The following is a 226,400-nucleotide window of genomic DNA, read 5'->3' as shown; positions in this document are numbered from 1 at the left end:
AGCTTCAGGGCGCTCGACACGATGGTACCGCCGGTCTCCTGCGAGTAGAAGAACTCATGCTCATCCACCTCCTTAGCCTGCGTATGGTGACGAATATAGACTACGTCCACGTTCTTATAGGTTCTGCTCAGGAACAGATAGAGCAGAATATAAAACCGCTTCGCCATATCCTTGGTGGCCTGATCCATGGAGCCTGAGACGTCCATCAGGCAGAACATGACCGCCTGGCTGGAAGGCTCAGGACGTTTTTCGTAGTTCTTGTACCGTAAATCAAAGGTGTCGATAAACGGTACCCGGTCAATCTTCGCCCGTAACTCAGCAATCTCCTTACGCAGACGCTCCTCTTCCAGCAGCTGCGCCGGTTCGGTGTTTTCCACAACTTTCAGCGTGCTTTCCAGTTCGCGCAATTCGCGCCGTTTCCCTGCCGTCATGGCCGTGCGTCGCGCAAGCGAGTTCTGCAGAGAACGCACCACGCTGATGTTGGCAGGTACGCCGTTTGCGGTATAGCCTGCGCGATGGGTTTTGTATTCGTTAAGCTGACGATGCTGATTCTTTTTCAGATTGGGCAAGGCCAGATCCTCAAACAGCAGGTCGAGATATTCGTCTTTTGAAATCTGGAAGACGAATTCATCCTGTCCTTCTCCGTCCTGGCTGGCCTGGCCTTGGCCGCTTCCTGAACCGCCGCCACCCCCTTGTGGCCGCTCGATTCTGTCGTTTTGAACGAAGTGGTCATTACCTGGATGTACGCGATGGCGCAATCCGCCACGGCCCTGATGAAACATCGGTTCGCTGATGTCATCGGTAGGGATGGAGACAGACTCGCCGCTGTCGACGTCGGTCACCGAGCGTTTGTTGATGGCCTCGGAGATCGACTGTTTAATTTGCGCTTTATAACGGCGCAAGAAGCGCTGGCGATTCACCGTGCTCTTGTTTTTGCCGTTTAGACGCCGGTCAATAAACCAGGTCATATATCCCCCGTACTGCATTTGCCAACTTGCAGCGTCCTGAAATACCGGACATTTTTTGTAGGCCCGGTAAGCGCTGGCGCTACCGGGCACTTGGGTTAAGACGATTTACGCACGCGCAGGTACCACTCGCAAAGCAGGCGGACCTGCTTGCGGGTATAGCCTTTCTCCATCATACGGTCGACAAAATCGTCGTGCTTTTTCTGCTCGTCGGTTGAGGTTTTGGCGTTAAACGAAATCACCGGCAGCAGCTCTTCGGTATTGGAGAACATTTTCTTCTCAATGACCGTGCGCAATTTTTCGTAGCTGGTCCAGTTCGGGTTACGCCCGTTGTTATGCGCTCTGGCGCGCAGGACGAAGTTCACAATCTCATTACGGAAGTCCTTCGGATTACTGATCCCGGCAGGCTTCTCAATTTTTTCAAGCTCCGCGTTCAGGGATTCGCGGTCAAACAGCTGGCCGGTATCCGGGTCGCGGTACTCCTGATCCTGGATCCAGAAGTCAGCATAGGTGACGTAGCGGTCAAAGATGTTCTGCCCGTATTCTGAATAGGATTCCAGATAGGCTGTCTGGATCTCTTTGCCAATGAACTCGGCATATTTCGGGATCAGATAGCCTTTGAGGAACTCAAGGTAGCGTTCGGCCTGCTCTTGTGGGAACTGTTCACGCTCAATCTGCTGCTCCAGGACGTAGAACAGATGTACAGGGTTTGCCGCAACTTCAGCATGGTCGAAGTTAAACACGCGGGAGAGGATCTTAAAGGCAAAACGGGTTGAGAGGCCGTTCATCCCCTCGTCGACGCCGGCGTAGTCCCGGTATTCCTGATAAGACTTCGCTTTCGGATCGGTATCCTTCAGGCTTTCACCGTCATAGACGCGCATTTTCGAATAGATGCTGGAGTTTTCCGGTTCTTTCAGGCGCGACAGGATGGAGAAGCGCGACAGCGTTTCCAGCGTGCCGGGGGCGCAAGGGGCATGCACCAGCTCACTGTGATTAAGCAATTTTTCGTAAATCTTGATCTCTTCGGATATCCGCAGGCAATAAGGCACTTTGACGATGTACACGCGGTCAAGGAACGCCTCATTGTTTTTGTTATTACGGAACGTCACCCATTCTGATTCGTTCGAGTGAGCGAGAATAATCCCGTTAAACGGCAGGGCGGAAATCCCCTCCGTCCCGTTGTAGTTACCTTCCTGGGTTGCGGTCAGCAGCGGATGCAGCACTTTGATGGGGGCTTTAAACATCTCCACGAATTCCATAATCCCCTGGTTGGAACGGCACAGCGCGCCAGAATAGCCATAGGCATCCGGATCGTTTTGCGCGTGGTGTTCCAGCTTACGGATATCGACTTTACCCACCAGAGCTGAAATATCCTGGTTATTCTCATCGCCCGGTTCGGTTTTGGCGATGGCGATTTGTTCCAGAATGGACGGCCACACTTTGACGACGCGGAATTTAGTGATATCCCCACCAAACTCATGCAGACGTTTTGCAGCCCACGGAGACATGATGGTGCCGAGGTAACGGTGTGGGATGCCAAACTCTTTATCCAGGATTTGCGCATCTTCCTGCGGATTAAACAGACACAGCGGGTGGTCATTCACCGGGCTGCGTTCGCCGTTAGCGCTCAGCACATAGATAGGCACGCGCTGCATCAGCGCTTTAAGACGTTCGGCGAGCGATGATTTACCGCCACCCACAGGACCGAGCAAATAGAGGATCTGTTTTTTCTCTTCCAGACCCTGTGCTGCGTGTTTCAGGTAGGAGACAATCTGCTCAATGGCATCTTCCATGCCATAGAACTCTTCAAACGCCGGATATCGGGCGACCACCCGATTCGAAAAAAGACGGGAAAGCCGTGGTTCCAGGGCAGTATCAACCATGTTTGGCTCACCAATAGCCATCAATAGCCGTTCTGCCGCATTGGCATAGGCACTGCGATCTTGCCGACAAATGGTAAGAAACTCCTGCAGTGTGAACTCTTCGTCCTTGGCAGCTTCATAGCGCTGGCGATAGTGATCGAATATATTCATGGCATGCCGTCCTTTCGTTTTTTAGCACAGGATAAGAGCCGTTCGTATGAGTAGTGGAGGCTCCCGGAAGAGAATTTCTCGCACCTCACTGCCAGAGCAGCAACCTGTGTGCCAGGTCGGACGCTAAGAAGTGCAGGGTGTTCAGCAAAATCTCTTCTTAAAATAAAGCGTAGATGGCATTTGCAAAACTTGCATGCCAGGAAAATCCAATTTCAATGACATATCAATAACTCATCCAAAAATATCCACTGCTGGTATAAGCCCAACATGGGTGAATCATTCCGTGGTCACATAACTGAAAGCAGGCTGTCATCTGAAAAGTGAAAAATAATGGGTTAATCATACTCATTAGCAGGCAAAAAATTTTGGGATGTTCAGGAATGGCGGTTACACTTCATCCGCTGATTATTTGACTACAGGAAAGAATGGATTGTGACCAAACTCAAACTTCTGGCATTGGGCGTACTTGCCGCCACCGCAGTGAGCACCGCACACGCGGCGAGTCAGTGGACTGTCGGTGCGGGCGCTGGTGTGATTAACAGCCCGTACAAACAGTATGACCGTGATGTTTATCCCGTTCCGGTTGTCACCTATGAAGGCGATAACTTCTGGTTCCGTGGCTTAGGCGGCGGCTACTACTTGTGGAACGATACGGCCGACAAACTCTCCATTATGGCGTACTACGACCCGACGCACTTCAAGCCGGGCGATAGCGACAGCAACGCGCTACGTCAGCTCGACAAGCGCCGCAGCTCGCTGATGGCCGGCCTATCTTATGTGCATAACACGCAGTATGGTTTTCTGCGTACCGCGCTGGCAGCGGACACCCTGGACAACAGCAACGGCTTTATCTGGGACCTGGCTTGGCTCTACCGTTACACCAACGGCGCGTTGACCCTGACGCCGGGTATTGGTGTTAATTACAGCAGCGAAAACTATAACGACTACTATTATGGCGTCTCCAAAAATGAGTCTCGCCGCAGTGGTCTGAAAAGCTACAGCGCTGATGATGGTTGGGATCCGTATCTGGAGTTGACCGCGACCTATAACGTCCTCGGCGACTGGAACGTATACGGCTCCGGCCGTTATACCCGTCTAAGCGATGAAGTGAAAGACAGCCCGATGGTTGATAAGTCCTGGTCTGGCATCTTTTCCGTGGGTGTGACCTACAAATTCTGATTGCGCATTAATACAGTGCAATCTATGCATCACAACGGGGCGCTTGCGCCCCGTTTGCTTTAGGCTGGTGCAACAAAACAGGAGGGTGATATGAGCGTTAAAACCGTGACATTTTCAGGCAGCCACCCGCTGCCTGCCATTGGGCAGGGCACCTGGTACATGGGCGAAAAGGCGGGTCAGCGCCAAATCGAGGCGGCTGCACTGCGTGCGGGCATCGATCTGGGACTCACGCTTATCGATACGGCAGAAATGTATGCGGAGGGCGGCGCGGAAGAGGTGGTTGGCGAGGCCATCAAAGGCCAGCGCGACAAGGTCTTTCTTGTTTCCAAAGTCTATCCCTGGAACGCAGACGTTAAGAAAGGTCAGGCCGCCTGTGAGGCCAGCTTGCGCCGTCTGGGAACCGATCGTATTGATCTCTATCTGTTGCACTGGCGAGGTAACGTCAGTTTTGGCGAAACGGTAGAGCTGATGGCGTCCCTACAGCAGCAGGGGAAAATTGGCCGCTGGGGCGTATCAAATCTGGATTACGACGACATGCAGGCGCTGTGGCGCGAGGAGGGCGGTTCTGCCTGTGCGACCAATCAGGTGCTCTACCATCTTGCGTCGCGCGGTATCGAATACGATTTGCTGCCGTGGTGTCAGCAACAGGCCATGCCGGTCATGGCCTACTGCCCGCTGGCGCAGGCCGGACGTTTGCGTACCGGACTCATGAACCATCCTGTCGTGAATGAGATTGCCCATCATCACAATGCCACGGCTGCACAAATCCTGCTGGCGTGGGTCATCAGCCATCAGGGCGTCATCGCTATCCCGAAAGCCGCAACCATCGAACATGTAAAGGCGAATGCACGAGCTGTAGACATCGCGCTCACCGTCGAAGAATTAGGCATACTGGACAACGCTTTCCCTGCCCCCACAGCTAAAACCCCATTAGACGTCGTGTAAGTGAGCTCCGTTTATCCCCTCTCCCCAGTGGGGAGAGGGCCAGAGTGAGGGCGCTCTTTTAGCGTTTCACAATCTTGATCGTCTGCCCTAAGCGAGACGGTTTTTCTTCGCTGGCTTTCTGAGGTTCCGTCACGCAGGCGGTCTCAACGCAAACAAAGGTTTTATATCCGTCGTCGGGTACGTCCGCCATGCTCACAGAAAGCGCCGGGCCAGGGTTCCAGCCGACAACGTTGCTGTGATGGTGGTGAACCACGTCGATTCCGCGATTCAGGGCGCTGTCATGGATCACGCTGCAGGCTTCAGGGTGCAGATACACGCGGTCGGTGCGGTCAGGGAAGGTCTGAATGCCATCGCTCAGTTTACCTTCTTTGGCGTTATCCACTTTGTCGATATAGGTATCGCCAAGCCCGCTGACTTTTACCGCGTTAATGTCACCCACGTTGAAATAGGTATGCAGCGCGGAAGTGGTTTCAACCTCACCGTGCGCTTCCAGCTCAATTTCACACGTTTTAGACAGCTTAAAGCGGGCGTAGAGGGTGAAATCGTGTGGCCACAGGGCGCGAGTTTCATCATTTGCCTGTAGCTCAAAGGTCAATACCGCACCCGTGTCATCTTCGTTATGCGCTTTCAGCGTCCACTGCTGGTTACGGGCAAAACCGTGCGCAGGCAGACCCTGCTGCGCTGCTGGGCCAAACCATGGCCAGCAGATCGGTACGCCGCCACGGATCGCCGCCCCTTTTTTGAAAGAGGTCGCATCGCTCAGCCACAGGCCTTCTTGTTCGCCTTCTGGTTTCCAGGAGAGCAGGTGGGCGCCGTTTAACGCCACGGAGGCTTTAACGCGCGGGTGATCGACGACGATAACATCAGCGCCGTCAATCTGACGGCGGGAGAGCACAGGGGTAAGTTGTTCGACTACCGGAAGTGCAAAAATTTTATTTATCATTAAGCAATCCTCTGTCTTGAAGCAATAAAAAAGGCGACCGAGGTCGCCTTTTTGGATCAGATTCTCATCTCAACTTATTTGGAGATGTGAGCGATCAAGTCCAGTACTTTGTTAGAGTAGCCGGTTTCGTTATCGTACCAGGAAACCAGTTTAACGAAGTTGTCGTTCAGTGCGATACCCGCTTTAGCATCGAACACGGAAGTGCACACTTCGCCGTTGAAGTCGGTAGATACAACGTCGTCTTCGGTGTAACCCAGAACGCCTTTCATTGCGCCTTCGGAAGCAGCTTTGATTGCTTTCTTAATTTCTTCATAAGAAGCAGCTTTTTCCAGACGAACGGTCAGGTCAACAACGGATACGTTAGGGGTTGGAACGCGGAACGCCATACCAGTCAGTTTACCGTTCAGCTCTGGCAGTACAACGCCTACTGCTTTAGCAGCACCGGTAGAAGATGGGATGATGTTCTGAGCTGCGCCACGGCCGCCGCGCCAGTCTTTGTGAGACGGGCCATCAACGGTTTTCTGAGTAGCGGTAGTTGCGTGAACGGTGGTCATCAGGCCTTCAACGATACCGAAGTTGTCGTTGATAACTTTAGCCAGTGGAGCCAGGCAGTTGGTGGTGCAGGATGCGTTGGAAACGATGTCCTGGCCAGCGTATTTTTCGAAGTTAGCGCCTTTAACGAACATAGGCGTGTTGTCTTTGGATGGACCAGTCAGAACAACTTTCTTCGCACCTGCGGTGATGTGTTTACGCGCGGTTTCGTCGGTCAGGAAGATACCGGTAGCTTCAGCGACTACGTCAACACCGATTTCGTTCCATTTTAGGTTAGCTGGATCTTTTTCAGCAGTAACGCGGATGGTTTTGCCGTTAACAACCAGGTGGCCGTCTTTCACTTCAACGGTGCCGTTGAAACGACCGTGAGTTGAGTCGTACTTCAGCATGTACGCCATGTATTCAGCGTCCAACAGATCGTTGATACCAACGATTTCGATGTCAGAACGTTCCTGAGCAGCACGGAAAACAATACGGCCGATACGGCCAAAACCGTTGATACCTACTTTGATAGTCATATATTCCACCAGCTATTTGTTAGTGAATAAAAGGTTGCCTGTAAAATTACAAAAACCTTACGCAGCGTCAAGCGGAATCGTGTCAATCATTGCGACAAATCAATCCTGTGACTAACGTTTGTGCGACTGACTCGCCTCACTTTCCCTTTGAGCTAGCAACCACATGGGGGCTGCGGCCGGAATTTTAAAGGCCTCTCAGGATAAAAGTGTGATAAAGGTCACAATTGCCTGACCGCCTTTTTGCGACACATAAGTTTAGAACAAAAGTGCACGCGTTGGTGTTAATGTTTTGTTAGAATCCGGCTTAAAAGATGTCTGTTTCTACAGCGAGATGTAAGCATATGTCGAACCAACGTAACCCTGATGATTTGAAAAAAAACCTGACCGAAATGCAGTTTTACGTGACGCAGAATCACGGGACTGAACCGCCATTTACCGGGCGTTTACTGCACAATAAGCGAGACGGCGTGTATCACTGTCTGGTGTGCGATGCCCCGCTGTTTAATTCGCAAACCAAGTACGATTCCGGCTGCGGCTGGCCGAGCTTTTACGAGCCGGTGAGCGATGATGCTATCCGCTATCTGACCGACTCCTCTCACGGCATGGTCCGCACCGAAATACGCTGCGGAAGCTGTGATGCCCACCTCGGTCATGTCTTCCCGGATGGCCCTCAGCCGACGGGAGAGCGTTTTTGCGTGAATTCAGCGTCGCTGAGCTTCAGCGATGATGAAAACGGTGACCAGACCAAAGGTTGAAAAAACGATTCAGCAAATTATTCCTTTGTTAGGGAGGCATCATGAATATTGATGACATGATCGGCGGTATGACACCGGAAGTTTATCAGCGCCTGGTGACGGCTGTTGAACTGGGGAAATGGCCCGATGGCGTAGCGCTCACCCCAGAGCAGAAAGAGAACAGCCTGCAGCTGGTGATGCTGTGGCAGGCACGCAACAACACGGATGCACAGCACATGACCATCGACACCCGGGGGCAGATGGTCATGAAGAGCAAGCGCGAACTGAAAGAAGATTTTGGCATTACGCCGAAGCCTATTGCGACGTTGAAAATACAGTAATCGTGCAGGTCAATGCCCTCACCCACAGGGAGAGGGCATGATAACATTACGGCTTGTGCTGGATCCCAAGCGACTCCGCCAGCTGCTTCGCTAACTGGTTATTGTCATCCGCACCGTACTCCCAGAACATCGCCCCGGCAAGGCCTTTCGCCTTGATGTAATCCGCTTTGATTGCCACGGAACGTGGGTTCTCGTAAGAGATGGCAAACAGCGCCTTACCGTCTGCGCCCTTCAAGGAAAGCCACGGCACCTTCGCCCGATCGTCCCAGTGCTCGGTAAAGCGCTTCTGCGGGTCGTTCAACAGCTTTTTTACGATATCGTTATACTTCACGTAGGTGTCTTTGGTCAGGTCATAGCCCAGCGATGTAAACAGGCCGATTTCACGTGGACCAAAATAGGGCTGCGTAACCGGATTCTTTTGCGCATCCGGTTTTGTCCAGTCGATACCCGGCTCTACGGCACGCTTCGGCACGCGGCCATAGAAACCTATCCCGAGGTTCATCTGCTGAGGCTTCAGCCCCGCAGCCAGATAGTTATTCACCACAAAATCGACGCTGTATTTATCGGCTGCTGCGACCGTCGGCCAGTCGCGGGAGTCATACAGGTTGGCATTAAAATATTGGGTGCCGTACGCCATGTCGTAGGTCATCAGGTTGATGTAGTCGAGCAGTGGGGCAATCGCCTTCACGTCCACCCAGCTTTTCGGACTTTCCGCATTGGCGCCTACCGCAATGGTGACCAGCTTTTTCTGCCCGAAGGCGTCGCGCATCTCTTTTAACAGCGCGGTGAAGTTGTCGCGATCGGCAGGAGTACTTGCCACCAGCCCCCACGCACCGTTCACCGGATACTCCCAGTCGAGATCGATCCCGTCCAGCGCGTATTTCTCGACAATCTCTTGGGCCGAGCGAATGAATATCGCGCGCGTCGCTTTGGTGGCCGCCGCACCCGAGAAGCCGCGCGCCCCCCAGCCGCCAACGGAGAGCAGCACCTTAAGATTTGGGTTTTGCTTACGCAGGACTGGGATTAACGCGAGGTCGGCGGCGACCTTTGGCGACAGCCAGATTTGATGCCGTTTCGCCGGATCTTTCAGCGCGGCGTGGGTTTCGTCTTTCTCGTCGTTATAGACCAGACCAAACGAGTAATTCAGATGGGTAATCTGGCGAACGTCAAGCTTATTGATGTCGCCACCCGGTCCGGCAGTGACATCACCGCCACCGTTAAAGTAGCCCACAGACATCAGGGTATTGGCGGAGGCGAGTGACGCGCAAAGCAAGGGTAATGCTGCCAACAATGGCAAACGTTTCATACGAGTTCCTCTTTGACTAATACAAAATAACCACGCCACGGAAAAGGCGTGGCGAAAAAACAGCCAGAAGAGAATAGCATTGCCGTTTCGCTTGCGATGCGAGGAAGTTCACTTTATGGGAGATTGCCGGGGGCAAACCCGCCACCCGGCTTAAAAACTACGCATGGGTCTCCAGCCAGTCATCCAGCGTATACAGCGTCGCGCCTTCTGCGGCCATATCCATAAACGCCTGCGCGCTGTCATGCGGCTGAATGTTAACCCCGCGACAACCGTTGGTGATAACGCTCACGGTGTAGCCCAACTGGATCGCATCCAGCACCGTAAACTTCACGCAGTAGTCCGTTGCCAGGCCCAGCACAATCAGCGCGGTAACCTCGTGGTGACGAAGCCACGCATCCAGCGCCGTTTTCTGCCGATGCCCGTTGTCAAAGAACGCGCTATAGCTATCGATAGCCGGGTTTTCTCCTTTATGGAATACGGCATCGATGGCCTTTTGATTCAGCAGCGGATGCAGCTCTGCACCCTCCGTTTGCTGCACGCAGTGATCGGGCCAGAAGGTTTGCGCCAGCCCGTCAAGTTCCCCCTGGCTGTAGGGCTCAACGCCGTGCTGGCTGGCAAAACTGCCGTGGTTCGCCGGGTGCCAGTCCTGGCTAGCAACAATCGCCTCGTCGCGTGCTTTACACCAGTCGATCAGCGTATTCGCCACGTCAACCGTGCTGTCACCTTCAGCGACGGCCAGCGCGCCGCCTGCGCAGAAATCATTTTGCAAATCGACCAGTAACAGGGCGCGATGCGTCATGAGGCCTCCTTATTCGTCTGGGGTCAGTTCGCCGCGCAGGTTTTGCATCATGGCGCTGCGAATGGACTGGATGTCCAGATCCTGGCTGAGTAGATAGTGAAGTTTAGTCAGCGTCGCCTCAACGGTCATATCGAAGCCGCTAATCACACCCGCATGCGCCAGCGCGTTACCGGTGGCATAGCCGCCCATATTGACCTTGCCTGACATGCACTGGGTCAGGTTGACCACCACAATGCCGCGCGCGCTCGCTTCCTGCAGCTCCTTCAGGAACTCTCCATTCTGCGGCGCGTTGCCCACGCCATAGGAGCGCAGAATCAGCGCTTTCACCGGCTGGCGCAGGAAGTTGCGCACCACATCCGCAGAGATCCCCGGGTAAATCGTCACCACGCCAATCGGCTGTGGGGTGATCGGATGCACAATCAGCTCGCCCGCGGTGTTCGGCGCAGGGGGCGTTCCCAGGCGACGAATATGAATTCCCGCTTCAAGCAGCGGCTGCAGGTTAGGGGAGGCAAAAGCATCAAAACCATCGGCGTGCGCTTTGGTGGTACGGTTACCGCGATACAGACGATTGTTGAAGAATAGCGACACTTCATTAATCGGGTAATTGGCCGCCACGTACAGTGAGTTGAGCAGGTTGATCTGCCCGTCTGAGCGCAGTTCCGCCAGGGGGATCTGCGAGCCGGTGACGATAACAGGCTTGCTCAGGTTTTCCAGCATGAAGGAGAGCGCCGAGGCGGTAAACGCCATCGTGTCGGTGCCGTGCAGGATCACGAAGCCATCATACTGGTCGTAATGGGCTTTAATGTCATCCGCGATATGCTGCCAGTCTTCCGGCGTCATGTCGGAGGAGTCCATCAGCGGCTCATATTCGTGAATGGTAAAGTCAGGCATTTCCGGACGGTGGAATTCAGGCATCAGGGCAAGCTGACGCTGCAGGTGACCGGAAACAGGGATATAGCCATTTTCAGAGCGCTGCATACCGATCGTACCGCCGGTATACGCCACATAAATTGATTTCTTCTGCATGGTAGAGAGTTCTTGTTATTCAAAAGAAAAATCCCCTCTTCATGCGAAGAGGGGACGGGGTTTAACGAACGTTTGCGCAGGTCAGGCAGAACGCATAGCGACTTTGTGGGTCGTTAAAGGCTGCAAGCTTGTCGCTTTCCGCTTTCATCGCTTTTGCGGCGGTGGCGACAGGGGCAGGCAGATACGCCTGCAGCGCATCCGGTAACATGGCGCGAACCGAGCCGGACATGCTGTCGATGACCATATCGAAGAACGACGGTTCATCCTGGTAATACTCGACGTGCCACTGCTTAAGCTTCGCCAGTTCTGCTGCTTTCTTCACCGCGTCATCAAAGTCGCCCAGGCTGTCTACCAGGCCATTGTTCTTCGCGTCCTGCCCGGTCCAGACGTGGCCCTGAGCAATCTCATCGATCTGCTGAGGCGTCTTTTTACGCGAGTCGGCAACCAGCGTGATAAAGCGCTTGTAGCCGTTCTCAATGCTGAGCTGCATCATCTCGGACACTTCCGGCGGCAGAGATTTTGTGATCGACACATCCGCCAGCGGCGAGGTCGCCACGCCATCGGTATGCACGCCCAGATAATCCAGGCTGTTCTCAACGGTGTTGATGACCCCGAAGATCCCGATGGAGCCAGTCAGCGTGCTTGGGTTGGCGACAATGTAGTTCGCAGGCGTGGAGATCCAGTAGCCGCCTGAGGCCGCCATTCCACCCATCGATACCACGACGGGCTTGCCCGCCGCTCGCGCAGCGGCCAGCTCAGCGCGGATCACTTCGGAGGCGCTAACGCTGCCGCCCGGGCTGTTAACGCGCAGGACGATTGCCTTCACCTTCGGATCAAGACGGGCATCACGGATTTGCGATGCGGTCGTATCACCGCCGACGTTACCCGGGGTTTCCTGGCCGTCCATGATGGCACCATTGGCAAAGACCACGGCGACGCTATCACCGCTGTCATCCGGCTTTTTAGTCGTGTAATCGTACATGCTGATGGCGCTGTAATTTTTATCTTCTTTGCTCCAGCCAAACTGTTTGCTGAGCGATTTTTCGATATCAGCGCTGGTACCCAGTGCATCGACCAGCTTGTTATCGAGCGCATATTTTGCCGTGTCGCCATCCACTTTTCGCAGGCCGTCCAGCACGCCGCGAGCGCCCGGGAAGATCTGCTCGGCTGTGGTTTGACGGTTAGCGGCCACGGTTCCCAGATAGTTCTGCCACAGCTCGCCAATCCAGCGGCTGTCCGCTTCACGGGCGGCAGGGGACATATCGTCACGAATGAACGGTTCGACGGCGGATTTATAGGTACCCACGCGGAACACGTGAGTGCTGACTTTCAGCTTGTCGAGCAGGGATTTGTAATACAGGCCATTGGTGGCGAAACCGTGCAGATCCACGGTGCCCTGTGGAGACAGCCAGATTTTGTTGGCAAAGCTCGCCAGATAATACTGACCCTGGCTGTAGCTATCGCCCACGGCAATGACGGGTTTGCCGCTGTCGCGGAACTCGCGCAGCGCTTTACCCACGTACTGCATTGAAGGCTGATCGCCCCCGGCAAAATCTTTGAGATCCAGCACGATACCGGTGATGTTACGGTCGTCTTTCGCCTGACGGATGGTATCGACAATATCGAACAGAGAGTTTTCCTGCAGGCGGTCTGAGGTTGCGCCAAACAGCTGGCGACCAATCACGCTCAGGCGGCTGCTGGTGGACGGCTTATCAACTATCACGCCAGTGATATCGAGCAATAGCGCGCCGCGCGTAGAGTGCTGTGCCTGGTTTGCACTGCTGATGTGCATCCAGATGCCCGCGCACACCAGGACCAGGAAGATGAAGAAGATATTCATCACCAGGTTGCGGACGAAGTTGAGCAGTCGCCACGTCCATTTAAAGAAACCGGCAAAGATTCGCCAAAGGGTTCGCATGTATTCTCCCTAACCAGAAAATGACTGTTTCCGTCGCCACGAGACGGCAATGTTGGGCTATCGTAATGACCCAACCGCGACTTGTCAGCAGGAATCGCCTGCCAGGCTGTAACAAAATCTGCTGCCGTGTTAATTTTGTGAGTAAATTTCAAGACAGGAGTTAACCAATGGACGCACTTGAACTGCTCGTTAACCGTCGTAGCGCTTCACGCCTGGCCGAACCCGCGCCCGCGGGCGAGCAGCTGGAAAACGTTCTGCGTGCTGGACTGCGTGCACCGGATCATGGCACGCTTCAGCCATGGCACTTCTTTGTTATCGAAGGTGAAGGGCGCGATCGCTTCAGCGCGCTATTGGAAAAAGGGGCGATGGCTGCCGGGCAGGATGAAAAAGGCATTGAGAAAGCCCGTAGCGCACCGTTCCGTGCACCGATGATTATCGCCGTGGTAGCGAAATGCCAGGCGGATCACAAAGTCCCGGTTTGGGAACAGGAGATGTCCGCTGGCTGTGCAGTGATGGCGATGCAAATGGCTGCGGTCGCGCAGGGCTTCAACGGCATCTGGCGCACCGGTCCGTTAACCGAAAGCCCGGCGGTTCGCGACGGCTTCTCCTGCGAAGAGCACGATAAAATAGTCGGCTTCCTTTATCTTGGCACCCCTCAGCTTAAAGCCTCCAGCACTATTAACGTGCCGGACACCACGCCTTTCGTCAGCCGTTTCTGATTACCCGCGCTAAACTGTCTGGATTCTGAGCAACTGCCGCAGAATTCAGACAGTCATACTTACCTCTTTATGGAATGAGCGCTACCATAGCGCGATTGAGATGACAGGAGACGTCCATGAGCGAGCAAACCATTCGTTTAACGCAGTACAGCCACGGAGCCGGTTGCGGTTGTAAAATTTCCCCAAAAGTGCTGGAAACCATCCTGCACAGTGAACAGGCGAAGTTTGTCGACCCGAACCTGCTTGTCGGTAACGAAACGCGTGACGATGCAGCGGTTTATGACTTAGGTAACGGCACCAGCATTATCAGCACCACTGACTTCTTTATGCCGATTGTCGATAACCCGTTTGATTTCGGGCGTATTGCGGCCACCAACGCCATCAGCGATATCTTCGCGATGGGCGGCAAACCGATCATGGCGATCGCCATCCTGGGCTGGCCGATCAACACCCTTGCGCCCGAAATTGCCCGCGAGGTGATTGAAGGCGGACGCTTTGCCTGCCAGCAGGCCGGGATTGCCCTGGCCGGTGGTCACTCTATCGATGCGCCTGAGCCGATCTTTGGTCTGGCCGTCACTGGCGTAGTGCCTACCGAGCGCGTGAAGCGCAACAGCACCGCGCAGGCGGGCTGCAAGCTGTTCCTCACCAAGCCGCTGGGCATTGGCGTATTGACCACGGCGGAGAAAAAATCTCTGCTGAAGCCTGAGCACAAAGGCCTGGCGACGGACGTCATGTGCCAGATGAACCTGGCAGGTGCAGCCTTTGCCAATATTGAGGGTGTCAAAGCCATGACTGACGTGACCGGTTTTGGTCTGCTCGGTCATCTGAGCGAAGTGTGTCAGGGCGCTGGCGTGCAGGCGCAGGTCTGGTATCAGGACGTGCCCAAACTGCCGGGCGTGGAAGAGTATATTGCGCAGGGCGCCGTCCCGGGTGGGACGCAGCGTAACTTCGCCAGCTATGGCCACCTGATGGGCGAAATGCCGGAAGCGTGGCGCAACCTGCTGTGCGATCCGCAAACCTCCGGTGGCCTGCTGCTGGCGGTCACGCCAGAGTCAGAAGAGGACGTTCAGGCGACGGCCGCTGAATTCGGCATTACCCTGACGGCCATCGGCGAGCTGGTCAGTGCCCGCGGCGGTCGTCCGATGATTGAGATCCGTTAATTCGATGCGGTTGTTTATTGCCGAAAAGCCGAGCCTGGCCCGCGCCATCGCCGATGTGCTACCTAAACCGCATCGCAAAGGCGACGGCTTTATCGAATGTGGTAACGGGCAGGTGGTGACCTGGTGTATCGGTCACCTGCTTGAGCAGGCGCAGCCGGACGTGTACGACAGCCGCTACGCCCGCTGGAACCTGAACGATCTGCCGATTGTGCCGGAAAAATGGCGGTTGCAGCCTCGGCCATCCGTTACCAAGCAGCTGAACGTGATTAAACGCTTTCTGCATGACGCGTCTGAAGTTATCCACGCGGGTGACCCGGACAGGGAAGGACAGCTGCTGGTGGACGAGGTGCTGGATTACCTGGAGCTGGCGCCGGAAAAGCGCCAGCAGGTACAGCGCTGCCTGATTAACGACCTTAACCCGCAGGCGGTAGAGCGTGCGATTACGCGTCTGCGTTCAAACAGCGAGTTTATCCCACTGTGCGTTTCCGCGCTGGCCCGCGCTCGCGCGGACTGGCTGTACGGCATCAACATGACCCGCGCCTACACCATTCTTGGGCGCAACGCGGGGTATCAGGGCGTGCTCTCCGTCGGCCGTGTACAAACGCCGGTGCTGGGGCTGGTCGTGCGTCGTGACGAAGAGATTGAAAACTTCGTCGCCAAAGATTTCTTTGAAGTGAAAGCCCATATCGTTACCCCGAAAGACGAGCGCTTTACTGCCGTCTGGCAGCCGAGCGACGCCTGTGAATCGTATCAGGATGAAGAGGGGCGTCTGCTCCACCGTCCGTTGGCGGATCACGTGGTTAACCGCATTACCGGGCAGCCCGCGATTGTCACCAGCTATAACGATAAACGGGAATCAGAACCTGCGCCGCTGCCGTTTTCCCTCTCTGCGCTGCAGATTGAGGCCGCCAAAAAGTTTGGGTTGAGCGCGCAAAACGTGCTGGATATCTGCCAGAAGCTCTATGAAACCCACAAGCTGATCACCTATCCGCGTTCTGACAGCCGCTATCTGCCGGAAGAGCATTTTGCCGGACGTCATTCGGTGATGAACGCTATCGGCGTCCACGCGCCCGATCTGCTGCCGCAGCCGGTCGTGAACCCGGATACCCGCAACCGCTGCTGGGACGATAAAAAGGTGGATGCTCACCATGCGATTATCCCGACGGCGCGCGCCAGCAACGTGAATCTGACCGAAAACGAAGCGAAGGTGTATAACCTGGTTGCGCGTCAGTACCTGATGCAGTTCTGCCCGGATGCGGTGTTCCGTAAATGCGTGATCGAACTGGAGATCGCCAAAGGAAAATTTGTCGCCAAAGCGCGTTTCCTGGCGGAAGCGGGGTGGCGCACGCTGCTTGGCAACAAAGAACGCGACGAAGAGAATGACGGCACGCCGCTGCCGGTGGTTGCTAAAGACGACGAACTGCTGTGCGAGAAGGGCGAAGTGGTGGAGCGTCAGACTCAGCCTCCGCGCCATTTTACTGACGCGACGTTACTTTCGGCGATGACCGGGATCGCGCGTTTTGTGCAGGACAAAGATCTGAAAAAGATCCTCCGTGCGACCGACGGCCTGGGTACGGAAGCGACGCGAGCGGGTATCATCGAACTGCTGTTTAAGCGCGGTTTCCTGGTGAAAAAAGGGCGCTATATCCACTCCAGCGATCCGGGCCGGGCGCTAATCCACTCGCTGCCGGAGCTGGCGGCAAGGCCGGATATGACCGCGCACTGGGAGTCGGTGCTAACGCAAATCAGCGAAAAGCAGTGCCGCTATCAGGACTTTATGCAGCCGCTGGTCGGGACGCTTTATGAGCTGATAAACCAGGCACGAAGCACGCCGGTGAAGCAGTTCAGAGGGATGGTTGCACCGGGGGGCGGTGCGAAGAAGCCATTCAAAAAGAAGAAAAGCGCGGCCTGATACCCCCGATTTTGCCCTCTCCCATACGGAGAGGGCACGATGACAACCTTAAATCACACCCTGCCCAATCATCGCATCTGCCACCTTCACGAACCCGGCGATATTCGCACCGCGCACGTAGTTGGTTTGTGAGGCATCGCCGCCGTACTCCACGCAGGCGTGGTGAATATCCAGCATGATGTGGTGCAGGCGGGCATCGACTTTCTCGGCTTTCCAGCCAAGACGCGCGGCGTTTTGCGCCATCTCAAGGCCTGACGTTGCCACACCGCCCGCATTCGCAGCTTTACCCGGTGCAAACAGCACGCCGGCTTCCAGGAACCGATCCGTGGCTTCAATGGTGGTCGGCATGTTGGCGCCTTCTGCGACGGCCTTCACGCCGTTAGCAATCAGCGTACGTGCGGCCTCCACGTCGAGTTCGTTCTGCGTCGCGCACGGCAGGGCGATATCCACCGGCACGCCCCACGGCTGTTTCCCTTCAAGATATGTCAGACCAAACTCGCGGGCATAGTCCGCCACGCGCCCGTCTCGGCTGGCTTTGATTTCACACAGGCGAGCCAGCTTTTCGGCGGTGAAACCGGCTTCATCCACTACGGTACCGCTGGAGTCAGAGGCCGTCACCACGCGGGCACCAAACTGCATCGCTTTTTCGATAGCGTACTGCGCCACGTTGCCGGATCCAGAGACCGCCACGCGCATTCCTTCGAAGCCCAGCCCATGACGCTTAAGCATCGCTTCGGTGAAGTAGACCAGACCGTAGCCGGTGGCTTCCGGGCGAATCAGACTCCCGCCGAACGACAGCCCTTTACCGGTGAACACGCAGGCGCTGTTGTTGGAGAGCTTTTTCATCATCCCGGCCATAAAGCCCACTTCACGCCCGCCCACGCCGATATCACCGGCCGGAACGTCGGTATCGGGGCCAAGATGACGATACAGTTCGGTAACCAGCGCCTGGCAGAAGCGCATCACTTCGCCCTCGCTTTTGCCTTTCGGGTCAAAATCGCTGCCGCCTTTGCCGCCGCCCATAGGCAGGGTGGTCAGCGCGTTTTTAAAGGTCTGCTCAAAGCCGAGGAATTTCAGGATCGAGAGGTTTACGGAAGGGTGGAAGCGCATACCGCCCTTAAACGGGCCGATGGCCGAGTTAAACTGCACGCGCCACGCCCGGTTAACTTGCACCTGATTGCGGTCGTCCACCCACGCCACGCGGAACTGGATCACGCGCTCTGGCTCTACCAGGCGCTCAAGCAGAGACATCTGACGATAGCGCGGGTTTTCTTCAAGGAAGGGCCACAGGGTGGTCATGACTTCACGGACGGCCTGAGCGAACTCGCTTTGGTGCGGGTCGCGCTGCTGAACATAGGCAAGGAAACTTTCCAGAGAGCGTGTCTGATCCATAGATATAAGAACCTCTTATAATAATGTTGTATATGACTTATGCGATTTGTGTTGTTTTTTCGACTATACCACCCGCACTGCTTTGTGAGGCAAGCAGAAATTTATGCCGAAAGGGAAATTAATGACCCGGCTCGGGTCATAACGAAAAACGATAGCGAGATAAATTAAAGGTTCTGCGTCGGTTAACCGTTATAGTCATTATCAGGAGATAACAGAAAGGTAAGTCTATGAACCGCTATGTGTTAACCGCGCTATGTATGATCTTTACGGCAGGCGCGCAGGCTGACCGCATTCGCCCGGACGTGGAAGTGAATGTGCCGCCGGACGTTTTTAGCTCCGGCGGCCAGCGCGCGCAGCCGTGCAATCAGTGCTGTATCTATCAGGATCAGAACTACTCGGAAGGTGCCGTGGTAAAAGCAGACGGTGTTTTACTGCAGTGTCAGCGCGACGAACGCACCATCAGCACGAACCCGCTTATTTGGCGTCGCGTAAAAGAATAAAGGCATCCAGCAGGGGAATATCTGCCGGGGCTAAATCGTACGCGTAGGCCTCCTCGGGCGCACACCATACCAGCCCGCTGTGGTAGTGCGCCGTCACGTCTCCGCTAAACGCGGGAACGTGCCAGGCGTGCAAAGTAATGAGCCGCTGCGACACTTCGCGCTGGTGGCTTGCCACGTACCGCGCGGGCTGCGCCTCAATGCCGAGCTCTTCACGCAGTTCGCGGATGAGCGCGTCGGGCTGCGTTTCTCCCGCTTCAACTTTGCCGCCCGCAAATTCCCACATTCCAGGCTGGTCGGCATGAGCAGGGCGCTGAGCCAGTAAAATCTTGTCATCTTTTTCGATGATGGCGGCTACGACATCGAGTGTTTTCAGCATGGTCGTCAATAATTGAGAGTAAAAAACAACATATTATCGTGTCCTTTCCAGGAGTCCAGCTATCAGGAGAATCAGGTGAAAGAGACATCCACCTGGGTTGCCCCCATAAAAAACCTTCCCGCGAGCCTAAAACCGATTGCCGCCATGCAGAAAAAACATTTTGGCACGGTGCTGAACCCCACCCGCTGGTGGGGGCGCATGCCGCCTCTTTTCTGGCTGGTGGCGCTGTTTGTCGGTTTTCTGGAACGTCGCAAGGCGCGCCTGAACCCGGTGCTCCGCGCGCTGCTGATGACGCGGGTATCGCAGATATGCCACTGTGCATTCTGTATCGATGCCAATAGCCTACGCCTTGCCCAGCGCGCTGGCGCCCTGGATAAGGTTCAGGCCGTCGCCGTCTGGCAGGAATCCGACCTGTTCAGCGAGGAGGAGCGCGTTGCGCTCGCCTATGCCGAGGCCGTGACCGCGACGCCACCTCAGGTGGAGGAAGCGCTAAAAAACGAGATTAAGCGGCATTTCACCGATGAAGCCATTACCGAAATGACGGCGTTAATCGCTTTCCAGAATCTTTCCGCCCGTTTTAACGCTGCGCTGGACATTCCGGCGCAGGGGCTGTGCGCCACCTTTAAAGAGGATCCACATGCTTGACCGACATCTGCATCCACGCGTAAAGCCTGCGCTCAATCGCCTGGCCGTGATGCTGGATAAACCGGGCATTTCGCCCGACGGACTGACGCTCACTGGGTTTGCCATCGGCGTGCTGGCTCTGCCGTTTCTGGCGCTAGGCTGGTATCCCGCGGCGCTGCTCGCCATCGTGCTCAATCGCGTGCTGGATGGGCTGGACGGCGCGCTGGCGCGCCGAAGAGGGCTGAGTGATGCCGGGGGATTTCTTGATATCGCGCTCGATTTTCTGTTCTACGCGCTGGTGCCTTTTGGCTTTGCGCTCGCGGCTCCCGCCGAAAATGCGCTGGCCGCCGCCTGGCTGTTGTTCGCGTTTATCGGTACCGGCAGCAGCTTTCTGGCCTTTGCCGCGCTGGCGGCGAAACACGATATCGACAACCCAGGCTATGCGCACAAGTCGTTTTACTATATCGGTGGGTTAACGGAAGGAACGGAGACGATTGCCCTGTTTGTCCTGTGCTGCCTGTTTCCGGCGTACTTCGCGCCGTTTGCGTGGGTATTCGGCGCGTTGTGCTGGCTGACCACCACAACGCGCATCTGGAGCGGCTATGTGACGCTGCAGTCACTTACCCGCTAGCGTGAACGCTCTGGCCCACGCGCGCCGCGAGTGATCGGGTTTTGCGGATGGCTGCTCCATTCGTACCAGCCGCCGTCATAGACGGCGACGTTTTTCCAGCCCATCGCTCTGGCATACATAAAGGTTTCAGACGCCCGCCAGCCGGTACCGCAGTAGAACGCGACGTGCTGCTCCGGCAGGATATTCCAGGTTTTCCACATTGCGGCGATGTCATCCGCGCTGCGCATGGTGCCATCCGGATTATGAAAATCTTCCATATGGGTGGCGTCGCTGCCGGCGTGACCCCAGCGGGCACCGGCAATTTCCCCTTTTGGTTTAATGTAGCTGTAGCCGCTGGTGTCACCGATAAACTCTGGCCATGAGCGAATGCTAACCAGCGAAGCATCCTGGCGATGAAGCATGCCGCGGGCCTGTTCCATATCAACCATGAGCTGCGGCTGCCCTGGGATCGGTGCGCCAAAGTCAGCGGCAGGCGTCACCTTCGCAGGCGTGCCGCGTTCGACCGGCAGGCTGGCATCAGACCAGCTTTTCCAGCCGCCATCGAGAATGCGCACGTCTTTCACCCCCGCGTAGAGCATGATCTGGGCAACGCGCGCGGCAGCATAGACATCTCGGCCATACAGAATCACGGTAGTGTCGTGACGTATCCCATGCTTCGCCAGCATCGCTTTCAGCGCGTTGTCAGCGACTTTATTCCACAGCGGTTCGCTTTCCACTTCGTTGGTATCGATGTAGCCCGCGCCGGGGATATGGTTTAGCAGATAGAACTTCGGCGCCCCCCAGCCAGCTTCAATGACCTTCCAGTCGCCAGACGGTGCGGCGTTAACCTGTTTGCCGTGCTGTAGCTGATGGATCCACTGGGGATAAACAAGTTGTTCAAAGTGCGGCAGGCGCTGCAGACGGTCAGGTGCCTGCAGGGCATCGCTGAGACGCGAAACATGGGTGAATCCCGCTTTTTCAAGACGGGCTTTGACCGCCTGGCTATCAGCCTCGCTGCCGTAAAGGGCGATAGCCGTGGCGGGCGTCAGATGATGCTGCTTTGCCCAACCGCTGAGCTGGTCGTCGCGCATTGCGCCAAGCCAGGAGGCTGAAAGGTTCAGTGCGGCAGGTTCATGCCCGGAGGGGGCGCTCAGCGTTTGCGGCCAGCCGTTATAAAACGCGCTGATGCGGGTATCAATCACCGCACCCTGCTGCGCCTGTAGCTGCGCCAGCGTGAGCGAGTGCGGCATATCAGCCGCCATGGACGATGAGGCGAGGCCGCAAAATAGGGCCAGCGCGGTCAGTTGAGAAACACGTTTCATCGAAAAGCCTGACGTGGATAAAAGAGGGGGGCATTGTCGTCTCTCCCGAAACAGAAAACATTGCGTTAGCACATTATTGCCCATGAGAAAACGCAATCACCTTTCCGCCCGCGGGAATGTCGTCTTCGTCATGCGTAACCAGCACCACCGGAATATGACGGGCGCGGACGGTATCGAATACCCACGCCCGGAAGGTGCTCCGCAGCGTTTTATCAAGGTGGCTGAAGGGTTCGTCCAGCAATAACGCCTGTGGCTCTGCAAGCAGGGCGCGCAGCAGACTCACGCGGGCACGTTCACCACCGGAAAGCGTAGCAGGATCGCTGGCGTAGCGGGTGGCCATCCCGGCCGAACCCAACGCCTGCAGCACGGCATCACGACGTGCAGGCCCGGTGATGCTGGCCGGAAGCGCCAGCAGCAAATTTTGCCCCACGCTGAAATGGTCAAACAGCAGCGCATCCTGGAACAAAATGCCCAGTCCGCGCTTTTCAACGGGAAGGGTATCGCAGCGACGGTCGCCCAGCCACAGTTCGCCGCGCGCCTGAAAGTCTGCGGACAGCGCGCCGACCATCCAGGAAAAGAGTGTCGACTTCCCGCTACCGGACGGGCCCATGAGCGTCAGTATCTCCCCGCGCGATACGCGGAAATTCAGCCCGTGGAAAAGCGGTTCAACGGTGAGGTTTTTGACTTCCAGCATTAACGTAATCCTTGTCGGTAGCGGCCTGCAAGGCGGGAGAGCAGGGCGGCGATCGCAAAAACGATGCCCGTTACCAGCAGTAATCCCAGCGCCCGGTTGGCCAGTTGCGGAATACTGCCGCCGCTGCTGAGCGCAACGGCCTCGGTGGTCAGCGTGGCAAACCGTCCCGCGCCGAGCCAGAGCGTCGGCATATACTGAGCCATGCTCACCGAAAAACCGGTGGCGAAGGCCAATAGCGCAGGGCGTACCAGCAGCGGGCATTTCAGTAGCCAAACTATTCTCACGCGACCCCAGCCCAGCGTTCTCGCGGTCAGAATAAGGCGCGGATCAATCCTGCGCCATGCGGGCTGTAATACCAGTAACATCCACGGCAACACCCAGAGCAGATGGCTCCAGAGCACGGCGGCAAAATGCCCGTCAATACCCAGCCGTAAGGCGACAACGTACTGACCAGACACTAACGGCAGGGCAGGGAGTGCCAGCGGAAGCCAGACCCATTGCCCACCGCGCGGTGGCCCCCACTCCAGCCAGATAATAATCAGCACCAGCGCCAGCAGGCTGGAGAGCAGACCCAGCGTGAGGCTGGTGGTGACGGGCGCCATGGCAACATGACTTTCTTGTGCCAAAAAAAGCAGCACCCCGGCGCAGATGCCCCCGCAGGCTGGGAGCAACAGGGAGAGCGGGCATGCAGGCAGCGGAAGGGACATGCTGCGCCGGACACCAGACAGATCGGGCAAGGACCGCCGCCAGCACCGCCAAATTCCATACCCCAGTGCCCCCAGCAGGGCCATCAGCAGGAGCAAGAGCAAACACAGCAACGTCCCTTGCGCCTGCTGCTGTTCGTCGCCCTGGCTGAGCCACTGCCAGGCAAGCACCGCCAGCGTGGGGGGATTTCCCGGGCCGAGAATAATGGCGACATCAACAACAGACAGCGACCAGGCCAGAACTGCCAGCATGACCGCACCCAGCGCGGGCGCAATCGCGGGCAGTACCAGCCAGCACAGCCGTTGAAGCCGTCCGTAGCCGAGCGTCTGGAGCACCACGCTCTGCTGCGCCAGGCGTGCTTCAGGCAACACGGCGTAAATTGCCCACAGCACGAAGGCGCTCTCTTTGACGGCGAGCGTCAGCCCCAACCCGACGCCGTAGCGGTCGAGCTGCGGAGAGCAAAAGGAGCATACCTGATAAAACAGGCCGCCTTCAGCAAACGTCAGTAACGCGCTGGTGGCGAACGCAACATGGGGAACGGCCAGCAGCCAGGGTAAATGGGTACAGAGACGGCGCCAGCGCTCGCCGGGCCACAGCAGGGTGACGAAGCCGAGGGTGATAAACAGCGCGCCCAGCGTGGCAATCAACGTGGACACCAGCGTTGCAATCAGCGCCTGGGGCAGCTGCGGATCGTTAAGCAGCCACTGCCAGTTCGTCCACGACAGTGCCGGTCCCGCCAGCATCGCGCCGGCCGGGAGTAGCGGTAGATAAATAACCGCCATTGCCAGCCAGATCGCCCAGCTCAGCGGGTGCCGTAGCGACGAAGCCATTCCTGCTCCAGCGCGGTCACCCAGGCTGCGTGGGGTTCTGGCAGTACAGCGGGTAACCCGTCAGGGGTATGCTTGCGAAGCTGTTGAGCTTCATCGGCGGGCAGCGTGCTGGCATCCAGCACGCTGGGATCGCCCCAGACCGCAGGGTCAGCTTTACGGATTTGCGCCTGCGGCGAAAGCAGGAAATTGGCAACCATCTTCGCACCCGCACTCGCGCTGGCGTTTGCGGGGATCGCAACAAAGTGAACGTTCCCGAGCATGCCCTTCTGGAACCCATAGCTGTAGGCGTCAGCAGGCAGTTCCCCGCTGGCCACTTTTTGCCGCGCGTGCGCGGGGTTAAACGTCAGCGACAGGTCCAGGCTGCCGCTGGCCAGCAGGGTGTCCATCCGCGCCGGAGAGGGAGGAAAGTCTTTCCCTTCCCGCCACAGCAGCGGATGGAGTGAATCGAGGTATTTCCACAGCGGGGCTGTCACCTGCGCGAAGGTTTCATCGGGCGCTTTTTTCAGGGCGTCAGGCTGGGTCGTTAGCGTCAGGAGCAGTTGTTCCAGAAACGCCGTGCCGGTAAAGTCGGGCGGGCGCGGATAGCTCATTTTTCCCGGGTGCTGTTGCGCCCAGGCCAGCAGCGCCTTTGGGTCCTCCAGCGGTTTCGCGAGGCGGCCTTTACGGGCAATAAAGGTGAGTTGAGCGCCGCCCCACGGGGACTCTGCGCCCTCGGTCGGGAGAGCGAAATCTTCCGCGACCGGCTTGCGGGTATCGACGTACCGCCAGTTTGGCAGCATTTGTGCCCAGCCGGTTTGCAGCAGATTCGCCTCCTTCAGCGTGCGGAAGTTTTCCCCGTTCACCCACAGTAAATCGACCGAGCCGTTGCTGCTGCGTCCTGCCGCATATTCGGTCTGGATACGCTTCACCGCATCGGCTGCGTCGGCCAGGTGAACGATTTTAAGGTTAATGGCGTAGTGCGTTTTCATCTCGCCGCTGACCCAGTCGAGGTAATCGTTCACGGCCCGATCGCCGCCCCAGGCGTTAAGCCAGACGGTCTGGCCTTTGGCATGTTGTTGGATGGATTGCCAGCGCTCGGCTGCCATTGCGGGCGCGATTAACAGCAGACCGCTCAGAAACGCGCAAAAACGCACACGGCGCATAATGCCTCACTTTTTAACAGAAGAGGTGTAACGGGAAAACAGCCAGCGAGTCACCAGCGGTAATAACCCCAATAGTGTAAAGGCGAAGAGCACGCCCGGCGACAAAATATCGCGAAGCGAGGTTAATTTACCCAGCTCCCGCCCGGCATTCAGGAAAATAACTGTCGCGGGCAGCATGGCAAGCTGGCTCACCCACCAGTAGCGACGCGCATCAATACGGGTTAGCCCCATGAGCACATTGACCAGAAAAAAGGGGAACAGCGGCATCAGGCGGAGGGCAAAAAGATAGCGCGCGCCGTCTCGCGCCATACCGCGATTGACGGTACGCATCTGCGGGGCAAAACGCCGTTGGATCCAGGCGCGAAGAAAATATCGGCTGGTCAGCATCGCCAGCGTGGCGCCGAGGGTCGAGGCAAATGAGACTAACAGTATCCCCAGCCACGGGCTAAAAAGCGCGCCGCCCAGCAGGGTGAGGATCGCCGCACCCGGTATCGAGAGGGCGGAGACCGCCGCGTAAAGGGCAAAATAGTAAACCGCACTTTGCAGGGGATGGTGTTCCACATAAGCCACTAGCGCCTGCTGATGCGTTTTTACGGCGTCGAGAGAAAGTGCACCGGGCGGTAAAAAAAAGAATGCCAGCGCAAATGCGCCCAGAAGGGCGCACAGGAAGATCGTTTTTTGTCCGTTCACACCGAATTACAGCGTGAACTTAGCCCACACCGGCGCGTGGTCTGACGGTTTTTCCATACTGCGGATGTCGTAATCAATACCGGTCTCAATGCAGCGCTCTGCCAGCGGTGCGCTAGCCAGCAGCAGGTCGATACGCAGGCCGCGGTTGTCGTCAAAACCCTTTGAACGGTAGTCAAACCACGAGAAACGATCCTGCGTGTCGGGATTCGCCGCGCGGAAGGTATCCACCAGGCCCCAGTCCAGCAGACGCTGCATCCACTCGCGCTCTTCCGGCAGGAAGGAACATTTACCGGTGCGCAGCCAGCGCTTGCGGCTGTCTTCGCCAATGCCAATATCCAGATCGGTTGGGCTGATATTCACATCACCCATGATCAGCACCGGATTGTCTTTTTTCAGCTCGGTGGTCAGGTAGTTCTGCAGGTCCTGATAAAACTTCGCTTTTGCCGGGAATTTGGTCGGGTGGTCGCGGCTTTCACCCTGCGGAAAGTAACCATTGATCACGGTGATATTGCCCAACGGGGAAGGGAGCTCGGCCATGATGATGCGGCGCTGGGCTTCTTCATCGTCACCCGGGAAGCCGCGGCGCACGGCGATCGGTGTCTCTTTGGTCAGCAGCGCCACGCCGTAGTGACCTTTTTGTCCGTGATAAAAAACGTTGTAACCGAGCTTTGCCACCTCTTCGAGAGGGAACATATCGTCGTGGACTTTTGTCTCCTGCAGGCCGATGACATCCGGCTGATGTTGCTCAACGATAGCTTCAAGCTGGTGAGGGCGGGCGCGCAGGCCGTTGATATTAAAAGAGACAAATTTCATAGTCGCTGCCAATGCAAGGTGAATAGTGCATGGATGGTAGCAGAAATTGCGTCGGCTGTTATCCGCTTCGCCCAATTACTGCGACAGATAATGTTGACGGTGCAAAATTTGCACCATTCTGACGCGTCTCGCCCTGAAAGAGGGCGTAAATGGCCGATAAATTTCGCGAGCGATCACAAATCCAGAATTATATTTGGCATGTGCATACTCTTTCTGGTTTTCATGCGGCAAAGCGCCGCTTGCCGTAAAAATATTCACTTTTTATGCATTAATAGTGAATAACTCCATATCGTAACTCTTTGATATTCTGTCGCTCCTTCCCTTTTATGCATTTTTATCGCTGGCTGGCACGAACTCTGCAATCTACATTCACAGTGCAAACACTCAATTATTTAACATTTAAACAACCTTTTATTTACCGGGTGAGGTCGCTATGTCTCTGTCAATTACGCGTGAAAATTTCGATGAATGGATGATGCCGGTTTACGCGCCGGCGGCTTTTATTCCGGTTCGTGGGGAAGGCTCGCGCCTGTGGGATCAGCAGGGCAAAGAGTATATCGACTTTGCTGGTGGGATTGCGGTGAATGCGCTGGGGCATGCAAACCCGGCGCTGCGCCAGGCGCTGAACGACCAGGCCGCGAAGTTCTGGCACACCGGCAACGGTTATACCAATGAACCTGCCCTGCGCCTGGCCAAAAAGCTGATCGACGCGACCTTTGCAGAGAAAGTGTTTTTCTGTAACTCGGGGGCGGAAGCCAACGAAGCGGCCCTGAAGCTGGCGCGCAAATACGCGCACGATAAATTTGGCGCGCACAAGAGCGGCATTGTGGCCTTTAAAAATGCGTTCCACGGCCGCACGCTGTTTACCGTGAGCGCGGGCGGGCAGCCCTCCTATTCGCACGATTTCGCACCGTTGCCGCCGGATATCCGCCACTCTGTTTATAACGATCTGCAGTCGGCCAGTGAGCTGATCGATGACGCCACCTGCGCGGTGATTGTTGAGCCGATGCAGGGCGAGGGCGGCGTTGTTCCGGCACAAAAAGCGTTTCTGCAGGGGCTGCGCGAGCTGTGCGATCGCCACAATGCGGTGCTGATTTTTGACGAAGTGCAGACCGGCGTTGGCCGTACCGGTGAGCTGTATGCCTATATGCACTATGGCGTAACGCCGGATGTGGTCTCGACCGCCAAAGCGCTGGGCGGCGGTTTCCCAGTGGGGGCCATGCTCACCACCGATAAATTCGCCAGCGTCATGACGGTGGGCACGCACGGCACGACCTACGGCGGTAACCCGTTGGCCTCTGCCGTGGCAGGACAGGTGCTGGACATTATCAATACCCCGGAGGTTCTTAACGGCGTGAAGCAGCGTCACGCGTGGTTTGTTGAACGTCTGAGCGCCATTAACAGCAAGACCGGCCTGTTTAAAGAGATCCGCGGTCTGGGGCTGTTAATCGGTTGTGAACTCACGCCTGAATTTGCCGGAAAAGCTAAACTTATTTCACAGGAAGCAGCAAAAATGGGCGTGATGGTGCTGATTGCCGGTGCCAACGTGGTGCGGTTTGCCCCTGCGCTGATAGTGAGCGAAGAAGAGGTGAGAACCGGCCTGGACCGTTTTGCGCAGGCCTGTGAACAGGTGAAGTCCGGGGTGTCATCATGATGGTCATTCGTCCCGTTGAGCGCGGCGATCTCGCCGGGCTCATGCAGCTCGCCGGTAAGACGGGAGGCGGGCTGACCTCGCTTCCTGCCGATGAAACCACGCTGTCGGCGCGTATTGAGCGCGCCCTGCAAACCTGGCAAGGGACGTTACCGAAAAGCGAACAGGGTTATGTGTTCGTGCTGGAAGATACTGACACCGGCACCGTCGCCGGGATCTGCGCCATTGAAGTTGCCGTGGGGCTTAATGACCCTTGGTACAACTACCGCGTTGGCACAATGGTTCATGCCTCGAAAGAGCTGAATGTCTATAACGCGCTGCCCACGCTCTTTCTCTGCAATGACCATACCGGCGCCAGCGAACTGTGCACGCTGTTCCTCGATCCGCAATGGCGCAAGGAGGGCAACGGCTATCTGCTCTCTAAATCGCGTTTTATGTTTATGGCTGCGTTCCGCGATCGCTTTAATGAAAAGGTTGTCGCTGAAATGCGCGGCGTGATTGATGAAAACGGCTATTCGCCGTTCTGGGAAAGCCTTGGGGAACGTTTCTTCTCCATGGAGTTTAGCCGCGCGGACTACCTTTGCGGCACCGGCCAGAAAGCGTTTATTGCGGAACTGATGCCTAAACATCCGATTTACACCCATTTCCTGACGCCGGAGGCGCAGGCGGTGATCGGCGAAGTGCATCCGCAGACCGCGCCTGCTCGCGCGGTGCTGGAGAAAGAGGGGTTCCGCTACCGCAACTATGTCGACATCTTCGACGGCGGCCCAACGCTGGAGTGCGATATTGACCGCGTGCGCGCCATCCGTAAGAGCCGGCTGGTGGAGGTCGCAGAAGGCCAACCCGCACCAGGGGAATGGCCCGTCTGCCTGGTGTCAAACGAACATTACGACAATTTCCGCGCCATGCTGGTGCAGACCAACCCGCAATCTGAGCGTCTGGTATTGACGGCTGCACAACTGGATGCCCTGAAATGTAACGCAGGCGACACGGTTCGCCTGGTACGACTTTGCCCTGAGGAGAAAACAGCATGACTTTATGGATCAACGGTGACTGGGTGACGGGTGAAGGCGAACAGCGCGTAAAAACCGATCCGGTGAGCAACGCAGTGCTCTGGCAGGGGCATGACGCCAGCCCCGTGCAGGTAGAGCAAGCCTGTCATGCCGCACGTCGCGCGTTTCCTGCCTGGGCAAAACAGCCCTTCTCCGCCCGCCAGGCGATGGTCGAAAAATTTGCCGCGCTGCTGGAGGAGAACAAAACCGAACTGACGCGCGTCATTGCCAGTGAAACCAGCAAACCGCGCTGGGAAGCCGCGACCGAAATCACGGCCATGATCAACAAAATCGCCATTTCGGTGAAGGCTTACCATACCCGGACCGGCGAGCAGCAGACCGAAATGCCCGACGGCGCGGCCACGCTGCGCCACCGTCCGCACGGCGTGCTGGCCGTATTTGGCCCGTACAACTTCCCGGGCCATCTGCCGAATGGCCACATTGTGCCTGCGCTGCTGGCAGGGAATACCGTCATTTTTAAACCGAGTGAGTTAACGCCGTTGTCCGGTGAAGCGGTCGTGAAGCTCTGGGAGCAGGCGGGCCTGCCGCCGGGCGTGCTCAACCTGGTGCAGGGCGGGCGCGAAACCGGTCAGGCGCTGAGTGCCGTAAGCGACATAGACGGCCTGCTGTTTACCGGCAGCGCCGGAACCGGATACCAGCTACATCGCCAGCTGGCGGGGCAGCCGGAAAAAATTCTGGCGCTGGAGATGGGCGGTAACAATCCTCTGATTGTTGAAGATCCTGACGACATCGACGCGGCCGTGCATTTGACCATTCAGTCTGCCTTTATTACCGCCGGGCAACGCTGCACCTGCGCGCGTCGTCTGCTGGTGAAGCGCGGTGCACAAGGTGATGCGTTCCTGAAACGTCTGGTGGAAGTGAGTGCGCGCCTGGTGCCTGCGCGGTGGGATGCGGAACCGCAGCCGTTTATCGGCGGGCTGATCTCCGAGCAGGCGGCTCTCAACGTGCTCAGGGCCTGGCAGGATCATGTGGCTCGCGGGGCGAAAACGCTGCTGGAGCCGAAGCAGATTCAGCCGGGCACGTCGCTGCTGACGCCGGGGATTATTGAGATGAGCGGCGCGAGCAATGTGCCCGATGAAGAGGTCTTTGGTCCGCTGCTCTGCGTCTGGCGTTATGACGATTTTGGGAGCGCGATTGCGATGGCAAATAACACCCGCTACGGCCTGTCGAGCGGTTTGATCTCGCCCCTGCGCGAGAAGTTTGATCGGCTGCTGCTAGAGGCGCGTGCCGGGATCGTCAACTGGAACAAGCCGCTGACCGGCGCGGCGAGCACCGCACCCTTTGGCGGCGTGGGTGCCTCGGGCAACCACCGCGCCAGCGCGTGGTATGCAGCGGATTACTGCGCATGGCCGATGGCAAGCCTGGAGTCGCCGGCATCGACGCTGCCGACGACCCTGAATCCAGGGCTGGACTTTACCCGGGGAGATTCCCATGAAAGCGCGTGAAGTCAATTTTGACGGGCTGGTGGGGCTGACCCATCACTATGCCGGCCTGTCGTTTGGTAATGAAGCCTCGACGAAGCACCGCTTTCAGGTATCCAACCCGAAGCTGGCGGCGAAGCAGGGGCTGCTGAAAATGAAGACGCTGGCGGACGCGGGTTTTCCACAGGCGGTGATCCCGCCTCAGGAGCGGCCGAATGTGCCCGTGCTGCGTCAGCTTGGATTCAGCGGTAGCGACGAGCAGGTGGTTGAAAAAGCGGGCACGCAGACGCCGCACCTGCTCTCTGCGGCCAGCTCTGCCTCATCGATGTGGGTTGCAAATGCGGCAACGGTTGCTCCGTCGGCCGATACGCTGGATGGCAAAGTGCATTTCACGGTCGCTAACCTGAATAACAAATTCCACCGTGCGACCGAAGCGGAAACGACCGAGCGCGTGCTGCGCGCAATGCTCAATAATGATGCTTGTTTTGAGGTGCATCAGGCGCTGCCGCAGGTGGCGATGTTTGGCGACGAAGGTGCCGCTAACCATAACCGCCTGGGGGGCGATTATGGCGAGCCCGGCTTGCAGCTGTTTATATACGGGCGGGAAGAGGGGGGCCATTCTGCACCTACCCGGTATCCGGCCCGCCAGACGCTGGCGGCAAGCCAGGCCGTAGCGCGCCTGAACCAGGTCAATCCCTCGCAGGTGATTTTTGCCCGGCAGAACCCGCATGTGATAGACCAGGGCGTATTCCATAACGACGTCATTGCCGTCTCCAACCGCCAGGTGCTGTTCTGCCATGAGCAGGCGTTTGCCCATCAGGAGACACTGCTGGCGACGCTGCGCGAGCGTGTCCCCGGCTTTATGCCGATTCAGGTGCCAACCGGGGCGGTGAGCGTGCAGGATGCGGTTGAGACCTATCTCTTTAACAGCCAGTTGCTGAGCCGCGATGATGGCAGCATGATGCTGGTGCTGCCGCAGGAGTCACGTAATCATGAAGGGGTGTGGCGCTATTTGAGCGAGCTGGTGAAGGCCGATAACCCGATTGATGAGCTGCGCGTATTTGACCTGCGCGAAAGCATGGCAAACGGCGGCGGCCCGGCCTGTTTACGTCTGCGCGTGGTCTTAACGCAGGACGAAATGCAGGCGGTAAACCCCGCAGTCATGATGAACGACGTGCTCTTTAACGCGTTAAACAACTGGGTGGATCGTTACTATCGCGACAGATTAACCCAGGCCGACCTGATTGACCCACTGCTGTTGCGCGAGGGACGCGAGGCGCTGGATGCGTTAACGACAATCCTGCAGCTGGGTTCGGTTTATCCGTTCCAGCGCTAGGGGGAGGCTATGGACAATTTACTGGCACTGACGCTGGCGGACGAAACGCCTTCACACCGCGAGGGGGATGGCCCCTCATTCCACTGGCAGTGGCTGGGACGCGGCGTGCTTGAGCTGATGCCAACGAATGAAAGCGAATTATCGCTTCTGCTTTCAAGCGGTATTCACGGTAACGAAACCGCACCCGTCGAGATTGTCGATCGCCTGTTACGGGCGCTGTATCGCGGTGATATCACGTTGCAGTGCCGCCTGCTGGTGGTGCTCGGCAACCCGCCAGCGCTGGCGCAAAACAGGCGTTATCTCGTAAGCGATATTAACCGAATGTTCGGTGGCCGCTGGTCGCAGTTTGCGCAGGGTGATGAAACGGCGCGCGCTCAGTGGCTTGAGAGCGTGGTCAGCACCTTCTTTACCGCTTCGGGGGGAACGCGCTGGCATCTCGATCTGCATACGGCGATCCGGGCGTCATATCATGTGCGCTTTGGCGTATTACCCCAGCGTCAGCAGCCGTGGGATGAAACCTTTCTGGGCTGGCTGGGTGATGCGGGCCTGGAGGCGCTGGTCTTCCATCAGTCTCCAGGAGGAACCTTTACCCACTTTACCTGCGAAAAATTCGGCGCGCTGGCCTGCACGCTGGAGCTGGGCAAAGCGTTACCGTTTGGACAGAACGATCTCACCCGCTTTCTGCCAACGCAGCATGCGCTTCAGGCGCTGCTGGGGGGCAAGACGCCTGAGCACGCGCAGGAGCCGGTCGTGCGTTATCGGGTTGTACAGCAGATTACCCGCCGCAGCGAGGCGTTCCGTCTGCATATGGCTGCCCACACGCTCAACTTCACCCCGTTCCGCAAAGGGGTGCTGCTGGCCGAAGATGGCGACGAGCGCTATGAGGTACAACAAAGCACGGAGTATGTTTTATTCCCCAATCCCTCGGTGGCGTTTGGCCTTAGAGCCGGGCTGATGCTGGAAAAAATGTCCTGAGCATTTCCCCTCTTCGTTGTGGAGGGGAAATTATTTCTTAGCGATAAAAGCGATTGCCTTTATTTTGCGGAATATTCCTGGTTAATTGCTTTATTATTAATCGTCACTTCGATATACTCCTTCATAATCTCTTTAAAATCATCGTATTGAATATTTTTGTTTCAACTTTCCATGCTTTATCCTTAATTCCTCCACATTTGGCGATAATTTGTTTTTTACACTTTCATTGTTTTACCGTTGCTCTGACTAATTGACGATAAACCCCGTAAAGTTAATCTCGTCAACACGGCATAGCGCCGAAGAATAACTGAAAGTAAGGAAATAAATTATGCGTAAATTCACTGCACTGTTTGTTGCTTCTACCCTGGCTCTGGGCGCTACCAGCATGGCGTTTGCTGCAGATACCGCAACCACCACCGCTGCCGCGCCATCTGAAGGCAAAATGATGATGCATCATAAAGGCAAGCCGGGTATGCACCACGACATGATGTTCAAAGACCTGAATCTGACCGATGCGCAGAAGCAGCAAGTTCGTGACATCATGAAAAGCCAGCGTGACCAGATGAAACGCCCTCCACTGGAAGAGCGCCGCGCAATGCATGACATCATTGCCAGCGACAGCTTCGATAAAGCAAAAGCCGAAGCGCAGATCGACAAAATGGCCGAACAGCACAAAGCCGGTATGCTGGCCCGCATGGAAACCCAGAACAAGATCTACAACATTCTGACCCCGGAACAGAAAAAACAATTTAATGCCAATTTTGAGAAGCGTCTGACAGAACATCCAGCGGCGGAAGGTAAAATGCCTGCACCAACCGAATAATCGGTTCAACATCTTAAGACCGCCGGGATCCTGTTCACAAAAGCGAAAACGCTGTGGACAGGACCGGCGGTTTTTTCTTTCATACCCTCTTGTCTGCCGCCGCAAGCGCGGTATCCTCCTGTCATCGCTTTAGAGAATTCATGACGTTAGGCATTTTTATCAACGTCCGGCTAATGCCTGCCCACTCTGCTGCCGATAATACGTCTGTGAATATCCAACGATAACAAACAAGACTGCAACGATAGCGATATCCTTGCCCTGGTGCATATTGCGCCTTTCAGGAGTGGTTATGGAGTTCTTTGATATCCGTAAGATGCCGGTCAGTCTATGGCGCAATGGTGCTGGCGAGACGCGTGAAATTTGCTGTTTTCCTCCCGCGACGCGCGATTTCTCCTGGCGCGCCAGCATTGCTTCCATTGCCAGCAGCGGCGAGTTTTCTTCTTTTCCTGGCGTCGACAGGGTGATTACCCTGTTGGAAGGGGGAGAGGTGACGCTCGATGCCGGTCAGGCATTTTGCCATACCCTGAAACACCACCAGCCGTACAATTTTGCCGGGGATCTGCCGGTTAAGGCCGTTCTTACCGACGGTCAAATGTCGATGGATTTCAACATTATGACCCGACGGGACCGCTGTCAGGCAAAAGTGCGGGTCGCTGACCGTACGTTTACCACTTTTGGTTCACGCGGCGGGGTGATTTTCGTGTTGAGCGGCGCATGGCAGCTTGGCGAAAAATTGCTGACGGCGGATCAGGGGGCCAGCTGGGAAGAGGGCACCCATACTCTGCGTTTGCTGGAATCTCAGGGACGCTTGTTGTTCAGTGAAATTACCTGGCTACCGGGGCACTGAGTTCGATAATTTCAAACTCGCCGCTCAGCAAAGGCCTGCAGAGAATTTTATAGCCGTCCTGATCGAATCCGGCGGGCGTGCGTAAGAGGGCGGTGGCGTCGTCGAGGGTGTCGACGGCGCCCAGCCACAGCCAGTTATGAATAATATGATAGTGCGTCATCGCATCCCTGCTCTCTTTCAACGCCACGGCGCCGTCCCACGGCCAGCAGTTAACGCTGATAGTCGCCAGCCCTGCAAGAAGGCGGGCATGATGTTCCTCAACACTCTCCTTACCGCAGCAGGCACCCGCGCAGCGTTTCAGCGCTGAGCGGAAACAGGCGCGCCCGCGCGTTGTGGGCTCAATCCCCAGAAGGCTGTAACAAAGCTTTTGCTCGTCTGCTAGCGCTTGCAGGGCCTGCAGGGCCGCGCGTTTGTTGGCAAATAAACCGTAGAGATTCGGGGCATGAGAGAAATCGACTTCGCGCGCGTAAACCACCTGCGGTTTTCCCGCGTTTATTTGTAAAGAACAGAGCTGGCGATTGCGGCGCAAGCGTTTATTGAACAGCGGCTGCTGTTCCTTTATCAGCCGGGCTTCCAGCAGCAGAGCACCCAGCTCTCCCGCCGTCTCGAACCAGGTGATGCGCCGGGACTGACGAAGCATCGCGGCTTCATCCGGCGTACGCAAATGGGACAACACCCGGCTGCGAATGTTAACACTTTTGCCAATATAGAGCGGCATGGTGTCGCTTTCGCCATGAAAGAAGTAGACGCCGGGCTGTTTAGGCAGTGCCTCAAGCCAGGGGCGAAGATGTTCGGGATATTCATAGATAGCCGCCGCTTCAAACTCAAGACGCGGGGCGGATTGACGCCTGCTCACATACCACTCCATATACTGTTCATGTGTACAGTGTAGCAGGAGTGGGGGGGTTAAAAAAGAGCCGGGCGGCGGCTATGCTTTGCCCGGCCTACAACGTGGGCTATTTCTTCCAGAAATCGTCAAACACCGTAATCGGCGTATGGCGCTTGTGCTCGGTCTTCAGATACCAGCCTTCGATAATTTTAGCGGTACTGTCATCGAGTTTTTTGCCTTCCAGATAATCATCGATATTGTCATAGGTGACGCCCAGCGCGGCTTCATCCGGCAGGGAAGGGCGATCGTCTTCCAGATCTGCCGTAGGCGCTTTCTTATATAAGTGCTCCGGGCAGCCCAATGCCGCCAGCAGCTGTTTGCCCTGACGCTTGTTAAGACGGAAGATCGGGTTAATGTCGGTGCCGCCGTCGCCGTACTTGGTGAAGAAGCCGGTAATGGCTTCTGCCGCATGATCGGTACCGACCACAACCCCTTTGGTCATGCCTGCAATGCTGTACTGCGCCTTCATGCGCTCGCGCGCTTTTTCATTACCCCGAACAAAATCGCTCAGCTCAATGCCGGCTTCGCGCAGCGCCTGCTCGCTCGCCAGCACCGCGCCTTTAATATTGACGGTAAGCACACGGTCAGGCTGGATAAAGGTTATTGCGTCCTGGCAATCCTGCTCATCTGCCTGCACGCCGTAAGGAAGACGAACGGCAATAAACTGCAGAGCGGTATCCCCCGTCTCATCGCGTAGCTCTGAAATGGCCATCTGGCACAGTTTGCCGGTGAGCGTGGAGTCTTGACCACCGCTGATGCCCAGCACCAGCGACTTCAGGAAAGCATTCTTTTTTAAGTAAGATTTCAAAAAATCAACGCTACGGCGGATCTCTTCATTTGCATCTACCGCAGGCTTCGCGCCCAGCGCCTGAATAATCTCTTGTTGCAGAGCCATTACGCCCTCCATATGCAGAATCAAACCAAATGTATCTGTTAAAACTAACCCGTTGAACGTAAAACGACAAGGATCACATTTTTGAGTGCGGCGATTTACCACGATTTAGCAGCTTAGTGTTGTTTTATTAGAATTTTCCGAAATTCGTCTGGCGTAACTCGCAAAGTTGAACAATAGTACTTTTTATCCCATGCTTAGATAACACGCTGATAAACAAGAGGACGGAATATGAACAAGAACGTAGCAGGAATTTTAAGCGCAGCGGCGGTACTGACTATGCTGGCAGGGTGTACGGCTTACGATCGCACCAAGGATCAGTTCACACAGCCCGTGGTGAAAGATGTCAAAAAAGGCATGACGCGTTCACAAGTTGCTGCGATTGCCGGTAAACCTTCTTCTGAAGTGACCATGATTCATGCGAAAGGCACCTGCCAGACCTACATCCTGGGTCAACGTGATGGTAAGGCTGAGACTTACTTCGTTGCACTGGATGAGACCGGACACGTGATCAATTCTGGTTACCAGACCTGTGCTGAATACGACACTGATCCACAGGCACCTAAGGCGCAGTAACCTGCTCGCCTGATGATGTTAACAAGCCGGCCCGTGGGCCGGTTTTTTTATGTATAGGGAAATCTTATTTCTTTGCGCGAATTATTTGCCTGAAATGTGAAGGTAGTCAACATGCCAGGTCAATGAGAGACAATTTACTCCTGTCCAGAATTATCCCCTCCTTGTACCATTGCGTATACTCAGTTCAACGACAAACAACGGTAAGCACACTGCCCGTCAGCCGGGATGGCAAGTCGAGTGATAGCGTGACGGCGGGTGGTCATACGAGAGGGAAGTTATTATGGAAAAGAAACATATCTACCTGTTCTGTTCTGCGGGCATGTCAACCTCGCTGCTGGTTTCCAAGATGCGTGCACAGGCCGAGAAGTATGAAGTCCCTGTGGTGATTGAAGCGTTTCCAGAAACGCTGGCAGGTGAAAAAGGGCAAACGGCCGACGTCGTTTTATTAGGACCGCAAATCGCGTATATGTTGCCCGAAATTCAACGTCTATTACCGAATAAACCGGTCGAAGTTATCGATTCGGGGCTGTACGGCAAGATCGATGGTTTAGGTGTATTGAAAGCTGCTGTTGCAGCCATTAAAAAAGCTGCCCATTAATTTTTAATTTTCCCGTCAAAGAGTTATTTCACACACAATACGCCGTAACATATGTTGCGGCATTTAAGGGTATTTTCCTATGAGTAAAGTCATCGCTTCACTTGAAAAGGTACTCCTTCCTTTTGCTGTTAAAATAGGAAAGCAGCCTCACGTTAATGCCATCAAAAACGGCTTTATTAAATTAATGCCGTTGACGCTGGCCGGGGCAATGTTCGTTTTAATTAACAACGTTTTTCTGAGCTTTGGTGAAGGTTCCTTTTTTTATTCATTAGGAATTCGGTTAGACGCTTCGACAATTGAAACCCTTAATGGTCTTAAAGCCATCGGCGGCAACGTATACAACGGTACGTTGGGTATTATGTCGCTGATGGCGCCTTTCTTTATTGGGATGGCGTTAGCAGAAGAACGTAAGGTGGATCCGCTGGCGGCGGGGTTATTATCCGTTGCTGCATTCATGACCGTTACGCCTTACAGCGTGGGGGAAGCGTATGCGGTCGGTGCCAACTGGCTGGGCGGTGCAAACATTATCTCCGGTATTGTGATCGGGCTGGTGGTTGCCGAGATGTTCACCTTTATTATCCGCCGCAACTGGGTTATCCGCTTGCCGGATAGCGTACCTGCTTCCGTTTCTCGTTCATTTTCCGCGTTGATTCCAGGCTTCATTATTCTCTCCATTATGGGGACGGTGGCCTGGGCGCTCTCTCACTGGGGCACAAACTTCCATCAGATCATCATGGACTCTATCTCTACGCCGTTGGCGTCGATGGGGGGCGTGGTCGGTTGGGCGTATGTCATTTTCACCTCCCTGCTGTGGTTCTTCGGCGTGCATGGTTCACTGGCACTGGCAGCGCTGGACAGCGGTATTATGACCCCGTGGGCACTGGAGAACGTTGCGCTTTACCAGCAGTACGGCTCCGTTGATGCGGCGCTGGCAGCGGGTAAAACCTTCCATGTGTGGGCGAAGCCGATGCTTGACTCCTATATCTTCCTGGGGGGGACCGGGGCGACGCTGGGTCTGATCATCGCGGTCTTTATTGTTTCTCGTCGTGCTGACCATCGTCAGGTTGCGAAGCTGGCGTTGCCATCAGGCATCTTCCAGATTAACGAACCGATTCTGTTTGGCTTGCCTATCATCATGAACCCGGTGATGTTCATTCCGTTCATCCTGGTTCAACCTCTGCTGGCAGCGATTACTCTGACAGCGTACTACCTGGGCATTATTCCCCCGGTGACAAACATTGCCCCGTGGACAATGCCGGCCGGATTGGGTGCATTCTTCAACACCAACGGTAGCGTAGCCGCCTTCCTGCTGGCGATTTTCAACCTCGGCATTGCCACGCTGCTCTATATGCCGTTCGTGGCAATAGCAAACAAAGCCGCAACGGTTATCGATGAAGAAGAGAGCGAAGAGGATATCGCCCTCGCACTGAAATTCTAAATTACACGGCGCGGGGCAACCCGCGCCGGTGAAAAGGAGCTTAAAGATGTTAGATTTGGACAGTATTGTTGCAGAAGAAACCGAAGAGAACGATTTGGAAGAAGTGGTGATGGGTCTCATCATCAACTCCGGACAAGCCCGTAGCCTGGCGTATGCCGCACTTAAGCAAGCCAAGCAGGGCGATTTTGCGGCAGCGAAAACCATGATGGATCAGTCCCGCATCGCACTCAATGAAGCCCACCTCGTGCAGACTAAGCTTATAGAGGGGGATCAGGGCGAAGGCAAGATGAAAGTAAGCCTGGTGCTGGTGCATGCCCAGGATCACCTGATGACCTCGATGCTGGCGCGCGAGCTGGTGGCCGAGTTAATCGAGCTTCATGAGAAGATGCAGTAGTCAGAGTGAGCAGCAGGAGGTCAGCACGATGGAAATTAAAACCGCACTTGAGCAGCAGCTGTTTAATGGTAAGAATTTTCACGTGGTTATTTACAACAAGACGGAGAGCGCCAGTGGTCTGCACCAGCATGACTACTATGAGTTCACGATTGTTCTGACCGGCCGCTACTACCAGGAGATCAACGGGAAACGCGTCCTGCTTGAGCGTGGCGATTTTGTGTTCCTGCCGATGGGCTCTCATCACCAGAGCTTTTACGAGTTTGGGGCCACTCGCATTCTTAACGTTGGCGTCAGTAGGCGCTTCTTTGAGAAACACTATTTGCCGCTGGTGCCGTTTTGCTTTGTGGCTTCTCAGGTATATCGCGTTAAAAACGAGTTCATGACCTGGATCGAAACGGTTATTGCCTCGCTTAACTTTCGTGACAGTGAGTTCGATGAGTTTATTGAAACCGTGACGTTTTACGTGATGAACCGTCTTCGCCATCACCGTGAAGAACAACAGATAAGTGACGATATCCCGCATTGGCTGCGCGGTACCGTCGAAATGATGCACGATAAATGTCAATTCAGCGACAATGCGCTGGAAAATATGGTGGCGCTATCAGGAAAGTCGCAGGAATATTTGACCCGCGCCACCCAGCGTTATTATCGAAAAACGCCCGTGCAGATTATTAATGAAATCCGCATTAATTTTGCCAAGAAACAGCTGGAAATCACCAATTACTCTGTTACCGATATTGCATACGAATCGGGATACAGCAGCCCCAGCCTGTTTATTAAAACCTTTAAAAAATTGACCTCATTCACACCGAACAGTTACCGGAAGAACTTGACGGTAATTAATTAACGGCAGACGGTATATCCGTCACACATATTGATTTAATTGCTTGCCCAAATAGCGGGAAGAGAGCGCTATACCTTGCAGGCGGTTAACCTGATACGCTAAGGGAGAAATTATGCAACAGAAATTAAAAGTCGTGACCATTGGCGGCGGCAGCAGCTATACCCCAGAATTACTGGAAGGGTTTCTGAAACGTTATCATGAATTGCCGGTCAGTGAGTTATGGCTGGTGGACGTTGAGGAAGGCCAGGAAAAACTCAATATTATTTTCGACCTGTGCCAACGCATGGTTGCAAAAGCTGGTGTGCCATTAACCGTGCACAAAACCCTGGATCGCCGTCTGGCGCTGAAAGATGCCGACTTTGTGACCACCCAGCTGCGCGTCGGCCAGCTTAAGGCACGCGAGCTGGACGAGCGCATTCCGCTGAGCCACGGTTACCTCGGGCAGGAAACCAACGGTGCAGGTGGCCTGTTTAAAGGGCTGCGTACCATTCCGGTGATTTTCGACATCATCAAAGACGTGGAAGACATTTGCCCGAACGCCTGGGTGATTAACTTCACCAACCCGGCCGGGATGGTCACCGAGGCGGTATATCGCCACACCGGTTTTAAACGCTTTATCGGCGTCTGTAACATTCCGATTGGTATGAAAATGTTTATCCGCGACGTGCTGGAACTGTCTGACGGTGACGATCTCTCGATCGATCTGTTCGGTTTGAACCACATGGTGTTTATCAAAGATGTTATTGTGAACGGCACATCACGCTTTGCCGAGCTGCTCGACGGCGTGGCGTCTGGTCGCCTGACTGCAGCGTCAGTAAAAAATATCTTCGACCTGCCGTTTAGCGAAGGGCTTATCCGCTCCCTGAATCTGCTGCCGTGCTCTTACCTCCTGTATTACTTCAAGCAGAAAGAGATGCTGGCTATCGAAATGGGCGAGTATTATAAAGGCGGCGCACGTGCCCAGGTGGTGCAGAAAGTTGAGAAGCAGCTCTTTGATTTGTATAAAGATCCGAACCTGAACGTCAAACCGAAAGAGCTTGAGCAGCGCGGTGGGGCGTACTATTCGGATGCAGCATGCGAAGTGATCAATGCCATTTTCAACGACAAGCAGGCTGAGCACTACGTCAACGTGCCGCATCACGGACACATCGACAATATTCCCTCAGACTGGGCCGTCGAAATGACCTGTATCCTCGGACGCGATGGCGCGAAGCCGCACCCGCGTATTACCCACTTTGATGACAACGTGATGGGGCTTATCCACACCATCAAAGGGTTCGAGGTGGCGGCAAGCCATGCGGCGCTGAGCGGTGAGCTAAATGACGTTCTGCTGGCGCTCAACCTTAGCCCGCTGGTGCATTCTGACCGCGATGCCGAACAGCTGGCAAGAGAGATGATCCTGGCGCACGAAAAATGGCTGCCAAATTTTGCAGCTACGGTTGAGACGCTTAAGTGCAAACAGCATTAAGAGGACCCGCGATGGAAAATCTGCTGATCGTAAATGCCGATGATTTTGGCCTGTCGAAGGGGCAGAACTACGGCATCGTTGAGGCCTGTCGCAATGGCGTGGTGACTTCAACCACGGCGTTGATAAATGGTGAAGCGGTGGAACATGCGGCGCAGTTGAGCCGTGACCTGCCAGACCTGGGCGTGGGGATGCACTTTGTGCTGACGCTTGGCATGCCGCTTTCAACCATGCCCGGCCTGACGCGAGACGGACAGTTGGGGAAATGGATTTGGGAACTGGCAGAGCAGGGCGCGCTGCCGCTTGACCAGATTCCCCGCGAGCTGGACTGCCAGTTCAACCGTTTTGTCGATCTCTTTGGTCGCGAGCCAACGCACATAGACAGTCACCATCATGTGCATATGATCCCGGCGATTTTCCCGATTGTTGCGGAATTTGCTCAACGCAAAGGGGTGCCGATGCGTATCGATCGCGAAGTGCATGGGCTGCCGTCCTTCTCTGTGCTCTCGACGGAGGGATTCAGCAGCGCGTTTTACGGCGAAGAAATCAGCGAAGGGCTATTCCTGCAGACGCTGGATGAGTCCGCCGCACGCGGCGAAAAGTCGGTGGAGATCATGGCGCACCCGGCGTTTGTCGATAACATCGTACGTAAAAGTGCCTACTGCTGGCCGCGTCTGGCGGAGCTTGACGTGCTGACGTCAGCGTCGCTGAAGTATGCGATTGCCGAGCGTGGGTATTGTCTGGGGACGTTCCGGGATCTGTGATAAATACCGGGTGGCAGTGTCGCCACCCGGCTGTTTTTACGCCGGTATCCGATCGATCTTACTGCTGCGCGACCACACGCGGTGGGCGGCAAGCAGATCAAACAGCTTCGTCATAAATGCATCGTCAACGTTATCTCCCTCGACAATGCCGTCTTCACCCTGATCGGCTACCTTCAGCTGCGCTTTAAACTGCCGCGCATCTCCGGAAAGGGCGATCGGTTTCAGGTGCTTATAGGCTTCAAGCAGGTAATACACCGCATCACCGTTATTCAGCAGACCGTCGATATCGCCGCACGGCACAATCACCGCATCCACCGTTAACGATGGCGCACCGGCAAACGTCGCGGCTATAGGCAGCACGGAGCCGTCATCGGCGGTCACTTCGCCCATACGGGAATAGAGCAGCTTGGCGTGTACCCCTTGGGTTTTTAGCGCCTTCATAATGCCCAGCACGTCGCTGGCGCGGGTGCTGTCGTTCAGGAGAATCGCGACGACGCGGCCTTTGATTGACCCGCCCGGCACGGCATAAAGGCTAAGAGACGGATCTTTTTTCAGTCCATTAACGTCTTTTGGCGGAGCCGCATTGCGCTGCTCGTCGGTCAGGCTAATGCCAAGGTTATCCGCAACGCTCTGGGCAAGCTGAATATCAATATGCGCCAGGTGGTCGACAACCCGCTCACGAATATAGGTTCGCACTACCTTGCTCAGTTCGAAGCTGAATCCGCCGATAATATGCTGCTGCTCAATCGGGGTCTGACTGTTCCAGAATAGGCGCGGTTGGGCGTAGTATTCGCCGAACGACGGGCTTCGCTCACGGATTTTTGTGCCCTCAACGCGTTCCTGGTAAGACTCAAATCCACCGCGTTTTGGCCCCGGCGGCGTTTCACGTGGCCAGTTATCGTTGATTGAGTTCGGTTCATAGTTGGCCGGATTGGTGTCGATATCCATGCGATGCATCCCGTCGCGCTGGAAGTTGTGGAACGGACAGGTCGGACGGTTAATCGGAATTTCGTGGAAGTTCGGCCCGCCCAGGCGGCTAATCTGCGTATCGGTGTAGGAGAACAGACGCCCCTGCAACAGCGGATCGTTGGTGAAATCCAGTCCGGGGACGATATGTCCGGGGTGGAAGGCAACCTGTTCGTTCTCGGCAAAGAAGTTATCCGGGTTGCGATTAAGTACCATTTTGCCCACCAGCTGCACCGGCACTAGCTCTTCAGGGATGAGTTTTGTGGGATCAAGCAGGTCAAAATCGAATTTGAACTCGTCTTCTTCCGGTATCAGCTGAAGCCCCAGCTCATATTCGGGGAAGTCACCGGCTTCAATAGATTCCCACAGTTCGCGACGGTGGAAGTCGGGATCGCGACCGGTAAGCTTTTGCGCTTCATCCCATACCAGCGAGGCTTTGCCCGCAACCGGTTTCCAGTGGAAGCGCACAAAGGTGGCTTTACCTTCCGCATTGATCAGACGGAAGGTGTGGATGCCGAAGCCCTCCATGGTGCGATAGCTGCGCGGGATACCGCGGTCCGACATTGCCCACATCACGTTGTGTAATGTTTCAGGCTGCAGGGAGACGTAGTCCCAGAAGGTGTCGTGCGCGCTTTGTCCCTGCGGTATCGCCCAATGAGGCTCTGGTTTTACCGCATGGACAAAGTCAGGAAACTTATGCGCATCCTGAATGAAAAACACCGGCGTGTTATTGCCGACCAGGTCGAAAATGCCTTCTTCGGTATAAAACTTGGTCGCAAAGCCACGAATATCACGCACCGTGTCGGCCGACCCCGCGCCGCCCTGCACGGTGGAGAAACGCACAAATACCGGCGTGATTTTATCCGGGTCGGAAAGGAAGTCCGCTTTGGTGATCGCTTTCAGGCTCTTATAGGGCTGGAAGTAGCCGTGGGCCGCGGAGCCGCGCGCGTGCACGATGCGCTCCGGTATACGCTCGTGGTCAAAGTGGGTGATTTTTTCCCGCAGGATAAAGTCTTCCAACAGCGTTGGCCCGCGAGTGCCCGCGCGCAGGGAGTTTTGGTCGTCTGCAATGCGGACCCCTTGATTGGTGGTCAGCGCATGATTTTCTCCGCCTTTACGGTGAGGCTCGAGAGATTTCAGTTTGTCGTTCGTCGCGTCGGGAGATTTAACGCTTCCCGGCGCGGTAGGTTGTTCCCCCGGAGCGGAAGGGCCAGGTGAAGGTTGATGGGACCCGTCTGCAGGGGCGAGTGAGTCCATTCCCGGTTGCGATTCTTCAGTGCCATGAATGGGTGATTGATGTGGTTTATCTTTGTTCGACATTGCACGATTCTCCTTGATTCATTGCTAAAAACCCTAATAAGGATAGAACAATGTGGCGAAAGGGCTGACGAACTAAGAATTTTCAGGTACCACAGTTAACGAAAGGAGCCATCCAGTACACGCCAGGCGCGACGCATGGGGGCAGGATCGGCTATCATAGATTTTTACCGCTTCCAGAATTTGCTTTAGTGAACCGTCGCTTATGAAACCTCTTCGTCTTCGCCAACAAAATCGCCAGGTTATTAGCTATGTGCCCCGCGTTGAGCCCGCGCCGCCAGACCATGCTCTGAAAGTGGAGGGTTTTCGCGACGTCTGGCAGCTGCGGGGCAAATACGTGGCTTTTGTGCTGATGGGCGAGCACTTTCGCCGCTCTCCCACCTTCACGGTGCCGGAAGCGGCGCAGCGGTGGGCGATGCAGATTCGCCAGGAAGAAGAGGTTGAAGAATAGCAGCCATAAAAAAACCGCCATCAGGCGGTTTTTTTATGGCAAATGCGATTAACGGTGGGCCAGTTCGGCGTCGTCTTCGCTTTCCAGAATCGCTTTGTCAGTCTGCTTCAGCCACTGGCTGGTCAGCGTACCGGCAGTCATTGAGCCGCTAACGTTCAGTGCGGTGCGGCCCATGTCGATCAGCGGTTCTACGGAGATCAGCAGCGCCACCAGCGTGACCGGCAGGCCGAGAGCAGGCAGTACAATCAGCGCCGCGAAGGTTGCACCGCCGCCCACGCCCGCAACGCCTGCGGAGCTAATGGTGACGATACCCACCAGGGTCGCAATCCATACCGGATCCAGCGGGTTAATGCCTACAGTTGGCGCAACCATCACCGCCAGCATCGCCGGGTAGAGGCCTGCACAACCGTTCTGACCAATGGTGGCCCCAAAGGAGGCGGAGAAGCTGGCGATGGACTCCGGCACGCCCAAACGACGGGTCTGCGCTTCCACGTTCAGTGGAATCGAGGCCGCGCTGGAACGGCTGGTGAATGCGAAGGTCAGGACCGGCCATACCTTACGGAAGTATTTCAGCGGGCTGACGCCGTTCACGCCCAGCAGGATGCCGTGAACCACAAACATAATGCCCAGGCCCAGATACGACGCAATCACAAAGCTGCCCAGCTTAATGATGTCCTGCAGGTTAGAGCCTGCAACGACCTTGGTCATCAGCGCCAGCACGCCGTAGGGGGTCAGTTGCATCACCAGACGCACCAGCTTCATTACCCAGCTTTGCAGCGTGTCGATCGCGGTCAGAACACGTTCGCCTTTTGGGGCATCGTCTTTCAGCAGCTTCAGCGCGGCCACGCCGAGGAATGCCGCAAAGATCACCACGCTAATGATGGACGTCGGACTTGCACCGGTTAGATCGGCAAACGGGTTCTTCGGAATGAAGGAGAGCACCATCTGCGGCACGGTCAGGTCAGCGAGTTTGCCAACATAGTTTGTCTGGATCGCGGTCAGGCGAGCCGTTTCCGCGCTGCCCTGTACCAGACCTTCAGCGGTCAGGCCAAACAGGTTGGTCACCAACACCCCGACCAGCGCCGCAATCAGCGTGGTGAAGAGCAGGGTACCGATAGTCAGGAAGCTGATTTTACCCAACTGAGTGGCATTATGCAGACGTGCCACCGCGCTCAGGATAGAGGCAAACACCAGCGGCATGACGATCATCTGTAGCAGCTGTACATAGCCGTTACCGACGATGTTGAACCACTGAATAGAGTCTTTCATGACGGGATTATCGGAGCCATAAATCGCCTGTAATGCCAGACCAAATACAACACCCATTCCCAGACCAACCAATACTTTCTTCGCCAGACTCCACTGTTTGTGGCGCGTCTGCGCGAGAAGCAATAGCAATATTACGAACACCACAACGTTCGCGATGAGTGGAAAATTCATCCCCGTTCTCCTGATTTATTATCCGGTCGGTTTATACCGATCCTGTTGGCGCAAGGTTAGCAGAAGTGTGATGTAGCGCTTATATCCAAATGGAATGGATTATGACAAATGCGATAGTATTGTTGGTTTATTGTTCAATCTGGTGATGAATAAAGCGATTGAACTGAAATTGCAGAGAATTGATCATCTGTGAGGACCAGCGGACTGCACTGTTTTCGGGCAATGTCTGTGGCATCCAGACGGCCCAGGCGAAGAGTGCCATGCACAGAACACGTTCAAGCTGGTTCCCTTTTTGCGGCGCAAGAAGGGGGAAACGAAAACGCCAGCGGCAGGGCCACAGCAGCGGCACCCCGGCAGGGGTCAGCATATCGGCAAGAATATGGCTTAAATACCCCAGCACCATTCCCTGAATTGCATCGGCGGGCACTACCCAACTGTCAGGCACTTTTAAATAGAACAGCGTGAGCAGGCCAAACACCGCCAGCAGGCTGTGGGTGAATCCCCGGTGACCAAATGCCCGGGCGATGGGTTTTGATATCCACTTCAGCCGTTGTCCGAGGAAGGATTTCGGATGGTCAATATCGGGCAACAGGCAGGTCAGCACGGCGGACGGGACAATATGCCACCAATCCCCCTGTGCCAGCACAGGGGTGAGTTCAGCATTTTTGGCAAACACTGCGCACGCGATTGAAAAAAGAAGGTGCCCTTCCGCCGTCATGATAAAACCCAGGAAACTGTCAATTCATACAGTATAGGGTTTTTATACAGTAGGCGGAAGAGGTGACGGTGTAACTCTTTGTCACAAACTGATTAACGCGCGAGCCAGCCGCCGTCGACGGCGAGGGTGTAACCGTTGACGTAATCCGACGCTGCTGAGGCTAAAAAAACCACTGGCCCCTGCAGATCCTCCGGTGTTCCCCAGCGCCCGGCCGGAATGCGGTCCAGAATTTCCTGGCTTCGCTGTTCGTCATTGCGAAGCTGCTGAGTATTGTTCGTCGCCATATAGCCCGGCGCGATGGCATTCACGTTGATGCCATGGGTGGCCCACTCGTTTGCCAGCAGGCGCGTGATCCCCAATACGCCGCTTTTGGAGGCAGTGTAAGAGGGGACGCGGATACCTCCCTGGAAAGAGAGCATGGAGGCGATATTGATAATCTTGCCGCCCTGGCCCTGAGCCAGGAACTGTTTTGCCACGGCCTGAGAGAGAAAGAAGACCGATTTCAGATTCAGGTTGATGACATCGTCCCAGTCTTTTTCACTGAACGCCAGCGCATCTTGCCGGCGGATTGTGCCGGCATTGTTCACCAGAATGTCGATGCGCCCCATCTCTGCGACGACGCTGTCCACAATACCGTGCAGGCTCTCGTGTTGGCTCAGGTCGGCCCGAATCGCCATAAAACGTCTGCCCAGAGCGGTGACGCGGGCTGCCGTCTCTTCGGGGATCTTACGGTTCACGGCCACGATATCGCAGCCCGCCTGCGCAAGCGCAATTGCCATGCCTTGTCCCAGACCGGTATCGCACCCGGTCACGATGGCCACTTTTCCTGAAAGAGTGAAGGTATCCAGTATCATACGCGCCTCAAAAGTAGGGTTATTGTCATTCTGAAGCTAAGAATAGGAGGCGGGTTCAGGAAAAGCAAATGAAATGAAACGATGTTTTATTTCATGTCAGGCAGCACAACGCTGCCTGACGGGAGACATTATTCGCCGCGCAAATGCTGCACTGTAAGGTCTGCCAATGACGTGAGCTTAACGTCGGCAAGCGCAAAACGGGGATCGTGGCGGCCTTCCTCCGCAGGGACAACAATGGAGCGCATGCGTGCTGCCTTGGAGGCCACCATGCCGTTGACAGAATCTTCCAGGGCGACACAGGTCAGCGGATCCAGACCCAGCTTCGCGGCGCAGTCCATGTAGACCTGGGGATGCGGCTTGCTGTAGGGCAGTTTTTCAGCGGAAGCAAGAGCGTCGAAGCTGTCACGCAGGTCGAACATGGTGAGCACTTTTTCCAGCATATGCAGCGGCGAGGCTGAAGCCAGGCCTACTTTCATGCCTTGTGCTTTACACAGAGCGATGGCTTCGCGTACGCCCGGCAGAAGCGGCTTGCTCTCTTCAACCAGCGTAATGGCGCGGTTGATAATGCGCGCGGTGACTTCGTCGCGATCCGGGCCTGCCCATGGCTGGTGGGCATACCAAAGCTCAACCACCATGTCGATGCGCAGGCCAAGCGTATCCGGCAGTTCATTACGGCGGCTGATGTCCACGCCCAGGCTGGCGATGACGTCCAGCTCGGCGCGATCCCACAGGGGTTCGGAATCGATCAGTAATCCATCCATGTCAAAAATAGCGGCAAGAATTTGGCGCGGTGACGACATCACAACGTCTCCTTATCTAAGGTGTCCGACAGACGATAAAGGCTAAGTACAGACTCCAATTTAGCATATTGCCTCTAAAGAGCGGGCGAAAATGATGGTCAGCAGGTAGACTTAGGCACAAATAACGCGTCTTTTTGAAGGGGAACTGATGACGTATCAACAAGCTGGACGCATTGCTGTCTTAAAACGTATTGCAGGCTGGGTGATTTTTATTCCTGCCGTTATTTCCACGCTGATCTCTGTGTGTAAGTTCATGTACGATCACAGCGAAAAACAGGCGGGTATCAATGCGGTAATGCTTGATTTTGCGCATGTTATGATTGAAATGATGCGTTTCAATACACCTTTCTTAAATGTCTTCTGGTTCAATTCGCCCACACCGGATTTTCATCAGCAGCTGAATATCGGCTTTTGGGCGATCTATGCGCTGATCTTTATTGCCATGGCGTTACAGGCCTCGGGCGCGCGGATGAGTCGCCAGACTCGCTTTTTGCGTGAAGGGGTAGAAGACCAGCTGATTCTGGAGCAGGCGAAAGGGGCGGATGGCCTCAGCCGAGCGCAGATTGAATCCCGCATCGTTGTGCCGCGCCACACTATCTTCCTGCAGATTTTCCCACTGTATATCCTGCCGGTCATCATCATTGTGGCAGGGTATTTCTTCTTCTCGTTGCTGGGATTTTTGTAATGTCAAAGGGTGGCTGAAGCCACCCTTTTCGCCGTTATGCCGCCAGGATACGGTCTAGCGCGCGCTGCGCCTGAACCAGATGCTCACCGCCAAATAAAATGGCGCGGTTAAGCAGTGTGTACAGCTGATACACCGGTTGGCGTTCGAGGAAATCCAGCGGCAGCGGCGATACGGATTGGTACCCGTCGTAAATTTGCGTAGGCTGCTCAGGATGAAGCGGCAGCATTGCAAGATCGCACTCTCTGTCACCCCAATAGCACGCTGGGTCAAAGATATACGGACCGTTTGGCCCCAGCGCACAATTATCTGACCACAGATCGCCGTGCAGCAGCGATGGCTGAGGCTGATGTGACGCCAGCCGCTGTTGGACATGTTCGACAATTGCATCGATATTGCCAAACTCCAGCCCTTTCTCAGCGGCCAGTTCAAGCTGCCAGCCTATACGCTGTTCGGCAAAGAAAGTAGACCATCGACGCTGCCAGGCATTTGGCTGTGGGGTAGTGGAAAGGTCGTTATCGAAGTCGAGGCCGAACTGAGGCTGGTCGCTCCACTGGTGTAAACGTGCGAGCTGTTGTCCAAGAATGAATGCGCTGTGGGCATCTAAGGGCCGGGCGGGAAGATATTCCATGACCAGAAAACTGTAGTCGCGGTCGCTGCCCACGGCCCAAACCTGCGGTACCGTAACCGTTTTGCTGCGCGACAGCAGTTCCAGCTGATCGGCTTCGGCGGTGAAAATAGGCAGCAACTCCCGCTCATCGCATTTCACGAAAAGATCGCGTCCAGCGTAGCGTAAATGCCATGCGGCATGGATCTCTCCGCCTGGCAGTTCGTTACGCAGTTCAATTTCACCTTCGCCCAGCTGCTCACGTAAAAGATGACTGATAGCCTGCCACATGATATCTCTCCCATGTTGTCTGCCAGATCATAAAGTTAGCGCATTATTGCGGTAAAAAAATACGAACTAACGCACACCTGAGCGGTTTAATTTCATGCAGGGCACTTATTGTTCTTTTTTTTGCCAGTTATCCCAGGTATCCACGTCAATTTCAGTCGGTTTGTCGGTGACGCTTTCGGCCAGGCTGCTTGCCAGGGCATTCACCTCTTCTTCGCTGAGGGCGCTTATCAGGCCGAACGTCAGCGTGCCTAAATCATGAATGTTGCCATCATCGTCCGTGAGCGTGAGCAGGAAATTTGCCCGGGTGAAGGCGTTGTTGAGTTCATTGAGTTCAGTCAATGACGCTTCATGAATGTTAACGGTAATGACGTAGCGGGTGATGTCACCACTGCTCATAATTCACCTCATTGTTATCATGAAAGTTTTCTTAGCATAGTCGATAGTTCGCGTTTGGCGACTATGAAGCGTATTTCCCCTTCGTGAAGAAGGGGAACAGGGGCTCAACTTTTGGCAAGGTAATCGACGATTTTTTGCGTGTCGGCGAGTGAACAGAGGCGGGTTCCATGGTTAATGGTTGCCGCGCTACCCGCCGCTACACCGTAACGTGCCATCTCGAGCAGCGACGCACCCTGCGCCAGTTTCAGGGTCATCGCACCCACCATGCTGTCGCCTGCGCCCACGGTACTTTTGCTCTTCATCGGCGGCGGAACGACCTGTACCGACCCGCTGTCATCCACGGCCAGCGCCCCCTGAGGGCCAAGAGACACAACAACGCGTCGCGCTTTACCGCTACGTACCAGCTCCTGTGCGGCGGTGAGTACATCGTCGGGCTGAGCCAGTTCACGGTTAACCAGCGCGCTTAACTCTTTCTGGTTCGGTTTCACCAGCTCAAGGTTGCCCGGCTCCAGGGCAGCGTGTAGCGCCTCGCCGGAACTGTCGACAATGCAGCGGATCCCACGTTGCTGTACTGCCCGAATGAGCGCGGTCAGTTTCTCCGTGCTAACCCCTGGCGGCAGACTCCCGCTGATGACAAGCAAAGCGCCGCTTTCAATTGCCAGCACTTTCTCCTCAAGTTGACGAAATTCATCGTCGCTGAGCCTTGCCCCCGGCATGACAAAGCGGTACTGCTCACCGCTGGACTCCACGTGGACGTGCAGGTTTTGACGCGTCCAGTCTTTGGCGTCAACCGTCTCCACCCCAACCTGTTCATCGGCCAGCAGAGAAACCAGGTGTTCACCCGTGGCGCCGCCAGCGGGGAAAATCGCCGTGGCTTTACCGCCAAGGTAGGTAACCGCGCGTGCGACGTTGATTCCTCCGCCGCCGGGCTCAAACACCGGGGCGCTACAGCGAAGCTTACCTTCCGGGTAAATTTGGGGCGTCAGAGTCGCGGAATCGAGAGAGGGAGAGAGCGTCAGCGTATAAATAGAAACCATTTTGACCTCCTTTTAGCATGGGTTGCTTTAAGCCTGGCACCAATCTGCTGGAAGGCAATGTAAATAACAGTATGATTTTAAATATGAATGCTGACAAAAAGCAGGGTGGCGATATATATAATAAAAGTCGTTTTGAGATCGTTCTTATTCAAAAAATGAAATAAGAAATCATTGCTATGTTATTAGCGCCTTTTTATAATTTGTTACCTTTCTCTGGACGCCTTGTCATTGATCCTCAAGAAAGTTTCCGAGACCGTGATGGTCTCTTTTTTTGTTGTATGGACTCCTGAATAAAATGAAGCTTTTGAAGACAGTTCCTGCTGCACTGATGCTGGCGGGTGGTGTGTTTGCGTCATTGAACGCAACCGCCGATGATTCCGTTTTTACTGTCATGGACGATCCAAGCTCCGCGCAAAAACCGTTTGAAGGTAACCTGAACGCAGGGTATCTGGCTCAATCCGGTAACACAAAAAGCTCTTCCCTGACCGCAGACAGCACGCTGACCTGGTACGGTAAATCAACCGCATGGTCACTGTGGGGGAATGCCAGCAATACCTCTGCTAACGACGAACGTTCTTCAGAGAAATATGCAGTGGGTGGACGTAGCCGTTACAACATGACCGATTATGACTATCTCTTCGGTCAGGCAAGCTGGTTGACCGACCGTTATAATGGTTACCGTCAGCGCGATGTCTTCACCGCAGGTTATGGTCGTCAGTTCCTGAACGGGCCGGTTCACAGCTTCCGTTTTGAATTCGGTCCGGGCGTACGTTATGACGAATACACCGACGGCGAGACCAAAACTCAGCCGCTGGGTTATGCGTCAGGAACCTATGCCTGGCAGATGACCGACAACACGAAATTTACCCAGGGTGTTTCCGTTTTTGGTTCCGACGATACAACGGTGAATTCCGAGACGGCGCTGAACGTTGCCATCAATGAACACTTTGGACTGAAAGTTGCCTACAACGTTACCTGGAACTCATCGCCTCCAGCCTCTGCGCCGGATCATACCGATCGCAGAACCACCATTTCGTTAGGGTATAAAATGTAATATCCGCGGGCCGATAATATTATCGGCCCGTTTTTAAATTTCAGAAATCGTGTTATTTTATATTAAACGCTGTTTTAAAATAACTGGTCTTCAGATATCTCCATAATTTCTTCATAATTCTCTCTAACGATACGGAATTACGCTATTTGACACGAATTGATAAATAAACGGGCTAGTCAAAAGTGTGATCTGGATCTACACTTTGATCACGGGCAAAAAATATCGCCTTAAATCGTTTTGCATTAATTCAGAAGAGAAGAACGATGATGAAAAAAATCAAAAATGCTGCAGCAGCAATGGTGCTTTCCGCACTCTCCTTTGGCGTATTTGCCGCCGATAACGTTGCTCAACCTGCCGGTGACGCCAATGCGCAAATCGGTATAACTAAAGCCTCGGACGTTGAAGCGGGATCCAACATCGCGCCGGGATCGCAGTCAACCGGGCAGTCTATGAATGATGCGTTTGATGTTCATAAGCTGGTGGCTGGCGAGTGGTCCTGATACATTGACTGTCGCGCGTTATTGAATGTTAACTTATTCATTAACCCGTCTAAAACCGGATTTTGATGTACCGGTTTTGAGACAGATATAGTGATGTAACGTTATTTAAACTTAACGTGTAGTGCGTATTTCGTGTTGCCAAAAACAGAGTCGCATTTCAGTTTCAGATGTTTAGCGTTATTGACTCTAATTTTTAATCCTTGCTCAACCCCATATCATCGCCGCCCAACGCAGTAGCAACATTGCTCCGCAGATGGCAATCAGTATCAGCACCATTTTCCAGTGTTTTACGGCGAATCGTTTCGTTGGCATAACCTAATCCTTGTCAGTTGATATCCTCAGTCTACCAAAGTTGCAGTACCGTGGACAAAAGGTTATGCGCATGCATAGTGGCGTCAAAACCATTGGAATCGCTCTGCAAGTATCAACGCTAAACCCGCTGCAGAAAGTATATTTAATATCACAACCGTTCTACTGGATACATTCATATGTGCCCCCTGGCTATGTTAGGACCTGTTCAAGGATAGCTCAGCACTGTTCGAATGCGAGCTATAGATAGTCAACGTTCATAAACTCATACCAGCGTATGAGAGGTTCAACGTGGTCGCAAAGGGTGCATGCGCCCTGTTATTAGTGTTACTATTAGGTCGCCTGCCGTAAACCCGCATTATTCTGATTTATGGTGGGTGCCTGATAACGAGCCAATTTGACGATTGTTGGTTAGATGGTTTCGTTATCTATTGTTAAATAACAATTATTTTCTTTGTATATGCTCTTATGTGTGGGGCATCACTGCAAATAAGGATATAAAATGCCTGTAATTACTCTTCCTGATGGTAGCCAACGCCATTTCGATCACGCTGTAAGCCCAATGGATGTTGCCCTGGACATTGGTCCTGGACTCGCGAAAGCGACCATCGCTGGCCGTGTTAATGGTGAGCTGGTTGATGCGTCCGATTTGATTGAAAACGACTCAACGCTTTCTATCATCACCGCGAAAGACGAAGAAGGTCTGGAGATCATTCGTCACTCCTGTGCGCACTTGTTGGGTCATGCGATTAAACAGCTGTGGCCAAACACCAAAATGGCGATCGGCCCGGTTATCGACAACGGTTTCTATTACGACGTTGACCTTGACCATACCCTGACGCAGGAAGATATCGACGCGCTCGAAAAACGTATGCACGAGCTCGCTGAGTCCAACTACGACGTGATCAAGAAGAAAGTGAGCTGGCACGAAGCGCGTGAAACCTTCGTGAAGCGTGGCGAGAGCTATAAAGTCTCTATTCTTGACGAAAACATCTCTCATGATGACAAGCCTGGCTTGTACCATCACGAAGAATACATCGACATGTGCCGTGGACCGCACGTGCCGAACATGCGCTTCTGTCATCACTTCAAACTGATGAAGATCGCTGGCGCTTACTGGCGTGGCGATAGCAACAACAAGATGTTGCAGCGTATCTATGGTACCGCGTGGGCAGATAAAAAAGCCCTGAGCGCGTACCTGCAGCGCCTGGAAGAGGCGTCTAAGCGTGACCACCGTAAAATCGGTAAACAGCTTGACCTGTATCACATGCAGGAAGAAGCGCCTGGCATGGTGTTCTGGCATAACGATGGCTGGACTATCTTCCGTGAACTTGAAACGTTCGTACGTTCCAAGTTGAAAGAATACCAGTACCAGGAAGTGAAAGGCCCGTTCATGATGGACCGTGTGCTGTGGGAAAAAACCGGCCACTGGGACAACTACAAAGATGCGATGTTCACCACCTCGTCTGAGAACCGTGAATACTGCATCAAGCCGATGAACTGTCCGGGTCACGTTCAGATCTTTAACCAGGGGCTGAAATCCTACCGCGATCTGCCGCTGCGTATGGCGGAGTTCGGTAGCTGCCACCGTAACGAGCCATCAGGTGCATTACACGGTCTGATGCGTGTTCGTGGCTTTACTCAGGATGATGCGCATATCTTCTGTACGGAAGATCAGGTACGTGATGAAGTTAACGCCTGTATTCGTATGGTCTACGATATGTATAGCACCTTTGGCTTCGAGAAAATCGTGGTCAAACTCTCAACGCGTCCGGAAAAACGTATCGGTAGCGATGAGACATGGGATCGTGCAGAAGCGGACCTGGCCGTGGCGCTGGAAGAGAACGGCATCCCGTTCGAGTATCAGCTGGGCGAGGGCGCATTCTACGGTCCGAAAATTGAATTTACCCTGTATGACTGCCTCGATCGCGCATGGCAGTGCGGTACTGTACAGCTGGACTTCTCCCTGCCGCAGCGTTTAAGCGCCTCTTATGTTGGCGAAGACAACGAGCGTCAGGTACCGGTAATGATTCACCGTGCAATCCTCGGTTCACTGGAGCGCTTCATCGGCATCCTGACCGAAGAGTTCGCCGGCTTCTTCCCGACCTGGCTTGCGCCAGTGCAGGTTGTCGTGATGAACATTACGGATTCTCAGGCTGATTACGTTAAAGAATTGACGCAGAAACTTCAAAATGCGGGCATTCGCGTAAAAGCAGACTTGAGAAATGAGAAGATTGGCTTTAAAATCCGCGAGCACACTTTACGTCGTGTCCCGTATATGTTGGTCTGTGGTGATAAAGAGGTGGAAGCAGGCAAAGTTGCCGTTCGCACCCGCCGTGGTAAAGACCTGGGGAGCATGGACGTAAGTGAAGTGATTGAGAAGCTGCAACAAGAGATTCGCAGCCGCAGTCTTCAACAACTGGAGGAATAAGGTATTAAAGGCGGAAAACGAGTTCAAACGGCACGTCCGAATCGTATCAATGGCGAGATTCGCGCCCAGGAAGTTCGCTTAACAGATCTGGAAGGTGAGCCACTGGGAATTGTGAGTCTGAGAGAAGCGATCGAAAAAGCTGAAGAAGCTGGAGTAGATTTAGTTGAAATCAGCCCTAACGCCGAACCGCCAGTTTGTCGTATTATGGACTACGGCAAGTTCCTTTATGAAAAGAGTAAGTCTTCTAAGGAACAGAAGAAGAAGCAAAAAGTTATCCAGGTTAAGGAAATTAAATTCCGTCCTGGTACCGACGATGGCGATTATCAGGTAAAACTCCGCAGCCTGATACGCTTTCTGGAAGATGGCGATAAGGCCAAGATCACACTGCGTTTCCGCGGTCGTGAGATGGCCCACCAACAGATCGGTATGGAAGTGCTTAATCGCGTCCGTGAAGATCTGAGTGAACTGGCAGTAGTCGAATCCTTCCCTACGAAGATCGAAGGCCGCCAGATGATCATGGTGCTCGCTCCTAAGAAGAAACAGTAAGGCCTTCAAGCAGCAAAATCTGTGGAGCCTTCGGGTTTCATAGGTTTTGTTCGCCTATGTTTCGTTTATTTAACAATGCGAAGTGGAAGTTATTAAAATGCCAAAGATTAAGACCGTACGCGGTGCTGCTAAGCGCTTCAAAAAAACCGGTGGTGGTGGATTTAAGCGTAAGCACGCAAACCTGCGTCATATTCTGACCAAAAAATCTACTAAGCGTAAACGTCACCTGCGTCCAAAAGGCCTTGTTTCTAAAGGCGATCTGGGTCTGGTTATCGCGTGCCTGCCGTACGCATAAGCCGTTAACGTTTAATTTTTTTACTAAGAATATAGATACAGGAGAGCACATATGGCTCGCGTAAAACGTGGTGTAATTGCACGTGCACGTCACAAGAAAATTTTGAAACAAGCTAAAGGCTACTACGGTGCGCGTTCACGCGTATACCGCGTTGCCTTCCAGGCTGTTATCAAAGCTGGTCAGTATGCTTACCGTGACCGTCGTCAACGTAAGCGTCAGTTCCGTCAACTGTGGATTGCGCGTATCAACGCAGCAGCACGTCAGAACGGTATTTCTTACAGCAAATTCATCAACGGCCTGAAAAAAGCCTCTGTTGAAATCGACCGTAAGATCCTGGCTGACATCGCAGTATTCGACAAAGTAGCGTTCACCGCTCTGGTCGAAAAAGCGAAAGCAGCACTGGCATAAGCCAGTTGAAAGAGGGAGCGTTGCTCCCTCTTTTGTTTTAACATCATCAGAACATTGACTTTTACCCGTCCAGGCTTTTCAATAAGGTCTTCACGGTTTTTACCCTACAAGGTAACGCAAGCATGAATGCTGCTATTTTCCGCTTCTTCTTTTACTTTAGCACCTGAGTTCAGGAGGCTAGCGCATGAAAGATGAAACGAAAAACAGCGCCAGATAAGCCTCCCGATGGAGGCTTTTTTTGTGCCTAAATTCGAGAGAATAAGTCCACCAAATCGGTGTCTGCACCGACATAATGAGGAAAACCATGTCACATCTCGCAGAGCTGGTTGCCAGTGCAACAGCTGCCATTAACCAGGCCTCAGATGTTGCCGCGTTAGACAATGTCCGCGTCGAATATCTGGGCAAGAAAGGGCACCTGACCCTTCAAATGACTACCCTGCGTGAGCTGCCAGCAGAAGAGCGCCCGGCAGCGGGTGCAGTAATTAACGAAGCAAAAGAGCAGGTGCAGCAGGCGCTGAATGCGCGTAAAGCTGCTCTGGAAAGCGCAGTGCTGAATGCACGTCTGGCGGCAGAAACTATCGATGTTTCTCTGCCGGGACGTCGTATTGAGAACGGCGGTTTGCATCCGGTCACCCGTACTATCGACCGCATTGAAAGTTTCTTCGGTGAGCTCGGCTTTACCGTGGCGACTGGCCCGGAAATCGAAGATGACTACCACAACTTCGACGCACTCAATATTCCTGGCCATCATCCGGCACGCGCTGACCACGACACTTTCTGGTTTGACGCTACGCGTCTCCTGCGTACTCAGACCTCTGGCGTTCAGATCCGTACGATGAAGGAGCAGGAACCGCCAATCCGCATCATTGCGCCGGGCCGCGTATACCGTAACGACTACGATCAGACGCACACCCCAATGTTCCATCAGATGGAAGGCCTGATTGTTGATAAAAACATCAGCTTTACCAACCTGAAGGGCACGCTGCATGATTTCCTGAACAACTTCTTTGAGGAAGATCTGCAGGTTCGTTTCCGTCCTTCCTATTTCCCGTTCACCGAACCTTCTGCAGAGGTTGACGTGATGGGTAAAAACGGCAAATGGCTGGAAGTGCTGGGCTGCGGCATGGTGCATCCAAACGTGCTGCGCAACGTGGGCATCGATCCAGAAGTTTACTCTGGTTTTGCTTTCGGTATGGGCATGGAGCGTCTGACCATGCTGCGCTACGGTGTGACCGATTTACGTGCATTCTTCGAAAACGATCTGCGTTTCCTCAAACAGTTTAAATAAGGGCAGGACAGAACAATGAAATTCAGTGAACTGTGGTTACGCGAATGGGTCAACACCACGCTGGATAGCGAAGCGCTTTCCAACCAGATCACCATGGCGGGTCTGGAAGTTGACGGCGTGGAGCCTGTTTCCGGCGCGTTCAATGGCGTGGTTGTGGGTGAAGTGGTCGAATGCGGTCAGCACCCTAACGCGGACAAACTGCGCGTAACAAAAGTAAACGTAGGCGGCGATCGCCTGCTGGATATCGTCTGCGGCGCGCCAAACTGCCGTCAGGGACTTAAAGTGGCCGTGGCAACCGTGGGTGCTGTGCTGCCGGGCGATTTCAAAATTAAAGCCGCCAAGCTGCGCGGTGAGCCGTCTGAAGGCATGCTGTGCTCGTTCTCCGAGCTGGGTATTTCCGACGATCATAACGGCATCATCGAGCTGCCGCTGGACGCGCCAATTGGCACTGATATCCGCGAATACCTGAAGCTTGATGACAATACCATTGAAATTAGCGTCACGCCTAACCGTGCTGACTGCTTAGGCATTATCGGCGTGGCCCGTGATGTTGCCGTTCTGAACCAGACTGAACTGAATGCGCCAGAGATCGTACCGGTAGAAGCGACTGTCGCTGACGTGTTGCCGATTCAGGTTGAGGCCGCAGAGGCTTGCCCACGCTACCTGGGGCGCGTTGTCAAAGGCATCAACGTTAAAGCGCCAACCCCGCTGTGGATCAAAGAGAAGCTGCGCCGCTGCGGTATCCGTTCTATCGATGCCGTGGTTGATGTGACCAACTACGTTCTGCTTGAGCTGGGTCAGCCAATGCACGCATTCGATAAAGATCGCATCGAAGGCGGGATCGTTGTACGTATGGCGAAAGAGTGTGAAACCCTGGTTCTGCTTGACGGCAGCGAAGCAAAACTGAACGCTGATACGCTGGTTATTGCTGACCACGGTAAAGCGCTGGCAATGGGCGGCATCTTCGGTGGTGAACACTCTGGCGTGAACGATGAGACGCAAAACGTTCTGCTGGAATGCGCGTTCTTCAGCCCGCTTTCCATCACCGGCCGCGCACGCCGTCACGGCCTGCATACCGATGCATCCCACCGCTATGAGCGCGGCGTTGACCCTGCGCTGCAGTACAAAGCCATGGAGCGTGCAACTCGCCTGCTGATCGACATCTGCGGCGGTGAAGCGGGCCCGGTCATCGACGTAACCAACCAGGAGATGCTGCCGAAGCGTGCGACCATCACGCTGCGCCGCAGCAAGCTGGATCGTCTGATTGGTCACCATGTTGCCGATGCGCAGGTGACCGATATCCTGAAGCGTCTGGGTTGCGACGTAACCGAAGGCAAGGACGAGTGGAAAGCCGTTGCGCCTACGTGGCGTTTTGACATGGAAATTGAAGAAGATCTGGTGGAAGAAGTAGCCCGCATATACGGCTACAACAACATCCCTGACGAGCCGGTACAGGCGGGTTTGGTGATGGGAACCCATCGTGAAGCCGATCTGTCCCTGAAGCGTGTGAAAACCATGCTGAATGACAAAGGCTACCAGGAAGTGATCACCTACAGCTTTGTTGATCCAAAACTGCAGCAGATGATCCACCCAGGGGAAGACGCGCTGATTCTGCCAAGCCCGATCTCCAGCGAAATGTCTGCGATGCGTCTGTCGCTGTGGACGGGTCTGTTGGGCACCATCGTCTATAACCAGAACCGTCAGCAAAACCGCGTGCGGATTTTCGAAAGCGGTTTGCGCTTTGTGCCCGATAATCAGGCAAATTTAGGCATCCGTCAGGATCTCATGCTGGCTGGCGCAATCAGCGGTAATCGCTATGAAGAACACTGGGATCTGGCAAAAAGCACGGTTGATTTCTACGATATGAAAGGCGATCTGGAAGCTATTCTCGATCTGACCGGTAAATTATCTGAAATTGAATTCCGTGCAGAAGCCATTCCAGCCCTGCATCCGGGCCAGAGCGCGGCCATTTATTTAGACGGTAAATGCGTTGGTTTCATTGGTGTTGTGCATCCTGAGCTGGAGCGCAAACTGGACCTGAACGGCCGTACCATCGTGTTTGAGCTGGAGTGGAACCCGATTGCAGACCGCGTGATTCCTCAGGCTCAGGACGTTTCACGCTTCCCGGCAAACCGCCGTGATATCGCGGTTGTGGTCGCAGAAAATGTGCCTGCAGCAGATATTTTGGCCGAATGTAAGAAAGTTGGCGTAAATCAGGTAGTTGGCGTAAACTTATTTGACGTGTACCGCGGCAAGGGCGTAGCAGAAGGTTTCAAGAGCCTCGCTATTAGCCTTATCCTTCAGGATACCAGCCGTACACTCGAAGAAGAGGAGATTGCCGCTACCGTCGCCAAATGTGTAGAGGCATTAAAAGAGCGATTCCAGGCATCATTGAGGGATTGAACCTATGGCGCTTACAAAAGCTGAAATGTCAGAATATCTGTTTGATAAGCTTGGGCTTAGCAAACGGGATGCCAAAGAGCTGGTAGAGCTGTTTTTCGAAGAGATCCGTCGTGCTCTGGAAAATGGTGAGCAGGTAAAACTCTCCGGTTTTGGCAATTTTGATTTGCGAGACAAAAACCAACGTCCAGGCCGCAACCCGAAGACGGGGGAAGATATTCCCATTACAGCCCGCCGCGTGGTGACCTTCAGACCCGGCCAGAAGTTAAAAAGCCGTGTCGAAAACGCAACGCCCAAAGCAGAGTAATATGAACTAACCAAAAAGGCCGCTATCGCGGCCTTTTTTCTTTGCGCTACGGTAAACCCGCCGTAAAATCAATTACATCTCACGCTAAAAAAAACATTCCCCATGCTTGATTTTGCCCATCGCCAGCTACAGTCCGATCGTCGTCGCCTCATTTTGCTGGTGCTGCTGCTCATTGTCGCCACGGGCGTTAGCCTCTGCGCGGGCGACCGCTGGCTAGGGCCGAAAAGCTGGTTTGGCCCTGAAGGGCAGCTGTTCGTCTGGCAAATTCGCCTACCACGCACGCTGGCGGTTATTTTGGTGGGTGCCGCGCTGGCGCTGTGTGGCACCATTATGCAGGCATTGTTTGAAAACCCGCTGGCGGAACCCGGGCTTCTCGGCGTCTCTAACGGTGCCGGTGTTGGGCTAATTGCGGCGGTCATGCTGGGCGGTGGGACGCTCTCTGGCTGGGGAATTAGCATCAGTGCCATCATCGGTGCATTGCTTATCACGCTTATTCTGCTGCGCTTTGCCCGACGACATTTATCGACCAGCCGGCTGCTGCTGGCCGGGGTTGCGCTGGGCATCATCTGTAGCGCACTGATGACCTGGGCGGTGTATTTTTCCACTTCGTTTGATTTGCGCCAGCTGATGTACTGGATGATGGGCGGTTTTGGTGGCGTTGACTGGCGGCAGGGCTGGCTGATGGCGCTCCTGATCCCCGTCATACTGTGGTCTGGCATCCAGGCACAGCCGCTGAACATGCTTGCGCTGGGCGAGACATCGGCCCGCCAGCTCGGCATGCCGATCGGATTCTGGCGCAATATGCTGGTGATGGCGATCGGCTGGATGGTGGGGGTGAGCGTGGCGCTGGCGGGCGCAATTGGTTTTATAGGATTGGTTATCCCCCACATGCTGCGTCTGTGCGGTATCACCGACCATCGAACCTTGCTGCCTGCCTCGGCCGTTGCCGGAGCAGCAACCTTGCTCGTTGCCGATATCATCGCCCGGCTCGCCCTTGCAGCAGCTGAGTTGCCCATTGGTGTGGTAACCGCCACGCTGGGCGCACCGGTATTTATCTGGCTACTATTAAAAGCCGGACGTTAAACCACGACCCGTAAGACAACCTGAGGGAATGCTATGCAGTCAGATATTTTGAATACCGAAGTGACCACCATTGACGGCGAGAAAACCACGCTGGAAGGCTACAAGGGCAACGTATTGCTCATCGTGAATGTGGCCTCTAAATGTGGCCTGACGCCGCAGTATGAACAGTTGGAGAACATTCAGAAAGCCTGGGAGAAAGACGGTTTTACCGTGCTGGGCTTCCCGTGCAACCAGTTTCTGGGCCAGGAGCCGGGCAGCGAAGACGAGATCAAAACGTTTTGCAGCACCACCTACGGCGTGACGTTCCCACTGTTCAGCAAAATCGACGTCAACGGTGAAGATCGTCATCCGCTGTATGCGAAACTGGTGGCCGCCGCGCCGACGGCCGTTGCGCCAGAAGGCAGCGGTTTCTACGAGCGTATGGCGAGCAAGGGGCGCGCGCCGCTCTATCCGGACGACATTCTGTGGAACTTTGAGAAATTCCTGATAGGTCGTGATGGTCAGGTTGTCCAGCGTTTTTCTCCGGACATGACGCCTGAAGATCCGATTGTGATGGAGTCCATTAAGCTGGCGCTCGCGAAATAATGACGGTGTTGATGCAGCTCACGGACGTCGCCGGGAAGGGGCGTCTGGAACCGATAACGGCGGCAATTCATGCAGGTGAAATTCTGCATCTGGTTGGGCCAAATGGGGCGGGCAAAAGCACGTTGCTGGCGCGCATAGCCGGGCTGACCACTGGGCCTGGGGATATCGCTCTCCAGGGGCACGCCCTTGCCGACTGGTCAGCGGTATCACTGGCGCACCGGCGAAGCTATCTGGTTCAACAGCAGGTGCCGCCGTTTGCGATGCCTGTCTGGCACTATCTGACGCTGCATCTGCACGATAAAGCGCACACGGCACTGCTCGCTGAGGTGGCAACGGCACTCGGGTTAGAGGATAAACTTTCCCGGCATGCGGGCCAGCTTTCTGGAGGTGAGTGGCAGCGCGTGCGCCTGGCGGCGGTGATCCTTCAGATCCATCCTGCAGGGAATCCTCACGGGCGTATGCTTTTGCTGGATGAACCAATGAGCGGTCTGGATGTCGCTCAGCAGGCGGCGCTGGATAGGCTGCTGAGCGGGTTGGCCCGACAGGGCATTACCGTGGTGATGAGTAGCCATGACCTGAACCATACGCTACGCCACGCGCACAGCGTTTGGCTCCTTGCGCGCGGGCAGATGATTGCCAGCGGCGCGCGGGATCGGGTGCTTACGCCTGCAAATCTTGCCCGTGCTTACAATATGTCGTTCCGTAGGCTGGATATAGAAGGGCATAAGATGCTGATTTCTACCGCGTAAGCGTAACCGTTTCTTGCCTGTTCCCTCCATTGCACGCTAAATTACGAAAAGAACAAAAAAAGCAGAGGATTCGTCTGGAAATGCGATTCTGGTTTCTCCTGGTGGCCGCATTATTTCTTGCTGGATGCAGTAGCCATCGTGCGCCGCCGCCTAACGCGCGGCTGTCAGATTCAATTACGGTGATTGCCAGTCTGAACGATCAGCTGAGCAACTGGCGCGGCACGCCTTATCGTTACGGCGGCATGAGCCGAGGTGGCGTAGATTGTTCCGGTTTTGTCCTGATGACCTTCCGCGATAAGTTTGATTTACAGCTGCCACGGGAAACGCGTAAACAGGCCGAAATAGGCACGGAAATCGATAAAGATGATTTGTTGCCCGGCGACCTGGTTTTTTTCAAAACCGGTTCGGGTGAAAGTGGTCTCCATGTCGGTATCTACGATACAGATAATCAATTTATTCATGCCTCGACCAGCCGTGGGGTGATGCGTTCTTCGCTGGATAATGTTTACTGGCGTAAAAATTTTTGGCAGGCACGACGTATTTAGTCCTGGTTACCCAAATCACTTAAGCGGCATGGCAACTAATAAACCATGCCGTTTTTCTGAATTAAGATGCTTAAAGTTAAATTTCTAATGAATTAGTTATGTCCATTTGTGTCTGTTTTAGCTAAAACTGGCTATTATTCAGCAACCAGGATAAGATTAATTTAGATTCAGGGATAAATCTGAAAAATAATACGGAACTAATGAAATTAATCTTATTAAAATCAAGACAGTGGAATTGTGTCAGCAATTGCTCCAGGATGTTCTCTCTCATCTTTAATGCGGGGCGAGTGCAATGATTATTACGCTAGATAATGCATACCAGTCTGAGCTTTTGCTCCAACCTGCTCGTAATAGTGCAGGAGAGCTTAAAGGCTTAGAGCTTTTGGTTAACTTTACTGGCGTTGGCACGGATGTAAGGATCCCTACTGAACTGGTTCTCCCGCGCCTTTCCACAGCACAAGAGTTAGCATTGTTTCACGAGAAACTGGACTTGCTTGATAGCTGCAAACTGTTCTTTCTTCAACACCAATTAATTGCATGGATCAATATTACACCTGTAATTGTCGAATTTTTATTAACTAATGGGAACGCTGTTTCAATACTTGAGCGTTATCCGTTTCTGGAGTTTACTGTTAATGAGAATTATCCAGGTTTAAATAATGGAAAGGACGATCTGCAGCTGGCAAGGATGGCAATCCATTTTCCTCTGGTATTGGCTAACTTTGGTGCCGGCGCCGCATCGCTAAAAGCGATTTATGATGGATTGTTTAAACGCGTAATACTGGACAAAGGTTTTATCCAGCAGCGCGCGATGGAGCTTTCTTTTGAACCCTTTATGCGGGCAATACTTTGGCAAATAACACCGCATTGTCAGTCGGTGATGGTTGCCGGTATTGACGATCACGGTCTGTTACAACGTGTTTTACCTTATAATTTTGGCACCATGCAGGGTGCGCTCTGGCCCGCCGTTTCTGCGCAGAACGTGACAACGCTCGTGCAGTGATAACCCTTCCTTTCGCCCGTGTTTATGTCCATGTAAACCCTCTACACTAAAAGCAGGAGGACATATGACCCTGTCTTTTACTGCTCACTGGCATGATGAGTTGCCCGGTTTCTACACCGCACTCAAACCAACACCATTACAAAACTCTCGTCTTATCTGGCATAACGACGCGCTGGCAGACGAACTGGCTATTCCACCGGAACTGTTCAACCCCTCAGAAGGCGCTGGCGTTTGGGGTGGAGAAACGCTCCTTGCCGGCATGCAACCCCTGGCTCAGGTCTATAGCGGACACCAGTTTGGCGTCTGGGCAGGGCAGTTGGGGGATGGGCGTGGGATCCTGCTCGGCGAGCAACAGCTGCCCAGCGGGGACACGGTAGACTGGCACCTCAAGGGGGCTGGCCTGACGCCCTATTCGCGCATGGGAGATGGTCGCGCCGTATTACGTTCAACGATCCGCGAGTGTCTGGGGTCGGAGGCCATGCACGCTCTGGGCATTCCCAGTACGCGTGCGCTGTCGATTGTCACCAGCGACACCCCGGTGGCTCGCGAAACGGTGGAAAAAGGTGCGATGCTGATGCGTATTGCGCAAAGCCATCTGCGCTTTGGCCATTTCGAGCACTTTTACTACCGCCGCCAGCCGGATAACGTTCGCCAGCTTGCCGACTATGCCATCCGTCGTCACTGGCCGCATTTGCAGGATGAGTCCGACAAATACATCCTCTGGTTCCGCGATATCGTTGCCCGCACCGCCGCGACGATTGCCCGTTGGCAGACGGTCGGTTTCGCGCACGGCGTAATGAATACTGACAACATGTCAATTCTGGGGCTGACCTTCGATTATGGTCCTTATGGCTTCCTGGATGATTATCAGCCGGGGTTTATCTGCAACCATTCGGACTACCAGGGACGCTACAGTTTTGATAACCAGCCTGCCGTGGGGCTATGGAATCTTCAGCGTCTTGCGCAAAGCCTATCGCCGTTTATCGATGTGGACGCCCTGAATGATGCGCTCGACAGCTATCAAGACGTATTGCTGCGTGAATACGGCATGCTGATGCGCAACAAGCTGGGGCTGATGACTCAGGAGAAGGGCGACAATGAGATCCTGAACGCGCTGCTTGCACTTATGGCGCGTGAAGGCAGTGATTACACCCGCACTTTCCGTATGCTCGGCAAGACGGAGCAGCACAGCGCCAGTTCACCGCTACGCGACGAATTTATTGACAGACAGGCATTTGATGACTGGTATACGGCTTACCGCGCGCGGCTGCAGCAGGAGCAGGTGGATGACGCAGCGCGTCAGAGCCACATGAACGCGGCAAACCCCGCGATGGTGCTGCGCAACTGGCTGGCGCAACGGGCGATAGCGCGGGCAGAGCAGGGCGACTATGACGAGCTGCATCGGCTGCACGTCGCGCTACGCACGCCGTTTGTCGATCGTGACGATGACTATGTGAGCCGCCCGCCGGACTGGGGCAAGCGGCTGGAAGTGAGCTGCTCAAGCTAAGGGGTAAGAAAGACCTGCGGCGCGGCGTGAACCGGATGTCTGCCGACGTGAACCTGTGCGCCATACCAGTGCGCCAGCGCGTCGGTCTGCAAAACGGCGTCCGGCGTGCCGTGGGAAACCATCCTCCCGTTGTGCAGCAGCATGATCCTGTCCGCCCACAGCGCCGCTAAATTGAGATCGTGCAGCACAATACAGACGTGGAGTTGACCCCGGCGGGTCAGCGATTTCAGAAGACGTAACAGATGCTGCTGGTGGTAAAGATCCAGCGCAGACGTAGGTTCATCCAGAAACAGCCAGCCGCGAGGGCTGCCCTCGGACCAGAGCTGCGCCAGCGCCCGGGCCAACTGGACGCGCTGCTGTTCGCCACCCGAGAGCGCGGCAAAGCGCCTACCGGCGAGCGGTTGACAGCCAGTGAGGTCCATCACTTCCTGAACTACCGCCGCTTCGGGATTGCGACCCCAGGGCGCACGCCCCATGCTGACAACGGCTTCTACCGGCCAGTCAAACCCGAGTTGCGAATTCTGGCGCATGACCGCCCGGTGACGTGAAAGGTTCTCGGCACGCCATGCGTCGAGGGGGATTCCCGCCAGAATGCATCGCCCGCTTGCCGGCTTCAGATACCCGGTCAGTAGCCGTAACAAGGTTGATTTTCCAGCACCATTCGGGCCAATCAAGGCCACCAGTTCCCCCTTCGACAAGGTTAGCGAAACATCATTAACAAGCGTGCGTTGCCCTACGTGATACGAAATATTTTCAGCGCAATAGCGTTCAGCCATGCTGCCCTCCGCGACGAAAGATAAGCCATAGAAACCAGGTGCACCGAGCAGGCTGGTTAACAAACCTACCGGCATTTCTGCCGGAGCGACCAGGGTGCGCGCCGCCGTGTCGGCAACCAACAGTAGCGCGGCACCGGCCAGAACAGAGCCGGGGATGACGGCCCGGTGATCGGCGCCAAGCCACATGCGCATCAAATGCGGCACCACGAGCCCAACAAAGCCGATAACGCCGCTTACGGCCACCGCGGCGGCCACCAGTAACGCGCTGCACAGCAGCAAAATCCGCTGCACAACCGCAACATTTACGCCGAGATAGTGCGCTTCTTCTTCACCCAGCTGCAGCAAATTTAGCGCGCCGGCCAGCCGCCAGATAGCCAGAACGCTGGGCACCATCAGCGAGCTCACCGCTAACAGGGTTGACCACTGCGCCTGTCCCAGACTGCCCATTCCCCAAAGTGAAAGCTGACGCAGCTGAGCATCGTTGCTGACCCACGAAAGGACGCCGACAGCCGCGCCGCATAGGGCGTTGATTGCAATCCCGATCAGCAGCAGGCGTGAGAGCGAGCCGTCGCGCTGCTGGTTAAGAAGGAAGAGGGTAAACGTGGCGATCATTGCGCCAAGAAACGCGGCGAGCATGGGGGCATAAAGCATGACCAATGCCGGCAATGTGAGCGGAAGTACCACCCACAGCGCGACGGCGAGCGCCGCACCGCTGCTGATCCCAAGCAGGCCCGGATCCGCCAGCGGATTGCGAAACAGTCCCTGCATCACGCACCCGGCTAACGCCAGTGAACCCCCTATGACCAGCGCCAGCAGCACGCGCGGCAGGCGGATGTTCAGCCAGATTTGGCGGAGCGTGTCATCCCCGCCACTCCACAGCACGCTCACCGGCAGGTGCAGCGCGCCAAGGCCGGTAGCCATTAACGTCATCGCGATGAGCAGCGCCGTTAGCGCCCAGAGAGACAGGGCGGTTCGTCGAATCATCAGGGCAGTTGCTCCGCTTTGGCACGCAACTGCTGAATGGCCTTCGGCGTACGCAGGCTAAAGCCCAGCAGCGCCATATCGTCGATGGCCAGCATTTGCTTGTTGCGGCCTGCCGGGGTTTGCGCAAGACCGGGCAGCGTCCACAGAGACGCTTCCCCGCCCAGCGCCTTTACGCCGTCCTGAGAAATCACTATCAGATCGGGCTGGCTGGCAATCACGCCTTCCTGCGACAGGGGTTGATAGCGGGCAAATCCCTGCATGGCGTTCTGCAACCCTGCGGCACGAATGGCAGCATCGGCGCCGGTCTGCTGCCCGGCAGCCAGGGCGGTCATTCCGCCATGGTTGAGGATAAACAGCACCCGCTTGTTGAGGGAGGAAGAGGGCAGCGCCGCCAGCTCTTCACGCAGGGCGTTGCGCAGGGTTTCCCCTTGTGCTTCCCGGTGCGTCGCGTCGGCAATCACCCGTATTTTTTCATCTATCACGCGCAGATCGTTACGGCCGGGAACGGTGACGACCCGAACATGACTTTGCCCGACCTGCTGTAATGCCAGAGACGGCTGTGCCTGAGCGCTTGCCAGCACCAGCGTAGGACGCAGGGATAAAATTCCTTCCGCGTTGAGCTGGCGTAAATAGCCGACATCCGGCAGATCGTTCGCCGCCTGCGGCCACTGGCTGGTGCTGTCTCGCGCCACCAAAGAAGACTGCGCCCCTAGGGCATACACGATCTCGGTGACATCACCGCCGAGTGCGACAATTTTCTCCTGCACGGCGGCAAAGGCGACCAGCGGCAACGCGACCAGCAGGACAAGCCATTTTTTCATGCGGCCCGTCCTTTTAGCGTCAGGGCATCAATCTGACTGCGCCACTGGCGCTGCTCAGGCTCGCCTTCGGTACGCTGACCATAAAGCTGGGCGATTTGCGTACCATCGGCGGCAAACAGCTCCAGGCTAGTGACGTGACCGTCTGCCGTGGGTTTGCGCGTTACCCAGGTTTCGGCGATAGCCTCGTCGAGCAGATGCAGGGTGAAGGTGGGATTAAAGATATTCAGCCAGCCTTTCATCGGCGCCACTTTTTCCACCGCCCCGGTGAAGATCTGCACGCAGCCCCGGTTGCCCACGAAGATCATGATTTCGTTACCGTCCTGACGTGCGGTCTCCAGCAGGTGTGTCAGCGCACCGTTCTCAACCATACAGGCGAGATCGTCTCCGACCAGACGGAACGCCTGTTGGCGGCTCAGATTGTGGCGCTTCAGCAGGCTAAAGAACTGGTGCACGTCGGTCATGGCGCGCCACTCTTTATCCACAAGGGAACCCTCAGCGTTATCAGCGTGTGCAGGGGTGTCGGCAGTCTTGAGCACCAGCGGCGGGTTTTCGGCAAAAATAAAGCGTGTCAGCACGTCACCCCACGCCGAAATCTCGGTGTTATCGGTGGTGTAAACTTTCAGTAAGGCATCGCCCTGATGGTCGAAGAACTGAATGCTCTGACGTTCACCGCGTGCGGTTGTTTCGCTGATGTGGAAAACGCTTGCCCACTGATTGAGGAACAGACGCAGATCCAGGGCGCGCGGGTTTAGCACCAGCCCGGCATGGCCGTTGAGGTGCTGATGGGTAAAGGCGCCAACCTGTTCGTGTACCGCATAGTCATTGCGGCAGATGCATTTGGTTTCGCGTACGGTTTCCAACGCACCTAATATCTGGCGGATTTCACCGCGCAGGCGCCAGGCGTCGTGGCCCACGCGCGCAAAGGCCAGTTCCGCTTCGCTGATGTTCATCAGGCCGGCGATATCACGCGCGTACTTACCCGGATTTTCTTCTTTTAGCTCAAGCCAGCGTGTGTAGTGATTCATTGTTTTATCCTTCTCAATCTGTGCCCCGGCTAACCGGGGCGAGGGGGGCTACCACTGGTAGCTCACGAAAATCTTGCCGTTACGACCGTCTTGCGGAATACCCTGCGGTGACCAGTACGCTTTGTCGAAGGCGTTGCCCAATACCAGGGTGGTGGTCACGCCTTTGAGCTGCTCCTGGCCCTTATAGCTCACGTAGAAGTCGTTGACCGCATAGCCTGGCTGTTTGCTGTAGCTGCTGCTGACGTGCGTGGAGCGATCGGCAAAGGTGCCGATCCAGCCCACGGAAAACCCGCTCTGCGCCACCGGGATATCAAGCTTGCTGGTCACGGTGTCCGGGTTAATGCTGGAGATGTACTCGCCCGTGCTGGTATCTTTCCCGCGCGTACGGTTATAGGCCACGTCGAGGTTGAAGAGATCGGCAGAGTATTTTGCCATCACATCCCAGCCCCAAATTTTGGCGTCAGGGACGTTATAGGACATGGTGGTTGCTGCCGCAAAATCGACGGTGGTGGAGATGTAATCTTTGGCTTTGGTATCAAAGTAGCTGGCCTTGAACTCCAGGGCATCGTTGGCAAGCATCAGATCGTCAAAGCGCAGACCGAAGCCGTACTCCTGCGTTTCGTTGGTTTCCGGGCGCAGGTTCGGGTTCGGCACCCAGTAGTTAGTGTAGAAGCTACCGATGGAGAAGTGTTTGGCGTCGTTGTACATCTCGCCCATGGTGGGGGCGCGGAAGGCCTGGGCGTAGGACCCGAACAGCATCAGCCAGTCGGTAGGACTGACGGTTAATCCCGCGCGGGATGACCATTTATCGGCATCCACATCATCGTAGCCGTCGCTGCTGCCGCGATAGTTATCGTAGCGGGTGCCGCCGAGGAGCGTCACCGGCAGGTCGCGCAGGGTGATCTCATCCTGCAGCCAGCCGGAGCTGAAATCGATTTTCGCATCCGGGAAGCCGGTGGTTGTGCCACTCGGGCTTTGTTCCTGGCGATAATACTCCCCGCCGTAGGTCAACAGGTGCGAAGCAAATGAGTCGCTGAACAATCGGGTGCGGTTTTCTACTTTGCCACCTTTGGTGGTCTGTCTGCGAAACTCGCCGCTGCGGTCGATGTTCTGGGCATTAATGCGCGCTTCAGACCAGTAGACTTTCGCGTCCGCGTTGAGCCAGTCGTTCCCTTCAGGCGCAATTTTATAGCCAAGCTGGACGTCACGCTGGATGGTGGAGCGATCGGTCATTGGATTGCTGCTGTCGTCAGCAGCGGAGGTTTGCGGGTTTTTCGGTTCTTGCGCCGCGTTGTTGTAGTAGCGCAGGGCGCCGCTCAGGGTCTGGGCCGGGTCGATTTTCCAGCTGCCTTTTGCCAGCATATTGCTGATAGATTCGTCGTTGGGGGCTGTAGCACCGTCGCTCTGGCGAATATCACCGCGGTCGCGGCTGGCCCAAGAAAGCAGGCCGTCCAGGGTATCGGTACGGCCATAGGCGCTGGCTCCCATACCGATGCTATGATCGCCCGTCGCACCGATACCGAATACGCGGTAGCCGCTGTTTTTGCCGGGATCGAGAAGGTCTTTTGCATCGACCGTGTCATACGAAATTACGCCGCCCAGCGCGCCGCTGCCGTACAGCAGGGCGGACGGGCCACGTACCACTTCGATGCGTTTGATCAGCGCGGGGTCAAGGAAGGTGCTGTTCAGGTGTCCGGTGTCGGTCCCCTGACGCACGCCGTCAACCAGAACCAGCACGCCGCGGCGGTCATAGCCGCGCAGATTGACGTCCTGACCGTTGGTGCGGCCGGAGCCGTCGAGGATCAGGCCGGGGACTTTTCGCAGCAGGTCGGCGGCGGAACTGGCGGTCTGGTTTTCCGGTGCGGCAGTGTCAATCACGCTGACCATCATTGGGGCTTCGAAGGCGCTGCGGGCGTTGCCCGTGGCGGTAACGGTAATATCATCTGCGGCAGCAAACGCGACGCCCGGCAAGGTACTGACAATCGCCAGCGCCAGAAGTGACGGGCGTAAAGATGCGGTGTGCAGGTGTGGCATAGCAACTCTCCATTAAGAATCGAAAGCGCTGGCTGCTTGGGGATCACCTGGGTGGCTGGCGAATGTTTTGGTTTATTTTGTCAGGATCAGTTTTCCGGCATGGGTCTGGCGCAGCAGGTAGTGCTGGCCGCCATGCTCGATAATGACCCGCCCCTCATCGCCCAACAGGGTTTTACTGTCGATACGTCGATCGGTAGGAGCAGGGGACGGCGCTGTGTGTAATTTTTCAGGCGTTGCCGCGCTGTTATCCGCAGGTGACATAATGTTTATAAATAACAATCAATGTAACAATGATAATCATTATCAATAAACTATAAATTCACGGCAAGCGTTTTTGTGAAAATAGTGTGACGGGATCAAATTTGGGGGTGAGGTGCGGTTGATGCCTCACCCCGACCCTCTCCTTCTGGGAGAGGGATAGGGCTGGATTTCAGAAGCGAGTATCCACCGCCGCGGCCAATTTCTCCAGAAGCCGTTCACTGTCTTCCCAGCTCAGGCACGGGTCGGTAATCGACTGGCCGTAAACCAGCGGCTGACCTGCCACGATCTTCTGCGTACCTTCTTTGATAAAGCTTTCGGCCATGATGCCTGCCACGGCGGTTGATCCGCTGCGGATCTGCTGGCAGATCTCATCGCACACGTCCAGCTGACGGCGATGCTGCTTCTGACAGTTGCCGTGGCTAAAATCCACCACCAGCTGTTCCGGCAGGTCAAATTCGGCCAGCGTTTCGCAGGCTGCCGCAATATCCTGCGCGTGATAGTTCGGCTTTTTCCCGCCGCGCATAATGATATGCCCGTAGGGGTTACCGCTGGTCTGGTAGATGGTCATCTGGCCGGTTTTGTCCGGTGAGAGGAACATGTGGCTGGCACGGGCTGCGCGGATGGCATCGACGGCGATACGGGTGTTGCCATCGGTGCCATTTTTAAAGCCGACCGGGCAGGAGAGGGCGGAGGCCATCTCACGGTGGATCTGGCTTTCGGTGGTACGTGCGCCAATCGCGCCCCAGCTAATGAGATCGGCGATAAACTGCCCGGTCACCATATCGAGAAATTCGGTCGCGGTCGGCACGCCGAGTTCATTCACCTGCACCAGCAGCTTGCGCGCCAGCGCAATACCGTGGTTAACACGGTAGCTGCCGTTCAGGTCGGGGTCGGAAATCAGCCCCTTCCAGCCCACAACGGTGCGCGGTTTTTCAAAGTAAGTGCGCATCACAATTTCGAGACGGTGCTGGTGTTTAATCCGCAGCGCCTGAAGTCGTTTTGCATAATCCATTGCTGCATCCAGATCGTGGATAGAGCATGGGCCAATCACCACCAGAAGACGCTTGTCTTCGCCATTGAGGATCTTTTCAATGCGGCGGCGGGAAGCGGTCACATGTTCTGCAACGCCTGCGGAAACGGGGTGCAGCTGAGCCAGCTCAGCCGGTGTTACCAGGCTATCGATGCGCGCAGTGCGAAGTTCGTCGGTTTTGTTCATGGGATATCTCAGAAATTTTTTGCTTCATCGGCAGACTACCGGGAAGTGATGGGCATCACCTTAAACCAATCCCTGCTGATTTCAAGTTCGGGGCGAACCCGCCCCGATGATGTTCCTGATGATAACCGAATCTGCGTTAGTGTACTAGCATATTAGTACATTCGGCGATTCAGTCCCATGATATCGAGGATTTTGGTGGCAATTTCTTCTACGGAATAGTTGGTGCTGTTAAGCCACGGGATCTGATTTTTGCGGTACAGCGCCTCCACTTCTGACACTTCCATCCGGCACTGGCGCATTGAGGCGTAGCGGCTGTTCTCGCGGCGCTCTTCGCGAATCGCTGCCAGACGTTCCGGGTTGATGGTCAAGCCAAACAGCTTATGCTGCAGCGGTTTTAGCGCGGCAGGCAACACCAGGTTATCCATATCATCGGCAATAAAGGGGTAGTTCGCCGCGCGAATACCAAACTGCATCGCCAGATAAAGGCTGGTTGGGGTTTTACCGCAGCGCGACACGCCGAGCAAAATAACCTGAGCCTGATCCAGATTACGCATCGAGATACCGTCGTCGTGGGCGAGGGTGTAATCGATGGCGGCAATACGGGCATCGTACTTAATCAGATTGCCCGGGTTAAGCCCGTGGGTTCGGTGGGCGATTGGCGTGGGGTCGAGCTTCAGCTCGCTCTGCAGCGGCGCGACCAGCGCCTGCACGATATCCTGACAGAAGCCTTCACTTTGCAGAATAATGGCGCGAATTTCGGGAATGACGATGGAGTAGAAGACCAGCGGACGCACGCCGGTCTGCTGGAAAATCGCGTCGATCTGGTCCTTTACCGCCTTCGCCCGGCTCTCGTTTTCCACAAACGGCAGCGTGATGCTGTTAATCGAAACGGGGAATTGCGACATCACCGCGTGTCCCAGCACCTCGGCGGTGATCGCCGTTCCATCAGAAATATAAAAAACGTGGCGATCGACAGCATTATCCATTTTATCCACCCTGAATATCGTACGTAATTGCCTGAAAGCATAAATTAAAAAAGTAAAATACACAGCAAAGAACTTATCTGAATTTAAAATGAAATGGTGTTTTTAATTTTACTGAAAAGTGGATTTCATTTTCCGAATAGCGACTTTATTTTTATGGTTTTTGACGGAATATATAGGAATCATCGGGTTAGCTGTCGCTGGGAAAGTGTCCGAAAAGTTGAAAATTTAAATTGCTTACACGATTCACCGTTTTTTTAGCGCAAGTAAATATGCCAGTATAAATACGTAGTCAGGTGTTTCTTACTCCGATCAAATATCACAAAAGGATTGTTTCGATGTCCAACAATGGCTCGTCACCGCTGGTGCTTTGGTATAACCAACTCGGCATGAATGATGTAGACAGAGTTGGGGGCAAAAATGCCTCCCTGGGTGAAATGATTACAAATCTGTCCGGTATGGGGGTTTCCGTGCCGAACGGGTTTGCCACAACTGCCGATGCGTTTAACCTGTTTTTAGACCAGAGCGGCGTGAACCAGCGCATTTACGACCTGCTGGATAAAACGGATATTGATGACGTGACCGAGCTTGCCAAAGCCGGGTCGCAAATCCGCCAGTGGATTATCGACACACCTTTCCAGCCGGAACTGGAAAAAGCCATTCATGAGGCGTACAACCAGCTTTCCGCTGATGATGCGCAGGCCTCCTTTGCCGTGCGTTCATCTGCCACCGCAGAAGATATGCCCGATGCGTCCTTTGCCGGGCAGCAGGAAACCTTCCTGAACGTACAGGGCTATGACGCCGTACTGGTAGCGGTTAAGCACGTGTTTGCTTCCCTGTTTAACGATCGCGCCATCTCGTATCGCGTGCACCAGGGCTATGACCATCGCGGCGTGGCGCTTTCTGCTGGCGTACAGCGTATGGTGCGCTCCGACGTGGGCTCTTCCGGCGTGATGTTCTCTATCGATACCGAGTCCGGTTTCGACCAGGTGGTCTTTATCACCTCTGCGTGGGGTCTGGGCGAGATGGTCGTGCAGGGGGCCGTGAACCCTGACGAATTCTATGTACACAAACCGACGCTTGCCGCAAACCGCCCGGCTGTCGTTCGCCGCACCATGGGCTCGAAAAAAATCCGCATGATCTATGCTCCAACGCAGGAGCATGGCAAGCAGGTTAAAATTGAAGATGTGCCGCAGGAGCAGCGCGACCGTTTCTCTTTGACCGATTCTGAAGTGGAAGAGCTGGCAAAGCAGGCGGTACAAATCGAAAAACACTACGGCCGTCCGATGGATATCGAATGGGCGAAGGACGGTAACACCGGCAAGCTGTTCATCGTGCAGGCGCGTCCGGAAACCGTGCGTTCCCGCGGTCAGGTGATGGAGCGCTACACGCTGCATGCGCAGGGCAAGATTGTGGCGGAAGGCCGCGCCATCGGCCACCGTATCGGTGCGGGCCCGGTTAAAGTGATTCATGACATCAGCGAGATGAACCGCATTCAGCCGGGCGACGTGCTGGTGACCGACATGACCGACCCGGACTGGGAGCCGATCATGAAGAAGGCGGCGGCTATCGTTACTAACCGCGGCGGCCGTACCTGTCACGCGGCGATCATCGCTCGCGAGCTGGGGATCCCCGCCGTCGTTGGCTGCGGTGATGCCACCGAGCGCATGAAGGACGACGAGAAAGTGACCGTCTCCTGTGCGGAAGGCGATACCGGCTACGTGTATGCCGATATCCTCGACTTCAGCGTGAAAAGCTCCAGCGTCGATACCATGCCGGATCTGCCGCTGAAGATCATGATGAACGTCGGTAACCCGGACCGTGCTTTTGACTTCGCCTGCCTGCCGAACGAAGGTGTGGGTTTGGCGCGTCTGGAATTTATCATCAACCGTATGATCGGCGTGCACCCGCGCGCGCTGCTCGAGTTTGATGACCAGGACGCAAAGCTTCAAAACGAAATTCGCGAGATGATGAAAGGCTACGACTCGCCGAAAGAGTTCTACGTCGGTCGTCTGACGGAAGGGATCGCTACGCTGGGCGCGGCGTTCTACCCGAAACGCGTGATCGTGCGTCTGTCTGACTTTAAATCTAACGAATACGCCAACCTGGTGGGAGGCGAGCGTTACGAGCCAGAAGAAGAGAACCCAATGCTGGGCTTCCGTGGGGCAGGACGCTACGTGTCTGACAGCTTCCGCGACTGCTTCGCGCTGGAGTGCGAGGCGGTAAAACGCGTGCGCAACGACATGGGGCTGACCAACGTTGAGATTATGATTCCGTTCGTACGCACCGTGGATCAGGCCAAAGCGGTGGTAGACGAACTGGCCCGCCAGGGGCTGAAGCGCGGCGAGAACGGGCTGAAGATCATCATGATGTGCGAGATCCCGTCCAACGCGCTGTTGGCGGAACAGTTCCTTGAGCATTTCGACGGCTTCTCTATCGGCTCTAATGACATGACGCAGCTGGTGCTGGGCCTGGACCGTGACTCCGGCGTTGTCTCTGAGCTGTTTGATGAACGTAACGAGGCGGTGAAAGCGCTGCTGTCGATGTCCATCCGCGCGGCGAAGAAGCAGGGTAAATACGTTGGGATTTGCGGGCAGGGTCCGTCTGACCATGAAGACTTTGCCGCCTGGCTGATGGAAGAGGGGATCGATAGCCTGTCACTGAACCCGGATACCGTTGTGCAGACCTGGCTGAGCCTGGCTGAGTTGAATAAGTAACGTCGTAATCAGCTGAAAAAAGGCGAGGATAATATTCCTCGCCTTTTTTATTTCGCTCCTTTTATGCTCCCCGTCACAAATAAAACAAAAAACCAAATATCATAATTTGCCTGTTAATTTAGACAATTGTTAGCGCGCAAAGCGTTGCTAATACTTGAGCCTTACCGTGCATTACCCTACATGATGCGCGACTGGTTGAAATACGTTTTAACCTGATAAAAAGGCAAATAAAAAATGACACTCTCCTCTGTTTTGCGTACCAAAGACAAAATAGGCTATGGCTTAGGCGATATGGCCAGCGCGCTGGTCTGGCAAACGGCAACGTTATTTCTTGCTTATTTCTATACGGACGTTTTTGGTTTACCGGCAGCCGTGATGGGCACCATGTTTTTAGTGGTCCGCGTGGTGGATGCGTTTGTCGATCCCTGCATTGGCGCGCTGGTGGATCGCACCCAAACGCGGCACGGTCGTTTCCGCCCCTGGCTGCTGTGGTTTGCCATCCCCTTTGGCGTAAGCTGCCTTATCACCTTCTATGTTCCCGACGTGGGGCCAACGGCAAAAATTGTTTATGCCTGTGTGACCTACACCATTCTTAGCCTGATTTACTCAGCCATTAATGTCCCCTATTGTGCGATGCCGGGCGCGCTGACGCTGGATCCGCGCGAGCGTCACTCCCTGCAGTCCTGGCGCTTCGGCCTGTCGTTTATCGGCGGGCTGATCGTCACGGTTATCGCGCTACCGCTGGTTTCGCATCTGGGGCAAGGTAATGTTCAGAAAGGCTATTTCTATGCGATGAGCCTGATGGGGCTGTTGGGGATTATTTTATTCTTCTGCTGCTTCCTGATGATCCGGGAACGGTATTCTCCGCGTAATGATACCTCCGGCTCCATGCTGACCGATTTAAAACTGCTGGCCGGTAATAGCCAGTGGCGAATTGTGTTCCTGTTTAATATTTTGCTGTTAACCGCCGTCGTCACGCGCGGCTCTGCAACCATGTATTACGTCAACTATGTGCTGCTGCGTCCGGAACTGGTGTTTGCCTTTATTGTTTCAGGCATGGTGGCATCCTTAAGTGGCGCATTATTATCTGAACGCCTGCTGGGGAAATTTGACCGGGTGCGAGCCTATCAGTGGACCATTATTTCCTTTGTTATTTTTGGCGCGCTGATTTTCTTCATTCCTCCCTCACAGGTCTGGCTGATATTTGGTCTGAATATCATTTTTAGCTTTATTCAAAACCTGACCACGCCGCTCCAGTGGACCATGTTCTCTGATGTGGTCGACTATGAAGAGCACCGCAGCGGCCGCCGACTGGATGGTTTGGTCTTCTCTACCGCACTGTTTGCCATCAAGTTTGGCCTGGCGCTCGGGGGGGCTGTTGTGGGTTGGGTTCTTGGGATGGTGGATTACGTGCCTGGCCAGGCTTCTCAGGCACCACACGTGCTTTCTACCATCAACGCGCTGTTTACCCTCATTCCTTGCGTGCTGTTCCTGTGCATGGTCGCGCTGCTTTCCATCTACAAACTCAACAGTCGGCTGGTGGATTCCATCGCCCGGGAACTGGCCAACAAACGTGACGTTAGACCTGATGCGGGGCAGCTCAGCCCGGCAACTCATTCCGCCATACAGGAGTAAAATATGACTGCAATCTATAAGGATGCGGGACGCCCCGTGCATGAACGCGTCGCTGATTTACTGGCGCGCATGACCCCGGAAGAAAAGTTTGCCCAGATGCATGCGTACTGGCTGATTCTCGATGAAAACGGCAACCACCGCGAGCGAAGCGATTTAAGCGATGAGTTCGCGGGAGTCAGCGAACAGGCCGCGCTCGGTGAACGGCTAAAGCTGGGCGTCGGGCAAATTACTCGCCCGTTAGGCACCCATATTGTCGATGCCAGAACCGGCGTGCGCGCGGCGAACCGCCTGCAGCGTATGATGAGGGAAGAGACGCGTCTTGGCATACCGGCGCTGTTTCACGAGGAGTGCCTGGTGGGGCTGCTGTGCAAAGAGGCGACGCTGTTCCCGTCTTCGCTGAACTACGGGTCAACCTGGGACCCAGAGCTGGTCCAGCGTGCGGCAGAACGCATTGGTAAAGAGGCGCGCTCGGTAGGATGTCAGCAGGGGCTGGCCCCGGTGCTGGATGTCTCCCGCGACGTGCGCTGGGGGCGCACGGAAGAGACCTTTGGTGAGGACCCTTGGCTGGTGGGCGTGATGGCGACGGCCTACGTCAACGGGCTGCAGGGGGAAAAACGCGATCTGCTGGCAACGCTTAAGCATTACGTCGGCCACTCGTTCAGCGAAGGGGCGCGCAACCATGCGCCCGTCCACCTTGGTTTTAGCGAGCTGAACGACACCTTCCTGCTGCCGTTTGAAATGGCCGTGAAGCTGGCAAACGCCGGTTCGGTCATGCCTGCCTATCACGATATTGATAATCAGCCGGGGCACAGCGACCACTTCCTGCTCACTACCGTGCTGCGCGAACAGTGGGGCTTTGACGGGATTATTGTGGCGGATTACGGCGGCGTAAGCCTGCTGCACCAGCATCACGGGATTGCCCACGATGCCGCGGAATCAGCGGCCCTTGCATTTAATGCCGGGCTGGACGTTGAGCTGCCGAAAGACGACTGCGCGCGCCATCTCGCCGAGGCCATTGAGCGCGACCTGATCTCTATGACCAAAATCGATGAAATTGTTGCCCGCGTGCTGGCTGAAAAATTTCGACTTGGGCTGTTCGAAAAACCCTATGCCGATGAACATGCCATCGATTTGCAAAACGACGCCACGCGGCAGGTTGCGCGCGAGGTGGCGACAAAGTCGGTGACGCTGCTGGAGAATAACGGCATTTTGCCTCTCAGCGGCAAGCCGCGCGTTGCGGTGGTGGGGCCGACGGCCGACGATCCGCTGGCATTGCTGAGCGGCTACAGTTTTCCGGTGCACCTGATCATCAGCGATATGGTTGAAGAGACGTCACAGGTGACCACCCCGCGCGCAGCGCTGGAGCAGTATCTGGGCGCGTCACAGGTACGTTACGCCAAAGGCTGTCACATTATCGAAAAACGCATGGCAGGCGCGCCGGTCTTTCCAGGCGACAGTGGTGGTAAACCGATGCAACAGTCTCCGGTGTCGCAAAGCACGGCCTTGGTTCCCGATGCGGTGAAGGCTGCGCAGCAGAGTGACGTGGTGGTGGCCTGCGTGGGCGATCTCGCCGGATTGTTCCAGAGCGGAACGGTCGGAGAAGGTTCAGATACCGATTCGCTGAATCTGCCGGGCGTGCAGCAGCAGCTGCTGGAAGCCCTGGTGGCGACCGGCAAACCGGTGATTATGGTGATGACCGGCGGTCGGCCATACAACCTTCAGGGGCTGGAGGATAAGGTTGCGGCACTGATGATGGCCTGGGCGCCGGGTCAGGAGGGGGGATGGGCAATCGCCGATGTGCTCACCGGCCGCGCCGAGCCGCAGGGCAGGCTGGTGGTGAGCGTGCCGAAGAGCGCAGGGGCGATGCCGTACTACTACAACCACAAGCTCAAGAGCGGCGGCACGCCGTTTGCCTTCCATTTTGGCTCTCGCTATCCCTTTGGTTTCGGTCTCGGCTGGACGCAATTTAGCTGGGGGACCGCGCGCGTGGCGGAAACCTGCATTCCTGTTGAAGGGGAAGTGGCGTTAAGTCTGGATATGACCAACGTTGGCGAGCGCAGCGGCAGCGAAGTGGTGCAAATCTACGTGCGGGATAAGGTTGCCACTCAGGTTCGTCCGCTGCAGGAGCTAAAGGCGTTCCAACGCGTTACGCTCTCGCCGGGTGAAACCGCGACGCTCAGCTTTACGCTGCCGGTGGAGATGTTCAACTTTACCCGTCGGGACGGGAAGCGCGTCGTGGAGCCAGGCGAGTTTGAGCTGCAGATTGGCGCGTCGTCGGCGGATATTCGTGAGGTGGTGACGGTCAAGGTCACCGGCGAAACGCGGGTGCTGCCGAAAGAATGGCGGATGCTCAGCGCGTGTGACGTAGAACGCGCGTAATCAGGATAAAAAAAAGCCCATCGTGGGAGATGGGCAAAGACTACACACAGCAATTCGTTGTTTCACTCAGGGGATTTCCATGCTTATAAATCAAGGTGTTGATTTATAACCGTGTGGTAATAGTAGGCATTGCGTTATTTAGCGTCGATCAGATTCGTCTCAATAGTTAAAGAGACGTGAAGATTTCTTGAAGTGAACAGCGGACTTACGGCAGAAATTCCGGGTCAGACCAGTGTGCAGAGAATAAATAGTTTAGCATTGCTTAAGTATTTCTGAGGGGCCATTGCCGGGTGAACGCACGCGCCACCCGGCAAAAGAACTTAGTGCGTGTTCTTCTCTTCCAACTCTTCCAGCTCGCTCAAAATCACGTCCGGGTCGGTTCCCGGAGGCGGAATCTCATGCACCCAGGCGGAAAACAGACGCCATGTTACCGCGAGCAGTACCGGGCCGATAAACAGACCGATCATCCCAAAGGCTATCAACCCGCCGATAACGCCGGACAAAATCAGGATCAGCGGTAAATCAGCGCCCATGCGGATGAGGATCGGGCGAATAACGTTATCCATGGTGCCCACCACGCAGCTCCACACCAGCAGGACGGTGCCCCAGGTGGTATCGCCCGTCCAGTAGAGCCAGATGATGCTTGGCACCAGTACCAGCAGTGGACCGAGTTGCGCAAGGCAGGTCATCAACATCACAACGGTAAAGACGGTGGCGTACGGCACGCCAGAAATGGCGAGGCCAATACCGCCCAGCACGGCCTGAACCAGCGCCGTCACTACCACGCCAAGCGCAACGGCGCGCACGGCCTGCGCGGCCAACAGCACGGCAGCATCGCCGCGTTTGCCAGCCAGTCGGGTGGCGAAGTGACGCACCCCGAGAGCCACCTGCTCACCGCGCCAGTAAAGCAGGGCGCTGAAGACCAGCATTAAGGTACAGTGCATCATAAAGCGGCCAATGTGCGCCGCCTGGCCGACGAACCAGGTCGTGGTGGTGCCAATGTAAGGGCGAACTTTCGCCATCAATGCGCTGCCGCCCATCTCCAGCAGGCTGTGCCAGCCGCTGTAGAGTTTTGCTCCGATGACAGGAATGCTGTTCAGCCAGGCAAAATCAGGCAGCGTCATATCGCCGCTGGTGACCGCGCGGATCACAGGGCCGCTGGAGTCGACAAGGCTATTGACCAGCAGCGCTATCGGAATAATAAACACCAGGAACAGCAGCAGGGTCATGACCAAAACCGCCAGGCCACGCCGTCCAAAGAGCAGTTTCTGCAGGCGTAAAAGTAAAGGCCAGGTGGCGACGACGACGGTCGCAGCCCAGGCAAAGCCAAGGACGAAAGGTTGAACAATCCACAGACACGCAATAATCATGAGGGCTAAAAACAGCACCGACAGCAAAATTTGCGCAACATCCCTGGGCTGACGAAGATTGACCATAAATGAAACTTCCTTAAATGACACCAGCCTTGCTGGCAAGAACATAAAACCGCGTATCTGTAATCATTAGTGATTTCAGCGATTTTTGACAGGGGGATTGTGCCTGTAATTCTGGTAAGCATATAAGAAAAAAATGTGATAAAAAGTTGTGACACAACGCAAACGATTTCCACAACTCTAATTAGGGTCGACCGTAATGATCCCACAGATTTCTCAGGCACCAGGCGTCGTTCAACTGGTGCTGAATTTTTTGCAAGCGCTGGAGCAACAGGGTTTTACAGGTGATACCGCCACACACTATGCCGACAGGCTGACGATGGCGACCGATAACAGTATCTACCAGCTTCTTCCCGATGCCGTCGTTTTCCCACGCTCTACGGCAGATGTCGCGCTGATTGCCCGTCTGGCCTCGCAGGAGCGGTTTAACGCCCTGGTGTTCACTCCGCGCGGTGGCGGCACGGGCACCAATGGTCAGGCGCTGAATCAGGGCATCATCATTGATATGTCCCGATATATGAACCGCATCATTGAGATCAACCCTGAAGAGGGATGGGTGCGGGTAGAAGCCGGGGTCATCAAAGATCAGCTCAATCAGTACCTCAAGCCTTTTGGCTATTTCTTTGCCCCGGAACTCTCAACAAGCAACCGCGCAACCCTCGGCGGAATGATCAACACCGATGCGTCAGGGCAGGGGTCACTGGTCTACGGAAAAACCTCCGACCACGTAATGGGGGTCCGTGCGGTATTGCTGGGGGGCGATATTCTGGATACCCAGCCCATGCCTGTCGAGCTGGCGGAAACGCTGGGCAAAGAGAGCACCGCCACCGGGCGGATTTATCGCACCGTACTGGAACGCTGCCGCGAAAACCGTCAGCTGATCCTCGACAAATTCCCGAAACTGAACCGCTTCCTGACCGGTTACGACCTGCGTCATGTTTTTAACGACGATCTGAGCCAGTTCGATTTAACCCGCGTGCTGACCGGTTCTGAAGGGACGCTGGCGTTTATTACCGAGGCGCGTTTGGATATTACCCGGCTGCCGAAGGTACGCCGTCTGGTGAACGTTAAATACAACTCCTTTGATTCCGCGCTGCGCAATGCGCCCTTTATGGTTGACGCGCGGGCGCTGTCGGTAGAAACCGTCGACTCTAAAGTGCTTAATCTGGCGCGGGAAGACATTGTCTGGCACTCCGTCAGCGAGCTCATCACCGATGTCCCGGATAAAGAGATGCTGGGCCTCAATATCGTCGAGTTTGCCGGTGATGATGCCGAACTGATTGAAAGTCAGGTAAGCACGCTGACACAGCGTCTTGATGAACTCATCGCCCGGGGTGAAGGCGGCGTGATTGGCTGGCAGTTGTGTAACGACCTCTCGGGTATTGAGCGTATTTATGCGATGCGTAAAAAAGCCGTGGGGCTGCTCGGCAACGCCAAAGGTGCCGCCAAGCCGATTCCGTTTGCGGAAGATACCTGCGTGCCGCCGGAACATCTGGCGGATTATATCGTCGAGTTCCGCGCGCTGCTGGACAGCCACGGCCTGAGCTACGGCATGTTCGGCCACGTCGATGCAGGTGTTCTCCACGTGCGCCCGGCGCTGGATATGTGCGATCCGCAGCAGGAGATCCTGATGAAGGAGATCTCTGACGACGTGGTGGCCTTAACCGCGAAATACGGCGGCCTGCTGTGGGGCGAACACGGGAAAGGGTTCCGCGCTGAGTACAGCCCGGCGTTCTTTGGGGAACAACTCTTTGGTGAGCTGCGGAAGATTAAAGCGGCATTCGATCCGGATAACCGCCTCAATCCGGGAAAAATTTGCCCGCCGGAAGGGATAGACGCACCGATGCTGCAGGTGGATGCGGTTAAGCGCGGCACCTATGACCGACAAATCCCGATCGCGGTGCGTGCGTCCTGGCGCGGCGCGATGGAGTGTAACGGCAATGGCTTGTGCTTTAACTTCGACGTCAAAAGTCCGATGTGTCCGTCGATGAAAATCACCAGTAACCGCATCCACTCGCCTAAAGGGCGGGCGACGCTGGTGCGTGAATGGCTGCGCCTGTTGGCCGACCGCGGCGTGGATCCGCTCAAGCTGGAACAGGAGTTGCCGGAAAAACGCGCCAGCCTGCACTCGCTTATCGAACGCACCCGCAACAGCTGGCATGCCAACAAGGGCGAATATGATTTCTCCCATGAAGTGAAAGAGGCGATGTCCGGCTGTCTGGCCTGTAAAGCGTGCTCAACCCAGTGCCCGATTAAAATTGATGTGCCGGAGTTCCGCTCGCGGTTCCTGCAGCTTTACCATACGCGCTACCTGCGCCCGATGCGCGATCATCTGGTGGCAACGGTTGAAAGCTATGCCCCGCTCATGGCGCGAGCGCCGAAGACCTTTAACTTCTTTATCAATCAGCCGCTGGTGCGCAAGCTTTCCGAAAAACACATCGGGATGGTGGATTTACCGCTGCTGTCCGTACCGTCGCTGCAGCGTCAGCTGGTGGGACACCGCTCGGCCAACATGACGCTTGAGCAGCTTGAAGCGTTAAGCCCTGAGGAAAAAGCGAAGGTGGTGCTGGTGGTGCAGGATCCGTTCACCAGCTATTACGACGCGCAGGTGGTAGCCGATTTTGTGCGTCTGGTGGAGAAAATGGACTATCAGCCCGTGGTGCTGCCGTTCTCACCAAACGGTAAAGCGCAGCACATTAAAGGGTTCCTCAACCGCTTTGCGAAGACCGCGCAGAAAACCTCTGATTTCCTTAATCGCGTGGCGCAGCTGGGCATGCCGATGGTCGGTGTCGATCCGGCGCTGGTGCTGTGCTATCGCGATGAATATAAGCAAACGCTGGGTGAGACGCGCGGTGATTTCCACGTGATGCTGGTGCATGAGTGGCTGCCTGCGGCGCTGCAGCAAACGGCCACCAGAGACGTGAGCGGCGAGCCGTGGTATCTGTTTGGCCACTGCACCGAAGTGACGGCGCTGCCGGGTGCGCCTGCGCAGTGGGCTTCTATTTTTGCCCGCTTCGGCGCGAAGCTTGAGAGCGTCAGCGTCGGCTGCTGCGGGATGGCCGGCACCTACGGGCATGAAGTAAAAAACCATGCCAACTCGCTGGGCATTTATGAGCTGTCCTGGCATCAGGCGATGCAGCGTTTACCGCGCAACCGCTGTCTGGCAACCGGCTACTCCTGCCGCAGCCAGGTCAAACGCGTTGAAGGTAACGGTGTCCGCCATCCATTACAGGCTTTACTGGAGATTATCGGATGATCTGGAAACGTGCCGTGACGCTGCAGGCGTTGAACGCCATGGGTGAGGGCAATATGGTGGGGCTGCTGGATATCCAATTTACCCGCATTGGCGATAACGACCTGGAGGCGACGATGCCGGTGGACAGCCGTACCCATCAGCCTTTCGGTTTACTGCACGGCGGGGCGTCCGTTGTGCTCGCCGAAACCCTGGGGTCAGTGGCAGGGTATCTTTGCACCGAAGGAGAGCATAAGGTCGTCGGGCTGGAAGTGAATGCCAACCATATTCGTTCGGTGCGCAGCGGGCGCGTGCGCGGTATTTGCCGCGCGCTTCATGCCGGTAGCCGGCACCAGGTGTGGCAAATCGATATTCTGGACGAGCAGGAACGCCTATGCTGTTCGTCGAGGCTAACGACGGCGGTGGTGTAAAGTTTCCAAATGTTTTGTCTTTGGTCAAAAACTAGCCAGCCTCTTGTGGTACACTGGTCAGGATTTGTACATAAGCGAGGACAACATGGATACTGAAACAACCCCAACACAGCTGGCCATTGAATATTTACGTCGCGATAAGAGCAATCTGTCTCCGGCGCAGTACCTGAAAAAGCTGAAACAGCTTGAGCTGGAATTTACAGATTTGCTGGCGCTCTCTTCGAACGAACTGAAAGAAGAGATTTACTTTGCCTGGCGGTTGGGCGTTCACGTCCATTGATTGCTGATAAAAAGGCCGCAGACGCGGCCTTTTTTGTGTCCGGGATTCAGTATTTTGCGGGCAGCTTGATGACGTTAATGAGCCTGCCTTCATCCATCTCAATAAACCCGCCCGTTTTTAAATCCGCCAGAATGCGCATCACGCCGCTGCGGGAAAGGTGGGTTTTGTCACGAATGTAGCGCTCGGCGGTAATCCCACGACGATAAGATTCGTCTTCATTCATTAATAAAATAAGCTGCTGGCGAATCATCTCATAGGCCGTCGGCGCGCCTTTTGGCATGACGGTGTTATAGAGCTGGTTATACATAAACATCAAATGATTTGATATCAGCCCCCACAACCCTTTCTCTTCAATAATGACGTTGAGCTGCTCCGTGGGCAATAGGCCAATTTTGCAGGGGGTCACCGTTTTCAGGTAGTCGTCAAAAAAGATGTTATTCAGGTTGGCAATGCCGAAAAAAGCCGGGCTTTTGGCTGTTGACAGCATCAAGTTGTCACTACGCCGGTAAATAGCAACGGTGCCGTCCAAAATCAAATAACTCATCCCGCGATCGTTGACCACAAGATCGAGTTGCTCCCCGCGACCTGTCGTTCGTATCGCGCACGAGGGCTGTAAGTGGGTAATGAGCGCTTGCGCATAAGGAGAACCACGCGGCGGTTTTTCTGTGGAGGACATAACCTGAACCTGAAAGAATACTCTTTCTGATTATAGCGTTACTCGCACTCTCCTACACCTCAGGGATCAGTATTTTCGCGGCAGATGATGGATATCACGCAGTACGCCGCGATCCATGGTGATGTACTTTCCGGTGCGCAGTTCAGCAAGGATCCGCATGATGCCGCTTCTGGAAAGGTACGTTCGGCTTTTGATATAGGCCGCGGCGGTAATATTTTGCCGTATCGCCTCAGGCTCCTGCATCAGCTCTACCAGCTGAAAACGGATGATGTCATAGGCTGACATCTGCGATATCTGGGCGCAATGCTCATAAACGCGCGACGCGGTATAGATAAGCAGCATTGAAAAATGCTGCCAGAGATTTTGCTGAGCAACCACGCCATTAAAGCGTTCCAGCGAAACGGCTGCGAGCTCAGACGTCTCCAGCGACCTGACGTAGAGATGTTCGGATGAAAACTGGCTGCTCACCCCCAGGATAAAGGGCGATGACTCCGAGTTTAAGACAATGCCATCCCCGCGGCGATGTAACGCTACGCTGCCCTGCAGCAGCAGAAAACACTCGCGGGTATCGTTCTTGTAATAATGCACAACTTCACCTTTCGACAAAATACGTCTTTCTGCAAAGGGAAGAATATTATCAATTATTTTTTCTATGTGTTTATAGGGCTTAACGCCAAGCACGGTGGGTTTTTCATTACCGAGTTCGGGAGCCATTCGCGTGTTCATTAGATACCTCACAAGCCGATGCGATCATTTTTTGATCGACATAGAGAATTATCTTAAAAAACAGCAATGCTGGGAATATTCGGATCGGGTCTAATAATAGACCTGCAAAGCAATTAACCCTAATTCTATGAATCTTAAGGTGTTGGCTTGGTAGTCTAAAAGTAGACCAGGAAATAATGATTGATGGCTTTCTGAATATTTATGTTTTGTTTTTGTTAAATGCCAGTCTACAGCTAGACCTCAAAAGAGATTGTGTGCTGAAAAGGAGTTGTATAAATTTCACTCGTCAGCAGAAATGTTCATGATAGTAATTAAATGGATTCTGACAATATTAATACGCAGACGTCTGGGTGATTAATCCTTATAAATCTCTGCGCCTGAAATTCAGTAATAAATAAAGTGATATGGAATTTAACACGATGAAAACAAAAATGTTGATGGTTTTACTAGCAGCAGGTTCTGCATTCACCCTGACGCAGGCTTTCGCCGCTGCGGGTACGGTGAATTTTAACGGCAATATTCTGGACTCCGCCTGCGATGTGGATGTTGCCTCCCAGAACCAGGTTGTTGTTTTAGGTGATTTTTATAAAACAGCGTTCCCGGCAACCGGCGCCAGAGCAGCCGCAAAGCAATTTAATATTGTATTGAAAAACTGCCCGGTCACGGTGACGAATACAAAAGTGCGCTTTGACGGAACGCCGGATGGAATGAATGCCAGCCTGCTTGCGATTGATACGTCGGTTACCGGTGCGGCAACGGGCGTGGCAATTAATCTGATGAGCGCGGATAAGGCCGATCTGCCGCTTCACGGCGGCAACGGTTATACCTATTTCCTCAGCAGCACTGCCGACAATACGCTGAACTTCTATGCACAATATGTTTCTACCGCTGCGGCCGTCACCGCCGGGCCAGCAAACGCGGTCGCTAACTTCTCGGTGGTTTACAACTAAGTTTTGCCGCAATTATCAGGAGGCCTGTCCGGCCTTCTGGGTCATGAGGTTTACAATGCGTTTTATCATTACATTCGCGTTCGCGATGTTCCTGTTGCCGCTTACGAGCGCCAGCGCTGGCGTAATTATTGGCGGCACTCGCGTTATTTTCGACGGGGCGAAGAAAGAAGCTGCGCTGAATATTACTAACCCTGATGCGACACCCTATTTAATCCAGTCGTGGATTGATGTGGAGGCGGGTATTTCGGGTAAAGCGCCCTTTATTATTACCCCACCGCTGTATCGTCTGGATGCCGGGCAAAAAAACCTGGAGCGAATTGTCATGACGGGCTTACTGCCTCATGAAAAGGAGAGTTTGTTCTGGCTGAATATTAAAGCGATTCCATCCGCATCGAAGCAGACTAACGCCCTGCAAATTGCAGTGAAAACGCGGATTAAATTAATTTACCGGCCTGATGGCCTCCAGGCGTCAACACCCGAAGAGCAAGCGGATAAATTAACCTGGCAACGAGCCGGGAGTGAACTTCAGGTCACAAACCCAACCCCCTACGTGATCAACTTTAATGAAATCATCGTAGCCGGGAAAACGCTGAATGAGGTGACCTATGTGTTACCCGGCGCCTCAACCCGATTCGCATTACCGAAAGAGGTCAACGGCAATACGCTGACGTTCAAGGTCATTAATGACTACGGCAGTCCGGGCGCGTCTCATCGCGCCAGTCTGTGAGTGCTGCATGAGGACGGTATATTATCCAACGCGGCTCGGTGGGCTGGCGAAGCTTATGGCTTTCGCCTTTGCGGGTACTTCACCGACGCTTTATGCCGGTGAAACCTTTAATACCGAGCTGGTTGAGCTGGATAACCCCGGAATGGGCAAAGCCGATTTGTCTGCTTTTGAATCCGGCTCTCAGGCCGCGGGGACGTACCATGTTGATATCGTTATTGACGACCAGCGAGTGGATACCCGCGATATTTATTTTTATGAGGTAAAAACCGAGGATGGCAATACGACCCTGCAGCCCTGTCTGAGCATCGAACAGTTAAAGCAGTGGGGCGTCAAAACGGCGCTTTTCCCTCAGCTTGCCGTGGTCGACAGTGAATGCGCGCACCTCCAGGCTATCCCTCAGGCCAGCACCGATTTTCAGTTTGGCGCGCAGCGCCTGGCTATCAGTATTCCTCAGGCCGCTATCGACCTGCCGGCGAGGGGATACGTGTCGCCGGAAATGTGGGACGAGGGTATTACCGTGGCCATGCTCAATTACAGCCTGAGCGGGGCGAACAGTGGGCACTATGCGAACCTGCGCCCCGGGTTCAATATTGGCCCGTGGCGTTTACACAATTACACCACCTGGTCCCGGGACGCGTCCGGCCAGGATAGCTGGGACACCGTTTATACCTACGCGCAGCGTGCGGTGATCCCGCTTAGCGCTCTGCTGACGCTGGGAGACAGTTCAACCCCAGCTGACGTCTTTGACAGCATGCCATTTCGCGGCGGCCAGCTGGCATCGGACGACGATATGTTGCCAGATTCCCTGAAGGGTTATGCGCCGGTGGTGAGGGGGATCGCGCGCACCCATGCGCAGGTAGTGGTGCGCCAGAACGGCTATCAGATCTACCAAAGCTATGTTGCGCCTGGCGCATTTGAGATTTCGGACATGTATCCCACCGGCGGCGCGGGCGATCTCGACGTAACGATCAACGAAGCCGACGGTAGCGAGCAGCAATTCACTCTGCCCTATGCCTCGCTGCCTGTACTGCAGCGAGAGGGCCGGCTGAAATATGCCCTCACGGGAGGCCAGTACCGCGCCTATAACCGCAGCGTGGATAAAACGCCATTCGGCCAAATTACCGGCATCTACGGAATGCAGTACGGCACGACGCTTTATGGCGGAGCCCAGGTTTCAGGAAAATATCAGTCGCTTGCCCTTGGGCTGGGTAAAAACATGGGGGATGTCGGCGCGCTTTCTGCGGACGTGACCCAGGGCTGGTCAACGCCCGATCGCAGCACCAACTCTCAGGGGCAGTCCTGGCGCGCGCGGTACAGCAAACATATCGTGAATACTGGGACCCACGTTTCCCTTGCCGGATACCGCTATTCAACCCGCGGCTATTACGGGATGCAGGAAGTGCTGGACGCTTACGGAGACAGTAGCGCGTTGCAGGACAGACGACGCAACCGGGCAGAGCTGACGATGAGCCAGACGCTGGGCGGGAACCTGGGGGCGCTGACCCTCAGCGCGGCGCGGGAAGATTACTGGAACGCCGGCAGGTCGATGACTTCCTGGAGCGTCGGCTACAACAACGACTGGCACAACGTAAGCTATGGGGTGACATGGACCTATAGCCAAAATGTCGCTTCGGCCACCGACGGCAGCGCAAGCCAGAAAACGGTCGACCATGACCAGCTGCTGGCGTTTACCCTCAGCGTGCCGCTGGATAAATTCTTACCGCAAACGTGGACTAACTCTGGCATGAACGCCAGCAAGACTCATGGCACCACGTACAGCGTTGGGATGAACGGCGTAGCGCGCGATCACAATGCCCTGAACTGGAACGTCCAGCAGGGCTACGGCACGCGTGGCGTCGGCAATACCGGAACGCTAAACGGCGATTACAAAGGCACCTATGGCGAAGTCACGGCCGGCTATGGCTACGATAAAAGCGGCGAACGCCTTAATTATGGGCTGCAGGGGGGGATCCTCGCTCACGCCGATGGCATTACGCTGTCGCAGCCGCTGGGCGAAACCAATGCCCTGATTAAAGCCCCCGGCGCGCAGGGCGTGGGCATTCGTAATCAATCCGGCGTGCGGACGGACTCCCGGGGCTACACGGTGGTCAGCAATGTCTCCGTCTATCGAACAAACGACCTGACGCTCGACCCTGAAAATATGCCTGATGACGTGGCGCTGGAGATCAATACTCGCACGGTCACGCCAACGCGGGGGGCGGTGGTGAGAGCCGATTACCTTTCGCGAGTTGGGCGTCGGGTACTGATGACCTTAACGAACAAGGGCCATGCCATGCCGTTTGGCGCGATGGTCACGCTTGACGCTGATGATAAGAGCAGCTTTATCGTGGGCGATCGCGGACAGGTCTATTTAACCGGAATGGGCGAAACAGGGTCATTAGTGGCGAAGTGGGGTAACCAATCCAGCGAACGCTGCCGGGCTGATTTTAGCCTCCCGCAACCCTCAACGCATGGCGGCATGACTGATATCAGCGTCACCTGCCGTCAGGAACAATAAGATGAAATGGATTAACGCGATTTTAGTGCTGTGTTTATTCGCGGGTGCAAACAACGCTCTGGCGGGCACCTGTTCCACAATCATACCGCAGGTTTCGACGCTGTCCGTGGGGACCCTTAACGTACAGCGCGACGCACCCGTGGGAACAGTCATTTTTTCCGCTGCGGCTTCGAATACGGGGTCTTATCTTACCGGATGCACCAATCCATTAATGCTGGGATTTAGCATGCGATACAACAACGCCACGCTCAGCAGTTATGGTAACCATGTATACAACACCAACGTCAGCGGCATCGGAATTCGGTTTTCATCGAATGCGTATTTTGAAAACCCGAGCAATACGTTCTCTTACAGCGCCCAGACCTCCTACGTAGATTGGTATGGCGGCCGGGTCGAGTTGGTGATCACCGGTCCGGTGACGTCAGGTGCCTTAACGCCCGGGGTAATAGGCGTTGTCACGCTTCAGGGGAGTGACGGCGTCTACCGTGACGGCGTGAGTACGCAACTGGCCGGTGGAATCATCAATGCGCTCGCGTGCTCGGTCACAACGACTCAGTTGACGTTCCCCATTGGCGATATACCGACATCATCATTCGGTACCGTGGTTGGCACCACGCCACCGGGGGCGCAAAGCACGCAAAACCTGGGGTTAAGCTGCAGCCCCGGAACCAATATCAGCGTATCGCTCAGCGGCATACAGAACCCGGACAGCGCTAATACCAGCGTCATCGCCTTAACGGGGCAGGGAAATAGCGGTGCGGCGAAAGGCGTGGGCGTACAGCTTTTATATAACGGCACGCCGCTGAACATGAACGGTCGCCTTTTATTAAAACAGTCAGCGGGAGGGCAAGAGACGTTCCCGTTTACGACCCGTTATTACCAGACGCTTTCGTCCGTCGAATCAGGCGCCGCCAATGCCTCTGCCACGCTTAATGTGACGTACCAATAACAGGTGAGTTGATGAAACTACGCGACCAAACGGGAATTATGCTGCTTTTATTCTGCTGGAATGCGTATTGCGCAGACAGCGTTAATGTCGGCGTGACGGGAAATATTGTGGCGTCACCCTGCCTGTTTAACGGTGGGAATAATGCCCTCGATATTAATCTTGGAAATATACAGGCGACAAATATGGTTACGCCGGGATCGTCATCAGCTCCTGTGCCTTTTATCCTGCAGTTTACGCAATGCCCATCGGGGACGCGCAGCGTCACGGTCACGTTCACCGGAAGCCCCGATCCGGCTGCGGGCACAAACTACTACAAAAACAGCGGGTCGGCCGCCCGCGTCGCGGTGGCTATGCGTGACGCGGGCACCGGAATGCTCAAAGGGACGGGCTCCAGCATGACGCAGACTGTCGGCGCGGACAGAACCGCCACCATGGCGATGCAGGCATCGGTGAAGTCCCTGGCCGGCGGTGCGACGCCGGGCAGCATCAGTGCCGTTGTGATGATGACGATGCAATACAACTGAGTATGGGCATTTAGCTCTATCTCATTCATTGACAGACTTCGGGATACACGATGCTGAATATTGTGATACATGAAGCGGATCTCTTTTTTCAGGCCGGGCTGCACCGTTTCTTTGGAGACTTCTTCAGCCATAACTTTAAGCAACAGGTTACGTTTTTCATTGAGCTTAGCCACGATAACGTCAGCCGGGCCGATATTATCGTGCTTTCATTGTGTCAGGGAGAAACGCTCATCTGTTTCCCTGAGTTACGGGCGCGACAAAAAGGCATTGTGATAGGGCTGGTTGATAATGCCAATCACCACTCGGCGCTGCCTGCCTGTTTTCAGGATATGATCTTTATTACGCGCAATGCCTCGGTTGATCGCATGTACGAAGCGCTCTTTATCGCCTGGTCCAGAACGCAGCAAGCGGGCTATCGCTGGAATAAAACAAACTGTTTTGAGTGCCAGCATAAAATGTTATCGCCACAGCAGATCCGCATTATGGTGAATTTCTACCGGGGGTTATCGGTTACCGACGTTGCTGACGAATTGCAGATAAGCGATAAAACGGTTTTTACGCATAAATATATGATGATGCAAAAATTCAACCTGCGAAGCGATTACGAGCTGATGACGCTGCTCAAAAGGCTGGTTGAAAAAAACAGCCGGCCGAACATGCTTCGCGACTATCTGGACAATAATGACCTGTAACACCCCTCATTTATTATGGGGATATAACCATAAATAGAGAATGGTTTATCCCGCATGTTACCCCTATAATCTCCGTCCCTTTTCATGTCTTAAGTTTAAGCTGGAGGAAAAATGGAGCTTAGCCGGAGGCAGTTCTTTAAGATCTGCGCGGGCGGTATGGCAGGCACAACTGTTGCATCTCTCGGATTCTTATCATCTTTTTCTGCTCAGGCAGAAACACGTCAATACAAACTCTTAAAAGCAAAAGAGACGCGTAATAACTGTACCTACTGCTCGGTGGGCTGCGGCATGCTCATGTACAGCCTCGGCGATTCCGCCAAAAACGTCAGAGAAAGTATCTATCACGTCGAAGGCGATCCGGATCATCCGGTGAGTCGCGGCTCGCTGTGCCCAAAAGGGGCAGGGGTACTGGACTACATTCACAGTGAAAACCGCCTGCTGTACCCTGAGTATCGCGCACCGGGATCGGATAAATGGCAGCGCATCTCCTGGGATGAGGCCATCGAGCGCATCGCCCGGCTGATGAAGGCCGATCGTGATGCCAACTTTATCGAGAAAAATGCCGAGGGGTTGACCGTCAATCGCTGGACCACCACCGGGATGCTGTGCTCGTCGGCGGCGAGTAACGAAACCGGTATTCTGGACGGTAAATTTACCCGCGCGCTGGGGATGGTTGCGATAGATTGCCAGGCGCGGTTATGCCACGGGCCGACGGTCGCGGCGCTGGCGCCCACCTTTGGCCGTGGGGCGATGACCAACAACTGGGTTGACATTAAAAATGCCAACGTGGTGTTGATCATGGGCGGTAACGCTGCTGAAGCGCACCCGGTCGGCTTTAAGTGGGTTGTCGAAGCGCAGACCCAGAATGATGCCACGGTGGTGGTGGTCGATCCGCGCTTCAACCGCAGCGCTGCCGTTGCGGATCTCTACGCCCCAATCCGTGCGGGGTCGGACACCGCCTTCCTGTTGGGCGTTATTCGCTATCTGATAGAGCACGATGCGGTGCAGCACGACTACGTTCGCGCCTACACCAACGCCAGCCTGCTGATCCGTGAGGATTATGCCTTTGACGACGGTTTGTTCAGCGGCTATGACGCCAGCAAGCGGCAGTATGATAAAGCGAGCTGGTTCTATCAGCTGGACGCGCAAGGCAATGCCCTGCGCGATGAAACGCTCAGCGATCCGCGCTGCGTCTGGAACCTGCTGAAGGCGCACGTCGAGCGCTACACGCCGGAAATGGTCAACCGCCTGTGCGGCACATCGCTTGATGATTTCACCCGCATCTGCGAGATCCTCGCTAGCACCAGCGCGCCGGATCGCACGGCGACGATCCTCTATGCGCTCGGCTGGACGCACCACTCCGCCGGGGCGCAAATCATCCGTGCGGCAGGGATGCTGCAGCTGTTGCTCGGCAACATCGGGATGGCGGGCGGCGGCGTCAATGCCCTGCGCGGACACTCCAATATTCAGGGCTATACCGATCTCGGGCTGCTCTCCACCAACCTGCCGGGCTATATGCCGCTGCCGTCGGAAAAACAGCCAGACTACCAGACATACATTTCACAGATTACGCCGCCAGCGCTGGGGCTGAATGAAGTGAACTACTGGCAAAACACGCCGAAGTTTTTCGTCAGCATGATGAAAAGCTTCTGGGGCGATCGCGCGACGGCGGACAATAGCTGGGGTTATGACTGGCTGCCGAAATGGGATCGCCTGTACGACGTGATGACTCAGGCCGAGCTGATGCTGGAAGGCAAAATCAATGGCTACATCGTGCAGGGATTCAACCCGCTGGCTGCGTTTCCCGATAAGAACAAATCATCCCGCGCGCTCGCGAAGCTAAAATACATGGTTGTGATCGATCCGCTGGTCACCGAGTCGTCGACCTTCTGGCAGAACCACGGCGAGATGAACGACGTTAATCCGGCAGATATCCAGACCGAAATCTTTCGCCTGCCGTCGTCGTGCTTTGCCGAAGAAGATGGCTCGATTGCCAATTCAGGGCGCTGGCTGCAGTGGCACTGGGCGGCGGCTGAACCGCCGGGTGAGGCGATGCACGATGGCAAAATCCTCGGCCGTCTGTTTATGCGCCTGCGCGAGCTGTACCAGCAGGAAGGGGGCGCGAACCCGGAGCCGGTGCTTAACATGTCCTGGGACTATAAAAATCCGCGCGATCCGCATCCGGCAGAGATTGCCCGCGAGGCCAACGGCGTTGCGCTGGTGGATCTGTTTGATGACAAGGGGCAGCCGATCGCGAAAAAGGGCCAGCAGCTCAGCAGTTTTGCGCAGCTGCGTGACGATGGCTCAACCAGCAGCTTCTGCTGGGTGTACTGCGGCAGCTGGACGGAGCAGGGTAACCAGATGGCGAATCGTGATAACAGCGATCCGTACGGGCTGGGCTGCACGCCGGGCTGGTCCTGGTCGTGGCCCGCTAACCGCCGCATTCTCTATAATCGCGCGTCGGCAGATCCACAGGGGAAGCCCTGGGATGCGAAGCGCGCGCTGCTGCACTGGGACGGCAAAAAATGGAGCGGGATGGACGTGGCGGATTACAACGCCTCTGCGCCGGGCAGCAACGTCGGGCCGTTTATCATGAACCCGGAAGGGGTCGCGCGCCTGTTCTCCCTCGACAAAATGAACGATGGCCCGTTCCCGGAGCACTACGAGCCGATTGAATCGCCGATAGGCACCAATCCGCTTCATCCGGGGGTTGTTTCCAGCCCGGTGGCGCGCGTGTTTAAAGGCGATATCGCCAATATAGGCAAAGCGGACGCGTTCCCGTATGTCGCCACCACGTACTCGATCACCGAGCTGTTCCGCCACTGGACAAAGCATGCGCGACTTAACGCCATCGCCCAGCCGGAACAGTTCGTCGAGATCGGTGAAGCGTTGGCCCGTGCTAAGGGCATTGTGGCGGGGGATACGGTAAAGGTGATGTCAAAGCGCGGCTTTATCAAAGCCAAAGCGGTGGTGACCAAACGCCTGCAAACCCTCACGATTGATGGCCGCAAGGTCGATACCGTCGGCATTCCGTGCCACTGGGGTTTTGAAGGGGCAACGCGGAAAGGTTTCCTGGCCAATACGCTTACGCCGTCAGTGGGTGACGCTAACTCACAAACGCCAGAGTACAAGGCGTTTTTGGTGAATATCGAAAAGGCGTAAGGGAGCCGGTCTATGTCTATGCAATCACAAGATATTATTCAACGTTCGGCAACCAACAGCATGACGCCGCCGCCCCGGGCACGCGACTTCAGAGCGGAAGTAGCAAAACTTATCGACGTTACCACCTGCATCGGCTGTAAAGGCTGTCAGGTAGCCTGCTCGGAATGGAACGATATTCGCGATGAGGTCGGCTATTGCGGGGGGGTTTACGACAACCCCATGGATTTGAGCGCCAAATCCTGGACGGTGATGCGCTTTAGCGAAACCACGCAAAACAGCAAGCTGGAGTGGCTTATCCGCAAGGATGGCTGTATGCACTGCGCGGAGCCGGGCTGCCTTAAAGCCTGCCCGTCCGCGGGAGCCATTATTCAGTATGCCAACGGGATCGTCGACTTCGAGTCTGAGAACTGCATTGGCTGCGGCTACTGCATTGCGGGCTGCCCGTTCACGATTCCACGGCTCAACCCGGACGATAACCGCGTGTACAAATGCACCCTGTGCGTCGACAGGGTCAGCGTGGGGCAGGAGCCCGCCTGCGTGAAGACCTGTCCGACGGGCGCGATTCACTTTGGCACCAAAAAAGAGATGCTGGAGCGGGGGGAATCGCGAGTAGCGCAGCTTAAGGCGCGCGGTTACGACCATGCGGGTGTCTACAATCCGCAAGGGGTGGGAGGCACGCACGTTATGTACGTGCTGCATCATGCCGATCGGCCGGAGCTGTACCACAACCTGCCCGCCGAACCGAAAATCGACCTGCCGGTCACTCTGTGGAAAGGGATCCTTAAACCGCTCTCCGCTGCCGGGTTTATCGCCACCTTTGCCGGACTGATTTATCACTATATCGGCGTGGGTCCGAACAAAGAAACGGATGACGATGAAGAGGATAACGAGCATGAGTAAAAGCAAAACGATCCTGCGCACGACGTTTATCGATCGTGCCTGTCACTGGACGGTGGCGATCTGCTTCTTCCTGGTCTCGCTGTCAGGGATTGCGCTCTTTTTCCCGACGTTACAGTGGCTGACGCAAACCTTCGGTACGCCACAGATGGGGCGCATCCTGCATCCGTTTTTTGGCGTGCTGATCTTCTTTGCGCTGATGTTCATGTTTACGCGTTTCGTGCACCACAATATTCCCGATAAACAGGATCTTCCCTGGATTAAAGGGATTGTCGAGGTACTGAAAGGCAACGAGCACAAGGTGGCGGATGTCGGCAAATACAATGCCGGGCAAAAGATGATGTTCTGGAGCATCATGAGTATGATCTTCGTGCTGCTGGCGACGGGCGTTATCATCTGGCGGCCTTATTTTGCCCACTATTTTCCCATGAAAGTGGTGCGCTGGAGTCTGTTTATTCACGCCACCGCGGCCATTATTCTGATCCACGCCATCCTCATCCATATCTATATGGCATTTTGGGTGAAAGGATCGATTCAGGGAATGATTGAAGGCAAGGTCAGCCGTCGCTGGGCAAAGAAACACCATCCGCGCTGGTATCGTGACGAGGAAGCCAAAGAGAAAGCGCAGGAGTGATGAAAAAAGGCTCGCAATGCGAGCCTTTTTTAATGCTGATAATTGCAAAACATACTGTGCGGTTATGACCCTATAGAATAGCGTCCGTGTCATGGTACTTTTTATGCTTTCTAAAATGACGCCTTCGCTATGCAAATTCATAAAACCCTCAAGCCGATTTTCGTGACCAGGTTCCAGTGTGTAGGGCCTGACTGCCTAATATCCTGCTGCCGTGGCTGGTCAATTAATATTGATAAGAAAACGCATCAAAAATATATTTTGTCGCCTCATGCAGAAATCGCCGCCATTGCGAGAGAAAACCTGATCCTTCAGAGAAAAGGGAAAAGTCACTATTCCAGCGTTAAGCTCAATGAAAAAGGGGAATGCCCTTTTATCGACGAAAACAAGCTGTGCATGGTGCACCGTGATTTAGGGGAAGAGGCACTCTCGCATACCTGCAGCACCTACCCCAGGAGCTCGACCCGCTTTCAGGATGAAACCCGGCATACGATGACGCTCTCGTGCCCGGAGGTGGTGCGTCGCGTTCTCTTTGATCCTGAGGCCATGCTGATTCAGGAGGAGGAGGCGCTGGTTGCGGGTTACAGAACCAACCTTATTGGACAGCGTCAGAGCGTATCGCAGACGCAGCAGGTGATTCATCTTTTCGCCTGGAATTTAATTAAATCGCCTGCACGTAACATCGAAGAAAATATCATGGCGCTGGCGCAGTTTATTCTGTGTCTACAGCACGTTAACTTCGATCTGCATAATACGTTTGCTGACGTGGAAAACTTTTACGAAGCGCTACTCAATGATTTGCAAAACGGAAAATCCCTGATGCAGTCCGATAACCCGGCGCGTTCCAATGCCATGAAATATTTGGCGCTGTCGGTGATGGGAACCTGCGTGGCGAAAGACTCTGTCCGAGATCGCTTTATTCTTGAGGGGCATCGGGAAATAGCGGATTTTCTGAATGTCGCCGAGTTGAGTCATCCTGCCGAGCTGGACGCAAAATTCGACCGGATTCATCAGCAGTGGCAGACCTTGTGCGAGGGCTCTTGTCTGTCTGAGCCTCATGTATTACGCAATTATCTGTTGTATAAACTCTACAGCAGCTATTTCCCCGGTAAAAATACGGAAAACATTCTGCGTCAGTTTTATCGCATCGTACTGGACTTTTTCTATTTAAAAAATATCCTCAGCGTAAAATCGATGCAGAATGATATTGACGAGCAGGTGGTGATGAAGACCATTGCCAGCTTCTCGGAAAAGACCATGCACAATAAGAGCATTGATGCGCGCATGGACTTTGCGATAGACAAAATCAACGGCGGCGATGATTTATCCTGCCTGCTGCTGATTGGATAATGCGCGGATGGGGTCAGAGGCTCGCAATGCGAGCCTCATTGCCTTATACGTTTGCTGCCCTGATTAACCGCGACTTCATCGTTTGATAGGCTGACGCCGCATAATCTTCCGCCCAGCGCTGATCGTCAATCGCCTCCAGCTGCACCGCACAATATTTGGTCTCCGGCGTTTTCGATATCGGATCGAGATTATCCTGCGTCAGTTCATTGCACGCACCAATCCACCACTGATAGGTCATATAGACGGCTCCGGTATTAATACGCTCGCTGATGCTGGCGCGGGTAATGACCTTGCCCCGGCGTGAACGTACCCAGACCAGCTGCCCGTCACTGATGCCCAGCTTATCCGCATCGGCAGGGTTCATTTGTACCCGACCCGGTTCGTCGGCCAAACTTTGCAGCGCGGCGCAGTTACCGGTCATTGAGCGACAGGAGTAGTGACCCACTTCACGCACCGTGCAGAGCACCAGCGGATAGTCGTCGTCAGGCGTTTCTGCGGGGGCGCGCCATTCGGCGGCAAAAAGCTGACCTTTACCGGTCGGGGTATCGAACTGATTATCTTTATACAGATAGGGTGTGCCAGGGTGATCGAGCGTCGGGCACGGCCACTGAACGTGCCCCATCTCGCCCATTTTTTCATAGGTGACGCCGTAGAACAGCGGGCACAGTTCGCGCATTTCATCCCAGATCTGCTGGTTGTTGTCGTAGTGCATCGGATAGCCCATTTCCGTTGCCAGCAGGCTGACGATCTCCCAGTCACGCTTCACGTTGCCGCTGGCCTCGATGGCCTTGCCGAAACGCTGGAACCCCCGGTCGGCGCAGGTAAAGACGCCGCCGTGTTCACCCCAGGAGGTCGCCGGGAGCAAGACGTCCGCCACTTCGGCGGTTTTGGTCATAAAGATGTCCTGCACCACGACAAAATCGAGCGCCTCAAAGCCGCGGCGCACCAGGCCCAGATCGGCCTCGGTCTGTAGCGGATCCTCCCCCATGATGTAGTAGGCCTTGACCTTGCCCTCAAGCGCCAGATGCGGCACTTCGGTAATGCGTGTCCCAACCTGTGCGTCCATTTTTTCGACATCAATACCCCAGGCATAGGCAAATTTCTGCCGCACAGCGGGGTCTGTGGCATCCTGATAGCCGGGGAACATGTTGGGCAAGACGCCCATATCACAGGCACCCTGTACGTTGTTTTGTCCGCGCACGGGACCCACGCCCACCGCAGGGCGTCCAAGGTTACCGGTCAGCAGCTCCAGGCTGGACAATCCTTTTACGACATCAACCGCCTGACCGAACTGCGTCACGCCCATCCCCCACATCACGGTAGCGGAAGGCGCCGCCGCGAAGGTGCGCATGGCCTGACGGACATCCTGGGCAGGAATGCCGGTAAGGTGTTCAACGTTCTCAGGCGCGTAGTCCTTAACGGTTTGGCGATAGGCATCAAGCCCTTGCGCAAAGCGCGCGACGTAATTTTTGTCGTACAGATCTTCTTCCAGCAGCACATAGCCAAAGGCATTCACCAGCGCCATGTTGCTGCCGTTTTTCAGCTGGAGATGCTGATCGGCAATGCGTGCGGTTTCAATGCGACGCGGATCACAGACGATGATTTTCGCGCCGTTTTCGCGGGCCTTCAGTACCCGACGCGCGACGATAGGGTGAGAATCTGCGCAGTTGTAGCCAAACACCAGCAGGCATTTTGAGTGTTCAATATCGCTGATGGAATTACTCATCGCGCCATTTCCGAGCGTTTCCTGCAAACCGGCAACGGAAGGACCGTGGCAGACGCGCGCGCAGCAGTCCACGTTGTTGGTATTGAGAACCGCACGGGCAAATTTTTGCATCACATAGTTGGTTTCATTGCCCGTCCCCCTTGACGAACCGGTGGTCATAATGGAACGGGGGCCGAACTGCGCTTTGATACTGCTGAGCTTCTGTGCGGTATAGCGGATAGCCTCTTCCCACGTGACCGGGGTAAAGGCTTCACCTTTGCGATAGCGGATCATGGGTTGCGTGAGGCGGGGGGTAAGCAGGCGAGTATCGTTCAGGAAGTCCCAGCCGTAAAAGCCTTTCAGACACAGGGTGCCTTGGTTGGTCACACCGTCTGCCGCTTCGGCACGGATAATGCGGTTATTTTCAACGACAAGATTCAGTTTGCAGCCCGCACCACAGTAAGGGCAGACGCTGGCGATTTTTTTCATCAATAACAGACCTGTTAAGAAATGAAGCATGTTTAACTGGATAGCCCAGTCCCGTAATAGGGGACTAAGCAGGATCCGTGCCATTTTTCTTATCTTATTTTACAGGGAGTTATCGAAGGACAGCGTGTCATCGTCAGGTTTTCGTCAGATATGACGATGACACGGTTTAGCGTCGGAGCGAGAAGAGGGGTTAAAGGTCGTCCATGGTATAGCCTACGACGATTTCCAGGGTTTTACGAATCACATCCGCCTGAACCACGTCGTGGGTGGATTCCAGCGTCTGAATCAGCCACAGAATGATGGTCTTGTTGGTCAAATGCCCTTCAGAGGCCAGAACACAGCGGACTGCAGTAGAAAAAACAGCGGACTCTTCAGCAAAACGATCGCCAGCGTGACGGAAATACTCCGCTAATGCACTGTCTAAAAAAGCAGAATGAAATGCGGGTTGAGGCTGAATGGTTTGTCTCATTTGTTTTCACCGTAGCTGTTAAGGGGTAGTCAATGTATTTTCTTTGGATCGGACGGTTTTCCATTACCCAATAAAGGCACTACATTGTCTTTATCATGTTTAAGAGGTCCCTCTCTTATTGTTCGTCCTTGCGCGGTGCTGCGACGCGTAAACGCAGTGTCATTTGAGCCGATTTCGGCAATCACCACCGCAAGCGTCTCCCGCCGCTGGGGATCTTTTTCATGTGCTTTCATGTTCCGCAGACGCTGAACTACACTGTCGGTAGTCACAGGCCCGCGCTCTTTCAATAGAGAAAGAGCGGCTTCACCAATAAGTTGGTCGATCAGCTTGTCTACGTCACCGTTGTTCATCACGTTACCGTTCGAACAACAGTCCAAGCAGCATGTGATAATGCTGTTCCTCTTCGGGGCCATCGGCCTTTTCGAGACGACTCAAGAGTTTGGTGCAGAGCGATTTGCGATTGAGATTTCGCCCGTCGCTGAGGATTTCAACAACCACCTGTCCCAGCGTTTCCTGCTGAGTAGGCAGCGCAGCTTTTTCGAAGTATTGCGCAATCGCGGTTGCTGAATCTGCGACGTAACCGTTCTGGTTCATGTTTCGCTCCTGTAAAAATTCGTAATCACTAACGTTACATTTAAGGTATACAGATTTTTAAAATCTGTACATTAAAACTGTACACATTTTTATTGTTTTTAGAATATATTTTATAAACATTAAGATATTCAGCGGGTTATTCGTGGTGGTTTTTGCCTAACCATGACAGAATATATTGTACAATCTCTGGTTAAGCGGCAAAGTTGTACATAGGCAAATGTCGATGCTGTAAACACCGTAAATCATTGAGATGTAAATTATTTGTTGAGCAATTAATGTGCTATAACAGAACGGTATCCACGAAATTTCATGGTTTTTTCTTTAACTGCCCAGGAACAGCATGCTAACAACCATCATTTACCGCAGTCATATCTGCGAGGACGTTCCAGTGAAAGCGCTGGAAAAAATGGTAGAGGCTGCGAATAGTCATAACAGGCAGTCTGATGTTACGGGAATTTTACTGTTCAATGGCACCCATTTCTTCCAGCTGCTGGAAGGGCCGGCAGAGAACGTTCAGGCGATCTATGAGCATATTTGCCGCGATGCGAGACATCACAATGTGGTTGAATTGATGCGCGATCATGGCCCCTCTCGACGTTTTGGCAACGTCGGAATGGAGCTCTTTGATTTACGCCTGCACGACAGGGATGAAGTGATGCAGCAGGTGCTTGATAAGAGCACCACGCGGTATCAGATGGCCTACAACGATCGCGCACTGCAGTTTTTCCGCACCTTCGTTGAAGCCACAGAAAAAGCGAACTACTTTGAGCTGCCGCCTGCGGACGCTTGGGACTTTATCCCCGAAGAGACGGCAATGTCTCTACAGCCTGAGGTTGTGGCTAAAGGGGCGGACTGCAGTTTTGCTTTTCAACCGATAGTCGACCCGTTTATGCAGCAGGTTGTCTCCTGGGAGGCGCTTGTTCGTACCCCTTCGGGCGGTTCGCCTGCCGCCTATTTCGAAAAGCTTACGGCAGACGATATTTATGCATCGGACCTGACCAGTAAGCAGGTTGCGCTGTCGATGGCCAGCGCTCTGGGGCTTCAGAGCCAAACGCTGTCGCTCAATCTGCTGCCGATGACGTTGGTTAATGTCCCTAATGCCGTGGATTTTCTGCTTACTTCAATTGAAGCGAATGGTTTTGTGCCGGAGCAGATTGTGGTCGAGTTCACCGAGCGTGAAGCGATCTCCCGCTTCGATGAGTTTACCCACTCGGTGAGGCAGTTGAAGAGCGCGGGCATCAGCGTGACGATCGATCACTTTGGTGCGGGCTTTGCCGGACTGCAGTTACTCGCGCAGTTCCAGCCGGACAGAATTAAGATTAATCGGGATTTGATCGCCAATGTACACAATAGTGGTCCGCGGCAGGCCATCATTCAGGCAATCATTAAGTGCTGTACGTCACTCGAAATCCAGTTCTGCGCGGTGGGCGTTGAGAAGCCTGAAGAGTGGATGTGGCTGGAATCCGCCGGTATTTCACAGTTCCAGGGCCACCTGTTTGCCAGCCCGCGCCTTGGCGCAATTCCGGCGATTTCCTGGCCCGAGAAAAAGCCAGATTTTTGAGAAACCTGTACGTAACGCCTCAGAGTTAGCTGTACGAACGGCATAATTTATACAACAATGGATAAACAAGGTGAATGGTTTTACCCCATTCACCTTGTTTCAGAATGAGGTCTTAGTTATACAAATACGTTGTACAATCTGATAAGGTTGGTTCGGTTAGGTATGGAAGTATTGAGCGTGAGGGAGTTAATGGCCTATTACAGTATCGGTGAAGTTGCCGAACGATGCGGTATCAACCCCGTTACGCTGCGTGCCTGGCAGCGCCGTTATGGATTGTTGAAGCCGCAGCGAAGCGAAGGGGGTCATCGTCAGTTTGACGATGAAGATATCCTGCGCATTGAAGAGATCAAGCGCCTGATGAAAACGGGCGTCTCGGTCGGCAAAGTCAAAGCGCTGCTTGAAAATAAAGACGTGATGACGCAGGGCAACTGGGTCAGCTTCCAGGAAGACATGTTGACCGTTTTGCGTTACGCCAGCGCGGGTAAACTGCGCGCAAAACTGAGCGAATTCCGTCGCGATCATGCCATTGATGCCCTGATCGATAACATTATTACCCCCGTACGTCAGCGGATGAACCAGGATCAAAACACCGTGCGCCATATGGCGAGCCTGCTCGACGGCGTCCTGATCGAATTCGCCATCACTACGCTTGCGGAATCACGTAAAAAACCGGGAAAAGATGCGCTGCTTGTTGGCTGGGAGTGTGACGATCGCACGCGTATCTGGCTCGAGGCGGCAAAACTCGCTCAAAAGGGCTGGCATATTGACGTACTCGCCGAACCGATTGATTCCCCGCGTCCGGAGCTTTTCCCGGGGCAAAACATCTTTGTCTGGACCGGTCAATCTCCTACGCCCCGCCAGCAGGAACAGCTCGATCATTGGCGCGAGCAGGGGTTTGCGGTGTCGTTTCATCAGAATAGTTAAGAGGGTCCGGAAGGGCCTTTTTTTATTGCTGTCAGTTCGTAATGAATTTTATCCTGCGCCTACGTAATCTCTATCCCAATAATAGGCATTTTCGATACATATTTTACCTTTCTTCGTTTTTAGCCACGCTGATGAATAAAATGCATTATCTATCAATGCATTGAACAATTTTATCCATCCCATCCGCATCTCCTGACAGGGTCTATGCTTAATAAAAGTAGCCAAAAAGGGCGATTAAGCCGAAAGCCCCTGCTGATAAGGGGTTGAAGTGATAATCGTTATCACTAACATGGGTGTATGCCCTAGTGGCTTATTAGATGAGGTGGACCTATGGAACTGCATTCAGAAACCTTTAATCCTGCCGATTTTGCCTGGCGAGGCTTAACGCTCACGCCTGCGGCTGCGGCGCATATTCATGAGCTGGTGGCGAAAAAGCCCGAGATCCTCGGCGTGCGTCTGGGCGTTAAGCAGACCGGCTGCGCGGGCTTCGGCTACGTGCTGGATACCGTTACGGAACCCGATAAAGATGACCTGGTTTTCGAAACCGACGGCGCGAAATTGTTCGTTGCGCTGCAGGCGATGCCGTTCATCGACGGAACAGAAGTCGACTACGTCCGTGAAGGGTTAAATCAGCTGTTCAAATTTCATAACCCGAAAGCCCAGAACGAATGCGGCTGCGGCGAAAGCTTTGGGGTATAGGCGGTACTATGTCTCGTAATACTGAAGCAACGAGTGATGTAAATACCTGGAGCGGCGGACACCTCAACTACAAAGAAGGGTTCTTCACGCAGCTGCAGACCGATGAACTGGCGAAGGGCATCAACGAAGATGTCGTGCGGGCGATTTCGGCCAAGCGTAACGAGCCTGAGTGGATGCTTGAATTTCGCCTGAGCGCGTTCCGCGCGTGGCTTGAGATGGAAGAGCCGCACTGGCTGAAAGCGCACTACGACAAACTGAATTATCAGGATTACAGCTACTATTCCGCGCCTTCCTGCGGCAGCTGTGATGATACCTGCGCCTCGCAGCCCGGCGCGGTGCAGCAAACCGGTGCCGATAACAGCTTCCTCAGTAAAGAGGTTGAAGAAGCCTTTAACCAGCTCGGCGTCCCTGTTCGCGAAGGCAGAGAGGTGGCGGTGGACGCCATCTTTGACTCCGTGTCGGTCGCCACAACCTATCGTGAAAAGCTGGCGGAGCAGGGGATCATTTTTTGTTCCTTTGGCGAGGCGATTCACGACCATCCTGAGCTGGTGAAAAAGTATATTGGCACCGTGGTGCCAAGTAATGACAATTTTTTTGCGGCGCTCAACGCGGCTGTGGCCTCTGACGGCACCTTTATCTATGTGCCGAAGGGCGTGCGCTGTCCGATGGAGCTCTCGACCTATTTTCGTATCAACGCCGAAAAAACCGGCCAGTTCGAGCGCACCATCCTGGTGGCCGACGAAGGCAGCTACGTGAGCTACATTGAAGGCTGCTCCGCGCCGGTCCGTGACAGCTATCAGCTGCACGCGGCCGTGGTTGAAGTCATCATCCATAAAGATGCCGAGGTGAAATACTCCACGGTACAGAACTGGTTCCCGGGCGACGGAAATACGGGCGGTATCCTTAACTTCGTCACCAAGCGCGCGCTGTGCGAAGGTGAGAACAGCAAGATGTCCTGGACGCAGTCCGAGACCGGTTCAGCCATCACCTGGAAATACCCGAGCTGCATTCTGCGCGGGGACAACTCTATCGGAGAGTTTTACTCCGTTGCGTTGACCAGCGGCCATCAGCAGGCCGATACCGGCACCAAAATGATCCACATTGGCAAAAACACCAAATCGACCATCATCTCGAAAGGGATATCCGCCGGGCATAGCCAGAACAGCTATCGCGGGCTGGTGAAAATCATGCCGACGGCGACCAACGCCCGTAATTTTACCCAGTGTGACTCTATGCTGATTGGCGCAGACTGCGGGGCGCATACCTTCCCGTATGTGGAGTGTCGTAACAACAGCGCCCAGCTTGAGCACGAGGCGACGACCTCGCGGATTGGGGAAGATCAGCTCTTCTACTGCCTGCAGCGCGGGATCAGCGAAGAAGATGCCATTTCAATGATCGTGAACGGCTTCTGTAAGGATGTGTTCTCTGAACTGCCGCTGGAATTTGCCGTTGAAGCCCAGAAACTCCTCGCCATCAGTCTTGAACACAGCGTCGGTTAAGGAAAGCACATGTTAAGCATTAAAGATTTACAGGTTAGCGTGGAAGATAAAGCGATCCTGCGTGGCCTCAATTTTGACGTCAAGCCGGGTGAAGTTCACGCCATCATGGGGCCAAATGGCTCCGGGAAAAGTACGCTTTCAGCGACGCTGGCAGGCCGCGAAGATTACGAAGTCACGCATGGCTCGGTGGCATTTAACGGCAAAGATCTGCTGGAGATGTCACCGGAAGAGCGTGCGGGCGAGGGCATTTTCATGGCCTTCCAGTACCCGGTGGAAATTCCGGGCGTCAGCAACCAGTTCTTCCTGCAAACCGCGCTCAACGCGGTACGCAAATACCGTGGGCTGGAGGCGCTGGATCGCTTTGACTTCCAGGACCTCATGGAAGAGAAGATCAAACTGCTGAAAATGCCGGAAGATTTGCTGACGCGCTCGGTTAACGTCGGGTTCTCCGGTGGCGAGAAAAAGCGTAACGACATTCTGCAGATGGCGGTACTTGAACCTGAACTGTGCATCCTCGATGAGACCGATTCCGGGCTGGATATTGATGCGCTCAAGATCGTCGCCGACGGGGTGAACTCTCTGCGCGACGGCAACCGCTCGTTCATTATCGTTACCCACTATCAGCGCATTCTGGACTACATCAAGCCCGATTACGTTCACGTGCTTTACCAGGGGCGCATTGTGAAATCTGGCGACTTTACGCTGGTTAAACAACTGGAGGAGCAGGGTTATGGCTGGCTTACCGAACAGCAGTAATGCACTCCAGCAATGGCATCGCCTGTTTGAAGCCCAGAGTGAAAACCGTTCTGAACAGGCCCAGCAGCATCTTCAGCAAATGCTGCGCGTCGGTCTGCCCACGCGCAAGCATGAAAACTGGAAATACACCCCGCTTGACGGCTTGTTAAACGCTGAATTTGTGACGCGCCCGGCGGATATCAGCCCGGTACAGCGGGACGCGCAGGCGCTCAGCGTGGACGCCGTGCGGCTGGTCTTTGTCGACGGAGAGTTCCGACCCGAGCTGAGCGACAGCACGCAGAACAGCGGGTTCGAGATAGCCATCAACGACGACCGCCACAGCCTGACTGCAGCCATACAGCCTGAAGTGTTCCTGCACCTTACCGAAAGCCTGGCGCAGTCCGTCACGCATATTCACGTGAAGCGCAACCTGCGCCCGGCGAAGCCGCTGCTGCTGATGCATATCACGCAGGGGCTCAGCGGCGATGCGATCAATACCGCGCATTATCGCCACCACCTGGAGCTGGCAGAAGGCGCAGAGGCCACCGTGTTGGAACACTACGTTAGCCTCAATGAGACGCGCCACTTTACCGGCGCGCGGTTCACGATGAACGTAGCGGCCAATGCCCAGCTCCACCATATCAAGCTGGCGTTTGAAAACCCCTTAAGCCATCACTTTGCCCATAACGACATTCGGCTTGGGCAAGATGCCGCGGCCTACAGCCACGGCTTCCTGCTTGGCGGCGCCGTTTTGCGTCACAACACCAGTACCCAGCTTAACGGCGAAAATACCACGCTGCGCATGAACAGCCTGGCGATGCCGGTCAAATCAGAAGTCTGCGATACGCGTACCTGGCTTGAGCACAACAAAGGCTACTGCAATAGCCGTCAGCTGCATAAAACCATCGTCAGCGATAAAGGTCGCGCGGTGTTTAACGGCCTGATTAACGTGGCGAAACATGCCATTAAAACCGACGGGCAGATGACCAACAACAATCTGCTGTTAGGTCGCCTGGCGGAAGTGGATACCAAGCCGCAGCTTGAAATCTATGCTGATGACGTGAAGTGCAGTCACGGCGCAACGGTGGGCCGTATTGACGACGAGCAGATGTTCTATCTGCGCTCCCGCGGTATCGACCTGCAGGCGGCACGGAAGATGATCATCTATGCGTTTGCCGCAGAGCTAACGGAAGCGCTAGACGATGAGTCATTAAAACAGCAGGTGCTGGCCCGTATCGGTCAGCGCCTTGGAGATGAAGCATGAGTTTTCCCGTAGACAAAATACGGGCAGATTTTCCGGTTCTGACCCGAGAAGTGAACGGCCTGCCGCTGGCCTATCTCGACAGCGCGGCCAGCGCGCAAAAACCGAATCAGGTAGTGGATGCGGAGGCCGAATTTTATCGCCACGGCTATGCCGCCGTGCATCGCGGCATTCATACCTTGAGCGCCGAAGCAACCCAGCGTATGGAAAACGTGCGCACGCAGGTAGCGAGCTTCCTCAACGCGCGCTCGCCGGAAGAGCTGGTGTTTGTACGCGGCACGACGGAAGGGATCAATCTGGTCGCAAACAGTTGGGGCACTGCGCAGGTCCACGCGGGGGATAACATCATCATCACCCAGATGGAGCACCATGCCAATATTGTGCCGTGGCAGATGCTCTGTGAGCGCGTGGGTGCAGAGCTACGGGTGATCCCATTGAACCAGGATGGGACGCTGCAGCTTGAGCAACTTGACGCGCTGCTGGATGAACACACGCGGCTGGTGGCGTTCACGCAGGTCTCAAACGTGCTGGGCACTGAAAACCCGGTAGCCGTGATCGTCGACAAAGCCCATCAGGCCGGTGCCAAAGTGCTGATTGACGGTGCGCAGGCGGTCATGCATCACAGGGTAGACGTTCAGGCGCTGGACTGTGATTTTTACGTCTTCTCTGGGCATAAGCTCTACGGGCCAACCGGCATTGGCGTGCTGTACGTGAAAGACGATATCCTGCAGGCGATGCCGCCGTGGGAAGGGGGCGGGTCGATGATCGCCACCGTCAGCCTGTCAGAAGGGACGACCTACGCGCGCGCGCCGTGGCGTTTTGAAGCGGGCACGCCGAATACCGGCGGGATTATCGGGCTGGGCGCCGCGCTGGAGTATGTCTCCAGGGTGGGCCTTGACGCTATTCAGGAGTACGAGCAGGTGCTGATGCACTATGCGCTGCAGGAGCTTGCCAGCGTGCCGGATTTAACCCTGTATGGCCCGGCCGATCGGCAGGGTGTGATCGCCTTTAACCTGGGTAAACATCACGCCTATGATGTGGGCAGTTTCCTCGATAACTACGGCGTGGCCGTGCGTACCGGGCATCACTGTGCCATGCCGCTAATGGCGTTTTACCAGGTGCCGGCGATGTGCCGCGCGTCGCTGGTGATGTACAACACAACGGAAGAGGTCGACAGGCTGGTGGCGGGGCTAAAACGCATTCACCAGCTGCTGGGCTAACGGAGAGGCGAAAGATGGCAGAACTGCCGGATAAAGAAAAATTACTGCGTAACTTTGGACGTTGTGCAAACTGGGAAGAAAAGTATCTCTATATTATTGAGCTGGGGCAGCGCTTGCCGCCGCTTGCCGAAGAGGCGCATAACCCGGCGAATATTATTCAGGGGTGCCAGAGCCAGGTGTGGATTGTGATGCAGCAGAATAGTGATGGCGTGATTGAATTACAGGGTGACAGCGATGCCGCCATTGTAAAAGGGCTTATCGCCGTCGTGTTTATTCTTTATCACCAGATGTCGGCACAGGATATTGTGGCGTTTGACGTTCGCCCGTGGTTTGAAAAAATGGCCCTCACGCAGCACCTCACCCCGTCCCGTTCGCAGGGACTGGAAGCGATGATTCGCGGGATTCGCGCCAAAGCTGCAATCCTTAGCTAGACTTACAGGACAGCATTCATTCTGTTTCGCGAGGTGGTTCCCGCCTCGCTGGTTTTTCAGCTTTCTGGCGTTCTGTCAGTGAATAAGGAATATCAGCATGAAGCGCGCGTCCCTAATAACTCTATTACTTTTTGGTTCGCTCGGGGTCCTTCATTCGGCCTGGGCGGTGGATTATCCGTTACCGCCTGCAGGCAGCCGCCTGATTGGGCAAAATCAAACCTACACCATTCAGGAAGGCGACAATAAGCTGCAGGCCATTGCCCGCCGGTTTAATACGGCAGCGCAGCTTATTCTTGAAACCAATAATACCATTGCGCCGGTGAACCCCGCGCCCGGGACGGTGATTACTATTCCTTCCCAGATGCTGCTGCCGGATACGCTGCGCGAAGGTATCGTGGTGAACCTGGCCGAGTTGCGGCTTTATTACTTCCCGCCAGGGGAGAATATTGTTCAGGTGTTTCCGTTAGGCATTGGACAGCTGGGGCTTGAAACCCCGGTCAGTACCACCCGTGTGAGTCAGAAAATCCCCAATCCAACCTGGACGCCTACCGCAGGCATCAGAGCGCGCTCGCTGGCCCAGGGCATCAAATTGCCGCCTGTGGTACCCGCAGGGCCCAATAACCCCTTAGGGCGCTTTGCGCTGCGTTTAGGGATAGGGAATGGGGAATATCTCATTCACGGAACCAGCGCGCCGGACAGCGTCGGGTTGCGGGTCAGTTCCGGGTGTATGCGCATGAACGCGCCGGACATTAAAGCCCTGTTTGAGCAGGTGCGCGTCGGTACACGCGTACAGATCGTCAATGAGCCGGTGAAATATGCGGTCGAGCCGGACGGAAAGCGCTATATCGAAGTTCATCGCCCGCTGGCGCAGGTTGAGGGTGAGAATCCACAGATCGCGCCAATTCGCCACTCGGCCGATTTCGCGTCGTTTGTATCGCAGTCGGGCAGTGACAAAACGCGTATTGATAAAGCCTTATCACGTCGCGCGGGGATCCCGGTCGTCGTGTCGGCAGAAAATAGCCCATCAGCCAGCAATTCGGTGCTGTCAGTGCAGAACAGTCGGGTTTCCGCTGCGGTTGCTGAAGATGAAGGGGAGAAGATGACGCAGTAGGCGTTTGAGGCAGGCAAAAAAAATGGCGCACAGTGTGCGCCATTTTATTAACAGGTACTATTACTTACGGTATTTAGTAGCCTGGTTGTCCAGACGCTGGTTAGCGCGAGCTGCGTCGTCTTTAGCAGCCTGAACGTCGGAACGCATTGCGTTCACGTCGTTGCTCAGCTGGTCAACTTTAGCGTTCAGAGTCTGAACGTCAGAAGACAGCTGATCGATTTTAGCGTTGCTGGAGCAACCTGCCAGCAGAGTAGAACCCAGGATTACCGCGCCCAGTACCAGTTTAGTACGATTCATTATTAATACCCTCTAGATTGAGTTAATCTCCATGTAGCGTTACAAGTATTACACAAAGTTTTTTGGGTTGAGAATATTTTTTTGATGGGATTGCGCCTATTTTTGATCGTTCGCTCAAAGAAACAACGAATTCGGCATTTTTGACGAAAAAGCTATGTTAAAAAAGGCATTTTTCATCGGATTCATCTTAGATAAATCGCGATTAAATAGAAAAACCCGATTTGCTTTTTGAATAGAGTTGGCTAATGCGAAGAATAAAAAAAGCGTCCCGAGGGACGCTTTATAGCAAAATTAATTCGTAAGAGAATTATTACAGCACGTGAACAGATGCAGTATTGGTTGTTCCTGCAGGTACCAGAGCACCAGAAACCATCACCACAACGTCACCTTTCTGAGCCAGACCGCGATCGACAAGCTGCAGAGCCACTTCTTTACCCAGACGGTAGAAATCGTCAGTAGACGCGATCTCTTTCACCAGGTGTGGAACCACGCCTTTGCTCAGCACCAGTTGGCGAGCGGTGGTCTCATTTGTGGTCAGCGCCAGAATGGTCGCATCTGGGAAGTATTTACGGATGGCGCGCGCAGATTTACCGCCCTGAGTTGCTACCACGATCAGTGGCGCTTCCAGCTTTTCAGCCGTCTCTACCGCACCACGGCACACCGCTTCGGTGATGCGCAGCTTACGGCTGTCGTTATTGTAGTCCAGACGGCTGGTCATCACGCGATCGGTACGTTCACAGATGGTTGCCATGATAGAAACGGCTTCCAGCGGGTATTTACCCTTCGCGGATTCACCAGACAGCATAACCGCATCGGTACCGTCGAGGATGGCGTTCGCCACGTCGCCTGCTTCTGCGCGGGTAGGGCGTGGGTTCTTGATCATGGAGTCCAGCATCTGCGTTGCAGTGATAACCACTTTACGCGCGCGAACACATTTCTCGATCATCATCTTCTGCGCGAAGATAACTTCTTCTACCGGGATTTCAACGCCCAGGTCACCACGTGCCACCATGATGCCGTCAGAAGCTTCGAGGATTTCGTCGAAGTTGTTCAGGCCTTCCTGGTTTTCGATTTTGGAGATGATCTGGATCTTCTCGCCGCCGTGCGCTTTCAGGTGTTCACGGATCTCAACCACGTCGGAACGTTTACGGATGAAGGACGCAGCAACAAAGTCAACGCCTTGCTCGCAACCAAAGATCAGGTCTTGTTTGTCTTTTTCAGCCAGGGCCGGCAGCGCGATAGAAACGCCCGGCAGGTTAACGCCTTTGTTTTCGCCCAGGTCACCGTTATTGAGCACTTTACAGACAACGTTTTTGCCTTCGATAGCGGTCACTTCCATGCCAATCAGGCCGTCGTCCACCAGTACGGTGTTGCCGACAGAGAGATCGTTGGTGAAACCTTCGTAGGTCACAGCAACGATTTCGTTGTTGCCGACCACGGATTTATCCGTGGTGAAGGTGAAGGTCTGACCGGCTTTCAGAGAAACGTCGTTGCCGCCTTCCAGTTTAATGGTGCGGATTTCAGGCCCTTTAGTATCCAGCAGAATAGCGGCTTTTTTACCGGTCTTGCTCATCACGTTGCGCAAGTTCTGGATACGCTGGCCGTGTTCTGCGTAGTCGCCATGGGAGAAATTCAGACGCATAACGTTCATGCCGGCGTCCAGCATTTTGGTCAGCATCTCTTCAGATTCGGTTTTCGGGCCGATGGTGCAAACAATTTTCGTCTTTTTCATGACAGTCTTAGTCTTTAAGTTGGGAAGGATATGGAAATCTCGCTCCGGGGGCGCACCGCCGCGGAGTCAAACCTGTGTTGCAAAAGAGTATATGACACGCACTAAGGATAGGAGACATCAAATGAGCGTGCAGAAGAAAGTGTGCCTGAGTGTCAGCCCAACGAAGGAAAGGAGAAGTTGTACGTTGTTTTTTGTATTCCAAGCGCTGAAACCATTCACCAGGGATTAGGCGCGCATTATACGCTGATTTTCAGATAAAAGGAAAATGGAAACGACGTTTCAAAAATAATCTGTGCAGTTTCACATAAGATTGTTATCAATGCGTTAAGGCGAAATGACATCTTATGGCGGCAGAGCGCTAACCTGCCGCACTTTGCTTAAATTTTCAGCGCCTGGCTGAGATCGGCGATTAAGTCTTTCGCCTCTTCGATGCCCACAGACAGGCGAATTAACTGGGGCACGATGCCGTTTGCCAGACGCTGCTCAAGGGGAATAGACGCGTGCGTCATGCTGTAGGGCTGGCTCACCAGACTCTCGACGCCGCCCAGACTTTCCGCAAGGGTGAACAGCTCCAGTTTGCGAATAACCTCCTTCGCGCGTTGCGCATCGCCTTTTACCAGCACCGAAATCATGCCTCCCGGCAACGCCATCTGGCTACGCGCAAGCGGATATTGCGGGTGCGACTCCAGCCCGGGATAGAATACCTTTTCTACCTGCGGATGCTGCTCGAGCCATTGCGCAATCGACAGGGCATTGGTGCTGTGTTTTTCCACTCGCAGCGAAAGGGTGCGAATACCGCGCAGCGTGAGGAAACTGCTGAACGGATCCAGGACACCGCCGACGGCGTTCTGCAGATAGCCCAGTTTGTCAGCCAGCGCGTTGTCATCGCCCACCACCGCCAGCCCGGCTACCACGTCAGAATGGCCGTTGAGGTATTTAGTGGCGGAGTGCACCACAATATCAAACCCGGACTCCAGCGGCCGGTGGATGACCGGAGAGGCAAAGGTGTTATCCGCCACGCTTATCACATTATGACGGCGAGCGATGTCTGCGATTGCCGCAAGATCTGCCAGCTTAAGCAGCGGATTGGTCGGGGTTTCAACCCAGATCATTCGCGTGTCGGGACGGATCGCCGCGTCAAGCCCCGCCAGATCGTCCGGCTTCACCCAGCTGACCCGCAGCCCGGTGCTGCGTTTGCGCACGTTTTCAATCAGGCGGTATGTCCCGCCATAGACATCATCGATGGCGACGATATGGCTGTCTTTATCCAGCAGTTCGAGTACGGTGGATATTGCGGCCAGGCCGGAAGCAAAAGCGTAACCACGCGTACCGCCTTCCAGTTGGGCAATGGCGGTTTCAAGCGCATGGCGCGTTGGGTTGCCGCTGCGGGAATATTCATAGCCTGTATGTTCACCCGGTGACGGTTGCGCAAACGTGGAGGTAGCATAAATAGGCGGCATCACCGCGCCGTGCCGATCGTTAAATTCACCGCTGTGTACGCTGAGAGTGGCCAGGTTTTTCATGAGGATGTTCCTTTAGTGTGGTAAGCGGTTGCGCCAGGCGGTGAGGACATCGCTGCGCGTAATCAGACCCATAAAACGGTCGTTGTCGTTTATCACGGCCACCAGACCGCGGTCGAAAATGGCGTTCAGGGCGCTTTCCGGCGCGTGCCTGTCGAGAAACTCAACCTGACGCGTCATGGCAGCCGTCACGGGGAGGGCGAAGCGATCGCCATCGCCGCCGATATGCCGCAGCAGATCCCATTCATCGATAATGCCAACAACCTTGCCGTCTTCCAGAACCGGCAGCTGGGAAATGTCATACAGGCGCATGCGCGCCAGCACGGTAGAGAGGGTGTCATCCGGGGCGGCAGTGACGGTCGCGCCTTCGTCATGACGCAGGGCAATATAGTCGGAGAGATCGCCTGCCTGGGGGCGCGTTATCAGCCCCTGCTGGCGCATCCAGTCATCGTTAAACATCTTTGAGAGGTACTTGTTTCCGCTATCGCAGGCGAAGGTCACGACGCGTTTCGGCTCAGTTTGCGCCTGGCAATACTTCAGCGCCGCCGCCAGCAACGTGCCGCTGGACGAGCCCGCGAGGATACCTTCGGTTTTCAGCAGGTCGCGCGCGGTGGTGAATGCTTCACGGTCCGTAATGCGCCAGGCGCGATTGACGCCTTCGATATGTGCCAGCGGAGGAATAAAGTCTTCGCCTATCCCTTCTACCAGCCATGAACCCGCATCGTGATAACGCCCGGTTTCGACCTGATCGGCCAAAACGGAACCCGCCGGATCGGCAAGGACAAACTCGGTATGGGGGGAGTGTTCCGCAAACCATGCCTGCAGACCGCCTAGCGTGCCGCCGGAACCCACGCCGACCACAATGGCGTCAATCTTGCCGTCTAGCTGTTCATACAGTTCCGGTGCCGTTGTGGTGCGGTGCGCCAGCGGATTGGCTTCATTATTAAACTGGTCGATGTAATACGCTCCAGGCAGCTCGTTCGCCAGACGCTGGGCGTAATCCTGGTAATAGGCCGGATGGCCCTTATTCACGTCGGAGCGGGTCAGCACCACCTGAGCACCCAGCGCGCGGAGGTGGAAAATCTTCTCGCGGCTCATTTTGTCCGGCACCACCAGGATCAGCGCGTAGCCTTTCTGAGCGGCAATCAGTGCCAGACCGAGCCCCGTATTTCCCGCCGTAGCCTCAATGATGGTACCGCCCGGCTGCAGCAGGCCGTTTCGCTCGGCTTCGTTAATCATCGACAGCGCGACGCGGTCTTTGATCGAGCCGCCCGGATTTTGGTTTTCCAGCTTCAAAAAAAGCGCGCAGGGTCCGGTCTCAAGCTTGTGCAGCTGGATAAGCGGCGTGCGGCCAATCAGCTCGGTGACGGAGTGATAAATCGTCATGGTCGTTTCCTTAGGAGGTGAGGTCATGACCGGATGATAGAAGCATGAAAATTTCTTAATAAAGAACGATTCACTGCCGTTTAGAACGGAAAGGAATATTAGTGAGGTTTTTGGATGTCAGGACAGCAAGACGTAAAGTGCTCTGGATGTGAGGATGGCTATATCGGCATAAAATGCTGCAAAAATAACCATTTTTACTGGGCTTTATTCGTCAGATATCAACCTGGCAGATAATCATTTCTGAAATTGGTCTAATCGCTTCCCGCCCAGTCAATCCGGCCCATATTTCCTCATGCTATAAGAAATGCCTTTTTGTTCATTTAAAAGCGGAGAACCGCTGTTTACACTCATTTGGACATCCATACTGCTAAACCGCTATAGGCGGCACGGATAATGAATAAGAATGATCGTACTCAGCAATATTTCGAAGGTTTTTGACAACGGAAAGATGGCGCTCACAGCCGTTGACAACGTCAATTTGACGATTGAGCAGGGTCAGATTTACGGCATCATTGGATACAGTGGCGCAGGCAAAAGTACCCTGATTCGCCTGCTGAATGGTCTTGAAAAGCCGACCACCGGCAGCGTGACCATTAACGGGCAGAACATCTCCGCCGCAAAAGGAGAAGCGCTGCGTCAGGCACGTTTGAAGATCAGCATGGTGTTCCAGCACTTTAACCTGCTGTGGTCGCGCACGGTAAATGAGAACATTGCCTTTTCAATGCAAATCGCCGGCGTGCCAAAAGCCAGCATCACGGCGCGCGTCGCCGAGTTGGTGGAGCTGGTTGGCCTGAAGGGGCGTGAAAACGCCTATCCGTCACAGCTGAGCGGCGGGCAAAAACAGCGCGTGGGCATTGCGCGCGCGCTGGCCAATAATCCGGATGTGTTGCTCTGCGACGAAGCCACCTCTGCGCTTGATCCGCAAACCACCGATCAGATCCTCGATCTGCTGCTGGATATTAACCGTCGGTTCAAACTGACCATCGTGCTAATTACCCACGAGATGCACGTGGTGCGCAAAATCTGTGACCGCGTGGCGGTGATGGAAAACGGCAGGGTGGTGGAAGAGGGGGACGTGCTGCGCGTTTTTACCCACCCGCAGCAGCCCATTACCCAGCAGTTTGTGCGTCAGGTGAGCCAGTACGCTGAAGATGAAGCTTTTAATACGGAGCTGACAGCTGAACTGGAAGGGTCGGTGATCAAGCTGACCTTCACCGGGCACAGCACGCATAAGCCCATCGTTGGCGAACTCACGCTGCGCTACGGCCTGCCGTTTAACATCCTGCACGGAAAAATGACGCAAACCGCCCACGGTGTTTTTGGGCAACTCTGGGTGCACGTGGTGGCATCCGATGAACAACTGAACAATATCCTCGCCGACCTGCAGCACAGCGATATTGAAGGCGAGGTAATTAAACATGGCTGAGACGCTTTTCCCGCATCTGAAGTGGGACCAACTCTGGGCGGCAACGCTGGAGACGCTGTACATGACCGCCCTGTCTGGCGTGGCGACCTTTGTGCTGGGGATCGTGCTGGGTTTGGCGCTGTTTCTCACCGCGCGCGGCGGGCTGTTCCACAACCGCACGGTCTACAGCGTGATTTCCATTGTGGTGAACGTGTTTCGGTCAATCCCGTTCATCATCCTGATTGTTTTGCTGATCCCGTTCACCAAAACCATCGTCGGGACCATTCTTGGCGCGAACGCCGCGCTGCCTGCGCTAATTGTCGGTGCCGCACCGTTCTATGCCCGGCTGGTGGAGATTGCCCTGCGTGAGGTGGACAAAGGGGTTATTGAAGCAACGCGCTCAATGGGCGCACGACTGAGCACAGTAGTATTTCGGGTTTTACTGCCGGAATCATCGCCTGCACTGGTTTCAGGTATTACGGTGACGCTGATTGCGCTGGTGAGCTACAGCGCAATGGCGGGGGTGATTGGTGCCGGTGGTTTGGGAAATCTGGCTTATCTGGAAGGATTCCAGCGCAACCATGGTGACGTCACGCTGGTGGCAACGGTGACCATTTTAATCATCGTTTTCATTATCCAGTTCTGCGGCGATGTCATTACTTCACTGTTAGATAAACGCTAATAAATACACACAGGAACCCTCATCATGAAAAAAACACTGACGCTGATCGCCGCCGCAACCCTGAGCGCCTTGAGCTTTGCCTCCTGGGCCGACACCCTGACCGTAGGGGCGTCTAACACGCCGCACGCCGAAATTCTGGAGCAGGCGAAGCCGATTCTGGCGAAGCAGGGTATCGATCTGGAAATCAAACCGTTCCAGGATTACATTCTGCCAAACACCGCCCTGGCGGGCCGTGATATTGACGCCAACTACTTCCAGCATATCCCGTACCTGAACAGCGTGCTGAAAGATCACGCCGGTGATAAGGATTATGATTTTGTCAGCGCGGGCGCGATCCACATCGAACCAATCGGTATCTACTCTAAAAAATATAAGTCGCTGAAAGACCTGCCGGAAGGCGGCAAAATCATCATGCGTGATGCGGTTTCAGAAGAGGGTCGTATTCTTTCCATCTTTGAGAAAGAGGGCGTGATTAAGCTGAAACCGGGCATCGACAAAGTGACCGCACGCATCAGCGATATCGTGGAGAACCCGAAAAAGCTGCAGTTCACCCCTAACGTTGAAGCGTCACTGCTGCCGCAGATGTATAACAACGATGAAGGTGCTGCCGTGGTGATCAACGCGAACTACGCCATCGATGCAGGACTGGACCCGGTTCACGACCCGATTGCGGTAGAAAGCGGTGAAAACAATCCGTATGCCAACATCATTACCGTGCACCGCGGCGACGAGAAGAAAAAAGATATCGTTGCGCTGGTGAACGTGCTGCACTCCAAAGAGATTCAGGACTGGATCCGCACCAAATATAAGGGCGCGGTGATCCCGGTTAATAACTAATTACCTGATTTCTCAGATGAAGCCCGGTGAGTCTCTCGCCGGGCTTCTTTTTTGTATCCCGCGCACGAATCATTTAAGCTGGCTGTTTACGGCATTGGAGTGATGACGATGGGCAATGTGACCAAAGACGAAGCGCTGTACCAGGAGATGTGCCGGGTAGTCGGTAAAGTGGTTCTGGAGATGCGTGATTTAGGCCAGGAGCCTAAGCATATTGTGATTGCCGGCGTGCTGCGTACGGCGCTGGCGAACCAGCGCGTAAAACGCAGCGAATTGACGACCGAAGCCATGGAAACGGTGGTTAAAGCGCTTGCCGGGTAACGCGCCAGCGTTTCGCGAGCTGTTCGAGTGAACAGCAGAGCAGATAGTAGACGACGCCCGTAAAGATAAAAATGGCCGCCGGGTAAATCTGCACCCGGTTGTTCACCTGTCCCGCCACCGTCGTGAGCTCCGGTACGTTCACAATAAACGCCAGCGACGTATCCTTCAGCAGGCTGATAAAAATCCCCACCAGAGACGGCAGAATATTGCGCATCACCTGCGGTAACAGGACGCGCCATAAGGTCTGCTGCGTGCTGAAGCCCTGGGTTAATGCCGCTTCATATTGCCCCCGGGGCAGCGCGTTTAGCCCGGCCAGCACGGTGTGCATCACCGAGGCCGCAGTAAACCAGGCCAATGCCAGCGTGACGGTGAGCGCGCCGGGCAGATCGCCGCCTGTCATGAGCGGCAGCAGATACCACATCCAGAAAATCACGAAGATCAGCGGGATACCGCGGATCAGTTCGGCCCACAGAAAAAGGGCGGTGCGCATTGCTCCGGTAAAACGCCAGGCCAGGCACGCAAGCATTATGCCGCCGGGTAGGGCGAGGATGGCCGCACCGGCTGCCATTAACATGGTGAGCAACACGCCGCCGGGTTCGCCAGTCGCCATACGTCCCCACAGCAGATAATCCAGGTTGTCGGCGATGACGTTAAATCCGGCAATCATGTTTATTCCTCCCTGTGCGGGGGCCAAGACGCACCAGCGCCATGCCCATGACGACACCGGTAAACAGATACAATGCGGTTCCCACGATAAAGGCCTCCAGCGCGTGGGCGTTATAACTTTCAATCTGTCGCACCTGATAGGTCAGTTCGGCAAAGCCAATGCCGCTGGCAAGCGAAGAGAGCTTCATCAGGTTGAGATATTGCCCAACGACAGGCTGCCAGGCATTGGCAAGCCCTTGCGGCAGAAGGATGTAGCGAAACAGACGCCAGTCAGAAAAGCCCTGCGCCAGCGCGGCTTCCCGTTGTCCGCGTGGGACGGAACGTAGCCCTGACTCGACCTCTTCAATTAAAAACGCTGAGGTGAACACGCCTAACCCCCAGGCCGAACATAAAAACTCGGGCGTGAACCACCAAACGTCCCCCGGCAGAATCGACCAGACGTGATCTGCATTAACCACATCCCGAAGCGTCAGCGGCAGCCAGTTCCAGGCAGCGAAATACCAGAACAGCAGTTGCACCAGTAAGGGTGTATTGCGAAAAAGTGAGACCCAGCCGCTCACAACAGCATGACCAAACCGCCCGCCAGACAGGCGTAGCAGCAATAAAAGCAGCGCAAGCAGGCTCGCCAGAATCAGGCCCGCAAGAGTGACCCACAGGGTGGTGAGAAAACCGGATAATATCCACTGCAGGGGCTGCCCGGTCAGCACCCCCTGCCAGTCGAGCGCGGGCATTACAGATGCTCCTGATGAAGCGGGTTCAGGACTTTTTGCAGGAACCGCTGCGCGCGCGGGTGGGACGGGTGGGAAAAGAACTGTTCCGGCGGGGCGGTTTCCAGAATCTGCCCACCGTCGATAAACACAATCCGGTCGGCTATTTCGCGCGCAAACTGCATCTCATGCGTGACCACAATCATGGTGATCCCGCTGTGGGCCAGCGCTTTCATGACGAATAGCACCTCGCCAATCATCTCCGGATCCAGCGCGGAGGTCGGTTCGTCGAACAGAATGATTTGCGGAGAAGAGGCCAGCGCACGGGCAATGGCCACGCGCTGCTGCTGCCCGCCGGAAAGCTCGGCGGGAAAGTGATGGGCTTTTTCCAGCATCCCCACTTTTTCCAGCAGTGCCAGCGCCCGTTCCTGCGCCGGTGCGGCTTTCCAGCCGTGGACATGTTCGAGCGCCAGAGTAATGTTCTGGCTGGCCGTAAGATGGGCATAGAGATTAAATTGCTGGAACACAAACCCCACCCGGCTGCGCAACTGGCGCAGCGCTGCGCCAGAAAGCTGGCCTGTCGGTTTGTTGTCGATCAGGATCTCGCCGCCGTTCAGGGTTTCAAGCTGATTGATAAGCCGAATGAGCGTGGATTTGCCCGAACCTGAAGGGCCGAGGATAGCAACCACTTCGCCAGGTGTGATGCGCAGGTTGATGCCTTTTAAAACGTGATGATCGCCGTAGCGTTTAACCACGTCGCGAAATTCCACGCTGGCGTGGTCCAGACGTGAAAAATCCGCGGCACCGGCCGCGGAGTGTGAAAAAAGACCTGAGAGCATGTTACTGGGCTTCTATTGTAAAGGCACGAGGCTGTGGAGAAGGGGTGTGTGGACCAAACCAAACGTCGTAGATTTTGGCGGCCTGACCGTTTAGCTCAAGGTTAACCAGCTCGTCGTTCACGACCTTCAGCAGCGCGGTTTCCCCCTTTTTCACGCCCACGCCAATCTCTTCTTTACTGAGCAGGTCGGGCAGAATTTTGAAGTTTGCTTTATCCGGCGCCTGTGCCAGCAGACCGGCCAGAATGGTGCTGTCCTGGGTGATTGCCTGTACGTTGCCGTTGCGAAGTGCCGTCAGCGCCAGCGGAATATCGTCATAAGCAAGGACGCGGGACTGCGGGAAACGCTGGTGCAGCGCCTGCTCACCGGTTGTCCCTTTTACTGCGCCGATGCGCGCCCGGCTGTAATCGTCCAGTTTGTCAGGGGATTTGGCCGGGACCAGGAATTGCTGCCCGGTGACGAAATAAGGCGTTGAGAAATCTATCACCTGCGCGCGTTCCGGCGTAATGGTAATGTCCGCGACAATTAAATCCGCTTTGCCGGACTGAAGCAGCGGGAGACGGTTGGCCGGGTTAGTGGCAACCAGTTCCAGCTTCACGCCAAGCGCTTTTGCCAGCGCGTTGGCGAAATCGACGTCATAGCCGACGATTTGGTGTGTTTTGGCATCAATTGACCCAAACGGCGGGTTTGCGTCAAAGGTGGCCACTTTCACCACGCCTGCGGCTTTAATATCGGCCAGCTGGTCGGCCTGAACCTGGGTTGCTGCCGCCAGTAAAACCATTCCCAGCGCTAATTTTTGATACGCTTTTCTGTGTGTTGCCATAGTCATACGTCATCCCGTCGTTTTTGTTTTGTCCTGTTACGCTCCCATAAGCGAATGCTATCGCCAAATAAGAAATCGTTCTTTGCTATATGCAAAAAAGCATTAGTGAACAATGTGTTACTGAGCGGTGAATGAAAGTGGCGCTATTTGCGGATCTTGCACATCAACAGTCAATATTGGCATTTCCCCTGCGCGGCGGTTGGGTGGTTAACTGAGTTCAGGCAAAGCGAAGAGGGTGTAAAGACGATGAAAAAATGGATAAGCACGTTACGGCGGTTTTTTGCGACCCGGCAGGCCAATGCGGAGAACAGCGCGCAACGTGTTCTTGAGTCAATACTGCCCGTCGCCAGCCTGTATGGCGTGGACGTCGCGAACATCGACCCGGAGTGGTTTCATGATAAAACGTCACGCTGAACTGCGCCGCACGCGCGAAATGTACTGGAATGAGCTGTGCGTAATTTTGTTCTGATTCAGGTTAGCTGTTAATGTCGACAGGATATTGAGTCTTGTCAGTTAACGGAATGAAGAACACACTTTTAAAACGCACCCTTATCGTCTGGCTCGCCGTCTGCTTCGTCAGCGGCGTGTTGCTTTATGCCGAGCAGATTCGGCGTCAGTTCTGGGATCGCGACCGTGAGTTCTCTGCGTTGTTTTCAGAAATCAGCGCTGTGTTAACGCAAAACGAATCGGTATTGCCGCTTCTGAATGGCGATGAAGATATGGCGGCACTGCGTAAAAAGTTCCCTCATATTCTTTCGCTGGAAAAAACGTCAGGACGCGCGCTGGATGCCGCACGCGTTGAACCCGCCCAAGGCTATCAGTACTGGTTGTATAACCCCTGGCGTCAGATCCGGGTGCTGATTGATCCGAGCCCTTTACTTAACGCACATCATTCTTTTGCGCAGCTTAGCATAGGCTTCACCCGCGCAGACGATGAGGGGACGTCAGAAGCCTTCTGGCACTGGCAGCGTAGTTTCCCGCAGCACACTCAGCCCTTTATTCTCACAGCCGACGCTGAGCCGGACTGGCTCGGCGTCTCATGGTATAGCGTTATCCTGCTTTTTTTAGGCTGGGCAATCGTGATTGCGGCCGCGAGCACCGTGCTCTGGCAGCGTAAAGCGCGGAAGGATGCCGAGCAGCGGGCCCTTTATTACCAGCACGCCAGGCTCAACACGCTGGGCGAGATCACCGCGGGCATTGTTCATGAAATAAACCAGCCGCTCACTGCCGTGCAAACCTGGATTCAGGGCGCACAGCGTCAGCAGCAAAGGGACAATCCACAGGCGGTGTCGCAGGCGCTGGCGGGCGCACTGACGCAAACGCAGCGTATCAGTGCTTTGTTAACGCGCTTTCGTGAACATGTTGTGCAGGAGAAAGTCACTCTGCGGGAAGTCGATCTGATGCAATGCTGGCAGCAGGTGGTGAATTTACTGGAGCATGAGCGGCGAGCCGAACATATCACGGTTAGCCACGCCTTTGCGCCGGAGGCAACCACCGTGCTGGCGGACAGGCTCTGGCTAGAGCAGGTGTTACACAATCTGCTCAGTAATGCGATCCAGGCTCAGCAGGGATGCGATCGGGGCTGGGTAAGAATTAAAAGTCAGAAAAGCGCAAAGGGTGTTGAGATTACCCTCACCGACGGTGGGCCAGGCTTTAGTCCCGACGCGCTGCAGAATGCGTTTATGCCTTTTTACAGCGGACGAGAAGGGGGAATAGGTCTCGGTATGACATTGACGGAGTCGTTAATCACGCGGATGAATGGGGCGATAACGCTGGGTAATGGCCCGCAGGGCGGGGCTCAAATCCAGTTACTGCTGGCGAATGGAAAGGAGGCAACGCGTGGATAATACCCTCTGGCTGATTGATGACGATGAATCTATCCGGGAATCAATGGCGTTTTTACTCTCGGGGATGGGGTGGAAGGTAAAAACGTTTGAGAGTATTGGCGCGTTTACCGCCGATCACGTTAGCGATGTGACGCTGGTCGGGTGTATGTTGCTGGATATGCGTATGCCGGGCAAAGGGGGATTGGCCTGGCTGGAGGAAAGTGAATGGCCATGGCCGATGCTGCCGGTCATTATCATGACCGGGCACGGTACCGTTGACGCCTGCCGTCGGGCATTTCGTAACGGCGTGTTTGAATTTTTCACCAAGCCGCTGGATGCCGATAAGCTGATAGAAACAATCGGCTTCGCGTTTGAGGAGAGCCAGCGACGTTTTAGCGCCTGGCAGGAGAGGTCGCGAATAAAAGCGCGTTTTGAACAGCTGACTGCACGCGAACATGAAGTGTTGACCGTGCTGATGGAAGGGCTCAGCAATAAAGAGGTGGCTGCGCAGCTTAACCTCTCGCCCAGAACGGTGGAGGCACACCGTGCGTCGGCATTGGCGAAGCTTGGCGTCACCAGCCTGGTTCAGGCGAGCCGGGAGTACGACAAATTGCAATCCGTATAACTACCAGGTGGATTGCGTAATCAACCGAATTACGTTGCATCGTCTGCTTCAGTAACCTCGTACTGTTTCCCAACAGTCGAGGATGTGCGATGAAAAAGTTCATGATGATTGCGGCGTTTTTCGCCGGTAGCGTTAGCCTGGCGGCGCAGGCTGACGCGCTGAGCCAAAAGAATCTCTCCCTGGCGCAGGCAAATGCGCTGGCAACGTCTGCCGTACAGGCGTGCATGGCGAAAAACTATCAGGTGACGGTCACCGTGGTTGACCGCGCGGGCGTGGTGAAAGCGGTGCAGCGCACGGATAATGCCGGTCCACATACGGTGAAGGCCAGCGAAATGAAGGCATACACCGCAGTCAGTACGAAGAATGCCTCAGGCAAGGTGATGGAAGCCGCGCAGAATAACGCGGGTGCGCAGAATATGCGTGATGTTCCGGGCTTCCTGTTGCTGGCGGGCGGGCTGCCGGTGAAAGAGGGCGATGAGGTGATCGGGGCGATTGGCATCGGCGGCGCGCCGGGCGGTCATCTTGATGAGGCCTGCGCTCAGGCGGCCCTTGACGGGCTGAACAAATAGCATAAAAAAAGCACCGGGTTAGCCGGTGCTTTTTCATCAGATCTTGCAGGCGTCGCCGCAGTCGTCGTCGGCGACAATCGCCTGCGCTTTTTTATCCGCGTCGTCCAGACGTTCCGCGTTACGTTCTTCCGCTTCATCCAGTCCGTTAAAAACTAAGTTTTCGAGATCGATTTCCATGTTGCACCTGCGTTGTTCGGTTTTTGATACTGGCACAGTATAGGGCAAAAAAAGGCAGTAATGTACCTCGCAGCACATAAGGATAATCCCTGCCATACTCAGTGATTTACGGCTGAGGAGCGCCCATGATTACACTCTGCAAAACCTGCGGTACCTCTTACGATCCCAGACCGGAGCGCTGCCCGATTTGTGAGGATGAACGCCAGTATGTCCCGGTGACCGGACAGGCGTGGGTAGATTTTGAAAGCGTCACGGCGACCCACACCAACACATGGCAACAGCTGGAACCCCATCTGTTGAGCATCAAAACGGTCCCTGCCTTTGCCATCAACCAGCGTGCGCTGCTGTTGCGTACGCCGCAGGGAAATATTCTGTGGGATTGTATCGCTAACCTCGATCCGGCAACCAAAACGTTAATCACCGCGCTGGGCGGCATAAAAGCCATCGCGATTTCGCATCCGCATTACTACACCACCCTGCAGGAGTGGGCTAAAGCTTTCGACGCGACCGTGTACCTTCATGCCGGCGATCGGGCGTGGTTGATGCGCGACAGCCCGGCCATTCGCTTTTGGGAGGGGGATGCGCTGGAGATTGCACCCTCGGTCACGTTGCTGCGGCTTGGCGGTCACTTCGCGGGCGGGACGGTGCTGCACTGGCATGGCGGCGAAGGAGTATTGCTGGCGGGGGATATCCTGCAGGTAACGCCCGGTAATGATGCCGTGTCGTTTATGTGGAGTTATCCGAATATGCTCCCGCTGCCTGCCAGCGAGGTGGCGCGGGTAACCGGGCTTTTGCAAGGTACGGCGTTTGAACGGCTATACGGCGCATTCGAAGGCCAGAACATTCTGGCGAATGCGGACGACATTGTGCAGCGGTCAGGCCAGAAATATATTGCTTGTCTCAGGTAAAGCACGGTGGGTAAACTTCAGGAGCGTGATCTTGATCATGCCTAAACTAAAACAGATAAAAGAGAAATTGCTATGCAACATATCATTGAAGGTTTTCTCAGCTTTCAAAAAGAGATTTTCCCGCAACGTAAAGAGCTCTTTCGCAGTTTAGCGTCCAGTCAAAATCCCAAAGCGCTGTTCATCTCCTGCTCTGACAGCCGTCTGGTACCAGAACTGGTGACTCAGCAAGAGCCGGGACAGCTTTTTGTCATTCGTAATGCGGGCAATATTGTGCCACCGTTCGGGCCAGAGCCAGGCGGCGTCTCCGCGACTATCGAGTATGCGGTTGTGGCGCTGGGCGTGACGGACATCGTGATCTGTGGCCACTCCAACTGTGGTGCCATGAAAGCGATTGCCGACAACGCAAACCTTGAGCCAATGCCTGCGGTATCACACTGGCTGCGTTATTCCGATGCGGCCAAAGCCGTGGTTGAGAAGAAGTCCTGGGACCAGCCGATCGATAAGGTTAACGCGATGGTGCAGGAAAACGTCTTCGCGCAGCTGAGCAACATTAAAACCCATCCGTCGGTTGCTGTGGGCCTGCGCAACAACTCCATCCGCCTGCACGGCTGGGTGTACGACATCGAAAGCGGCGATATTCGTGCGCTGGATAAAGCGACGAAAACCTTCGTCTCCCTGTCTGAAAACCCGGAAGTCTTCTACGAGTAATCAGGCGCAGCAGGGCATGGAAGCCCTGTCAGTTGTCCACCCAGGGTAACTTCCTGCGTGAGCCAGAAGCCGGTTTCATGGCCGCTTTCGCCATCGCCTCTCCAATCTCTGCGCACTCTGCCAGTCCCTGAACAAAGGGGTGATCGTGCATGAGCCAGGGTATCGCACCAAACGCAATTCGTCCGCGCAGACTGTCGGGTTCTCTTAGCGTGTAATCATCACCGATATCGGGGATCTCTTCGCCCGTTGTCTGAAGGTGTTTCCGAAGCGTGGGGAAGGGAAGATCCCGGGTCTTAAGCGGTTTTTGCCCTCGCGCGTCAATATACACGTCGAAACGGTACGTGTTGTCCTGGGTGGTGATAACGGTTTGATGGCTGCCGATATCCAGGTCGTAATCATTCCCGAGTGCGACAACGCTGAGAATTCCGGCTTGACGCAGCCCCAGCAGCCTGCGGATTGACTGGGGAGGAATGGCGGCATAATTATCGATAAAAACGCGCGCCAGGCCCTGTCTGAATCGTTTTCCATCCTGCTCCGAGAAATGGGGAACAATCTCCTGAATCACTTCATGAAGCCGGAGAACGGTATAGCGCCACGCGACGGTGCGTTTATCGCGCTTGTTTCGCTCCACCTCCTGAAGATTCTCCTCTGCCCACAGGAAGGGATCATGTTTTTTGCGATCCGCAAACCAGGCATCAAGCAGCGTGTCGGCATTCAGCGAGCGTAATTCAATGGCGTTGCTCCACTGGGGATCGGCCTGCTCAAGTTCTTTCACCATGAGTGAAAATATACGGTCGAGTAAACCCTCAGAGCCCTTTTTCACTTCCGCTTCAGCAGCGGTTTCGGTCAGGATGGTTAAGGGTTCATAGGGGATGGGACAATAGAAATCAGCCTCAGGGAGGATACCCGTGCGTGACATCAATACAATTTTCAAATCCTGACTTTTTTCTTCCAGCCTGAACTCATCGTCAACAAATTCTCCGTGCTGAATTACCACGGCCATCGCGGCATCCAGTCCGCTGAGTGAGGTCCCCATAATGCCGACGCGGCAGGCGGGAATGCTGGCGTCCATCAGCCCTGACCAAGGGCTAGGGAAATAGGTGCGGGTGGCTTCATCGTCATCCGGCCAGACGTGACCGGTGGCAATGACGGCAAGATCAAACCGTTCATTGAAGGGTTCATCGTTCACTGAAAGCGTAACGCCGTCAGCGCTGACATCAAGATCGGTAACGGGGGAGGATTCAAAAACCTGCACCTCAAACCCACGCCTTTTTGCCTCGTCCACAAGCGCCAAAAAGCAATCGCGAAAATATTCCCCCAACAGAATGCGCGGTAAAAACTGTCTGTCGTGCAGCGTGGATTTCTCCACCCCATAGCGTGCAAGGTGCGACGGGCTCTGCGTTTTAAGCCACTCAAGGTAGGTGATGAATACGGGAGGGATTTCGATGCTCGCAATGTTTGCCAGCATAAGACGCGAGTTTTCTTCGTCGCTGTAGGGCATCCCGACACCGGCTTCTTCTGCCTGTTCAAAGACGGAGAGTGAGAGCGGGTTATTGCTGTTCAGAAGGGCGTAAAAGGTATAAATCCCTGTAGGGCCTGCGCCGATAATGGCAATTTTCTTCATCGACAGTCTTCCTGCATTATTTTTTCCATAAGAAAAGCGTAGCAGGAGAAGACTGACAAAATCAGGAAATTGGGATTATTCAGGGTGCTTAGAGAGGATTTTGCACCATTTCAGGACTGAAATGGTGCGTCCGAGTGGACTCGAACCACCGACCCCCACCATGTCAAGGTGGTGCTCTAACCAACTGAGCTACGGACGCAGAATGGTGCGTTCAATTGGACTCGAACCAACGACCCCCACCATGTCAAGGTGGTGCTCTAACCAACTGAGCTATGAACGCAACGCGTTGTCAGTGACAACGGGGACGAATATTAGCGGCACAGCCTCGAACAGGCAAGAGGGAAAATGCAATTTTCTCTCTGATTTCACGCGATTGCTTCATTACCGCGCAAAGTGAAGAGAAAGTAGCCGCCAGCAGGCGGCTACTGCTTGTTTAACGCGCGGCGCGTTGCAAAATCATCGTTGATGGCTGACGCTGCAGGAAGCGCATCCGCAGCATCATCATGATGGCGGCGGAGGTCAGACCGATAATAAAGCCGATCCAGAATCCTGCCGGACCCATGCGATCAACCACCAGATCGGTCAGCGCCAGGACATAACCGCACGGCAGGCCCAGCACCCAATAGGCGATGAAGGTGATAAAGAAGATAGAACGCGTATCTTTATACCCTCGCAGAACGCCGCTGCCGATGACCTGAATGGAATCCGAGACCTGATAAATTGCGGCCAGCAGCATCAGATGCGACGCCAGAATAACAACCTCCGGGTTGTCGTTATAGAGCAGGGCAATCTGCTCACGCAGCGCGACGGTAAACAGTGCCGTACAGGCGGCCATACAGACACCGACACCCAGCCCGGTGCGCGCAGCCGTTTGTGCATCCAGCGTTGAACCTTGCCCAAGACGGAAGCCCACGCGAATAGTCACGGCAGCGGCCAGCGACATTGGCAGGACGAACATCAGGGAACTGAAGTTCAGGGCAATCTGGTGCCCTGCGACGTCAATAATCCCGAGAGGCGAGACCAGCAGAGCAACGACGGCGAACAGCGTCACTTCGAAAAAAAGCGCCAGCGCGATAGGCAGACCTAACTGTACCAGGCGTTTTACGATGTTCCAGTCTGGCGTGCTAAATGAACGGTCGTTACGAATGTCGCGCATTGAGCGGGCGCGCTTAACAAAGGTAAGCATGCTGAAAAACATCACCCAGTAAACCGCGGCTGTAGCCACCCCACAGCCTACGCCGCCAAGCTCAGGCATGCCGAAATGACCGTAGATGAAGACGTAGTTGACGGGAATGTTCACCAGCAGGCCGATAAAGCCCATCACCATGCCGGGCTTGGTTTTTGCCAGCCCTTCACACTGGTTACGCGCAACCTGGAAAAAGAGGTAACCGGGCGCACCCCAGAGCAGGGCGCGCAGATAGCCTACGGCTTTATCAGCCAGCGCGGGGTCAATATTGTGCATGGCGCGAATAATATGTCCGGCGTTCCAGAGCACTACCATAATCAGCACCGAGACAAAACCCGCCAGCCAGAACCCCTGGCGTACCTGATGGGCAATACGTTCGCGACGGCCGGAACCGTTCAACTGTGCGATAACCGGCGTGAGCGCCAGCAGCAGGCCGTGACCAAAGAGGATTGCTGGGAGCCAGATTGAGGTTCCTATCGCTACGGCCGCCATATCGGTGGCGCTGTAGCCACCCGCCATCACCGTATCCACAAATCCCATTGCAGTTTGGGCCACTTGCGCGATGATCACCGGTATAGCCAGTGCCAATAATTGCCGCGCTTCATTCATGTACTTCTGCACGTGAACACCTTTGTATTGTTGTTATTTGAGAGAGTAAAAAAGCCGCCGAAACGGGCAGCAAGAAGAAAATGCAGGGGGGTGCCAGCTATTGTAGCGGGGTTTAACTAATTATCTAGTGGAAAAATCGCCAGTCAATGCGCTCCGCTGGCAACCTGTTTTTCCAACTGTTATTGTGGTGGGATTAAACGGTGTCATCACCGTCAGGAAAATACAGGAGTTGTAAGCATGTTTACTGGTATTGTGCAGGGCACTGCGAAAGTGGTGTCTATTGATGAGAAACCCAATTTCCGTACTCACGTGGTTGAGCTGCCGGAATATATGCTGGACGGTATCGAAACCGGTGCCTCGATTGCCCATAACGGCTGCTGCCTGACGGTGACCGAAATTAACGGCAATCAGATTAGCTTTGATTTAATGAAAGAAACGCTGCGCATCACCAATCTTGGCGAGCTGGTGGTGGGTGATACCGTGAACGTCGAGCGGGCAGCGAAATTCAGCGATGAGATTGGCGGCCATCTGATGTCCGGACATATCATGACGACCGCTGAAGTCGCAAAGATCGTGACCTCTGAAAATAACCGTCAGATCTGGTTTAAAGTCCAGGACCCCACCCTCATGAAATACATCCTGTATAAAGGATTTATTGGTATTGATGGGATTAGCCTGACCGTGGGGGAAGTTACGCCAACGCGTTTTTGCGTCCATTTAATTCCAGAGACGCTTCAGCGCACGACGCTAGCCAGCAAAAAACTGGGGCAGCGCGTGAATATCGAAATTGATCCGCAAACCCAGGCGGTCGTGGATACCGTTGAGCGCGTAATGGCGGCAAAAGAAGCCGCAATAATTAATGCTGCGGAAGAAGAATAAGAAATAACCCCGGTGCGCCGGGGTTATATTTTTAGCGGGCGACCCGTAAACCCTGTTCAATACCCCGGCTAAAGACCACCTGCCACAACTGAATATCGCGCGCGCGGAATGCGCCCGCACAGGCATTCAGATAATAGCTGAACATCCGTTTAAATCGTTCGGAATAGTTGTCCGCAATCTCCGGCCAGGCTTCCTGAAAACGGGCATGCCAGGCCATCAAGGTCGTATCATAATCCGCGCCAAAATTATGCCAGTCTTCCACAATGAAGTGAGGCTCACTGGCATTGGCAATCTGGCGCACGGACGGTAAACAGCCGTTCGGGAAGATGTATTTGTTGATCCAGGGATCAACGCTATTGTCGGTTCGCTTTGAGCCAATGGTGTGCAATAAGAAGATGCCATCTGGTTTCAGATTACGATCCGCTACCTCGAAGTAAGTGTCGTAATTTTTCGGCCCCACGTGCTCAAACATGCCTACGGAAACAATGCGGTCAAATTGATCGTTCAAATCACGATAATCCTGCAGGCGAATATCGACGTCCAGCCCGCGACAGCGTTCCTGCGCCATTTTTTGCTGTTCGGCAGAGATGGTGACACCGACGACGCTCACCCCGTAATGCGTCGCCATAAACCATGCCAGACCGCCCCAGCCGCAGCCAATATCCAGCACACGCATACCTGGCTGTAACTGCAGTTTTTCGCAGATAAGACGCAGCTTATCCTGTTGCGCTTCTTCAAGCGTGGTGGCCTGTTTCCAGTAGGCGCAGGAGTATTGCATCAAAGGGTCAAGCATACGGCTGAACAGGTCATTACCAAGATCGTAATGCTCTTTGCCGACAATCCACGCCCGCTTTTTGTTTTGCAGATTGAACAATCGGGCAGACGCAACACGCAGCGTGTCTTTCAGGTTTCGAGGAAGCTGGTTTTCAAGACCGGCGCGTAACACGCTGGTGAAAAAGATATCCAGCCGTTCGCACTCCCACCAGCCGTCCATATAACTCTCGCCCAATCCTAACGATCCCTCGCGCAACACGCGTTTAAAAAAGTCGGGATGCTTGACCTGCGGATCGGAGGGGGAAGGCCCATTAATCGTGATGCCTGCACGACCTAACAGTTCACTGACGATCCGGGACCAGTTATCGTCCGGAACGCTGACTTCTTCTATACACGATGAACTCATAGCTTCTCCATCACCTTGCTGTGATCAGAACCTTCAAACAGCGTAGACGCTTTTTATGGTTTGTGAGAAATCTCACGGTAATTCCCCGCGAGGCTAGTATCCGACGTAGAACAGAGGAAGGGAGATAACCCTTGCCGAAATGCCTTCCATGGAAAAACGGGAGCACTCCGGCTCCCGTTAACACTTAATATTTATCGTATTTAATCGAACCAAATTTAGTATAGGCCTCAAAATTTGGTGATTCAATAGAAAATTCTTAGCAACCTAATCACTGAAACGTAACATAATTTCCAGCGCGATTATGCATGCGACGTTTCTGCCCGAGCTCCCTCTTTTTGCTCCCGATGCGCGGAAGACTGCATACGGTAGCCAATGGCGGCCAACGCGACGGTAAACAGCATTACGCTGGTGGTGGTCAGCAGTGGGGTGGCGATCAGGGCTGAGACCACCAGGCTTGCCAGGAAGCACAAACCCAGCTGCAGCGTGTTCTGCAGCGCGGCTGCACGGCCAGTTGCCTGCGGGAATGGGCGTAATGCCTGCGCCACGACGATAGGGTAAATGGCACCGTTGGCAATAGCCATCACGCAGAACGGAATCAAAATCTCAACCAGGCCTGCGCCCGGAACGAAGCCCACAGCCCAGGTGCCGATCACGCTCAACGCGTACAGCGCCAGCAGCCACGGCAGCATCTGCTGACCTTCCCATTTCTGCAACGCAGCACGACAGCCATAGCCACCGACCAGGAAGGCGATGGTCTGCGGGACGTAGCTCAGGCCAATGGCTGCAGGGCTGTAGCCCATATCATGCAGAATGAACGGCGAGCCGGTCAGCCATGCGAAGAAGCTTGCAGAGCAGGCCGCATAAATCAGGACGTTACCGCGATACGCCTTCGCCCGCAGCAAAGAGGTAAAGGTGATCGGCTTCGCTTCCGGCAGCGGCTCCTTTTTAGGCGCAGGCTTGAGGGTAAACGCGGGCAGCATCAGCACCAGGGTAACGGCAAACAGCGTGGCGAAGATGGCCTGCCAGTCGAAATGCGCCAGCAGCCAGCTTCCCAGCAGGGGGGCGAGGGCGGGCGAAAGCCCCACCAACGGCATAATGGTGGCGAAAATGCGGTTAGTGCGTGAAGCAGGATAGTAATCCGTCACCAGCGCCTGCCAGGTCACCGCTGCGGCACATACGCCAACGGCCTGCACGAAGCGCAGCACCAGCAGCCAGGCTGCATCGCGTACCCACAGCATCCCCAGACAGCCCACGGCAAAAATAGCCAGACCCAGCAACAAGACCGGCTTACGACCAAAGCGATCGGAAAGCGGGCCCCAGAGCAACTGCGCGAAGGCAAAGCCGGCAAGGAATACGCTCAGGCTGGCGCTGATGGCGGCAGCCGGGGTCTGTAAATCTTCCTGCATCGCGGCAAAGGCCGGCAGGTACATATCGGTGGCCAAAAAGCCCAGCACGCTCAAACCGGCGAGCCAGACTAAAAATCCTTTATGAGGTTGCATTATTTCTTCTCCTTGAGGAGGCAGGTGTACGTTGGCGCAGAGTGTAGGGAGTGCAAAGCGGCTTGTGAAACGCTAATATTTGGCGGGTGCATTCAAAAATTTTGCAGGCAGAAAATGTGGTCAGATTATTCTCTTGAAGTTGTGGATGCCGTCGCGCGTAACGGCAGCTTTAGCGGTGCAGCGCAGGAGCTACACCGCGTGCCCTCGGCGATAAGCTATACGGTACGCCAGCTGGAAGAGTGGCTGGCGGTTCCCCTGTTTGAACGGCGTCATCGCGACGTTGAGTTAACGCCTGCCGGGGCGTGGTTTTTGAAAGAAGGGCGATCTGTTATCAAAAAAATGCAGATCACCCGAGAACAGTGTCAGCAGATTGCTAACGGCTGGCGAGGGCATCTTTCCATCGCGGTAGATAACATCGTCAAACCGGAACGAACGCGGCAGATGATTGTTGATTTTTATCGTCATTTCTCGGATGTGGAGCTGCGGGTGTCCCAGGAGGTGTTCAACGGCGTCTGGGACGCGCTGGCGGACGGCAGGGTGGAGATGGCGATTGGGGCAACCCAGGCGATCCCCGTCGGGGGGCGCTATGCGTTCCGCGATATGGGCATGCTTAACTGGAAATGCGTGGTGGCGCGTGAGCATCCGCTGGCGACAATGGAAGGGCCGCTGAGCGATGACGCGCTGCGCAACTGGCCGTCGCTGGTGTTGGAAGATACCTCGCGCTCGTTGCCCAAGCGTATTACCTGGCTGCTGGATAACCAGCGCCGGGTTGTGGCCCCGGACTGGGAATCATCCGCGACCTGCCTCAGCGCCGGGCTGTGCGTTGCAATGGTGCCTGGCCATTTTGCGCGCCCGCGCATTGACACGGGTGAATGGGCTGCGCTGACGCTGGAGAACCCCTTCCCGGATGCCGCCTGTTGCCTGACATGGCAGCAAAGCGATGTATCACCTGCAATGGCCTGGCTTCTGGATTACCTGGGAGACAGTGATACGCTTAACCGGGAGTGGTTACGGGAGCCAGCGTAGCGGGCTCCGTATGAGATTAACGACGGTAGTCGCGGAACGGACCATCCGCAACGGAACGGCGTTCAATAAGGCGAGGATGAACTTCAATTGACTGGGATTCTTCTCGCTTGTTGACGATCCTGTCCATCAGCATATTGAAGGCTGTTTCGCCCAGTGAATCTTTTGGCTGGTGAATGGTGGTCAGCGCAGGGGTAAAGAAGCGCGCGTTACGCACGTTGTCATACCCGATGACGGAAATATCCTGCGGTACGCGCAGCCCCAGCTCATCTGCCGCACAGAGTGCACCCATCGCCATGATGTCACCACCACAGAAGACGGCGGTCGGACGGTGCGGCTGGGAGACAATCTGCTGCATCGCGCGATAGCCTGATTCGGGTTCAAAGTCACCCTGAACAATCCAGTTTTCCGGCACCGCGATCATCGCTTCTTCCATCGCTTTCATAAACCCGGCCAGGCGGCCCGCACCGGTGTTGCGCTCCAGCGGCCCCGGTATCACACCAATTTCGCGGTGACCGCGTTCCACCAAATAACGTCCCGCCATATAACCGCCTTCGAAGGCGTTATCAATCACGGAATCGGTGAAGTCGGCACGCGCTTCACCCCAGTCCATAACGACCATCGGTATGTGGCGATACTCTTCAAGCATGGAAAGCACCGACTCCGGGTACTCGGAGCACATCACCAGCAGACCATCCACGCGCTTCTGCGCCATCATTGACAGATAGGCTCGCTGTTTTTCAATGTTGTTCCACGCGTTGCCCAGGATAAGGGTATAGCCTTTCTGGAAGCAGTTTTTTTCTACCGCTTCAATGATCTCGGCAAAATAGGCCGCTTCACTGCTGGTGGCCAGCAAACCAATGGATTTGGTGTGATTAACTTTAAGACTGCGCGCAACCGCACTCGGCGAGTAGTGCAGTTCCTTGATCGCTGCCCAGACGGCATTGCGCGTCTCTTCCGCAACGAAACGGGTTTTGTTAATAACATGTGATACGGTTGTAGTGGAAACGTTTGCGCGTTTTGCCACATCTTTAATTGTTGCCATTAAATGTCACTCCAGACCATATCCTAAGCTCCTGAAAAACATGAAGGTAAACGTTTGCCTTCTCTCACCCTTATTACGCAATCTGGAATTGCGACACGCCGGGAAAACGACTCAGGACGTCAGGAGGGGGTCAATGGCCGGTACGCTAATAAATTTAGCGTGGAATTTTGTCCTATCTTGGTGAAAAGGGGAAGAGCAAAAGTGGATATCCGTTTAAATCCAGGAAGATTTTTGACGTAAACTGTGTAAAAATGAGCAGACTCACTTTTTGTGGGGGGATTAAAAGGAGAAAAATTGATGAATACCGATCTGAAGTTTTCGCTGACGACGACCGTGATTGTGCTGGCGCTGATTGTTGCCGCAGGTTTGACGGCAGTACTGCACTGATTTACGCGGAGGGAGCGTTCTCTCCCTCCTGCTTATCCCGATTGTTACCCCTCTGGCAAAAATCTTTTGCCAATTTGTTAACTTCTCATTTTTTGTGATTGATGTCATGCTTTCCGCTTCTTTGTTCTGTGTTACGACATAACACGGCATCCGGAGTTGACGCATGAAAATCAATTTTCCCCTGCTGGCCCTGGCGATCGGCGCTTTTGGGATTGGCACCACTGAATTTTCCCCGATGGGGTTATTGCCCGTTATCGCCCAAGGCGTAGAGGTTTCTATCCCTGCGGCCGGTATGTTGATCAGCGCCTACGCCATTGGCGTGATGGTGGGGGCTCCGCTGATGACGCTGTTGCTTTCGCATCGGGCGCGACGCAACGCGCTGATTTTCCTGATGGCCATCTTTACGCTGGGCAATGTGCTCTCCGCCATTGCGCCGGATTACACCACGCTGATGCTGTCCCGTATTCTGACCAGCCTGAACCACGGCGCCTTCTTTGGGCTGGGCTCTGTCGTTGCCGCAAGCGTGGTGCCCAAACATAAGCAGGCCAGCGCAGTGGCGACCATGTTTATGGGGCTGACGATTGCCAATATTGGCGGCGTACCTGCTGCAACCTGGATGGGGGAAGCGATCGGATGGCGGATGTCCTTCCTCGCCACTGCCGGGCTGGGTGTGGTGGCGATGATCGCCCTGTTCTTCTCGTTACCGAAAGGCAGCGCGGGCGAACGTCCGGATGTGCGTAAAGAACTCTCAGTGCTGGTGCGTCCTCAAGTGCTCTCTGCGCTGCTGACAACCGTTCTCGGAGCAGGGGCGATGTTTACGCTCTACACCTATATTTCCCCGGTACTGCACGAGATAATGCATGCAACGCCGCTTTTTATTACCGCGATGCTGGTGCTGATCGGCGTGGGCTTCTCTATCGGTAATTACCTCGGGGGCAAGTTGGCCGACCGTTCTGTGAGCGGTACCCTGAAAGGCTTCCTGACCCTGCTGATTGCCATTATGGTGGCGATACCCTGGTTGGCGCAAAATGAGGTGGGGGCGGCAATTGCCATGGTGGTATGGGGCGCAGCCACCTTCGCAGTGGTACCGCCATTGCAGATGCGCGTCATGCGCGTCGCCCATGAAGCTCCGGGACTCTCTTCATCCGTCAATATTGGTGCGTTTAATCTGGGGAATGCCTTGGGTGCCGCAGCAGGCGGCGCAGTGATTTCGGGTGGGCTGGGGTACAGCTTTGTACCGGTGATGGGCGCCATCATTGCTGCCCTCGGCCTGCTATTGGTGCTGATGTCGGGTCGCAAACAACCTGAAGCGGCATGCGCCACAGAATAAGCTAAAAGCGCAGAAGGGCGGACCCTTCTGCGTGTCTCTTACGCGGCGAAGTTCTTCGCCACAAAGTCCCAGTTAGCCAGAGACCAGAAGTGCTCCAGATAGTTAGGACGCGCGTTGCGGTAATCAATGTAGTAGGCGTGTTCCCAGACATCCACGGTCATCAGCGGCGTTGCGCTAGTGGTCAGTGGCGTACCGGCGTTTGAAGTGGAAACAATAGCCAGTTTGCCATCCGCCTCTTTCACCAGCCACGTCCAGCCAGAACCAAAGTTTTTGATTGCGGCATCAGTAAACTTCGCTTTGAAATCCGCAAAGCTGCCGAACGCTGCGTTAATGGCAGCCGCCAGCTCACCCTTCGGTTCCCCACCTGCATTTGGCGCCAGGCAGTGCCAGTAGAAGGTATGGTTCCACACCTGAGCGGCGTTATTAAACACGCCACCCTCTGAACTGCGTACGATCTCTTCCAGCGTTTTGCCTTCAAAATCGGTGCCTTTGATCAGGTTGTTCAGGTTGGTGACATACGTCTGGTGATGTTTGCCGTAGTGATACTCCAGGGTTTCCGCAGAAATGTGCGGTGCCAGGGCGTCTTTTGCATACGGTAGTGCAGGTAATTCGAACGACATTGCTTCTCTCCTTATTATATTTACGCTGCCAATAACCCTACAGACAACAAGGAAAGGATAGCAAATTGAAAGGGTATGCAAAAGAGGAACTTACCCTGTCACAGAGGTGGCAGGGCAGGGATTAGCGGATGGTTTTCGGCGTCATTACGCGGCGCGCGCCAACATAATGGCGCACCCAGTAATCTTCGCTGAGTGAGGTAATTTGAATATCCTGGCCGCTGCGCGGCGACTGGATAAATTTCCCGTTGCCTACGTACACGCCGACATGGTCTGCCGTGCCGCGCCCCTGGGTGCGGAAGAAGACCAGATCGCCGTTTTCCAGCTCGCCACGGTTAACCGGTGCGGCGTCGCGCAGGTGATACATTTCATTGGCGGTACGCGGAATGCGGAATTTCACCAGATCTTTGTATGCGTAATAAACGAGGCCGCTGCAGTCAAAACCGGTACGCGGGGAGGACCCACCCCAGTGATACGGTTTGCCAATTTGTCCCATCAATTTGTTCATTGCCGTTTTTTGGGCTTTCTGAACGCGAACCTTATGCACTTCCGCAATTTTGTTGACTTTAGTGCATTTCGCTTTGTGGCCTTTACGCGTCATGCATTTTTCGGTGACCAGGTTAGCGGCAGTTTGCGAGGCTTTGCGCTTGCCTGGCAGGGCGGTATGGGATGTATTCGATTTTGTTTTGCTGGAGGCGATTTTTTTTGTCTGAGGCGTGGTTTTTTTCTTTACGGTTTTGCTGGTGGTTTTTTTCTTACGTTCTGTGGTTTTTGCCAGATGCGTTTTTTGTACAGCAGAATGCCGCGCCTGTTCAGAGGCGTTCGCCGCTGGCGTGAATGAGAGTGTTGTAAACAGTAAAGCACAGAGCGTGATCGAGATTTTATTTATCCGCGCCACTGGGCAGTCCCCTGATGAATGCAGGCCATCAATAATACCCGCGTATGATTTACAAAGCCCGTCGATTCTAATCTATAAAAACCCGATAAGTTAATAGCATTTTTCAATCTAAAATCCTGTTTCGTTAGCAAGTGCAAAAAAATTCATCAATCTGTAGCACTATTGTTCACTCCCTAAGCAAAACCTTACGCGAATCAGGGTTAAGCTACATTTGCAATGCATCTTATGGCGACACGCGTTAAAATGGATAGACGTGACGAAAATGTTATTTTCCGATGTCTGTCTTAACCGCTACAATGTCAGACGAATGCCGTAACAGAAGTTTAAGGAAGCAAGACATGAGCACCACTATTGAAAAAATTCAGCACCAGATTGCTGAAAACCCGATTCTCCTGTACATGAAAGGTTCTCCGAAGCTGCCAAGCTGCGGTTTCTCTGCGCAAGCGGTTCAGGCGCTCTCTGCCTGTGGCGAGCGTTTTGCTTACGTTGATATCCTGCAAAACCCTGATATCCGCGCTGAGCTGCCAAAATATGCAAACTGGCCGACCTTCCCACAGCTGTGGGTTGACGGTGAGCTGGTTGGCGGTTGCGACATCCTGATCGAAATGTATCAGCGTGGCGAACTGCAGCAGCTGATCAAAGAAACCGCGGCTAAGTACAAAACGGAAGAGCCGGACGCAGAATAACTATTTTGCGTAGACAAAAAAGCGACTCGCTAGAGTCGCTTTTTTTTGCCTATTCCTCGCTGTCCGCCATTGGCAGCGGCCAGCCACCCAGACGTTTCCAACGGTTGACTATTTCACAGAACAGCTCAGCCGTACGCTCGGTATCATATAACGCCGAGTGAGCCTGAGTGCCGTCAAACTCAATACCCGCGGTAATACAGGCTTTAGATAAGACCGTTTGCCCCAGCGCCAGGCCGCTCAGCGCCGCGGTGTCGAAGGTGACAAAAGGGTGGAAGGGATTACGCTTGAGCGAGGCACGCTCGGCGGCGGCCATGGTAAAGCTGTGATCGAAGGTGGCATTGTGCGCCACCATGATGGCGCGGCTGCAGTCATTTTCTTTCATGCCTTTGCGCACCATTTTAAAGATTGCATGCAGCGCTTCATATTCACTTACCGCACCGCGCAGCGGATTTTTTGGATCGATACCGTTAAACGCCAGCGCTTCTGGCTGGAGGTTTGCCCCTTCAAAGGGCTCAACGTGGAAGTGCAGCGTGGTGTCCGGTGTAAGCCAGCCCTGTTCATCCATCTTCAGCGTGATGGCGGCAATTTCAAGCAGCGCATCGGTTTTAGCGTTAAATCCGGCTGTTTCTACATCAATGACAACGGGATAAAAACCACGAAAACGGTCGCACAGACCGGTAAATTGAGCATTATCGGACATCAGGGTCTCTTACAAGGGAAAAAAAGCAGTGCGCATTATGGCAAATTTTAAGAAGGGATGCAGTAAAACAACGGGCGCATAATGCGCCCTGCGGGATCAGTTGCCCAGACCGCGACCAGCGTCTTTGGCTTCAATCAGTTCAATCTTGTAACCGTCCGGATCTTCAACAAATGCAATCACGGTAGTACCGCCCTTAACCGGACCTGCTTCACGCGTGACGTTGCCGCCGTTGCTGCGGATACGCTCACAGGCTTCGGCGGCGTTGTCCACTTCCAGCGCGATATGGCCGTATGCCGTGCCCAGCTCGTAGCTCTCTACGCCCCAGTTGTAGGTCAGCTCAATAACCGCTTCATCAGACTCTGGACCGTAACCGACAAACGCCAGCGAATATTTATATTCCGGGTTTTCGCTGGTGCGCAGCAGCGTCATGCCCAGTACGTTAGTGTAGAAATTGATGGAACGTTGCAGGTCGCCGACGCGCAGCATGGTGTGAAGTAGGCGCATAATTTCCTCATTAACCAATGGAATGGATTATCTTTTTGAACAGAAACGATGTTTTAGTATAGCGGCGAAGTATCGCCGCTATCAATGCACAATGGGGGATTACAGGGAAGGGTAGTCGGTATAACCTTCAGCACCGCCGCCGTAGAAGCTTTCTGGGCGTTGTGGGTTCAGTTCAGCTTTTTTCTGCAAACGGGCAACCAGATCCGGGTTGGCAATATAGTCACGGCCAAACGCGACGGCGTCGATCAAACCTTTGCTAATCAGATCTTCGGCTTTCTCTGGGGTATACGCACCGGCACCGATGATGACACCCTGGAAGCGCTCGCGCACCTTCTGGCGGAAGGCTTCAGTGTAAGGTTGACCACCGGCCCAGTCCGGTTCAGACATGTGCAGGTAGGCGATACCGCGTTTAGCCAGTTGCTCAATCAGATACAGGGCATCGGCTTCTTCATTCGGGCCATTATCAACGTTCTGGAAGGAACCAATTGGCGATACGCGAATACCAATACGATCTGCACTCCACTCCCGGCAAACGGCATCAACCACTTCCAACACCAGCCGAGCGCGGTTTTCCACGCTGCCACCGTACTGGTCGGTACGATGGTTTGAGGACGGGGACAGGAACTGGTGCAGAAGATAGCCGTGCGCAGAGTGCAGTTCCACCAGGTCAAAACCGGCTTCACGGGCGTTCGCTACCGCCTGACGGAAATCATTTACGATACCCGGGATTTCTTCCAGCTCCAGCGCACGTGGCATGGACGTATCGACGCGGATTGCCTGACCGTTTTCATCACGCAGTGAAGTTCGGGTGTTTGCGCTCAGGGCCGAAGCAGAAACCGGTGCCTGGCCGCCAGGCTGAATGCTGCTGTGAGAGATACGACCGGTATGCCACAGCTGTACTGCGATACGCCCCTCTTCGGCGTGAACGCCCGCGGTGATTTTTTTCCAGGCGGCGATTTGTTCCGGGCTGTGCAGGCCAGGTGCGCCAGCATAGCCTTTTGCCTGGGCTGAAATCTGGGTCGCTTCAGAGATGATCAGGCCAGAACTTGCGCGCTGACGGTAATATTCACCCATCAGAGGGGTTGGGATGTCACCCGGTTCGATGCTGCGCAAACGGGTAAGCGGAGCCATAAACACGCGGTTTGGTGCGGTAACGGCACCCACTTTCAGTGGGGTAAATAATTTTTCAGCGGACATAAAGGCTCCTGAGTAGACCAGTCGACTAGTAATTGGGTAAATAAAAACGCCCGTTAAACGCCAGGCGTTGTGATACTGCTTTTCACATGTGCCAGCGCGCTTTCAAGCGGCACCGCACTGCGAGAAATCTTGGCCTGAAGATTAGCCCCTAACCAGAGAGCATAGAGCACCTGCGCCTGAGTTAATGGCTCGCCCGTGAAGGCCAGCGTATTTTCATCACGGCCTTTCTCCAGCGCCTGTGCCAGTAAAGCAATAACCCCACTGGCACCTTTATCCATGGCTGTGCGCATATCTTCAGACAGGTCACACACCTCGGCAGAAAGTTTGACCGTCAGGCAACCGCTGATAATGCCCTGCTGACAGAACTGGTTCAGCGTTTCCTGATAGTAGTTCAGAACACGATCGCGATAGTTACCTGCACCGCTGGCGAAGTGAACGGCGAGGCGCTGATGATAGCTAGCATAGTGCCGCTCCAGCATGGCCACGCCGAAGGCTTCTTTGGACCGAAAGTAGTGATAAAACGACCCCTTCGGTACCTCAGCGGTTTTAAGTAACTCGCTTAACCCCATACCGGTAAACCCACGATGCATACAGAGTCGTTCGCCGGTTGCCAGTAAATGTTCGCGTGTATCGTGTTCAGTATTTCTGCTCATGGCTGCACTCTAATAGACCGTTCGGTCTAATGCAAGTGCGTTTAGTGACGGCATGCGTTCAGAATATCCAGCTGTTGTTGATAAACCGTTGATTTGACATCCATCATGCCTAACACGGTGGAGAACAAATTGTCCTGTGAAACCGCATTTTTTGCCGCATGGTCACGCAAACACTGCTCGTTAATACCAAAGTTTTTCGTATAGTCTGGTGATAACCAGAATATAAAGGGAATGTGTGTTTGTTGTTCCGGCGCTAGCATGTATGGCGTTCCGTGTAGATAGATACCGCTTTCACCCAGCGACTCACCGTGATCGGACAGGTAAATCAGCGCAGTGTTCATGCTGTCCTGACGGGCTTTCAGCATGTCGATGGTTTTGCTGACCATGCTGTCGCTATACAGGATGGTGTTGTCGTAAGTATTCATCAGCGCCTGATGATCGCAGTCCTGAATTTCATTGGTATCACAGGTTGGCGTAAACTTACGGAACGCGTCAGGATAACGGTTGTAGTAGGCCGGACCGTGGCTACCCATCAGGTGAATCACCAGCACCGAGTCCTGCTTCAGACCATCCAGCACGTTGTCCAGGCGGTAGAAATTCACGTCGTCGATGCAGGACTTATCCTTGCAGAACTGGTCCAGTTTCCACTGGGTCATGTCCGTGTGCGGCACGCGGTCACAGGCGCCTTTACAGCCGCCATCGTTATCACGCCAGAGCAGGTTAATTCCTGCATGATTCAGCACGTCGAGCAGTCCTTCCTGATGACGCGCCAGGTCGGCATCGTATTTATTACGCGTCATGCCGGAGAACATGCAGGGGACAGAAACGGCGGTTTCGGTACCGCAGGAGGAAGCCTGTGGGAAATTAATCACGTTCTGCTTTTTCAGTTCGGGATTTGTTTCTCGCCCATAACCATTCAGCGAATAGTTGGCCGCGCGTGACGCTTCACCCACAATCAAAATTAATACGGTTTTCTTGTGTTGGCCCGAAATCAGCGGGCCTTTATGCGCGTCTTGTCCAATACGTACCAGCGTCTGATCGCCAGCAAACCAGCGCGCTTTACTGTATTTCATGATGGCGCTAACGTAGTTTGCTGGGGTCACCATCTTGACGATGCTTTTATTATTTCGGAACAGCGAGGCGTAATCTTTGTAGAACACGGACGCGATCAAAATAATAATCAGCAACGCGCCAAGCATTGCAGCAAAACGCGTCAACAGCGCATACCACCATTTACCGGTACGAATCTGCGTCATTGCCAGTACAACAGAGGGAATAAGACCCGCAACGGCAATCCACAACATCATCTGTGGCGTAACCAGGGCGGTAGCTTCCTGGGAATTGGTTTCGAACACGTTGACGATCATGTTCTGATCGATGACCGCGCCATAGGTATACATAAAGTACGTCGCGGCAGCGCATCCCATCGTTAACAGGATCAACAGCGGCTTACGAATAAACGGAATATTGAGCAGGCTAAAGACAATGACCCACCCGCAGAACAACACCAAAGGCACCGTTGCGGCAAAGATCATGTCATGCAGTTGCGCAGGCGCAATAATGGCCCAACTGCGTTGAATAAACAGACCGTTTACCAGAGTAAAGAAGAGAGCACAGCCCAGAGTAAACTTAATATCGTTACACTGTAACTTTTTCACAAACCACATTATAAACAGACCATTTCTACTAGTGATGCGGCGAGTATAGAGGGGGAAGATTAGTGAAACCTTAATGCCATAAATCTGTGGTAAAGCCCTTGCACGCGGGGCATTTAACGTCTTCACTGTAGAGGAGTCTTGGTTTACGGAGGTGTGTGTGGCAGAGCAACTGGAGTTTTTCCCTATCCAGAGCCCGTGCCGGGGGATTTGTCAGGTCGATGAGCGCGGATATTGCCGTGGGTGTATGCGTACCCGCGATGAGCGCTTTAACTGGCAAAACTTCAGCGACACGCAAAAGCAGGACGTATTACGCCTCTGTCGGCAGCGATTACTGCGCAAAATACGCGCAAACAGAGCGGGTGAAACCGAAGAACCTCAGCAACCTTCACTGTTTTAACGCGGTAATTGCGTATACTCATAACATCACTTCCTTGAGGAAAATGTTATGGTTCAGCGTATTACCCTTGCCCCCCAGGGGCCAGAATTGTCCCGCTTTGTCATGGGCTACTGGCGCCTGATGGACTGGAATATGTCCCCCCTCCAGCTGGCGAGCTTTATCGAGGAGCATCTCGAGCTTGGGATCACGACTGTCGATCATGCTGATATCTATGGTGGCTATCAATGTGAAGCCGCATTCGGTGACGCGCTTAAGCTGGTTCCCGCCCTGCGTGAACGGATGGAAATCGTCACGAAATGCGGGATTGCCACCACGGCAAAATCGGAGCACGCCTTGGGTCATTACATCACCGACAGCGCGCATATCATCAAAAGCGCAGAGCAGTCGCTGGTCAATCTGGCAACGGATTATCTCGACCTGCTGCTGATCCACCGTCCCGATCCGTTAATGGATGCCGATGAAGTTGCGCAAGCCTTTCTGAATTTGCATCAGAGCGGGAAAGTGCGCCATTTTGGCGTATCGAACTTCACTCCGGCGCAATTTGCACTGCTTCAGTCACGTCTGCCGTTTACGCTGGCGACGAACCAGGTTGAAATTTCTCCGGTTCATCAGCCGCTGCTGCTGGACGGTACGCTCGATCAGCTGCAGCAGCTGCGTATCCGCCCAATGGCGTGGTCGTGTCTGGGCGGCGGTCGTCTGTTTAATGATGATGAGTTCCAGCCGCTGCGTCACGAACTTGAAACCGTTGCGCGTGAGCTGAATGCAGATAGCATTGAGCAGGTGGTGTATGCGTGGATCCTGCGTTTGCCGTCTAAACCGTTGCCGATCATTGGTTCCGGTAAAATTGAACGCGTGCGTTCCGCCCTGGCGGCAGAAGAGCTACAGATGACGCGTCAGCAGTGGTTCCGCATTCGGAAAGCCGCGCTGGGCTACGACGTGCCTTAATCCGTAAATTGATGGCTTTCCGGTGAAATCGTTGCCTCTGGTATACACTTATGGGGCAAAAAATAACCCGTGGAGGTCCTATGAAGCGTTTTGCTCTGGCTCTCGTTACGCTGGTTGTTTGTGCAGGTGCGCAGGCAGCCAGCGATGAAGTGGAAATGAATCTCGTCACCTCTCAAGGGGTAGGCCAGTCCATCGGGACGGTGAAAATCACTGAAACCGACAAGGGGCTGGAATTCGCACCCAATCTCAAAGCACTTCCTCCCGGTGAGCATGGCTTCCATGTGCATGCCAACGGCAGCTGTCAGCCCGCGCTGAAAGAGGGCAAAGCGTCGGCGGCGGAAGCAGCCGGCGGCCATTTAGATCCACAGCATTCCGGTAAGCATGAAGGGCCGGACGGTATGGGACATCTTGGCGATCTGCCTGTGCTGGTGGTGAATAACGACGGTAAAGCCACTGACCCTGTCGTCGCGCCTCGCCTGAAAAAGTTGGATGAGGTGAAAGGCAAAGCGCTGATGATCCACGTCGGCGGTGACAACATGTCCGATAGGCCTAAACCGCTGGGCGGCGGGGGGGCACGCTATGCCTGTGGCGTAATGTGATCGCCGATAGTGCCTGGCGGCGGTGCCTGTTCCAGCTGCGACAGCGAGCAGTGCAGTCGCCAGATTATTGAGGCTAAATCGCGCGCGGCCGGAAGGTGATGGCGCGCGAGGGTATCGCAAATCCGCTGCAATTCTGCGAGCGTGGCTTCGAGCGGACGCTGCTGGACGCCGCGCTCGCTCATGACATCACGCAGCAGGGAAATACAAACATCACGAACCTGTGAAAGCGGGTCGGATCGGGTTTCCCACGCGCGAAGCTGCCAGACTACGTGGGAACAGTTCAACAGCACGACGCCCCAGCGTAGAAGCCAGCGACGAGAAAGGGAGTCCTGGCTGTTATTCAGCTGGCTAACGTGGTGATACACCAGCGATTCATACTCGCTCTCGCGCAGATGCGGTTTACGGCTGAGCTGATCGACAAATCCACGGCGAAGTTCGCGAATATGGCGTCGGCTCTTACGCGCGTCGGAGCCCGGCCGCAGTACGGCGAATGCCAGCCATGCCAAGCCCACTCCGAGGATTTTCGCCAAATTATCATTAAGAAAATCGGCGAAATCATACACCGGCGGGTTGGTCACCGAGATAAACGACCCCATAAAGACAATGAGCTGCCCCCACAGGCCCGCCAGTTTTGGCATTTGCAGCTTAAGCAACTGCATGGTGGTCAGCAGTGGGAACAGGAACAGCAGAAACTGCCATAAATCGCTTATCTGCACCATCAGACCAAACTTCACCACAAAGCTGAACAGCGACAGTAAAACCAGCGTGCGCAGCAGCAACGTAAGGGAGTTAAAGGGCGAGGCGGCGACGGAGTAGAGTACACAGCTAATGGCTGCAAGCGTCAGCGCTGCGCTACCGGATTCCCACTGCGTGGCAATCGCCCACGCGCCAACCAGCATCAACGCGCAGAAAGTTCGAAAACCGCTCCACACCGCTTCTATATTATCCGTATGTCTGGTTAACGCAGGACTGCCCGGCACGCTGAACTCCGTTATCGGCGTGGCATTCTCGACGGCTGTTATCCAGCGCGAGCTGCGCAAATACAATCGACAGAAATAATTTAGCCGCTGCCAGAAGGCGCGGTGGCGATAGTCATATTCGTCTTTGGGGGCGAGCGGGGCGATGATTCGCGCGACAGTGTAGATATCGGCATCCGGGCGAGCGAGGGTCGCAAGCAGGGATTCAATAATGGCGCGGGTGTTTTCTGGCGGCGTCGGCCAGTTCAGCAGCATTCGGCGCAGGCTTGAGATAGCGCTGGTCATCCGCAACTGCTGATGAAGCAAATAGTTAAGCAGTTTGTTCTGGCGACGAAAGCGGTAGTGGCTCCAGAAGGCCTGGATACGCAATAAATTCATGGTCAGGATCTGGCCAATCACTTTTTCATGCGCAAGGCGGATATCGTCGTTGGTGTCAGGCTGCCAGAGAAGGCTCGCGTGCTCCAGCAGTCGGCTGTGCATGGTCTTCAGGGCGGTGATAAGCGCAGTGCCGTCGGAGGTACTGGGCAGGATCATCATCATAAATCCACCGCAGAGGATCCCGACAATCACTTCACAAACGCGTGCCTGAGCGATGTCCCATAATTCCGTAGTGTCCAGCACGTTGACCACCGGAAACGCAATAATAGCGGCGGTGTAGCCAGCCAGCTGAAAGGCATAAGCCACGTTATTGGTAAAATGGGCGCAGGCCCAGGTACATACCCCCAGCCATGCCGCCATGCTCAGTAAAAACAGCCACGGATCGTTTAGCGTATGACCGGCAATAATTAACGCCGCCGTGGCGCCCAGCAGGCTACCGGCCACGCGCCCCAGACTTTTACTGATGACCCCACCAACGGTCGCAAAACTGACGACCGCCGCAGAGGTCATTGCCCAGTAGGGTTCATCCAGATTGAGGTAGTAAGCAATCGTCAGTGCAAGACACATTGCAATGCCATTACGCAGCGCGTAGCGCCACTGCGGCCGGGTTGCTTTCACCCACGGCGTGTTACGCCAGGAAAAAGCTTGCAGGTTCATTAGCGCGCCCCGATGGCAACGGTGCAGGTTGTACCTGACACCAGGGTAATGTCCTGAGGCAGTTTATCGAACTCAACGCGAACCGGAACACGCTGCGCCAGCCGAACCCAGGGAACGTTAGGCTTGATGTCCGGAACCAGGCCCGAATCGGTTTCAACGCTTTGATCGTAGATAGCACGCCCAATACTGGCTACGTGACCCTGTAACCTCTGCGAGCCGCTGTAAAGCGTGATGGTCGCAGGGGCACCTTCCCGGATATGACGAAGTTTGGTCTCTTCAAAATAGCCCACAACGTAGAAAGAGTGGCTATCGACCAGAGCAAACACGGGCTGCCCGGTCGTCGCGTAATTACCCACTCGGGCCGACAGGTTTGTCACCCAGCCGTCCACCGGGGCTTCAATTACGGTTTGTGTCAGCTCCCACTGCGCCTGCTTAAGCGTGGCTTGGGCCACGTCAACGCTGGCCTGCATTGCTTTAACATTCATGTTTGCCGTATCTAAATCTTCGGCAGAAATATAGTTTTGCGATAAATGCCGACGGCGGTTTGCTTCGTTATTCGCTTTCGCTAAATCTGACTGGGCTTTAGCCAGCTGCGCCTGCGCGTTGAGGAGCGCAATTTGGAAGGGCGTTTTATCAATGCTGAATAAAACATCACCCTTTTTAACGAACTGGTTATCCTTAACAAGAAGCGTCGTGATACTTCCTGAAACCTGTGGGGTGATACTGACCTGTTCCGCGCGGATTTTGCCATCCCGGGTCCAGGGCGATTGCATGTAGTAGTTCCACAGCCACCATCCGGCCAAAAGTGCCAGGGCAAGAACGAAAAGGGTGGAAAAGTATTTTAACGTTTTCAGAGACATAATCACCACACGGTCAGTACAGCAAGGCCAAGGCACACGGACAGGACAAACAACGAGAGATCCATCAGCATGGGGTGCCAGATTTCACCGGAATACATCCAGTCGCGGAGCAGTCGATGCGTGACAAGCCAGATAACAAAACCGACCAGGACGGCTTTAAACAGAGGGGGAAAGTAGACTGATGCACCAAAGATCAGGTCCTGGAGGGGTAATCCCGTGGAGTTTAACGAGAAGGTCACGAGCAGAGATCCTGTGCAGTGAGCTGTGTGCCACAATGGCGTGCATTACAAAGATGTAACATAAGTACTCAGTGTAATTCCTACTTTTATTAACGTCGAAAGCAGTAATGCATTTGTTTTGGCAATACAAATACTGCACACTATTCTAAAATCAGTATAATAACTTAGCAAGCTAATTATAAGGAGATGAAATTGGAATCGCCATTAGGTTCTGATCTGGCAAGGTTGGTACGCGTTTGGCGTGCTCTGATTGACCATCGCCTGAAACCTCTGGAATTGACACAGACGCATTGGGTTACGCTGCATAACATTCATCAGCTTCCGCCCGACCAGTCACAAATTCAACTGGCAAAAGCGATAGGCATTGAGCAACCATCATTGGTTCGAACGCTAGACCAGCTGGAAGAGAAGGGACTAATCTCCCGGCAAACCTGCGCCAGCGATCGCCGCGCTAAACGGATTAAACTCACCGAGAAAGCGGCGCCCATCATTACAGAGATGGAGGCCGTCATCAGTAAAACGCGAGGCGAAATCCTTTCTGGGGTTTCCCCTGCGGAGCTAGAAATGCTCATCAGCCTCATTGGGCGTCTTGAGCAAAATATCCAGGAATTGCAGTCCCGCGACTGAAAATAGATGGAGGCCTTGCAGCAGCAAGGCCTTTTTTATTGAAAAACGACGACCCGATTACGCCCCGTCTCTTTCGCCTCATACATTGCCTTATCGGCACATTCCACGCAGGTTTCGGCGGCAACGTCTGATGATGTTGCGGTGAAGACACCCATGCTGATGGTAATGGGCTCTGGCAGTTGTCCTTCGCTGCTGGTTTTATCAAAGCTGCTGAGGTTTAGCCTGATCCGCTCGGCTACCTGATGTGCCGCCTCGGAGGAGGTATTTGCCAGCATCAGGACAAACTCCTCGCCGCCAATTCGCGCCGCGATGTCCTGTGGACGTACCGAATCCATCAGCAGGTTGGCGACAAACTGCAACACTTTGTCTCCCTGAAGATGCCCGTAGCAGTCGTTGATTCGCTTAAAGCGATCGAGATCGCTGACGATAACCGAGACAGGGCGGCTGGCTTTAGCAGTGCTGAGCGTCTGGCTTAACGCGTCATAAAAATAGCTGCGGTTGTAGAGACGGGTAAGCGGATCGCGAATCGAGTTTTGATAGGACTGCTGATACTTTAAATGTGAATCATGGTACAGATTAAAAACGTCATACATCAGCACAAAAATAATGAGCAGCGTCGCGATGGTTTCAAATAAGCGAGCGCGGTACCATGAAATGTCCTCGGCATGACCACCAACCAATAGCATGGAGAGTGTCATGATATAGCAGACACAGAGAAAATTACCGCTCACCCAGAAGAGATTACGAACGCGCGTAATGACCATCAGCGTCACTAATGTCACTGCCCACAGAATGAGTAGAATAACGTTTACTGCATGGCTCCAGAGCATCATAAACTGACGGGTTTCATTATCCACCAGGTCTACGGATAACAGCGGCGAATGGCTGGAATAAAGCCAGGCGAGCATCACCATAAAAAGGGTAAAGATCAAAGCACCTACAACGATGGCAATATGCGCCAGACGGGAAAGAGGATAGTCGCGAATAATATAAAGTAAAGCCGAAACAATAATCAGTATCGCCATTAAGAGATGGCGAAACATATAAAAGATCATCGCATCGTTATAGTTGATGACGTTGAACTGATAGAGGTGCAGCCACGCAGGGAAGCTGGACAGTGTACCAATCATCAGTAGCGCCGAACCCGCAAAGGCAAAAGCGATGGCTACCAGATACAACCGTCTCTTGTCGCACCAGTATTTCATTACCATAAAACAGGCAATAAAGAGATGAAAAACCAGCAAGAAAATGGTGAGCGTCGGGAATAAAAGGGGCGAAAAAGAGGGAACCTGCTCAACAAGTTTTAAAAATAGACCGTGTAATCCCCCGATAACAACAATGCATCCGAGGCAGAATAAAATATAGCGGTTTTTTACATAACGACCGATCGCAAGCATATAAGATTTAATAAAATTAAAGTGAGAGAATACAAAGGAATTGCGAAGAGTCTAACGAATAAGTGGAGTAAATACTTTGCGCAGGAACAATATAAATGGAGTTTAATAATAGTCACGAGGAATGAATATTCTTAATATATTCATTTGAATGATGTGTTAGTAAATAATAAAGAGATGTGGCCGGTTGGCCACATCCCATAAAGCATTAACGCGGAGACACGGTGACCTGGCGACCGTTGCTTGCCAGAACAACACGCTGACCAGCGGAGAAGCGGGTGTTGCCTTGTTTCTGAACAACCATGATGGTGCTGCCGTCGTCTTTGCGGATTTCCAGCTCGACGCCCTGAGATTTGTTCATGGCACCCTGAACGCCTTGACCCGCTACGCCACCTGCAACGGCACCTGCCGCTGTTGCCAGGGAGCGACCTGTACCACCGCCAACAGTGTTACCCAGGAAACCACCCAGGACGGCACCGCCGATTGCGCCAACCACGTTGCTTTCATCGCCACCCTGAATCTGAACAGGACGTGCGTTAACAACGGTACCATAAGTCACATTCTGAACTTGCTTAGCTTCAGACGCACTATACACGTCGCCAGAAAGTGAACTGTCATTCACACAACCAGCCAGAGTTAAACCAATCAGCGAAACGCCCAGTACACGTAAAATCATTTGACTCTCCTGTTCACCAAAAACGCTCAAATTGAGCATCCGTAATGGCTAAATTATATGGCATACGGGCCATAGATCATATCTTTGCACTAACAATAGGAAAATTGTACTTGAATTTGACTTAACGATACATAAACGAAAGCCTCTCGTGTCACTTGTCTGACATTGTTAAAAAATATTATTGCTGCATAGCCAAGTGCGCCCATTTATGGTGGAGTGGATACCTCTAGCCCTCGCAACGTAAGGAAAGCGCATGAAATCGGGTCGCTACATTGGTGTGATGTCGGGCACCAGTCTGGATGGAGTTGATGTCGTTCTGGCCGCAATCGATGAAAACATGGTAGCACAGCAGGCAAGCCTGACCTGGCCCATTCCCGTTTCGCTGAAAGAGGACATCCTGAGCATCTGTCAGGGGCAGCAATTGACGCTTTCACAGCTTGGACAGCTCGATGTGCGTCTTGGGGCACTGTTTGCTGACGCAGTGCAGGCACTGATGGACAAAGAACATCTTCGCCCACAGGATGTCGTCGCAATCGGTTGTCACGGGCAGACCGTCTGGCATGAGCCAATCGGCGACGCGCCGCATACCCTGCAGATTGGCGATAACAACCAGATTGTGGCGAAAACAGGGGTGACGGTAGTCGGAGATTTTCGACGTCGTGATATTGCGCTGGGTGGGCAAGGTGCACCATTGGTACCGGCGTTCCATCAGGCTCTGTTGGCGCACCCGACTGAGCGCCGCATGGTGCTCAACATTGGCGGAATTGCCAACCTGTCGATGCTGATCCCCGGGCAACCTGTTCGCGGCTACGATACCGGCCCTGGCAATATGCTGATGGATGCCTGGATCTGGCGCCAGCGCGGTAAAGCTTATGATAAAGACGCTGAGTGGGCGTGCGAGGGTAAAGTTATTATCCCGCTGCTGCAATCCATGCTTAGCGACCCGTATTTTGCACTGCCTGCCCCAAAAAGTACGGGACGTGAGTATTTCAACTATGGCTGGCTTGAGCGGCAGCTGGCTCAGTTTCCGGCGCTTGCCCCGCAGGATGTTCAGACGACGCTTGCCGAATTAACCGCCGTCTCGATCTCTGAGCAAGTGCTTCTGAGCGGAGGATGTGATCGTCTGCTGGTATGCGGTGGAGGAAGCCGTAACCCGCTGGTGATGGCGCGTCTGGCTGGGCTACTGTCGGGGACGGAAGTGACAACCACGGACGAAACCGGGATCAGCGGTGATGATATGGAAGCGCTGGCATTCGCCTGGCTCGCATGGCGCACCGTAGCCGGGTTGCCCGGCAACCTGCCGTCGGTAACCGGTGCCCGGGAGGCCAGCGTGCTCGGTGCGATTTTCCCGGCAAATCCTCGACATAATCAGAGTTAACTGAAATTCAGCGCTGCGCGTAGCCGTTAATATGGAAAAAACAGGAGGACAGCCTTGTCCTCCAGGACCAGGATAGTCTTCGGAATACGCCCATGAAAAAACTTCTTCTTATTGTTGCGCCACTCTTGCTGTCTGGATGCAGCGTTTATAACCAGTTCGTTGAGCGCATGCAGACCGATACGCTTGAATATCGCTGCGCTGAAAAACCGCTGACCGTAAAGCTGAATAATCCCCGTCAGGAAGCCAGCTTCGTGTATGACAACAAATTGCTCACGTTGAAGCAGGGAGTCTCCGCCTCTGGTGCGCGTTATACGGACGGTATCTATGTATTCTGGTCGAAAGGTGACAGCGCAACGATCTACAAGCGTGACCGTATCGTGCTGAACAATTGTCAGCTCGAAAATCCGAAGCGTTGAGATTTTCCCAGGGGCGGCGCACAATAGCGCCACCCAATGTCAATTTCAGCTAACGCCATGTCAGATAACGACGAACTGCAGCAAATTGCGCATCTGCGCCGCGAATACACCAAAGGCGGCCTGCGTCGCCAGGATCTCCCCGCCGAACCGCTGGTGCTTTTTGAACGGTGGTTGAGGCAGGCCTGTGAAGCCAAACTTGCCGATCCGACGGCGATGGTTGTCGCGACGGTCGATGAGAACGGTCAACCGTATCAGCGCATCGTGTTGCTCAAACACTATGACGAGAAAGGGCTGGTGTTTTACACCAACCTCGGCAGCCGCAAAGCACACCACTTAGAAAATAACCCGCGTATCAGCCTGCTGTTCCCGTGGCATATGCTGGAGCGTCAGGTGATGGTCACCGGTAAAGCGGAGCGCCTCTCTACCCTTGAGGTGGTGAAGTACTTCCACAGCCGTCCGCGCGATAGCCAGATTGGCGCCTGGGTTTCAAAACAGTCCAGCCGTATTTCTGCCCGCGGCGTGCTTGAAAGCAAATTCCTCGAGCTAAAACAGAAGTTCCAGCAGGGCGAAGTGCCGCTGCCAAGTTTCTGGGGTGGTTTCCGTATCCCAATCGAACAGATGGAATTCTGGCAGGGCGGCGAACATCGGCTGCATGACCGCTTTTTATACCAGCGCGATAACGGCGGCTGGAAAATCGACAGACTGGCACCGTAATCCCCGAAATTTGTTGTGTTAAGCGCTAGCGCTACGTGCGCCAGCGCTTTATTCTATGTACCTTTCGTATCAGGCGAAAAGTCGTGTACCGGCAAAGGTGCAGTCGTTTATACATGGAGAATTTGATGGCAAGCAGTAACTTGATTAAACAATTGCAAGAGCGGGGCCTTGTCGCCCAGGTGACGGACGAAGAAGCGTTAGCAGAGCGACTGGCGCAAGGCCCGATCGCGCTCTATTGCGGCTTTGATCCCACCGCCGACAGCTTGCATTTGGGGCATCTTGTTCCCTTGTTATGCCTGAAACGCTTCCAGATGGCGGGCCATAAGCCTGTCGCGCTGGTCGGCGGTGCCACCGGTCTGATTGGTGACCCAAGCTTTAAAGCCGCTGAGCGTAAACTGAACACCGAAGACACCGTGCAGGAGTGGGTGGACAAAATCCGCAAACAGGTTGCACCGTTCCTCGACTTCAACTGTGGCGAGAACGCCGCCATTGCTGCGAACAACTACGACTGGTTTAGCAACATGAACGTGCTGACCTTCCTGCGTGATATCGGCAAACACTTCTCAGTTAATCAGATGATTAACAAAGAAGCCGTTAAGCAGCGTCTGAACCGTGACGACCAGGGTATCTCCTTTACCGAGTTCTCCTACAACCTGCTGCAGGGTTATGATTTTGCCTGCCTGAATGAACTGCACGGCGTTTGCCTGCAGATTGGCGGTTCTGACCAGTGGGGTAACATCACTTCCGGTATCGATTTAACCCGTCGTCTGCATCAGAATCAGGTCTTTGGTCTGACGGTTCCGCTGATCACCAAAGCGGACGGTACCAAATTTGGTAAAACTGAAGGCGGTGCGGTATGGCTCGATCCGAAGAAAACCAGCCCGTACAAATTCTATCAGTTCTGGATTAACACGGCGGACGCCGATGTTTACCGCTTCCTGAAGTTCTTCACCTTTATGGACATTGAGACGATCAACGCCCTGGAAGAAGAAGACAAAAACAGCGGTAAAGCGCCGCGCGCGCAGTACGTTCTGGCTGATGAAGTCACCAAGCTGGTTCACGGTGAAGAAGGTCTGGCCGCGGCAAAACGCATTACCGCAAGCCTGTTCAACGGCACGCTGAGCGATTTGAGCGAAGCAGACTTCGAACAGCTGGCGCAGGATGGCGTGCCGATGATTGAGTTGGAAAAAGGTGCCGACCTGATGCAGGCGCTGGTGGACTCCGAGCTGCAGCCGTCTCGCGGTCAGGCGCGTAAAACCATTGCGTCTAACGCGATCACCATCAACGGTGAAAAGCAGGCCGATCCGGAATACACCTTCGTTGACGGCGACCGTTTGTATGGCCGTTACACGCTTTTGCGTCGCGGCAAGAAAAACTACTGTCTTGTCTGCTGGAAATAATTAAAAGTATGCCGGGGCGTGGGAAACCACGCCCCTTTTGTTTTTTCAGGGTTTGGTAAGCAAAAAATGAAGAACATCCTCGCCATTCAGTCCCACGTTGTTTTTGGACATGCTGGCAATAGCGCTGCGGAATTCCCGATGCGCCGCCTCGGAGCCAACGTCTGGCCTCTCAATACCGTCCAGTTCTCAAACCACACGCAGTACGGCAAATGGGCCGGCTGCGTGATGCCGCCTTCGCATCTGACAGAGATCGTGCAAGGCATTGCCGATATCGACCAGCTTAAACGCTGTGATGCGGTGTTGAGCGGTTACCTTGGCTCAGCGGAGCAGGGGGAGCACATCCTTGGCATCGTCCGTCAGGTGAAAGCGGCGAACCCGTCAGCAAAATATTTCTGCGATCCCGTGATGGGGCATCCGGAAAAGGGCTGTATTGTGGCGCCGGGTGTTGCAGAATTCCACGTTCGGCATGCGCTGCCAGCCAGCGATATTATTGCGCCGAACCTTATTGAACTGGAGATCCTCTGCGAGCATTCGGTAGACAGCGTAGATGAGGCTGTACGCGCTTCTCGTGAGTTAATTGCTCAGGGGCCAGAGATTGTACTGGTGAAGCATCTCGCACGTTCAGGATTGAGCCAGGACCGTTTTGAGATGTTGCTGGTGACGCAGGACGACGCCTGGCATATCAGCCGCCCGCTAGTGGATTTTGGCGTACGCCAGCCCGTCGGGGTCGGTGATGTGACCAGCGGCCTGCTGCTGGTGAAATTATTGCAGGGTGCCCCCCTGCGTGAAGCGCTGGAGCACGTTACTGCCGCAGTCTATGAAATTATGATTGCGACGAAAAATATGCAGGAATATGAATTGCAGGTGGTTGCGGCACAAGATCGTATCGCGAAGCCGGAACATTACTTCAGCGCAACACAATTGTAAGAGTAGGGATGTTGTAGGCCGGGTAAGCGTAGCGCCACCCGGCAATACAAACCGCTCGGTTAATTCAACCCTTCCGCTTTCAGCGCCGCCGCAACCCCAGGACGTGCCGCAACGCGATCCATATACGACGCAATATGGTCTAATCCTTCCATATTCAGCTTAACCGCGCGCGCCCAGCGCAGAACGGTAAAGAGATACGCATCAGCAATAGTGAAACGCGCCCCGCAAATCCATTCATCGTCCTTCAGCGATTCGTTAACGTACTGCAGTTTTTTCTCAAGCAGGGCACGCACGGTCGGTTTGTACTCTTCCGGCGTATCGGGGCGGAACAGCGGAGTAAAGCCTTTGTGCAGCTCGGTCGCAATATAGTTCATCCACTCCAGCGTCTTGTAACGGGAGACGCTGCTCACCGGTGCGAGCAGCTGGCGGTCAGGTACGGTATCGGCAAGGTACTGCATAATCGCCACGCCTTCGGTCAGGAGCGTACCGTCATCCAACAATAGCGCCGGCACTTGTCCCTTCGGATTGATAGCAAAGAAGTCATCGCCGTTTTCCAGGCGCTTTTTCATCAGGTCAACGCTGTCCAGCGTGAAGTCTTTGCCGCTCTCGCGCAGGGTAATGTGGGAAGCAAGAGAGCAGGCGCCTGGTTTGTAGAACAGTTTCATCGGTAACTCCTTTTTGCTGAGGTTCCAGCTATGTTAGTGCGCGTTTGAATAAAAAAAAAGCCGCTAATGAATTAGCGGCTTCCGTTCAGTCGTTTCCCGATGACATTACGCGTTAGCGGTTTCGGCCACTTTAGCGTTCTTGTCGTCGTCCTGAGTCATGCGATTCAGCTTAGGCGCGGTCAGCAGCATCAGAACCGCGATAACCGCCGTGGCAATACCAATCTGCATGAATACGGTACCGTAAACATTCAGGGAGACCAGCGGGTCGGTCACGTTTTCTGGCACCGCCATCAGGTTTGCAATCTTACCTGCAATGATTGCCGCACCGGCAGTGGTGAGGAACCAGCTACCCATGATGAAGCCCATCAGACGCTGCGGAACCAACTGTGCAACCATGGCCAGCCCCAGACCGGAGATCATCAGCTCGCCGATAGACTGCAGCGCGTAGCTCAGGATCAGCCAGTTAACGGAGACGATGCCCGCTTCGGTCGCAAATTTGGTACCCAGTGGCAGCACCAGGAACGCACCGGAGCACAGCACCATACCGATAGCAAACTTGTGCGGCATTGGCAGACGGTCACCCATCTTGTTATAGATAGCCGCCAGAATCGGGCTACCAATCATGATCCAGAATGGGTTCAGGGCCTGATACTGTTCAGGTTCGAACGCGATACCGAGGATTGAGTGTTCAACGTTACGGATAGCGAAGAAGTTCAGGGACGTTGGCATCTGGCTGTACAGCACGAAGAAGATAATCGCTTGCAGCATCAGAATGAACGCCACAATCATCTTACGACGCGCAGCACCCTGCATAGCGAACGCTTCTTTCGCAAAGATGCACACGATGCCCAGCGCAACTACACCCAGTACAGCACGTGCAACCCCCTGGTTATGCAGCAGCCAGGTTGCGACGGCAGCGAGGATCACAACACCCACGATAGTCGCCAGCAGTTTGCCCATGTGTACAGGCTCGAAGTCAGGCTTAGAACCGTAATCTTTCACCCAGCTGCGGCAGAACAGGAAGTTCACCACGGTGATCAGCATACCCACAAAGCTCAGCGCAAACGCCACACTCCAGCCAAATTTAGCTGCGAGCCATGGAGTTGCCAGCATTGAGAAGAATGAACCAATGTTGATGGACATATAGTACATGGTGAATGCACCGTCCAGACGTGGGTCATCTTTGTTGTAGCAGGTAGAGAGCAGGGAAGACGGGTTCGCCTTGAACAGGCCGTTACCGACGGCGATAGTCGCCATACCCATGTAGACCACTGCTGCATCGTGACCAGACCACGCAACCAGGCCATAACCGACCGCCAGAACAACGGCACCTAGCATGATGACACGTTTGGTGCCGAGGACTTTATCACCCAGCCAGCCGCCGATAGCGACCAGACCGTATACCAGAGCACTGAAGGAAGAGAACAGCGTGATGGAATCGGCTTCGGACATACCCAGTTGTTTAACCAGGTAAACCGCCATGATCCCTTGCAGGCCGTAATAACCAAAACGTTCCCATAACTCAATAGAGAAAATGAGATAGAACGCTTTTGGCTGTTTAAAAGCGTTAAGACTTACGCTTTCATCTGTTGGTTTATTGTTTGCAGTAGACACATATACCTCTTTTTTTACATCCCATATTAACGGGGGTGTTCATAGCGTGAAGACCGTAGTCCATCCGCTTTATAGTTATATTGGGAGGGGAAACGGCGGGTAATGTTCACTATCCTGACCCGTCTGGCAATACGTTTGTAATACTCTGTTACATATAACTGAGGCGATATAATCAGGCCGTCATGCAAATGTTATTCAGCGTTAAATTTTATTCCGTGCCTATTGGTGGTTTTTTTGACTGCCTTTAACCCCATGAAGCGGTTGTTTGGCGATATGTTCTGCTATTTGCCGTTTCAGGCAGTGATATAGCCCATATTCTGAAAAATGAATGGTCATATGTGCGGCATTGGATCGGTTAAATCTTGTCTGGCAAAGGGTTTACGCAGGTTTTAACAACAAAAATCCAACATGACGTTATCAGAGTGATCCTGATCACATATGTATAGAAATTTTTGGTGATGAAAAAAGAATTAACCTCTTTGGACGTTAAATGACCGAACATTCGCCCGGTTAAGGTGGGGGAATGGCGGACAATTTACGGCCATAAGGAAGGTTTACAGATAAGCCTTCCTTATGTAAGGGATTGAATGCGCGAAGGGAAAGGTCAAACAGGCGATCAGGAATACACTTTATCTTTAAATTCGCACAGGTCTTCGATGATGCATGATCCGCAGCGAGGTTTTCGTGCTATGCAGGTGTACCGGCCATGCAGAATCAACCAATGATGACAATCAACCTTAAATTCGGCAGGAACGACCTTTAACAGTTTTTCTTCAACCTGTTCGACGTTTTTACCCGGCGCGAAGTTGGTGCGGTTGGCGACGCGGAATATATGGGTGTCTACGGCAATCGTCGGCCAGCCAAATGCGGTATTCAGCACCACGTTTGCCGTTTTTCGACCTACGCCCGGCAGCGCTTCCAACGCCGCACGATCTTCCGGGACCTCGCCACCGTGTTGCTCCAGCAAAATTCGGCAGGTCTTAATGACGTTCTCGGCTTTGCTGTTAAACAGACCGATGGTTTTGATATACGATTTCACGCCGTCCACGCCCAGCGCCAGCATTGCCTGCGGCGAGTTGGCCACCGGATAGAGCAGGGCGGTGGCTTTATTGACGCTCACGTCGGTAGCCTGCGCAGACAGCAGCACGGCGATCAGCAGCTCAAACGGCGAGTTGAAGTTCAGCTCCGTCGTTGGGTGAGGGTTTTCGTCACGCAGACGGGTCAGGATCGCAATGCGCTTGTCTTTGTTCATGAGGCCTTCTCGGGTATCCCTTCCTGCACGCTGCGCTCAGCCGCGCGGCGTTTACGTTTCTCATCAATCAGGTATTTTATCGCCAGCATCATGCCAAGGCCAATGAAAGCGCCCGGGGGCAGCATAGCCAGCAGGAACGGGGTGTCCGTATGGAAGACTTCAATGCGTAACGCCTTAGCCCAACCGCCCAGCAGCGCATCTGCGCCGTCAAACAGCGTGCCGTTACCCAGAATCTCACGCAGCGAACCCAGTACAAACATGGCACAGGTTGCCCCCATGCCGATGGCAAATCCATCCAGCGCCGACATGGCCGGGCTGTTTTTCACCGCAAAGGCCTCAGCACGACCCACAACGATACAGTTGGTGACGATAAGCGGAATGAAGATCCCGAGCGACTGATACAGACCAAAGGCATAGGCGTTGATCAGCATCTGGACGATACTCACCACCGACGCGATGATCATCACGTAAATCGGAATACGGATCTCTGATGGCGTCCAGCGGCGTAATGCGGAGATGGACAGGTTGGTCAGGGTTAATACCAGCGTGGTCGCCAGCCCCAGGCCCAGCGCGTTGGTGGCAGTAGACGTCACGGCAAGCAGCGGGCACATCCCCAGTAATTGCACCAGCGCGGAGTTGTTCTTCCACAGACCCTGGACGATAACCTCTTTAACCTGGCTCATGATTACTCCTCACAGGCGGGAAGATTGTTCATTTGCGCGGGAAGCGTTTCTGCATATAGCCCGGCCCGTTTTACGGCATTAACCACTGCACGAGGCGTGATGGTCGCCCCCGTGAACTGATCGAACTCGCCGCCATCTTTCTTCACCGCAAAAGCGGTATCGTTTTCGCCATGGATAACTTTACCGGCAAAGTGCAAAATCCAGTCGCTTAACCGCGTTTCAATTTTATCACCCAGCCCTGGCGTTTCGTGATGCTCCGTTACGCGAGTGCCGAGTACGGTACCGGAGAAATCACTGCCAACCAGCAGCTGAATAGCACCGGAATAGCCGTCGGGAGCCGTCGCTTCCATGACCGCCCCCACCGGCTTATCTCCCTTGCGGGCGATAAAGACGCGATGTGCACCTTTGCCTAACGAGGGTGCCTCTACCACGAAGCAGCTTTTCTGCAGGTCATTATCGTAGAAGTCGGACGGGATGACCTGGTCGAAGAGTGCTTTTTGCTGCCTGACCGCCTGCTCATCAATCGTCGTTTTTGTCAACGTATTGACCAGCGCGGTAAGTCCGGTCAGAACCGCCGCGAAAATAGCCAGCGTCATGCCGTGCTTTTGCATTGTCTTAAACATGGCGAAACCCTTAGCGATGGCCGTACACGCGCGGGCGCGTGTAGTAGTCGATGAGCGGAACGGTGATGTTGGCAAGCAGTACGGCGAACGCCACGCCGTCAGGATATCCGCCAAAGCTGCGGATAAGCCACACCAGTAATCCTGCCAGCGCGCCGAAGATCAGGCGGCCACGGTTGGTCGTCGACGCCGTTACCGGGTCGGTCAGAATAAAGAACGCGCCCAGCATGGTCGCACCAGAGAACAGGTGCATCTGCGGGCTGGCGAGTGACTCAGGGGAGAACGCCCAGCCCAGCGTGGCGCAGATTGCCAGCGTCACGAGGAAGCTGACCGGGATGTGCCAGCGAATCGCTTTTTGTTGCAGCAGGAATAACCCGCCCAGAAGATACGCGAGGTTGACCCACTGCCAGCCTGCTCCCGCCAGTACGCCGTTATAAATGGCAGATTTCATGATCTGCTCAACGCTGTGCCCGGCATGAAGGGAGGTTTTAAAGGTATCGAGCGGGGTGGCCTGGCTAATGCCGTCCACGCCCATACGAAGCGCGTTCATATCAGCACCGAGAGCCGTATGACCGGTAAAGATCACCTGCAGAGCATCCATAAAGCCTGGCACCGTGGCGGCGATCTCGTGCGGTGGTAACCAGCTGGTCATCTGCACTGGGAAGGAGATCAGCAAAACGACATAGCCAATCATCGCCGGGTTAAAGGGGTTATGACCCAGCCCGCCGTAAAGCTGTTTGGCAATAATGACCGCAAACACGGTACCGAGTACCACCATCCACCAGGGGGCTAACGGCGGAATACTGATCGCCAGCAGTAGGCCAGTCAGCAGCGCCGAGTTGTCGCTGAGAATACGTGAAACGTTCATCTTGCGCAGCGTTAGCACCAGACCTTCTGCTGCTAACGCGCTGGCACAGCCAAGCGCTAACTGGAAAAGCGTTCCCCAGCCGAAGAACCAGAACTGTACGGCAATGCCCGGCAAGGCGGCCAGGCAGACCAGCATCATAATGCGCGAGGTTTGACGCTGGTTATGGGTATAAGGGGAACTTGCGATTCTGAAAACCATTTAATCCTCGTTAACTGCTTGCTGTGCGGCTTTCTTCGCCTGTACGCGTGCAATCGCGGCGGCGACTGCGGCTTTGCGTGGATCATCATTTGCTGCCTGCTGCTGCTCTTCCTGCTGTGCCGCTTTACGGGCTTTAGCACGGGCAATTGCGGCTTCTACGGCGGCCTTACGCGGATCAACCGTGGCTTCTGGCGCGGCTGGCTGCGGCTGTTGCGCGGCTTTACGAGCTTTGGCGCGAGCAATAGCGGCTTCAACTGCGGCCTTACGCGGATCGACATCGGCTTGTGGCTGAACGGCTTTGGCTTTCTCCGCCTGACGCGCGCGCGCTTGCGCTTTACGCGCCTCGCGGGCGGCAATCGCTTCACTGTTGTCCGGTTTTTCACCCGCAGGGATCACGATGGTTTGCGCAGCGGACGCTTTTTTCTCACGCACGCGAGCCAGCGCGGCATTGATCGCATCCTGATCTTTCTCTGCAGGCTGTACGGCAGCCTGTTTGTGACGCTCCTGACGAGCGGCTTTTTCACGTTCGAGTCGCGCCTGGCGGGCTTCAAAGCGGGCTTTGGCTTCTGCCGCGCGTTTTTCTTCCATCGAGATGGCGTAGATTTCAGCTTTTTCCTGACGGAAATATTGCACCAGCGGAATACTGCTCGGGCAGACCCACGCGCAGGCACCGCACTCAATGCAGTCGGCCAGATTGTGAGCTTTCGCCTTATCGTGCAGTTGACCCTTGCTAAACCAGTAGAGCTGCTGGGGGAGCAGATCGGCCGGACAAGCATCAGCACAGGCGCTACAGCGGATACAGCCTTTCTCTTCCTGCTCCTCGCCCATCTCCGTTGGGGAAGGGGCGAGCAGGCAGTTCGTAATCTTGACGACTGGAACGTCCAGCCACGGCAGGGTAAAGCCCATCAGCGGGCCACCCATAATCACCATCTGATCGCTGGATGGGCAAAAATCAGCCTGCTCCAGAAGATGGCGCACCGGCGTACCCAGACGTGCCCAGACGTTGCCCGGACGAGAAACAGATTCGCCCGTCAGCGTCACGACGCGCTCGGTCAACGGTTCACCGTCAACCACTGCGCGTTTAACGGCGTAGGCAGTCCCGACGTTTTGCATCAGCACGCCGATATCAGAGGAGCGTCCACCGTGCGGAACTTGCTTACCGGTGAGGATTTGGGTCAGTTGCTTTGCGCCCCCGGAAGGGTATTTGGTAGGGATAACGCGCAGGCCAATATCATGGCTGCCCGCCAGAACCGCACGCAGCATCGAAATGGCCTGCGGTTTGTTATCTTCAATACCGATCAGCACTTCACGCGGCTGCAGGATATGGGCCAGAATGCGGATCCCTTCCACTACCTGCGCGGCGCAGTCCTGCATCAAACGGTCATCCGCGGTGATATAGGGTTCGCATTCGGCGGCATTGATAATCAGCGTTTCAATTTTGTCGCCACCGCCACGCAGCTTGGTTCCCGTCGGAAAGCCAGCGCCGCCCAGCCCGGCAACGCCGAACTGATGGATTCGTTCAATAAGCGCTTCACGGCTTTGATTGCGGTAGTCATTCCAGCCATCACGGTCGATCCAGCGGTCTTCTCCATCGGCGTCGATAAGTACGCTCAGTTCGGAGAGGGCGGAAGGGTGCGCAACGGTATGGGGAGCAATCGACACCACTTTACCGGACGTTGGGGCATGTACAGGCAGCATACGTCCGCGACCAAAGGTTAACGGCTGGCCGCGCAGGACGATATCGCCTTCTTTAACGCACAGTTCGCCTTCTGCGCCGATATGCTGTTTAAGCGGTATAACGTAACGCGTCGCCAGCGGAATTTGACGCAGGGGCGTGCCGTTAGACTGGGTTTTCATCTCGGGGGGATGGATACCGCCGTCGAAGTCCCAAATCTTCTCTTTTCGGAAAGCGGAAAATAACTTAAGCATGGTGTTCCACAGGAATGATGCGAACTGGAATAGTTTGAAGATCCCACTTCCAGCTTTCGGTAGTCGTTTCAACCGGGTGTAATTCTATACACTGCGTCGGGCAGGGGGCCACGCAGAGATTACAGCCGGTGCACAGATCCGCCACAACGGTGTGCATCGCACGAGTCGCGCCAACAATGGCGTCGACAGGGCATGCCTGAATACATTTGGTGCAGCCAATGCAGTTTGCCTCGTCGATCACGGCGAGGGCACGCACCGGCTCCTGCACATCCGCATCGCCATCAACAGGCTGCGGGTCAACGTTAAGCAGTGCCGCGATTTTCAGCATCACCGCTTCGCCACCGGGGGCGCAGCGGTTAATTTTTTCACCCTGCACGCCTACCGCTTCCGCATAGGGGCGGCAGCCGGGATAGCCGCACTGCCCGCACTGGCTTTGAGGCAGAAGCTCATCGATTTTTTCAACGACAGGATCGTCCTCTACCGCGAAACGGCGGGAGGCGTAGCCCAGAATTAAGCCAAACACCAACCCTAAAACGCTGATAGAGGCGATGGCAATCCAGATAGCATTCATTACAACTTCACCAGACCACTGAAGCCCATAAAGGCCAAAGACATTAAACCGGCGGTCACCAGTGCAATCGCATTACCGCGAAACGGTGCGGGAATATCCGCTGCGGCAAGGCGCTCACGAATAGAGGCAAACAGAACCATCACCAGTGAGAAACCGACGGCGGCAGAAAAACCATACAACGCCGATTGCATAAAATTATGCCCGAGGTTGATGTTAAGCAGTGCCACGCCGAGTACGGCGCAGTTGGTGGTGATCAGCGGCAGGAAGATCCCCAGCAGACGATATAGCGCCGGGCTGGTTTTGCGCACCACCATTTCGGTAAATTGCACAACAACGGCAATCACCAGAATAAAGGCCAGCGTGCGGAGATAGGTCAACCCCAGCGGGATAAGGATCCAGGTATCGATCCACCACGCGCAGATAGACGCCAGCGTCATGACGAAGGTTGTCGCCAGCCCCATGCCCATCGCAGTTTCCAGTTTTTTGGAAACGCCCATAAACGGACACAGGCCGAGAAACTTCACCAGAACGAAGTTGTTAACCAGCACAGTGCCGACAAAGAGCAGTAAGTAATCGGTCATTATTCAGCCTGAAATAAAAAAGCCGCCTATTATCGGATAAACCACAACAGGCGACAACAGGTTAACTGTAAGGTTATTACGGGTTCACAAAGGTGTTCTTCACCCGCGATGAACGCTTGAAATAGGGCACCAGTAGCGCGGCAGCCAGTAATGGGAAAAGCAGCTGTCTGACGGCCAGGGCATCTGAAACCGGTGAGAAAGCAAAGGCTTTGACCGCCAGCAGAACCGAAATCAGCAGCCAGATGATGTAATGCTTTGGCACACTCTTTCGGCGTTTAAAGAAGGCAATCGTCAGCCACAGCGTGTAGTACCACATTGCGATCGCGAAAACGAATGAGGCAAACCACAGCGTAATATTGAGCACACTTTGCGACATGAGGGTCTGGATTGCATGAGGTGTAATCAGTGCCGTGGTATAAAGCAGCAACGCAAGCGATGCGCTTAATAATGCAACCAGCAGCCATGCCAGCGGGGCGATTAACCAGCCTCCAATTCTTTCTCCAGGCGTTGCGGTCATGAACTCTCCCATAAATCTGCGCGAAATGTTGTACAGCCAGTTTGCAGGGCGGAGAGTATATAACATTTCGCGCGGATGGCTACTTTCTTATAAAACGTAACGCCATACGGACTTAGGCACTTCACCGACGTTAAACAAACGGCCACCGGAGACCAGTTCTGCACGACGATGATCGGCAGCGCGGTACATATTAATGATGTCCTGATTATCCGACAGCGTGTAGTTCAGATGGTCAAACAGTTTTTCCAGGCTCTCAAGGGAATTGATCTTGCGAAATTTTAATAAATAGTCCTGAACTGTCATGTTAATAAGTTTCCATATAAAAGTGAGTAATATCCGTTGCGGAAATTCGTTCGAATAATAAACGGATTAATTAGGACGTAAACAGCCCACTCAGGTACAGCGACTAAATTAGGAGTTTTCTTTGCTGCAAAACACAGGCATCAGGGTGATGCCTGGAGAGAGAAGGTTAACCGTGTTCAACATGACTGGCAACAATGAACTGACACATTATGTCACTCTTTTGCTGCGCCTCTGTTACTTCGGTTGAGCGACTGTGACAGGCTCCGGCGGCTGGTAGTTATCGATATGGCTGGCAACACCCAGCAAAATGACCGATACCCCAAGAACAATCCATCCCGCTAATTCAATGATTCGATTAATAATTGACGTCATGACTCGTGTTTGTAATTTATCCATAAATACAGATTGCAAATGTTACAGCGCTGTATGGGTAACGGCAAGTGCTTTGGGAATCGTTCCCTTAAACAAAATCAGCAGGTTAAATCTATGTAACAAAAACAACCGGCACAGGATGCTATTCTAAATACGGTGGCACATTATAAATCTGTTAAGGCATCAGGATAGCCAGTGTGAAATAAGTCTATAACGCGAGGGGGTAACACAATGAGCGATAACATCCGGGTCGGACTTATTGGTTATGGATATGCCAGTAAAACATTTCATGCGCCATTGATCGCCGGTACGCCAGGCATGACGCTGGCGGCGGTTTCCAGTAGTAATGCAGAAAAAGTACATGCCGTCTGGCCAGCCGTGCCCGTTGTCTCTGAGCCTAAACATCTTTTCAACGATCCCAACATCGATTTAATTGTCATTCCCACGCCGAACGATACGCACTTTCCATTGGCAAAGGCTGCGCTGGACGCAGGCAAGCATGTGGTGGTTGACAAGCCTTTTACGGTGACATTGTCCCAGGCCCGGGAGCTGGATGCGCTATCCAGAAGCCTTGGCAGACTGCTTTCAGTATTCCATAACCGGCGCTGGGACAGTGATTTTCTGACGGTGAAATCCCTCATCAGCGAAGGGACGCTGGGCGAAATCGCCTATTTTGAATCGCACTTTGACCGCTTCCGTCCGCAAGTGCGTAACCGCTGGCGCGAGCAGGCAGGGCCGGGTAGCGGCATCTGGTACGATTTAGCCCCGCATTTGCTCGATCAGGCCGTCAATCTTTTTGGCTTGCCCGTGAGCATGACTGTCGATCTGGCTCAGCTCAGACCCGGCGCACAAACAACCGATTACTTCCATGCAATCTTAAGTTACCCGCAGCGTCGTATCGTGCTCCACGGAACCATGGTGGCGGCAGCGGAATCCGCGCGTTTTATTGTTCACGGTACGCGCGGGAGTTACGTGAAGTTTGGCCTGGATCCTCAGGAAGAGCGCCTGAAAAACGGCGAACGCTTGCCGCAGGAAGACTGGGGTTACGATATGCGGGATGGGGTAGTGACGCGTGTTGAAGGTGAGACGCTGGTCGAAGAGACCCTGCTGACCCTTCCGGGTCACTATCCGGCGTATTATGCGGCTATTCGCGATGCGCTGAACGGGACGGGGGAGAACCCGGTTCCGGCCAGTCAGGCAATTCAGGTCATGGAGTTGATTGAGCTGGGGATTGAATCCGCCAAACACCGCGCCACGCTCTGTTTGGCCTGAGTGTTGTTAGCCGGGTTAGGCGAAACCGCCGCCCGGCCAATGTATTACCCGCGGGCCACCTTATCGCGCAGCGCCTGTTTCTCTGCTGGCGTTAAGAAGGCAATCTCCAACCCGTTAATCTGCGCCTGACGGATCTGTTCGCGGCTCAGGCCTGCCTGCGGTGCGGCGACGTTGTATTCATGAATAATGTCCACGCCCTGAACCGCCGGATCGTCCGTATTCAGCGTTGCCAGCACGCCGTGCTCAAGGAATGTTCTCAGCGGATGCTTGCCCAGCGTCGCCACCGTGCTGGTCTGAATATTCGAGGTCAGGCAGGATTCAATGCCGATGCGCTGTTCTGCGAGGAAATCCATCAGGGCGCGATCTTCAACGGCTTTCACGCCATGGCCGATACGCTCGGCACCCAGTTCACGAATTGCCTGCCAGATGCTTTCCGGGCCGGCGGCTTCCCCCGCGTGAACGGTAATATGCCAGCCCGCATCGCGTGCGCGGTTGAAGTGAGACAGGAACAGACTGCCCGGGAAGCCCAGCTCGTCGCCCGCCAGATCGACAGCAGCGATCTGGTCACGGTGCGCCAGCAGGGCTTCCAGTTCCTGCAGACAGGCGGCTTCACCGAAGGTGCGGCTCATAATGCCAATCAGGCGCGCCTGAACATCAAAGGCTTTGCATCCTTCGCGAACGCCTTCAATCACGGCTTCCACTACGCCCGCGACAGGCAGATTGTGGGTCATCGCCATGTAGCCCGGTGAAAAACGCAGTTCAACGTAATGCAGGCCGTTACGTGCGGCATCTTCAATGTTTTCAAACGCGACGCGGCGGCAGGCGTCCAGCGAGGCCAGCATTTTTACGCCCCAGTCGAGCTTGCTCAGGAAGCTGACCAGATCGGGTTCATTTGACGTCACCTGAACGTGGGGGATCAAGGCTTCAAGCGTTTGAGCGGGCAGGGATAAATTGAACTGGCGGCCAAGATCGAGAATGGTTTGGGCACGAATGTTACCGTCAAGGTGACGATGAATATCAGTTAAAGGCAGGTGTGTATCAATCATGGTCGCACTCTTTTTCTGGTTAAAGTGCGCCACATTATAAAAACAAAACGAGGGAAAAAGCTATTTGCGCAATGGAATATTACGTTGCGCAAATCATTTACAGCACGGCATTAATCCCGGCAATGAGCCGCTGTACCCCTTGTTCCAGCTTGCTCCGTGGGCAACCGGCGTTCAGGCGAACAAACCCATTACCCTCTTCCCCGTAGGTATAACCTGGCATAATCGCGACTTTTTGTTGCTCAATGAGCACTTTTTGCAGCAGTTTGTCATCGATGCCTAGCGGATTCAGATCGATCCAGGCGAGATAGGTCGCCTCCGGCGGCTGCCAGTTCAGTTTCGGAAAAGCACGGTTTAATTCGCGAGCAACGTAGTTCAGATTTTCTTCCAGATAACCCCGTAAGGCATCCAGCCACGGCCCACCTTGCTGATAGGCGGCAATATGCGCGGTTATCGCCAGCACGGAAGGAGAAGAGAGTCCGTCCCGGCCTTTTAGCGCGCTGAGATAGGCATCACGGCTTTGGCCATCGCCGATGAGCCCGTACGCGCCGGTCAGTGCCGGAATATTAAAACTCTTGGAGCCGGAGGTCAGTAGCGCCCATTTGCTGCGGGCAACCTCGCTCCACGGCGTATGCGGGTGGTTGCCCCACACCATGTCCATATGGATTTCATCGCTAATCACCGCCACATCATAGCGCGCGCAGAGCTCGGCCATCGCGTTTAGCTCGTCCCGCGTCCACACTTTACCGGTCGGGTTTTGCGGGCTGCAGAGCAGTAAAATTTTGTTTTCTGGTTTTGCCAGGGCCGCGTCGAGCGCGGCCATATTGCTCTGCCAGCCGGTTGACTGCTTCTCCATCGCAACGGCAACAACCTGACGCGAATTTCCTTCGATAGCTTTATAGAACGCATCGTAAGCCGGAGTATGTACCACCACGCCGTCGCCTGGCGTCGACCAGAGGCGAATCAGCTCAGAAACCATATAGATGACGGAAGGACCGTAAACGATCGATTCGGTATCAATACGGCTGTTGAACCGCTGCTGGAACCAGTGCGCGACTGCGGCCAGGAATTCATCGTTCTTCCAGCGGCTATAGCCAAACACGCCGTGGTTAATGCGCTGATGCAGTGCGTCTGTGATGCAGGGGGCAGTGGCGAAATCCATATCAGAGATAGTGAAGGGCAGCAGGTCTGCAGCGCCAAAACGGTCCGCAACGTAGTCCCACTGCGTACACCAGGTGCCATGACGATCCACGACGGTAGAAAAATCAAACATAACGTAATCCTTAAGGTAACACCCCCTCATGGCGAGGGGGTTGAGGCATCAGGCTTCTACTGTTCGCATCAGGGTCGCCAGCTCATCCTTCACTGACTGCACCTGCGGGCCGATGACAACCTGCAAATTATGCTGATTTAACTGTACCACACCGATAGCACGGTTGGCTTTCAGGGCATTCGTATCGACTTTGGACATGTCCGCTACCGACAAGCGCAGGCGGGTGATGCAGTTATCCAGCGAGGTAATATTATCCGCCCCCCCCAGCGCTGCCAGAATGGCAGGGGTGTTATAGCCGGATTTACCTACAGTACCCGCAACCGCCTGTTCAACGCTGGTGGCGGCTTCTGCATCGCGGCCTGGCGTTTTCAGGTTAAAGCGGGTGATGGCGAAGCGGAAGATCCCGTAGTACACCGCGAACCAAATTGCCGCCACAACCGGCACCAGATACCACTTGGTGGACAAGCCGTGCAGGATGCCAAACACCACGAAGTCAATAACGTTGCCGTCGGTGTTACCGATGGTCACGCCCAGGACTGCCATCACGGTAAAGCCCAGACCGGTCAGTACGGCGTGAATGAGGTACAGCACCGGCGCAACGAACAGGAACAGGAACTCGATCGGTTCGGTGGTACCGCCGACGACGCAGGCGATCACCCCGGAAATCAGCAGGCCTTTAATTTTATGACGGTTTTCCGGACGCGCGCAGTGGTACATCGCCAGCGCCGCACCCGGCAAGCCGCCCAGGAAGGCTGGCATTTTACCCTGCGACAGGAAGCGCGTTGCGCTCTCTGAGAAACCGTGCGTGGTCGGGCAGCTCAGCTGTGCCTGGAAGATGGTCAGCGCGCCGCTGACGTCATGGCCACATACCTCCATGGTGCCGCCCGCCTCGGTAAAACGAATCAGCGCGACCAGAATATGCTGCAGACCAAACGGCAGCAGCAGACGTTCACCGGTACCGAAAATCATTGGGCCAAAATCACCCGCGCCGTTAATGATGCGGCCAATACCGGTGATGCCCAAGGCGAACACTGGCCAGATCAGCGGAATGATCAGACCAAACAGGCCCATCACCACGAGCGTAATAATCGGGACAAAACGGGTGCCGCCGAAGAAGGCCAGCGCGTCCGGCAGGCGGATGTTATGGAAACGCTCGTGCAGCATCCAGATAATCACACCCGCGATCACCGCGCCGAGGATCCCGGTATCGATGGACTGAATACCTATCACGCTTTGAATGTTGTTGGCTTTCAGCACGGCGGCATCAGTGGTCGGCAGGATGCCTTTCGCCGTGAGCCAGAAGTTGACCGCGAGGTTCATGACCGCGTAGCCCACAAAACCGGCGAAGGCGGCTACGCCTTTATTCTCGCGCGCCAGGCCCAGCGGGATAGCAATACAAAACATAACGGGCAGGAAACTAAACGCAAAGGAGCCGACCTTGCTCATCCAGATAAAGATCGCCTGCAGCACAGGGTTGCCGAGGAAGGGGATCAGCGTGATCACATCGTTACTGCTCAGCGAGCTGCCGATCCCGAGCATGATGCCGCAGAACGAGAGAAGGGCTACGGGAAGCATAAAGGTTTTACCCAGTTGCTGGAAAAATTCCCACAGCGATATTTTTTGTGCTGCTTTCGCCGTCATAAAACGACTCCTTTGTTGTTAAAATCGGTTTATCTGCTTCAATGCTGCGAGAAGATAAAACGTTTTATCAAAGTTTAGTGCGCGCTAAATCACATTCTCAGGCTTTGACTGGTAGTATAAAGATACCTTATTGATAAAACGTTTTACCGATCTCATTATCAGGGAGTCACGCCACCACATGGCTGTAGCGAAAAAGGTAACCATCAACGACGTCGCGCTGGCAGCGGGCGTTTCTGTCAGCACCGTGTCGCTGGTGCTCAGCGGGAAAGGGCGCATCTCCCCCGCGACCGGTCAGCGGGTTAACGAGGCGGTTGAGCAACTGGGATTTGTGCGCAATCGACAGGCTTCTGCGCTCCGCGGCGGGCAAAGCGGCGTGATCGGTTTGATTGTGCGTGACCTGACCTCTCCCTTTTATGCGGAATTAACGGCCGGGCTGACGGAAGCCCTTGAAGCGCAGGGGCGGATGGTATTTTTGCTTCACGGTGGACGCGAGCCCGATCAGCTGCTTTCACGGCTGGATATGCTGCTCAACCAGGGGGTTGACGGTGTGATCGTTGCCGGCGCGTCGGGTGTGGGAAGTGAACTGTGCGAGCGCGCCGCGCAGAAGGGCGTACCGCTGGTGTTTGCCTCCCGCGCGAGCTATCTGGACGAAGCTGATACGCTGCGACCGGACAATATGCAGGCCGCACAAATGCTGACCGAGCATCTTATCCGCCGCGGGCACCAGCGCATTGCCTGGCTCGGCGGTAAAAGCTCATCTCTCACCCGCGCCGAACGGGTGGGCGGCTATTGTGCAACGCTTATCAAATACGGGCTGCCGTTCCACAGCGAATGGGTCGTTGAGTGCGAGTCCAGCCAGAAAAAGGCGGCGGAAGCGATCGGTTCACTCCTGCGCAGCAGTCCGACCATTAGCGCCGTGATTTGCTATAACGACGTGATTGCCATGGGGGCCTGGTTTGGCCTGATCCGCGCCGGACGCCAGAGCGGCGAGGGCGGGGTTGAAACCTTCTTTGGCCATCAGGTGGCGCTAGGCGCCTTTGCCGACGTCGGCGAAAATGCGCTCGACGATCTGCCGATCGTCTGGGCAACCACGCCCGCCCGCGAAATGGGCTATACGCTGGCGGAGCGAATCATGCAGCGAATCGAGAAATCCGATGTACAGGCTGGGCACCAGATCGTGTCAGCCCGGCTGGTAACAGTGAAATAAGTCATACCTGCCGCGTGAGCGGATCGCGTACAAGTCGCGTCTCCAGAGCGTCAACAAACTTACGCACTTTCGCCGGGATCAGCCGGGATGTGGGATAAACGGCCCATACGGCAAGATCTTCCGGCTGCGCATCCTTAAGAACGATCCGCTTGAGCTGGTCTGTCGCGAAGGCAGGTTCAACGTACCAACGGGACAAGTTAGCGATCCCCATCCCGCCCAGGCAGGCCTCATAGATTGCTTCAATCGAATTGGCCGAAAATCGACCCGATACTTTTTGTCGGGCTCGCTGTACGCCGTATCTGAATGTCCAGTGCGTGGTGTCAGAGGTCGTCAAACAGCTGTGCGTCGCAAGATCGCTGAGCGTTTTCGGGTATCCGTACTCCGCCAGGTAATTCGCACTGGCGCACAGGTCGCGCGGGTTATCACAAAGCCGATGGGCAACTAGCCGGTTATCCCGCAGCGGCGCGATACGTAAGGCAACGTCAATTCCATGACCGACAATATCAATTTGTTCATCGGTGGCCAGTAAATCGACCAGCAGGGACGAATGTTGACGCATAAAGTCAGGGAGCATCGGGGCGATGATTTTGCGCCCAAAAGCCGCGGAGGCGGTAATGCGAAGACGACCGGTGAGGTGGGATCCATCGGGAAACAGATCCGCCAGCGCGTTGATTTTATCCTCAAGCAAGGCGTGCGCATGAGGTAAGAAGATCTCCCCGTCGCTGGTAGGTGACAATGAGCGTGTGGTTCGATGAACCAGGCGTACACCCAGTTCCGCTTCAAGATTACTGAGCGATCGCGTAGCCGCCATGGCGCTCATTGATAGCCGTCGAGCGGCCCCTGCCAGGCTTCCTGCCCTGATTGCTTCAACAAACACTTCAACGTCTTCCAGTCTCATAATATTGAATTCCGTTATGCTGGCGTATCAAATCACACATCTACACTATTTAAAGTTATAACGCCATAGTCACTTCACACCTGATAAACAATGAACTCGGAGTGAAGATGAAAAAGGACACAACGGCAATAGCGCTCAGTAGCCTCTTATTAATCAGCTCAGCGTGGGCAGATGCTCCGGCGCAGATAGCCCAGCAGGTCCCGGGCTATTACCGGCTGGCAGTAGGACAATATGAGGTTACGTCGCTCTTCGATGGCTACAACGATCTCTCTCCTTCGCTATTGAAGGGGTTATCAGCAAATAAAATCCGCGAGCTGTTAGCTGAAAACAAGATTAACGCAGAACGTATGCCCACTTCGTTTAACGCGTTTCTTATCAATACCGGTAAGCATCTGGTCATGATTGACAGCGGGGCAGGGCATTGTGTCCCGCAAACTGCGGGCAAGTTGCTCTCGAATATGGAGGCTTCCGGCTACCACCCCGAGCAGGTGGATACGATTTTCCTGACGCACCTCCATCTTGATCACGTCTGTGGTCTGAGCGATGTCGCAGGTAAAGCACTTTTCCCGAATGCGACCGTCTATGTCCCACAAGGTGAAGCTGAGTACTGGCTTGATCCCGCTAAAGAAGCGAGCGCGCCTGAAAATGCGAAAGCGTATTTCGCCATCGCGCAAAAAGCATTGTCGTCTTACAAGGCCTCCGGACATCTTAAAACCTTTGTTCCGCCCGCGTCACCCATCCCTGAGGTTCAGACGGCCTATGCCATAGGTCATACGCCAGGCAGCACCGTTTATCGTTTTTGGTCTGAGGGGAAGGCGATCACCTTTATTGGCGATCTGATCCACGCTCCTGCGATTCAGTTTCCACATCCTGATGTGTCGATTCGCTTCGATGCGGATGCAAAGAACGCAATCTTATCCCGCACGCGGGAATTTAATGCCCTGGTGAAAGACGGTGATTGGATGGCTGCCGCGCATCTGCCATTCCCGGGAGTGGGTCATCTGACTGCAAATCATCAGGGCTATAGCTGGAATCCGGCGATCTATGGTCCTTACCGCCGCGCAACTGATGTGCCATTGCTGAAATAAGAGGTCATAAGATGAAAAGTTACACTGTAACCGCCAATGGAATCCGTCAGTTCGTCGTTGAGGAGGGGGAAGGCGCGCCGGTTATTCTTCTGCACGGTTTTCCTGAAACTAACTATGCCTGGCGCTACCAAATTCCGGTGCTCTCAAAACATTATCGTGTCATCGCGCCCGATCTGCGCGGCTATGGGGAAACGGACAAGCCAGCCTCAGGCTACGACAAACGGAACATGGCGCGGGATATCCGGGAATTGATGCTCGTACTGGGATTGAAAAAAGCGGTGCTGGTTGGGCACGATCGGGGTGCGCGCGTGGCGACGCGGTTTGCTAAAGACTACCCTGAGCTAGTGGATCGTCTGGTGGTAATGGACAATGTGCCCACGCGAATCGTGGCGCGCGATCTCAACGCTTCTATTGCCCGAGCTTATTGGTTTTTTTTGTTCCATCTGGTGCCCGACCTTCCGGAAGCCCTTATCGCCGGGCGCGAGCATATCTGGCTCCGCCATTTTTTCTCGGACTGGACCTACGATCCGTCCACTATTGGCGGTGAGGCATTCGATACCTATGTTCGCGCGTATCAGGCTCCAGGGGCTGTGCGAGGGGCGATGGCGGACTATCGCGCCAATACCGAGGACGTGGCGCAGGATCTGGAAGACGCCGACATAAAAATTGCCTGCCCGGTCATGTCGCTGTGGGGCAACGATTTTCATGCCGTTGGCAAATTGTTCGACATGCAAGGCGTCTGGGCAGAAATGGCGAATAACCTCAGGGCGCATGGCATTGAAGAATGTGGACATCTGCCTCAGGAGGAACAACCCGAGAAAGTGAACGCGCTGCTGATGGATTTCTTTCAGGGCTGGAAGGGATAAGCGGCAATAAAAAGCCCCTCATGCGAGGGGCTAGTGTCAATTACGGCTGTGGTGTCGCAGGGTCAGCTGGCGCTACCGGTTCAGCCGGTTCCGGCATTCCCAGTGTAGGCATGCCAAACATGCCGACGAAGTCTTCCAGCGGCATTTTATCGCCGTTGAGCGTTACCTGGCCGTTGGCATACTGCAGGCTGGTGGAGATAGTGTTATCTTCCACTTTCGTGATGCGGAACATCTGGCCCATCGCCGCCAGGCCTTTCACCTGTTGGTTCGCCAGTTTACCGGCATCTTCTTCACCGTAGCCTTCAAGCTTCGCCACCTGAGTCATAAACTCGGTCGCCATGTCCATCGGGATGGTCAGTTTGCTGTCGAGCGACTTCACGCTGCGATCCACTTCCTGCGCCAGCGTTTGCGCCTCACCCGTTGCCGTTGCCGGATCTTTCAGGAACAGCGACAGGTTAAGGTTGGTTTCACCTTTGCTGTTTTTCCAGCTCAGTGGCGCCACGGTGATCACGGGTTCGCCTTTCAGCAGGATAGGCAGGTTGTTGAACAGCACCGCCATGGCCTGCTGCTGGTAAGCAACCGGGTTCTGCTGCAGCGCCGCATCGGTCAACAGCGCCTGGCTCTCCTGGCTGTATTTCTGGCTAAATTCGTGCCACGCCTGACCGTCAATGTTGCCAATCTTGAGCGACAGTTTGCCGGTACCCAGATCCTGATTCTGCACCTTCAGGCTTTTCAGGGTGTAATCAAGCTGGGTGTTGATGCTCTTACCGTCTTTTGAAACGTCGGATTTGCCGTCCAGATCCATGCCTTCCAGCACAGCCATCTCTTTGCCTTCAACCCCAATGGCGATTTTATCAAGGCTCAGCTTTTGGTCGCCGATACGCTCATCAAAATCGGTCATACGGCTGTTGCCGCTGGCTGTCAGATTGTTGAAGGTCAGCTGCACTTTCTGGTTGTATTCGTTGACGGAATTCACCAGACCGCTCTCCGCTTCACCCGTCAGCGACACGTTTTTTCCATCACGATCGGCATCGAGCTGGAAATTACCGCCGCTAAAGGCCACTTTATCGGTGCCTTTTTCGTAGTTCAGCGCTTTCAGGGCAATATCGGAACTTGTGCCGCCGGCATAGCTGATGCGAGTATTGATCTCAAACGGTGATTCATTTTTCGCGATGTCGAACAGCGGCTTCGTCACGTCGTTATTGACCAGCACGGTGCGCGCAGACGCCATTGCAGGGATCAGATTAAACGATTTTAACTGCGCCAGCGGGAAGGGACCGTGGCTGACGACTTCATCCAGTACCACGCTCTGGCCCGGTTTCAGCCAGGCATTTTGGTTACCGGCAACCGGTTTTACCACCACCTGCATATGGCTGGTAAATACGCCGCGCTGATAATTCTGATAGCTGAGCTCAAGCCCGGCTTCAGGTGCGCTGCGTTTAATCTCGCTGTTTGCCTGCGCCATCATTTCTGCCAGACGGTTTTCCAGCTGCTTCCCGGTAAACCAGGAGGCGCCTGTCCAGACCACGCCTAACGCTACAATCACTCCTACCGCTACGACCGATTTTTTCATTGCCATTATCCCTAAAATGAAACCAGGCGGTAAAAACCGCCTGGTGTTATAACGCCTTCAACTAGCTTAGCAAGAGTTGTTAAAAAATTCAGTAAGTGCTTATAGCTTATTGAAAACGCGTGCCAGTCGACCGGTACCGCTGATGCTAACAGGAGACTCATTCGCGCCCACAAAGGCTGACTCACCGGGCTTCAGAACCAGATGCTGTTCACCTTTGTGCAGCGTTGCTTCACCCTCAACGCAGAACAGTATCGCCGCGCTGTCCTGCGCAATGGCGGTTTCTGACGGGCTGAGATCGTGCAGCGAGAACGCGAAGTCATCCACCGGAATAGGGAAGTCCAGTTCCGCACCCTTTTTCACCGGCTGGGTCAGCAGCTCGGTGGCAGGTTTTGCCACAAATTTCACGTTAGCAACCAGCTCAGGGATGTCGATGTATTTCGGCGTCAGCCCCGCGCGCAGCACATTATCGGAGTTGGCCATCACTTCCAGCGCCACACCCTGCAGGTAGGCGTGTGGGGTTTCGGCAAACAGGAACATCGCTTCGCCCGGGTTCAGCTTGACCACGTTCAACAGCAGCGGAGAGAACAGGCCGCTGTCCTCCGGATAAAATTCAGCGATCGCGCGAATGGTGTCCCAGGGCTCACCCTGCTGGCCGCTCAGCGCGGCTTTCAGTACCGCCAGAGCGTGCGCTTTTTCTTCACCCTGCATATTGAGCAGGCTGGCAAACAGCTGGCTCAGCCCCTCGGCGTTTGGATTTTCAAGAAAATGCGCAATCGCCTTGTTGGCTCCGGCAACGGGCTGCAGCAGAGAGATAATTTCTGAGAATTCACGGAACGCGTTCATCGCCAGGAAAGGCGTGAGGGCGAAAACCAGCTCGGGCTTGTGGTTAGGATCTTTGTAGTTACGCTCGGCCGCATCCAGCGGGATGCCGGCTGCATTCTCTTTGGCGAAGCCCATTTCAGAGGCTTTCTTGTTGGGGTGAACCTGAATAGAGAGCGGCTGATCCGCGCAAAGCACCTTAAACAGGAACGGCAGTTCACCAAAACGGGTCGCAACCTTTTCGCCCAACAGCGCAGTTTTGTCCGCGTCGATCGCGTCGCGCAGTGCACGCACCTGACCGCTGGCGTCTTTGATTTTTGAGCTGCTCTTCGGGTGGGCGCCCATCCACAGTTCTGCCATCGGCAGGTTGTCTGGATTCACGATACCGTAGAGATCCGTTAACGCAGTTTTACTTCCCCAGGCGTAGTTTTGCACTGAGTTGATGAGTTTTTGCATTATCAAGCCCTGATTCAAATGTGGAATTAACTCCCGGTATTAAAGCAATAAACCGCAGGGAAGTAACCTGCGGATGTAAAAAGTCGTACTAGTCTCAGTTTTTGTTAAAAAATTGTGTAGGATAAGCTAACTCGCTTTTAAGCCGGGCAGCGGAACATCTGCCCTACATAATCAGACCCAAGCAGTAAGTGAGAGAACAATGTCGAACAAACCCTTCTACTATCAAGATCCTTTTCCCCTCAGTAAGGATCAAACCGAGTATTACCTGTTAACCCGCGATCACGTTTCTGTCTCTGAATTCGAAGGGCAGGAGATCCTCAAGGTTGACCCCCAGGCGCTGACTTTACTGGCGCAGCAAGCGTTCCACGATGCCTCCTTTATGCTCCGTCCCGCACATCAGCAGCAGGTTGCCGATATCCTGAGCGACCCGCAGGCCAGCGAAAACGACAAATACGTCGCGCTGCAGTTCCTGCGTAACTCCGATATCGCGGCGAAAGGCATTTTGCCAACCTGCCAGGACACCGGCACGGCGATCGTCGTCGGCAAAAAAGGCCAGCGCGTCTGGACCGGCGGCGGTGATGAAGCGGCGCTGGCGCGCGGCGTCTATAACACCTACATCGAAGACAACCTGCGCTATTCGCAAAACGCGGCGCTGGATATGTACAAAGAGGTCAACACCGGCACCAACCTGCCCGCACAGATTGACCTCTATAGCGTGGACGGTGACGAGTACAAATTCCTCTGCATCGCCAAAGGCGGCGGTTCAGCGAACAAAACCTACCTCTACCAGGAAACCAAAGCGCTGCTCAGTCCGGGCAAGCTGAAGAATTATCTGGTTGAGAAAATGCGGACCCTCGGCACTGCCGCTTGCCCGCCGTACCATATTGCCTTTGTGATTGGCGGAACCTCGGCAGAAAGTACCCTGAAAACGGTGAAGCTGGCCTCGACCAAATATTACGACGGCCTACCTACCGAAGGGAACGAACACGGCCAGGCGTTCCGGGATGTTCAGCTCGAGCAGGAACTGCTGCAGGAAGCGCAAAACCTGGGGCTGGGCGCGCAGTTTGGCGGTAAATACTTCGCGCACGACATCCGCGTTGTGCGTCTGCCGCGCCACGGAGCCTCTTGTCCGGTAGGCATGGGCGTCTCCTGTTCTGCGGATCGGAATATCAAAGCCAAGATCAACCGCGACGGCGTGTGGATCGAGAAGCTGGAGAATAATCCTGGCAAATATATTCCGGAAGAGCTGCGCAAAGCGGGCGAGGGTGAAGCGGTTCATGTCGACCTGAACCGCCCGATGAGCGACATTCTGGCGCAGCTTTCGCAGTATCCGGTTTCAACGCGTCTCTCCCTGAACGGGACGATAATCGTTGGGCGCGATATTGCCCACGCGAAGCTGAAAGAGCGGCTGGACAACGGTGAAGGCCTGCCGCAGTACATTAAAGAACACCCGATCTACTATGCTGGCCCGGCAAAAACGCCTGAAGGTTATGCCTCCGGCTCGTTAGGCCCAACCACCGCCGGGCGTATGGACTCGTATGTTGATCAGCTTCAGGCCAACGGCGGCAGCATGATTATGCTGGCCAAAGGTAATCGTAGCCAGCAGGTGACGGACGCCTGTCACAAGCACGGTGGTTTCTACCTGGGCAGTATCGGTGGCCCGGCTGCGGTCCTGGCGCAGGGCAGCATCAAGAGCCTGGAATGCGTGGAATACCCGGAACTGGGTATGGAAGCGATCTGGAAAATTGAAGTGGAAGACTTCCCGGCGTTCATCCTCGTGGATGACAAAGGCAACGACTTCTTCAAGCAGATCCAGTCCTCTCAGTGTTCGGCGTGTGTGAAGTAGTTTAGCAAAATGTCGGGTGGCGGTTGCGCCACCCGACACCCAAAAGAGCGCACAAAGCGCCATACGGTAATTCAGAAGCCATCAATACTTATCTCTTAAGCATGTGAGCAATCCCATCTTTATTCTCAAGGAGAAAGTAATGACCATTCATCGCAGCGAGAAAGACTCAATGGGCGCGATCGACGTCCCGGCTGATAAGCTCTGGGGCGCGCAAACCCAGCGTTCGCTGGAGCATTTCCGCATTTCGACCGAGAAAATGCCCGTCTCGCTGATCCAGGCGCTGGCGCTGACCAAACGGGCGGCAGCCAAAGTGAACCAGGATTTAGGTCTGCTGGCAGCAGACAAAGCTACCGCCATCATCAATGCCGCCGACGAAGTGCTGGCGGGCAAGCATCCCGACGAATTCCCCCTTGCCATCTGGCAGACCGGCTCCGGCACGCAGAGCAACATGAACATGAACGAAGTGCTGGCGAACCGGGCGAGCGAGTTACTGGGCGGCGTGCGCGGCATGGAGCGAAAAGTTCACCCCAATGATGACGTCAACAAAAGCCAAAGTTCCAACGATGTCTTCCCGACCGCCATGCATGTCGCGGCGGTGATCGCCATCCGCGAACAGCTCATTCCGCCGCTAAACGTCCTGAAGACCACGCTTGGTGAGAAAGCCGTCGCCTTCAACGACATCGTCAAAATTGGCCGTACGCACCTGCAGGATGCTACGCCGCTGACGCTCGGTCAGGAGATCTCTGGCTGGGTCGCGATGCTTGAACATAACCTGAAGCACATCGATTACAGCTTGCCGCATCTGGCCGAGCTGGCGCTGGGGGGAACGGCGGTCGGCACGGGGCTAAACACGCATCCAGAGTACGCCGTGCGCGTGGCTAACGAGCTGGCCGCAATCACCGGACAACCCTTTGTCACCGCGCCGAACAAGTTTGAAGCGCTTGCAACCTGTGATGCGCTGGTCCACACGCACGGCGCGCTTAAAGGGCTGGCTGCATCCTTGATGAAAATTGCCAACGATGTGCGCTGGCTGGCTTCAGGCCCACGCTGCGGTATCGGTGAAATCAGCATTCCAGAAAATGAGCCGGGCAGCTCGATCATGCCGGGGAAAGTGAACCCGACGCAGTGTGAAGCCATGACCATGCTCTGCTGTCAGGTGATGGGCAATGACGTGGCCGTTAATATGGGCGGCGCATCCGGTAACTTCGAGCTGAACGTTTATCGTCCGATGGTGATCCACAACGTGCTGCAGTCCGTACGGTTGCTGGCAGACGGGATGGAGAGCTTTAACGAGCATTGCGCGGTAGGAATTGAACCGAATCGTGAACGCATTAGCCAGCTGCTTAATGAATCGCTGATGCTGGTGACCGCGCTTAATACCCATATCGGCTATGACAAAGCCGCCGAGATCGCCAAAAAAGCGCATAAAGAGGGACTCACGCTGAAAGCCTCTGCGCTGGCGCTGGGCTACCTGACGGACGCCGAGTTTGACGCGTGGGTCCGCCCGGAAGCGATGGTCGGAAGCTTGACGTAGTCACTCGGCCACGTACAGGTGTAGCCGCGGAATAATCAAATGCAGCGGCTGGGCCTGGGGTTTATAGCGATGCTGAACATTTTCAGCATCGTAATTCAGCAGTTCGCCAATATCCGGTACCACCGCGCCCCGATCGGCATCATACAGCGCAATCAATGGCGTAGGGCAGGCGTACTGCACCTGCTTCTGCTGCCCGGCATACCAGACGCGGGCGATGGGCTGTACCTTTACCGGGCGCTTGATTTTGAGCCGAGTGGCCGCAGGCAATGAGGCAATACTGTTGTACTCCTGTTCCAGACGCTCAATCCACTGCTCCCGCGACCAGGGTGCGACCGTACGCGGCGCTCTCAGGCTTTTCTCCAGCTGTGCCAGAATCTCATCTCGGGAGAAATTTTTAATAATATGCTTATTCGCCCAGCCAAAACGCAGCGTGGCAGGATGGCGCAGCACCGTCAGTGAACGATAGGCATTGAGAGTGATTAAGCCCGGAAGCTGTCGATGCACCCATTCAAAACGGGCCGCAGGCGCAAGGCCTGACTCTTCGGTGACGATATTTTCAAACGCAGCTTTCAGGGTATTGATATGCGCAATCTGCGCTTCCAGCGCTTCGCGGGTTGCGGTATCGGTTTGCAGGCAGATGACGCCAGGCAGACGAACGGCTGCCTTGGTGCTGCGATTTTCTGACTGCTGCTGGATAAACAGGCGACGATAGTGCCGCAACGTCAGCTCCAGCGCGGGTTTGCCGATGTGCTGCTTCACTTCGATGGTTTCCATCGCGTCGTGCTCTGCACCTTTTGCTACATCGGGCAGGGTAAACACGCGTGCGGCTAACAGACGGCAGGCCTGCAAATGTTCGGTCAGGGTCAGGAGCTCATGCTCCATTTCCCTGAAGGTGGTGTTCAGCCGTTCGATGAGATCGTAAGTTGCCATGTTCACCCTTAATTAGTTACAACATACTCACGGTATAGCACAGCACGCCGGGTCAAGCCAGCGTGCGGTTAAGGTCAGGCAGGGATGGGAAGGGGGATGTTATGGTAGACCGGCCAGCTAAAGCAGAAGCGCGCGCCGCCAAGCTCGCTCTCTTCACACTGAACCGTGCCGCCCATCGCCTGGGCGATGGAGTGGACAATGGCCAGCCCCAGACCACAGCCTCCCGTTGCGCGATCGCGGCTTGGGTCGAGGCGAACAAAGGGCTCGAATACGGTTTCACGCGCTTCGGGAGCAATGCCCGGGCCGTCATCCTCAACCGTCAGGCTTGCCTGAGCGCCCTGTAAATCTAAGCCAATCTTCATGGTGCTTTCGCTATAACGCATGGCGTTATTCATCAGATTATCCAGCACGCGCTCCATCAGGCGCATATCCAGCGCGCCATAATCGCCGGGGGTAACGGCCGTCAGCAGCGTGCGCTGCGGGTTGACGCTTTGAACATCGTCAATATGCGTCTGCAGCCAGACGGGAAGATCCGGCGTACTGAGGTTCAGTTCATTTTGCGGGCGATCGAGACGGGCGTAGGTCAGCAATTCTTCAATGAGCGCCTCAAGCTGGCCGATATCGCGGTTGAGCGCCTGATTCTCAGCCTCGGTAAGGTTTTCGCTCATCTCAAGCCGATAACGCAGGCGAACCAGCGGCGTGCGCAGTTCATGCGCGATCCCGTCGATCAGCTGCTTTTTGCTGGCAATGAGGGCATTGATGTTATCGGCCATCTGGTTGAACGCAATGCCCAGACGGTCAAAACTGGAACCGCTGTCGAAATGGATACGCTCGGTAAAATGCCCCTCACCAAAGCGCTGTGCGGCAGATTCGAGTTTTAGCATGTCCTGCCAGTGAGGGCGCATCCAGATAAACACCGGGAAGGCCAGTGAAATGGCAATAAACGCCATAAGCGCCATATCCAGCAGGCGCATCTGGTGCAGATAATAGAGATAGGGTACCGGACCCACGGCCAGCACGTAGTGGCTGCGGGGAATGCGCTGGATAAAGGTGTACTTCGCATCAAGCGCCACAATGTCCCCGTCACGCAGACGCTGCATGGCAGGGGGATCTAAATCGAAGTCTTTCAATGGTTCGATGCGCAAATCGAACGACAGGTTCAGATCCAGCTCTTTTAAGGTCTTCGCCCACTCGTGCGGCGGAATTTCGCGGAGCTCGCTGCGCATGAGATACAGCGAGCTTTTCATTAAATCATCCAATGACTGTCTGCCCGCGCGTTCGGCGGTGAATTTATAGACCAGCCCGACCAGCATGGTCATCACCAGGAAGCAGACAAACAGCAGAAGGTAAAACTGCACAAAAAGCTTTTTCATTACATCTCACCGAAAATCAATATATTCACTCTCTGGCTTTACCTTCAGAGCACTGTAGCAGCATCTTCTTACCGCTGGATCCTGGGGTATCCCTGCTGAATATACATCACGGCGTTTCCATCGTCATAGCATCGCTGCGCATACTTACATGGCATGCGTGCTGCGTTTCACCTTCGCGATGAGTGTTTCCGTCACCGCCAGACCTTCTGCAATGTGAGGGTCGATCACCTTTGTCCCAAATTCTTGAATTAAATCAAGGAGAATCTCATAGGACTGGATGAGTTCAAGAAGATTCATAAGTGCTTTTTGATCGGCGTAAGAGGGGAATGGGTCGTTAACGCTTGCTTGATTAACAATCCATTCCAGATTGGTTTTAATGGCTTGTACTTTATTGTAGCTATACATATTTCATGGACTTAAATCCTCATTTCAAGATTTTTTGAAAAACATGACGTCCCGGCTTCGTTTTGAAAAGCCGAGGAGCGCGCAGAGCAATGGCAATGATTGGGGGCGATGACGATGATGTCGGAAGGGTGAGCTGCAGGGGCGGTTCCTGTTAAACGTCGCGGCTACTGGCATGACCCATGAAGGCTGGTACGATGAGAGTCATTTAAGTATGGCTTAAATCGACGTTTTAACAAGGAACCCGTTGCGCAATCGGACAAATGAGGCAGAAAAGGGAGCGGCGATCAGGTTTCCCAGGCATGTGGGGCAAACAAATAGCCTTTGTTACGTACGGTTTTGATGCGATAGGGCTCGGTGGCGTTGTCCAGCAGTTTTTTACGCAGGCGAGAAATGGCAACGTCTACGCTGCGATCCATTCCATCGTAGCTCACGCCGCGCAGATTTTTCAGCAGCGCATCGCGGTCCATAATTTGCCCGGCATGGGTTGCCAGCTCCCACAGCAGGTCAAAATCTGCGGTCGAGAGGGCAATCAGCTCACCGGAAAGCAGCACCTGACGGTTAACCGGATCGATAGACAAGGTACCAAAACGCATTGCTTTATGCGGCATGAGTGACTGCGCAGGCGCTTCACGCTCGTGACTGGCACGCTGGCGCAAGTGCAGGCGTAGACGGGCCAGCAGAACTGCAGGGGGCGTGGTTTTCAGAATGTAATCGTTGGCACCCATTTCAAGGGACAAAATATGATTCATGTCGCTGTCCAGCGAGGTCAGCAGCACGATAGGGCCGTCCCACTGCGCGCGAAGATCGCGGCATACGGTCATACCATCTTTGCCGGGCAGCATAATGTCCAGCAACACCAAATCCGGGTTTTCGCGTAAAACCACCTCTTCGGCGCGATCGCCGCGAGGCTCAACAATGACGTCCATATCATGTTTACCCAGATAAGCGGCTATCAGTTGACCTACTTCGGGTTCATCTTCCACATAAACAATCTTATTCATACAACGTCTGTTATTGCGAAAAAAAGCCAACATACACCGCGTAACCTTAACCTTCCATTAATCTTTCAAAATTAACCTCAGTTCCGTTATTCTGAAGCACATTGTTACTTGATTGTTATAGGGAAAAGCATGGGCTTGGTGATTAAAGCCGCACTGGGGGCGCTGGTGGTATTACTGATTGGCGTTCTGGCTAAAACGAAAAATTACTATATCGCCGGGCTTATCCCGCTGTTCCCGACGTTTGCGCTGATTGCGCACTACATCGTGGCCTCAGAGCGCGGAACGGAAGCGCTGCGGACCACCATTGTATTTGGGATGTGGTCCATTATTCCGTACTTTCTCTATCTGCTTTCGCTGTGGTATTTCACCGGCTTTCTGCGTCTTCCGCTGGCGCTGAGCGGGGCAGTGGTCTGCTGGGGGCTCAGCGCCTGGCTCGCGATCGTTGTTTGGGGCCGCTTTCACTAGCGCAGCGGGCGGCCACCGTCCACGGCAAAGGTTCTGCCGGTTACGTAGCAGCTGGTGAGCAGATAATCGACAAGATCGATCACCTCTTTCTCACCAGGGGCGATTTTCATTAGCGACTTATTCAGTGCCTTCTGGCGATACTCAGCGTCGTCTCCCTCGTTGAATAAGATCATCGCCGGGGCGATAGCGTTCACCTTAACCTCGGGTGCCAGTTTACGGGCAAACGAACGCGTCATGTTGTCCAGTGCGGCTTTGCTGGCCGCATAGGCGATATGCTTGTCGCTTCCACGCTCTACGACATAATCGGTGAAGTGGATAATGTCGCCTGCGGCATGTCCGTGACCGCGCAGCAGATCTTGCAACGCGTGGTTAAGCAGATAAGGGGCATTGACGTGGATCTGCAGCATGCAGGAAAGCGTTTCGCTGAGCGGCATGCTGGGCGTTTCCGACTGCCACGCGCTGGCGTTATGGATGACGGCGCGCAATCCGTCGGTCGTGGATTTTACCTGATCAGCGAAAGCAAGAATGCCTTCATCGGTTGAAAAGTCCGCCTGAATACAGGTCGCACCGGCGTGTCGGAGCCCCTCAATCGAGGGATATTCACTGCGGTAGCTGACGATAACCGGATGATGAAGGGTAAGAAAGTGATGGGCGAGGGCGAGGCCGATACGACGGCCACCACCTGTTATCAGTATTGGGCGTTGCTGCGCAGTTCCCATCGTATTTTCCTTTTCAGTTCAACAATGGGAAAGGCGATGCTAACCCATTAACATCCAGGTTGCCGGTAGGGCAGCAACCAACAATAGCCCGATTAAGACCATCTCGCGGCGTTTAAGCGCATACTCAAGCTGGTGCGTGCGCCGGGCATAAATAAACACCAGCAGACCCGGAGCATACAGCACCACCGACAGCAGCAGGTGCATAGGCCCAGAAGCATACAACAACCAGAGGCCGTAAATACAGGCCCCGACTCCTACAGCATAGTGCGCCGGTCGGGTGGCGATTTTCAGCAAATACGCGCCCACTAAGAAATAGGGTACCAGAATCATTTCAGAGGCGATGGTCAGCAGGGTGTTATAGTCAGAACCTGTGAGCCAGATCAGCACCAGACAGACCTGTACGCTGATGTTGGTAAGCCAAAGCGATGCCGACGGCGCGTTGTTTTTGTTCTGGCGGGCAAAGAGGCGCGGAAACGCTTTGTGCGTCGCGGCCAGGAATGGCACTTCTGCGGCCATAATCGTCCAGCTCAGGTAGGCCCCGCAAACGGAGACAATCAGCCCCGCAGCGATCACTACGTCTCCCCAGGGACCAAACATTTTAACCATCAGTCCGGCCATTGATGGGTTACGCATTTCCGCCAGCTCAGGGCGCGCCACGACGCCCAATGACAGTAGCGTGACCAGCAGATAGACACCCAGCGCCGCCAGCACGGCCAGCAGCGTGGCGCGCCCCACGTCACGTTTATTACGGGCCCGCGCTGAAACCACAACGGCGCCTTCAACGCCGATGAAGACCCACAGGGTGATCAGCATGGTGTTTTTCACCTGCTCCCAGACGGGGACGCCCAGCGCGATACCAGTGAAGTCGAGCTTAAATACGTCAAGACGGAAGGCAATAAACGCCAGAACGATAAACAGGCCGAGCGGAACCAGTTTCGCCAGCGTCGCGACCAGATTAATGCTCGCTGCGGTTTGCACGCCGCGCAACACCAGCCAGTGAACAAACCACAGCAGAACCGATGCACCGACAATGGATTGCCAGGTATTGCCGTCGCCAAAGAGACGCAGCTCAGGGGTATCGGTAAAGAAACTGAGCGCTGAAAAGACGATAACCAGATAAGAGACGTTCGCAATTACTGCACAAAGCCAGTAGCCCCAGGCGGAACAGAAGCCAATCAGCTCCCCAAAACCTTCGCGGGCATAGGTGAAAATCCCCCCATCCAGATCCGGGCGAATGCGCGTTAACAGCAGCATGGCGAACGCCAGCAGCAATATTCCTGCACCGGTAATCCCCCAACCAATAAGCAATGCGGCAGGGCTTGCAACGGCCGCCATGTTTTGCGGCAAACTGAATACACCCGCACCCAGCATTGAGCTTAAGACAAGTGCAGTTAAAGCACTCAGGCCAAGTTTCTTTTCCATTGGCTTCCTGTTATGAAAGGTCCAAATCCAGAATAATTATTTCGCACAGGCGCATAAAAATGGTGGATCACACTAAGGCGCGGGATTTTACGGAGAGTCACGAAAGCATGCAATGATGTGGGGCAGAAATCAGAAAAAAAGTAACAAAAAAGGCGGCATTGCGCCGCCTTTCATAAACGCTTTGTTACTTGAACAGATCGGCGCTAATGGTCATGTTGTTACCACGTTCCTGCCACTGGCGGGTGATGTGGTAATACTTCGCCCCTTTCTTCGCCGCACGCTTCGCGACCTGGTAAGAGACTTCCGTTCCGTTGCCGTAGTTGCCGGTAAATTTGATGCTGTCGAACGGTACCATCTGCGCAGCAGTGGCGTTGTTCAGCTCTTCTATTTTGGTTCCGTCTGGCAGGGTAACGGAATAACGGCCACCCTTCGTGGTCTGCGTTTCAAAGAAACGGCCCACTTCAGCGCTTGGTGCAGCAGAGGTGGCTACGCCCGGAATTTCAACTTTCTTCGCTTCTTCGCCACCTTTTGCTAACGCAGCGCGACCTGCATCGGAATTAGCCGGGATAGCATCCGGGCTCTGCAGAACGCGTTTTTTCGCATCTTCTTTATAGATGAATGCGGTAATACGCTGGTTGCCACCCTGGTTAGCATCCACCTGACGCACGATGTAGAAAGAGTAAGCCCCTTTCGCTTTCGCCGCTTTGGTGATGGCATCGTTCACTTCTGGCTGGCTGCGATAGAAGCCCTGAACGGTAACGGTATCATAAGGTTCAAGCTCGATAGCCTGTACTTTTGGCAATTCAACAATACCGTTAATCACGCGGTTATGCTGTGTGTCTGCCTTAGGGGCATTCTCTTTGTACAGTGCAATGGTAACGCGCTGGTTACCGCTGTTTCCTTGATCGGATTGATCGAGAACATAAAACGAGGCCGCACCTTTTTTATCGGCGGCTTTGGATGCGGCGGCGACACCGTCGCCAATAGAATTATAACGACCCACAATGACCGTCTGGTCAAAAGGTTTTAACGCTGCCGCTTGCTCCGGCGTTAACTCTGTCGCAGCATTTGCAGACAGGGCGGTCGCAGAAAGAAGTGCGGACGCCAGGAGTGTGTTCTTAAGCTTCATAAAAATAATCCTTCGCCTTGCGCAAACCATGTACTGGTATTGTTGTTAATTTGAGACGGTCCCGATTATGGCATTTAAAACCCGTCGCTGTCTGCGCCATTTTTCACAGCCCGTGCGAACAGTATGACCCGCTTCGATAACCTTTAGTGATATGTTGAAAAAACAGGCGTTTGACAAGCAAAACTGATAAAGCATATGACTTTTACAAGTTAATTTAATGTTAATGAGTTGTTCTCTTATGGCGCTATATCATGTTTTTACCGCTTCGCTTGCGCGATTTATCGGTTCCGGCGAAGAATTTAAGGTAAATATCTCTGTCAGAGACGCCGATCACTTATTTTTCACAGATAAAGTAAGAAATAGTGTTTTCTGGCGGTAGATCACAGGCGCTATTTTCAGTAGGTTATAGAAAGTTTGTTACTGTTTTATTTTCTGGGGTTAATCATGCTTCGCGGTTATCACACTGACGAAAGTTGAAACAAACCACGGGCATTTATCGACAAACCATCATCAAAAACCGATGGAAGGGAAAACTATGCGTATTGGGGTACCAAAAGAACGGTTTGCCAATGAAACCCGCGTAGCGGCAACACCAAAAACGGTGGAGCAACTGCTTAAACTGGGTTTTACCGTCGCAGTTGAACGCGGCGCGGGCAAACTGGCGAGTTTCGACGACGAAGCCTTTATTCAGGCTGGCGCGGAGGTTGTGGACGGTGCTGAGGTCTGGCAATCACCGATCGTTCTGAAGGTGAATGCACCTGAAGAGAGCGAAATCGCGCTGCTGAATTCCGGCACCACGCTGGTGAGTTTCATCTGGCCTGCACAAAATCCTGAGCTGATGGAGAAGCTGGCTGCACGGGGCGTGACCGTGATGGCGATGGACTCCGTGCCACGTATTTCGCGCGCACAGTCTCTGGATGCCTTGAGCTCAATGGCTAACATCGCGGGCTACCGCGCAATCGTTGAGGCCGCACACGAATTTGGTCGCTTCTTTACCGGTCAGATCACCGCAGCAGGCAAAGTACCGCCTGCAAAAGTGATGGTGATTGGTGCGGGCGTGGCAGGCCTTGCGGCGATTGGCGCGGCAAATAGCCTTGGCGCTATCGTACGTGCTTTTGACACCCGTCCTGAAGTGAAGGAGCAGGTTCAGAGCATGGGCGCCGAGTTCCTTGAACTGGACTTCAAGGAAGAAGCGGGCAGCGGTGATGGTTACGCGAAGGTCATGTCCGAAGCCTTTATCAAGGCTGAAATGGCACTCTTCGCCGCGCAGGCGAAAGAGGTCGACATTATCGTGACGACCGCGCTGATCCCAGGTAAACCGGCACCGAAGCTGATCACCCGTGAAATGGTTGACTCCATGAACCCGGGCAGCGTGATCGTCGATCTGGCTGCACAGAACGGCGGTAACTGTGAATATACGGTGCCAAACCAGGTCACTACGACCGCCAACGGCGTGAAGGTGATTGGTTATACCGATCTGCCGGGTCGTCTGCCAACCCAGTCTTCTCAACTGTATGGCACCAACCTCGTCAACCTGATGAAGCTGCTCTGTAAAGAGAAAGATGGCACCGTCACCGTTGATTTCGACGATGTGGTAGTGCGCGGCGTAACGGTCGTGCGTGAAGGTGAAATCACCTGGCCTGCACCGCCTATTCAGGTTTCAGCTCAGCCTCAGGCGGCAGCGAAAGCCGCGCCTGCGCCAAAAGAGCCGGCGAAGCCCGCGTCTCCATGGCGTAAATACGCGATCATGGCTTTAGCGATTGTTCTGTTTGGCTGGCTGGCAGACGTTGCGCCGAAAGAGTTCCTCGGCCATTTCACCGTCTTTGCGCTCTCCTGCGTAGTGGGTTACTACGTGGTGTGGAACGTTTCCCACGCGTTGCATACCCCGCTGATGTCGGTCACTAACGCCATCTCCGGGATCATCGTGGTGGGGGCGTTGCTGCAAATTGGTCACGGCGGCTGGATTAGCTTCCTGAGCTTTGTCGCGGTGCTGATCGCCAGTATCAATATTTTCGGTGGTTTCACCGTGACTCAGCGCATGCTGAAAATGTTTCGTAAAGGCTAAGGGGTAGCATATGTCTGGAGGATTAGTCACAGCCGCATACATTGTTGCTGCAATCCTGTTTATTTTCAGTCTGGCGGGACTTTCCAAGCACGAAACGTCTCAGCAGGGTAACAACTTTGGTATTGCCGGGATGGCGATTGCGCTGATTGCCACCATCTTCGGGCCGGATACCGGCAACGTTGCGTGGATTCTTGTCGCCATGATCATTGGCGGTGCGATTGGTATTCGCCTCGCGAAACGCGTTGAAATGACCGAGATGCCGGAGCTGGTCGCCATTCTGCACAGCTTCGTGGGTTTGGCGGCGGTGCTGGTAGGCTTCAACAGCTACCTGTATCACGAACCTGGGATGGAACCGATTCTGGTCAATATCCATCTGACGGAGGTGTTCCTGGGCATCTTCATCGGTGCGGTGACCTTTACCGGTTCTATTGTCGCTTTCGGCAAGCTGCGCGGTAAGATCTCATCTAAACCGCTGATGCTGCCTAACCGTCATAAGCTGAATCTGGCGGCGCTGGTTGTCTCCTTTGTGCTGATGGTGATCTTTGTTCGTACCGAAAGCGTCGGTATGCAGGTGCTGGCACTGCTGGTGATGACCATTATTGCGCTGGCGTTCGGCTGGCACCTGGTCGCGTCCATCGGCGGTGCGGATATGCCAGTGGTCGTTTCTATGCTCAACTCCTACTCGGGTTGGGCGGCGGCGGCGGCGGGCTTTATGCTCAGCAACGATCTGCTGATCGTCACCGGTGCGCTGGTGGGTTCTTCGGGTGCGATCCTGTCTTACATCATGTGTAAGGCGATGAACCGCTCCTTCTTCAGCGTCATTGCCGGTGGCTTCGGGACCGATGGTTCGTCTTCCAGTGCTGATGAAGAAGTGGGTGAGCATCGTGAAATTTCTGCGGAAGATACCGCAGACATGCTGAAAAACTCGCACACGGTCATTATCACCCCGGGCTATGGCATGGCGGTGGCACAGGCCCAGTATCCGGTCGCGGAAATCACCGAGAAGCTGCGCGCTCGCGGTATTAAGGTTCGCTTTGGTATTCACCCGGTTGCCGGTCGTCTGCCTGGCCACATGAACGTGCTGCTGGCGGAAGCGAAAGTGCCTTATGACATCGTACTCGAAATGGATGAAATCAATGATGATTTCGCCGATACCGACACGGTACTGGTCATTGGTGCCAACGATACCGTCAACCCGGCCGCCCAGGACGATCCGGGTAGCCCAATCGCCGGGATGCCGGTTCTGGAAGTGTGGAAGGCGCAGAACGTGATTGTCTTCAAACGCTCCATGAACACCGGTTATGCCGGGGTGCAGAACCCGCTGTTCTTCAAAGAGAACACCCACATGCTGTTTGGCGATGCGAAAGCCAGCGTGGATGCGATTCTGAAAGCGCTGTAAGGTGTATCGAGACGAAAAAGCCGCCAAATTTGGCGGCTTTTTTAATGGTGGACATTATTGATCAATCGTCTTCTGGGTCGTCCAGCTCCACCGGCGTCTGATACTCATCCGGCTTGATGACCAGCAGGTCACAGCGCAGATGGTCGATCACCTGTTCAGCCGTATTGCCCAGGAACGCGGCAGAAATCCCGGTCCGGCCAATGGTTCCCAGCACCACAATCCCGGCCTGTAGATGCTCCGCCAGGTCCGGGATCACCTCTTCAGGCAGTCCTTTTTCCACATGCGTCATTTTTTCATCGATGCTGAATTTCTGACGCAGCGCTTTCATTGCCAGCAGGTGCTGACCTCGGATTGCGTCGTTATAGACGCTTGGGTCAAATTCAGGCAGCTCGATGGCAATGTTGATTGGCGTCACCGGGTAAGCGCCAACGAGGTGCACTTCGGTGTGGTTAACTTGCTCGGCAAGCTGAATAGTTTCCTTAACCAGTTTTTCGTTCAGTGAATTGTGATAATCCTCTTCACTCGCCAGGTTCACCGCCACAACGGCTCTCCCGCCTTCAGGCCAGGGCTGGTCTTTCACCATCCACACCGGACACGGGCATTTACGGAGCAAGTGCCAGTCGGTGGGGGTAAAGATCACTGATTCCAGCTTGTCATGCTGGTGCGCCATTTTCAGCAGCAGGTCGTGCCCACCGGCGACAATCTCCTGGATAATGGCTTCGAAAGGACGGTTGTGCCAGACCACTTTAATGTCAATCGGCACGCCCGCTTCCAGATAGTATTTCGCCTGTTCACGGATCCAGGCGGTACGTTGGCTGATCACTCCCTGACGCATTGCAGTGCGCTCGTCAGGCGACAGAAGGGTGGTCATCTCATACGAGAAGTCATAGATCGGCAAAAACGCTTTGATTTTGCCACCAATCCGTTGATGTAAATACACAGCACGTCGTAATGCCGGCTGATCGTCCTGGTTAGGATCGATAGCCACCAGCATGTTTTGATACTTTGCCATACAGGTCTCCTTACTACTGTCACCGCAGTCTGTAATTAAAAGAGTAACCTATATATCTTGAATGAAACAGGGGGGAAGTTTTTGTTAGATCAATAAATCGTGAAATGAGGTCACATTAGAAGGACTGTTACCGTTACGGCGATAAAGGCAATAAACAGCAGCACCATCACCGCTATCGCAAAGGTCGTTGAATCCTGAACGTAGGTCTTTTCCTCTCCCTTCATTGGGCCGACAAGCATGATCCAGATGAAAATGAAGGTCACTGAGGCGATAACGACTGAAACGAAAAATAAACTTTCTTTCAAATCATAACCTTAAGATGGCACGGACTGACCTGAATGCCTGTCGCGGAGACGGTGGTAACGCCCTGGAAGAAAAACGTTAAATGCCAGACCTGTCAATGCTCTGGTCTGGCATTCATGATGCGGGGATGTTATGCCACGTTGCGGGCGTGCCCGGCAAGTACCGCAAGCGCTTCACCGTTTTCGATGGTGATGTACTTACCTTTCACGGCCAGCATTCCGCTTTTCTGGAAACGCCCCAGCAGACGGCTGATGGTTTCTACGGTCAGGCCCAGGTAGTTACCAATATCACCACGCGTCATGGTCAGGCGGAATTCACGCGGAGAGAAACCGCGTTCTGCAAAGCGACGGGAGAGGTTATAGATAAACGCGGCCAGGCGCTCCTCTGCGTTCTTTTTGGAAAGCAGCAGGATCATATCCTGATCGCCTTTGATCTCACCGCTCATCAGACGCATCATCTGCTGGCGCAGGTTAGGCATCTTCCCGGACAGGTCGTCCAGCGTTTCAAACGGGATTTCGCAGACCATAGAGGTTTCCAGCGCCTGAGCAAAGCTCGGGTGATGGCCAGTGCCGATGGCATCAAAACCAACCAGATCGCCTGCCAGATGAAAACCCGTGATTTGCTCATCACCCTGTTCAGTGATGGTGTAGCTTTTGATGGTGCCAGAACGGATAGCATAGAGCGATTTGAGTTCGTCTCCGGCTTTAAACAGCGTCTGACCTTTCTGAATAGGCTTTTTGCGCTCGATGATGTTATCAAGCTGATCGAGTTCATGCTCATTCAGGGTAAACGGGATACAGAGCTGGCTGATGCTGCAATCCTGGCAATGGATAGCACAACCGCCAGACTGAATGCGTCGTATAATTCGCTTTTCCGGGATCATAGGTTTGCTCAAGCCTTAATTGATATTGGTCAATTTTAACATCTTTTTGGTAAGTACGTAAGCCTGGCAAACTATCAATAAGGACAAGAGACGGCAACGTGTTGCCATCTTCTTGAAATTCCACAGCTTGATTATGGATTTTTAGACTAACCGGAACAAAATTAAGCACTAAAAGCCTGGGCGCTACAGCAAAAGATACCCTTCGTGACGCAGTAACCACTCTTTTCTCTGCACGCCGCCGGCATAGCCGGTCAGGGTGCCGTTGCGTCCAATAACGCGATGGCAAGGGACGACGATGCTCACAGGATTTGAGCCGTTGGCGGCCCCCACCGCGCGCGCTGCGCCCGCACGGCCTAGCCGTTCGGCGAGCTGACCGTAGTGCATAACGTGTCCGCACGGGATAGCACGCAGCGCCTGCCACACCTCACGCTGGAAGGGGGTTCCAGCGGTGGCCGTTGGCAGGTCGTTGATGATGGTGAGATCGCCGTCGAAGTACGCCGCCAGTTTGTCGCTCAACCCGCCCGGATTGGTGGCGCTGATACGCTCGAAACCCTGCATGCGATAATGCGTGTTGAGCAAGGCCTCCATACGGTCGCTGTGCTCTTCCCACTCGACCGCGCGCAGGTTGAACTGCTCGTCCGCGATAACCCACAGTGGCCCAAGCGGCGTCGCAATCTTATCTTCGAGTAATCTCAGCATCCTCTTTCCCTTAGTGCAGCCTTGGGTAAATCCCCGGCCCAATCGGCAGGCCGACAAGATACCATGCCACCAGCATTACCAGCCATACCCCTAAAAAGATAAGCGGGTAGGGCAAAACCAGCGAATAGTAGGTACCCAATTTGGCTTCGGGCTTATAGCGTTGCAGGAAACCTAAAAACAGGGGAACGAACGGTGACACCGGTGCCAGCGGGATCACCGAGGAATCTGCGACGCGAAACAGGATCTGCGCAAACGCCGGATGGAACCCCAGCATCATAAACATCGGCACAAATATCGGTGCCAGTATCGACCAGATGGCCGATCCGCTGGCAATAAACATGCACAGCAGCGACGACAGCAGCGCCAGGCCGACAAACGCCGGAACGCCGCTCAAACCGGCCGCTTCCAGGACATCGGTCAGGCCGACGGCCATAAACTTGCCCATGTTGCTCCAGTTAAACATGGCCACAAACTGTGCCAGCGGGAACACCATCACAATAAAGCCCGCCATCTCTTTCATCGGCTCGATCATCAGCTGCGGCAGGTCGGCCTGACGGCGAATTTTACCGGTTGCAATGCCGTAGGCGAGAGAAACGACAAAGAAGAAGAGGATAATCAGCGGCACGATGCCCTGAATAAACGGCGAGGGCAGAACGGTATGTTTAACCGGATCGCGCAGCACGCCATTCTCCGGCACCACCATCAGCGCTACGGCGGCAATAAACGCCAGCGAGACTCCCCCAGCCACGCGCAGGCCGAAGCGCTGCTCCTTGCTCAGTGTTTCCAGCGTTTCATCGCTGCGGCCTTCCCACTTACCGAGGCGTGGTTCGACGATCTTATCGGTGATCAACCCGCCGACAATCGTCAAAACAATCACCGAGCTGGCCATAAAGTACCAGTTGTCGATCACGCTAACGTGCATTGCGGCATCCATCGTTTTGGCTGCTTCGGTGCTGATACCGGAGAGCAGGACGTCGGTGGTCACAATCAGCAGGTTGGCGGTAAACCCGCATCCTACGCCAGCAATCGCGGACAGCAGACCCGCGACGGGATGGCGCCCAACGGCGAGGAAAATCAGCGCACCCATCGGCGGCATGATCACCAGCGCGGCATCGGAGGAGATGTGGCTAAAGAAGGCGATGAACAACACCATGTAGCTGGCGTAACGGGCGCTGACGTGTGAAGCCATTTTCACCATCAGCGCGGGCAGCAGGCCAACCCGTTCTGCGAGCCCGGCACCCAGCACTAGCGCAAGAATGGCGCCGAGCGGCGCGAAGCCGCTGAAGTTCTTGATCACATTCGGTAAAAACCAGTGTAAACCTTCAACACTCAGCAGATTTTTGACCGCCACCAGGCTGCCATCCGCCGGACTGCGTACGCTCACCTCAAAGGCGGAGAGCACGGCGGTGGCGACCATCAAAATCACAATCAAGTAGATAAAAAGCAGGAAAGGGTGCGGCATTTTATTACCGATCCTTTCAACCCAGCCATAGAGCTTACCGGATGGGGAATGCGAAGGTATGGAAGACATACTCATGGGCGTTCCTCGGGACTGTTGTGTTGTTGTGTTATGTGTTTTTTTATTTTAAAGGTGACGGTGTCACGCCCTGTGGAATCGGACACACGTACGGTTTTTCTTGTATTTGTTGTTCAAACTCTTCACGACATTTCTGAAGCAGGTCTGCGTCCTGCAGCAGATTCAATGCTGTCGCCCCCATCACTTTTGCAGCCAGCAGCATGCCTTTATGGGCAATGGCGGTGCGTCCCTGTGCGACCAGCTGCCAGGTATGCAGCGGCGTACCGACGGTAAAGCAGGGGCTAAAACACTGGGCGACCGGCATCTTCCAGCTAACATCGCCAACGTCAGTTGAGCCCGCCAGTACGTTGTCGGTGATGGCATACGGCGCGACTTCGTCGATCAGCACGGTTTCCTGATGGCGGCGGGCAAAGGCTTTACCGTCTTCTGCTCCCGTTGCGGCAATGTTTTTCAGGCTGTTTTGCAGATCGTTTGGCGTCAGCGTGGCGCGAATTTCCCGTGCAAATTCACGTTCTTCCTCCGTCCACGCGGGCGTACCGTAATGCTGCAGCGCGCGATACATAGCCGCTTCGAGCGTGCGGTTTGGCAGGTAGCTGGAGCAGGCTTTGTCAAAGCGGCATTCGACGCGGGTTTCCGTCATCATCGCCGCGCCCTGAGCGATTTTCTCTATACGTTCGTAGATCTGCTGCGCGTCGGCCATCTCAGGGGCGCGGATCAGGTACAGCACTTCGGCCTGGGCCTGCACCACGTTCGGTGAGATCCCGCCGGTATCGGTGATGGCGTAATGCACGCGCGCTTTCTCGATGATGTGCTCGTTGAGGAAATTGGTGCCGGTGGTCATGAGCGTCACGGCATCCAGCGCGCTGCGCCCCAGGTGTGGCGAGTTTGCAGCATGTGCCGCAACGCCCTTAAAGCGCCAGGCGGCCTGAATATTCGCCAGCGTGCTCACGTTAAACATGCCGGCAAAGGCTTCCGGGTGCCAGGTGACTGCGGCATCAACGTCGTCAAACACCCCTTCACGTACCATGAAGGTTTTCCCGGAGCCGCCTTCTTCACCCGGGCAGCCGTAAAAACGCACCGTTCCGCTCCCGTCGTGCTTTTCCAGCCAGCTTTTCACCGCCACCGCGCCCGCAAGTGCGGCCGTTCCCAGCAGGTTATGCCCGCAGCCGTGACCGTTCGCTCCCGGCGTAGCGGATTGCGCCGTCGCGCAGTGCGCCTGCTGGCTTAATCCGGCCAGCGCATCGTATTCACCCAGCAGGGCGATAACCGGTTTTCCGCTGCCGAAGCTGGCGATAAAGGCGTTGGGAATGCCGCCCGCTTCGCGCGTGAGCGTGAAACCTTCGGCTTCCAGCGCGCTGGCGAGCCGTTCGGCGGACCAGAACTCTTCAAAGCGGGTTTCAGGATGATCCCAGATCTCGTCAGCAATATCGGTTAACGTTCGCGATCGCACGTCGATCGCATCCGCGATATACGCGTAGTTCTCCTGCATTACACACCTCGCGTCCACGGGAAGTTTAGCGCGGTCCGCGCCAGCGTTTCGATGGCGACGGTCATGACCCGCTCGTCAAAATCGAATTTTTCGTTGTGATGTCCGGCGCTCAACGCTGTGCCAAAAACCATGTATGACGCCATACCGCCGTTCTGCTGCACGCGGGCCATCATCAGCGTGGCGTCTTCTGAACCGGCCGGGGCTTTCACCTTATCGATCGCGTGAACAACCCCGGAAACTTGACTGGCCTGCTCGCGCAGATAATCAACCCAGGCCGGTGTCGGCGAGCTGGCGGTGGCGGCACCCATCAGGCGCATCTCTGCCTTAACGCCGTAGAGTGCGGCCGCGCCGTTAATAACTGCCTGGGCACGTTCGAAGACGTACTGATTAATCGCTTCGCTTTCACCGCGGGTTTCAACCTTGAGAAGGGCGTTTGCCGGTACCACGTTGCGTCCGCTGCCCGCCTGCATAACGCCAACATTGACGCGCGATGCGCCTTCAGAATGTGGCGCAATGCTGTGTAATGCGATAGCCGCCTGGGCTGCGGCGAGAAGGGCATTGCGGCCATCTTCCGGTTTGCCACCCGCGTGTGCGGCCACGCCGGTAAAGTGCACGTCGAACTTGGTGGTGGCCATAAAGTTATCGCTGCCGCAGATCACCGTCCCGGCGGGCACACCGGTACCAATGTGGATCGCGGTAAAATAGTCCACGTCGTCCAGGGCTCCCGCGGCGACCATCGCCCGCGCGCCACGCGTGCCTTCCTCAGCAGGCTGGAAAATCAGTTTGACGGTGCCGCTGAGTTGCGCTTCGTTCTGCTTCAGAACCTGCGCCAGCCCCAGACCAATGGTGGTGTGACCGTCGTGAGCGCAGGCGTGCATCATCCCCGCGTTACAGGAGGCAAAACCGTCGCGGAACGGACGATGGCTGTCGTCGAGGGCTTCGCTCAGGTCGAGCGCATCCATGTCCACGCGAAAGGCCAGCGTCGGGCCAGGACGTCCGGTATTTAGCGTGGCAACAATGCCGGTGAATCCACCTTCAAACGGGGCCAGCCATTGTTCGGGAGCGCCCTGCGCGCGGGCGCGATCAAACGCGTGCGCCAGCGTTGCCGCATCCGGTAATCCCATACGACTGTCGGCATCGACCACGTCGCGGCCCATGGCCAGTTCGTAACCCAGCGAGTTTACGATTTCTGCAACCTTCGCCGCGGTACGAAATTCCACCCAGCCTGATTCGGCAAACTGGTGAAAATCGCGACGCCACGCGCTCAGCTGCGGGGTGAGTGTCTGGATGTACTGCGCCAGTGTGTCCATATCGTTTCCTGTCATCATTAAAATATGTGAACTGCTTCACGCTGTGATAGTTTTTACTTATCACTAACCGTTTTTTCACAGTTTTAACCGTTCAGGAATTACCCTCGCACATCCATTTCCATTAAAGTAGATGACAGTTTCTTTACTCTGATAAACAACGGTTATCGGTCGGGTTATGTCATTTCAGATTAAATTTCATCACATCAGGGCGTTTGTTGAAGTGGCACATCAGGGCAGTATTCGCGGTGCCAGCAGGACGCTGAATCTCTCGCAACCGGCACTGACCAAATCCATCAAAGAGCTGGAGGAGGGAATGGCGGCGCAGCTTTTTGTGCGCCGTAGCAAAGGCGTGGCGTTAACCGAATGTGGAGAGGGTTTTTATCACCGGGCCAGGCTGATTCTGGAGGAGCTGCGTGCCGCGCAGGACGACATTCGCCAGCGGCAGGGGGAACTGGCCGGGCAGATCAACATTGGTATGGGGGCCAGCATTTCGCGAAGCCTGATGCCCGCCGTGATCACGCGTTTTCATGCGCAGCATCCGCAGGTGAAGGTCCGGATTATGGAAGGGCAGCTGGTATCAATGATTAATGAATTACGCCAGGGTGAACTGGATTTCACCATTAACACCTATTATCAGGGCCCGTACGATCACGAATTCACGTTTGAAAAATTGTTTGAAAAGCCGTTTGCGGTCTTTTGCCGGGAAGGTCATCCCGCGATAGGGGCAAAATCTATCAACGATCTTCTGCATTATAATTGGACCATGCCGACGCCCCGTGGCAGTTATTATAAGCAATTAGAAGATGTATTTAGTCATCGCGCGCAAATACCGCGAATAGGTATTGTATGCGAAACGTTTTCCTCGTGCATAAGCCTAGTGGCGCAAAGCGATTTCTTAAGCATATTGCCGCAGGAACTGGGCTGTGACCCGCTTCTGGCGAACCGTCTGGTGATGCTGCCGGTTGTCGAAGCGCTGCCAAAGGCGGCGTATTACTTAATTCAACGCCGTGATTCTCGCCAAACTCCGCTCTCGGAATCATTAATCACGCAATTCCGCAGAGAGGCGCGAAAAATAGTGTCGGGGTAAAATACAAATAATAAAAAAACAGGATCTGTTCGACATCAAACAGACCCTATAGTATACACAGCAGTGCATCCTTCCACCGATCCTACGTGTTATTTCCCTTCGGCAGGTTTATTTAGTTATAACAGATATCTCTGAAAATGAAAGCTGACTGAGTGATTGATTTCACGGTTTTTTAACTTAAATCTTTTAATGTATTAACGCTGAAGTTTTAGTTAAGTTTTATTTAACTTTATTCAGGCATATATTTCATATATTCGGCAGAAATATATTTAGACATGCTCCTGCGCATGAGGGTTATTGAGACCCCTGTCCGGCACAGGTATAGTACCGACTCGGATGTAGCCGGAGAATGTCCATGAACCCTGACGACAAATCACTTTTTCTTGACGCCATGGAAGATGTCCAGCCCCTGAAGCGCTGCACGGATATTCACTGGCAGCAGAACCGCAACGCGCGGGCGCGGCAGGAGATAGACATTGAGCAGCTCGATAATTTTCTGACGCTGGGGTTTCTGGAACTGCTGCCGCTTGAAGAGCCGCTGGCGTTCCAGCGTGATGGGGTGCAGCAGGGCGTTTTTGATAAGCTACGCTCGGGCAAATACTCCCGCCAGGCCAGCCTCAATTTGTTGCGTCAGCCCGCGGAGCGTTGCCGCCAGATGCTGTATTCATTTATTCGCCAGGCCGGACGTGATGGGTTGCGCAATCTGGTTATCGTACATGGAAAAGGGCGCGAACAGAATTCACACCCTAACGTGGTGCGCAGCTACCTGGCGCGCTGGCTTACCGAGTTTGAGGAAGTTCAGGCATTTTGCGTAGCGCTGCCCCATCATGGCGGCAGCGGAGCATGCTACGTTTCACTGCGAAAATCCGACGAAGCGAAACACGAGAACTGGGAACGGCACGCTAAGCGCAGCCGTTAACGGCTGCGCTTAGAAGGTTTCCCAGTTATTGTCGCCCGACGCGCTCGCCGTGGCCGGGCGCAACAGCTGCGGCGTTTTCAGCGCTGACGGGCGAGGGGCAGCTGCATTCTCTTTCGCATTCAGGCGGAAAGCCGCCACGGCCTGGCGCAGCTGTTCAGACTGATCTTCCAGTGCCGCCGCCGCCGTTGCGGACTCCTGCACCAGCGCGGCGTTTTGCTGCGTGACGCTGTCCATCTGTGAAACGGCCAGGCTGACCTGTTCAATACCGCGGCTCTGCTCATCGGATGCTGATGAAATCTCACCCATGATGTCGGTGACGCGGGTCACGGCAGCCACAATCTCTTTCATGGTTGCACCCGCTTCGCTCACCTGGTCAGAACCGGTATTGACCCGGCTGACGGAGTTCTCAATCAGCCCTTTGATCTCTTTTGCCGCCTGCGCGCTGCGGCTGGCGAGAGTTCGCACTTCGCCCGCGACGACGGCAAACCCGCGTCCTTGTTCTCCTGCACGAGCAGCTTCCACCGCCGCGTTAAGCGCCAAAATATTGGTCTGGAAGGCGATGCTGTCAATCACGCCGGTAATGTGCGCGATTTGCTGCGAGCTGTCGGCAATCTCGTTCATGGTACGGACGACGTTATCCACCACGTGACCGCCGCGGGCCGCCGTTTCCGAGGCGTTCTTCGCCAGCAGCGTGGCCTGACGGGCGTTATCGGAGTTCTGTTTAACCGTCTCGGTCAGCTCTTCCATGCTGGCGGCTGTCTCTTCCAACGAGGCGGCCTGTTGCTCTGTACGGGCGGAAAGATCGTTGCTCCCGGCGGCAATTTCACCTGCGCCAGTGTAGATGGAGTCCGTGCTGCCGCGCACGGCGCTGACCGTGCTCACCAGCGACTGCTGCATCTCATGCAGACCGGCGGCCAGTTGCCCCATTTCATTGCGACCGGAGAGGGCGATATTCTGCGTCAGATCGCCCGCTGCTATGGTACGAATATGGTTCATCACGGCGTTGAGCGGCTTTAACAGCATGTGCTGCAAGCCTTGCCAAATTACCACCAGCACGGCGATAACGGCCAGCAGGATGCCCGCCAGCGTCCATTGCATCTGGGTAAAGCTGCTTTGGTTCTCTTCGGTTGCGGCCTTAAGCAGGGTGTTGTTTTCGGCGCGCCAGCGGTTGTAGACCCCCTCCATATCGTCCTGCGCCTGCTGAGCGTCCAGATCGCCATAGGCCTGATAGTTGTCGGCACGCAGATATTCAATCGACAGCCGCATCACTTCGTGCATCTGGTTCCAGGACTTCTGCATCTCTTCGGTTAATGCCACATTCTGGCCGTTAACCTGCGGCAATTTCTGCCACTCTTTGTTATAGGCTTCGGCTTTCGCCAGAGAGTCAGCCGCGGTGCCAAGCAGCGTGTTAATTGCCGCCAGGGAGGCAGGATCGCGTTGGTTTTTCAGGTAGCGGATCGCCACGCGGGTCACGGTGACGCGCGTTTTCACCAGCGTGTTCACGCTGTCGCTCAGGCTCTCCTGTTGGGCGTTGAGCACCCCGGAGTTCTGGAAGTTATGCCGATCGTTGCTGACGGCGGAGTAGAACAACCCTCCCGTGACAACTTGCAGCAGACAGAATATGGTGAGGGCAAAGATGATACCGGTGATCACGTGCAGATTTTTCAACATAGCGGACGTCCGTTAGAGAAGATGCAGGGGTACATCAATACTATCGTCGTAGAGAATTTAAACTTTAATTTTACTCGTGCTTAACTAAGGGTTCTCTTCAGGAACCTGTTGTATACCTTAAATAATTCATTTTTATGAGGAAGGTAACATGGGCAGTATTGATAAAAGCGGGACGTACGCGCTCGGAACGCGAACGGTTAAACGACTGGGTTATGGTGCAATGCAGCTTGCCGGGCCGGGCGTCTTTGGTCCACCGAAGGATAAAAACGCCGCGCTGGAGGTCCTCCGTGAAGCCGTGGCGGCCGGCGTGGATCATATCGATACCAGCGATTTTTACGGCCCTCATGTCACCAACCAGCTTATCCGCGAGGCGCTGCATCCGTACCGGGACGATCTGACGATCGTAACCAAGATTGGTGCTCGGCGCGGAGATGATGCCTCCTGGCTGCCGGCATTTTCCGCGCAGGAACTGACGCAGGCGGTGCATGACAACCTGCGGAACCTGAAGCGGGATGTACTGGACGTGGTCAATCTGCGGATCATGTTTAGCGCGCACGGCCCCGCGGAAGGATCAATTACAGAGCCCCTGACCGCGCTGGCAGAATTGCAGCAGCAGGGGCTGGTTCGCCATATCGGTCTGAGCAACGTGACGGCGGCTCAGGTTGCCGAAGCGCAGAAATTGGTGACCGTTGTGTGCGTGCAAAACATGTATAACATCGTGAATCGTGGCGATGATGCGTTGGTGGATTCTCTGGCACAGCAGGGGATTGCCTATGTGCCATTCTTCCCGTTGGGCGGTTTTACGCCGCTGCAATCTTCCGGGCTGCAGGCGGTTGCAGACGCGCTTGGCGCAACGGCAATGCAGGTAGCGCTGGCATGGTTACTGCAGCGCTCACCGAACATCTTGTTGATCCCGGGAACCTCTTCCGTGGCGCATTTGCGGCAAAATCTGGCGGCGGCATCGCTGGTACTACCGCCTGATGCGGTCGCCACGCTGGATTCGCTGGTGAGTTAACCCTGTTACAAACAAAGCCCGAAGGGATCTTCCGGGCTTTGTGTCTCTTCTGACCCCATCTGACTGCTCTGCCTATGTAGCGCTAACGCTTCCGACACAATTTCCTGCTTACTCTTTCGCGTCTCAAATGCGGTGATCCTGATGTATTCCATCAGTTCGGGATCAATGCGGGCGCTCAACATCTTCAGGTCTGCCTCTTTTGCTAAACCGCGTGCGACACGCTTATCAGGATAATCACGGGCTGGCATAGAAAACGTTCTCCAAAATTGTCTTGTTAATTCGTGCTGTGAAATATGCTTTTACTGAATGTCAAAGTCAATACATAGTAATTGCGTAGTGACTATTTATTTTGTTTTTGCTTTTATTTAAGTCATAAGTAAGTGATTGTGTAGTGATTGTGTTGTGTGCGATTTATTTCATTGAGACAGGCGTAAAAGCATTCGTGAGAACCGTATCAGCATGATAAAACAGAGTATCGCCAAACGGCGTATCTGACGGTTTGTTCGGAATGCGAGGGGGATAATATGGATTTTAAGGCAGTAAAATTGCAGGTGACGACAGCACCACAGGGATTTTCGGATGTCCCGCCCGTGCCGCTCACGGACGCCACGCTGCAGGAGCGTAAAGCGAAAATCCTTGCACGCATGGCGGCTGAAAACGTCGACGCGCTGATTATTTACGCCGACAAAGAACATGGCAGTAACTTTGAATACCTGACGGGTTTCGTACCTCGCTTTGAAGAGGGGCTATTGATACTGGCGAAAAACGGCGAGGCGACCGCGATCCTTGGCAACGAGAATCTCAAAATGGCGGCGCATTCACGTATTCCGGTAACGCTGAAGCACAGCCCTTACTTCTCCTTACCCAATCAGCCGATGGATAACGAAAAGCCGCTGGAGGCATTATTCAACGAGACAGGGGTGTCGGGCATGGCCCGCATCGGACTCGTGGGCTGGAAAATGTTTACCGCTGCCCGTGCGGATAACACACAGCTCTTCGATTTACCCGCATTCATTGTGGATGCTATCCGCAACAGCGTTTCGGCAGAGGCAATCCTTGAAAACGCCGCCCACCTGTTTATCGGTGGGGATGACGGGGCTCGCATCACCAATAACGCCAATGAGATCGCTCACTACGAATATGGGGCTAACCTTGCGTCTACCTGCATGCTGAACGCGATGAATGCCGTTGTACCGGGGATTCGCGAGGTGGATCTGGGGGGCTATCTCACTGCAGAAGGCCAGTCCAGTACGGTGGTTACCATCGCCGCAGCCGGGCAGCGCTTTGAAAAAGCGAACCTGTATCCAACCTACAAACCGGTAGCGCGGGGTCAGCCGCTTTCCATGACCACCGGTTTTAAGGGCGGGTTGTCGAGCCGCACCGGGTTCGTGATCGCGGATGAAAGTGAGCTGCCGGACGCGCAGAAAAATTATCTTGAGCGGGTGGCAAAACCCTATTTCGCCGCGGTTGTTACCTGGCTTGAAAATATTCGCATCGGCATGGCCGGCGGGGAGATGTACACCCTGATTGAGTCCATACTGCCGAAAGCGCACTACGGCTGGCATCTTAATCCGGGCCATCTCAGCGCCGATGAGGAGTGGATGTCATCGCCCATTTTTGAGCGCTCCTTGCAGACGCTGAAAAGCGGCATGATCATGCAGATCGACATTATTCCCTCCGTGAAGGGCTATACCGGTGCCAGTGCGGAAGAGAGTATTGCTTTGGCGGATCGGGCGCTTCAGGCCGAAATTGCGCATGCGTTTCCTGAACTTTGGGCTCGTATCACGACCCGTAAACGCTATCTCACCGAGGTGCTAAAGATTAAGCTGAGTGATGATGTCATTCCGCTGTCCAATACGGTTGCTTATTTACGGCCTTTCTTCCTTGCGAAAGATAACGCCTTCACCTGCTAAACGTTTTTCGGAAAATCTGTAGACCAGAGCATGGTTATTTTTACTGACGTCGACCATGCTCTTTGTACTTATAAAAATTAAGTACGGTAGAGGCGTTTATGCGCAATACCCTTGTTCCCGTCGTTGCCGCCGTGGCGCTTTTTATGATGGGCGTTTTTATTCTGACTCTACAGCTCTGGTTTTCTGCGCGCGCCGACAGCCTTGCGGGGGCGCGCTACGCCATAGAAAAAACGAATGCTATTCTCGTTGAAGCGCGTTCCGCCACCCGGATAGCGACAGCTATTGCACAGAAAGGGTGTGGCGTTGAAGGGCAATATCAGTTAGGTACCGAAGCGGCGCTGGAGCCCCACCTCAGAACCATCTTTATCATTAAGCAGGGGGAAGTATGGTGTTCATCCCTGTCGGGCAACCGCATACTGCTGATTAACGCTCGGGCGCTGCCGGCACCGCAATTGTTGCTCGTATCCGCTAAAAACGCGCTGAATGGATTACCGGTTTTGCTCTATCAAACGAAAGTGGCCGATAGTCGTATTGTCGTGACCATTAGCGATCGCCATATTCGGGATGCGCTGAGCGTTCCGTTAAAGGGCGTCACCTATCGCTTAACGGTGGGGGATGCTGCGATAGGCACGTCGGGTGATGTCATGACGTTAGGTGATAAACAGCCGCGTCTCGGGAAGGTCGTGGCTGCGGATTTCCCTTACAGTATCGACTATACCTTCCCTGCGATTATCAGCCTCCAGCGGCTGATCGCTCAGGGCGGCGGCATTCTGCTTTTTCTTCTGCTGATTGCCTGTCTCGTCGCGTACGTGATGTACAGGTATCTGAATAAAAATACGGCACCTGAAGAGTCGCTTCGCAGCGCGATTGCGAAGGGGGAAATCGTTCCGTTTTATCAGGCCGTGGTCAACGGCAGGGAGGGCTCGCTGAGAGGGGTAGAGGTGCTGGCAAGATGGAAGCACCCGAAAGCGGGGTATATTTCGCCGGGCTCATTTATTCCGGTTGCTGAAAAATCGGGGTTGATTGTGCCCCTGACGCGAAGCCTGATGGCGCAGGTGGTCACGCAGATGAACGCCATTTCCTCGAAATTGCCGGAGGGGTTCCACGTTGGGGTCAACTTCAGCGCGTCACATATTGCGATGCCGGGATTCATCGATGAGTGTCTGGACTACAAGCGCCGCTTTGTCAGGCAGGATCTGAATCTGGTTATCGAGGTGACGGAGCGGGAACCGCTGGATATGGATAAGGATCTGATCACGACCCTTAATGCGTTGCACGATAAGGGTTTTGCCATCGCGCTGGATGATTTTGGCACCGGGTATTCCGGGCTCTCTTATCTGCACGATCTGCGTATCGACTACATCAAGATTGACCATAGCTTCGTCAGCCGCGTCAATGAGCATGAAGAGTCGACCCGGATCCTCGACTGCGTGCTGGATCTGGCGCGCAAGCTCTCCATCAGCATTGTGGCTGAAGGGGTGGAAACGAAGGCACAGTTAGACTATCTCAACCGCAATAACATTGTTTTCCAGCAGGGGTACTACTTCTTTAAACCGGTTCCCTTTACGAAGCTGATTCATATTTTGCTGTCGAAGCCAAAGGTGAAGGTCGTCGTTGAGTAACCTGCTGAAGACGTTGCTGGAATAAATCCTCTCAAACTTCAATGCGTTTGCTGTCGTTCCGGGAAAGCACCTTGATTCTTGCCCGGAATTCGTAATACTGTATTTATATACAGTATGTAGTGAGCACGCATTTATGGATACTCTCTTCTCTTATCATTTACAGCAATCTATTGAATTACCGTTGTTTTTGGAGCGTGTTGCTTGTGGTTTCCCAAGCCCTGCACAGGATTACGTTGAAGATCGTCTCGATCTCAACCGGCTGGCAGTCAGGCACCCTAGCGCGACCTATTTTGTGAAGGTGAGCGGAGACTCAATGATTGGGGCCGGGATTAGTGATGGAGACCTGCTGGTTGTCGATCGCTCGTTAACCGCTGAGCATGGGGATATTGTGGTGGCGTCGGTCGCCGGTGAGTTTACGGTTAAAGAGCTACAGACTCGCCCGGTTCTGAAATTGCTTCCGCATAATGCTCATTATCAGCCGATAACCTTTCAGTCCGAAGAGGAGCTGCAGATCTTCGGGGTTGTCACTCACACGCTCAAAACGCATAAACATGTTCGCGCTGGTTGATGTAAACAGCTTTTATGCCTCCTGCGAGAAGGTGTTCCGCCCCGATCTGGAGGGCAAGCCCATCGTGGTGGTTTCCAATAACGACGGCTGCATTATTTCGCTCTCCCCGGAGGCAAAGCAGTTCGGAATAAAAATGGGTGAGCCGTATTTTAAATTCAAAGAAAAGGGATATCCGTCGCGGGTTTACGTTTTTAGTTCGAACTATGCGCTTTATGCCGATCTCAGCAGTCGGGTGATGCAGACGTTGACCGATCTGGCCCCGGCAATAGAGATTTATTCCATTGATGAGGCATTCGTGAACGCTTCAGGCGTCAGCAATTGCGTATCGCTGGAGGCTTTCGGCCATCAGATGCGTACCCAGGTATTAAAAAATACGGGGTTAACGGTTGGCGTGGGGATTGCCCCGACGAAAACGCTGGCGAAGCTGGCTAACTATGCCGCAAAAAAGTGGCCCGGTACCGGCGGTGTGGTCGATTTATCGCATCACGAACGGCAGCGCAAGCTGCTGGCGATAGTGCCCGTTGATGAGGTGTGGGGCGTCGGGCGACGCATTACGAAAAAGCTTAACGCGATGGGCATCACCACAGCGCTGGAGCTGGCAGAAACCTCTCCCTGGGTCATTCGAAAACATTTTAACGTCGTGCTGGAGCGCACGGCGCGTGAACTTCGAGGCGAGCCGTGTCTTGGCCTGGAAGAGTTTATCCCTACGAAGCAGCAAATTATCTGTAGCCGTTCCTTTGGCCACCGTATTACTCAATACGCTGAGATGCATGAGGCCATTTGTGCCTACGCGGAACGTGCAGCGGAAAAGCTGCGCGGGGAGCATCAATATTGTCGCTTTATCAGCGTATTTCTGCGCACCAGCCCCCATGCAGACAATGAAATCTATTACGGCAACCAGGCTTCCGTAACCCTGATGACCCCGACTAATGATTCCCGAGATATCATCCGCGCCGCCACGGATGCGCTGGGCCGTATCTGGCTTGACGGCTATCGCTATATGAAAGCAGGTATAATGCTGGCTGACTTTTCCAGTAGCGGCGTTGCACAGCTTAATTTATTTGACGACAACCGCCTGCGCGCAAACAGTGCCGCGTTGATGGAAATGATAGACAGCCTGAATCATTCTGGAAAAGGCAAGGTGTGGTTTGCCGGGCAGGGCATAGAGAAAGCCTGGGCGATGAAGCGCGAAATGCTGTCACCGGCATATACGACGCGTTATGCCGATTTGCCGGTGGCACGGTAAGTATGTTGTGGTGTTATTTCTTTTGGAACAACGACGTTGCCGCTGCAGCCAGTACGCCGATCAACGGCATTTCGCCAGCGCCAGCCAGGAAGTTAGTGCGATCAATTTCATTATTTTTACGGATGTCAGCAAAACGGGCGAGGGCCGTTTGTTCGTTCTGGGCGCTGACCTCTTCAAACTGCTTTTCAAATCCCTGAGCCATCAGCTGAACGGCGCTGTCGACGTCTGTTCTCTCAAGTGCAATGTAGTGCTGACCTTTTTGGAAAAAACAGTAATCTTGCATAAGTGCTCCCGAAGAGCGAGTTAAGGTAAAGAGATTCTATCTCTTATTATTTCAGGCAGTAAGTGCTCGATCGCACCGATAATGTTTCTGACCCTTTGCGGGATAAAGCGAGCATCCGGATAAACGGCATACAGAAAACGGTCGGGTAACCGCCAGGCGGGTAATATCGGCACTAGCGTGCCGGTTTGCAACGCTTTTGCCGCAAGTGGTCGCTGCATGCCGCCGATACCGATGCCTGTCTCCAGCGCCTGTAACAGTGCGTCACTGGTGTTAGCCCGAAAAACGGTATTCACCTTCACCTCGATCGTTTCTTCATCAGAGATCAGCCTCAAGGGCGCATCCAGCGGAATGCCGCTGAATCGCACGTGAGGGAGGGTCGCCAGCTCGCGCACGGACTGAATCGATTGAAACCCCGGTGCGGCAAAGAGCGGTGTTTCAATACGCGCCAGCACGCGTGCTGCATGCATTTGCGGAGGCTCAGCGCTCAGACGTAGCGCGACATCGACCCCTTCTGTGACCAGGTCGGCGATGCGATCGTCAAGGGAAAGCCTCAGGTGCAAATCTGGATTCATGCGTTGTAGCGCCAGCAGATGTGGCAAAAATATCTGCCCCAGACCGCTCGGTAATTGCACATGTACCCGTCCCTGAGAGTGATGATCCACCGGGTTCAGCCGTATTTCTGCTTCCTGCATGGCGTCCATCACGCGCTGCATATCGCGCCGGTATCGTTCACCCTGTTCGGTCAGCTTCATCATCCGCGTTGTGCGATGCAGTAAAACCACGCCGAGTTCTTCCTCAAGCGCGGCGATCTGCTGGCTGACGGCGGACTGCTTGATGCCGCTCTGGCGTGCGGCCGCAGAAAACGAGCCCGCCTGGGCAACGCGTAGAAAGGTAGAAATGGCGTTGAGCTTATTGTTCATTTAATCATTCTGCTTATAAGTGCCATCGTTTTCGGGGAGTATTCACGGAAAAAATAATATATCAGAGTGGAGATGTCATCCTTTCTGGAGAATCACCATGGATAAGAAACAGCAACAACGTGTCGCGCTGGTCGCCGGCGCCAGCGGGATCGTCGGCAGCCAGCTTGTTAACACGCTCCTGCGTAATCAGTGGGAGGTCATTGGCCTGAGCCGCCATGCGTTATCCCATTCGGATGGGATTCCGATGGTTAACGTCGATCTGCTGGATGCGCAGGACAGCGCGCGCGTATTGCCGTCGCTCAGCGGTATCACTCATATTTTTTACAGCGCCTGGCTGAATGCGGTGAACTGGACTGAGATGGTTGAACCGAACGTCGCCATGCTACGCAACCTGGTCAGCAACGTTGAAAATGCGGCACCGCTTCAGACGGTAAGCCTGATGCAGGGATACAAAGTCTACGGCGCGCATCTTGGACCGTTCAAAACCCCGGCGCGTGAAAGCGATCCCGGCGTACCTGGCGCTGAATTTAACGCCGCGCAGCTGGCGTGGCTCAGCGATTTTCAGCGTGGAAAACCGTGGCACTGGAATGCTATCAGGCCAGGCGTGGTGGGCAGCACGGTGCCGGGCAACGCCATGAATCTTGCTCTTTGCATCGCGCTGTATGCCTCACTGTGTAAAGCGCTGAATTTGCCTCTGCGTTTTCCCGGTTCAGAACAGACCTGGCAAAGCATTGTTGATCATACCGATGCCGGATTGCTGGCAGAGGCTACCCTGTGGGCAGCTACGTCTCCGGCGGCCGAGAACCAAGCCTTCAATGTGAACAATGGTGATATCTGGCGCTGGAACGAGCTGTGGCCACGCATCGCGCGCTGGTTTGCGCTGGAAACTGCACCGCCGGTTAGGCTGTCATTTCATCAGCTGTTTAAGGACTACCGTCCGGTATGGCGCGAGCTTGCCGCGCAGCAGCGTCTGGTGGAAAGCGATATTTTACAGCTAAACGACGGGCAGTTTGCCGATTTCGTGTTTGGCTGGCATTACGACATGTTTGGTGATGGCAGCAAGCTGCGTCGGGCGGGCTTCACCGCGATGCAGGCAACCGATGAGATGTTTTTCAGCCTGTTCGAGCAGCTGAGAGCGGCACGGATTATTCCCTGAGGAAAAGCGGACGCTGCCCTGCGCAGCGTCCATAATTCAGGATTGTTCACTTACTCAACCGTTAACTCATCTACCACTGCGGCGACGCTTTTCACGCTGCGGATAGCGCCAATCCCCGTCCCGAACGAGAGATAGCCTTCATCGGTATTACCTTCCAGCATACCAAGACGCAAACCGCGCAGGCCGCCCATCGCGTTGCCCAGCGCCTCATTGCTTGCGCCGGCTTTATCCATCGCGACCAGGTTCTCCGCCAGTTTGCCGGGCAAAGAGCGATAGTAATGCGGCACGGTACGGAAGAGCAGCAAATCAAGGCCGTTGGCCGCAATGATTTTATCTTTGACCAACTGTGGGACCCGGCTTTCCTGCGTGCTGATAAACACCGAGCCCGCAAATACGCCTTCCGCGCCCAAGGCGTGCGCGGCTCTGGCCGTACGGTGGTCGGTAATGCCGCCAGCAGCCATCACGGGAATGTGCTTCACGGAATCGGCAATGAGCGGCACGATTGAAAAAGTGCCCAGCGCGGTGCCGGGCAGCGTACCGCCCTCATCAAAACCGGTAGCCACGATAATATCTGCGCCAGCCTCTTCTGCGAGACGCGTGTTTTCAGGCGTCGGGTTGATATCGCGATAGATAATGTTGATACCCGATTCTTTTAACGCATTGAATAATTCGGGAATAATGCTCCCTTCGCCATATCCCGTATACACCACGGCGTGGACGCCTTCTTCTTTAATCACCTGCAGAATGGGCGGCGTCCAGATGTCGTTTTCACGTGATGGGATCAGGTTAACCCCGAAAGGTTTTTCGGTAAGCCGTTTGGTTTTGCGAATTTCATCCCGCATTTTTTCGGCAGTTTCTTCTGGCGTGGTCACGGCGGTATCTGCGGTCAACCCGGCATTGGGACCCAGCACGCCAAGCCCTCCGGCATTGCTGACCGCAGCAACCAGGCGGGCGTCAGTTAACCACGATAAAGGGCCCTGAATAACAGGTTTTTCAATACCCAGGATCTGGCAGATACGGTTCATTTTCATAGTGGAACATCCCTCACATTACATCAGGCGACCGGATAATACGGCCTCGTATTCGAGTGGGAGAGAGTGTAGGGCGCAAGATTGTTTTGAAAAATAGCTAAAAATATTCATCACTGTTATAAAATCAGTAACAATTCTCTTATCGCCGTTAGCGATAATCAACACTGCAAAAGAACGCCTTTATGCAAATCAACCTTTTTGAGTCGATCCGAGTTTTTATAGAAATTGTTGAATCCGGTAGCCTGACGCAAGCGGCGGAGAATCTGCGGATCCACCGTCCTGCGGTAACGAAAGCGTTGCAGATGCTCGAACAACACAGCGGCACGCGTTTACTGCAGCGAACCACGCGGCGGATTGACCTGACGCCGGACGGAGAGACGTTTTATCGCCGCAGCAAGCCCCTGCTGGCGCAGGCGGATGCGCTACTTGAGTCGTTTGGGTCTGACGCGGTATTACGCGGTCAGCTGCGTGTGGATATGCCCATTGCGTTTGCGGTTCTGGTGGTCATTCCCCGTTTGCCTGAGTTTTACCGCATGCATCCTGACATTGAGATCGTCCTGAGCAGTTCCGATCGCCGACGGGATATGCTGCGAGAGGGGCTGGACTGCGTGCTGCGGGTCGGAGAGTTGGACGATAGCGACTATGTAGCACGCAGGGTGGGTAACATCAGAATTAAAACCTGTGCCAGCCCTGATTATCTGGCGATCCACGGCACGCCAGATACGCTGGAGGATCTACAAACGCACAAGGCGATTAACTGGATTAACTCCAACAGCCGGTTCATCAAGCCCTGGACCTTTACGACGTCAGAGGGAACCGCAGATATTACACTGCCCAGCAAGCTGGTGGTGGATAACTCCCAGGCCTATATCGCGGCTGGGCTCGCTGGCCTGGGCGTGATGCAGGGAATGAGCCTCTTTTTACAGCCTTACCTCGACGGCGGCCAACTGGTCGAAGTGTTACCCCATCATCCCGCGCCGGACCGCAAACTGTCGCTGCTCTATCCGCACCGCCATCTCTCGCGCAAAGTGCGGGTCTTTACCGAGTGGTTAGAAAGCTTACTGTGAAAGTCGCCGCGGGCCTGCCCCGGCCAGCTCATGACAAATTTCGCCAAGCTGTTCCACGGCGTTTAGCAGAAGGGGCGTGGGTTCGTTGGCACAGTTTAAGCGCAGAAAGTGCGTGAGTTCCGCCCCCGGGGAAAACAGCGGGCCGGGGCTGACGCCAATGCCCAGCGCCAGCGCGCGACGATGCACCTCCAGCGCATTGATTTGCTGCGGCAGTTCAACCCACAGCAAAAAACCGGCTGCAGGGGCGGTCGCGCGCGTGCCCGGCGGAAAACTCGCATCGACCTGAGCGATCACGGCCTGTATCCCCTCGGCGATGCGCACCTTCAATCGCCGAAGATGGCGATCGTAGTCGCCACTGGACAGGATTTCGCTCGTGGCGGCCTCGAGCAGCGGCGCGCCCGCCCAGTCGCCTGCCATGCGAGCCTGCAATACCTGCGTGTGGTAGCGTCCGGCTGCAATCCAGCCGATTCGCCAGCCCGGCGCGAGGGTTTTGGACAATGAGCTGCAGTAGATGACGTTCCCGCACCGGTCGAACGCCTTGCAGGCCGCGGGCCGCTGGCCTTCGCCAACCAGGTCACCGTAAACATCGTCCTCAATCAGGGGAATGCCCGCGCGTTCAAGCAGGGCTACAAGTTCCTGCTTGCGTGCGACGGACATACACGCGCCGAGCGGGTTTTGCACCGTGGGCGAAGCCAGGACAGCTGCAGGGTGGTGGCGCTGAATGGCGTCGGCCAGCGGGGCCAGCAGCAGACCTTCTGCAGGATCGGTTGGGATCTGCAGCGCCTTCAGGCCTAAATCTTCCAGCAGCAGGAGCGTGCCGAAGTAGGCAGGGGACTCAATCGCCACGACGTCGCCCGGCTGGCACACCGCCCGAAGCGCCAGGCGCAGGGCCTGCGTCGCACCCGCAGTAATGACCAGATCGTCTGCGCCAAAATGGGCCCCCCACTGCGCCGCGCGCGCGGCAATCTTGCTTCGCAGATCCGCCCGTCCCGGCGGCAGGCTGTAGCTCTGCCCGTACGCGTCCAGGCGACGGCCTGCGGCGTGTAGCACCCGATGCAGCATGTCTCCCGGTAGCCAGTTGGGGTCGGGCAGCGCCGCGCCGAGCGGCACCAGACGCGCTTCTGCACGACTGAAAAGCGAGCGGGCGATGGCTGACATGGTCACCGGAACGGGGCCGGGAAACGCGTGAGAAGATTGTACACCCTGCGGTAGGCTGGTCTGGCGGACGTAGTAGCCCGAACGCGGACGCGCAACGATCAGGCCTTCAGCTTCAAGGCAACGGAGGGCTTCCAGCGCCGTCGGGAGGCTGACGTGCTCGCGTTCTGCCAGTTTACGCGCGGAGATCATCCGGTCACCGTTTCGCAACGCGCCTGAAGCCAGCGTGAGGCGCAGCATCTCTGCAATCCGGCGGTAATGGGGGGACGAGACGGACATGATGAACTGTACAGTCTAATTTTCGATAAAACTGACTATACAGCCAATGATGAGTGCCATCTATAGTGTCCCGTATGTTCAGGACAAGGAGGCATTATGCACAGCGACAACTTTGACATGGCGACGTATTTCAAACGCATTAACTATACCGGACAGGTGGCCGCGGATGCCGCCACCCTGCATGCGCTTATGCGCCATCAGCTCTTTTCAGTCCCTTTTGAAAATCTGGATGTGCAGGCAGGCAAAATTGTCTCGCTGGTACCGGATGAGATTGTCGACAAGATCCTGCATCAGGGGCGCGGCGGCTATTGCTATGAGGTTAACGGACTCTTTGCCATGGCGCTGGAGGCGTTAGGTATTACCTGGCGTTTTGTGGCGGCACGTCCGATGTTCTACCCGGCACGCCGACCGAAAACCCATATGGCGGTGATGGCTGAAGTTGACGGCCGTCAGTGGCTCTGCGATCTCGGCTTTGGCAGTTACGGCATCCGTGCGCCGATGGCCCTAGACCAGCTTGATATCGATATTGAACAGGATTTCGACACGTTCCGGCTGACCCGCAACGCGCATGGCGAGTACCTGCTTCAGGCGAAGGTGGAGGGAGAGTGGGCGAATCAATATGGCTTCGACCTCTCTCCCCAGGAATGGGTTGACTTCGTTCCGGCCAATTACCTTAACTCCACCCATCCTGACGCCATCTTCGTGCAAAAGTTGCTGATCGTGCAGCATCATCCTAAAGGACGCCATATCCTCTTGGGGGATGTTCTGAAGACCATCACCGCGAAGGGCGTAGAGGTGCAGCGGCTGGCGGAAGACGAGATCGCTGACGTTCTGAAAGCCCGTTTTGCGCTGGCTGCCGACTACGCCATCGGGGGACGCGGTTATCCTCAGCTCGTTTTATTCGGGGTGCCGATGCCGTAAAGATGTCCCCCACTGTAGCAACAGGCTAAACGACGCCGGTAACACCGTGAGCGTCACCAGCGTGGCGACCAGCAATCCCCCGATAATGGCATAGGCCATGGGGCCCCAGAAAACCTGATGAGAGATGGGGATCATCCCCAAAATGGCGGCACAGGCGGTCAGACAGATGGGCCTGGCCCGGTGCTCTGCCGCCGCCATAATGGCGGCATCGTTCGCCATTCCCTGCGCAAGATTATCGTCAGCTTCGCCGATCAATATCACCGCGTTACGAATGATCATCCCCGCCAGCGCGATCGCGCCCAGCAGGGCGACGAATCCCATCGGCGTTCCGCCCGGCAGCATCGCCAGGACGATGCCCGGTAAGCCAAACGGAGCCATAAACAGCGCAAGGAACATTCGGGAATAGCGGCGCAGTTGCAGCATCAGCAAGAGCAACATGATGACAAACGTCACCGGGAGAACGGTAAAGACAGAGCGGTTTCCTTTGTCCGATTCCGCCACCGCGCCGCCTTCTTCAATACTGTAGCCAGCAGGCAGGCTGGCACGCAGCGTATCCACTGCCGGGCGCAGGGCTGCGGATACCGCTTCGGCCTTAAGTCCCGGCGCAAGGTCAGTTTGAACGGTGATAAACGGCAAACGCTGGCGACGCCAGATGACCGGGTCATCCACGCCAAAAAATGGGGTTGCGACCGCGCTGAGCGGGATTTTTTTGCCATCATTTCCCTGAAGGGTCAGTGAAGAGAGCGTCGCGATATTGAGACGTTCACCGTCTCTGGCCCGAAGCACGACATCTACCAGCCGGTCATTATCGCGTATCGACGTCACGAAACTGCCGGACCAGACGGTATTCAGCGTCCGGGCCAGACTTTCCGACGACACGCCCGCTGCCCGGGCTGCCGTTTGATTCACCTTAAGGGTAATGATCCGCTCTGGTTCTCCTGCCGTTTGATTAACGTCGCGAGCGCGCGGCGAGCGGCTAATTATCTCTCCCAGACGATTCGCTAAGGCCCGCACTTTCACGTAGTCCGGCCCGCTAACCCGATATTTGATCGGCCAGCCAACGGGGGGCCCAAGCTCCAGGGGCGACACGCGGGTGATAATGTCGCTAAACTGCGTCGCCAGGATCGTATTAAGCTGTTCGTGCAACCGATCCCGGTCATCGAGACTTTTGGCGACCACCACCATCTGGGCGGTATTTTCGTTCTCCAGCAGCACGTCCATAGGCAGATAAAAGCGTATGGCGCCCGACCCCACGTACGTCGAGAAATGGTCGATATAGCGATTGCCAGCCAGCCACGTTTCCAGCTTCTCGACCTCTCTTTGCGTTTCTGGCTGCGAGGCATTTGCCGGAAGCGTCAGGCTCACCAGCAGCTCGGGTCGATCCGACGCCGGGAAAAACTCTCCCTGCATAAATGTTGTCCCGTAAACGGACAGCCCCAGTGCGGCAAGGGCGAGAAGCACGGTGGCAGGCCGGTGGCGCATCGCCTTATGCAGAAGCCAACGGTAACCGCGCGCGATCCGCCCAGGGGCTGCCGCGTGCTGTCTGATATTCTCTGGCAGCAGCCATGTACCGGTCAGCGGCGAAAACAGGATCGCGACAACCCATGAACACAGCAGGGCAATAAGCACCACCATAAACAGGGAAAAACAGTATTCACCCGCGCTGGACGCCGCAAAGCCGACCGGAATAAACCCGGCAATCATTACCAGCGTACCGGTAAGCATCGGGAAGGCCGTGGTTTTGAACGCCCAGGTCGCCGCCTGCCGCCGGGAATCACCGGCTTCGAGGCGCGACACCATGGTTTCCACGGCGATCATCGCGTCATCCACCAGCAGACCCAGCGCAATAATCAGCGCCCCGAGCGAGATACGCTGAAGGCCGATGCCGGCCAGCATCATCCCGGCGAACGTCATGGCCAGCACCAGCGGGATAGCCGCTGCCACAACCAGCCCCGCCCGTAGCCCCAGAGAGACAAATGACACGGCCAGAACGATAGCGACGGCTTCAATCAATACTCTGATAAAACCGCTGACCGCATCGCTGACCACCGCTGACTGATCGGCGACCTTAACCATCTCGATACCGTGCGGCAGCCCGGCGCTGAGGGTGGCCATTCTCTGAGTCAACGCGCTGCCGAAACGCAGCATATTTCCCGTGGGGGCCATGGAAACCGCCAGCCCGATGGCCGGTTTTCCGTTCACCCGAAACGCAGGCGAGGGCGGCTCGGCGATTTCCCGCGTGATGGTGGCAATGTCGGTCAGGGGAATATAGCGATCGTTAATATGCAGCGTAACGGCCCGTAAGCTCGCTTCGGAGGTCAGCGCACCGCTGACGTTTATCGCCATATTCTCTCGCCCGGTGCGCATCACGCCCGCCGGGACGACCGCGTTCTGTGCCCTGAGCGCATCCGTGACCTGCTGAATATCCAGACCCATGGCGGACAGGCGCGCGGGGGAAAAGGCGAGAACCATCTGCTCCTGCTGTTCACCGAGCAAGGTAGTTTTACCGATATCCGGCAGGGAAATCAGGCCGCGACGGATTGCCTCTACCCGATCCCGAACCTCCCGCAGGGAGTAACCCTCGGGAATGAACCCATAAATGGTGCCAAACGTATCGTCAAACGCATCGTTGACGGCGGGACCCTGGACGCCTTCCGGCAGGGACGGGGTGATATCCTGCATTTTTTTGCGAATTTGATACCAGATGTCCGGCACCTTTTGGGGCGGCGTATCATCGCGCAGATTGACATAGACAACGGCACGACCGGGCCGGGTTACACTTTCGATGTAATCAAGCCAGGGGATCTCCTGTAAGGTTTTCTCCAGCGGGTCCGTGAGCAATTGCGCGGTGTCCGAGACGGTAGCTCCAGGCCACTGCGCGGAGACCACGGCAGTTTTAATGGTAAATGCCGGGTCCTCGTTACGCGGCAGGTGGGTGTAGCAGTACGCACCCAGAGCCATAACCAGGAGCATCAAGAAGCTGACCATCTGCTGATTTTCCAGAGCCCAGGCGGAAAGGTTAACGCGTTCTTTTATGCTCACGGCTGCGCCTCCCCAACACTCACCCGTTCACCGGCCTGCAGTGTGCTTACGCCTGCGGTTATGACCCGGTCGCCGGGCGCAAGGCCGGAAGCGATTATGACCGAGGAGGCCGTATAGCCTGCGGGCACAACGTTGCGCAGCTGGGCCCGCTGCTGATGCGCGATCACAAAAACCGCGGGCTTGTCCGCTAAACGCGTCAACGCCGACGTCGGAATGGTGTACTGATATGACGCCGTAGAGGGCAGCGTGACGGTGACGCTGGCACCCAGCGCCATAGCGGCTGGCGGGTGTTTCAGGGTGGCTCTTACTCGCCAGGTGCGGGTCAAAGGGTCTGCCTGTGGAGAAATATCCCGCAGCACGGCTAAGGCGTTGACCGCAGGATCGCTGAGCAAAGCAATCTGAAGTTCAGCCTTATCCCCTGACGCGATTGCATCGGGCGCGGCAACATCAAATACCACATCGCGAGCGTCACCGGTTGCCAGCGTCACCACCGACTGCCCGGCGCTCACAACCTGACCTGCCGAGGCGCTGACGGCGGTAATCACGCCTTCTTTCGGCGAGATGAGGCGGGTCCAGCTCAGGCTTTCCCGAGCGTTACGCAATGCGGCCTCGCTGCTTTTCAGGCGCGCGCTGGCGACAAGCCAGTCTGCGCGGGCGCTGTCGAACTGCGTGCGGGCGATGGCCCCGGTTGGCATGAGTTTTTGCATTCGGCTAACGTTCAGCGCGGCAACCTGCGCCGACGCTTTCGCGCCCTCGTAGTCGGCCGTTGCGCTGTCGAGCTGATTTTGCACGGTCATCGTGTCGAGGGTAGCCAGCAGCTGCCCGGCAGCCACCCGTTCGCCAATATCAACAAGACGCGTCATGATCCGGCCCTCGGTACGGAAACTCAGCGTCGTCTCATCGTGGGCATGAATATCGCCGGTGCTTTGCAGGACGGGCAGCGTTTTTGCTGAACCCACCACCACGTAGCGCACCGTTCGTGGGGGAGTGGGCTTAGGGTCATGTTTATCGCCACAGCCGGTGAGCGAAAAAATACCCAGTGCGAGTATCGCCAGGGGGAGAAAATGCAGCCAGGAAAGGGTGCGCGCCACGGGGCATAAATGATGCAGACCGTGGCGGAGGGAGAAAAAGAAGTCGTCTGACATAACGCCGCTCCATAAAGGTGATAGCGTTATTAAAGGTGCTGTTCATCGAGAAAGATTCGATGTTGTGTCAAGGGTTTATCAAGAGCGGGATTTTTCCTCATCCGCGGCGTCGAAAGGCAGCAGAATGCGCACCGCGAGCCCGCCAGTGTCGGGCAGTGACGCGCTAATACGGCCCCCGTGCGCCTCACAGATCGCGCGTGCAATCGATAAGCCGAGGCCGCTGCCGCCGGAATGACGGGCGCGGGACTGCTCCTCGCGGCTGAAGCGCTTAAACATCTCCGGTAAGAAAGGGGGCTGCACTCCCGGGCCGTCGTCGGCAAATTCGAGAAGGTAGTGCCCCTTGGCGTAGTGCAGGGTCATATCCAGATGTCCGCCTTCGCGTCCGTAGCGTATTGCGTTTTCCATCAGGATCGTAAATACCTGTCCCATGCGAAAAGCATCCCCGCTGAAGGGGCACGGGCGGGGGTTACGCAGCGTAAGCGTAACATTATGCGCATCGGCCTGCGGCATTATCCAGGTTATCCGCTCCTGAACGAGCTCGTCCAGACGGAACGGCCGATCGTCAAGCACCAGGTTTCCCGCCTCTGCCAGTGAGAGGAGGTGCAGCTCGTCGGTAAGCCGATTGAGGTGCTGAAGCTGTTTCATCACCATGCCGAGTTGCTCCGGGGTGGCATCAAATACGCCATCCATCATTCCCTGCAGACGCCCGATCGCGGCCGTCAGCGGTGAACGCAGCTCGTGCGCCATTGCAACGTGCGAGGCGCGAAGCTCTTTTTCATAGCGGGCCAACTGCCCGGTCATGGTATTAAAGTCAGCCGCAAAGCTGATCATTTCCGCCGGTGCATCCTCGACGAGCTCTGCCTGTCGGCCAAACTGTCCTTCGGTGACATCTTTTGCCGCCGCGCGAAGGCGGCTGAACTGCAGCGCCAGCGGCCGCGCGTGCTTAAGGCCCATCACCACGATGAAGGGGATCATCACCAGCACCAGCAGGGCCACGGTGACCCAGTCAGCCGAGGCGATGGACGGGGTTGAATAGCTCAGCCCCCACCAGGTATCGACGATAGCGTGGAAGCGCTCAGGGTTTGACTGCGGATTCTGGCTGAGAGTAATAAACTCCTGACGAACCGCCGCCGGCATCCTGCCCATTATCCAGTAGTTCTGCACGGCGTAACGCAGCCACATACAGGCTGCAATAACAATCACGCTGCCAATCGCCAGCGCGAGTATGCGCGCGCAAAT

219 protein-coding genes, 2 tRNA genes, 1 other RNA gene, 1 pseudogene and 1 other annotated feature (2 of these 224 only partly in view) are annotated in these 226,400 nt (G+C 54.8%); of the genes and pseudogenes, 110 read left to right on the top strand and 113 right to left on the bottom strand.

What is annotated here, in order from left to right:
* Together V5P19_RS07975 and yeaG are read right to left on the bottom strand one after the other, a co-directional pair.
* Nucleotides 1–968, bottom strand: the 5' portion of a protein-coding gene (locus V5P19_RS07975) for a YeaH/YhbH family protein (protein WP_334401900.1). Its footprint begins 316 nt before the window's first position; only the first 968 of its 1,284 coding nucleotides appear in the window; the start codon lies at nt 966–968; its stop codon lies off the left edge, out of view.
* A 95-nt stretch (nt 969–1,063) separates the two neighbouring features.
* The gene (gene yeaG / locus V5P19_RS07970; protein ID WP_334401898.1) at nt 1,064–2,998 is read right to left on the bottom strand and encodes a protein kinase YeaG; all 1,935 of its coding nucleotides are present in this window, start codon (nt 2,996–2,998) and stop codon (nt 1,064–1,066) included.
* A gap of 432 nt (nt 2,999–3,430) precedes the next feature.
* On the opposite strand from yeaG, the gene V5P19_RS07965 reads away from it, so the two are divergent.
* The gene (locus V5P19_RS07965) at nt 3,431–4,177 is read left to right on the top strand and encodes a MipA/OmpV family protein (RefSeq protein ID WP_334401896.1); all 747 of its coding nucleotides are present in this window, start codon (nt 3,431–3,433) and stop codon (nt 4,175–4,177) included.
* A gap of 90 nt (nt 4,178–4,267) precedes the next feature.
* Nucleotides 4,268–5,122 carry an aldo/keto reductase gene (locus tag V5P19_RS07960; RefSeq protein ID WP_334401894.1) on the top strand — a complete coding sequence of 285 codons (855 nt, stop codon included), beginning with the start codon at nt 4,268–4,270 and terminating at the stop codon, nt 5,120–5,122.
* 58 nt (nt 5,123–5,180) lie between these two features.
* On the opposite strand, the gene V5P19_RS07955 is transcribed toward V5P19_RS07960, so the two are convergent.
* The gene (locus V5P19_RS07955; protein ID WP_334401892.1) at nt 5,181–6,065 is read right to left on the bottom strand and encodes a D-hexose-6-phosphate mutarotase; all 885 of its coding nucleotides are present in this window, start codon (nt 6,063–6,065) and stop codon (nt 5,181–5,183) included.
* 74 nt (nt 6,066–6,139) lie between these two features.
* Complete coding sequence (gapA, locus tag V5P19_RS07950) at nt 6,140–7,135, bottom strand: glyceraldehyde-3-phosphate dehydrogenase (RefSeq protein ID WP_032617687.1); 996 nt, start codon at nt 7,133–7,135, stop codon at nt 6,140–6,142.
* A 341-nt stretch (nt 7,136–7,476) separates the two neighbouring features.
* Between gapA and msrB the strand changes: the two genes are divergently transcribed.
* Together msrB and V5P19_RS07940 are read left to right on the top strand one after the other, a co-directional pair.
* Nucleotides 7,477–7,890, top strand: a complete 414-nt coding sequence (gene msrB, locus V5P19_RS07945; RefSeq protein ID WP_334401887.1) for a peptide-methionine (R)-S-oxide reductase MsrB — start codon at nt 7,477–7,479, stop codon at nt 7,888–7,890.
* A 41-nt stretch (nt 7,891–7,931) separates the two neighbouring features.
* A complete protein-coding gene (locus V5P19_RS07940; RefSeq protein ID WP_334401885.1) occupies nt 7,932–8,210 on the top strand; it encodes a YeaC family protein in 279 nt (92 codons plus the stop codon).
* A gap of 46 nt (nt 8,211–8,256) precedes the next feature.
* On the opposite strand, the gene V5P19_RS07935 is transcribed toward V5P19_RS07940, so the two are convergent.
* The 4 genes from V5P19_RS07935 to sppA all read right to left on the bottom strand — a co-directional run bounded on the left by V5P19_RS07935 (nt 8,257) and on the right by sppA (nt 13,259).
* A complete protein-coding gene (locus V5P19_RS07935) occupies nt 8,257–9,516 on the bottom strand; it encodes a glycoside hydrolase family 18 protein (protein WP_334401883.1) in 1,260 nt (419 codons plus the stop codon).
* Between the two features lie 157 nt (nt 9,517–9,673).
* A complete protein-coding gene (pncA, locus tag V5P19_RS07930) occupies nt 9,674–10,315 on the bottom strand; it encodes a bifunctional nicotinamidase/pyrazinamidase (protein WP_334401879.1) in 642 nt (213 codons plus the stop codon).
* Between the two features lie 9 nt (nt 10,316–10,324).
* The gene (ansA, locus tag V5P19_RS07925; RefSeq protein WP_334401877.1) at nt 10,325–11,341 is read right to left on the bottom strand and encodes an asparaginase; all 1,017 of its coding nucleotides are present in this window, start codon (nt 11,339–11,341) and stop codon (nt 10,325–10,327) included.
* Between the two features lie 61 nt (nt 11,342–11,402).
* Nucleotides 11,403–13,259 (bottom strand): signal peptide peptidase SppA, encoded by a 1,857-nt coding sequence (gene sppA, locus V5P19_RS07920; protein ID WP_334401875.1) that lies wholly within the window; start codon nt 13,257–13,259, stop codon nt 11,403–11,405.
* A gap of 167 nt (nt 13,260–13,426) precedes the next feature.
* Here sppA and V5P19_RS07915 point away from each other — a divergent pair, with 167 nt between their 5' ends.
* The 3 genes from V5P19_RS07915 (at nt 13,427) to V5P19_RS07905 (ending at nt 17,050) form a co-directional block, all read left to right on the top strand.
* Nucleotides 13,427–13,978: an NAD(P)H nitroreductase gene (locus V5P19_RS07915; protein ID WP_334401873.1), complete on the top strand. Its 552-nt coding sequence runs from the start codon at nt 13,427–13,429 to the stop codon at nt 13,976–13,978.
* A gap of 116 nt (nt 13,979–14,094) precedes the next feature.
* Nucleotides 14,095–15,138 carry a selenide, water dikinase SelD gene (gene selD, locus V5P19_RS07910; protein WP_334401872.1) on the top strand — a complete coding sequence of 348 codons (1,044 nt, stop codon included), beginning with the start codon at nt 14,095–14,097 and terminating at the stop codon, nt 15,136–15,138.
* A 4-nt stretch (nt 15,139–15,142) separates the two neighbouring features.
* Nucleotides 15,143–17,050 carry a DNA topoisomerase III gene (locus V5P19_RS07905; RefSeq protein WP_334401871.1) on the top strand — a complete coding sequence of 636 codons (1,908 nt, stop codon included), beginning with the start codon at nt 15,143–15,145 and terminating at the stop codon, nt 17,048–17,050.
* A gap of 48 nt (nt 17,051–17,098) precedes the next feature.
* On the opposite strand, the gene gdhA is transcribed toward V5P19_RS07905, so the two are convergent.
* Nucleotides 17,099–18,442, bottom strand: coding sequence for an NADP-specific glutamate dehydrogenase (gene gdhA / locus V5P19_RS07900; RefSeq protein WP_334401870.1), 1,344 nt, complete (start codon nt 18,440–18,442; stop codon nt 17,099–17,101).
* Between the two features lie 227 nt (nt 18,443–18,669).
* On the opposite strand from gdhA, the gene V5P19_RS07895 reads away from it, so the two are divergent.
* Nucleotides 18,670–18,942, top strand: a complete 273-nt coding sequence (locus tag V5P19_RS07895; RefSeq protein WP_334401868.1) for a YnjH family protein — start codon at nt 18,670–18,672, stop codon at nt 18,940–18,942.
* Here V5P19_RS07895 and V5P19_RS07890 read toward each other — a convergent pair.
* A complete protein-coding gene (locus V5P19_RS07890) occupies nt 18,917–19,318 on the bottom strand; it encodes a pyrimidine (deoxy)nucleoside triphosphate diphosphatase (protein ID WP_334401866.1) in 402 nt (133 codons plus the stop codon). The two genes, V5P19_RS07895 and V5P19_RS07890, sit on opposite strands and share 26 nt — an antisense overlap.
* 75 nt (nt 19,319–19,393) lie before the next feature.
* Between V5P19_RS07890 and V5P19_RS07885 the strand changes: the two genes are divergently transcribed.
* Nucleotides 19,394–19,963 carry a carboxymuconolactone decarboxylase family protein gene (locus V5P19_RS07885; RefSeq protein ID WP_334401864.1) on the top strand — a complete coding sequence of 190 codons (570 nt, stop codon included), beginning with the start codon at nt 19,394–19,396 and terminating at the stop codon, nt 19,961–19,963.
* On the top strand, nt 19,956–20,573 hold the full coding sequence (locus V5P19_RS07880) for a CDP-alcohol phosphatidyltransferase family protein (RefSeq protein WP_334401862.1): 618 nt from the start codon (nt 19,956–19,958) through the stop codon (nt 20,571–20,573). The genes V5P19_RS07885 and V5P19_RS07880 overlap by 8 nt, the downstream gene beginning before the upstream one ends.
* Here the strand turns inward: V5P19_RS07880 and V5P19_RS07875 are convergent.
* From V5P19_RS07875 to xthA, 6 genes are all read right to left on the bottom strand, one after another.
* Nucleotides 20,570–21,874, bottom strand: a complete 1,305-nt coding sequence (locus tag V5P19_RS07875) for a rhodanese-like domain-containing protein (RefSeq protein ID WP_334401861.1) — start codon at nt 21,872–21,874, stop codon at nt 20,570–20,572. The genes V5P19_RS07880 and V5P19_RS07875 overlap by 4 nt on opposite strands.
* A 73-nt stretch (nt 21,875–21,947) precedes the next feature.
* A complete protein-coding gene (locus tag V5P19_RS07870; RefSeq protein ID WP_334401859.1) occupies nt 21,948–22,568 on the bottom strand; it encodes an ATP-binding cassette domain-containing protein in 621 nt (206 codons plus the stop codon).
* The gene (locus tag V5P19_RS07865; RefSeq protein WP_334401857.1) at nt 22,568–24,103 is read right to left on the bottom strand and encodes a thiamine ABC transporter permease; all 1,536 of its coding nucleotides are present in this window, start codon (nt 24,101–24,103) and stop codon (nt 22,568–22,570) included. Before V5P19_RS07865 ends, V5P19_RS07870 begins: the two co-directional genes overlap by 1 nt.
* The gene (locus V5P19_RS07860) at nt 24,076–25,236 is read right to left on the bottom strand and encodes an ABC transporter substrate-binding protein (protein WP_334402721.1); all 1,161 of its coding nucleotides are present in this window, start codon (nt 25,234–25,236) and stop codon (nt 24,076–24,078) included. Before V5P19_RS07860 ends, V5P19_RS07865 begins: the two co-directional genes overlap by 28 nt.
* Nucleotides 25,237–25,251: 15 nt before the next feature.
* Nucleotides 25,252–25,935 carry a TVP38/TMEM64 family protein gene (locus V5P19_RS07855; protein ID WP_334401855.1) on the bottom strand — a complete coding sequence of 228 codons (684 nt, stop codon included), beginning with the start codon at nt 25,933–25,935 and terminating at the stop codon, nt 25,252–25,254.
* A 6-nt stretch (nt 25,936–25,941) separates the two neighbouring features.
* Nucleotides 25,942–26,748, bottom strand: a complete 807-nt coding sequence (gene xthA / locus V5P19_RS07850) for an exodeoxyribonuclease III (protein ID WP_334401853.1) — start codon at nt 26,746–26,748, stop codon at nt 25,942–25,944.
* A 433-nt stretch (nt 26,749–27,181) separates the two neighbouring features.
* Between xthA and V5P19_RS07845 the strand changes: the two genes are divergently transcribed.
* The 7 genes from V5P19_RS07845 to ves all read left to right on the top strand — a co-directional run bounded on the left by V5P19_RS07845 (nt 27,182) and on the right by ves (nt 34,874).
* On the top strand, nt 27,182–28,402 hold the full coding sequence (locus tag V5P19_RS07845; RefSeq protein ID WP_334401851.1) for an aspartate aminotransferase family protein: 1,221 nt from the start codon (nt 27,182–27,184) through the stop codon (nt 28,400–28,402).
* Nucleotides 28,399–29,433, top strand: a complete 1,035-nt coding sequence (astA, locus tag V5P19_RS07840) for an arginine N-succinyltransferase (RefSeq protein WP_334401849.1) — start codon at nt 28,399–28,401, stop codon at nt 29,431–29,433. Before V5P19_RS07845 ends, astA begins: the two co-directional genes overlap by 4 nt.
* Nucleotides 29,430–30,917 (top strand): succinylglutamate-semialdehyde dehydrogenase, encoded by a 1,488-nt coding sequence (astD, locus tag V5P19_RS07835; protein WP_334401847.1) that lies wholly within the window; start codon nt 29,430–29,432, stop codon nt 30,915–30,917. The genes astA and astD overlap by 4 nt, the downstream gene beginning before the upstream one ends.
* The gene (astB, locus tag V5P19_RS07830; protein WP_334401845.1) at nt 30,904–32,229 is read left to right on the top strand and encodes an N-succinylarginine dihydrolase; all 1,326 of its coding nucleotides are present in this window, start codon (nt 30,904–30,906) and stop codon (nt 32,227–32,229) included. Before astD ends, astB begins: the two co-directional genes overlap by 14 nt.
* Before the next feature lie 9 nt (nt 32,230–32,238).
* Nucleotides 32,239–33,204 (top strand): succinylglutamate desuccinylase, encoded by a 966-nt coding sequence (gene astE, locus V5P19_RS07825; protein WP_334401843.1) that lies wholly within the window; start codon nt 32,239–32,241, stop codon nt 33,202–33,204.
* Between the two features lie 328 nt (nt 33,205–33,532).
* Nucleotides 33,533–34,027 (top strand): ATP-independent periplasmic protein-refolding chaperone Spy, encoded by a 495-nt coding sequence (gene spy, locus V5P19_RS07820; protein ID WP_334401841.1) that lies wholly within the window; start codon nt 33,533–33,535, stop codon nt 34,025–34,027.
* 289 nt (nt 34,028–34,316) lie between these two features.
* Nucleotides 34,317–34,874 carry an environmental stress-induced protein Ves gene (ves, locus tag V5P19_RS07815; RefSeq protein WP_334401839.1) on the top strand — a complete coding sequence of 186 codons (558 nt, stop codon included), beginning with the start codon at nt 34,317–34,319 and terminating at the stop codon, nt 34,872–34,874.
* Here the strand turns inward: ves and cho are convergent.
* Nucleotides 34,852–35,730, bottom strand: a complete 879-nt coding sequence (gene cho, locus V5P19_RS07810) for an excinuclease Cho (RefSeq protein WP_334401837.1) — start codon at nt 35,728–35,730, stop codon at nt 34,852–34,854. The two genes, ves and cho, sit on opposite strands and share 23 nt — an antisense overlap.
* Before the next feature lie 100 nt (nt 35,731–35,830).
* Nucleotides 35,831–36,658 (bottom strand): ammonia-dependent NAD(+) synthetase, encoded by an 828-nt coding sequence (nadE, locus tag V5P19_RS07805; RefSeq protein ID WP_334401835.1) that lies wholly within the window; start codon nt 36,656–36,658, stop codon nt 35,831–35,833.
* A 228-nt stretch (nt 36,659–36,886) separates the two neighbouring features.
* On the opposite strand from nadE, the gene osmE reads away from it, so the two are divergent.
* From osmE to chbG, 7 genes are all read left to right on the top strand, one after another.
* Nucleotides 36,887–37,231, top strand: a complete 345-nt coding sequence (osmE, locus tag V5P19_RS07800) for an osmotically-inducible lipoprotein OsmE (RefSeq protein ID WP_334401833.1) — start codon at nt 36,887–36,889, stop codon at nt 37,229–37,231.
* Between the two features lie 280 nt (nt 37,232–37,511).
* Nucleotides 37,512–37,829 carry a PTS N,N'-diacetylchitobiose transporter subunit IIB gene (chbB, locus tag V5P19_RS07795; RefSeq protein WP_334401831.1) on the top strand — a complete coding sequence of 106 codons (318 nt, stop codon included), beginning with the start codon at nt 37,512–37,514 and terminating at the stop codon, nt 37,827–37,829.
* Nucleotides 37,830–37,908: 79 nt separating this feature from the next.
* A complete protein-coding gene (chbC, locus tag V5P19_RS07790) occupies nt 37,909–39,267 on the top strand; it encodes a PTS N,N'-diacetylchitobiose transporter subunit IIC (RefSeq protein ID WP_334401829.1) in 1,359 nt (452 codons plus the stop codon).
* A 46-nt stretch (nt 39,268–39,313) separates the two neighbouring features.
* A complete protein-coding gene (gene chbA, locus V5P19_RS07785; RefSeq protein WP_334401827.1) occupies nt 39,314–39,661 on the top strand; it encodes a PTS N,N'-diacetylchitobiose transporter subunit IIA in 348 nt (115 codons plus the stop codon).
* Nucleotides 39,645–40,508: a transcriptional regulator ChbR gene (gene chbR / locus V5P19_RS07780; protein WP_334401825.1), complete on the top strand. Its 864-nt coding sequence runs from the start codon at nt 39,645–39,647 to the stop codon at nt 40,506–40,508. Before chbA ends, chbR begins: the two co-directional genes overlap by 17 nt.
* A 109-nt stretch (nt 40,509–40,617) precedes the next feature.
* Nucleotides 40,618–41,973: a 6-phospho-beta-glucosidase gene (locus tag V5P19_RS07775; RefSeq protein WP_334401823.1), complete on the top strand. Its 1,356-nt coding sequence runs from the start codon at nt 40,618–40,620 to the stop codon at nt 41,971–41,973.
* 11 nt (nt 41,974–41,984) lie between these two features.
* Nucleotides 41,985–42,734, top strand: coding sequence for a chitin disaccharide deacetylase (chbG, locus tag V5P19_RS07770; RefSeq protein ID WP_334401821.1), 750 nt, complete (start codon nt 41,985–41,987; stop codon nt 42,732–42,734).
* A gap of 36 nt (nt 42,735–42,770) precedes the next feature.
* Here chbG and katE read toward each other — a convergent pair whose 3' ends face one another.
* Complete coding sequence (gene katE, locus V5P19_RS07765; protein ID WP_334401819.1) at nt 42,771–45,020, bottom strand: catalase HPII; 2,250 nt, start codon at nt 45,018–45,020, stop codon at nt 42,771–42,773.
* A gap of 202 nt (nt 45,021–45,222) precedes the next feature.
* Between katE and cedA the strand changes: the two genes are divergently transcribed.
* Nucleotides 45,223–45,468, top strand: a complete 246-nt coding sequence (cedA, locus tag V5P19_RS07760) for a cell division activator CedA (RefSeq protein ID WP_334401817.1) — start codon at nt 45,223–45,225, stop codon at nt 45,466–45,468.
* A gap of 48 nt (nt 45,469–45,516) precedes the next feature.
* Here cedA and V5P19_RS07755 read toward each other — a convergent pair whose 3' ends face one another.
* The 4 genes from V5P19_RS07755 to hxpB form a co-directional block, all read right to left on the bottom strand.
* On the bottom strand, nt 45,517–46,908 hold the full coding sequence (locus tag V5P19_RS07755; RefSeq protein ID WP_334401815.1) for an L-cystine transporter: 1,392 nt from the start codon (nt 46,906–46,908) through the stop codon (nt 45,517–45,519).
* Between the two features lie 127 nt (nt 46,909–47,035).
* Nucleotides 47,036–47,626 (bottom strand): metal-dependent hydrolase, encoded by a 591-nt coding sequence (locus tag V5P19_RS07750; RefSeq protein WP_334401813.1) that lies wholly within the window; start codon nt 47,624–47,626, stop codon nt 47,036–47,038.
* A 92-nt stretch (nt 47,627–47,718) separates the two neighbouring features.
* A complete protein-coding gene (gene kduD / locus V5P19_RS07745; protein WP_334401811.1) occupies nt 47,719–48,480 on the bottom strand; it encodes a 2-dehydro-3-deoxy-D-gluconate 5-dehydrogenase KduD in 762 nt (253 codons plus the stop codon).
* 128 nt (nt 48,481–48,608) lie between these two features.
* Nucleotides 48,609–49,280, bottom strand: a complete 672-nt coding sequence (hxpB, locus tag V5P19_RS07740; protein ID WP_334401809.1) for a hexitol phosphatase HxpB — start codon at nt 49,278–49,280, stop codon at nt 48,609–48,611.
* A 148-nt stretch (nt 49,281–49,428) separates the two neighbouring features.
* Here hxpB and V5P19_RS07735 point away from each other — a divergent pair, with 148 nt between their 5' ends.
* Nucleotides 49,429–49,965, top strand: a complete 537-nt coding sequence (locus V5P19_RS07735; RefSeq protein WP_334401807.1) for a YniB family protein — start codon at nt 49,429–49,431, stop codon at nt 49,963–49,965.
* Nucleotides 49,966–49,999: 34 nt separating this feature from the next.
* Here V5P19_RS07735 and V5P19_RS07730 read toward each other — a convergent pair whose 3' ends face one another.
* From V5P19_RS07730 to pfkB, 3 genes are all read right to left on the bottom strand, one after another.
* Entirely contained in the window at nt 50,000–50,860 is an 861-nt protein-coding gene (locus V5P19_RS07730) for a fructosamine kinase family protein (RefSeq protein ID WP_334401805.1), read from the bottom strand.
* Between the two features lie 105 nt (nt 50,861–50,965).
* On the bottom strand, nt 50,966–51,256 hold the full coding sequence (gene ghoS, locus V5P19_RS07725) for a type V toxin-antitoxin system endoribonuclease antitoxin GhoS (RefSeq protein ID WP_334401803.1): 291 nt from the start codon (nt 51,254–51,256) through the stop codon (nt 50,966–50,968).
* A 104-nt stretch (nt 51,257–51,360) separates the two neighbouring features.
* Nucleotides 51,361–52,293, bottom strand: coding sequence for a 6-phosphofructokinase II (gene pfkB / locus V5P19_RS07720; RefSeq protein WP_334401801.1), 933 nt, complete (start codon nt 52,291–52,293; stop codon nt 51,361–51,363).
* A 295-nt stretch (nt 52,294–52,588) separates the two neighbouring features.
* Between pfkB and V5P19_RS07715 the strand changes: the two genes are divergently transcribed.
* Together V5P19_RS07715 and V5P19_RS07710 are read left to right on the top strand one after the other, a co-directional pair.
* Entirely contained in the window at nt 52,589–53,347 is a 759-nt protein-coding gene (locus V5P19_RS07715) for a YdiY family protein (protein WP_334401799.1), read from the top strand.
* 266 nt (nt 53,348–53,613) lie between these two features.
* The gene (locus tag V5P19_RS07710) at nt 53,614–53,847 is read left to right on the top strand and encodes a hypothetical protein (RefSeq protein WP_334402720.1); all 234 of its coding nucleotides are present in this window, start codon (nt 53,614–53,616) and stop codon (nt 53,845–53,847) included.
* A 204-nt stretch (nt 53,848–54,051) separates the two neighbouring features.
* Here V5P19_RS07710 and yniD read toward each other — a convergent pair whose 3' ends face one another.
* Together yniD and yncL are read right to left on the bottom strand one after the other, a co-directional pair.
* On the bottom strand, nt 54,052–54,159 hold the full coding sequence (gene yniD, locus V5P19_RS07705) for a small membrane protein YniD (protein WP_334401797.1): 108 nt from the start codon (nt 54,157–54,159) through the stop codon (nt 54,052–54,054).
* 83 nt (nt 54,160–54,242) lie between these two features.
* Entirely contained in the window at nt 54,243–54,335 is a 93-nt protein-coding gene (gene yncL / locus V5P19_RS07700; protein WP_334401795.1) for a stress response membrane protein YncL, read from the bottom strand.
* Between the two features lie 323 nt (nt 54,336–54,658).
* Here yncL and thrS point away from each other — a divergent pair, with 323 nt between their 5' ends.
* From thrS to selO, 14 genes are all read left to right on the top strand, one after another.
* Nucleotides 54,659–56,587 (top strand): threonine--tRNA ligase, encoded by a 1,929-nt coding sequence (gene thrS, locus V5P19_RS07695; protein ID WP_334401793.1) that lies wholly within the window; start codon nt 54,659–54,661, stop codon nt 56,585–56,587.
* Between the two features lie 3 nt (nt 56,588–56,590).
* The gene (infC, locus tag V5P19_RS07690) at nt 56,591–57,133 is read left to right on the top strand and encodes a translation initiation factor IF-3 (protein WP_059443439.1); all 543 of its coding nucleotides are present in this window, start codon (nt 56,591–56,593) and stop codon (nt 57,131–57,133) included.
* 97 nt (nt 57,134–57,230) lie between these two features.
* The gene (gene rpmI / locus V5P19_RS07685) at nt 57,231–57,428 is read left to right on the top strand and encodes a 50S ribosomal protein L35 (RefSeq protein WP_003030583.1); all 198 of its coding nucleotides are present in this window, start codon (nt 57,231–57,233) and stop codon (nt 57,426–57,428) included.
* Between the two features lie 51 nt (nt 57,429–57,479).
* Nucleotides 57,480–57,836: a 50S ribosomal protein L20 gene (gene rplT / locus V5P19_RS07680; protein ID WP_000124850.1), complete on the top strand. Its 357-nt coding sequence runs from the start codon at nt 57,480–57,482 to the stop codon at nt 57,834–57,836.
* A gap of 117 nt (nt 57,837–57,953) precedes the next feature.
* Nucleotides 57,954–58,078, top strand: a sequence feature (Phe leader region).
* Nucleotides 57,959–58,003, top strand: coding sequence for a pheST operon leader peptide PheM (gene pheM, locus V5P19_RS07675; protein ID WP_001386830.1), 45 nt, complete (start codon nt 57,959–57,961; stop codon nt 58,001–58,003). Its footprint overlaps the feature before it by 45 nt.
* Before the next feature lie 62 nt (nt 58,079–58,140).
* On the top strand, nt 58,141–59,124 hold the full coding sequence (gene pheS / locus V5P19_RS07670) for a phenylalanine--tRNA ligase subunit alpha (RefSeq protein WP_334401790.1): 984 nt from the start codon (nt 58,141–58,143) through the stop codon (nt 59,122–59,124).
* Between the two features lie 15 nt (nt 59,125–59,139).
* A complete protein-coding gene (pheT, locus tag V5P19_RS07665) occupies nt 59,140–61,527 on the top strand; it encodes a phenylalanine--tRNA ligase subunit beta (RefSeq protein WP_334401788.1) in 2,388 nt (795 codons plus the stop codon).
* 4 nt (nt 61,528–61,531) lie between these two features.
* The gene (gene ihfA / locus V5P19_RS07660; RefSeq protein WP_003857805.1) at nt 61,532–61,831 is read left to right on the top strand and encodes an integration host factor subunit alpha; all 300 of its coding nucleotides are present in this window, start codon (nt 61,532–61,534) and stop codon (nt 61,829–61,831) included.
* 102 nt (nt 61,832–61,933) lie between these two features.
* Nucleotides 61,934–62,914, top strand: coding sequence for a vitamin B12 ABC transporter permease BtuC (gene btuC / locus V5P19_RS07655; RefSeq protein ID WP_334401786.1), 981 nt, complete (start codon nt 61,934–61,936; stop codon nt 62,912–62,914).
* A 33-nt stretch (nt 62,915–62,947) separates the two neighbouring features.
* On the top strand, nt 62,948–63,499 hold the full coding sequence (locus V5P19_RS07650) for a glutathione peroxidase (protein ID WP_334401785.1): 552 nt from the start codon (nt 62,948–62,950) through the stop codon (nt 63,497–63,499).
* Nucleotides 63,499–64,248 carry a vitamin B12 ABC transporter ATP-binding protein BtuD gene (gene btuD, locus V5P19_RS07645; RefSeq protein ID WP_334401784.1) on the top strand — a complete coding sequence of 250 codons (750 nt, stop codon included), beginning with the start codon at nt 63,499–63,501 and terminating at the stop codon, nt 64,246–64,248. Before V5P19_RS07650 ends, btuD begins: the two co-directional genes overlap by 1 nt.
* Before the next feature lie 80 nt (nt 64,249–64,328).
* Complete coding sequence (locus tag V5P19_RS07640) at nt 64,329–64,793, top strand: NlpC/P60 family protein (protein ID WP_334401783.1); 465 nt, start codon at nt 64,329–64,331, stop codon at nt 64,791–64,793.
* 292 nt (nt 64,794–65,085) lie between these two features.
* Nucleotides 65,086–65,796, top strand: coding sequence for an EAL domain-containing protein (locus V5P19_RS07635; RefSeq protein ID WP_334401781.1), 711 nt, complete (start codon nt 65,086–65,088; stop codon nt 65,794–65,796).
* 64 nt (nt 65,797–65,860) lie between these two features.
* Complete coding sequence (gene selO / locus V5P19_RS07630; protein WP_334401779.1) at nt 65,861–67,303, top strand: protein adenylyltransferase SelO; 1,443 nt, start codon at nt 65,861–65,863, stop codon at nt 67,301–67,303.
* Here selO and V5P19_RS07625 read toward each other — a convergent pair.
* The 8 genes and pseudogenes from V5P19_RS07625 to V5P19_RS07590 form a co-directional block, all read right to left on the bottom strand.
* Nucleotides 67,300–68,079: a heme ABC transporter ATP-binding protein gene (locus V5P19_RS07625; RefSeq protein WP_334401777.1), complete on the bottom strand. Its 780-nt coding sequence runs from the start codon at nt 68,077–68,079 to the stop codon at nt 67,300–67,302. The genes selO and V5P19_RS07625 overlap by 4 nt on opposite strands.
* A pseudogene (locus V5P19_RS07620) lies at nt 68,072–69,063 on the bottom strand (FecCD family ABC transporter permease). Before V5P19_RS07620 ends, V5P19_RS07625 begins: the two are co-directional and overlap by 8 nt.
* Complete coding sequence (locus V5P19_RS07615; RefSeq protein ID WP_334401775.1) at nt 69,063–69,884, bottom strand: hemin ABC transporter substrate-binding protein; 822 nt, start codon at nt 69,882–69,884, stop codon at nt 69,063–69,065. Before V5P19_RS07615 ends, V5P19_RS07620 begins: the two are co-directional and overlap by 1 nt.
* Entirely contained in the window at nt 69,881–70,909 is a 1,029-nt protein-coding gene (locus V5P19_RS07610; RefSeq protein WP_334401773.1) for a ChuX/HutX family heme-like substrate-binding protein, read from the bottom strand. Before V5P19_RS07610 ends, V5P19_RS07615 begins: the two co-directional genes overlap by 4 nt.
* A 48-nt stretch (nt 70,910–70,957) precedes the next feature.
* A complete protein-coding gene (locus V5P19_RS07605; protein WP_334401771.1) occupies nt 70,958–72,943 on the bottom strand; it encodes a TonB-dependent hemoglobin/transferrin/lactoferrin family receptor in 1,986 nt (661 codons plus the stop codon).
* A 72-nt stretch (nt 72,944–73,015) separates the two neighbouring features.
* Nucleotides 73,016–73,204, bottom strand: a complete 189-nt coding sequence (hemP, locus tag V5P19_RS07600; RefSeq protein ID WP_334401769.1) for a hemin uptake protein HemP — start codon at nt 73,202–73,204, stop codon at nt 73,016–73,018.
* A 169-nt stretch (nt 73,205–73,373) separates the two neighbouring features.
* Nucleotides 73,374–74,420 carry a 3-deoxy-7-phosphoheptulonate synthase AroH gene (gene aroH, locus V5P19_RS07595; protein ID WP_334401767.1) on the bottom strand — a complete coding sequence of 349 codons (1,047 nt, stop codon included), beginning with the start codon at nt 74,418–74,420 and terminating at the stop codon, nt 73,374–73,376.
* A 152-nt stretch (nt 74,421–74,572) separates the two neighbouring features.
* Entirely contained in the window at nt 74,573–75,406 is an 834-nt protein-coding gene (locus V5P19_RS07590) for a pyruvate, water dikinase regulatory protein (protein WP_334401765.1), read from the bottom strand.
* A 335-nt stretch (nt 75,407–75,741) separates the two neighbouring features.
* On the opposite strand from V5P19_RS07590, the gene ppsA reads away from it, so the two are divergent.
* The 3 genes from ppsA to V5P19_RS07575 all read left to right on the top strand — a co-directional run bounded on the left by ppsA (nt 75,742) and on the right by V5P19_RS07575 (nt 82,134).
* Nucleotides 75,742–78,120, top strand: coding sequence for a phosphoenolpyruvate synthase (gene ppsA / locus V5P19_RS07585; protein ID WP_334401763.1), 2,379 nt, complete (start codon nt 75,742–75,744; stop codon nt 78,118–78,120).
* 234 nt (nt 78,121–78,354) lie between these two features.
* Nucleotides 78,355–79,755, top strand: coding sequence for an MFS transporter (locus tag V5P19_RS07580; RefSeq protein ID WP_334401761.1), 1,401 nt, complete (start codon nt 78,355–78,357; stop codon nt 79,753–79,755).
* Between the two features lie 3 nt (nt 79,756–79,758).
* A complete protein-coding gene (locus V5P19_RS07575) occupies nt 79,759–82,134 on the top strand; it encodes a glycoside hydrolase family 3 N-terminal domain-containing protein (protein ID WP_334401759.1) in 2,376 nt (791 codons plus the stop codon).
* 5 nt (nt 82,135–82,139) lie between these two features.
* Here V5P19_RS07575 and rprA read toward each other — a convergent pair.
* Nucleotides 82,140–82,247: antisense sRNA RprA (gene rprA, locus V5P19_RS07570), an RNA gene on the bottom strand.
* 207 nt (nt 82,248–82,454) lie between these two features.
* Nucleotides 82,455–83,570 (bottom strand): AI-2E family transporter YdiK, encoded by a 1,116-nt coding sequence (gene ydiK / locus V5P19_RS07565; protein WP_334401757.1) that lies wholly within the window; start codon nt 83,568–83,570, stop codon nt 82,455–82,457.
* 196 nt (nt 83,571–83,766) lie between these two features.
* On the opposite strand from ydiK, the gene V5P19_RS07560 reads away from it, so the two are divergent.
* From V5P19_RS07560 to V5P19_RS07550, 3 genes are all read left to right on the top strand, one after another.
* Nucleotides 83,767–86,823, top strand: a complete 3,057-nt coding sequence (locus V5P19_RS07560) for an FAD-binding and (Fe-S)-binding domain-containing protein (protein ID WP_334401755.1) — start codon at nt 83,767–83,769, stop codon at nt 86,821–86,823.
* The gene (gene menI, locus V5P19_RS07555) at nt 86,820–87,230 is read left to right on the top strand and encodes a 1,4-dihydroxy-2-naphthoyl-CoA hydrolase (protein WP_334401753.1); all 411 of its coding nucleotides are present in this window, start codon (nt 86,820–86,822) and stop codon (nt 87,228–87,230) included. Before V5P19_RS07560 ends, menI begins: the two co-directional genes overlap by 4 nt.
* An 85-nt stretch (nt 87,231–87,315) precedes the next feature.
* On the top strand, nt 87,316–87,510 hold the full coding sequence (locus V5P19_RS07550) for a YdiH family protein (RefSeq protein WP_256062672.1): 195 nt from the start codon (nt 87,316–87,318) through the stop codon (nt 87,508–87,510).
* Between the two features lie 46 nt (nt 87,511–87,556).
* Here the strand turns inward: V5P19_RS07550 and V5P19_RS07545 are convergent, their stop codons facing one another.
* Together V5P19_RS07545 and V5P19_RS07540 are read right to left on the bottom strand one after the other, a co-directional pair.
* Nucleotides 87,557–88,186 (bottom strand): helix-turn-helix domain-containing protein, encoded by a 630-nt coding sequence (locus V5P19_RS07545; protein WP_334401746.1) that lies wholly within the window; start codon nt 88,184–88,186, stop codon nt 87,557–87,559.
* A gap of 66 nt (nt 88,187–88,252) precedes the next feature.
* Entirely contained in the window at nt 88,253–88,912 is a 660-nt protein-coding gene (locus tag V5P19_RS07540) for a helix-turn-helix domain-containing protein (protein WP_334401744.1), read from the bottom strand.
* A gap of 419 nt (nt 88,913–89,331) precedes the next feature.
* On the opposite strand from V5P19_RS07540, the gene V5P19_RS07535 reads away from it, so the two are divergent.
* From V5P19_RS07535 to fliB, 10 genes are all read left to right on the top strand, one after another.
* Nucleotides 89,332–89,862 (top strand): fimbrial protein, encoded by a 531-nt coding sequence (locus V5P19_RS07535; RefSeq protein WP_334401742.1) that lies wholly within the window; start codon nt 89,332–89,334, stop codon nt 89,860–89,862.
* A 55-nt stretch (nt 89,863–89,917) separates the two neighbouring features.
* Entirely contained in the window at nt 89,918–90,589 is a 672-nt protein-coding gene (locus tag V5P19_RS07530) for a molecular chaperone (RefSeq protein ID WP_334401740.1), read from the top strand.
* Nucleotides 90,590–90,644: 55 nt separating this feature from the next.
* Nucleotides 90,645–93,107, top strand: a complete 2,463-nt coding sequence (locus V5P19_RS07525) for a fimbria/pilus outer membrane usher protein (RefSeq protein ID WP_334401738.1) — start codon at nt 90,645–90,647, stop codon at nt 93,105–93,107.
* A 1-nt stretch (nt 93,108) separates the two neighbouring features.
* Nucleotides 93,109–94,056 (top strand): fimbrial protein, encoded by a 948-nt coding sequence (locus V5P19_RS07520; RefSeq protein WP_334401736.1) that lies wholly within the window; start codon nt 93,109–93,111, stop codon nt 94,054–94,056.
* An 11-nt stretch (nt 94,057–94,067) separates the two neighbouring features.
* Nucleotides 94,068–94,580, top strand: a complete 513-nt coding sequence (locus V5P19_RS07515; protein ID WP_334401734.1) for a type 1 fimbrial protein — start codon at nt 94,068–94,070, stop codon at nt 94,578–94,580.
* Nucleotides 94,581–94,630: 50 nt separating this feature from the next.
* The gene (locus V5P19_RS07510; protein ID WP_334401732.1) at nt 94,631–95,272 is read left to right on the top strand and encodes a LuxR C-terminal-related transcriptional regulator; all 642 of its coding nucleotides are present in this window, start codon (nt 94,631–94,633) and stop codon (nt 95,270–95,272) included.
* A 111-nt stretch (nt 95,273–95,383) separates the two neighbouring features.
* Nucleotides 95,384–98,434: a formate dehydrogenase-N subunit alpha gene (gene fdnG, locus V5P19_RS07505; RefSeq protein ID WP_334401730.1), complete on the top strand. Its 3,051-nt coding sequence runs from the start codon at nt 95,384–95,386 to the stop codon at nt 98,432–98,434.
* A gap of 12 nt (nt 98,435–98,446) precedes the next feature.
* Complete coding sequence (fdxH, locus tag V5P19_RS07500) at nt 98,447–99,334, top strand: formate dehydrogenase subunit beta (protein WP_334401727.1); 888 nt, start codon at nt 98,447–98,449, stop codon at nt 99,332–99,334.
* Nucleotides 99,327–99,965 carry a formate dehydrogenase-N subunit gamma gene (fdnI, locus tag V5P19_RS07495; protein WP_334401725.1) on the top strand — a complete coding sequence of 213 codons (639 nt, stop codon included), beginning with the start codon at nt 99,327–99,329 and terminating at the stop codon, nt 99,963–99,965. The genes fdxH and fdnI overlap by 8 nt, the downstream gene beginning before the upstream one ends.
* Before the next feature lie 129 nt (nt 99,966–100,094).
* The gene (gene fliB, locus V5P19_RS07490) at nt 100,095–101,312 is read left to right on the top strand and encodes a flagellin lysine-N-methylase (protein WP_334401723.1); all 1,218 of its coding nucleotides are present in this window, start codon (nt 100,095–100,097) and stop codon (nt 101,310–101,312) included.
* Between the two features lie 43 nt (nt 101,313–101,355).
* On the opposite strand, the gene fdhF is transcribed toward fliB, so the two are convergent.
* The 4 genes from fdhF to ycgZ all read right to left on the bottom strand — a co-directional run bounded on the left by fdhF (nt 101,356) and on the right by ycgZ (nt 104,569).
* A complete protein-coding gene (gene fdhF, locus V5P19_RS07485) occupies nt 101,356–103,506 on the bottom strand; it encodes a formate dehydrogenase subunit alpha (RefSeq protein ID WP_334401721.1) in 2,151 nt (716 codons plus the stop codon).
* Between the two features lie 190 nt (nt 103,507–103,696).
* Entirely contained in the window at nt 103,697–103,975 is a 279-nt protein-coding gene (locus V5P19_RS07480; RefSeq protein ID WP_334401719.1) for a biofilm/acid-resistance regulator YmgB/AriR, read from the bottom strand.
* Nucleotides 103,976–104,004: 29 nt separating this feature from the next.
* Nucleotides 104,005–104,325 (bottom strand): hypothetical protein, encoded by a 321-nt coding sequence (locus V5P19_RS07475; RefSeq protein WP_334401717.1) that lies wholly within the window; start codon nt 104,323–104,325, stop codon nt 104,005–104,007.
* A 4-nt stretch (nt 104,326–104,329) separates the two neighbouring features.
* Nucleotides 104,330–104,569, bottom strand: coding sequence for a regulatory protein YcgZ (gene ycgZ, locus V5P19_RS07470; RefSeq protein WP_334401715.1), 240 nt, complete (start codon nt 104,567–104,569; stop codon nt 104,330–104,332).
* 340 nt (nt 104,570–104,909) lie between these two features.
* On the opposite strand from ycgZ, the gene V5P19_RS07465 reads away from it, so the two are divergent.
* The 9 genes from V5P19_RS07465 (at nt 104,910) to V5P19_RS07425 (ending at nt 114,010) form a co-directional block, all read left to right on the top strand.
* Nucleotides 104,910–106,130, top strand: a complete 1,221-nt coding sequence (locus V5P19_RS07465) for a diguanylate phosphodiesterase (RefSeq protein WP_334401714.1) — start codon at nt 104,910–104,912, stop codon at nt 106,128–106,130.
* A 189-nt stretch (nt 106,131–106,319) separates the two neighbouring features.
* Entirely contained in the window at nt 106,320–107,054 is a 735-nt protein-coding gene (locus tag V5P19_RS07460) for a MerR family transcriptional regulator (protein WP_334401712.1), read from the top strand.
* A 330-nt stretch (nt 107,055–107,384) separates the two neighbouring features.
* A complete protein-coding gene (gene sufA / locus V5P19_RS07455) occupies nt 107,385–107,753 on the top strand; it encodes a Fe-S cluster assembly scaffold SufA (protein WP_260661266.1) in 369 nt (122 codons plus the stop codon).
* A gap of 8 nt (nt 107,754–107,761) precedes the next feature.
* Nucleotides 107,762–109,252 carry a Fe-S cluster assembly protein SufB gene (gene sufB, locus V5P19_RS07450; RefSeq protein ID WP_334401707.1) on the top strand — a complete coding sequence of 497 codons (1,491 nt, stop codon included), beginning with the start codon at nt 107,762–107,764 and terminating at the stop codon, nt 109,250–109,252.
* Nucleotides 109,253–109,261: 9 nt separating this feature from the next.
* Complete coding sequence (sufC, locus tag V5P19_RS07445) at nt 109,262–110,008, top strand: Fe-S cluster assembly ATPase SufC (protein WP_334401705.1); 747 nt, start codon at nt 109,262–109,264, stop codon at nt 110,006–110,008.
* On the top strand, nt 109,983–111,251 hold the full coding sequence (gene sufD / locus V5P19_RS07440) for a Fe-S cluster assembly protein SufD (protein ID WP_334401704.1): 1,269 nt from the start codon (nt 109,983–109,985) through the stop codon (nt 111,249–111,251). The genes sufC and sufD overlap by 26 nt, the downstream gene beginning before the upstream one ends.
* Complete coding sequence (gene sufS, locus V5P19_RS07435) at nt 111,248–112,468, top strand: cysteine desulfurase SufS (protein WP_334401702.1); 1,221 nt, start codon at nt 111,248–111,250, stop codon at nt 112,466–112,468. Before sufD ends, sufS begins: the two co-directional genes overlap by 4 nt.
* A gap of 14 nt (nt 112,469–112,482) precedes the next feature.
* Nucleotides 112,483–112,899: a cysteine desulfuration protein SufE gene (gene sufE / locus V5P19_RS07430; RefSeq protein ID WP_334401701.1), complete on the top strand. Its 417-nt coding sequence runs from the start codon at nt 112,483–112,485 to the stop codon at nt 112,897–112,899.
* A gap of 97 nt (nt 112,900–112,996) precedes the next feature.
* Entirely contained in the window at nt 112,997–114,010 is a 1,014-nt protein-coding gene (locus V5P19_RS07425) for a L,D-transpeptidase family protein (protein WP_334401699.1), read from the top strand.
* 60 nt (nt 114,011–114,070) lie between these two features.
* On the opposite strand, the gene lpp is transcribed toward V5P19_RS07425, so the two are convergent.
* The 4 genes from lpp to V5P19_RS07405 all read right to left on the bottom strand — a co-directional run bounded on the left by lpp (nt 114,071) and on the right by V5P19_RS07405 (nt 118,945).
* Nucleotides 114,071–114,307, bottom strand: a complete 237-nt coding sequence (lpp, locus tag V5P19_RS07420) for a murein lipoprotein Lpp (RefSeq protein WP_001082307.1) — start codon at nt 114,305–114,307, stop codon at nt 114,071–114,073.
* Between the two features lie 310 nt (nt 114,308–114,617).
* Nucleotides 114,618–116,039: a pyruvate kinase PykF gene (gene pykF, locus V5P19_RS07415; RefSeq protein ID WP_334401697.1), complete on the bottom strand. Its 1,422-nt coding sequence runs from the start codon at nt 116,037–116,039 to the stop codon at nt 114,618–114,620.
* A gap of 377 nt (nt 116,040–116,416) precedes the next feature.
* A complete protein-coding gene (locus V5P19_RS07410) occupies nt 116,417–117,562 on the bottom strand; it encodes a PLP-dependent aspartate aminotransferase family protein (protein WP_334401695.1) in 1,146 nt (381 codons plus the stop codon).
* Nucleotides 117,563–117,574: 12 nt separating this feature from the next.
* Entirely contained in the window at nt 117,575–118,945 is a 1,371-nt protein-coding gene (locus tag V5P19_RS07405; protein WP_334401694.1) for a pyridoxal-phosphate dependent enzyme, read from the bottom strand.
* 403 nt (nt 118,946–119,348) lie between these two features.
* Between V5P19_RS07405 and V5P19_RS07400 the strand changes: the two genes are divergently transcribed.
* The 4 genes from V5P19_RS07400 (at nt 119,349) to fumD (ending at nt 122,187) form a co-directional block, all read left to right on the top strand.
* Nucleotides 119,349–120,371, top strand: coding sequence for an ATP-binding cassette domain-containing protein (locus tag V5P19_RS07400; RefSeq protein ID WP_334401692.1), 1,023 nt, complete (start codon nt 119,349–119,351; stop codon nt 120,369–120,371).
* Nucleotides 120,364–121,032: a methionine ABC transporter permease gene (locus V5P19_RS07395; RefSeq protein WP_334401690.1), complete on the top strand. Its 669-nt coding sequence runs from the start codon at nt 120,364–120,366 to the stop codon at nt 121,030–121,032. Before V5P19_RS07400 ends, V5P19_RS07395 begins: the two co-directional genes overlap by 8 nt.
* A gap of 24 nt (nt 121,033–121,056) precedes the next feature.
* Nucleotides 121,057–121,869 (top strand): MetQ/NlpA family ABC transporter substrate-binding protein, encoded by an 813-nt coding sequence (locus V5P19_RS07390; RefSeq protein ID WP_010430254.1) that lies wholly within the window; start codon nt 121,057–121,059, stop codon nt 121,867–121,869.
* Nucleotides 121,870–121,977: 108 nt separating this feature from the next.
* A complete protein-coding gene (gene fumD, locus V5P19_RS07385; RefSeq protein WP_008500615.1) occupies nt 121,978–122,187 on the top strand; it encodes a fumarate hydratase FumD in 210 nt (69 codons plus the stop codon).
* Here fumD and V5P19_RS07380 read toward each other — a convergent pair.
* The 4 genes from V5P19_RS07380 to V5P19_RS07365 are packed head-to-tail and all read right to left on the bottom strand — an operon-like array spanning nt 122,168 to nt 125,219.
* On the bottom strand, nt 122,168–122,854 hold the full coding sequence (locus V5P19_RS07380) for an amino acid ABC transporter permease (RefSeq protein ID WP_334401686.1): 687 nt from the start codon (nt 122,852–122,854) through the stop codon (nt 122,168–122,170). The two genes, fumD and V5P19_RS07380, sit on opposite strands and share 20 nt — an antisense overlap.
* Entirely contained in the window at nt 122,838–123,584 is a 747-nt protein-coding gene (locus V5P19_RS07375) for an amino acid ABC transporter permease (protein WP_334401685.1), read from the bottom strand. Before V5P19_RS07375 ends, V5P19_RS07380 begins: the two co-directional genes overlap by 17 nt.
* Entirely contained in the window at nt 123,584–124,399 is an 816-nt protein-coding gene (locus tag V5P19_RS07370; protein WP_334401683.1) for an amino acid ABC transporter ATP-binding protein, read from the bottom strand. The genes V5P19_RS07375 and V5P19_RS07370 overlap by 1 nt, the downstream gene beginning before the upstream one ends.
* A gap of 1 nt (nt 124,400) precedes the next feature.
* Nucleotides 124,401–125,219 (bottom strand): ABC transporter substrate-binding protein, encoded by an 819-nt coding sequence (locus V5P19_RS07365; protein WP_334401681.1) that lies wholly within the window; start codon nt 125,217–125,219, stop codon nt 124,401–124,403.
* A gap of 246 nt (nt 125,220–125,465) precedes the next feature.
* Between V5P19_RS07365 and V5P19_RS07360 the strand changes: the two genes are divergently transcribed.
* The 4 genes from V5P19_RS07360 (at nt 125,466) to V5P19_RS07345 (ending at nt 128,239) form a co-directional block, all read left to right on the top strand.
* Nucleotides 125,466–125,633 carry a hypothetical protein gene (locus tag V5P19_RS07360; protein ID WP_334401679.1) on the top strand — a complete coding sequence of 56 codons (168 nt, stop codon included), beginning with the start codon at nt 125,466–125,468 and terminating at the stop codon, nt 125,631–125,633.
* 107 nt (nt 125,634–125,740) lie between these two features.
* A complete protein-coding gene (locus V5P19_RS07355) occupies nt 125,741–127,066 on the top strand; it encodes an ATP-binding protein (RefSeq protein WP_334401677.1) in 1,326 nt (441 codons plus the stop codon).
* Nucleotides 127,059–127,670 carry a LuxR C-terminal-related transcriptional regulator gene (locus V5P19_RS07350; RefSeq protein WP_334401675.1) on the top strand — a complete coding sequence of 204 codons (612 nt, stop codon included), beginning with the start codon at nt 127,059–127,061 and terminating at the stop codon, nt 127,668–127,670. The genes V5P19_RS07355 and V5P19_RS07350 overlap by 8 nt, the downstream gene beginning before the upstream one ends.
* Nucleotides 127,671–127,759: 89 nt before the next feature.
* Nucleotides 127,760–128,239 (top strand): heme-binding protein, encoded by a 480-nt coding sequence (locus V5P19_RS07345; protein WP_334401674.1) that lies wholly within the window; start codon nt 127,760–127,762, stop codon nt 128,237–128,239.
* A gap of 36 nt (nt 128,240–128,275) precedes the next feature.
* On the opposite strand, the gene V5P19_RS07340 is transcribed toward V5P19_RS07345, so the two are convergent.
* Nucleotides 128,276–128,416: a hypothetical protein gene (locus V5P19_RS07340; protein WP_013096938.1), complete on the bottom strand. Its 141-nt coding sequence runs from the start codon at nt 128,414–128,416 to the stop codon at nt 128,276–128,278.
* 125 nt (nt 128,417–128,541) lie between these two features.
* Here V5P19_RS07340 and V5P19_RS07335 point away from each other — a divergent pair, with 125 nt between their 5' ends.
* Together V5P19_RS07335 and V5P19_RS07330 are read left to right on the top strand one after the other, a co-directional pair.
* Nucleotides 128,542–129,324, top strand: a complete 783-nt coding sequence (locus tag V5P19_RS07335) for an MBL fold metallo-hydrolase (RefSeq protein WP_334401671.1) — start codon at nt 128,542–128,544, stop codon at nt 129,322–129,324.
* Nucleotides 129,325–129,396: 72 nt separating this feature from the next.
* Nucleotides 129,397–130,032: a carbonic anhydrase gene (locus tag V5P19_RS07330; RefSeq protein ID WP_334401668.1), complete on the top strand. Its 636-nt coding sequence runs from the start codon at nt 129,397–129,399 to the stop codon at nt 130,030–130,032.
* A 28-nt stretch (nt 130,033–130,060) separates the two neighbouring features.
* Here the strand turns inward: V5P19_RS07330 and V5P19_RS07325 are convergent, their stop codons facing one another.
* The 4 genes from V5P19_RS07325 to mdtK all read right to left on the bottom strand — a co-directional run bounded on the left by V5P19_RS07325 (nt 130,061) and on the right by mdtK (nt 133,463).
* Nucleotides 130,061–131,656, bottom strand: coding sequence for an FAD-NAD(P)-binding protein (locus V5P19_RS07325; protein ID WP_334401666.1), 1,596 nt, complete (start codon nt 131,654–131,656; stop codon nt 130,061–130,063).
* Between the two features lie 122 nt (nt 131,657–131,778).
* A tRNA-Val gene (locus tag V5P19_RS07320) sits at nt 131,779–131,855 on the bottom strand.
* Between the two features lie 4 nt (nt 131,856–131,859).
* A tRNA-Val gene (locus V5P19_RS07315) sits at nt 131,860–131,936 on the bottom strand.
* A 153-nt stretch (nt 131,937–132,089) separates the two neighbouring features.
* Complete coding sequence (mdtK, locus tag V5P19_RS07310; RefSeq protein WP_334401664.1) at nt 132,090–133,463, bottom strand: MdtK family multidrug efflux MATE transporter; 1,374 nt, start codon at nt 133,461–133,463, stop codon at nt 132,090–132,092.
* Between the two features lie 225 nt (nt 133,464–133,688).
* Here mdtK and V5P19_RS07305 point away from each other — a divergent pair, with 225 nt between their 5' ends.
* Nucleotides 133,689–134,330, top strand: a complete 642-nt coding sequence (locus V5P19_RS07305; RefSeq protein ID WP_334401662.1) for a riboflavin synthase subunit alpha — start codon at nt 133,689–133,691, stop codon at nt 134,328–134,330.
* 31 nt (nt 134,331–134,361) lie between these two features.
* Here the strand turns inward: V5P19_RS07305 and cfa are convergent, their stop codons facing one another.
* Nucleotides 134,362–135,510, bottom strand: coding sequence for a cyclopropane fatty acyl phospholipid synthase (gene cfa, locus V5P19_RS07300; protein WP_334401660.1), 1,149 nt, complete (start codon nt 135,508–135,510; stop codon nt 134,362–134,364).
* Between the two features lie 299 nt (nt 135,511–135,809).
* Nucleotides 135,810–137,009, bottom strand: coding sequence for a purine nucleoside transporter PunC (punC, locus tag V5P19_RS07295; RefSeq protein WP_334401658.1), 1,200 nt, complete (start codon nt 137,007–137,009; stop codon nt 135,810–135,812).
* Nucleotides 137,010–137,123: 114 nt separating this feature from the next.
* Here punC and punR point away from each other — a divergent pair, with 114 nt between their 5' ends.
* Nucleotides 137,124–138,035, top strand: coding sequence for a DNA-binding transcriptional activator PunR (punR, locus tag V5P19_RS07290; protein WP_334401656.1), 912 nt, complete (start codon nt 137,124–137,126; stop codon nt 138,033–138,035).
* A gap of 16 nt (nt 138,036–138,051) precedes the next feature.
* Here punR and purR read toward each other — a convergent pair whose 3' ends face one another.
* A complete protein-coding gene (gene purR, locus V5P19_RS07285) occupies nt 138,052–139,077 on the bottom strand; it encodes an HTH-type transcriptional repressor PurR (RefSeq protein WP_334401654.1) in 1,026 nt (341 codons plus the stop codon).
* Nucleotides 139,078–139,374: 297 nt separating this feature from the next.
* Here purR and V5P19_RS07280 point away from each other — a divergent pair, with 297 nt between their 5' ends.
* Nucleotides 139,375–139,464, top strand: coding sequence for a YnhF family membrane protein (locus V5P19_RS07280; RefSeq protein WP_334401652.1), 90 nt, complete (start codon nt 139,375–139,377; stop codon nt 139,462–139,464).
* Between the two features lie 163 nt (nt 139,465–139,627).
* Nucleotides 139,628–140,794, top strand: coding sequence for an MFS transporter (locus tag V5P19_RS07275; protein ID WP_334401650.1), 1,167 nt, complete (start codon nt 139,628–139,630; stop codon nt 140,792–140,794).
* Between the two features lie 38 nt (nt 140,795–140,832).
* Here the strand turns inward: V5P19_RS07275 and sodB are convergent, their stop codons facing one another.
* Together sodB and V5P19_RS07265 are read right to left on the bottom strand one after the other, a co-directional pair.
* Nucleotides 140,833–141,414: a superoxide dismutase [Fe] gene (sodB, locus tag V5P19_RS07270; protein WP_334401648.1), complete on the bottom strand. Its 582-nt coding sequence runs from the start codon at nt 141,412–141,414 to the stop codon at nt 140,833–140,835.
* Between the two features lie 121 nt (nt 141,415–141,535).
* A complete protein-coding gene (locus tag V5P19_RS07265) occupies nt 141,536–142,309 on the bottom strand; it encodes a C40 family peptidase (RefSeq protein ID WP_334401646.1) in 774 nt (257 codons plus the stop codon).
* Between the two features lie 338 nt (nt 142,310–142,647).
* Between V5P19_RS07265 and grxD the strand changes: the two genes are divergently transcribed.
* Nucleotides 142,648–142,995 carry a monothiol glutaredoxin 4 gene (gene grxD / locus V5P19_RS07260; protein ID WP_014069964.1) on the top strand — a complete coding sequence of 116 codons (348 nt, stop codon included), beginning with the start codon at nt 142,648–142,650 and terminating at the stop codon, nt 142,993–142,995.
* A gap of 49 nt (nt 142,996–143,044) precedes the next feature.
* Here grxD and rnt read toward each other — a convergent pair whose 3' ends face one another.
* The 5 genes from rnt to eptA form a co-directional block, all read right to left on the bottom strand.
* Entirely contained in the window at nt 143,045–143,695 is a 651-nt protein-coding gene (rnt, locus tag V5P19_RS07255) for a ribonuclease T (protein WP_334401640.1), read from the bottom strand.
* 96 nt (nt 143,696–143,791) lie between these two features.
* A complete protein-coding gene (gene gloA / locus V5P19_RS07250) occupies nt 143,792–144,199 on the bottom strand; it encodes a lactoylglutathione lyase (RefSeq protein WP_334401638.1) in 408 nt (135 codons plus the stop codon).
* A gap of 99 nt (nt 144,200–144,298) precedes the next feature.
* Nucleotides 144,299–145,396, bottom strand: a complete 1,098-nt coding sequence (locus V5P19_RS07245) for an alkene reductase (protein ID WP_334401636.1) — start codon at nt 145,394–145,396, stop codon at nt 144,299–144,301.
* Between the two features lie 53 nt (nt 145,397–145,449).
* The gene (locus V5P19_RS07240; RefSeq protein ID WP_334401633.1) at nt 145,450–146,049 is read right to left on the bottom strand and encodes a TetR/AcrR family transcriptional regulator; all 600 of its coding nucleotides are present in this window, start codon (nt 146,047–146,049) and stop codon (nt 145,450–145,452) included.
* A 41-nt stretch (nt 146,050–146,090) separates the two neighbouring features.
* Nucleotides 146,091–147,716: a phosphoethanolamine transferase EptA gene (gene eptA / locus V5P19_RS07235; protein WP_334401631.1), complete on the bottom strand. Its 1,626-nt coding sequence runs from the start codon at nt 147,714–147,716 to the stop codon at nt 146,091–146,093.
* A 148-nt stretch (nt 147,717–147,864) separates the two neighbouring features.
* Between eptA and V5P19_RS07230 the strand changes: the two genes are divergently transcribed.
* The 3 genes from V5P19_RS07230 to sodC all read left to right on the top strand — a co-directional run bounded on the left by V5P19_RS07230 (nt 147,865) and on the right by sodC (nt 149,648).
* Nucleotides 147,865–148,104, top strand: a complete 240-nt coding sequence (locus V5P19_RS07230) for a DUF1289 domain-containing protein (protein WP_334401629.1) — start codon at nt 147,865–147,867, stop codon at nt 148,102–148,104.
* A 48-nt stretch (nt 148,105–148,152) separates the two neighbouring features.
* A complete protein-coding gene (locus tag V5P19_RS07225; RefSeq protein ID WP_334401627.1) occupies nt 148,153–149,049 on the top strand; it encodes an aldo/keto reductase family oxidoreductase in 897 nt (298 codons plus the stop codon).
* An 80-nt stretch (nt 149,050–149,129) separates the two neighbouring features.
* A complete protein-coding gene (sodC, locus tag V5P19_RS07220) occupies nt 149,130–149,648 on the top strand; it encodes a superoxide dismutase [Cu-Zn] SodC (RefSeq protein ID WP_334401625.1) in 519 nt (172 codons plus the stop codon).
* Here the strand turns inward: sodC and V5P19_RS07215 are convergent.
* From V5P19_RS07215 to V5P19_RS07205, 3 genes are read right to left on the bottom strand one after another with little or no spacing between them, the layout of a single operon-like run.
* On the bottom strand, nt 149,627–151,660 hold the full coding sequence (locus V5P19_RS07215; protein WP_334401623.1) for an FUSC family protein: 2,034 nt from the start codon (nt 151,658–151,660) through the stop codon (nt 149,627–149,629). The two genes, sodC and V5P19_RS07215, sit on opposite strands and share 22 nt — an antisense overlap.
* Nucleotides 151,660–152,520 carry an HlyD family secretion protein gene (locus tag V5P19_RS07210; protein WP_334401621.1) on the bottom strand — a complete coding sequence of 287 codons (861 nt, stop codon included), beginning with the start codon at nt 152,518–152,520 and terminating at the stop codon, nt 151,660–151,662. The genes V5P19_RS07215 and V5P19_RS07210 overlap by 1 nt, the downstream gene beginning before the upstream one ends.
* Nucleotides 152,521–152,522: 2 nt before the next feature.
* Nucleotides 152,523–152,759: a DUF1656 domain-containing protein gene (locus V5P19_RS07205; RefSeq protein ID WP_334401619.1), complete on the bottom strand. Its 237-nt coding sequence runs from the start codon at nt 152,757–152,759 to the stop codon at nt 152,523–152,525.
* A 186-nt stretch (nt 152,760–152,945) separates the two neighbouring features.
* On the opposite strand from V5P19_RS07205, the gene slyA reads away from it, so the two are divergent.
* Entirely contained in the window at nt 152,946–153,386 is a 441-nt protein-coding gene (slyA, locus tag V5P19_RS07200; protein WP_334401617.1) for a transcriptional regulator SlyA, read from the top strand.
* A gap of 35 nt (nt 153,387–153,421) precedes the next feature.
* On the opposite strand, the gene V5P19_RS07195 is transcribed toward slyA, so the two are convergent.
* Complete coding sequence (locus tag V5P19_RS07195; protein ID WP_334401615.1) at nt 153,422–154,783, bottom strand: GGDEF domain-containing protein; 1,362 nt, start codon at nt 154,781–154,783, stop codon at nt 153,422–153,424.
* A gap of 205 nt (nt 154,784–154,988) precedes the next feature.
* Nucleotides 154,989–155,456 carry an outer membrane lipoprotein SlyB gene (gene slyB, locus V5P19_RS07190; RefSeq protein ID WP_334401613.1) on the bottom strand — a complete coding sequence of 156 codons (468 nt, stop codon included), beginning with the start codon at nt 155,454–155,456 and terminating at the stop codon, nt 154,989–154,991.
* Nucleotides 155,457–155,709: 253 nt separating this feature from the next.
* On the opposite strand from slyB, the gene anmK reads away from it, so the two are divergent.
* The 5 genes from anmK (at nt 155,710) to pdxY (ending at nt 160,291) form a co-directional block, all read left to right on the top strand.
* Nucleotides 155,710–156,834, top strand: a complete 1,125-nt coding sequence (gene anmK, locus V5P19_RS07185) for an anhydro-N-acetylmuramic acid kinase (protein WP_334401611.1) — start codon at nt 155,710–155,712, stop codon at nt 156,832–156,834.
* Between the two features lie 92 nt (nt 156,835–156,926).
* Nucleotides 156,927–157,250 (top strand): C-type lysozyme inhibitor, encoded by a 324-nt coding sequence (mliC, locus tag V5P19_RS07180; protein ID WP_334401609.1) that lies wholly within the window; start codon nt 156,927–156,929, stop codon nt 157,248–157,250.
* Nucleotides 157,251–157,307: 57 nt separating this feature from the next.
* Entirely contained in the window at nt 157,308–157,964 is a 657-nt protein-coding gene (gene pdxH, locus V5P19_RS07175) for a pyridoxamine 5'-phosphate oxidase (protein ID WP_334401607.1), read from the top strand.
* 125 nt (nt 157,965–158,089) lie between these two features.
* Complete coding sequence (tyrS, locus tag V5P19_RS07170) at nt 158,090–159,364, top strand: tyrosine--tRNA ligase (RefSeq protein ID WP_334401605.1); 1,275 nt, start codon at nt 158,090–158,092, stop codon at nt 159,362–159,364.
* A gap of 66 nt (nt 159,365–159,430) precedes the next feature.
* Nucleotides 159,431–160,291 (top strand): pyridoxal kinase PdxY, encoded by an 861-nt coding sequence (pdxY, locus tag V5P19_RS07165; protein WP_334401603.1) that lies wholly within the window; start codon nt 159,431–159,433, stop codon nt 160,289–160,291.
* A gap of 59 nt (nt 160,292–160,350) precedes the next feature.
* Here the strand turns inward: pdxY and gstA are convergent, their stop codons facing one another.
* From gstA to blr, 12 genes are all read right to left on the bottom strand, one after another.
* Nucleotides 160,351–160,956 carry a glutathione transferase GstA gene (gstA, locus tag V5P19_RS07160; protein ID WP_334401601.1) on the bottom strand — a complete coding sequence of 202 codons (606 nt, stop codon included), beginning with the start codon at nt 160,954–160,956 and terminating at the stop codon, nt 160,351–160,353.
* Nucleotides 160,957–161,061: 105 nt separating this feature from the next.
* Entirely contained in the window at nt 161,062–162,570 is a 1,509-nt protein-coding gene (gene dtpA, locus V5P19_RS07155) for a dipeptide/tripeptide permease DtpA (RefSeq protein WP_334401599.1), read from the bottom strand.
* Nucleotides 162,571–163,186: 616 nt separating this feature from the next.
* Nucleotides 163,187–163,822, bottom strand: coding sequence for an endonuclease III (gene nth, locus V5P19_RS07150; protein WP_334401597.1), 636 nt, complete (start codon nt 163,820–163,822; stop codon nt 163,187–163,189).
* The gene (locus V5P19_RS07145) at nt 163,819–164,505 is read right to left on the bottom strand and encodes an electron transport complex subunit E (RefSeq protein ID WP_334401595.1); all 687 of its coding nucleotides are present in this window, start codon (nt 164,503–164,505) and stop codon (nt 163,819–163,821) included. Before V5P19_RS07145 ends, nth begins: the two co-directional genes overlap by 4 nt.
* A 2-nt stretch (nt 164,506–164,507) precedes the next feature.
* A complete protein-coding gene (gene rsxG / locus V5P19_RS07140) occupies nt 164,508–165,128 on the bottom strand; it encodes an electron transport complex subunit RsxG (RefSeq protein WP_334401593.1) in 621 nt (206 codons plus the stop codon).
* A 10-nt stretch (nt 165,129–165,138) separates the two neighbouring features.
* Nucleotides 165,139–166,191, bottom strand: coding sequence for an electron transport complex subunit RsxD (rsxD, locus tag V5P19_RS07135; protein ID WP_334401591.1), 1,053 nt, complete (start codon nt 166,189–166,191; stop codon nt 165,139–165,141).
* Nucleotides 166,192–168,120, bottom strand: a complete 1,929-nt coding sequence (rsxC, locus tag V5P19_RS07130) for an electron transport complex subunit RsxC (RefSeq protein WP_334401589.1) — start codon at nt 168,118–168,120, stop codon at nt 166,192–166,194.
* Nucleotides 168,113–168,691: an electron transport complex subunit RsxB gene (rsxB, locus tag V5P19_RS07125; protein WP_334401587.1), complete on the bottom strand. Its 579-nt coding sequence runs from the start codon at nt 168,689–168,691 to the stop codon at nt 168,113–168,115. Before rsxB ends, rsxC begins: the two co-directional genes overlap by 8 nt.
* On the bottom strand, nt 168,691–169,272 hold the full coding sequence (rsxA, locus tag V5P19_RS07120; RefSeq protein WP_008500564.1) for an electron transport complex subunit RsxA: 582 nt from the start codon (nt 169,270–169,272) through the stop codon (nt 168,691–168,693). Before rsxA ends, rsxB begins: the two co-directional genes overlap by 1 nt.
* A 76-nt stretch (nt 169,273–169,348) precedes the next feature.
* The gene (locus tag V5P19_RS07115; RefSeq protein WP_334401585.1) at nt 169,349–169,789 is read right to left on the bottom strand and encodes a DUF2569 domain-containing protein; all 441 of its coding nucleotides are present in this window, start codon (nt 169,787–169,789) and stop codon (nt 169,349–169,351) included.
* An 87-nt stretch (nt 169,790–169,876) separates the two neighbouring features.
* Complete coding sequence (gene ydgT / locus V5P19_RS07110) at nt 169,877–170,092, bottom strand: transcription modulator YdgT (RefSeq protein ID WP_013096896.1); 216 nt, start codon at nt 170,090–170,092, stop codon at nt 169,877–169,879.
* A gap of 234 nt (nt 170,093–170,326) precedes the next feature.
* Nucleotides 170,327–170,452 carry a division septum protein Blr gene (gene blr / locus V5P19_RS07105; RefSeq protein WP_168112406.1) on the bottom strand — a complete coding sequence of 42 codons (126 nt, stop codon included), beginning with the start codon at nt 170,450–170,452 and terminating at the stop codon, nt 170,327–170,329.
* A 243-nt stretch (nt 170,453–170,695) separates the two neighbouring features.
* On the opposite strand from blr, the gene V5P19_RS07100 reads away from it, so the two are divergent.
* A complete protein-coding gene (locus V5P19_RS07100) occupies nt 170,696–171,736 on the top strand; it encodes an oxidoreductase (protein WP_334401584.1) in 1,041 nt (346 codons plus the stop codon).
* A 44-nt stretch (nt 171,737–171,780) separates the two neighbouring features.
* Here V5P19_RS07100 and add read toward each other — a convergent pair whose 3' ends face one another.
* The 3 genes from add to malX all read right to left on the bottom strand — a co-directional run bounded on the left by add (nt 171,781) and on the right by malX (nt 175,693).
* Nucleotides 171,781–172,782 (bottom strand): adenosine deaminase, encoded by a 1,002-nt coding sequence (gene add / locus V5P19_RS07095; RefSeq protein WP_334401583.1) that lies wholly within the window; start codon nt 172,780–172,782, stop codon nt 171,781–171,783.
* A 97-nt stretch (nt 172,783–172,879) separates the two neighbouring features.
* Nucleotides 172,880–174,052 carry a MalY/PatB family protein gene (locus V5P19_RS07090; protein WP_334401581.1) on the bottom strand — a complete coding sequence of 391 codons (1,173 nt, stop codon included), beginning with the start codon at nt 174,050–174,052 and terminating at the stop codon, nt 172,880–172,882.
* Nucleotides 174,053–174,100: 48 nt separating this feature from the next.
* On the bottom strand, nt 174,101–175,693 hold the full coding sequence (gene malX, locus V5P19_RS07085; RefSeq protein WP_334401579.1) for a maltose/glucose-specific PTS transporter subunit IIBC: 1,593 nt from the start codon (nt 175,691–175,693) through the stop codon (nt 174,101–174,103).
* Between the two features lie 178 nt (nt 175,694–175,871).
* On the opposite strand from malX, the gene V5P19_RS07080 reads away from it, so the two are divergent.
* On the top strand, nt 175,872–176,900 hold the full coding sequence (locus V5P19_RS07080) for a Mal regulon transcriptional regulator MalI (protein ID WP_334401577.1): 1,029 nt from the start codon (nt 175,872–175,874) through the stop codon (nt 176,898–176,900).
* A 1-nt stretch (nt 176,901) separates the two neighbouring features.
* On the opposite strand, the gene V5P19_RS07075 is transcribed toward V5P19_RS07080, so the two are convergent.
* Nucleotides 176,902–177,798 carry a LysR family transcriptional regulator gene (locus tag V5P19_RS07075; RefSeq protein ID WP_334401575.1) on the bottom strand — a complete coding sequence of 299 codons (897 nt, stop codon included), beginning with the start codon at nt 177,796–177,798 and terminating at the stop codon, nt 176,902–176,904.
* A 107-nt stretch (nt 177,799–177,905) separates the two neighbouring features.
* On the opposite strand from V5P19_RS07075, the gene V5P19_RS07070 reads away from it, so the two are divergent.
* Nucleotides 177,906–178,886 carry an MBL fold metallo-hydrolase gene (locus tag V5P19_RS07070; protein WP_334401573.1) on the top strand — a complete coding sequence of 327 codons (981 nt, stop codon included), beginning with the start codon at nt 177,906–177,908 and terminating at the stop codon, nt 178,884–178,886.
* Nucleotides 178,887–178,897: 11 nt separating this feature from the next.
* Entirely contained in the window at nt 178,898–179,752 is an 855-nt protein-coding gene (locus V5P19_RS07065) for an alpha/beta hydrolase (protein WP_334401571.1), read from the top strand.
* Between the two features lie 40 nt (nt 179,753–179,792).
* On the opposite strand, the gene V5P19_RS07060 is transcribed toward V5P19_RS07065, so the two are convergent.
* Both V5P19_RS07060 and manA read right to left on the bottom strand, forming a co-directional pair.
* The gene (locus tag V5P19_RS07060; RefSeq protein WP_334401569.1) at nt 179,793–181,325 is read right to left on the bottom strand and encodes a YdgA family protein; all 1,533 of its coding nucleotides are present in this window, start codon (nt 181,323–181,325) and stop codon (nt 179,793–179,795) included.
* A gap of 99 nt (nt 181,326–181,424) precedes the next feature.
* The gene (gene manA / locus V5P19_RS07055; RefSeq protein WP_334401567.1) at nt 181,425–182,600 is read right to left on the bottom strand and encodes a mannose-6-phosphate isomerase; all 1,176 of its coding nucleotides are present in this window, start codon (nt 182,598–182,600) and stop codon (nt 181,425–181,427) included.
* A gap of 199 nt (nt 182,601–182,799) precedes the next feature.
* On the opposite strand from manA, the gene fumA reads away from it, so the two are divergent.
* Nucleotides 182,800–184,446, top strand: a complete 1,647-nt coding sequence (gene fumA, locus V5P19_RS07050) for a class I fumarate hydratase FumA (RefSeq protein WP_334401565.1) — start codon at nt 182,800–182,802, stop codon at nt 184,444–184,446.
* 139 nt (nt 184,447–184,585) lie between these two features.
* Nucleotides 184,586–185,980: a class II fumarate hydratase gene (fumC, locus tag V5P19_RS07045; RefSeq protein WP_334401562.1), complete on the top strand. Its 1,395-nt coding sequence runs from the start codon at nt 184,586–184,588 to the stop codon at nt 185,978–185,980.
* Here fumC and tus read toward each other — a convergent pair whose 3' ends face one another.
* The 4 genes from tus to rstA form a co-directional block, all read right to left on the bottom strand.
* Nucleotides 185,981–186,910 carry a DNA replication terminus site-binding protein gene (tus, locus tag V5P19_RS07040; RefSeq protein ID WP_334401560.1) on the bottom strand — a complete coding sequence of 310 codons (930 nt, stop codon included), beginning with the start codon at nt 186,908–186,910 and terminating at the stop codon, nt 185,981–185,983.
* 74 nt (nt 186,911–186,984) lie between these two features.
* On the bottom strand, nt 186,985–188,283 hold the full coding sequence (rstB, locus tag V5P19_RS07035; RefSeq protein WP_334401558.1) for a two-component system sensor histidine kinase RstB: 1,299 nt from the start codon (nt 188,281–188,283) through the stop codon (nt 186,985–186,987).
* A 144-nt stretch (nt 188,284–188,427) separates the two neighbouring features.
* Nucleotides 188,428–188,688: a hypothetical protein gene (locus V5P19_RS07030; protein WP_334401556.1), complete on the bottom strand. Its 261-nt coding sequence runs from the start codon at nt 188,686–188,688 to the stop codon at nt 188,428–188,430.
* A gap of 284 nt (nt 188,689–188,972) precedes the next feature.
* The gene (rstA, locus tag V5P19_RS07025) at nt 188,973–189,689 is read right to left on the bottom strand and encodes a two-component system response regulator RstA (protein WP_334401553.1); all 717 of its coding nucleotides are present in this window, start codon (nt 189,687–189,689) and stop codon (nt 188,973–188,975) included.
* A 129-nt stretch (nt 189,690–189,818) separates the two neighbouring features.
* Here rstA and V5P19_RS07020 point away from each other — a divergent pair, with 129 nt between their 5' ends.
* A complete protein-coding gene (locus V5P19_RS07020; RefSeq protein ID WP_334401551.1) occupies nt 189,819–190,154 on the top strand; it encodes a GlpM family protein in 336 nt (111 codons plus the stop codon).
* Here the strand turns inward: V5P19_RS07020 and folM are convergent.
* The 3 genes from folM to ydgH all read right to left on the bottom strand — a co-directional run bounded on the left by folM (nt 190,151) and on the right by ydgH (nt 193,424).
* Nucleotides 190,151–190,873, bottom strand: coding sequence for a dihydromonapterin reductase (gene folM / locus V5P19_RS07015; RefSeq protein WP_334401549.1), 723 nt, complete (start codon nt 190,871–190,873; stop codon nt 190,151–190,153). The genes V5P19_RS07020 and folM overlap by 4 nt on opposite strands.
* A gap of 39 nt (nt 190,874–190,912) precedes the next feature.
* Entirely contained in the window at nt 190,913–192,295 is a 1,383-nt protein-coding gene (locus tag V5P19_RS07010; RefSeq protein WP_334401547.1) for an amino acid permease, read from the bottom strand.
* A gap of 184 nt (nt 192,296–192,479) precedes the next feature.
* On the bottom strand, nt 192,480–193,424 hold the full coding sequence (gene ydgH, locus V5P19_RS07005; RefSeq protein ID WP_334401545.1) for a DUF1471 family protein YdgH: 945 nt from the start codon (nt 193,422–193,424) through the stop codon (nt 192,480–192,482).
* 535 nt (nt 193,425–193,959) lie between these two features.
* On the opposite strand from ydgH, the gene pntA reads away from it, so the two are divergent.
* Both pntA and pntB read left to right on the top strand, forming a co-directional pair.
* On the top strand, nt 193,960–195,489 hold the full coding sequence (gene pntA / locus V5P19_RS07000; RefSeq protein ID WP_334401543.1) for a Re/Si-specific NAD(P)(+) transhydrogenase subunit alpha: 1,530 nt from the start codon (nt 193,960–193,962) through the stop codon (nt 195,487–195,489).
* Nucleotides 195,490–195,499: 10 nt separating this feature from the next.
* Nucleotides 195,500–196,888, top strand: coding sequence for a Re/Si-specific NAD(P)(+) transhydrogenase subunit beta (gene pntB, locus V5P19_RS06995; RefSeq protein ID WP_334401541.1), 1,389 nt, complete (start codon nt 195,500–195,502; stop codon nt 196,886–196,888).
* 61 nt (nt 196,889–196,949) lie between these two features.
* On the opposite strand, the gene uspE is transcribed toward pntB, so the two are convergent.
* The 7 genes from uspE to V5P19_RS06960 all read right to left on the bottom strand — a co-directional run bounded on the left by uspE (nt 196,950) and on the right by V5P19_RS06960 (nt 204,121).
* Nucleotides 196,950–197,900: a universal stress protein UspE gene (uspE, locus tag V5P19_RS06990; RefSeq protein WP_334401539.1), complete on the bottom strand. Its 951-nt coding sequence runs from the start codon at nt 197,898–197,900 to the stop codon at nt 196,950–196,952.
* A gap of 110 nt (nt 197,901–198,010) precedes the next feature.
* Nucleotides 198,011–198,205 (bottom strand): hypothetical protein, encoded by a 195-nt coding sequence (locus V5P19_RS06985; RefSeq protein ID WP_334401537.1) that lies wholly within the window; start codon nt 198,203–198,205, stop codon nt 198,011–198,013.
* A 128-nt stretch (nt 198,206–198,333) separates the two neighbouring features.
* The gene (fnr, locus tag V5P19_RS06980) at nt 198,334–199,086 is read right to left on the bottom strand and encodes a fumarate/nitrate reduction transcriptional regulator Fnr (protein WP_006174991.1); all 753 of its coding nucleotides are present in this window, start codon (nt 199,084–199,086) and stop codon (nt 198,334–198,336) included.
* 183 nt (nt 199,087–199,269) lie between these two features.
* Nucleotides 199,270–199,785 (bottom strand): methylated-DNA--[protein]-cysteine S-methyltransferase, encoded by a 516-nt coding sequence (ogt, locus tag V5P19_RS06975; protein ID WP_334401535.1) that lies wholly within the window; start codon nt 199,783–199,785, stop codon nt 199,270–199,272.
* A gap of 10 nt (nt 199,786–199,795) precedes the next feature.
* Entirely contained in the window at nt 199,796–201,322 is a 1,527-nt protein-coding gene (gene abgT, locus V5P19_RS06970; RefSeq protein WP_334401533.1) for a p-aminobenzoyl-glutamate transporter, read from the bottom strand.
* A 43-nt stretch (nt 201,323–201,365) separates the two neighbouring features.
* Complete coding sequence (locus V5P19_RS06965; protein WP_334401531.1) at nt 201,366–202,811, bottom strand: M20 family metallopeptidase; 1,446 nt, start codon at nt 202,809–202,811, stop codon at nt 201,366–201,368.
* On the bottom strand, nt 202,811–204,121 hold the full coding sequence (locus V5P19_RS06960) for a M20 family metallo-hydrolase (RefSeq protein ID WP_334401529.1): 1,311 nt from the start codon (nt 204,119–204,121) through the stop codon (nt 202,811–202,813). Before V5P19_RS06960 ends, V5P19_RS06965 begins: the two co-directional genes overlap by 1 nt.
* Before the next feature lie 175 nt (nt 204,122–204,296).
* Between V5P19_RS06960 and V5P19_RS06955 the strand changes: the two genes are divergently transcribed.
* Both V5P19_RS06955 and smrA read left to right on the top strand, forming a co-directional pair.
* Nucleotides 204,297–205,208 (top strand): LysR family transcriptional regulator, encoded by a 912-nt coding sequence (locus V5P19_RS06955; RefSeq protein ID WP_334401527.1) that lies wholly within the window; start codon nt 204,297–204,299, stop codon nt 205,206–205,208.
* A gap of 355 nt (nt 205,209–205,563) precedes the next feature.
* On the top strand, nt 205,564–206,127 hold the full coding sequence (gene smrA, locus V5P19_RS06950) for a DNA endonuclease SmrA (protein ID WP_334401525.1): 564 nt from the start codon (nt 205,564–205,566) through the stop codon (nt 206,125–206,127).
* Between the two features lie 9 nt (nt 206,128–206,136).
* Here the strand turns inward: smrA and V5P19_RS06945 are convergent, their stop codons facing one another.
* The gene (locus tag V5P19_RS06945; protein WP_334401522.1) at nt 206,137–207,798 is read right to left on the bottom strand and encodes a methyl-accepting chemotaxis protein; all 1,662 of its coding nucleotides are present in this window, start codon (nt 207,796–207,798) and stop codon (nt 206,137–206,139) included.
* A gap of 148 nt (nt 207,799–207,946) precedes the next feature.
* Here V5P19_RS06945 and V5P19_RS06940 point away from each other — a divergent pair, with 148 nt between their 5' ends.
* On the top strand, nt 207,947–208,813 hold the full coding sequence (locus tag V5P19_RS06940) for an aldo/keto reductase family oxidoreductase (RefSeq protein WP_334401519.1): 867 nt from the start codon (nt 207,947–207,949) through the stop codon (nt 208,811–208,813).
* 5 nt (nt 208,814–208,818) lie between these two features.
* Here the strand turns inward: V5P19_RS06940 and V5P19_RS06935 are convergent, their stop codons facing one another.
* Complete coding sequence (locus V5P19_RS06935) at nt 208,819–209,061, bottom strand: hypothetical protein (protein WP_334401516.1); 243 nt, start codon at nt 209,059–209,061, stop codon at nt 208,819–208,821.
* A gap of 276 nt (nt 209,062–209,337) precedes the next feature.
* Between V5P19_RS06935 and V5P19_RS06930 the strand changes: the two genes are divergently transcribed.
* From V5P19_RS06930 to umuC, 4 genes are all read left to right on the top strand, one after another.
* Nucleotides 209,338–210,726 carry an aminopeptidase P family protein gene (locus V5P19_RS06930; RefSeq protein ID WP_334401514.1) on the top strand — a complete coding sequence of 463 codons (1,389 nt, stop codon included), beginning with the start codon at nt 209,338–209,340 and terminating at the stop codon, nt 210,724–210,726.
* A gap of 98 nt (nt 210,727–210,824) precedes the next feature.
* On the top strand, nt 210,825–212,348 hold the full coding sequence (locus V5P19_RS06925) for an EAL domain-containing protein (protein ID WP_334401512.1): 1,524 nt from the start codon (nt 210,825–210,827) through the stop codon (nt 212,346–212,348).
* A 133-nt stretch (nt 212,349–212,481) separates the two neighbouring features.
* Nucleotides 212,482–212,916, top strand: a complete 435-nt coding sequence (gene umuD, locus V5P19_RS06920; protein WP_334401510.1) for a translesion error-prone DNA polymerase V autoproteolytic subunit — start codon at nt 212,482–212,484, stop codon at nt 212,914–212,916.
* Nucleotides 212,900–214,162 (top strand): translesion error-prone DNA polymerase V subunit UmuC, encoded by a 1,263-nt coding sequence (gene umuC / locus V5P19_RS06915; RefSeq protein WP_334401508.1) that lies wholly within the window; start codon nt 212,900–212,902, stop codon nt 214,160–214,162. Before umuD ends, umuC begins: the two co-directional genes overlap by 17 nt.
* A gap of 13 nt (nt 214,163–214,175) precedes the next feature.
* Here umuC and V5P19_RS06910 read toward each other — a convergent pair whose 3' ends face one another.
* On the bottom strand, nt 214,176–214,445 hold the full coding sequence (locus V5P19_RS06910; protein ID WP_334401505.1) for a hypothetical protein: 270 nt from the start codon (nt 214,443–214,445) through the stop codon (nt 214,176–214,178).
* 20 nt (nt 214,446–214,465) lie between these two features.
* The gene (locus tag V5P19_RS06905; RefSeq protein ID WP_334401503.1) at nt 214,466–215,365 is read right to left on the bottom strand and encodes a LysR family transcriptional regulator; all 900 of its coding nucleotides are present in this window, start codon (nt 215,363–215,365) and stop codon (nt 214,466–214,468) included.
* Nucleotides 215,366–215,462: 97 nt separating this feature from the next.
* On the opposite strand from V5P19_RS06905, the gene V5P19_RS06900 reads away from it, so the two are divergent.
* Nucleotides 215,463–216,521 carry an SDR family oxidoreductase gene (locus V5P19_RS06900; protein WP_334401501.1) on the top strand — a complete coding sequence of 353 codons (1,059 nt, stop codon included), beginning with the start codon at nt 215,463–215,465 and terminating at the stop codon, nt 216,519–216,521.
* A gap of 50 nt (nt 216,522–216,571) precedes the next feature.
* Here V5P19_RS06900 and V5P19_RS06895 read toward each other — a convergent pair whose 3' ends face one another.
* On the bottom strand, nt 216,572–217,552 hold the full coding sequence (locus V5P19_RS06895) for a nitronate monooxygenase (protein WP_334401499.1): 981 nt from the start codon (nt 217,550–217,552) through the stop codon (nt 216,572–216,574).
* 182 nt (nt 217,553–217,734) lie between these two features.
* Here V5P19_RS06895 and V5P19_RS06890 point away from each other — a divergent pair, with 182 nt between their 5' ends.
* Complete coding sequence (locus V5P19_RS06890; RefSeq protein WP_334401497.1) at nt 217,735–218,619, top strand: LysR family transcriptional regulator; 885 nt, start codon at nt 217,735–217,737, stop codon at nt 218,617–218,619.
* Here V5P19_RS06890 and V5P19_RS06885 read toward each other — a convergent pair.
* Complete coding sequence (locus V5P19_RS06885; protein ID WP_334401495.1) at nt 218,611–220,053, bottom strand: PLP-dependent aminotransferase family protein; 1,443 nt, start codon at nt 220,051–220,053, stop codon at nt 218,611–218,613. The genes V5P19_RS06890 and V5P19_RS06885 overlap by 9 nt on opposite strands.
* 96 nt (nt 220,054–220,149) lie before the next feature.
* Between V5P19_RS06885 and V5P19_RS06880 the strand changes: the two genes are divergently transcribed.
* Nucleotides 220,150–220,974 (top strand): arylamine N-acetyltransferase, encoded by an 825-nt coding sequence (locus tag V5P19_RS06880; RefSeq protein ID WP_334401493.1) that lies wholly within the window; start codon nt 220,150–220,152, stop codon nt 220,972–220,974.
* Here the strand turns inward: V5P19_RS06880 and V5P19_RS06875 are convergent.
* From V5P19_RS06875 to V5P19_RS06865, 3 genes are all read right to left on the bottom strand, one after another.
* Nucleotides 220,951–224,016 carry an efflux RND transporter permease subunit gene (locus V5P19_RS06875; RefSeq protein WP_334401490.1) on the bottom strand — a complete coding sequence of 1,022 codons (3,066 nt, stop codon included), beginning with the start codon at nt 224,014–224,016 and terminating at the stop codon, nt 220,951–220,953. The genes V5P19_RS06880 and V5P19_RS06875 overlap by 24 nt on opposite strands.
* Nucleotides 224,013–225,161, bottom strand: a complete 1,149-nt coding sequence (locus V5P19_RS06870; protein WP_334401488.1) for an efflux RND transporter periplasmic adaptor subunit — start codon at nt 225,159–225,161, stop codon at nt 224,013–224,015. Before V5P19_RS06870 ends, V5P19_RS06875 begins: the two co-directional genes overlap by 4 nt.
* Nucleotides 225,162–225,239: 78 nt before the next feature.
* Nucleotides 225,240–226,400, bottom strand: partial view of an ATP-binding protein gene (locus V5P19_RS06865; RefSeq protein ID WP_334401486.1) — the 3' portion only. The gene runs 36 nt beyond the window's last position; the window shows 1,161 of its 1,197 coding nt (coding positions 37–1,197); its start codon lies beyond the right edge, outside the window; its stop codon occupies nt 225,240–225,242.

The sequence above is a fragment of the Enterobacter sp. UNJFSC 003 genome (assembly GCF_036903355.1).
In the GTDB taxonomy this organism is placed as follows: Bacteria; Pseudomonadota; Gammaproteobacteria; order Enterobacterales; family Enterobacteriaceae; genus Enterobacter.
Note: the sequence above shows the minus strand (reverse complement) of the source record. Positions and strands in the feature narration are given on the sequence as shown.

What these genes read in the sequence shown, in the direction of transcription:
- yeaG (WP_334401898.1), bottom strand. Translation starts at nt 2,998, where the DNA reads ATGAATATATTCGATCACTATCGCCAGCGCTATGAAGCTGCCAAGGAC.
- V5P19_RS07960 (WP_334401894.1), top strand. Translation starts at nt 4,268, where the DNA reads ATGAGCGTTAAAACCGTGACATTTTCAGGCAGCCACCCGCTGCCTGCC.
- V5P19_RS07955 (WP_334401892.1), bottom strand. Translation starts at nt 6,065, where the DNA reads ATGATAAATAAAATTTTTGCACTTCCGGTAGTCGAACAACTTACCCCT.
- gapA (WP_032617687.1), bottom strand. Translation starts at nt 7,135, where the DNA reads ATGACTATCAAAGTAGGTATCAACGGTTTTGGCCGTATCGGCCGTATT.
- msrB (WP_334401887.1), top strand. Translation starts at nt 7,477, where the DNA reads ATGTCGAACCAACGTAACCCTGATGATTTGAAAAAAAACCTGACCGAA.
- V5P19_RS07940 (WP_334401885.1), top strand. Translation starts at nt 7,932, where the DNA reads ATGAATATTGATGACATGATCGGCGGTATGACACCGGAAGTTTATCAG.
- V5P19_RS07935 (WP_334401883.1), bottom strand. Translation starts at nt 9,516, where the DNA reads ATGAAACGTTTGCCATTGTTGGCAGCATTACCCTTGCTTTGCGCGTCA.
- pncA (WP_334401879.1), bottom strand. Translation starts at nt 10,315, where the DNA reads ATGACGCATCGCGCCCTGTTACTGGTCGATTTGCAAAATGATTTCTGC.
- ansA (WP_334401877.1), bottom strand. Translation starts at nt 11,341, where the DNA reads ATGCAGAAGAAATCAATTTATGTGGCGTATACCGGCGGTACGATCGGT.
- sppA (WP_334401875.1), bottom strand. Translation starts at nt 13,259, where the DNA reads ATGCGAACCCTTTGGCGAATCTTTGCCGGTTTCTTTAAATGGACGTGG.
- V5P19_RS07915 (WP_334401873.1), top strand. Translation starts at nt 13,427, where the DNA reads ATGGACGCACTTGAACTGCTCGTTAACCGTCGTAGCGCTTCACGCCTG.
- selD (WP_334401872.1), top strand. Translation starts at nt 14,095, where the DNA reads ATGAGCGAGCAAACCATTCGTTTAACGCAGTACAGCCACGGAGCCGGT.
- V5P19_RS07905 (WP_334401871.1), top strand. Translation starts at nt 15,143, where the DNA reads ATGCGGTTGTTTATTGCCGAAAAGCCGAGCCTGGCCCGCGCCATCGCC.
- gdhA (WP_334401870.1), bottom strand. Translation starts at nt 18,442, where the DNA reads ATGGATCAGACACGCTCTCTGGAAAGTTTCCTTGCCTATGTTCAGCAG.
- V5P19_RS07895 (WP_334401868.1), top strand. Translation starts at nt 18,670, where the DNA reads ATGAACCGCTATGTGTTAACCGCGCTATGTATGATCTTTACGGCAGGC.
- V5P19_RS07890 (WP_334401866.1), bottom strand. Translation starts at nt 19,318, where the DNA reads ATGCTGAAAACACTCGATGTCGTAGCCGCCATCATCGAAAAAGATGAC.
- V5P19_RS07880 (WP_334401862.1), top strand. Translation starts at nt 19,956, where the DNA reads ATGCTTGACCGACATCTGCATCCACGCGTAAAGCCTGCGCTCAATCGC.
- V5P19_RS07875 (WP_334401861.1), bottom strand. Translation starts at nt 21,874, where the DNA reads ATGAAACGTGTTTCTCAACTGACCGCGCTGGCCCTATTTTGCGGCCTC.
- V5P19_RS07870 (WP_334401859.1), bottom strand. Translation starts at nt 22,568, where the DNA reads ATGCTGGAAGTCAAAAACCTCACCGTTGAACCGCTTTTCCACGGGCTG.
- V5P19_RS07865 (WP_334401857.1), bottom strand. Translation starts at nt 24,103, where the DNA reads ATGGCTTCGTCGCTACGGCACCCGCTGAGCTGGGCGATCTGGCTGGCA.
- xthA (WP_334401853.1), bottom strand. Translation starts at nt 26,748, where the DNA reads ATGAAATTTGTCTCTTTTAATATCAACGGCCTGCGCGCCCGCCCTCAC.
- V5P19_RS07845 (WP_334401851.1), top strand. Translation starts at nt 27,182, where the DNA reads ATGTCTCTGTCAATTACGCGTGAAAATTTCGATGAATGGATGATGCCG.
- astA (WP_334401849.1), top strand. Translation starts at nt 28,399, where the DNA reads ATGATGGTCATTCGTCCCGTTGAGCGCGGCGATCTCGCCGGGCTCATG.
- astD (WP_334401847.1), top strand. Translation starts at nt 29,430, where the DNA reads ATGACTTTATGGATCAACGGTGACTGGGTGACGGGTGAAGGCGAACAG.
- astB (WP_334401845.1), top strand. Translation starts at nt 30,904, where the DNA reads ATGAAAGCGCGTGAAGTCAATTTTGACGGGCTGGTGGGGCTGACCCAT.
- astE (WP_334401843.1), top strand. Translation starts at nt 32,239, where the DNA reads ATGGACAATTTACTGGCACTGACGCTGGCGGACGAAACGCCTTCACAC.
- spy (WP_334401841.1), top strand. Translation starts at nt 33,533, where the DNA reads ATGCGTAAATTCACTGCACTGTTTGTTGCTTCTACCCTGGCTCTGGGC.
- ves (WP_334401839.1), top strand. Translation starts at nt 34,317, where the DNA reads ATGGAGTTCTTTGATATCCGTAAGATGCCGGTCAGTCTATGGCGCAAT.
- nadE (WP_334401835.1), bottom strand. Translation starts at nt 36,658, where the DNA reads ATGGCTCTGCAACAAGAGATTATTCAGGCGCTGGGCGCGAAGCCTGCG.
- osmE (WP_334401833.1), top strand. Translation starts at nt 36,887, where the DNA reads ATGAACAAGAACGTAGCAGGAATTTTAAGCGCAGCGGCGGTACTGACT.
- chbB (WP_334401831.1), top strand. Translation starts at nt 37,512, where the DNA reads ATGGAAAAGAAACATATCTACCTGTTCTGTTCTGCGGGCATGTCAACC.
- chbC (WP_334401829.1), top strand. Translation starts at nt 37,909, where the DNA reads ATGAGTAAAGTCATCGCTTCACTTGAAAAGGTACTCCTTCCTTTTGCT.
- chbA (WP_334401827.1), top strand. Translation starts at nt 39,314, where the DNA reads ATGTTAGATTTGGACAGTATTGTTGCAGAAGAAACCGAAGAGAACGAT.
- chbR (WP_334401825.1), top strand. Translation starts at nt 39,645, where the DNA reads ATGAGAAGATGCAGTAGTCAGAGTGAGCAGCAGGAGGTCAGCACGATG.
- V5P19_RS07775 (WP_334401823.1), top strand. Translation starts at nt 40,618, where the DNA reads ATGCAACAGAAATTAAAAGTCGTGACCATTGGCGGCGGCAGCAGCTAT.
- chbG (WP_334401821.1), top strand. Translation starts at nt 41,985, where the DNA reads ATGGAAAATCTGCTGATCGTAAATGCCGATGATTTTGGCCTGTCGAAG.
- katE (WP_334401819.1), bottom strand. Translation starts at nt 45,020, where the DNA reads ATGTCGAACAAAGATAAACCACATCAATCACCCATTCATGGCACTGAA.
- cedA (WP_334401817.1), top strand. Translation starts at nt 45,223, where the DNA reads ATGAAACCTCTTCGTCTTCGCCAACAAAATCGCCAGGTTATTAGCTAT.
- V5P19_RS07755 (WP_334401815.1), bottom strand. Translation starts at nt 46,908, where the DNA reads ATGAATTTTCCACTCATCGCGAACGTTGTGGTGTTCGTAATATTGCTA.
- V5P19_RS07750 (WP_334401813.1), bottom strand. Translation starts at nt 47,626, where the DNA reads ATGACGGCGGAAGGGCACCTTCTTTTTTCAATCGCGTGCGCAGTGTTT.
- kduD (WP_334401811.1), bottom strand. Translation starts at nt 48,480, where the DNA reads ATGATACTGGATACCTTCACTCTTTCAGGAAAAGTGGCCATCGTGACC.
- hxpB (WP_334401809.1), bottom strand. Translation starts at nt 49,280, where the DNA reads ATGTCGTCACCGCGCCAAATTCTTGCCGCTATTTTTGACATGGATGGA.
- V5P19_RS07735 (WP_334401807.1), top strand. Translation starts at nt 49,429, where the DNA reads ATGACGTATCAACAAGCTGGACGCATTGCTGTCTTAAAACGTATTGCA.
- V5P19_RS07730 (WP_334401805.1), bottom strand. Translation starts at nt 50,860, where the DNA reads ATGTGGCAGGCTATCAGTCATCTTTTACGTGAGCAGCTGGGCGAAGGT.
- ghoS (WP_334401803.1), bottom strand. Translation starts at nt 51,256, where the DNA reads ATGAGCAGTGGTGACATCACCCGCTACGTCATTACCGTTAACATTCAT.
- pfkB (WP_334401801.1), bottom strand. Translation starts at nt 52,293, where the DNA reads ATGGTTTCTATTTATACGCTGACGCTCTCTCCCTCTCTCGATTCCGCG.
- V5P19_RS07715 (WP_334401799.1), top strand. Translation starts at nt 52,589, where the DNA reads ATGAAGCTTTTGAAGACAGTTCCTGCTGCACTGATGCTGGCGGGTGGT.
- V5P19_RS07710 (WP_334402720.1), top strand. Translation starts at nt 53,614, where the DNA reads ATGAAAAAAATCAAAAATGCTGCAGCAGCAATGGTGCTTTCCGCACTC.
- yniD (WP_334401797.1), bottom strand. Translation starts at nt 54,159, where the DNA reads ATGCCAACGAAACGATTCGCCGTAAAACACTGGAAAATGGTGCTGATA.
- yncL (WP_334401795.1), bottom strand. Translation starts at nt 54,335, where the DNA reads ATGAATGTATCCAGTAGAACGGTTGTGATATTAAATATACTTTCTGCA.
- thrS (WP_334401793.1), top strand. Translation starts at nt 54,659, where the DNA reads ATGCCTGTAATTACTCTTCCTGATGGTAGCCAACGCCATTTCGATCAC.
- rpmI (WP_003030583.1), top strand. Translation starts at nt 57,231, where the DNA reads ATGCCAAAGATTAAGACCGTACGCGGTGCTGCTAAGCGCTTCAAAAAA.
- rplT (WP_000124850.1), top strand. Translation starts at nt 57,480, where the DNA reads ATGGCTCGCGTAAAACGTGGTGTAATTGCACGTGCACGTCACAAGAAA.
- pheS (WP_334401790.1), top strand. Translation starts at nt 58,141, where the DNA reads ATGTCACATCTCGCAGAGCTGGTTGCCAGTGCAACAGCTGCCATTAAC.
- pheT (WP_334401788.1), top strand. Translation starts at nt 59,140, where the DNA reads ATGAAATTCAGTGAACTGTGGTTACGCGAATGGGTCAACACCACGCTG.
- ihfA (WP_003857805.1), top strand. Translation starts at nt 61,532, where the DNA reads ATGGCGCTTACAAAAGCTGAAATGTCAGAATATCTGTTTGATAAGCTT.
- btuC (WP_334401786.1), top strand. Translation starts at nt 61,934, where the DNA reads ATGCTTGATTTTGCCCATCGCCAGCTACAGTCCGATCGTCGTCGCCTC.
- V5P19_RS07650 (WP_334401785.1), top strand. Translation starts at nt 62,948, where the DNA reads ATGCAGTCAGATATTTTGAATACCGAAGTGACCACCATTGACGGCGAG.
- btuD (WP_334401784.1), top strand. Translation starts at nt 63,499, where the DNA reads ATGACGGTGTTGATGCAGCTCACGGACGTCGCCGGGAAGGGGCGTCTG.
- V5P19_RS07640 (WP_334401783.1), top strand. Translation starts at nt 64,329, where the DNA reads ATGCGATTCTGGTTTCTCCTGGTGGCCGCATTATTTCTTGCTGGATGC.
- V5P19_RS07635 (WP_334401781.1), top strand. Translation starts at nt 65,086, where the DNA reads ATGATTATTACGCTAGATAATGCATACCAGTCTGAGCTTTTGCTCCAA.
- selO (WP_334401779.1), top strand. Translation starts at nt 65,861, where the DNA reads ATGACCCTGTCTTTTACTGCTCACTGGCATGATGAGTTGCCCGGTTTC.
- V5P19_RS07625 (WP_334401777.1), bottom strand. Translation starts at nt 68,079, where the DNA reads ATGGCTGAACGCTATTGCGCTGAAAATATTTCGTATCACGTAGGGCAA.
- V5P19_RS07615 (WP_334401775.1), bottom strand. Translation starts at nt 69,884, where the DNA reads ATGAAAAAATGGCTTGTCCTGCTGGTCGCGTTGCCGCTGGTCGCCTTT.
- V5P19_RS07610 (WP_334401773.1), bottom strand. Translation starts at nt 70,909, where the DNA reads ATGAATCACTACACACGCTGGCTTGAGCTAAAAGAAGAAAATCCGGGT.
- V5P19_RS07605 (WP_334401771.1), bottom strand. Translation starts at nt 72,943, where the DNA reads ATGCCACACCTGCACACCGCATCTTTACGCCCGTCACTTCTGGCGCTG.
- hemP (WP_334401769.1), bottom strand. Translation starts at nt 73,204, where the DNA reads ATGTCACCTGCGGATAACAGCGCGGCAACGCCTGAAAAATTACACACA.
- aroH (WP_334401767.1), bottom strand. Translation starts at nt 74,420, where the DNA reads ATGAACAAAACCGACGAACTTCGCACTGCGCGCATCGATAGCCTGGTA.
- V5P19_RS07590 (WP_334401765.1), bottom strand. Translation starts at nt 75,406, where the DNA reads ATGGATAATGCTGTCGATCGCCACGTTTTTTATATTTCTGATGGAACG.
- ppsA (WP_334401763.1), top strand. Translation starts at nt 75,742, where the DNA reads ATGTCCAACAATGGCTCGTCACCGCTGGTGCTTTGGTATAACCAACTC.
- V5P19_RS07580 (WP_334401761.1), top strand. Translation starts at nt 78,355, where the DNA reads ATGACACTCTCCTCTGTTTTGCGTACCAAAGACAAAATAGGCTATGGC.
- V5P19_RS07575 (WP_334401759.1), top strand. Translation starts at nt 79,759, where the DNA reads ATGACTGCAATCTATAAGGATGCGGGACGCCCCGTGCATGAACGCGTC.
- ydiK (WP_334401757.1), bottom strand. Translation starts at nt 83,570, where the DNA reads ATGGTCAATCTTCGTCAGCCCAGGGATGTTGCGCAAATTTTGCTGTCG.
- V5P19_RS07560 (WP_334401755.1), top strand. Translation starts at nt 83,767, where the DNA reads ATGATCCCACAGATTTCTCAGGCACCAGGCGTCGTTCAACTGGTGCTG.
- menI (WP_334401753.1), top strand. Translation starts at nt 86,820, where the DNA reads ATGATCTGGAAACGTGCCGTGACGCTGCAGGCGTTGAACGCCATGGGT.
- V5P19_RS07550 (WP_256062672.1), top strand. Translation starts at nt 87,316, where the DNA reads ATGGATACTGAAACAACCCCAACACAGCTGGCCATTGAATATTTACGT.
- V5P19_RS07545 (WP_334401746.1), bottom strand. Translation starts at nt 88,186, where the DNA reads ATGTCCTCCACAGAAAAACCGCCGCGTGGTTCTCCTTATGCGCAAGCG.
- V5P19_RS07540 (WP_334401744.1), bottom strand. Translation starts at nt 88,912, where the DNA reads ATGAACACGCGAATGGCTCCCGAACTCGGTAATGAAAAACCCACCGTG.
- V5P19_RS07535 (WP_334401742.1), top strand. Translation starts at nt 89,332, where the DNA reads ATGAAAACAAAAATGTTGATGGTTTTACTAGCAGCAGGTTCTGCATTC.
- V5P19_RS07530 (WP_334401740.1), top strand. Translation starts at nt 89,918, where the DNA reads ATGCGTTTTATCATTACATTCGCGTTCGCGATGTTCCTGTTGCCGCTT.
- V5P19_RS07525 (WP_334401738.1), top strand. Translation starts at nt 90,645, where the DNA reads ATGGCTTTCGCCTTTGCGGGTACTTCACCGACGCTTTATGCCGGTGAA.
- V5P19_RS07520 (WP_334401736.1), top strand. Translation starts at nt 93,109, where the DNA reads ATGAAATGGATTAACGCGATTTTAGTGCTGTGTTTATTCGCGGGTGCA.
- V5P19_RS07515 (WP_334401734.1), top strand. Translation starts at nt 94,068, where the DNA reads ATGAAACTACGCGACCAAACGGGAATTATGCTGCTTTTATTCTGCTGG.
- V5P19_RS07510 (WP_334401732.1), top strand. Translation starts at nt 94,631, where the DNA reads ATGCTGAATATTGTGATACATGAAGCGGATCTCTTTTTTCAGGCCGGG.
- fdnG (WP_334401730.1), top strand. Translation starts at nt 95,384, where the DNA reads ATGGAGCTTAGCCGGAGGCAGTTCTTTAAGATCTGCGCGGGCGGTATG.
- fdxH (WP_334401727.1), top strand. Translation starts at nt 98,447, where the DNA reads ATGTCTATGCAATCACAAGATATTATTCAACGTTCGGCAACCAACAGC.
- fdnI (WP_334401725.1), top strand. Translation starts at nt 99,327, where the DNA reads ATGAGTAAAAGCAAAACGATCCTGCGCACGACGTTTATCGATCGTGCC.
- fliB (WP_334401723.1), top strand. Translation starts at nt 100,095, where the DNA reads ATGCAAATTCATAAAACCCTCAAGCCGATTTTCGTGACCAGGTTCCAG.
- fdhF (WP_334401721.1), bottom strand. Translation starts at nt 103,506, where the DNA reads ATGAAAAAAATCGCCAGCGTCTGCCCTTACTGTGGTGCGGGCTGCAAA.
- V5P19_RS07480 (WP_334401719.1), bottom strand. Translation starts at nt 103,975, where the DNA reads ATGAGACAAACCATTCAGCCTCAACCCGCATTTCATTCTGCTTTTTTA.
- V5P19_RS07475 (WP_334401717.1), bottom strand. Translation starts at nt 104,325, where the DNA reads ATGAACAACGGTGACGTAGACAAGCTGATCGACCAACTTATTGGTGAA.
- ycgZ (WP_334401715.1), bottom strand. Translation starts at nt 104,569, where the DNA reads ATGAACCAGAACGGTTACGTCGCAGATTCAGCAACCGCGATTGCGCAA.
- V5P19_RS07465 (WP_334401714.1), top strand. Translation starts at nt 104,910, where the DNA reads ATGCTAACAACCATCATTTACCGCAGTCATATCTGCGAGGACGTTCCA.
- V5P19_RS07460 (WP_334401712.1), top strand. Translation starts at nt 106,320, where the DNA reads ATGGCCTATTACAGTATCGGTGAAGTTGCCGAACGATGCGGTATCAAC.
- sufA (WP_260661266.1), top strand. Translation starts at nt 107,385, where the DNA reads ATGGAACTGCATTCAGAAACCTTTAATCCTGCCGATTTTGCCTGGCGA.
- sufB (WP_334401707.1), top strand. Translation starts at nt 107,762, where the DNA reads ATGTCTCGTAATACTGAAGCAACGAGTGATGTAAATACCTGGAGCGGC.
- sufC (WP_334401705.1), top strand. Translation starts at nt 109,262, where the DNA reads ATGTTAAGCATTAAAGATTTACAGGTTAGCGTGGAAGATAAAGCGATC.
- sufD (WP_334401704.1), top strand. Translation starts at nt 109,983, where the DNA reads ATGGCTGGCTTACCGAACAGCAGTAATGCACTCCAGCAATGGCATCGC.
- sufS (WP_334401702.1), top strand. Translation starts at nt 111,248, where the DNA reads ATGAGTTTTCCCGTAGACAAAATACGGGCAGATTTTCCGGTTCTGACC.
- sufE (WP_334401701.1), top strand. Translation starts at nt 112,483, where the DNA reads ATGGCAGAACTGCCGGATAAAGAAAAATTACTGCGTAACTTTGGACGT.
- V5P19_RS07425 (WP_334401699.1), top strand. Translation starts at nt 112,997, where the DNA reads ATGAAGCGCGCGTCCCTAATAACTCTATTACTTTTTGGTTCGCTCGGG.
- lpp (WP_001082307.1), bottom strand. Translation starts at nt 114,307, where the DNA reads ATGAATCGTACTAAACTGGTACTGGGCGCGGTAATCCTGGGTTCTACT.
- pykF (WP_334401697.1), bottom strand. Translation starts at nt 116,039, where the DNA reads ATGAAAAAGACGAAAATTGTTTGCACCATCGGCCCGAAAACCGAATCT.
- V5P19_RS07410 (WP_334401695.1), bottom strand. Translation starts at nt 117,562, where the DNA reads ATGAAAAACCTGGCCACTCTCAGCGTACACAGCGGTGAATTTAACGAT.
- V5P19_RS07405 (WP_334401694.1), bottom strand. Translation starts at nt 118,945, where the DNA reads ATGACGATTTATCACTCCGTCACCGAGCTGATTGGCCGCACGCCGCTT.
- V5P19_RS07400 (WP_334401692.1), top strand. Translation starts at nt 119,349, where the DNA reads ATGATCGTACTCAGCAATATTTCGAAGGTTTTTGACAACGGAAAGATG.
- V5P19_RS07395 (WP_334401690.1), top strand. Translation starts at nt 120,364, where the DNA reads ATGGCTGAGACGCTTTTCCCGCATCTGAAGTGGGACCAACTCTGGGCG.
- V5P19_RS07390 (WP_010430254.1), top strand. Translation starts at nt 121,057, where the DNA reads ATGAAAAAAACACTGACGCTGATCGCCGCCGCAACCCTGAGCGCCTTG.
- fumD (WP_008500615.1), top strand. Translation starts at nt 121,978, where the DNA reads ATGGGCAATGTGACCAAAGACGAAGCGCTGTACCAGGAGATGTGCCGG.
- V5P19_RS07380 (WP_334401686.1), bottom strand. Translation starts at nt 122,854, where the DNA reads ATGATTGCCGGATTTAACGTCATCGCCGACAACCTGGATTATCTGCTG.
- V5P19_RS07375 (WP_334401685.1), bottom strand. Translation starts at nt 123,584, where the DNA reads ATGCCCGCGCTCGACTGGCAGGGGGTGCTGACCGGGCAGCCCCTGCAG.
- V5P19_RS07370 (WP_334401683.1), bottom strand. Translation starts at nt 124,399, where the DNA reads ATGCTCTCAGGTCTTTTTTCACACTCCGCGGCCGGTGCCGCGGATTTT.
- V5P19_RS07365 (WP_334401681.1), bottom strand. Translation starts at nt 125,219, where the DNA reads ATGGCAACACACAGAAAAGCGTATCAAAAATTAGCGCTGGGAATGGTT.
- V5P19_RS07360 (WP_334401679.1), top strand. Translation starts at nt 125,466, where the DNA reads ATGAAAAAATGGATAAGCACGTTACGGCGGTTTTTTGCGACCCGGCAG.
- V5P19_RS07355 (WP_334401677.1), top strand. Translation starts at nt 125,741, where the DNA reads ATGAAGAACACACTTTTAAAACGCACCCTTATCGTCTGGCTCGCCGTC.
- V5P19_RS07345 (WP_334401674.1), top strand. Translation starts at nt 127,760, where the DNA reads ATGAAAAAGTTCATGATGATTGCGGCGTTTTTCGCCGGTAGCGTTAGC.
- V5P19_RS07340 (WP_013096938.1), bottom strand. Translation starts at nt 128,416, where the DNA reads ATGGAAATCGATCTCGAAAACTTAGTTTTTAACGGACTGGATGAAGCG.
- V5P19_RS07335 (WP_334401671.1), top strand. Translation starts at nt 128,542, where the DNA reads ATGATTACACTCTGCAAAACCTGCGGTACCTCTTACGATCCCAGACCG.
- V5P19_RS07330 (WP_334401668.1), top strand. Translation starts at nt 129,397, where the DNA reads ATGCAACATATCATTGAAGGTTTTCTCAGCTTTCAAAAAGAGATTTTC.
- V5P19_RS07325 (WP_334401666.1), bottom strand. Translation starts at nt 131,656, where the DNA reads ATGAAGAAAATTGCCATTATCGGCGCAGGCCCTACAGGGATTTATACC.
- V5P19_RS07305 (WP_334401662.1), top strand. Translation starts at nt 133,689, where the DNA reads ATGTTTACTGGTATTGTGCAGGGCACTGCGAAAGTGGTGTCTATTGAT.
- cfa (WP_334401660.1), bottom strand. Translation starts at nt 135,510, where the DNA reads ATGAGTTCATCGTGTATAGAAGAAGTCAGCGTTCCGGACGATAACTGG.
- punC (WP_334401658.1), bottom strand. Translation starts at nt 137,009, where the DNA reads ATGCAACCTCATAAAGGATTTTTAGTCTGGCTCGCCGGTTTGAGCGTG.
- punR (WP_334401656.1), top strand. Translation starts at nt 137,124, where the DNA reads ATGTGGTCAGATTATTCTCTTGAAGTTGTGGATGCCGTCGCGCGTAAC.
- purR (WP_334401654.1), bottom strand. Translation starts at nt 139,077, where the DNA reads ATGGCAACAATTAAAGATGTGGCAAAACGCGCAAACGTTTCCACTACA.
- V5P19_RS07280 (WP_334401652.1), top strand. Translation starts at nt 139,375, where the DNA reads ATGAATACCGATCTGAAGTTTTCGCTGACGACGACCGTGATTGTGCTG.
- V5P19_RS07275 (WP_334401650.1), top strand. Translation starts at nt 139,628, where the DNA reads ATGAAAATCAATTTTCCCCTGCTGGCCCTGGCGATCGGCGCTTTTGGG.
- sodB (WP_334401648.1), bottom strand. Translation starts at nt 141,414, where the DNA reads ATGTCGTTCGAATTACCTGCACTACCGTATGCAAAAGACGCCCTGGCA.
- grxD (WP_014069964.1), top strand. Translation starts at nt 142,648, where the DNA reads ATGAGCACCACTATTGAAAAAATTCAGCACCAGATTGCTGAAAACCCG.
- rnt (WP_334401640.1), bottom strand. Translation starts at nt 143,695, where the DNA reads ATGTCCGATAATGCTCAATTTACCGGTCTGTGCGACCGTTTTCGTGGT.
- gloA (WP_334401638.1), bottom strand. Translation starts at nt 144,199, where the DNA reads ATGCGCCTACTTCACACCATGCTGCGCGTCGGCGACCTGCAACGTTCC.
- V5P19_RS07245 (WP_334401636.1), bottom strand. Translation starts at nt 145,396, where the DNA reads ATGTCCGCTGAAAAATTATTTACCCCACTGAAAGTGGGTGCCGTTACC.
- V5P19_RS07240 (WP_334401633.1), bottom strand. Translation starts at nt 146,049, where the DNA reads ATGAGCAGAAATACTGAACACGATACACGCGAACATTTACTGGCAACC.
- eptA (WP_334401631.1), bottom strand. Translation starts at nt 147,716, where the DNA reads ATGTGGTTTGTGAAAAAGTTACAGTGTAACGATATTAAGTTTACTCTG.
- V5P19_RS07225 (WP_334401627.1), top strand. Translation starts at nt 148,153, where the DNA reads ATGGTTCAGCGTATTACCCTTGCCCCCCAGGGGCCAGAATTGTCCCGC.
- sodC (WP_334401625.1), top strand. Translation starts at nt 149,130, where the DNA reads ATGAAGCGTTTTGCTCTGGCTCTCGTTACGCTGGTTGTTTGTGCAGGT.
- V5P19_RS07215 (WP_334401623.1), bottom strand. Translation starts at nt 151,660, where the DNA reads ATGAACCTGCAAGCTTTTTCCTGGCGTAACACGCCGTGGGTGAAAGCA.
- V5P19_RS07210 (WP_334401621.1), bottom strand. Translation starts at nt 152,520, where the DNA reads ATGTCTCTGAAAACGTTAAAATACTTTTCCACCCTTTTCGTTCTTGCC.
- slyA (WP_334401617.1), top strand. Translation starts at nt 152,946, where the DNA reads ATGAAATTGGAATCGCCATTAGGTTCTGATCTGGCAAGGTTGGTACGC.
- V5P19_RS07195 (WP_334401615.1), bottom strand. Translation starts at nt 154,783, where the DNA reads ATGCTTGCGATCGGTCGTTATGTAAAAAACCGCTATATTTTATTCTGC.
- slyB (WP_334401613.1), bottom strand. Translation starts at nt 155,456, where the DNA reads ATGATTTTACGTGTACTGGGCGTTTCGCTGATTGGTTTAACTCTGGCT.
- anmK (WP_334401611.1), top strand. Translation starts at nt 155,710, where the DNA reads ATGAAATCGGGTCGCTACATTGGTGTGATGTCGGGCACCAGTCTGGAT.
- mliC (WP_334401609.1), top strand. Translation starts at nt 156,927, where the DNA reads ATGAAAAAACTTCTTCTTATTGTTGCGCCACTCTTGCTGTCTGGATGC.
- pdxH (WP_334401607.1), top strand. Translation starts at nt 157,308, where the DNA reads ATGTCAGATAACGACGAACTGCAGCAAATTGCGCATCTGCGCCGCGAA.
- tyrS (WP_334401605.1), top strand. Translation starts at nt 158,090, where the DNA reads ATGGCAAGCAGTAACTTGATTAAACAATTGCAAGAGCGGGGCCTTGTC.
- pdxY (WP_334401603.1), top strand. Translation starts at nt 159,431, where the DNA reads ATGAAGAACATCCTCGCCATTCAGTCCCACGTTGTTTTTGGACATGCT.
- gstA (WP_334401601.1), bottom strand. Translation starts at nt 160,956, where the DNA reads ATGAAACTGTTCTACAAACCAGGCGCCTGCTCTCTTGCTTCCCACATT.
- nth (WP_334401597.1), bottom strand. Translation starts at nt 163,822, where the DNA reads ATGAACAAAGACAAGCGCATTGCGATCCTGACCCGTCTGCGTGACGAA.
- V5P19_RS07145 (WP_334401595.1), bottom strand. Translation starts at nt 164,505, where the DNA reads ATGAGCCAGGTTAAAGAGGTTATCGTCCAGGGTCTGTGGAAGAACAAC.
- rsxG (WP_334401593.1), bottom strand. Translation starts at nt 165,128, where the DNA reads ATGTTTAAGACAATGCAAAAGCACGGCATGACGCTGGCTATTTTCGCG.
- rsxD (WP_334401591.1), bottom strand. Translation starts at nt 166,191, where the DNA reads ATGGTTTTCAGAATCGCAAGTTCCCCTTATACCCATAACCAGCGTCAA.
- rsxC (WP_334401589.1), bottom strand. Translation starts at nt 168,120, where the DNA reads ATGCTTAAGTTATTTTCCGCTTTCCGAAAAGAGAAGATTTGGGACTTC.
- rsxB (WP_334401587.1), bottom strand. Translation starts at nt 168,691, where the DNA reads ATGAATGCTATCTGGATTGCCATCGCCTCTATCAGCGTTTTAGGGTTG.
- rsxA (WP_008500564.1), bottom strand. Translation starts at nt 169,272, where the DNA reads ATGACCGATTACTTACTGCTCTTTGTCGGCACTGTGCTGGTTAACAAC.
- V5P19_RS07115 (WP_334401585.1), bottom strand. Translation starts at nt 169,789, where the DNA reads ATGACCGCAACGCCTGGAGAAAGAATTGGAGGCTGGTTAATCGCCCCG.
- ydgT (WP_013096896.1), bottom strand. Translation starts at nt 170,092, where the DNA reads ATGACAGTTCAGGACTATTTATTAAAATTTCGCAAGATCAATTCCCTT.
- V5P19_RS07100 (WP_334401584.1), top strand. Translation starts at nt 170,696, where the DNA reads ATGAGCGATAACATCCGGGTCGGACTTATTGGTTATGGATATGCCAGT.
- add (WP_334401583.1), bottom strand. Translation starts at nt 172,782, where the DNA reads ATGATTGATACACACCTGCCTTTAACTGATATTCATCGTCACCTTGAC.
- V5P19_RS07090 (WP_334401581.1), bottom strand. Translation starts at nt 174,052, where the DNA reads ATGTTTGATTTTTCTACCGTCGTGGATCGTCATGGCACCTGGTGTACG.
- malX (WP_334401579.1), bottom strand. Translation starts at nt 175,693, where the DNA reads ATGACGGCGAAAGCAGCACAAAAAATATCGCTGTGGGAATTTTTCCAG.
- V5P19_RS07080 (WP_334401577.1), top strand. Translation starts at nt 175,872, where the DNA reads ATGGCTGTAGCGAAAAAGGTAACCATCAACGACGTCGCGCTGGCAGCG.
- V5P19_RS07075 (WP_334401575.1), bottom strand. Translation starts at nt 177,798, where the DNA reads ATGAGACTGGAAGACGTTGAAGTGTTTGTTGAAGCAATCAGGGCAGGA.
- V5P19_RS07070 (WP_334401573.1), top strand. Translation starts at nt 177,906, where the DNA reads ATGAAAAAGGACACAACGGCAATAGCGCTCAGTAGCCTCTTATTAATC.
- V5P19_RS07065 (WP_334401571.1), top strand. Translation starts at nt 178,898, where the DNA reads ATGAAAAGTTACACTGTAACCGCCAATGGAATCCGTCAGTTCGTCGTT.
- V5P19_RS07060 (WP_334401569.1), bottom strand. Translation starts at nt 181,325, where the DNA reads ATGAAAAAATCGGTCGTAGCGGTAGGAGTGATTGTAGCGTTAGGCGTG.
- manA (WP_334401567.1), bottom strand. Translation starts at nt 182,600, where the DNA reads ATGCAAAAACTCATCAACTCAGTGCAAAACTACGCCTGGGGAAGTAAA.
- fumA (WP_334401565.1), top strand. Translation starts at nt 182,800, where the DNA reads ATGTCGAACAAACCCTTCTACTATCAAGATCCTTTTCCCCTCAGTAAG.
- fumC (WP_334401562.1), top strand. Translation starts at nt 184,586, where the DNA reads ATGACCATTCATCGCAGCGAGAAAGACTCAATGGGCGCGATCGACGTC.
- tus (WP_334401560.1), bottom strand. Translation starts at nt 186,910, where the DNA reads ATGGCAACTTACGATCTCATCGAACGGCTGAACACCACCTTCAGGGAA.
- rstB (WP_334401558.1), bottom strand. Translation starts at nt 188,283, where the DNA reads ATGAAAAAGCTTTTTGTGCAGTTTTACCTTCTGCTGTTTGTCTGCTTC.
- V5P19_RS07030 (WP_334401556.1), bottom strand. Translation starts at nt 188,688, where the DNA reads ATGTATAGCTACAATAAAGTACAAGCCATTAAAACCAATCTGGAATGG.
- rstA (WP_334401553.1), bottom strand. Translation starts at nt 189,689, where the DNA reads ATGAATAAGATTGTTTATGTGGAAGATGAACCCGAAGTAGGTCAACTG.
- V5P19_RS07020 (WP_334401551.1), top strand. Translation starts at nt 189,819, where the DNA reads ATGGGCTTGGTGATTAAAGCCGCACTGGGGGCGCTGGTGGTATTACTG.
- folM (WP_334401549.1), bottom strand. Translation starts at nt 190,873, where the DNA reads ATGGGAACTGCGCAGCAACGCCCAATACTGATAACAGGTGGTGGCCGT.
- V5P19_RS07010 (WP_334401547.1), bottom strand. Translation starts at nt 192,295, where the DNA reads ATGGAAAAGAAACTTGGCCTGAGTGCTTTAACTGCACTTGTCTTAAGC.
- ydgH (WP_334401545.1), bottom strand. Translation starts at nt 193,424, where the DNA reads ATGAAGCTTAAGAACACACTCCTGGCGTCCGCACTTCTTTCTGCGACC.
- pntA (WP_334401543.1), top strand. Translation starts at nt 193,960, where the DNA reads ATGCGTATTGGGGTACCAAAAGAACGGTTTGCCAATGAAACCCGCGTA.
- pntB (WP_334401541.1), top strand. Translation starts at nt 195,500, where the DNA reads ATGTCTGGAGGATTAGTCACAGCCGCATACATTGTTGCTGCAATCCTG.
- uspE (WP_334401539.1), bottom strand. Translation starts at nt 197,900, where the DNA reads ATGGCAAAGTATCAAAACATGCTGGTGGCTATCGATCCTAACCAGGAC.
- fnr (WP_006174991.1), bottom strand. Translation starts at nt 199,086, where the DNA reads ATGATCCCGGAAAAGCGAATTATACGACGCATTCAGTCTGGCGGTTGT.
- ogt (WP_334401535.1), bottom strand. Translation starts at nt 199,785, where the DNA reads ATGCTGAGATTACTCGAAGATAAGATTGCGACGCCGCTTGGGCCACTG.
- abgT (WP_334401533.1), bottom strand. Translation starts at nt 201,322, where the DNA reads ATGAGTATGTCTTCCATACCTTCGCATTCCCCATCCGGTAAGCTCTAT.
- V5P19_RS06965 (WP_334401531.1), bottom strand. Translation starts at nt 202,811, where the DNA reads ATGCAGGAGAACTACGCGTATATCGCGGATGCGATCGACGTGCGATCG.
- V5P19_RS06960 (WP_334401529.1), bottom strand. Translation starts at nt 204,121, where the DNA reads ATGGACACACTGGCGCAGTACATCCAGACACTCACCCCGCAGCTGAGC.
- V5P19_RS06955 (WP_334401527.1), top strand. Translation starts at nt 204,297, where the DNA reads ATGTCATTTCAGATTAAATTTCATCACATCAGGGCGTTTGTTGAAGTG.
- smrA (WP_334401525.1), top strand. Translation starts at nt 205,564, where the DNA reads ATGAACCCTGACGACAAATCACTTTTTCTTGACGCCATGGAAGATGTC.
- V5P19_RS06945 (WP_334401522.1), bottom strand. Translation starts at nt 207,798, where the DNA reads ATGTTGAAAAATCTGCACGTGATCACCGGTATCATCTTTGCCCTCACC.
- V5P19_RS06940 (WP_334401519.1), top strand. Translation starts at nt 207,947, where the DNA reads ATGGGCAGTATTGATAAAAGCGGGACGTACGCGCTCGGAACGCGAACG.
- V5P19_RS06935 (WP_334401516.1), bottom strand. Translation starts at nt 209,061, where the DNA reads ATGCCAGCCCGTGATTATCCTGATAAGCGTGTCGCACGCGGTTTAGCA.
- V5P19_RS06930 (WP_334401514.1), top strand. Translation starts at nt 209,338, where the DNA reads ATGGATTTTAAGGCAGTAAAATTGCAGGTGACGACAGCACCACAGGGA.
- V5P19_RS06925 (WP_334401512.1), top strand. Translation starts at nt 210,825, where the DNA reads ATGCGCAATACCCTTGTTCCCGTCGTTGCCGCCGTGGCGCTTTTTATG.
- umuD (WP_334401510.1), top strand. Translation starts at nt 212,482, where the DNA reads ATGGATACTCTCTTCTCTTATCATTTACAGCAATCTATTGAATTACCG.
- umuC (WP_334401508.1), top strand. Translation starts at nt 212,900, where the DNA reads ATGTTCGCGCTGGTTGATGTAAACAGCTTTTATGCCTCCTGCGAGAAG.
- V5P19_RS06910 (WP_334401505.1), bottom strand. Translation starts at nt 214,445, where the DNA reads ATGCAAGATTACTGTTTTTTCCAAAAAGGTCAGCACTACATTGCACTT.
- V5P19_RS06905 (WP_334401503.1), bottom strand. Translation starts at nt 215,365, where the DNA reads ATGAACAATAAGCTCAACGCCATTTCTACCTTTCTACGCGTTGCCCAG.
- V5P19_RS06900 (WP_334401501.1), top strand. Translation starts at nt 215,463, where the DNA reads ATGGATAAGAAACAGCAACAACGTGTCGCGCTGGTCGCCGGCGCCAGC.
- V5P19_RS06895 (WP_334401499.1), bottom strand. Translation starts at nt 217,552, where the DNA reads ATGAAAATGAACCGTATCTGCCAGATCCTGGGTATTGAAAAACCTGTT.
- V5P19_RS06890 (WP_334401497.1), top strand. Translation starts at nt 217,735, where the DNA reads ATGCAAATCAACCTTTTTGAGTCGATCCGAGTTTTTATAGAAATTGTT.
- V5P19_RS06885 (WP_334401495.1), bottom strand. Translation starts at nt 220,053, where the DNA reads ATGTCCGTCTCGTCCCCCCATTACCGCCGGATTGCAGAGATGCTGCGC.
- V5P19_RS06880 (WP_334401493.1), top strand. Translation starts at nt 220,150, where the DNA reads ATGCACAGCGACAACTTTGACATGGCGACGTATTTCAAACGCATTAAC.
- V5P19_RS06870 (WP_334401488.1), bottom strand. Translation starts at nt 225,161, where the DNA reads ATGTCAGACGACTTCTTTTTCTCCCTCCGCCACGGTCTGCATCATTTA.